The sequence below is a fragment of the Pseudomonas sp. FP2254 genome, from assembly GCF_030687695.1.
GTDB lineage: Bacteria > Pseudomonadota > Gammaproteobacteria > Pseudomonadales > Pseudomonadaceae > Aquipseudomonas > Aquipseudomonas quebecensis.
Map to the genome: position 1 here is coordinate 2898454 of NZ_CP117444.1, position 230686 is coordinate 3129139.

Annotated in this window: 195 protein-coding genes, 1 tRNA gene and 3 pseudogenes (2 of these 199 running past the window's edge); 115 read left to right on the top strand and 84 right to left on the bottom strand. The window is 62.4% G+C overall.

Annotated elements, in window-relative coordinates; translation table 11 throughout:
- Positions 1–153, bottom strand: the beginning of a protein-coding gene (locus PSH94_RS13290) for a hypothetical protein (RefSeq protein ID WP_181077681.1). The gene continues 342 nt to the left of window position 1, outside the view; the window shows 153 of its 495 coding nt (coding positions 1–153); the start codon lies at positions 151–153; its stop codon lies off the left edge, out of view.
- Between the two features lie 225 nt (positions 154–378).
- Here PSH94_RS13290 and PSH94_RS13295 point away from each other — a divergent pair, with 225 nt between their 5' ends.
- Positions 379–1071 (top strand): aspartate/glutamate racemase family protein, encoded by a 693-nt coding sequence (locus PSH94_RS13295; protein ID WP_305434733.1) that lies wholly within the window; start codon positions 379–381, stop codon positions 1069–1071.
- Here the strand turns inward: PSH94_RS13295 and PSH94_RS13300 are convergent.
- From PSH94_RS13300 to PSH94_RS13315, 4 genes are all read right to left on the bottom strand, one after another.
- Positions 1068–1580, bottom strand: coding sequence for a GNAT family N-acetyltransferase (locus PSH94_RS13300; RefSeq protein ID WP_181077685.1), 513 nt, complete (start codon positions 1578–1580; stop codon positions 1068–1070). The genes PSH94_RS13295 and PSH94_RS13300 overlap by 4 nt on opposite strands.
- A 61-nt stretch (positions 1581–1641) precedes the next feature.
- Positions 1642–2709 (bottom strand): DUF1176 domain-containing protein, encoded by a 1068-nt coding sequence (locus PSH94_RS13305; RefSeq protein WP_305434735.1) that lies wholly within the window; start codon positions 2707–2709, stop codon positions 1642–1644.
- A gap of 55 nt (positions 2710–2764) precedes the next feature.
- A complete protein-coding gene (locus PSH94_RS13310; RefSeq protein WP_181077689.1) occupies positions 2765–3904 on the bottom strand; it encodes a glycerate kinase in 1140 nt (379 codons plus the stop codon).
- A 91-nt stretch (positions 3905–3995) separates the two neighbouring features.
- Positions 3996–5102 carry a sugar diacid recognition domain-containing protein gene (locus tag PSH94_RS13315; protein WP_181077691.1) on the bottom strand — a complete coding sequence of 369 codons (1107 nt, stop codon included), beginning with the start codon at positions 5100–5102 and terminating at the stop codon, positions 3996–3998.
- Positions 5103–5262: 160 nt separating this feature from the next.
- On the opposite strand from PSH94_RS13315, the gene PSH94_RS13320 reads away from it, so the two are divergent.
- Entirely contained in the window at positions 5263–6573 is a 1311-nt protein-coding gene (locus tag PSH94_RS13320) for an MFS transporter (protein WP_253507766.1), read from the top strand.
- A 98-nt stretch (positions 6574–6671) separates the two neighbouring features.
- Here the strand turns inward: PSH94_RS13320 and PSH94_RS13325 are convergent, their stop codons facing one another.
- Positions 6672–7376: an SDR family oxidoreductase gene (locus PSH94_RS13325; protein ID WP_181077695.1), complete on the bottom strand. Its 705-nt coding sequence runs from the start codon at positions 7374–7376 to the stop codon at positions 6672–6674.
- A 101-nt stretch (positions 7377–7477) separates the two neighbouring features.
- Here PSH94_RS13325 and PSH94_RS13330 point away from each other — a divergent pair, with 101 nt between their 5' ends.
- The 3 genes from PSH94_RS13330 (at position 7478) to rarD (ending at position 10476) form a co-directional block, all read left to right on the top strand.
- Positions 7478–8380: a LysR family transcriptional regulator gene (locus tag PSH94_RS13330; protein WP_181077697.1), complete on the top strand. Its 903-nt coding sequence runs from the start codon at positions 7478–7480 to the stop codon at positions 8378–8380.
- A gap of 81 nt (positions 8381–8461) precedes the next feature.
- A complete protein-coding gene (locus tag PSH94_RS13335) occupies positions 8462–9469 on the top strand; it encodes an aldo/keto reductase (RefSeq protein ID WP_305434742.1) in 1008 nt (335 codons plus the stop codon).
- A 125-nt stretch (positions 9470–9594) separates the two neighbouring features.
- Entirely contained in the window at positions 9595–10476 is an 882-nt protein-coding gene (rarD, locus tag PSH94_RS13340) for an EamA family transporter RarD (protein ID WP_181077701.1), read from the top strand.
- Between the two features lie 63 nt (positions 10477–10539).
- On the opposite strand, the gene hppD is transcribed toward rarD, so the two are convergent.
- Both hppD and PSH94_RS13350 read right to left on the bottom strand, forming a co-directional pair.
- A complete protein-coding gene (gene hppD, locus PSH94_RS13345) occupies positions 10540–11616 on the bottom strand; it encodes a 4-hydroxyphenylpyruvate dioxygenase (protein WP_181077703.1) in 1077 nt (358 codons plus the stop codon).
- Between the two features lie 261 nt (positions 11617–11877).
- Positions 11878–12801, bottom strand: a complete 924-nt coding sequence (locus tag PSH94_RS13350; protein WP_305434744.1) for a DMT family transporter — start codon at positions 12799–12801, stop codon at positions 11878–11880.
- A gap of 76 nt (positions 12802–12877) precedes the next feature.
- Between PSH94_RS13350 and PSH94_RS13355 the strand changes: the two genes are divergently transcribed.
- The 3 genes from PSH94_RS13355 (at position 12878) to PSH94_RS13365 (ending at position 15911) form a co-directional block, all read left to right on the top strand.
- On the top strand, positions 12878–13804 hold the full coding sequence (locus PSH94_RS13355) for a LysR family transcriptional regulator (protein WP_305434745.1): 927 nt from the start codon (positions 12878–12880) through the stop codon (positions 13802–13804).
- A gap of 29 nt (positions 13805–13833) precedes the next feature.
- Entirely contained in the window at positions 13834–15375 is a 1542-nt protein-coding gene (locus PSH94_RS13360; RefSeq protein WP_305434747.1) for an EAL domain-containing protein, read from the top strand.
- Positions 15376–15548: 173 nt separating this feature from the next.
- Positions 15549–15911 (top strand): histone-like nucleoid-structuring protein, MvaT/MvaU family, encoded by a 363-nt coding sequence (locus tag PSH94_RS13365; protein ID WP_181077711.1) that lies wholly within the window; start codon positions 15549–15551, stop codon positions 15909–15911.
- A gap of 109 nt (positions 15912–16020) precedes the next feature.
- Here PSH94_RS13365 and PSH94_RS13370 read toward each other — a convergent pair whose 3' ends face one another.
- The gene (locus PSH94_RS13370; protein WP_181077967.1) at positions 16021–16557 is read right to left on the bottom strand and encodes a DUF4946 domain-containing protein; all 537 of its coding nucleotides are present in this window, start codon (positions 16555–16557) and stop codon (positions 16021–16023) included.
- Between the two features lie 196 nt (positions 16558–16753).
- On the opposite strand from PSH94_RS13370, the gene gloA reads away from it, so the two are divergent.
- Complete coding sequence (gene gloA, locus PSH94_RS13375; RefSeq protein ID WP_305434750.1) at positions 16754–17275, top strand: lactoylglutathione lyase; 522 nt, start codon at positions 16754–16756, stop codon at positions 17273–17275.
- Between the two features lie 50 nt (positions 17276–17325).
- On the opposite strand, the gene ahpF is transcribed toward gloA, so the two are convergent.
- From ahpF to PSH94_RS13390, 3 genes are all read right to left on the bottom strand, one after another.
- The gene (ahpF, locus tag PSH94_RS13380; RefSeq protein ID WP_181077714.1) at positions 17326–18891 is read right to left on the bottom strand and encodes an alkyl hydroperoxide reductase subunit F; all 1566 of its coding nucleotides are present in this window, start codon (positions 18889–18891) and stop codon (positions 17326–17328) included.
- 133 nt (positions 18892–19024) lie between these two features.
- Positions 19025–19588 (bottom strand): alkyl hydroperoxide reductase subunit C, encoded by a 564-nt coding sequence (gene ahpC / locus PSH94_RS13385; protein WP_003191303.1) that lies wholly within the window; start codon positions 19586–19588, stop codon positions 19025–19027.
- Between the two features lie 133 nt (positions 19589–19721).
- On the bottom strand, positions 19722–20654 hold the full coding sequence (locus tag PSH94_RS13390) for a site-specific integrase (RefSeq protein WP_181077716.1): 933 nt from the start codon (positions 20652–20654) through the stop codon (positions 19722–19724).
- Between the two features lie 172 nt (positions 20655–20826).
- On the opposite strand from PSH94_RS13390, the gene PSH94_RS13395 reads away from it, so the two are divergent.
- On the top strand, positions 20827–21834 hold the full coding sequence (locus tag PSH94_RS13395; protein ID WP_305434752.1) for a DNA-binding protein: 1008 nt from the start codon (positions 20827–20829) through the stop codon (positions 21832–21834).
- Here PSH94_RS13395 and gorA read toward each other — a convergent pair whose 3' ends face one another.
- On the bottom strand, positions 21835–23193 hold the full coding sequence (gene gorA, locus PSH94_RS13400) for a glutathione-disulfide reductase (RefSeq protein ID WP_266249452.1): 1359 nt from the start codon (positions 23191–23193) through the stop codon (positions 21835–21837).
- Between the two features lie 105 nt (positions 23194–23298).
- A complete protein-coding gene (gene galU, locus PSH94_RS13405; protein WP_003173830.1) occupies positions 23299–24138 on the bottom strand; it encodes a UTP--glucose-1-phosphate uridylyltransferase GalU in 840 nt (279 codons plus the stop codon).
- Between the two features lie 307 nt (positions 24139–24445).
- On the opposite strand from galU, the gene PSH94_RS13410 reads away from it, so the two are divergent.
- Together PSH94_RS13410 and PSH94_RS13415 are read left to right on the top strand one after the other, a co-directional pair.
- Positions 24446–24631, top strand: a complete 186-nt coding sequence (locus PSH94_RS13410) for a hypothetical protein (RefSeq protein WP_181077722.1) — start codon at positions 24446–24448, stop codon at positions 24629–24631.
- 144 nt (positions 24632–24775) lie between these two features.
- Entirely contained in the window at positions 24776–25057 is a 282-nt protein-coding gene (locus PSH94_RS13415; RefSeq protein WP_181077723.1) for a hypothetical protein, read from the top strand.
- A gap of 4 nt (positions 25058–25061) precedes the next feature.
- Here PSH94_RS13415 and PSH94_RS13420 read toward each other — a convergent pair whose 3' ends face one another.
- The 4 genes from PSH94_RS13420 to PSH94_RS13435 form a co-directional block, all read right to left on the bottom strand.
- Positions 25062–25292, bottom strand: coding sequence for a hypothetical protein (locus tag PSH94_RS13420; RefSeq protein WP_034098003.1), 231 nt, complete (start codon positions 25290–25292; stop codon positions 25062–25064).
- 75 nt (positions 25293–25367) lie between these two features.
- On the bottom strand, positions 25368–26291 hold the full coding sequence (locus tag PSH94_RS13425; protein ID WP_181077725.1) for a c-type cytochrome: 924 nt from the start codon (positions 26289–26291) through the stop codon (positions 25368–25370).
- Entirely contained in the window at positions 26288–26935 is a 648-nt protein-coding gene (locus PSH94_RS13430) for a c-type cytochrome (protein ID WP_181077727.1), read from the bottom strand. The genes PSH94_RS13425 and PSH94_RS13430 overlap by 4 nt, the downstream gene beginning before the upstream one ends.
- A 170-nt stretch (positions 26936–27105) precedes the next feature.
- Positions 27106–27456 (bottom strand): hypothetical protein, encoded by a 351-nt coding sequence (locus PSH94_RS13435; protein ID WP_181077729.1) that lies wholly within the window; start codon positions 27454–27456, stop codon positions 27106–27108.
- Between the two features lie 212 nt (positions 27457–27668).
- On the opposite strand from PSH94_RS13435, the gene PSH94_RS13440 reads away from it, so the two are divergent.
- From PSH94_RS13440 to PSH94_RS13490, 11 genes are all read left to right on the top strand, one after another.
- A complete protein-coding gene (locus PSH94_RS13440; RefSeq protein ID WP_003191319.1) occupies positions 27669–27971 on the top strand; it encodes a DUF1883 domain-containing protein in 303 nt (100 codons plus the stop codon).
- Positions 27972–27995: 24 nt separating this feature from the next.
- The gene (locus PSH94_RS13445; protein WP_305434758.1) at positions 27996–28163 is read left to right on the top strand and encodes a hypothetical protein; all 168 of its coding nucleotides are present in this window, start codon (positions 27996–27998) and stop codon (positions 28161–28163) included.
- 4 nt (positions 28164–28167) lie between these two features.
- Complete coding sequence (alkB, locus tag PSH94_RS13450) at positions 28168–28833, top strand: DNA oxidative demethylase AlkB (RefSeq protein ID WP_305434759.1); 666 nt, start codon at positions 28168–28170, stop codon at positions 28831–28833.
- A gap of 75 nt (positions 28834–28908) precedes the next feature.
- Complete coding sequence (gene ada / locus PSH94_RS13455; RefSeq protein ID WP_305434760.1) at positions 28909–29961, top strand: bifunctional DNA-binding transcriptional regulator/O6-methylguanine-DNA methyltransferase Ada; 1053 nt, start codon at positions 28909–28911, stop codon at positions 29959–29961.
- 109 nt (positions 29962–30070) lie between these two features.
- Positions 30071–31129, top strand: coding sequence for a nitronate monooxygenase family protein (locus PSH94_RS13460; RefSeq protein ID WP_285428195.1), 1059 nt, complete (start codon positions 30071–30073; stop codon positions 31127–31129).
- A 104-nt stretch (positions 31130–31233) separates the two neighbouring features.
- A complete protein-coding gene (gene modA, locus PSH94_RS13465) occupies positions 31234–31986 on the top strand; it encodes a molybdate ABC transporter substrate-binding protein (protein WP_266249469.1) in 753 nt (250 codons plus the stop codon).
- A complete protein-coding gene (gene modB / locus PSH94_RS13470; RefSeq protein WP_305434763.1) occupies positions 31987–32667 on the top strand; it encodes a molybdate ABC transporter permease subunit in 681 nt (226 codons plus the stop codon).
- 5 nt (positions 32668–32672) lie between these two features.
- Positions 32673–33752 (top strand): molybdenum ABC transporter ATP-binding protein, encoded by a 1080-nt coding sequence (gene modC, locus PSH94_RS13475; RefSeq protein WP_266249471.1) that lies wholly within the window; start codon positions 32673–32675, stop codon positions 33750–33752.
- 78 nt (positions 33753–33830) lie between these two features.
- Positions 33831–34880 carry a DNA topoisomerase IB gene (locus PSH94_RS13480; RefSeq protein ID WP_181077746.1) on the top strand — a complete coding sequence of 350 codons (1050 nt, stop codon included), beginning with the start codon at positions 33831–33833 and terminating at the stop codon, positions 34878–34880.
- Between the two features lie 123 nt (positions 34881–35003).
- Positions 35004–36626, top strand: coding sequence for an ABC-F family ATP-binding cassette domain-containing protein (locus PSH94_RS13485; protein WP_305434766.1), 1623 nt, complete (start codon positions 35004–35006; stop codon positions 36624–36626).
- A gap of 66 nt (positions 36627–36692) precedes the next feature.
- Entirely contained in the window at positions 36693–37397 is a 705-nt protein-coding gene (locus tag PSH94_RS13490) for a YoaK family protein (protein ID WP_253507818.1), read from the top strand.
- Between the two features lie 145 nt (positions 37398–37542).
- On the opposite strand, the gene PSH94_RS13495 is transcribed toward PSH94_RS13490, so the two are convergent.
- The 4 genes from PSH94_RS13495 to PSH94_RS13510 form a co-directional block, all read right to left on the bottom strand.
- Positions 37543–37896, bottom strand: coding sequence for a hypothetical protein (locus PSH94_RS13495; RefSeq protein WP_253507821.1), 354 nt, complete (start codon positions 37894–37896; stop codon positions 37543–37545).
- A gap of 172 nt (positions 37897–38068) precedes the next feature.
- A complete protein-coding gene (locus PSH94_RS13500; protein WP_253507824.1) occupies positions 38069–38380 on the bottom strand; it encodes an AzlD domain-containing protein in 312 nt (103 codons plus the stop codon).
- Entirely contained in the window at positions 38377–39072 is a 696-nt protein-coding gene (locus PSH94_RS13505) for an AzlC family ABC transporter permease (protein WP_253507827.1), read from the bottom strand. The genes PSH94_RS13500 and PSH94_RS13505 overlap by 4 nt, the downstream gene beginning before the upstream one ends.
- Positions 39073–39143: 71 nt before the next feature.
- Positions 39144–39359: a hypothetical protein gene (locus PSH94_RS13510; protein WP_005788169.1), complete on the bottom strand. Its 216-nt coding sequence runs from the start codon at positions 39357–39359 to the stop codon at positions 39144–39146.
- A 175-nt stretch (positions 39360–39534) separates the two neighbouring features.
- Here PSH94_RS13510 and PSH94_RS13515 point away from each other — a divergent pair, with 175 nt between their 5' ends.
- The 4 genes from PSH94_RS13515 (at position 39535) to PSH94_RS13530 (ending at position 42364) form a co-directional block, all read left to right on the top strand.
- Positions 39535–39891 carry a metalloregulator ArsR/SmtB family transcription factor gene (locus tag PSH94_RS13515; RefSeq protein ID WP_253507831.1) on the top strand — a complete coding sequence of 119 codons (357 nt, stop codon included), beginning with the start codon at positions 39535–39537 and terminating at the stop codon, positions 39889–39891.
- 19 nt (positions 39892–39910) lie between these two features.
- A complete protein-coding gene (locus tag PSH94_RS13520) occupies positions 39911–41194 on the top strand; it encodes an arsenic transporter (protein ID WP_253507835.1) in 1284 nt (427 codons plus the stop codon).
- 12 nt (positions 41195–41206) lie between these two features.
- Positions 41207–41677, top strand: a complete 471-nt coding sequence (locus PSH94_RS13525; protein WP_253507838.1) for an arsenate reductase ArsC — start codon at positions 41207–41209, stop codon at positions 41675–41677.
- 75 nt (positions 41678–41752) lie between these two features.
- Positions 41753–42364, top strand: a complete 612-nt coding sequence (locus tag PSH94_RS13530) for a LysE family transporter (protein WP_181077757.1) — start codon at positions 41753–41755, stop codon at positions 42362–42364.
- On the opposite strand, the gene PSH94_RS13535 is transcribed toward PSH94_RS13530, so the two are convergent.
- From PSH94_RS13535 to PSH94_RS13550, 4 genes are read right to left on the bottom strand one after another with little or no spacing between them, the layout of a single operon-like run.
- On the bottom strand, positions 42331–42723 hold the full coding sequence (locus tag PSH94_RS13535) for a hypothetical protein (protein WP_181077759.1): 393 nt from the start codon (positions 42721–42723) through the stop codon (positions 42331–42333). The two genes, PSH94_RS13530 and PSH94_RS13535, sit on opposite strands and share 34 nt — an antisense overlap.
- Before the next feature lie 20 nt (positions 42724–42743).
- Positions 42744–42953 carry a hypothetical protein gene (locus tag PSH94_RS13540; RefSeq protein ID WP_266249482.1) on the bottom strand — a complete coding sequence of 70 codons (210 nt, stop codon included), beginning with the start codon at positions 42951–42953 and terminating at the stop codon, positions 42744–42746.
- A 24-nt stretch (positions 42954–42977) separates the two neighbouring features.
- A complete protein-coding gene (locus PSH94_RS13545; RefSeq protein ID WP_305434772.1) occupies positions 42978–44054 on the bottom strand; it encodes an ATP-binding protein in 1077 nt (358 codons plus the stop codon).
- Positions 44051–44797, bottom strand: a complete 747-nt coding sequence (locus tag PSH94_RS13550) for a response regulator (RefSeq protein WP_305434774.1) — start codon at positions 44795–44797, stop codon at positions 44051–44053. Before PSH94_RS13550 ends, PSH94_RS13545 begins: the two co-directional genes overlap by 4 nt.
- Before the next feature lie 469 nt (positions 44798–45266).
- Here PSH94_RS13550 and PSH94_RS13555 point away from each other — a divergent pair, with 469 nt between their 5' ends.
- Positions 45267–46886 (top strand): methyl-accepting chemotaxis protein, encoded by a 1620-nt coding sequence (locus PSH94_RS13555; RefSeq protein ID WP_305434776.1) that lies wholly within the window; start codon positions 45267–45269, stop codon positions 46884–46886.
- 245 nt (positions 46887–47131) lie between these two features.
- On the opposite strand, the gene treS is transcribed toward PSH94_RS13555, so the two are convergent.
- Together treS and PSH94_RS13565 are read right to left on the bottom strand one after the other, a co-directional pair.
- On the bottom strand, positions 47132–49195 hold the full coding sequence (gene treS, locus PSH94_RS13560) for a maltose alpha-D-glucosyltransferase (protein WP_305434778.1): 2064 nt from the start codon (positions 49193–49195) through the stop codon (positions 47132–47134).
- A 75-nt stretch (positions 49196–49270) separates the two neighbouring features.
- Positions 49271–50059, bottom strand: coding sequence for an AraC family transcriptional regulator (locus PSH94_RS13565; protein ID WP_285428185.1), 789 nt, complete (start codon positions 50057–50059; stop codon positions 49271–49273).
- Between the two features lie 184 nt (positions 50060–50243).
- Here PSH94_RS13565 and PSH94_RS13570 point away from each other — a divergent pair, with 184 nt between their 5' ends.
- Genes PSH94_RS13570 through PSH94_RS13590 form a run of 5 tightly spaced genes read left to right on the top strand, consistent with a single transcriptional unit; the run spans position 50244 to position 56670 of the window.
- Positions 50244–51869: an APC family permease gene (locus PSH94_RS13570; protein ID WP_253507847.1), complete on the top strand. Its 1626-nt coding sequence runs from the start codon at positions 50244–50246 to the stop codon at positions 51867–51869.
- Between the two features lie 12 nt (positions 51870–51881).
- Positions 51882–52808, top strand: a complete 927-nt coding sequence (locus PSH94_RS13575) for a 4-hydroxyproline epimerase (protein WP_305434780.1) — start codon at positions 51882–51884, stop codon at positions 52806–52808.
- A 30-nt stretch (positions 52809–52838) separates the two neighbouring features.
- A complete protein-coding gene (locus PSH94_RS13580; protein WP_181077774.1) occupies positions 52839–53786 on the top strand; it encodes a dihydrodipicolinate synthase family protein in 948 nt (315 codons plus the stop codon).
- Between the two features lie 58 nt (positions 53787–53844).
- Complete coding sequence (locus tag PSH94_RS13585; RefSeq protein ID WP_266249491.1) at positions 53845–55416, top strand: aldehyde dehydrogenase (NADP(+)); 1572 nt, start codon at positions 53845–53847, stop codon at positions 55414–55416.
- A gap of 3 nt (positions 55417–55419) precedes the next feature.
- Entirely contained in the window at positions 55420–56670 is a 1251-nt protein-coding gene (locus tag PSH94_RS13590; RefSeq protein WP_305434782.1) for an FAD-binding oxidoreductase, read from the top strand.
- A 9-nt stretch (positions 56671–56679) separates the two neighbouring features.
- Here PSH94_RS13590 and PSH94_RS13595 read toward each other — a convergent pair whose 3' ends face one another.
- From PSH94_RS13595 to PSH94_RS13605, 3 genes are all read right to left on the bottom strand, one after another.
- Positions 56680–57594, bottom strand: coding sequence for an ADP-ribosylglycohydrolase family protein (locus PSH94_RS13595; protein WP_305434783.1), 915 nt, complete (start codon positions 57592–57594; stop codon positions 56680–56682).
- A 36-nt stretch (positions 57595–57630) separates the two neighbouring features.
- Positions 57631–58614, bottom strand: a complete 984-nt coding sequence (locus tag PSH94_RS13600; RefSeq protein ID WP_305437733.1) for a GlxA family transcriptional regulator — start codon at positions 58612–58614, stop codon at positions 57631–57633.
- Between the two features lie 346 nt (positions 58615–58960).
- Positions 58961–59569 carry a LysE family translocator gene (locus PSH94_RS13605; RefSeq protein WP_181077781.1) on the bottom strand — a complete coding sequence of 203 codons (609 nt, stop codon included), beginning with the start codon at positions 59567–59569 and terminating at the stop codon, positions 58961–58963.
- 258 nt (positions 59570–59827) lie between these two features.
- Between PSH94_RS13605 and PSH94_RS13610 the strand changes: the two genes are divergently transcribed.
- Positions 59828–60088: a hypothetical protein gene (locus PSH94_RS13610; RefSeq protein WP_305434784.1), complete on the top strand. Its 261-nt coding sequence runs from the start codon at positions 59828–59830 to the stop codon at positions 60086–60088.
- A gap of 157 nt (positions 60089–60245) precedes the next feature.
- The gene (locus tag PSH94_RS13615; RefSeq protein ID WP_305434786.1) at positions 60246–60626 is read left to right on the top strand and encodes a DUF1090 family protein; all 381 of its coding nucleotides are present in this window, start codon (positions 60246–60248) and stop codon (positions 60624–60626) included.
- A gap of 86 nt (positions 60627–60712) precedes the next feature.
- Here PSH94_RS13615 and PSH94_RS13620 read toward each other — a convergent pair whose 3' ends face one another.
- From PSH94_RS13620 to PSH94_RS13630, 3 genes are all read right to left on the bottom strand, one after another.
- Positions 60713–60979 (bottom strand): hypothetical protein, encoded by a 267-nt coding sequence (locus PSH94_RS13620; protein WP_313598459.1) that lies wholly within the window; start codon positions 60977–60979, stop codon positions 60713–60715.
- 152 nt (positions 60980–61131) lie between these two features.
- Positions 61132–61205, bottom strand: a tRNA-Cys gene (locus tag PSH94_RS13625).
- Between the two features lie 192 nt (positions 61206–61397).
- Complete coding sequence (locus tag PSH94_RS13630; RefSeq protein ID WP_305434787.1) at positions 61398–63701, bottom strand: acylase; 2304 nt, start codon at positions 63699–63701, stop codon at positions 61398–61400.
- Positions 63702–63914: 213 nt separating this feature from the next.
- On the opposite strand from PSH94_RS13630, the gene PSH94_RS13635 reads away from it, so the two are divergent.
- Positions 63915–64295 carry a fe2+ zn2+ uptake regulation protein gene (locus PSH94_RS13635; RefSeq protein ID WP_305434789.1) on the top strand — a complete coding sequence of 127 codons (381 nt, stop codon included), beginning with the start codon at positions 63915–63917 and terminating at the stop codon, positions 64293–64295.
- 1 nt (position 64296) lies between these two features.
- Here the strand turns inward: PSH94_RS13635 and PSH94_RS13640 are convergent, their stop codons facing one another.
- Positions 64297–64485, bottom strand: coding sequence for a hypothetical protein (locus PSH94_RS13640; RefSeq protein ID WP_181077789.1), 189 nt, complete (start codon positions 64483–64485; stop codon positions 64297–64299).
- A 65-nt stretch (positions 64486–64550) separates the two neighbouring features.
- Positions 64551–65498, bottom strand: coding sequence for a LysR family transcriptional regulator (locus tag PSH94_RS13645; protein WP_305434791.1), 948 nt, complete (start codon positions 65496–65498; stop codon positions 64551–64553).
- Between the two features lie 115 nt (positions 65499–65613).
- Here PSH94_RS13645 and PSH94_RS13650 point away from each other — a divergent pair, with 115 nt between their 5' ends.
- From PSH94_RS13650 to PSH94_RS13750, 21 genes are all read left to right on the top strand, one after another.
- Positions 65614–66609, top strand: coding sequence for an aldo/keto reductase (locus PSH94_RS13650; protein WP_305434792.1), 996 nt, complete (start codon positions 65614–65616; stop codon positions 66607–66609).
- Between the two features lie 146 nt (positions 66610–66755).
- The gene (locus PSH94_RS13655; protein ID WP_181077794.1) at positions 66756–68750 is read left to right on the top strand and encodes a methyl-accepting chemotaxis protein; all 1995 of its coding nucleotides are present in this window, start codon (positions 66756–66758) and stop codon (positions 68748–68750) included.
- Between the two features lie 89 nt (positions 68751–68839).
- Positions 68840–69298, top strand: coding sequence for an SRPBCC family protein (locus tag PSH94_RS13660; protein WP_181077796.1), 459 nt, complete (start codon positions 68840–68842; stop codon positions 69296–69298).
- A gap of 103 nt (positions 69299–69401) precedes the next feature.
- Positions 69402–69848, top strand: a complete 447-nt coding sequence (locus tag PSH94_RS13665) for a DUF411 domain-containing protein (RefSeq protein ID WP_305434796.1) — start codon at positions 69402–69404, stop codon at positions 69846–69848.
- A 3-nt stretch (positions 69849–69851) separates the two neighbouring features.
- On the top strand, positions 69852–70295 hold the full coding sequence (locus PSH94_RS13670; RefSeq protein WP_181077800.1) for a YqaA family protein: 444 nt from the start codon (positions 69852–69854) through the stop codon (positions 70293–70295).
- Between the two features lie 44 nt (positions 70296–70339).
- Positions 70340–71341, top strand: coding sequence for an alpha/beta fold hydrolase (locus tag PSH94_RS13675; protein ID WP_305434798.1), 1002 nt, complete (start codon positions 70340–70342; stop codon positions 71339–71341).
- A 26-nt stretch (positions 71342–71367) separates the two neighbouring features.
- Positions 71368–72321 carry a D-2-hydroxyacid dehydrogenase family protein gene (locus tag PSH94_RS13680; RefSeq protein WP_181077804.1) on the top strand — a complete coding sequence of 318 codons (954 nt, stop codon included), beginning with the start codon at positions 71368–71370 and terminating at the stop codon, positions 72319–72321.
- 516 nt (positions 72322–72837) lie between these two features.
- The gene (gene glgA / locus PSH94_RS13685) at positions 72838–74391 is read left to right on the top strand and encodes a glycogen synthase GlgA (protein WP_181077806.1); all 1554 of its coding nucleotides are present in this window, start codon (positions 72838–72840) and stop codon (positions 74389–74391) included.
- Positions 74392–74410: 19 nt separating this feature from the next.
- The gene (treZ, locus tag PSH94_RS13690) at positions 74411–76156 is read left to right on the top strand and encodes a malto-oligosyltrehalose trehalohydrolase (RefSeq protein ID WP_305434800.1); all 1746 of its coding nucleotides are present in this window, start codon (positions 74411–74413) and stop codon (positions 76154–76156) included.
- Complete coding sequence (gene malQ, locus PSH94_RS13695) at positions 76153–78237, top strand: 4-alpha-glucanotransferase (protein WP_305434802.1); 2085 nt, start codon at positions 76153–76155, stop codon at positions 78235–78237. The genes treZ and malQ overlap by 4 nt, the downstream gene beginning before the upstream one ends.
- Positions 78234–80990 (top strand): malto-oligosyltrehalose synthase, encoded by a 2757-nt coding sequence (locus PSH94_RS13700; protein WP_305434803.1) that lies wholly within the window; start codon positions 78234–78236, stop codon positions 80988–80990. The genes malQ and PSH94_RS13700 overlap by 4 nt, the downstream gene beginning before the upstream one ends.
- 24 nt (positions 80991–81014) lie before the next feature.
- Complete coding sequence (locus PSH94_RS13705) at positions 81015–81281, top strand: DUF2934 domain-containing protein (RefSeq protein WP_181077814.1); 267 nt, start codon at positions 81015–81017, stop codon at positions 81279–81281.
- 134 nt (positions 81282–81415) lie between these two features.
- Positions 81416–83575: a glycogen debranching protein GlgX gene (gene glgX, locus PSH94_RS13710; RefSeq protein ID WP_181077816.1), complete on the top strand. Its 2160-nt coding sequence runs from the start codon at positions 81416–81418 to the stop codon at positions 83573–83575.
- A 1-nt stretch (position 83576) separates the two neighbouring features.
- A complete protein-coding gene (locus tag PSH94_RS13715; RefSeq protein ID WP_305434804.1) occupies positions 83577–84575 on the top strand; it encodes an acyl-CoA dehydrogenase family protein in 999 nt (332 codons plus the stop codon).
- Positions 84572–85330 carry a PIG-L deacetylase family protein gene (locus PSH94_RS13720; protein WP_305434806.1) on the top strand — a complete coding sequence of 253 codons (759 nt, stop codon included), beginning with the start codon at positions 84572–84574 and terminating at the stop codon, positions 85328–85330. The genes PSH94_RS13715 and PSH94_RS13720 overlap by 4 nt, the downstream gene beginning before the upstream one ends.
- Positions 85327–85926 carry an SAM-dependent methyltransferase gene (locus PSH94_RS13725; protein WP_181077822.1) on the top strand — a complete coding sequence of 200 codons (600 nt, stop codon included), beginning with the start codon at positions 85327–85329 and terminating at the stop codon, positions 85924–85926. Before PSH94_RS13720 ends, PSH94_RS13725 begins: the two co-directional genes overlap by 4 nt.
- Positions 85923–86606, top strand: a complete 684-nt coding sequence (locus tag PSH94_RS13730; RefSeq protein ID WP_181077824.1) for a glycosyltransferase family 2 protein — start codon at positions 85923–85925, stop codon at positions 86604–86606. Before PSH94_RS13725 ends, PSH94_RS13730 begins: the two co-directional genes overlap by 4 nt.
- Positions 86607–86759: 153 nt before the next feature.
- On the top strand, positions 86760–87521 hold the full coding sequence (locus PSH94_RS13735) for a PIG-L deacetylase family protein (RefSeq protein ID WP_266249597.1): 762 nt from the start codon (positions 86760–86762) through the stop codon (positions 87519–87521).
- A gap of 253 nt (positions 87522–87774) precedes the next feature.
- Positions 87775–90180, top strand: a complete 2406-nt coding sequence (locus PSH94_RS13740) for an autotransporter outer membrane beta-barrel domain-containing protein (protein WP_305434808.1) — start codon at positions 87775–87777, stop codon at positions 90178–90180.
- 137 nt (positions 90181–90317) lie between these two features.
- Positions 90318–91352: an alpha/beta fold hydrolase gene (locus PSH94_RS13745; protein WP_181077830.1), complete on the top strand. Its 1035-nt coding sequence runs from the start codon at positions 90318–90320 to the stop codon at positions 91350–91352.
- A gap of 187 nt (positions 91353–91539) precedes the next feature.
- Entirely contained in the window at positions 91540–93699 is a 2160-nt protein-coding gene (locus PSH94_RS13750; RefSeq protein ID WP_305434810.1) for a TonB-dependent siderophore receptor, read from the top strand.
- 40 nt (positions 93700–93739) lie between these two features.
- Here PSH94_RS13750 and PSH94_RS13755 read toward each other — a convergent pair whose 3' ends face one another.
- On the bottom strand, positions 93740–94237 hold the full coding sequence (locus PSH94_RS13755) for a DUF2867 domain-containing protein (RefSeq protein ID WP_219855203.1): 498 nt from the start codon (positions 94235–94237) through the stop codon (positions 93740–93742).
- Between the two features lie 699 nt (positions 94238–94936).
- Here PSH94_RS13755 and PSH94_RS13760 point away from each other — a divergent pair.
- Genes PSH94_RS13760 through PSH94_RS13770 form a run of 3 tightly spaced genes read left to right on the top strand, consistent with a single transcriptional unit; the run spans position 94937 to position 97555 of the window.
- Positions 94937–95557 carry a LysE family translocator gene (locus tag PSH94_RS13760; RefSeq protein ID WP_266249624.1) on the top strand — a complete coding sequence of 207 codons (621 nt, stop codon included), beginning with the start codon at positions 94937–94939 and terminating at the stop codon, positions 95555–95557.
- 47 nt (positions 95558–95604) lie between these two features.
- The gene (locus PSH94_RS13765) at positions 95605–96105 is read left to right on the top strand and encodes a VOC family protein (RefSeq protein WP_305434812.1); all 501 of its coding nucleotides are present in this window, start codon (positions 95605–95607) and stop codon (positions 96103–96105) included.
- Positions 96106–96163: 58 nt separating this feature from the next.
- Positions 96164–97555 carry a hypothetical protein gene (locus PSH94_RS13770; RefSeq protein ID WP_253507917.1) on the top strand — a complete coding sequence of 464 codons (1392 nt, stop codon included), beginning with the start codon at positions 96164–96166 and terminating at the stop codon, positions 97553–97555.
- A 753-nt stretch (positions 97556–98308) separates the two neighbouring features.
- Here the strand turns inward: PSH94_RS13770 and PSH94_RS13775 are convergent.
- The gene (locus tag PSH94_RS13775; protein WP_253507919.1) at positions 98309–100507 is read right to left on the bottom strand and encodes an OsmC domain/YcaO domain-containing protein; all 2199 of its coding nucleotides are present in this window, start codon (positions 100505–100507) and stop codon (positions 98309–98311) included.
- Between the two features lie 247 nt (positions 100508–100754).
- On the opposite strand from PSH94_RS13775, the gene PSH94_RS13780 reads away from it, so the two are divergent.
- Positions 100755–102236 (top strand): PAS domain-containing methyl-accepting chemotaxis protein, encoded by a 1482-nt coding sequence (locus PSH94_RS13780; protein WP_370694777.1) that lies wholly within the window; start codon positions 100755–100757, stop codon positions 102234–102236.
- A 42-nt stretch (positions 102237–102278) separates the two neighbouring features.
- On the opposite strand, the gene PSH94_RS13785 is transcribed toward PSH94_RS13780, so the two are convergent.
- Complete coding sequence (locus tag PSH94_RS13785; protein WP_305434817.1) at positions 102279–103679, bottom strand: hypothetical protein; 1401 nt, start codon at positions 103677–103679, stop codon at positions 102279–102281.
- Between the two features lie 126 nt (positions 103680–103805).
- Between PSH94_RS13785 and PSH94_RS13790 the strand changes: the two genes are divergently transcribed.
- Positions 103806–104375 (top strand): cysteine hydrolase family protein, encoded by a 570-nt coding sequence (locus PSH94_RS13790; RefSeq protein ID WP_285429202.1) that lies wholly within the window; start codon positions 103806–103808, stop codon positions 104373–104375.
- Between the two features lie 252 nt (positions 104376–104627).
- Here PSH94_RS13790 and nirD read toward each other — a convergent pair whose 3' ends face one another.
- The gene (nirD, locus tag PSH94_RS13795) at positions 104628–104993 is read right to left on the bottom strand and encodes a nitrite reductase small subunit NirD (protein WP_181077869.1); all 366 of its coding nucleotides are present in this window, start codon (positions 104991–104993) and stop codon (positions 104628–104630) included.
- On the bottom strand, positions 104993–107554 hold the full coding sequence (gene nirB, locus PSH94_RS13800; protein ID WP_305434820.1) for a nitrite reductase large subunit NirB: 2562 nt from the start codon (positions 107552–107554) through the stop codon (positions 104993–104995). The genes nirD and nirB overlap by 1 nt, the downstream gene beginning before the upstream one ends.
- 506 nt (positions 107555–108060) lie before the next feature.
- Between nirB and PSH94_RS13805 the strand changes: the two genes are divergently transcribed.
- From PSH94_RS13805 to PSH94_RS13815, 4 genes and pseudogenes are all read left to right on the top strand, one after another.
- Complete coding sequence (locus tag PSH94_RS13805) at positions 108061–112068, top strand: bifunctional nitrate reductase/sulfite reductase flavoprotein subunit alpha (protein WP_305434822.1); 4008 nt, start codon at positions 108061–108063, stop codon at positions 112066–112068.
- A gap of 231 nt (positions 112069–112299) precedes the next feature.
- Positions 112300–113304, top strand: a pseudogene (locus PSH94_RS26145) (cache domain-containing protein); the annotation flags it as partial.
- A gap of 87 nt (positions 113305–113391) precedes the next feature.
- A complete protein-coding gene (locus PSH94_RS26150) occupies positions 113392–114159 on the top strand; it encodes a methyl-accepting chemotaxis protein (protein ID WP_370694778.1) in 768 nt (255 codons plus the stop codon).
- Between the two features lie 343 nt (positions 114160–114502).
- Positions 114503–114784, top strand: coding sequence for a hypothetical protein (locus PSH94_RS13815; protein WP_305434825.1), 282 nt, complete (start codon positions 114503–114505; stop codon positions 114782–114784).
- Positions 114785–115151: 367 nt separating this feature from the next.
- On the opposite strand, the gene PSH94_RS13820 is transcribed toward PSH94_RS13815, so the two are convergent.
- Genes PSH94_RS13820 through PSH94_RS13830 form a run of 3 tightly spaced genes read right to left on the bottom strand, consistent with a single transcriptional unit; the run spans position 115152 to position 117471 of the window.
- Complete coding sequence (locus tag PSH94_RS13820) at positions 115152–115946, bottom strand: nucleotidyltransferase domain-containing protein (RefSeq protein WP_305434827.1); 795 nt, start codon at positions 115944–115946, stop codon at positions 115152–115154.
- Positions 115943–116422: an ATP-binding protein gene (locus PSH94_RS13825; RefSeq protein WP_305434828.1), complete on the bottom strand. Its 480-nt coding sequence runs from the start codon at positions 116420–116422 to the stop codon at positions 115943–115945. The genes PSH94_RS13820 and PSH94_RS13825 overlap by 4 nt, the downstream gene beginning before the upstream one ends.
- Positions 116423–116442: 20 nt before the next feature.
- Positions 116443–117471 carry a UV damage endonuclease UvsE gene (locus tag PSH94_RS13830; RefSeq protein ID WP_305434830.1) on the bottom strand — a complete coding sequence of 343 codons (1029 nt, stop codon included), beginning with the start codon at positions 117469–117471 and terminating at the stop codon, positions 116443–116445.
- Between the two features lie 195 nt (positions 117472–117666).
- Between PSH94_RS13830 and PSH94_RS13835 the strand changes: the two genes are divergently transcribed.
- Together PSH94_RS13835 and PSH94_RS13840 are read left to right on the top strand one after the other, a co-directional pair.
- A complete protein-coding gene (locus PSH94_RS13835) occupies positions 117667–118083 on the top strand; it encodes a DUF2231 domain-containing protein (RefSeq protein ID WP_181077880.1) in 417 nt (138 codons plus the stop codon).
- Positions 118080–119372, top strand: coding sequence for a sorbosone dehydrogenase family protein (locus PSH94_RS13840; protein ID WP_305434832.1), 1293 nt, complete (start codon positions 118080–118082; stop codon positions 119370–119372). The genes PSH94_RS13835 and PSH94_RS13840 overlap by 4 nt, the downstream gene beginning before the upstream one ends.
- A gap of 42 nt (positions 119373–119414) precedes the next feature.
- Here the strand turns inward: PSH94_RS13840 and PSH94_RS13845 are convergent, their stop codons facing one another.
- Positions 119415–120818 (bottom strand): MFS transporter, encoded by a 1404-nt coding sequence (locus PSH94_RS13845; protein ID WP_181077883.1) that lies wholly within the window; start codon positions 120816–120818, stop codon positions 119415–119417.
- A 264-nt stretch (positions 120819–121082) separates the two neighbouring features.
- The gene (locus PSH94_RS13850) at positions 121083–121613 is read right to left on the bottom strand and encodes a GNAT family N-acetyltransferase (protein ID WP_305434835.1); all 531 of its coding nucleotides are present in this window, start codon (positions 121611–121613) and stop codon (positions 121083–121085) included.
- Between the two features lie 154 nt (positions 121614–121767).
- On the opposite strand from PSH94_RS13850, the gene proP reads away from it, so the two are divergent.
- Positions 121768–123270, top strand: coding sequence for a glycine betaine/L-proline transporter ProP (gene proP, locus PSH94_RS13855; RefSeq protein ID WP_181077887.1), 1503 nt, complete (start codon positions 121768–121770; stop codon positions 123268–123270).
- A gap of 51 nt (positions 123271–123321) precedes the next feature.
- On the top strand, positions 123322–123828 hold the full coding sequence (locus tag PSH94_RS13860) for a GAF domain-containing protein (RefSeq protein ID WP_181077888.1): 507 nt from the start codon (positions 123322–123324) through the stop codon (positions 123826–123828).
- On the opposite strand, the gene PSH94_RS13865 is transcribed toward PSH94_RS13860, so the two are convergent.
- Positions 123825–124682: an AraC family transcriptional regulator gene (locus tag PSH94_RS13865; protein ID WP_305437734.1), complete on the bottom strand. Its 858-nt coding sequence runs from the start codon at positions 124680–124682 to the stop codon at positions 123825–123827. The two genes, PSH94_RS13860 and PSH94_RS13865, sit on opposite strands and share 4 nt — an antisense overlap.
- A 3-nt stretch (positions 124683–124685) precedes the next feature.
- Here PSH94_RS13865 and PSH94_RS13870 point away from each other — a divergent pair.
- A pseudogene (locus PSH94_RS13870) lies at positions 124686–124919 on the top strand (alpha/beta hydrolase); the annotation flags it as partial.
- A gap of 34 nt (positions 124920–124953) precedes the next feature.
- Positions 124954–127506, top strand: a complete 2553-nt coding sequence (locus PSH94_RS13875; RefSeq protein ID WP_181077892.1) for an EAL domain-containing protein — start codon at positions 124954–124956, stop codon at positions 127504–127506.
- Positions 127507–127515: 9 nt separating this feature from the next.
- On the opposite strand, the gene PSH94_RS13880 is transcribed toward PSH94_RS13875, so the two are convergent.
- The gene (locus PSH94_RS13880) at positions 127516–128337 is read right to left on the bottom strand and encodes a helix-turn-helix domain-containing protein (RefSeq protein WP_253507942.1); all 822 of its coding nucleotides are present in this window, start codon (positions 128335–128337) and stop codon (positions 127516–127518) included.
- Positions 128338–128440: 103 nt separating this feature from the next.
- Here PSH94_RS13880 and PSH94_RS13885 point away from each other — a divergent pair, with 103 nt between their 5' ends.
- Positions 128441–129652, top strand: a complete 1212-nt coding sequence (locus tag PSH94_RS13885) for an MFS transporter (RefSeq protein ID WP_181077894.1) — start codon at positions 128441–128443, stop codon at positions 129650–129652.
- A gap of 106 nt (positions 129653–129758) precedes the next feature.
- On the top strand, positions 129759–130919 hold the full coding sequence (locus PSH94_RS13890) for a GGDEF domain-containing protein (RefSeq protein WP_305434837.1): 1161 nt from the start codon (positions 129759–129761) through the stop codon (positions 130917–130919).
- 59 nt (positions 130920–130978) lie between these two features.
- Here the strand turns inward: PSH94_RS13890 and PSH94_RS13895 are convergent, their stop codons facing one another.
- Positions 130979–131293, bottom strand: a complete 315-nt coding sequence (locus PSH94_RS13895; protein ID WP_181077896.1) for a DUF2834 domain-containing protein — start codon at positions 131291–131293, stop codon at positions 130979–130981.
- Between the two features lie 83 nt (positions 131294–131376).
- Between PSH94_RS13895 and PSH94_RS13900 the strand changes: the two genes are divergently transcribed.
- The 3 genes from PSH94_RS13900 to PSH94_RS13910 all read left to right on the top strand — a co-directional run bounded on the left by PSH94_RS13900 (position 131377) and on the right by PSH94_RS13910 (position 134596).
- Complete coding sequence (locus tag PSH94_RS13900) at positions 131377–132165, top strand: helix-turn-helix domain-containing protein (RefSeq protein WP_181077897.1); 789 nt, start codon at positions 131377–131379, stop codon at positions 132163–132165.
- Positions 132166–132219: 54 nt separating this feature from the next.
- Positions 132220–133929 carry an amidase gene (locus tag PSH94_RS13905; RefSeq protein ID WP_181077898.1) on the top strand — a complete coding sequence of 570 codons (1710 nt, stop codon included), beginning with the start codon at positions 132220–132222 and terminating at the stop codon, positions 133927–133929.
- Between the two features lie 235 nt (positions 133930–134164).
- Positions 134165–134596: a nuclear transport factor 2 family protein gene (locus PSH94_RS13910; protein ID WP_181077899.1), complete on the top strand. Its 432-nt coding sequence runs from the start codon at positions 134165–134167 to the stop codon at positions 134594–134596.
- A gap of 22 nt (positions 134597–134618) precedes the next feature.
- On the opposite strand, the gene PSH94_RS13915 is transcribed toward PSH94_RS13910, so the two are convergent.
- The gene (locus PSH94_RS13915) at positions 134619–135944 is read right to left on the bottom strand and encodes a PLP-dependent aminotransferase family protein (RefSeq protein ID WP_181077900.1); all 1326 of its coding nucleotides are present in this window, start codon (positions 135942–135944) and stop codon (positions 134619–134621) included.
- A gap of 89 nt (positions 135945–136033) precedes the next feature.
- On the opposite strand from PSH94_RS13915, the gene PSH94_RS13920 reads away from it, so the two are divergent.
- The 3 genes from PSH94_RS13920 (at position 136034) to yghX (ending at position 138444) form a co-directional block, all read left to right on the top strand.
- Entirely contained in the window at positions 136034–136918 is an 885-nt protein-coding gene (locus PSH94_RS13920) for a DMT family transporter (RefSeq protein ID WP_266249650.1), read from the top strand.
- Between the two features lie 99 nt (positions 136919–137017).
- Positions 137018–137512 carry a PaaI family thioesterase gene (locus PSH94_RS13925; protein WP_266249652.1) on the top strand — a complete coding sequence of 165 codons (495 nt, stop codon included), beginning with the start codon at positions 137018–137020 and terminating at the stop codon, positions 137510–137512.
- 44 nt (positions 137513–137556) lie between these two features.
- Complete coding sequence (gene yghX / locus PSH94_RS13930) at positions 137557–138444, top strand: YghX family hydrolase (RefSeq protein WP_305434841.1); 888 nt, start codon at positions 137557–137559, stop codon at positions 138442–138444.
- Between the two features lie 95 nt (positions 138445–138539).
- On the opposite strand, the gene PSH94_RS13935 is transcribed toward yghX, so the two are convergent.
- Together PSH94_RS13935 and PSH94_RS13940 are read right to left on the bottom strand one after the other, a co-directional pair.
- On the bottom strand, positions 138540–139724 hold the full coding sequence (locus PSH94_RS13935; protein ID WP_181077908.1) for a DUF2252 domain-containing protein: 1185 nt from the start codon (positions 139722–139724) through the stop codon (positions 138540–138542).
- Positions 139725–139785: 61 nt separating this feature from the next.
- On the bottom strand, positions 139786–140688 hold the full coding sequence (locus tag PSH94_RS13940) for a LysR family transcriptional regulator (RefSeq protein WP_305434844.1): 903 nt from the start codon (positions 140686–140688) through the stop codon (positions 139786–139788).
- A gap of 133 nt (positions 140689–140821) precedes the next feature.
- Between PSH94_RS13940 and ampC the strand changes: the two genes are divergently transcribed.
- The gene (ampC, locus tag PSH94_RS13945) at positions 140822–141964 is read left to right on the top strand and encodes a class C beta-lactamase (RefSeq protein WP_305434846.1); all 1143 of its coding nucleotides are present in this window, start codon (positions 140822–140824) and stop codon (positions 141962–141964) included.
- 21 nt (positions 141965–141985) lie between these two features.
- Here the strand turns inward: ampC and PSH94_RS13950 are convergent, their stop codons facing one another.
- Entirely contained in the window at positions 141986–143263 is a 1278-nt protein-coding gene (locus PSH94_RS13950; RefSeq protein ID WP_181077914.1) for an ATP-binding protein, read from the bottom strand.
- Positions 143264–143971: a winged helix-turn-helix domain-containing protein gene (locus PSH94_RS13955; RefSeq protein WP_181077916.1), complete on the bottom strand. Its 708-nt coding sequence runs from the start codon at positions 143969–143971 to the stop codon at positions 143264–143266.
- Positions 143972–144133: 162 nt separating this feature from the next.
- Between PSH94_RS13955 and PSH94_RS13960 the strand changes: the two genes are divergently transcribed.
- Positions 144134–145333, top strand: a complete 1200-nt coding sequence (locus PSH94_RS13960; RefSeq protein ID WP_305434848.1) for an MFS transporter — start codon at positions 144134–144136, stop codon at positions 145331–145333.
- Here PSH94_RS13960 and PSH94_RS13965 read toward each other — a convergent pair.
- Positions 145289–145891, bottom strand: coding sequence for a tRNA-(ms[2]io[6]A)-hydroxylase (locus tag PSH94_RS13965; RefSeq protein ID WP_181077920.1), 603 nt, complete (start codon positions 145889–145891; stop codon positions 145289–145291). The genes PSH94_RS13960 and PSH94_RS13965 overlap by 45 nt on opposite strands.
- A gap of 148 nt (positions 145892–146039) precedes the next feature.
- Here PSH94_RS13965 and PSH94_RS13970 point away from each other — a divergent pair, with 148 nt between their 5' ends.
- Entirely contained in the window at positions 146040–146903 is an 864-nt protein-coding gene (locus PSH94_RS13970; RefSeq protein ID WP_305434851.1) for a universal stress protein, read from the top strand.
- Positions 146904–146975: 72 nt separating this feature from the next.
- On the opposite strand, the gene PSH94_RS13975 is transcribed toward PSH94_RS13970, so the two are convergent.
- Complete coding sequence (locus PSH94_RS13975) at positions 146976–147446, bottom strand: DUF1289 domain-containing protein (RefSeq protein WP_181077924.1); 471 nt, start codon at positions 147444–147446, stop codon at positions 146976–146978.
- Positions 147447–147844: 398 nt separating this feature from the next.
- On the opposite strand from PSH94_RS13975, the gene acnB reads away from it, so the two are divergent.
- The gene (gene acnB / locus PSH94_RS13980; protein WP_253511851.1) at positions 147845–150454 is read left to right on the top strand and encodes a bifunctional aconitate hydratase 2/2-methylisocitrate dehydratase; all 2610 of its coding nucleotides are present in this window, start codon (positions 147845–147847) and stop codon (positions 150452–150454) included.
- Positions 150455–150574: 120 nt separating this feature from the next.
- Here the strand turns inward: acnB and PSH94_RS13985 are convergent, their stop codons facing one another.
- Positions 150575–151852, bottom strand: a complete 1278-nt coding sequence (locus PSH94_RS13985) for a serine/threonine transporter (RefSeq protein WP_253507963.1) — start codon at positions 151850–151852, stop codon at positions 150575–150577.
- A 261-nt stretch (positions 151853–152113) separates the two neighbouring features.
- On the opposite strand from PSH94_RS13985, the gene PSH94_RS13990 reads away from it, so the two are divergent.
- The 4 genes and pseudogenes from PSH94_RS13990 to PSH94_RS14005 form a co-directional block, all read left to right on the top strand.
- Positions 152114–153067 (top strand): 2-hydroxyacid dehydrogenase, encoded by a 954-nt coding sequence (locus tag PSH94_RS13990; protein ID WP_181077928.1) that lies wholly within the window; start codon positions 152114–152116, stop codon positions 153065–153067.
- Positions 153068–153196: 129 nt separating this feature from the next.
- Positions 153197–154264, top strand: coding sequence for a phosphotransferase family protein (locus PSH94_RS13995; RefSeq protein WP_305434854.1), 1068 nt, complete (start codon positions 153197–153199; stop codon positions 154262–154264).
- Between the two features lie 9 nt (positions 154265–154273).
- Entirely contained in the window at positions 154274–155041 is a 768-nt protein-coding gene (locus PSH94_RS14000) for an SDR family oxidoreductase (protein WP_305434855.1), read from the top strand.
- A 70-nt stretch (positions 155042–155111) separates the two neighbouring features.
- Positions 155112–156530 (top strand): annotated as a pseudogene (locus tag PSH94_RS14005) (PLP-dependent aminotransferase family protein); the annotation flags it as partial.
- Between the two features lie 73 nt (positions 156531–156603).
- Here the strand turns inward: PSH94_RS14005 and PSH94_RS14010 are convergent.
- Positions 156604–157233 (bottom strand): DNA-3-methyladenine glycosylase I, encoded by a 630-nt coding sequence (locus tag PSH94_RS14010; protein ID WP_305434857.1) that lies wholly within the window; start codon positions 157231–157233, stop codon positions 156604–156606.
- A gap of 218 nt (positions 157234–157451) precedes the next feature.
- On the opposite strand from PSH94_RS14010, the gene PSH94_RS14015 reads away from it, so the two are divergent.
- From PSH94_RS14015 to PSH94_RS14025, 3 genes are all read left to right on the top strand, one after another.
- Complete coding sequence (locus PSH94_RS14015; protein ID WP_181077978.1) at positions 157452–158777, top strand: C4-dicarboxylate transporter DctA; 1326 nt, start codon at positions 157452–157454, stop codon at positions 158775–158777.
- Positions 158778–158863: 86 nt separating this feature from the next.
- The gene (locus tag PSH94_RS14020) at positions 158864–159565 is read left to right on the top strand and encodes a FadR/GntR family transcriptional regulator (RefSeq protein WP_181077937.1); all 702 of its coding nucleotides are present in this window, start codon (positions 158864–158866) and stop codon (positions 159563–159565) included.
- Positions 159566–159583: 18 nt separating this feature from the next.
- The gene (locus PSH94_RS14025; RefSeq protein ID WP_305434859.1) at positions 159584–160270 is read left to right on the top strand and encodes a GntR family transcriptional regulator; all 687 of its coding nucleotides are present in this window, start codon (positions 159584–159586) and stop codon (positions 160268–160270) included.
- Positions 160271–160785: 515 nt separating this feature from the next.
- Here PSH94_RS14025 and PSH94_RS14030 read toward each other — a convergent pair.
- Positions 160786–165654: an NAD-glutamate dehydrogenase gene (locus PSH94_RS14030; RefSeq protein ID WP_285429380.1), complete on the bottom strand. Its 4869-nt coding sequence runs from the start codon at positions 165652–165654 to the stop codon at positions 160786–160788.
- A 489-nt stretch (positions 165655–166143) separates the two neighbouring features.
- Between PSH94_RS14030 and PSH94_RS14035 the strand changes: the two genes are divergently transcribed.
- From PSH94_RS14035 to PSH94_RS14105, 15 genes are all read left to right on the top strand, one after another.
- Complete coding sequence (locus PSH94_RS14035) at positions 166144–166497, top strand: hypothetical protein (RefSeq protein ID WP_305434862.1); 354 nt, start codon at positions 166144–166146, stop codon at positions 166495–166497.
- A 189-nt stretch (positions 166498–166686) separates the two neighbouring features.
- A complete protein-coding gene (locus PSH94_RS14040) occupies positions 166687–167646 on the top strand; it encodes a MoxR family ATPase (protein WP_034098224.1) in 960 nt (319 codons plus the stop codon).
- Positions 167647–167651: 5 nt separating this feature from the next.
- Positions 167652–168584 carry a DUF58 domain-containing protein gene (locus PSH94_RS14045; protein ID WP_253507972.1) on the top strand — a complete coding sequence of 311 codons (933 nt, stop codon included), beginning with the start codon at positions 167652–167654 and terminating at the stop codon, positions 168582–168584.
- On the top strand, positions 168581–169075 hold the full coding sequence (locus tag PSH94_RS14050) for a DUF4381 domain-containing protein (RefSeq protein ID WP_181077950.1): 495 nt from the start codon (positions 168581–168583) through the stop codon (positions 169073–169075). The genes PSH94_RS14045 and PSH94_RS14050 overlap by 4 nt, the downstream gene beginning before the upstream one ends.
- On the top strand, positions 169068–170156 hold the full coding sequence (locus PSH94_RS14055) for a VWA domain-containing protein (protein ID WP_181077952.1): 1089 nt from the start codon (positions 169068–169070) through the stop codon (positions 170154–170156). Before PSH94_RS14050 ends, PSH94_RS14055 begins: the two co-directional genes overlap by 8 nt.
- A complete protein-coding gene (locus PSH94_RS14060) occupies positions 170153–171901 on the top strand; it encodes a tetratricopeptide repeat protein (protein WP_305434864.1) in 1749 nt (582 codons plus the stop codon). The genes PSH94_RS14055 and PSH94_RS14060 overlap by 4 nt, the downstream gene beginning before the upstream one ends.
- Positions 171898–173535, top strand: coding sequence for a BatD family protein (locus tag PSH94_RS14065; protein ID WP_181077956.1), 1638 nt, complete (start codon positions 171898–171900; stop codon positions 173533–173535). The genes PSH94_RS14060 and PSH94_RS14065 overlap by 4 nt, the downstream gene beginning before the upstream one ends.
- A 718-nt stretch (positions 173536–174253) precedes the next feature.
- Positions 174254–174553 carry a DUF3077 domain-containing protein gene (locus PSH94_RS14070; RefSeq protein WP_305434866.1) on the top strand — a complete coding sequence of 100 codons (300 nt, stop codon included), beginning with the start codon at positions 174254–174256 and terminating at the stop codon, positions 174551–174553.
- A gap of 161 nt (positions 174554–174714) precedes the next feature.
- The gene (locus PSH94_RS14075; RefSeq protein WP_253507978.1) at positions 174715–174921 is read left to right on the top strand and encodes a hypothetical protein; all 207 of its coding nucleotides are present in this window, start codon (positions 174715–174717) and stop codon (positions 174919–174921) included.
- Positions 174922–174962: 41 nt separating this feature from the next.
- A complete protein-coding gene (locus tag PSH94_RS14080; RefSeq protein WP_305434867.1) occupies positions 174963–175835 on the top strand; it encodes a M12 family metallo-peptidase in 873 nt (290 codons plus the stop codon).
- 30 nt (positions 175836–175865) lie between these two features.
- Positions 175866–176999: a hypothetical protein gene (locus PSH94_RS14085; protein ID WP_305434868.1), complete on the top strand. Its 1134-nt coding sequence runs from the start codon at positions 175866–175868 to the stop codon at positions 176997–176999.
- A 136-nt stretch (positions 177000–177135) separates the two neighbouring features.
- The gene (locus PSH94_RS14090) at positions 177136–178374 is read left to right on the top strand and encodes an exonuclease SbcCD subunit D C-terminal domain-containing protein (RefSeq protein WP_305434869.1); all 1239 of its coding nucleotides are present in this window, start codon (positions 177136–177138) and stop codon (positions 178372–178374) included.
- Positions 178371–182009 (top strand): AAA family ATPase, encoded by a 3639-nt coding sequence (locus PSH94_RS14095; RefSeq protein WP_305434870.1) that lies wholly within the window; start codon positions 178371–178373, stop codon positions 182007–182009. Before PSH94_RS14090 ends, PSH94_RS14095 begins: the two co-directional genes overlap by 4 nt.
- Positions 182006–182599 (top strand): glutathione S-transferase, encoded by a 594-nt coding sequence (locus PSH94_RS14100; RefSeq protein WP_305434871.1) that lies wholly within the window; start codon positions 182006–182008, stop codon positions 182597–182599. The genes PSH94_RS14095 and PSH94_RS14100 overlap by 4 nt, the downstream gene beginning before the upstream one ends.
- Positions 182600–182795: 196 nt before the next feature.
- Positions 182796–184168, top strand: a protein-coding gene (locus PSH94_RS14105; RefSeq protein ID WP_305434873.1) for an IS3 family transposase whose coding sequence is annotated in 2 segments (ribosomal slippage) — positions 182796–183267 and positions 183267–184168 — 1374 coding nt in all. Because the reading frame shifts where the segments join, the coding sequence is not laid out codon by codon here.
- Positions 184169–184239: 71 nt separating this feature from the next.
- Here PSH94_RS14105 and PSH94_RS14110 read toward each other — a convergent pair.
- The 3 genes from PSH94_RS14110 to PSH94_RS14120 form a co-directional block, all read right to left on the bottom strand.
- Complete coding sequence (locus tag PSH94_RS14110; protein WP_181076955.1) at positions 184240–184419, bottom strand: hypothetical protein; 180 nt, start codon at positions 184417–184419, stop codon at positions 184240–184242.
- A gap of 155 nt (positions 184420–184574) precedes the next feature.
- On the bottom strand, positions 184575–185750 hold the full coding sequence (locus PSH94_RS14115; RefSeq protein ID WP_253507988.1) for a lactonase family protein: 1176 nt from the start codon (positions 185748–185750) through the stop codon (positions 184575–184577).
- Positions 185737–186027, bottom strand: coding sequence for a DUF5629 family protein (locus PSH94_RS14120; protein WP_181076953.1), 291 nt, complete (start codon positions 186025–186027; stop codon positions 185737–185739). The genes PSH94_RS14115 and PSH94_RS14120 overlap by 14 nt, the downstream gene beginning before the upstream one ends.
- Positions 186028–186179: 152 nt before the next feature.
- Between PSH94_RS14120 and PSH94_RS14125 the strand changes: the two genes are divergently transcribed.
- The 3 genes from PSH94_RS14125 to PSH94_RS14135 are packed head-to-tail and all read left to right on the top strand — an operon-like array spanning position 186180 to position 195779.
- The gene (locus PSH94_RS14125) at positions 186180–190871 is read left to right on the top strand and encodes a hypothetical protein (RefSeq protein WP_305434876.1); all 4692 of its coding nucleotides are present in this window, start codon (positions 186180–186182) and stop codon (positions 190869–190871) included.
- Between the two features lie 41 nt (positions 190872–190912).
- On the top strand, positions 190913–193468 hold the full coding sequence (locus PSH94_RS14130) for a dermonecrotic toxin domain-containing protein (protein ID WP_305434878.1): 2556 nt from the start codon (positions 190913–190915) through the stop codon (positions 193466–193468).
- On the top strand, positions 193404–195779 hold the full coding sequence (locus tag PSH94_RS14135; RefSeq protein WP_305434879.1) for a hypothetical protein: 2376 nt from the start codon (positions 193404–193406) through the stop codon (positions 195777–195779). Before PSH94_RS14130 ends, PSH94_RS14135 begins: the two co-directional genes overlap by 65 nt.
- Before the next feature lie 40 nt (positions 195780–195819).
- On the opposite strand, the gene PSH94_RS14140 is transcribed toward PSH94_RS14135, so the two are convergent.
- The gene (locus PSH94_RS14140; protein WP_305434881.1) at positions 195820–198195 is read right to left on the bottom strand and encodes an RND family transporter; all 2376 of its coding nucleotides are present in this window, start codon (positions 198193–198195) and stop codon (positions 195820–195822) included.
- Positions 198196–198210: 15 nt separating this feature from the next.
- Positions 198211–199251 carry a YCF48-related protein gene (locus PSH94_RS14145; RefSeq protein WP_305437735.1) on the bottom strand — a complete coding sequence of 347 codons (1041 nt, stop codon included), beginning with the start codon at positions 199249–199251 and terminating at the stop codon, positions 198211–198213.
- A gap of 308 nt (positions 199252–199559) precedes the next feature.
- Between PSH94_RS14145 and PSH94_RS14150 the strand changes: the two genes are divergently transcribed.
- Entirely contained in the window at positions 199560–200675 is a 1116-nt protein-coding gene (locus tag PSH94_RS14150) for a Gfo/Idh/MocA family protein (protein ID WP_305434882.1), read from the top strand.
- 208 nt (positions 200676–200883) lie between these two features.
- On the opposite strand, the gene PSH94_RS14155 is transcribed toward PSH94_RS14150, so the two are convergent.
- The 10 genes from PSH94_RS14155 to PSH94_RS14200 all read right to left on the bottom strand — a co-directional run bounded on the left by PSH94_RS14155 (position 200884) and on the right by PSH94_RS14200 (position 214371).
- Entirely contained in the window at positions 200884–202587 is a 1704-nt protein-coding gene (locus PSH94_RS14155) for an AMP-binding protein (RefSeq protein ID WP_305434884.1), read from the bottom strand.
- 31 nt (positions 202588–202618) lie between these two features.
- The gene (locus tag PSH94_RS14160) at positions 202619–203917 is read right to left on the bottom strand and encodes an acetyl-CoA C-acetyltransferase (RefSeq protein WP_181076944.1); all 1299 of its coding nucleotides are present in this window, start codon (positions 203915–203917) and stop codon (positions 202619–202621) included.
- Complete coding sequence (locus tag PSH94_RS14165; protein WP_285429326.1) at positions 203914–204804, bottom strand: MaoC/PaaZ C-terminal domain-containing protein; 891 nt, start codon at positions 204802–204804, stop codon at positions 203914–203916. Before PSH94_RS14165 ends, PSH94_RS14160 begins: the two co-directional genes overlap by 4 nt.
- Before the next feature lie 4 nt (positions 204805–204808).
- A complete protein-coding gene (locus PSH94_RS14170) occupies positions 204809–206152 on the bottom strand; it encodes a 3-oxoacyl-ACP reductase (RefSeq protein ID WP_305434886.1) in 1344 nt (447 codons plus the stop codon).
- 39 nt (positions 206153–206191) lie between these two features.
- Complete coding sequence (locus tag PSH94_RS14175; RefSeq protein ID WP_305434888.1) at positions 206192–208717, bottom strand: acyl-CoA dehydrogenase; 2526 nt, start codon at positions 208715–208717, stop codon at positions 206192–206194.
- 229 nt (positions 208718–208946) lie between these two features.
- On the bottom strand, positions 208947–210401 hold the full coding sequence (locus PSH94_RS14180; RefSeq protein WP_181076936.1) for an outer membrane protein transport protein: 1455 nt from the start codon (positions 210399–210401) through the stop codon (positions 208947–208949).
- Between the two features lie 133 nt (positions 210402–210534).
- Positions 210535–211029 (bottom strand): alkane oxidation protein activator PraB, encoded by a 495-nt coding sequence (gene praB / locus PSH94_RS14185; protein WP_181076935.1) that lies wholly within the window; start codon positions 211027–211029, stop codon positions 210535–210537.
- A 131-nt stretch (positions 211030–211160) separates the two neighbouring features.
- A complete protein-coding gene (praA, locus tag PSH94_RS14190) occupies positions 211161–211655 on the bottom strand; it encodes an alkane oxidation protein activator PraA (protein ID WP_305434890.1) in 495 nt (164 codons plus the stop codon).
- Positions 211656–211789: 134 nt separating this feature from the next.
- On the bottom strand, positions 211790–213070 hold the full coding sequence (locus PSH94_RS14195) for an alkane 1-monooxygenase (RefSeq protein ID WP_181076932.1): 1281 nt from the start codon (positions 213068–213070) through the stop codon (positions 211790–211792).
- Positions 213071–213378: 308 nt separating this feature from the next.
- Positions 213379–214371, bottom strand: coding sequence for an alpha/beta fold hydrolase (locus PSH94_RS14200; protein ID WP_305434893.1), 993 nt, complete (start codon positions 214369–214371; stop codon positions 213379–213381).
- Positions 214372–214647: 276 nt separating this feature from the next.
- Between PSH94_RS14200 and PSH94_RS14205 the strand changes: the two genes are divergently transcribed.
- From PSH94_RS14205 to PSH94_RS14215, 3 genes are read left to right on the top strand one after another with little or no spacing between them, the layout of a single operon-like run.
- Entirely contained in the window at positions 214648–216186 is a 1539-nt protein-coding gene (locus tag PSH94_RS14205) for an NAD(P)/FAD-dependent oxidoreductase (protein WP_305434894.1), read from the top strand.
- Positions 216183–217073 carry an SDR family oxidoreductase gene (locus PSH94_RS14210; protein WP_253508010.1) on the top strand — a complete coding sequence of 297 codons (891 nt, stop codon included), beginning with the start codon at positions 216183–216185 and terminating at the stop codon, positions 217071–217073. Before PSH94_RS14205 ends, PSH94_RS14210 begins: the two co-directional genes overlap by 4 nt.
- Before the next feature lie 15 nt (positions 217074–217088).
- Complete coding sequence (locus PSH94_RS14215) at positions 217089–217931, top strand: metal-dependent hydrolase (RefSeq protein WP_181076926.1); 843 nt, start codon at positions 217089–217091, stop codon at positions 217929–217931.
- On the opposite strand, the gene PSH94_RS14220 is transcribed toward PSH94_RS14215, so the two are convergent.
- Entirely contained in the window at positions 217928–220003 is a 2076-nt protein-coding gene (locus tag PSH94_RS14220) for a PTS sugar transporter subunit IIC/EAL domain-containing protein (RefSeq protein WP_181076924.1), read from the bottom strand. The genes PSH94_RS14215 and PSH94_RS14220 overlap by 4 nt on opposite strands.
- A gap of 319 nt (positions 220004–220322) precedes the next feature.
- Here PSH94_RS14220 and PSH94_RS14225 point away from each other — a divergent pair, with 319 nt between their 5' ends.
- Together PSH94_RS14225 and PSH94_RS14230 are read left to right on the top strand one after the other, a co-directional pair.
- The gene (locus PSH94_RS14225) at positions 220323–220589 is read left to right on the top strand and encodes a hypothetical protein (protein ID WP_181076923.1); all 267 of its coding nucleotides are present in this window, start codon (positions 220323–220325) and stop codon (positions 220587–220589) included.
- Positions 220582–220947, top strand: a complete 366-nt coding sequence (locus PSH94_RS14230; protein ID WP_305434899.1) for a DUF6388 family protein — start codon at positions 220582–220584, stop codon at positions 220945–220947. The genes PSH94_RS14225 and PSH94_RS14230 overlap by 8 nt, the downstream gene beginning before the upstream one ends.
- Here the strand turns inward: PSH94_RS14230 and PSH94_RS14235 are convergent.
- The 9 genes in view from PSH94_RS14235 to PSH94_RS14275 are tightly spaced (at most 58 nt apart) and all read right to left on the bottom strand, a layout consistent with a single transcriptional unit that may run on beyond the window.
- Complete coding sequence (locus PSH94_RS14235) at positions 220944–221786, bottom strand: serine/threonine-protein kinase (protein ID WP_253508016.1); 843 nt, start codon at positions 221784–221786, stop codon at positions 220944–220946. The two genes, PSH94_RS14230 and PSH94_RS14235, sit on opposite strands and share 4 nt — an antisense overlap.
- Complete coding sequence (locus PSH94_RS14240) at positions 221783–222514, bottom strand: PP2C family serine/threonine-protein phosphatase (protein ID WP_305434902.1); 732 nt, start codon at positions 222512–222514, stop codon at positions 221783–221785. Before PSH94_RS14240 ends, PSH94_RS14235 begins: the two co-directional genes overlap by 4 nt.
- Positions 222511–225894: a type VI secretion system membrane subunit TssM gene (tssM, locus tag PSH94_RS14245; RefSeq protein WP_305434903.1), complete on the bottom strand. Its 3384-nt coding sequence runs from the start codon at positions 225892–225894 to the stop codon at positions 222511–222513. Before tssM ends, PSH94_RS14240 begins: the two co-directional genes overlap by 4 nt.
- Before the next feature lie 14 nt (positions 225895–225908).
- Complete coding sequence (gene icmH / locus PSH94_RS14250; RefSeq protein WP_305434904.1) at positions 225909–226772, bottom strand: type IVB secretion system protein IcmH/DotU; 864 nt, start codon at positions 226770–226772, stop codon at positions 225909–225911.
- Positions 226773–226777: 5 nt separating this feature from the next.
- Positions 226778–228103: a type VI secretion system baseplate subunit TssK gene (gene tssK, locus PSH94_RS14255; protein ID WP_305434905.1), complete on the bottom strand. Its 1326-nt coding sequence runs from the start codon at positions 228101–228103 to the stop codon at positions 226778–226780.
- Complete coding sequence (tssJ, locus tag PSH94_RS14260; RefSeq protein WP_285429316.1) at positions 228090–228590, bottom strand: type VI secretion system lipoprotein TssJ; 501 nt, start codon at positions 228588–228590, stop codon at positions 228090–228092. The genes tssK and tssJ overlap by 14 nt, the downstream gene beginning before the upstream one ends.
- Before the next feature lie 5 nt (positions 228591–228595).
- Positions 228596–229780, bottom strand: coding sequence for a type VI secretion system-associated FHA domain protein TagH (tagH, locus tag PSH94_RS14265; protein WP_305434906.1), 1185 nt, complete (start codon positions 229778–229780; stop codon positions 228596–228598).
- A gap of 14 nt (positions 229781–229794) precedes the next feature.
- Complete coding sequence (locus PSH94_RS14270; protein WP_181076909.1) at positions 229795–229926, bottom strand: type VI secretion protein; 132 nt, start codon at positions 229924–229926, stop codon at positions 229795–229797.
- A 58-nt stretch (positions 229927–229984) separates the two neighbouring features.
- Positions 229985–230686, bottom strand: the 3' end of a protein-coding gene (locus tag PSH94_RS14275; RefSeq protein WP_305434908.1) for a sigma-54-dependent Fis family transcriptional regulator. It continues 819 nt past the right edge of the window; the window shows 702 of its 1521 coding nt (coding positions 820–1521); its start codon lies beyond the right edge, outside the window; its stop codon occupies positions 229985–229987.

Sequence of the window (230686 nt, forward strand, 5' to 3'; positions counted from 1 at the left end):
CTTGACCGGCTCCAGCCATTGCTCGATCTGCCCGAACAACTCGTCGAGCTTTTGCGTCCAACGGGCCGACTGCACCTCGAACTGCTGCTTCTTGTGCGCTTCGCTATCGGCGTAATGACGAAGCATCTCGCCCAGTTGCTGTACATCGTCCATTGCGGATTTCCTTGGGTGTGCCAGGTTGCGATATCCGATCATGGCAGATGCGGCCATTCACCGTACGATTAACGCCGACGGCCGCCGTGGGCGTGCACGAGACGAGCCTGGAATCGGCGTTTGCCGCTGAATCAGAACTGCACCGGTCATTTGGCGGGTAACTGCGTCTGACTATTCAGCGGCCGATGCGTAAGGTGAAGGCACTTTCCCTGTCAGGAGCATCGCATGCGCACCATCGGCCTTATCGGCGGCATGAGCTGGGAGTCCAGCGCCGAGTATTACCGCCTTATCAATCAGCGGGTGCGCGCCCAGCTCGGGCCGTTGCGTTCGGCGCCGATGTTGATGTACAGCGTGGATTTCGGGCCGGTGGCCCAGGCGCAGCACGACGGGCGTTGGGACGATGCCGCACAGATCCTCGAAGACGCGGCGCGGCGCCTGCAGGCCGGCGGCGCGGACTGTGTGGTGCTGTGCACCAACACCATGCATCGGGTGGCGCCGCGTATCGAGGCGGCGGTGTCGATTCCTTTCCTGCATATCGCCGACGCCGTCGGCCGGGCTGCCGTGCAGGCCGGCACACTCACCGTCGGCCTGCTCGGTACCGCGTTCACCATGGAACAGGACTTTCTCAAGGCGCGCCTGGCGGAGCATGGCTTGAGCGTGCTGGTGCCCGAGGCCGAGGAGCGCAAAGCCGTGCATAGGATCATTTATGAGGAGTTATGCGTGGGAATCATCAGCGACACCTCGCGCCAGGCTTATCTGCGCATCATCGCTGCGCTGGCCGCGCGGGGCGCCCAGGCGATCGTCCTCGGGTGCACGGAGATCGGTCTGCTGATCAAACCTGAACACACGGACCTGCCGCTGCTGGACACCACCGAGCTGCATGCACAGGCTGCGGTGGCGTTTGCAGTGCAGGATTAAGCCGACGGGCGCAGACGCGCCATGCTGACGGTGTCGACATACACGCCGTCACGCAGGGCGTAGTCGCGCAGCACCCCTTCCACTTCGAAACCAAACGTGCGGTACAGACGTTGCGCGGCCTGGTTGTCGGCGTACACCGTCAACTCGACGCGGTGCAGGTTCATCCAGTTGTCGGCCACGTCCAGGGCCGTCTTCAACAGCCGCGACCCCACGCCCTTGCCCTGCCAGGCGGTCGCCACGCCCATGCCGAACGTGCCGACGTGGGCCTGGCGCACGCGCAAGTACTGTTGCAGCCCCAGCTGGCCCACCACTTCGCCGCCATGCAATGCCACCAGTTGCAGGCGACGCTCGTCATCCAGCACCAGGCGCTTGCGCCACACCTCGATCGACTGGAACGGCATCTGCAGCACCTGACGACACACCGCCGGCTCGTTGTAGAGCGCCGCGACGCCTTCAAGGTGGGCCTCGGTAAAGCGCTGGATGACGATATGGGGTTCAGGCGTGTGCATGCGGTTTCATCCTTGGAAAAACAGGGGGCCTGCCAGTGTAGAGGCGTCGGCCGTCCGCTGCCTAGGGCGCCGGGGCGGTCGTCCACAACGACGGCCAATCGCCGTAGGCCACGCCGGTGCAGCGCGACATTATGTGGAACTCGCTGAGCTGGAATGCCTTGCCATCAAACACCCAGGCCGCCCCGGCCCCGCAATCGCCGAGCCCGCGTTGCTTGTAGAAATAACTCAAGGTGCCGGTGGCCGGATCGTAGCCCACCGAACCCTGCAGCGCGGCCCCGTCCAACGGCAACGGCTCCAGCTGCAAGGCGGCCTGGGCATAAGGCGCCTGGCGCGCGCGTTGCACCACCTCGTATTCACAGTTATAGGCCGCGCAGTCGTAACGCAACACGGTGATGGCGTGCGACGCCGTCAACGCACCGGCGCTGGCTTCGGGTGGCGGCGAATCCTCTTGCGCCGTTTCGCCTTTGAGCGCCTCGGCCACCAGGTTTTTCTGCTCCTGGGCGGTCAATGCCGGTGCGCCGGGGAATGCACGCAGCAAGGGCACCGGCATGTGCGCCGGTACGCTACTCGCCGCGCCCTTGCCCGGCCGCGCCAGAGCCGTGACGTTATCCACCCGGCCCTGCACCGCATCCATCAACAGCAGCGAAGCGCTCAGCCCACTCAGCGACACATGCGCGTCGGCATCGGCGGGCACTTGCAGGCGCTGACCATTGCGCAAGCGTTGCAACCACCGACGTGCCGCGTCGTCGTCCAGAACGCCGTAGGACTGCACATCCGGATCGCCACCCTGGTCATCCCGCTGCGCCTGCAAATCCTGGGTCAAGGCATCGCCCAGGGGCTGGCCGTCCAGTTGCAGGGTCGACAAGTCCACGGCCTCGCCCCGATGGTCGAAGCGCAAGCGCAAGTAACCCTGCGGCCCGGCCTTGTGCCAGATATGCAGGGTCAGCGAGCTGTAGTCTTCTTCATTGGCACCACTCGGTGCGCTGAGGGCGTGACAATCGCGCAGGTTGTCGCAACCGACCACCCATTCCTTGATGTCACGCAGCAGCGGCACGCTCTCGGCAGCGGGTTGTGCAAAGGCTTGGGCAGAGGAACCGGCCAGCAGGGCCAGGAGTAAGGGGCGCAACATGGGGACTCTCCGTGTCGGAAAAAGACGCGGATTGTCACATGTTCGGCGCGTGCCGTCAGCGCCCGGCAGCCACCCGCCACACCCGCGCAATATCCGCCGCCCGCTCGCGCAACAAGCGCGGCGCTTCGTTGCAGGCCTGCGCGAGGCTCATTGGTCCGCTTGGCAAGGCGAAGGCTGCGGCGACGCCGTGTTGATACATCTGCGCGTAGCCATCACCGAGGGTGCCGGCGATGACGATCACCGGCACACCGTGTTGGCGGGCGATGCGTGCGACGCCGAACGGGGTTTTACCGCGCAGGGTCTGGGCATCGAATTGGCCTTCGCCGGTGATGACCAGGTCGGCGCCACGTATGGCCGCATCCAGGCCCACCAGGTCGGCGACCACCTCGACGCCCGCGCGGAACCGGGCGCCGAGAAACGCCTTGGCGGCGAAGCCCAGGCCGCCGGCGGCGCCGCTGCCGGGTTCATCGCGTACGTCGCGGGGCAGCACCCTGGCGCAATGATCGGCGAAGTGCCCGAGGGCGGCATCGAGCTGTTGCACCTGTTGCGGGCCCGCGCCTTTTTGCGGGCCGAAAATCGCCGAAGCGCCGTGAGGGCCGCAGAGCGGGTTGTTGACGTCGGCGGCTATGTCGAAACGCACCTGGGCCAGGCGTGGATCGAGGCTGTCCAGGCCGATGCGCGCCAACTGTGCCAAGGCCAGGCCTCCGGGCGGCAGGACGCGGTCGTCGGCGTCAAACAGCTGCACACCCAGCGCCTGCATCGCGCCGGCGCCGCCGTCGTTGGTGGCGCTGCCGCCGATGGCCAGGATGATGCGCCGGGCACCCGCTTCAAGCGCCGCGTGGATCAGTTCACCGGTGCCGAAGGTGCTGGTGCGGCACGCATCGCGCGCCTCCGGCGGTACCAACTGCAGGCCGCTGGCTTCGGCCATTTCGATGATGGCGGTGTGGCTGTCGGCCAACCAGCCCCAGTGCGCCTCGACCGGGGTACCCAATGGGCCGCGAACCGTCCGGCGGCGCAACTCACCGTGGCAGGCGGCGAGCACGGCGGCCACCGTACCTTCACCGCCGTCGGCCATCGGGCACTGGATCAACTGCGCCTGCGGCCAGACCTCGGCCAACCCGTCGGCAATCGCCTGGGCGACGCCTTCGGCACTCAGGCTGTCCTTGAACGAGTCGGGGGCGATGATGATCTTCATGGGCGTTCTCCGGTTTTTATGCCGTCCATGCTGCCAGTTGGCAGCGGCAATAACGCCGGTCCGATGCACAAGTGCGGCGTGGGTTTGTTGTTCATTCCGACAAAGCCTGGGGCAACAATTGCACGCCCAGGTACAAGGCGAGCATGCCGTCCAGGGTCAGCGGGTCAACGCCGCTGAGTTCGGCGATGCGCTCCATGCGGTAGCGCAGGCTGTTGCGGTGGATGCCCAGCGCGTCGGCACAGGCCTGGCTTTGCCCATCGTGCTCGCACCAGCTGCGCAGGGTCGCCAGTAACTGCCCATTGGCGTCCTTGGCCAGGACTTTGCGCAACGGGTTGAGCAGTTCGTCGAGGGCGTCGTCGTTGCGATGGCGCCAAAGCATTACCGGCAGACGATAGCGGTTCAGGGTCAGCAACTGCGCATGGGGCAGGATATCGCGCCCGTAGGCCAGCAGGTCGCCGACCCGTCGGTAGCAGCGCCGCAGCCCGGCCAATCCATCGGCCTGACCGCCCACGGCCACGCGCAGAACAGGCCAGCCCTGGCCGGCGAGCTTTTCCAGCAGTTTGGGGTTGTCCACCCAGACCCCGGCCGGTCGGCACCACAGCAGTGAAAACTGCGCCGAGCTGACGCACCAACTGTCGGGATAGCGTGCGCTCAGCCAGGCGGCGAGGTCCTGCGCGCAGGCGCCTTCGCCCAATTCGAACAAGTACGGTATGCGCGGCATGTGAGGCTTGAGCCCCAGCTGCCGGGCTTCGTCGATCAAGCGCGGCGAGTCGCCGGCATCGGCCAGCAATAACGCCAGCAGATCATCGCAACGCTGGCGTCGCCACTGCTGGTCGGCCTGCTGATGGCGATGGCTGACCAGCATTTCAGCGGTCATGCGCACCAGTTCGGCGTAAGTGCGCAGCAATTCGGGCTCGCCGGTAAGGCCCAGTACGCCGATCAGGCGTTGGTCGTGCATCAGCGGCAGGTTGATACCGGGTTGCACGCCTTTGAGGTGTTTGGCGGTCTGGCCGTCGATCTCGACCACGCGGCCGTTGGCCAGCACCAGTTGCGCGCCTTCATGCCGGGTGTTGATGCGTTCGGGCTCGCCACTGCCGAGGATCAGCCCCTGGCTGTCCATGACGTTGACGTTATAAGGCAGGATGGCCATGGTGCGATCGACGATATCCTGCGCCAGGTCATGATCCAGCTCGAACATGGGGCTAACTTCCTGCAAGGCGTGGTTGGTCATCGGCACAGCGCAAAGCCGGCTTCACTGTGCGCGAGCACAAAGACAGCCGCCTGCCACCTGGCCGAGACTCTTGGGGCGATCAACGTTACCCTCGCATCGCGAAAAATCATAATAAAGAGAGAACGCCATGTCACAGAGCGCCGCTGTCACCCAGGCCAACGATGACGATAAAAACGCTGTCTACAAGCGCGTGACCCTGCGCTTGATCCCCTTCATTTTTATCTGCTACCTGTTCAACTACCTCGACCGCGTCAACGTCGGCTTCGCCAAGCTGCAGATGCTCGATGCCCTCAAATTCAGCGAAACCGTGTACGGCCTCGGGGCCGGGATCTTCTTCATCGGCTATGTGCTGTGCGGCGTGCCGAGCAACCTGGCCCTGAACAAATTCGGTCCACGGCGCTGGATCGCGCTGATGATGATCGTGTGGGGCACGTTGTCGACCTGCCTGCTGTTCGTCACCACACCGACCCATTTCTATACCCTTCGCCTGTTTACCGGTGCCGCCGAAGCCGGCTTTTTCCCCGGCGTGGTGCTGTACCTGTCGCAGTGGTTCCCGACCTTTCGCCGTGGGCGGATCATGGCGTTGTTCATGTCGGCGATCCCTGTGTCAGGCCTGCTGGGCAGTCCGTTTTCCGGCTGGATTCTCAACCACTTCGCCGCCGGCCAGGGCGGTCTGGCCGGCTGGCAGTGGATGTTCCTGCTGCAAGGCATCCCCACGGTTCTGCTGGGCGCCCTCGCCTACTTCCTGCTCAGCGACAGTTTCGCCCATGCCAAGTGGCTCACGCCCAAGGAGCGCGCGGTGCTGGAAGCCGACCAGGCCACGGACCTGGCGAACAAGCCCAAGACCACCAGCGACTCCCTCGCCGAGGTGTTCAAAAACCCGGCGATCTGGGCCTTCGGCCTGATCTACTTCTGTATTCAGAGCGGCGTGTACGCGATCAACTTCTGGCTGCCGTCGATCATCAAGAACCTGGGTTTCAGCGATAACCTGGTGATCGGCTGGCTCAGTGCGATCCCTTATCTGCTGGCTGCGGTGTTTATGTTGCTGGTGGGCCGTTCGGCGGACTTGCGCAAGGAGCGTCGCTGGCATTTGGTGGTGCCGATGCTGATGGGCGCGGTGGGCCTGGTGATCGCGGTAAACTTCGCCACCACGCCGGCCATTGCCATCCTCGGTCTGACCATTGCCACCATGGGCGCTCTCACCGGCCTGCCGATGTTCTGGCCGGTGCCGACGGCGATGCTCAGCGCAGGCGCAGCGGCGGGTGGCCTGGCGTTGATCAACTCCATGGGCCAGATGGCGGGCTTCCTCAGCCCTTATATCGTCGGGTTCGTAAAGGACGCCACGGGTTCGACGGATGTTGCGTTGTACCTGCTGGCGGCGGTGATTGTGGCGGGCAGTGCGCTGGCACTGCGCATGACACGGACCTTGAAGGTCTAACGCAGTCCAGATGGGAGGGGTTTGCCAGATGGCGACAGGTATCGATACAAATCAAACGACTGTCACCACGGCAAGCTCCCTCCCTCAGTAGGCTGCGGTTACAGCAGGCCGCCGCCGTTGATATCGATGACAGCGCCGCAGATAAAGCCATTTTCCATGGCCAGCACATAGCCTGCCGCCACCTCTTCGGCCTGCCCCACGCGGCCCACCGGCAACGCGCTTGCGGCGTTGGCAAACGTCGCCAGGCGCTGGTCTTCGGCCAACCCGGCATACGCCGGGGTATCAATTACACCGGGGCTCACCACGTTGACCCGACGCGGCGCCAGTTCCTTGGCCAACTGCTTGCCCAGGGCTTCAGTGGCGGCGTTGATACCGACTTTGATGAACTGCCCCGACGCCAATTTGCGCCCCAATTGCCCGGAGGTCAGGCTGATGCTGCCGCGCTCGTCGAGGAACGGCAGCGCCTGCTGGATTGCCCGCAAGGCGCCCCAGAGTTTCACGTTGAAGTTGTCCTGGGCTTCGTCCAGATCGGTATCTATCAAGGCTTTGGCATGCACCGATGGGCCGGACGTGTACACCAAATGATCAAAGCGCCCAACGGTTTCGAACAAGCGCCGCAGGGACTCGGTGTCGGTGACGTCCACGGGCTCGCTGCGCAGGCCGTTGTCGCGGCTCGATGACAGGCGTCGTCCCGCCAGCACCACTTGAGCGCCGCGTGCGGCGGCGGCCTTGGCCACTGCCGCGCCGATACCGCTGCTGCCACCGATCACGATGACGGTTTGGCCATTGAGGGGAGAAGTCATGAAGGAGAGTCCTGGGTTAGAAAGTGAGCGTTCATCTTCCCAGCTTGGCAATCAGCGAAAAATCCCGGTAAAACGACAGGATCTTTAAAGGATTTTTACAAATGAGTTCACTCCTGGACCTTGAAGTCTTCGTGCGCACCGCCGACACGGGCAGCCTGTCCGCCGCTGCCCGAGGGTTGGGCCTGACTCCGGCAGCGGCCAGTATTGCTCTCAAACGCCTGGAAACCCGGTTGGGCACTCGCCTGCTGGCACGCTCCACCCGGAGCATGCGCCTGACCGAAGAAGGCCGGCGCTACCTCGACAGCGCGCGCGAGGCCCTGGCTGCTTTGGCCGAAGGCGAGCAAGCGCTCAGGCAGCAGAGCCAGGGCCTGACCGGTTTGCTGCAGCTGGCCGCACCCTCGGATTTCGGGCGCAATGTGGTGCTGGGCTGGCTGGATGAGTTCAAGCTGGAACACCCGAACATCCGCCTGCAATTACTGCTCAACGACAGCAATGCCGACCTGTTTCGCGACACCGTCGACATTGCGCTGCGTTTCGGCGTCCCACGGGATTCCAGCCTGGTGGCGCTGCCGGTGGTGCCCGGCCACCAACGCCTGCCCTGCGCCAGCCCCGACTACCTGGCGCGCCACGGCACACCACGCACGCCGGCGGAGTTGGCGCAGCACAACACGCTGCGGTACATGCGTCAGGGCCGGGCCAACAGCACTTGGTACTTTCGACAGGGCACGGCATTGCAGGAAGTCGAGGTGACGGGCGACTACCTGAGCGATGACGGTGAAATCGTGCGGCGCTGGGCGCTGGCTGGCCACGGAATTGCCTACAAAGCCAACCTCGACATCGCCCGGGACCTCAAGGCCGGACGCCTGGTGCGCCTGTTGCCTGACTGGCAGGGAGAACCCACGCCGTTCAACTTGATGTGCCCTCACCGCCTGCAGGTGTCGGAGCGAGTGAAAGTGCTGCACCGATTTCTACAAGCGCGCTGCCAGGCCCTGCTGAGTGCGTGAAGAAACGCGCGCGGGTCTTGTTCCAGAGCTGGCGACTCTGGTATTGCATAGGTCACGTCTCATAGCCGCAAGGAGCTTTGCATGATTTATCGCACGTTGGGCCAGTCCGGGTTGAAGGTCAGTGTCCTGACCCTGGGCACCATGATGTTCGGCGAACAGACCAACACCGAAGACTCGCTGCGCATCATCGACAAGGCCTGGGATCAGGGTGTCAACTTTATCGACACGGCGGACGTGTACACCGGCGGGCGTTCCGAAGAGTTGGTGGGTGAAGCCATCGCCCGGCAGCGCCACGATTGGGTGGTGGCGTCAAAAGTCGGCTTCGGCCCGGCCGATGGTGTGCCCAACCGCAGCGGCCTGAGCCGCAAGCGAATATTCAACGCGCTCGATGCGAGCTTGACCCGCCTCGACACCGATTACCTGGACATCTACTACCTGCACCGCGAAGACCACCAGACGCCGTTGGAAGTGACCGTCTCGGCTATCGGCGACCTGATTCGCCAGGGCAAGATCCGCTACTGGGGCCTGTCCAACTATCGCGGCTGGCGCATTGCAGAAGTGATCCGTGTGGCCGAACGCCTGGGCGTGGACAGGCCTGTAATCAGCCAGCCGTTGTACAACATCGTCAACCGCCAGGCCGAGGTGGAGCAGATCACCGCCGCCGCTGCGTATGGCCTCGGCGTGGTGCCCTACAGCCCGCTGGCGCGCGGGGTGTTGAGCGGTAAATACGCCCCGGATGTCACCCCGCAAGCCGGCAGCCGTGCCGCGCGCCAGGACAAGCGCATCCTGGAAACCGAATGGCGCGTGGAGTCGCTGCGCATCGCCCAGCAGATCCAGCAGTACACCCAAGGGCGTGGCGTGGGCATGGTGGAATTCGCCATCGCCTGGGTGCTCAACAACGCCGCGGTGAGTTCGGCGATTGTCGGGCCGCGCACCGAAGCCCAATGGGATGCCTACACCGGCGCGCTGCAGGTGAAGATCACGGCCGAAGACGAGGCGTTCATTGATTCGCTGGTCACGCCGGGGCATGCGTCCACACCAGGGTTCAATGACGTGGGCCACTTCGTTTCGGGACGCACGCCGCTGTGAGCGCGCTCTGACAGCGCAGCGTAAGAAAGTTTTCGGTGATTTGCCCCAAAACAGAGCAGCCTTGACGCGCCGAAAGCACCATAATCCCCTGCTCTTTTGATTGAATCGGCTTTCGCGAGGACAGTGTGTCTAAAGGTGTGGTGTTATCGGTCTCGGCCTCGGTGTTGTTTGCCGTCATGTACTACTTCACGTCGTTGCTCACGCCATTGAGCGGCCTGGAGATTTTCGGCTGGCGCATGTTGCTGACCGTGCCGTGCATGACGGTATTCATGGTGGTCAGCGGCGAGTGGCGACACGTGTGGGAACTGCTGCGCCGGCTCACGGCCGAGCCACGCTTGATTGCCGGCGTGGTGGTGTCGTCGGCCCTGCTGGGCGTGCAGTTGTGGCTGTTCATGTGGGCGCCGCTCAACGGGCGCAGCCTGGACGTGTCGGTGGGGTATTTCCTGTTGCCACTGACCATGGTGCTGACCGGGCGCCTGGTGTGGGGCGAACAGCTGTCCTATTTGCAGAAGATCGCGGTATTTTTTGCCGCGCTCGGTGTGCTCAACGAGTTGTATCAGGCCGGTGGGTTCTCCTGGGCGACCCTGGTGGTCATCATCGGTTACCCGCTGTACTTCATCGCGCGCAAATACCTCAAGACCGATCACCTTGGCGGCCTGTGGCTGGACATGGCGCTGATGCTGCCCGTGGCATGGTGGTTCGTGCAAAGTGGCGAACAGGGCTTTGCGGTGATGGATGCGCAGCCGAAGCTCTATGCATTGATTCCGATCCTGGGCCTGATCAGTGCCTCGGCGCTGGTGAGCTATATCATCGCCAGTCGCTTGCTGGCCTTCAGCCTGTTCGGCCTGCTCAGTTATGTCGAGCCAGTGCTGTTGCTGCTGGTGGCGCTCTTGCTGGGTGAAGGCATCAAGGCCGGGCAATGGCTGACCTACATTCCGATCTGGATTGCGGTCATGGTCCTGGTGTTTGAAGGGTTCAAGCACTTGGTGCGCCAGCGCCGGGCGTAACGCCCAGGCAATAAAAAGCCCGGCCAGGGTTTACGTTGGCCGGGCTTTTTTCTACACGTGCGTTCAGTCGGCGGTCAACACACCGCGACGGACCTGGTCACGCTCGATGGATTCGAACAGGGCCTTGAAGTTGCCCTCGCCGAAGCCATCGTCCCCCTTGCGCTGGATAAACTCGAAGAACACCGGGCCCATCAGGGTTTCCGAGAAGATCTGCAGCAACAGACGCTTGTCGCCTTCGATGGACGAACCGTCGAGCAGAATGCCACGGGCCTGCAGTTGATCGACTGGCTCGCCGTGGTTGGGCAAGCGACCTTCGAGCATCTCGTAGTAGGTGTCCGGCGGCGCGGTCATGAAGCGCATGCCGATTTTCTTCAGCGCATCCCAGGTCTGGACCAGGTCGTCGGTGAGGAATGCCACATGCTGGATGCCCTCGCCATTGAACTGCATCAGGAACTCTTCGATCTGCCCGGCGCCCTTGGAGGACTCTTCGTTCAGTGGGATGCGGATCATGCCGTCGGGGGCGCTCATGGCCTTGGAGGTCAGGCCGGTGTACTCGCCCTTGATGTCGAAATAGCGAGCTTCACGGAAGTTGAACAGCTTCTCGTAGAAGTTGGCCCAGTACACCATGCGCCCGCGATAGACGTTGTGGGTCAGGTGGTCGATGACCTTGAGGCCGGCGCCCTTAGGGTTGCGGTCCACACCGTCGAGGAAGACGAAATCGATGTCGTAGATCGAGCTGCCTTCGCCGAAACGATCGATCAGGTACAGCGGCGCGCCGCCGATGCCTTTGATGGCCGGCAGGTTGAGTTCCATCGGGCCGGTTTCGATATGGATCGGCTGAGCGCCCAGTTCCAGTGCGCGGTTGTAGGCCTTTTGCGAATCCTTGACCCGGAACGCCATGCCGCACACCGACGGGCCGTGCTCCGCCGCGAAGTACGAGGCGATGCTGTTGGGCTCGTTGTTGAGGATCAGGTTGATCTCGCCCTGGCGATACAGGTGCACGTTCTTGGAGCGATGGGTGGCGACTTTGCTGAACCCCATGATCTCGAAGATCGGCTCAAGGGTGCCTGGGGTCGGCGAGGCGAATTCGATGAATTCAAAGCCCATCAGGCCCATTGGGTTTGCGTGTTGGTCGGTCATGTTCGGTGCCTCATCCTGCTCTTTGAAATAAAGAGTCTGATTAACGAAAAATCAATTGCCAGCAAGGATGAGGTACGGGGGTGGCGCGCAGGACAGGCCTCGCACACTGCGGGCGAGGAAGTCACCAAAGATGAGGGGGGAGCCGAGTCGCTTCATGGTTGCATCAGTCTCTGACGGCCGAGGCTTGCGTGAGCGCAAGTCCATATTCTTGTATGCGTAAATCGATTCTACACAGCGTAACAGGGTTTGTCCGTACTCTTATCAAATCCCCATCACCCGCGCCGGTGCAAGGGGTTTGTTGCACAGGTAGATACCCCACAGTATTACCGCGCCACCTATCAGCATCGGCGCGCTGAGTGGCTCGCCCAGCAACAGCGCGCCACAGATGACCGCAGTGAGCGGGTTAAGCGCAATAAACACGCCGGAGCGAGTGGCGCCGATGCGGCGGATGCCGTCGTAGTAGCCGATATAGGCCAGGGCCGAGCCCAGCACGCCGAGATAGCCCAGGCTCAGCGCCTGCGGCAGGTCAATGCGGCTCACGGCCTGAAGCGTGAAACCGCCCATGAAGGCGGTGGCGGCGGCCAGCATCGCGGCGCCCAGCAGCACCGACCAGGTCACTGTCTGCAGCGGCCCGAGGCTGGCGTTGAGTTCACGGGAATACAACGAATAAATGCCCCACCCCACCACGCAGCCCAGAATCAGCAGGTCCCCCAGCCCATGATTGGGAGCGCCCTGGAGCAACTGCGGATTGCGGCTGACAATCACGGTCGCGGCGCCCCCCAGGCACAGCGCGATACCGATGACGCGTGCGCGCCCCAGTTGTTCCTTGAACAGCAGCGAGGACGCCAGGCCGATCACCGCAGGGTTCAGGGCCACGATCAACGATGCTCGCGAGGCATTGATGTAGTGCAGCCCATAGAAGAAACACAGGTTGTAGAAGAAAATCCCGAAAAAACCCAGCAAGGCCAACTGTCGCAGTTGCCCACCCGTTGGCCGCACCAGTCGAATGCGCGCCAGGGCCATGAACAACAGCAACGCCAGGCTGGCCAGGATAAACCGCAGGCTGGCGGCCAGCAGTGGGTCGATATGATCGGCCAGGTAGCGACCGGCGACGAAGGTGCCACCCCAGATCATGGTGACGGCGGCAAGCTTGCAGTAAGTCAGATGGTCGGAGGTGGCATGCATGATTGTGGCTCAACGCGTGACTGATTAAAGGTATTCTCTGAGTAATGACTCATCATCGTAAAATGAGTAAACACTCATGACCCTGACCCAATTGGAAATCTTTTCCCTGGTTGCCGAACTGCAGGGCTTTACCAGTGCCGCCTACCGCCTGGGTATCAGCCAATCGGCCGTGTCCCATGCCATCAAGGCGCTGGAGCAGGAGCTGGGCGTGGCGCTATTCCGGCGGCATCAAACCCTGGTCGAACCCAGCGACATCGGCCTGCAATTACTTGCACGCGCACGCGCCATGCTTGGCCTGGCCAATACGTTGCAACAGGAAGCCGCGGACGCCCGTGGCATGAAGCGCGGCACCTTGCGCATCGGCTCATTCGGCCCGACCGCGTCGATACGGTTGCTGCCAGCCATCCTCCAGCGCTTTCGCGCCGACTACCCGGGAATTGAAGTGCATGTAGACGAAGGGCCGGATCGGCAGGTGACCCAGTGGCTGGAGGAGCGGCGCATCGACGTCGGTTTTGTGGTGCTGGAACAGGAGCGCTTCGATACCTTCGCGTTGTGCGAGGATCAGATGGTCGCGCTGCTGCCGGCGGACCATCCACTGACCGCGCAGGACGCCTTGCCCCTGCGGGCGCTGTGCGATGATCCGTTTATTCTGACCGAAGCCGGGTCGTCGGAGCTGGTCAGCCGGCTGTTTGCCGGCGCCCAGTTGCAACCCAAGGTGCGTTATCGCTGCGCGCAGCTGCTGAGCACGCTGGAGGCGGTCTGCCGGGGTGACGGCGTCAGTGTCGTGGCGCAGGCGTCGTTACCCTGCGGTCACGATTCACGCTACGTCACACGGCCATTGTTACCCAGCGTTGCGCGCCGGATTGGCCTGGCTGTGCTGGATCGGCGACAGGCATCTCCTGCTGCGCTGGCGTTCATAGAGATTGCACAAAACCTGACCAAGGCGAGCATATTTGAGCCCGGCCATCTATCATCGAAACATTCCTCACCGGCGCGCCGGTAACCCCCGCTGCGCAACAGGCCCCAGAACCCATGCCGCTTCGTGTCAATGGCCCTCGAAAGCCCATTACCCGCTTCTCGATCAGCGCCATGTGTGGCCTGCTGCCCGTGCTGCTCGGGGTCGTCATCCTGTATTGGCAGGCCGAGCGTACCCTGGAACAAAGCACGACGCAGACCGCCGAAGAGGCGGTGCGCCAGTTCGACCTGATGCTCGACAACACCGCGCTTGCCGCCCAGGCGCTGGTGCCGCTGGCGGGGCAGCCGTGCGACAGCGCCACTCAACTGGCGCTGCGCGAACAGGTGACGCGCCGGCCATTTGTACGCGCCACCACGTTGTCCTGGCAGAAAAATATCTATTGCAGCTCCCTGTTCGGCGGCGATTACACCTCGCCGGTCAACCCGGATGATTACGTCGACGGGCGCCTGTGGCTGATGGACGGCAACCCGGTCACCCCGGACACCGCGCTGCTGGTTTATCGCCTGGTCGAAGGGGACAAGGCCGCGTTCGCCTCGGTTGACGGCTACCACCTCACCAATGCCCTGCGCCTGATCAGCCGCTATGCGCAACTGATTCTGCAGGTCGGCCCGCACTGGTTCGACGCCGATGGCCAGGTGCGCCGGACACCGCCGCCGACGTTCGCGGTGGCCCATCAGCACCTGGCTTCGACGCGCTATGCCTACAGTGTCGATGCCGGCATGCCGGACGGTGAGGTGTGGCGTTACATGCAGGCGCGTTACCCTGCCCTGTTCAGCCTATTGGTGTTTTTTGGCGGGCTGGCGGCACTGCTCGCGCACTGGCTGCAAAAGCGCGCCTCGTCGCCAACCCATGAGTTGCAACGGGCACTGGGCGCCAATGAGTTCATCCCTTACTACCAACCGGTGGTGCGCGGCGACACCCGCGCGTGGGCCGGTTGCGAAGTGCTGATGCGCTGGAAGCATCCGAAGGAAGGCCTGGTGCGCCCGGACCTGTTCATTCCGCTGGCTGAGGATTGCGGCCTGATCGTGCCGATGACCCGCGCCCTGCTCCGCCGGACCGCCGCCGAGTTGGCGCCTCACGCGTCGCGTTTCACGCCGGGGTTCCATATCGGCGTAAACATCACCGCGCGTCACTGCCAGGACCTGCAACTGGTGGACGACTGCCGCGAGTTCCTCGCGGCCTTCGCCCCGGGGCAGGTTACGCTGGTGCTGGAACTGACCGAGCGCGAGTTGATCGAGCCCACTGAGATCACCCGTCGCCTGTTCGAGGCGCTCCACGCGCTGGGCGTGATGATCGCCATCGACGACTTCGGCACCGGCCATTCAAGCCTGGGTTATTTGCGCAACTTCAATGTGGACTACCTGAAGATCGACCAGAGCTTTGTCGCCATGATCGGCGTCGACGCGCTGTCCGGGCATATCCTGGACAGCATCATTGAATTGTCCGGCAAGCTTGACTTGGGTATCGTCGCCGAGGGCGTTGAAACAGCGCAGCAGTGCCAATACCTCGCGAGTCGAGGAGTCGACTTCCTTCAAGGTTATCTATTTGGCCGGCCACTACCGTGTGAGGAATTCGTTAACAGCCTGGCCAAGGATTGAATAGGCCCGCACTAGGCAGCTTCAAAAAGTGTTAATGAGACAAAAGACGTGATTTACTCGTGACGTATTAACTACTACAATTTTTCTTGCCCGTTTAGAGTCACCTTAAAGCGCTTGGCTTGCAGCTTTGTTTGCAGTTGATATCAGCCAACTACACTATTGGAGTACCGATTTTGTCCAAACTCGCCGAATTTCGCGCAGCAGAAAGAGCCCTTCAAGAGCAGCTTGCCCAGCTGGAATCCTTGAAGAACGATGCCAGCCTGAAGAAAGAAATCGAATTCGAAGAAAAACTCCAGGGGCTGATGAAAACCTACGGCAAGGGCCTGCGTGACATTATTGCCATCCTGGACCCTAACCCAGGCAAGGCCAGCAGCGTTGCCAGCGCGCCAAAGCAGCGCCGCGCACGCGTCGTCAAGGTCTATCAGAACCCGCACACCGGCGAGTTGATCGAAACCAAGGGCGGCAACCACCGTGGCCTCAAAGCCTGGAAGGAAGAGCACGGCGCACAAACCGTAGAGTCCTGGCTGCGCAAGTGAACCGCACCCAGTCACATAAAGCCCCGCACATGCGGGGCTTTTTATTCAAGGTTCGAAAGTGAACTTAAATAACATTTCATTTTGTTCAGAATCGCTCGATGCCACTGGCTTAAAGTTTCAAGCTGTTACGCACCGAGCCCACTTCATTCTTGCTTTCGTCATAGGCCTGTGCCTGACCGGCGTATGAAAATACATACGCTTTATCGGTATCCACCGCGCCTATCAATGTTTGCGAGAGCACGTGACGGCCGTTTTCGGTAATCACGCAAGTAGTTTCCAGCGCATCGAGACGGCTTAATGTCGTAGGGTGCATTTTGGTGCACACACTTTGATAGCCACCTTGGGCGAAGTCTTTCTGGATAGATTTGCGCATCTCCAGCAACACCCCTTGAAGATTAACTTTATGCCCCGCTTCAATGGGCGTACCGGTCAATTCCATAACCATCAGGGTCTTGCCATTCTCGTCATTCTTGATCGCCCGTTGCCGGGACACAGCCTGCGCCTGGGCGGGCGTATCCGCCGCAGGGGCCACCTCTTCGATCTGCCACCCGCTGGGCCAATGGATTTCCGGTTCAGCAGCCACTGCCCACGGGCTGGCCAGCAGCACACACATAGCGCTCAATAGCGGTTTACGACAGTCGATCATTGCAAAAACACCAAAGGGTCGAGCCACAAAGTGTGAGCCCCTCCAGCGGCTGGTCGCAAGGCCCGCGCCGGGCTTTTTCATTTGGCGCGGCGGCCAGGCCTTGCGTATCATGGCCCGGCTGCATGAATGCTTGCCGCAAGCCAAGGGAGCGCTCCCGAGTGGAGTCGCGTTTGCCCCATTTTTTTCTGGAGGGCCCATGAGCCTGCACGAACTGAACACTGTCCCCGGCGTTACCGCGCAACCTGACACCGCCACCACGCACTTCGTGTTCAACCACACGATGCTGCGCGTCAAAGACATCACTCGTTCGCTGGATTTCTACACCCGCGTTCTGGGCTTCTCGCTGGTTGAAAAGCGCGATTTTCCGGAAGCCGAATTCAGCCTCTACTTCCTGGCCCTGGTGGACAAAACCCAGATCCCCGCAGACGCCGCCGAGCGTACTCAGTGGATGAAGTCGATCCCCGGCATCCTGGAACTGACCCACAACCACGGCACCGAAAACGACCCTGCCTTCGTCTACCACAACGGCAACACCGACCCGCGCGGCTTTGGTCATATCTGCATTTCGGTGCCGGATATCGTCGCTGCCTGCGAGCGCTTCGAGACCCTGGGCTGCGACTTCCAGAAGCGCCTGACCGATGGCCGCATGAAAAGCCTGGCGTTCATCAAGGACCCGGACGGTTACTGGGTTGAGATCATTCAGCCAGCACCGATGTAAACAAAAAACCCCATGATCGCTCATGGGGTTTTTCATTTGCGTGCTCGGTTTTACGCCGGGGCGGATGTGCGGATCAGGTGATCGAACGCGCTCAGGGAAGCCTTGGCGCCCTCGCCCACTGCAATCACGATCTGCTTGTACGGCACTGTGGTGACATCGCCGGCGGCAAACACGCCGGGCAGCGAGGTCTCACCACGGGCATCGACGATGATCTCGCCACGGGGCGTCAGCTCCACCGTGCCCTTGAGCCAGTCGGTATTGGGCAGCAGGCCGATCTGTACGAAAATGCCTTCCAGGTCGAGCGTTTTGAACGCACCGCTGTCGCGATCCTTGTATGCCAGGCCGGTGACTTTCTGACCGTCACCCTTCACTTCGCTGGTCAATGCGCTGGTGATCACCTCCACGTTCGGCAGGCTGTACAACTTGCGCTGCAGTACCGCATCGGCGCGCAGCTTGCTGTCGAACTCAAGCAGCGTCACGTGACTGACGATACCCGCCAGGTCGATGGCTGCTTCGACACCGGAGTTGCCGCCGCCGATCACCGCCACGCGCTTGCCCTTGAACAGCGGGCCGTCGCAGTGCGGGCAGAAGCACACGCCCTTGGCCTTGTATTCCTGCTCGCCCGGCACGCCCATTTCACGCCAGCGTGCGCCGGTGGCGAGGATCACCGTTCTGGACTTGAGCGTGGCGCCACTTTCGAAGCGGATTTCGTGCAGCTCTCCGGGATTCTTTGCTGGAACCAGGCTGCTGGCGCGCTGCAGGTTCATGATGTCAACGTCGTACTGACGCACGTGGGCTTCCAGGGCACTGGCCAGTTTCGGCCCTTCGGTTTCCTGGACCGAGATAAAGTTCTCGATCGACATCGTGTCCAGCACCTGGCCACCGAAACGCTCAGCGGCGACACCGGTGCGGATACCTTTACGTGCCGCGTAGATGGCCGCCGACGAGCCCGCCGGGCCTCCGCCGACCACCAGCACATCAAAGGCGGCCTTGGCGCTGATTTTCTCGGCAGCTTTTTCGGCGCCGCTGGTGTCGAGCTTGGCGAGGATTTCTTCCAGGCCCATGCGGCCCTGGCCGAAGTTCACACCATTGAGGTAGACGCTCGGTACCGCCATGATCTGACGTTCGTCGACTTCGGCCTGGAACAATGCGCCGTCGATGGCGACGTGGCGGATGTTGGGGTTGAGCACGGCCATCAGGTTCAACGCCTGGACTACGTCCGGGCAGTTCTGGCAGGAGAGTGAGAAGTACGTCTCGAAGCTGAACTCGCCCTTCAGCGCACGGATTTGTTCAATCACTTCAACACTGGCCTTCGACGGGTGGCCACCGACTTGCAGCAGGGCCAGCACCAACGAAGTGAATTCATGGCCCATGGGGATGCCGGCGAAACGCAGACTGATTTCGGCACCCGGGCGGTTGATGGAAAATGACGGCTTGCGCGCATCATCTCCATCGGTTTTCAACGTGATCAGCGTGGTGAGGCTGGTGACGTCTTGCAAAAGAGCCAGCATTTCCTGGGATTTCGCACCGTCGTCGAGGGAGGCGACGATCTCGATCGGCTGGGTGACCCGTTCCAGGTATGACTTCAACTGAGCTTTAAGATTGGCGTCCAACATACGGGCGATTTCCTGTTAATTCGGTTTATTACAGTCGAAAAAAAACGCCCGAGCGAATCTCGCCCGGGCGTTTTTAGGGGCGGTTGCGGCTTACTTCACAGGTGCGGAAACCCGCCCCAGGTGCTTCACAGACTTAGATCTTGCCGACCAGGTCCAGGGACGGAGCCAGGGTGGCCTCGCCTTCTTTCCACTTGGCTGGGCAGACTTCGCCCGGGTGGGCGGCAACGTATTGAGCAGCCTTGATTTTGCGCAGCAGCTCGGAAGCGTCACGGCCAACGCCGCCGTCGTTCAGCTCAACGATTTTGATCTGACCTTCCGGGTTGATCACGAAGGTACCGCGGTCCGCCAGGCCGGCTTCTTCGATCAGCACGTCGAAGTTGCGCGAGATGGTCAGGGTCGGGTCGCCGATCATGGTGTACTGGATTTTGCCGATGGCCGGCGAAGTGTTGTGCCAGGCCGCGTGGGCAAAGTGGGTGTCGGTGGAAACGCTGTAGATCTCGACGCCCAGTTTCTGGAACTCGGCATAGTTGTCAGCCAGGTCTTCCAGCTCGGTTGGGCAAACGAAGGTAAAGTCGGCTGGGTAGAAGAACACGACCGACCACTTGCCTTTCAGGTCAGCGTCGGTCACATCTACGAAGCTGCCGTTTTTGAACGCGGTGGCTTTGAACGGTTTTACTTGGCTGTTGATGATAGGCATCGTTGACTCTCCGTCAGGGGTTAAGAAGTTGATGGGGTGAATCCTACCCAGTCTGTTGATAGATGGCTCATTGGCAAACCTGATGCTGACGATTGGTTTTCGCTATCAGGTAACCGTATATATAGAAGAAAATTCAAATCAACGGTTGGCTGGCCAGCGTCATTCCCAGAAAGGGCGTCGCTTCAACATAGCGCATGGCGGATTTCATGTCGTTCCAGCCGACGTAACTCATCAACGACTTCATATCCCAGCCGCTGCGATGGGCCCAGGTGGCGAAGCCTCGGCGCAGCGAATGGCTGGTGTAGTGCTCGGCGGCAATCCCGGCCCGCTCAAGCGCCTGGCGCAATAGCGGAATGACACTATTGGCGTGCAAACCCGTCTCTGCCAGGTTGCCCCAGCGATCAATACTGCGGAACACCGGCCCACGCACCAGCGCCGCGGCATTCAGCCAGTCGCTGTAGGCCTGCACCGGGCACAAGCGCAACAATGCCGGCGTGTGATAGGTCTTGCCGAGGTTGTCGCGGTCACTTTTGCTGCGCGGCACATACAGGCTGATGCCGACGCCAGGCGTGGCCTGCACATGCTCGACCTGCAGACGGCACAGTTCGTCGCTGCGAAAGCCACGCCAGAAACCCAGCAGGATCAGCGCCGTATCGCGCTTGGCGCGCAGCAGGCGCGCGGGGTCCTGAGCCGCATTTGCCTCTTGCGCGTCGCGCTCAAGAAAGGCCACCACTTGCTCAAGATGCTGGAGCTGCAACGGCTCGGCCTGTTTTTCCCGCGCCGGGTGCACGGCGCGGATGCCTTTAAGCACCTTGCGCACCACCGGCGCCTTGGTCGGGTCGGGAAACCCCTGGCTGATGTGCCATTGCGCCAATGCAGACAGGCGCAGTTTGAGCGTGTTGACCGCCAGCACGCCCGCATGCGCCACCAGATAGCGCGCCACGCTGTCGCTGGTCGCCGGCAGGAAACCGCCCCAGATAACCTCGAAGTGCTCGATCGCGGCGCGATAGCTGCGACGCGTGTTATCGCGGGTGGCGGCGGTGAGGTATCGATCCAGATCGCTCATGGGCGGGCCTATTCGTACGGTAAACGGAGGTGGCAGGCGCTTAAAACGCGCATGACACGGGATAATACGCCAATATCCCATCTGTTGAATCTCAAATTTAACTGCGTTTTCATACGTGATACAGTATGTAAATACATACTATGTAAAACAGTATCAAATCGACGGAGACTCCATGGCACGCGGCGGCATTAACAAAGCAGTAGTTCAGACGGCACGCCTGGCGATCATCGCCCGTGGCGAACATCCCAGCATCGACGCGGTACGCATCGAAATGGGCAATACCGGCTCCAAAACCACCATTCATCGGTATCTGAAAGAGCTGGACGACAGCGAAACCCGCGCCAGCATTACTGCGGCACCGATCGACGATGAATTGAGCGAATTGGTCGCGCGCCTGGCCCAGCGCCTTAAAGACAAGGCTCAAGAGCCGATCGACCTGGCATTGGCGCAATTTGAGCAAGAGAAGGCCGCCCTGCTCGCCCAACTGCAAACGCTGCAGGACGCGCACCAGCAACTTCAGCAACAGTTCGATATTCAGGCCGCCGCTCTGACCGAAGAAAGCGCGGCACTGCAGACCGCCAGCACCAGCCTGCAGACAGAGCAGACCCGCAACGCCGGGCTCAGCCAGGCATGCAGCGATTACGAATTGCGCATCAACGACAAGGACGAGCAGATCCGCTCATTGGAAGACAAGCACACACACGCGCGGGATGCCCTTGAGCACTACCGCACGGCCATCAAGGAACAACGCGAGCAGGAACAGCGACGGCACGAGGGTCAGTTGCAGCAGATCCAGGCAGAACTGCGCCAGGCCCAGCAGAGCGCCATGGTTCGCCAGGACGAGATCACGCAATTGCATCGGGATAACGAACGCTTGCTCATTGAGCATCGAGTTACGCTCAAAGAGCTGGCGGCCCTGCAGGAGAGCGCCCGCAAGGATCAGGCCGAGCATCTCAAGCTCAACGAACGCCTTAATCGTATCGACAGCGAGCGCGCCTTGCTTGAGGAGCGCCTGCGCGTGGCATTGCTGGACAGTCAGTCGCGCCAGGAGGCATTGGCTGAATACCAGCAAGCCAACAAGGCCCTGGAACTGGACCTGATCAAGGCTCAGGCCAGTATCGAAGCCCTGCGTCTGGCTACCGCCGTTGCGACGGCGCCAGAGGCCAAGCCAGCCGACTGATCAGTCGGCCACAGGGGTGCGCATGGTGACGAATTCTTCCGCCGCCGTAGGATGCACGCCGATGGTTTCGTCGAAATGCCGTTTGGTCGCGCCCGCCTTGAGCGCGATCGCCAGGCCCTGGACGATTTCGCCGGCATCCGGCCCGACCATATGGCAGCCGAGCACCTTATCGGTGTCGGCATCCACCACCAGCTTCATCAGGGTTTTCTCCTGGCAGTCGGTCAGGGTCAGCTTCATCGGACGGAAACGGCTTTCGAACACCTGGACCTGGTGGCCGCTCTTCTTCGCCTCCTCCTCCGTGAGGCCCACCGTGCCGATATTCGGCAGGCTGAACACGGCGGTCGGGATCATCGCGTAGTCCACCGGGCGGTACTGCTCAGGCTTGAACAGGCGCCGCGCCACGGCCATGCCTTCAGCCAGAGCAACCGGCGTCAGCTGTACGCGGCCGATCACATCGCCGATGGCCAATATCGAAGGCTCGGTGGTCTCGTACTGATCATTGACCTGCACAAAGCCACGCTCATCGAGGGTGACGCCGGTGTTCTCCAGCCCAAGGTTATCCAGCATGGGGCGCCGACCGGTCGCGTAAAACACGCAATCGGCTTCCAGCACGCGACCATCCTTGAGGGTAGCTTTGAGACTGCCATCGGCTTGCTTGTCGATGCGTTCGATGTCGGCATTGAATTGCAGGTCCAGACCGCGCTTGGTCAGCTCCTCCTGCAAATGCTTGCGCACCGAGCCGTCAAACCCACGCAGGAACAAATCACCGCGGTACAACAGGCGGGTTTGCGCGCCCAGTCCATGGAAGATTCCGGCAAACTCAACGGCGATATAACCGCCGCCAACTACCAGCACGCGCTTTGGCAGCTCCTTGAGGAAAAACGCTTCATTGGAGCCAATCGCATGTTCGCGCCCGGGGATATCCGGAATCTGCGGCCAGCCGCCCGTGGCGATCAGGATGTGCCTGGCCGTGAAACGCTCTCCATTGATTTCCACCTGATGTGGATCCACCAGGCGCGCATGCCCTTCGTGCAGGGTCACGCCGCTGTTGACCAGCAGGTTGCGATAGATGCCGTTGAGGCGGTTGATCTCGCGATCCTTATTGGCGATCAGCGTCGCCCAATCGAAATTCGCCTCGCCCAGGGACCAGCCAAAACCGCTGGCCTGCTCGAAATCCTCGGCAAAATGCGCGCCGTACACCAACAGTTTTTTCGGCACGCAGCCCACGTTCACGCAGGTGCCACCCAGGTAGCGGCTTTCCGCGACGGCCACCTTGGCGCCGAAGCCTGCGGCGAAACGCGCTGCGCGAACACCGCCGGAACCGGCGCCAATTACATACAGATCAAAATCGTAGGCCATTTCACTCTCCTCGGCAGGACATCAGCATACCGATTTACATGGGGCTGAAAAACGAAAAAGCCACCCGAAGGTGGCTTTCTCTTAAAACCAGCGAACAGGCGTGAATCAGTACGCCTTGCCAGTTTTGTAGAAGTGCTCGTAGCAGAAGTTGGTGGCTTCGATGTAGCCTTCCGCGCCGCCGCAGTCGAAGCGCTGGCCTTTGAACTTGTAGGCAATTACGCAGCCATCTTTGGCCTGCTTCAACAGGGCGTCGGTGATCTGAATCTCACCGCCTTTGCCTGGCTCGGTTTCTTCGATCAGCTTGAAGATGTCCGGGGTCAGGATGTAGCGACCGATAATGGCCAGGTTGGACGGTGCGTCTTCCGGCGCCGGCTTCTCGACCATGTCGCGTACGCGGATCAGGCCATCACCAATGTCGTCGCCGGCAATAACGCCGTACTTGTTGGTTTCGGTCGGGTTGACTTCCATCACTGCGACGATAGTGCAGCGGTATTTCTGGTACAGCTTGACCATCTGGGTCAGTACGCCGTCGCCTTCCAGGTTCACACACAGGTCATCCGCCAGTACCACGGCGAACGGTTCGTCACCGATCAGCGGACGGCCGGTCAGGATGGCGTGGCCGAGGCCTTTCATCTGGGTCTGGCGAGTGTAGGAGAACGAGCACTCGTCCAACAGTTTGCGGATGCCGACCAGGTATTTTTCCTTGTCGGTGCCCTTGATCTGGTTTTCCAGCTCGTAGCTGATGTCAAAGTGGTCTTCCAGCGCGCGCTTACCGCGACCGGTCACGATGGAGATTTCGTTCAGACCGGCATCCAGGGCTTCTTCCACACCGTACTGAATCAGTGGCTTGTTCACCACCGGCAGCATCTCTTTGGGCATGGCCTTGGTCGCTGGCAAGAAGCGAGTGCCGTAACCGGCTGCTGGGAACAAGCATTTCTTGATCATATGGGTCCTTACAAAGGGCTATGCGTACGGAATTCGGCGCAGTCTAATCAGGCCGCAGCCACCTTACAATGGGTCCTGCTGGCGTTGCGATGTCATCATAGAGAAAAAAACTGAGCGTAAGTTCCACTTATCTTACAAACAGCAGCGCCATTGACTCGGCAAAATTGTCGACTGCTTATGGCCGCTATCTACCTGAATCTTTTAGCACGCTTTCGCGGCGGTGCATTGACGTGGATTAACGTGCACGTGTCGACGACATTTGGCGCTATGATTGCGCCCTTGAACCAGACCACGAGATTGTTAATAGATGTCAGAACCCAAAGGTGTGAACGGCTACCTGATTACCCAGCGTGCGGACGGCTGGCACTTGATCAACTTTCACGGCGACAGCGTTGCCGGTTGCTTCGCGACCGAGCGTGAAGCCATTGCGGTCGCTGAAGTGTTCGTGGACGAAGCCGGTCACGCATCGAGCAAGCGGCCGAAGGGCAAGTAAGCAGCGGCCCGGGTACATGACGCCTCGCATAGCGAGGCTTTTTTGCGTTTGTCTGTACGTAGATGGCAGTTCGCTATAATCTTCGGCAAACGCCCCACGACAGTGTCAGCGCGTCCCTCCTAACACCCTTGATGACGAACACCTATGAACAAGATTCTGGCACTGACTGCAGTCCTGGCGCTCGCCGGCTGCACTACCACCTCTGACGTCTATTTGAAAAACGGCGAACAAGGCCTGACCATCGACTGTTCCGGCGAAGCCAATTCCTGGGCCAGCTGCTACGAAAAAGCCGATGCATCCTGCGCGGGCACCGGCTATCGCATCGTTGGCACCGAAGGCACGCCGTCGCTCAAGGAGAGCGACAAGACGCTGGGGCAGGACGTAGGCAACTACAAAAACCGCAGCGTGGTTGTGGTCTGCAAGTAAGCGTTTATAGCTGTATGTCGGCGAACTTGATGCCCAGGCCGCGAATGGTCTCGATCAGGTCATCCAGCCGCTGGAAAGATTCCACTTCATCCTGATCGTCCACCAGGAAAAAACTGCGCCCGCCGCTCTTTTTGAAAAACACGATCCACTCGCCCAGATCGGCCGGATTCTGGATGACATGGGTGGCCGAGATCTGACCCTCGGCGTGGCGGGCTCTGACATCTTCACGTTTCATAACGGGCTTCCAAAAAAGACAAATACCGCGCAACCCCAGGGCTGCGCGGTATTTTTGCATTGAATGGCCGACAGTCTAACGGATGCCCTGCCCGATCAGCACGCCTTCCACTGTTTGGCCATACAGATTGACACCGTCATTGGCATGAAACTTCACCCGGGTTTTCTCTACCGAGCCCTCAATCAGGCGCGGGTCCTGCGGCCGCTCATGACTGTTGATGTAGGCTGCGACATCCCAGGCCTGCTGGTCGCTCAAGCTGGCGCCTTTACCCAGCGGCATGTTGTGCTTGATAAACGCAGCCGCCGTGTTGATCCGGTGCATGCCGGCGCCCCAGTTGTAGGAGTCTTTACCCCACAGCGGCGGCATCGCGTAGTGATCGCCGACCTTTTGCCCCTGCCCTTGCGCGCCATGGCAAACCGCGCACTGATCCCCATACACCTGTGCGCCTCGGACGATGCTGTAGCCCTGCGCGGGTTGTGCCACATCGGGGTAACCGCGCCCCGGCTGTTCCACGCCCAAGGGTGCCTTACTGGCCAGCCAATAGGAATACACGGACAACGCGGTGATTTCCGGGCTGTCGGCAGCCGGCGGGGTGCCACCGTTCATGCTGAATTGGAAACAGCCCTGGAGCCGCTCGGCGTAGGTGTTGACCTTGTCGTTTTTCTTGCGGTAAGCCGGATACATCGGATAAGCCGCCCACAATGGCGCCGAGTTGGCCAGGCGCCCCTGGTCCAGATGGCAATTGCTGCAATTAAGGCCGTTGCCGACAAATTGCGGCGCCAGGCGCTTGGTGTCGACGAATAAGGCATATCCCTGCCTGACCAGCTTGCCGTACGCATTATCCGGCAAGTCTTTTTCCGACGGTGGCTGAAACAACGCGGCTTGTTGACCAGCCGGGCGTGGCACCAGCTGGGATTGATCTTCCATGGCAATGGTCGCGGCCTGGATCGGCAAAGCCATCAACAAGCCGACCACGCTTACAAGCACAAACGGCTTCATGGCTTGACCTCCAGGCTTAACGACGCGAAATACTGGGCCACGTCCTGGGCTTCCTGCGCAGTCAGTGACTTGGCGATAGGCCCCATCAGGTCGTTGACATCGTTGTGACGGGTGCCGTTCTGCCACGCGATCAACTGCGCGGCAAGGTAGCCCGCGGGCTGCCCGGCAAGCGGCGGGAACGTATCGCCGACGCCGCTGCCAGCCGGCCCGTGACAGCTGACACAGGCTGGAATCTGCCGCTCCCACGCGCCTTGCAAGGCAAGTTTCTGCGCGGCATTGGTCGGCATTTCGCTGCGATACACCGGGACGGGCGCTGCAGCAGGCATTGCGGCGATGGTCTGGCTCAGCGCTTGTACCTCGGCATCCGTCAGCGCGATTGCCAGTGGACGCATCACCGGGTTATCGCGACTGCCACGCTTAAAGTCCTCCAATTGCTTACGCAGATAAGCCGCAGGCAATCCGGCCAACCTCGGAAACCCCGCCGCCGCGACACCGCCGCCGTCCGCCCCGTGGCACGCGACGCAGGCCATCGCTGCGGGCTGCGCGCCCCCCTCGGTGAAAATCTTGCTGCCATCCAACGCGTGCGCGCTGCCCAGCAGAAAAAACAGTGCACTCCCCACCAGTGTTCGTTGCAGAGGTCTCATCATCACTCCCTGTTTATAGTTATAAGCTTAGACATTCACGGCATAGGCCTTACAAATAGTATGGGAATGATCCTGCTTCCACAACGTTCCAGGCGGCATTAAAAAAGCCTGGCGCTGCGTTTGCAGGGCCAGGCTTTTATCGGATTCGAAGGCGCGCGACGGGCTGGAGATCAGCCAGAGATGCAGTCTTCACCGGCTTTTTTCACATCACCTGGGCGAATCGGCACGTTCGACATGCTCTCGTAGAGCTTGATGCTGCTGCCGCTGGAGCGCTCTTCAATTTCGAAGATCGCCGATGGGTCAGCCGAGAATTTCTGCGGCACGATCACACGCACGCCTTCCTTGTGAGGTTCGATCTGCGAAGGACGACGTGTCGTGGACAATTTGTGTACGACACAAGCAGCGTATTCCTGCGGCTTTTTCCCGGAAATGACCGCCAATGTCGGCGGGGTCTGCTTGATGTCTGCAACCGAAGCACACCCACCCAACGCCAAGGCCAGAACCAACACACTCCACTTCATACAAAACCTCCGATAAAGACCCTACGACAGCGGGGATGGTAATTTTCTCCCGGACACGTAGGATTTATCCCTGATCACACGGTAAATAACTGTTTTAAATTGTCGACGGCGTCGAAGACGGGCCGATAATAAACGCGCTGGGGCTGATAAACTCCATCTTAACCTACGTATCCTTCTGATTTTGCAGAAAAAGCCCTTCTGGAGACACTCCCATGAAATTCATCCACCAGCGCGAGCACCTCAACGAGGGAGATATTGTTGTCATCGAATGCTCGCAGACTTGTAATATCCGTCTGATGAGCGATGCGAACTTTCGCAGCTTCAAGAACGGCGGGCGCCACACTTACCATGGCGGCGCGTTTGACAAATTCCCGGCTAAAATCACCGCGCCGAGCACCGGGTTCTGGAACATCACCCTGGACGTCGTCACCCGCCGCGCCATCAGCGTGACCCGCAAACCTGCTTTGTCCCACAAGATTCGCATCGTGCGTCGTACCAGCTCCAAGCTGAGCTGATCCGCCCTTTCACAGGAAATAGCCGTGACCGCCACCACCAAATACGTGATCAAGTACAAACTCAACGACGAGCGTCGTTTCGAGTTTGCCCGCCTGCACAGCGACGACTTGGAAGAAGCCAAGCAAGTCTTGGCGAAAATTCACGATGAGAATGATCGCATCACCGACATCAGCGTGAGCAAGGCGCTGTAAGACCATGTCCGGTCCCACTTCTGACCTGTTCGCCGAAGACGCGCTGCAACAGCCCAACGGGCGCGAGCAGATCGGTGAACAGTCCTACGTGCTAAGGGGCTATGCCCTGCCCTGGATTGAGCGCCTTCTGCCCGAACTGCGGCACGTGCTGGCCCAAGCCCCCTTTCGGCAAATGGTCACGCCGGGTGGCTTTACCATGTCGGCGGCGTTGACCAGTTGCGGCGAGTTGGGCTGGACCACGGACGCCTCCGGCTATCGGTACTCGCACCTGGACCCGCGCAGCCAGCAACCCTGGCCGGCCTTGCCCGATGCCTTGCGCGAATTGGCGGTCCAGGCAGCGGCAGACGCCGGTTTCGCCGACTTTGCTCCGGACGCCTGCCTGATCAACCGCTATGTCCCCGGAGCCAAGATGTCGCTGCATCAGGACAAAAACGAGCGCGACTACGGCGCACCGGTGGTATCGGTATCGTTGGGCCTGCCGGCGATCTTCCTGTTCGGCGGCCACGCACGATCGGACAAGCCGCAGAAAATCTCGCTGTTCCATGGCGATGTGGTGGTGTGGGGTGGCGTGGACCGCCTGCGCTTTCACGGGGTCATGCCGATCAAGGAAGGCGTGCACCCGGTGATGGGCCCGCAACGCATCAACCTGACCCTGCGCACCGCCGGTTGATTTGACCGCAAGCTTCGGGGTGTCAGGCCGTCGCGGCACGGCTAATCTGCCATAAAGCCGTCAAGAGTGCCGACCATGCTGACTGAACAAGACCCTCGTTGGGCCGCTGTCCTGGCCCGTGATGCCAGCGCCGACGGACTGTTTGTCTACGGCGTCAAAACCACCGGCGTGTATTGCCGCCCCAGCAGCGCGTCACGACTGCCGCGCCTGGAAAATATCGAGTTCTTTGACACCCCGGCGCAGGCCGAGGCCGCCGGTTATCGGGCCAGCCGACGCGCGGCCGGCGACCAGACGCAACGCGCCGCGCACCATGCGCAATTGGTGGCCGATGCGTGTCGCCTCATCGAACAGAGCGTTGCGCCGCCGTCCCTGGCCTCCCTCGCGGCCCAGTCCGGCCTGAGCCCTTATCATTTTCACCGGGTGTTCAAGGCGGTGACCGGCCTGACGCCCAAGGGTTACGCCACCGCGCATCGCTCTCGCAAAGTGCGCAATGGGCTCAAAGGTCAACACTCGGTCACGGCCGCCCTTTATGACGCGGGCTTCAATTCCAGCAGTCGCTTTTACGAGTCAGCCGACCAACTGCTCGGCATGACCGCCAGCGACTATAAAGCCGGCGGTGCCCACAACGTCATTCGGTTCGCGGTAGGTCAGTGTTCGCTGGGCGCGATCCTGGTCGCGCGCAGCAACCGTGGCGTGTGTGCGATCCTGCTCGGGGACGACCCGGACACCCTGGTGCGCAACCTGCAGGACCAGTTTCCCAAGGCCGAGCTGGTCGGCGCCGACTCGAGTTTCGAGCAGTGGGTTGCCCAGGTCGTCGGCTTTATCGAAGCGCCCGCGCTGGGCCTCGACCTGCCGCTGGATGTGCGCGGCACTGCATTCGAGCAGCGCGTGTGGCAAGCCTTGCGCGATATCCCCGTGGGCAGCACGGCCAGCTATGCACAGATCGCCGAGCGGATCGGGGCCCCCAAGTCATATCGCGCGGTGGCCCAGGCGTGCGGCGCCAACCGTCTGGCGGTGGCAATCCCCTGCCATCGCGTGGTGCGCAGCGATGGTGAGCTGTCAGGCTATCGTTGGGGCGTTGCGCGCAAGCAGGCGTTGCTGGAGCGCGAGCGTAACAACGAAGGCTGACAGAGCTGCACGAAATGTCCGCTGCGTCCAGTGAATAAAACAGACTGGCCGCGTGCAATACGCCCTGCTAAAAACAGCGAAACCCCTGACCTTCGCTGGAGACCCACCCATGAGCACCTGGCCTGACACCCGTATTCTCGACTTGCTCGGCATCGAGTTACCCATCATCCAGGCGCCCATGGCCGTAGGCACCACGCCCGCCATGGTCATTGCCGCCAACCAGGCGGGAGCGTTGGGCTCATTGCCCGCCGCCACGCTGAGCATCGAACAACTGCGCGAAGACCTGCGCACTCTGCGCGCGGCCAGCAGCCGTCCGATCAACGTGAATTTCTTCTGCCATCAGCCACCGGTCCCGGACGACGCCCGCGACCACCACTGGAAGGCATTGCTGCAACCCTATTACCGCGAACTGGGTGTCGATTTCGAGGCGCCGACTCCGGTGTCCAACCGCGCGCCGTTCAACGACGAGGCCTGCCAGGTGGTGGAAGCGTTCCGCCCCGAGGTCGTCAGCTTTCACTTCGGGCTGCCGGAAAAAGCCCTGCTGGATCGGGTCAAGGCCACCGGAGCCAAGGTGCTGTCGTCGGCCACCACCGTCGAAGAAGCCATCTGGCTGCAGGCCAACGGCTGCGATGCAATCATCGCCATGGGCATCGAGGCTGGCGGTCATCGTGGCATGTTCCTCAGTGATGACCTCAACACCCAGATCGGCCTGATGGCGTTGGTGCCGCAGATCGTCGACGCGGTCACCGTGCCGGTGATCGCCGCCGGCGGTATTGGCGATGCGCGAGGTATCGTCGCGGCGTTCGCCCTCGGTGCTTCGGCGGTGCAGATCGGCACGGCATACCTGTTTACCCCCGAAGCCAACGTGAGCGCGGCTCATCACCACGCGCTGCGCCATGCCCAGGCCAGCGAAACTGCGTTGACCAACCTGTTCACCGGACGCCCGGCGCGGGGCATCGTCAACCGAGTCATGCGCGAACTGGGCGCAATGAACCCGGCAGCGCCTGCGTTTCCCCGGGCCGGCGGCGCGCTGATGCCGCTCAAGGCCAGGGATGAGGGCGGTTTCAGCAACCTGTGGTCGGGCCAGGCGTTACGGCTGGGCCGCGACATTGGCACTTACGAGCTGACGCGCCAATTGGCCGAGCAGGCGCTGGCCAGGCTCAGATAACCCAGGCTGTTGCGGCAACGTTGCACTGTACCGGCAGTGGTCGAGCGCTATATATTCGCGTACATAGCGATTAACCCATGCCGTGCATACCAAGGAGCTGCTTCATGCTGATTCATGCCTCACGTCTGGCCGTCCTGGCTAGCGCCCTCGTTTTCGGCGCGGCCCACGCCGATGAAGTGCAGGTGGCGGTGGCCGCCAACTTCACCGCGCCGATCCAGGCGATTGCCACCGGTTTCGAGCAGGACACCGGGCATAAACTGGTCGCGTCCTACGGTGCCACTGGGCAGTTCTACACTCAGATCAAGAACGGCGCGCCATTCCAAGTATTCCTCAGCGCCGACGACACCACCCCGCAGAAGCTCGAAAACGAAGGCGATACCGTCAAAGGTTCGCGCTTCACTTACGCCGTGGGCACCCTCGCGCTGTGGTCGGCCCAGGCCGGTTATGTCGACGCAGGCGGTGAGGTGTTAAAGCGCAACCAGTTCAAACATTTGTCCATCGCCAACCCGAAAGCCGCGCCTTATGGCCTGGCCGCCACTCAGGTCCTGGCCAAGCAGGGTCTGAGCGAACAGCTCAAGGACAAGCTCGTCGAAGGCCAGAACATTACCCAGGCCTATCAGTTCGTTTCCACCGGCAACGCCGAGCTGGGTTTCGTGGCCTTGTCGCAGATCTATAAAGACGGCAAAGTCACCAGCGGTTCGGCCTGGATTGTCCCCGCGTCCTTGCACGACCCCATCAAGCAGGACGCGGTGATCCTTAACAAAGGCAAAGACAGCGCCGCAGCCAAAGCGCTGGTCGAATACCTCAAAGGGCCGAAAGCCGCTGCCGTTATCAAATCCTACGGTTACGAGCTGTAAATGCCCCTATCGAGTGCCGATTTTTCCGCGATCTGGTTGACCGTCAAACTCGCGACACTGACCACCGTGATCCTGCTGGTCATCGGCACTCCGATTGCCCTGTGGCTGTCGCGCACGCGCTCCTGGTGGCGCGGCCCCGTGGGCGCGATCGTCGCCCTGCCGCTGGTGCTGCCGCCGACGGTCATTGGTTTCTACCTGCTGCTGACCATGGGTCCCAACGGCTATTTCGGCCAGCTCACGCAGTGGTTGGGCCTGGGCACCCTCACGTTCAGCTTCACCGGCCTGGTCATCGGTTCGGTGATCTACTCCATGCCATTTGTGGTGCAGCCGTTGCAGAACGCCTTTTCGGCCATCGGCACGCGGCCTTTGGAAGTCGCGGCGACACTGCGCGCCGGACCTTGGGACACGTTCTTCAGCGTGATCCTGCCCCTGGCGCGCCCGGGTTTTATCACCGCGTCCATCCTGGGCTTTGCCCACACTGTCGGTGAGTTCGGCGTGGTGCTGATGATCGGCGGCAATATCCCGGACAAGACCCGCGTGGTCTCGGTGCAGATCTACGACCATGTCGAAGCCATGGAATATGCCCAGGCCCATTGGCTGGCGGGCGCCATGGTAGTGTTCGCGTTTTTTGTGTTGCTGGTGCTCTACTCCAGCCGCAAAACCAGACTGGGCTGGAGCTGATGTCGATGATGGAGATACGCCTGCACTTGCGGTATTCCGGCTTTGCCCTCGATGTGGACCTGCAACTGCCCGGCCGTGGCGTCACCGCGTTGTACGGGCATTCAGGCTCCGGCAAGACCACCTGCCTGCGCTGCATCGCCGGTCTGGAACGGGCCAGGAATGGCTTAATCCGGATCAACGACGAGGTCTGGCAGGACAGCCGCAGCGGGGTGTTCATGCCGCCGCACCAACGCGCGTTAGGGTACGTGTTCCAGGAAGCTAGCCTGTTCGCGCATTTATCGGTGCGCGCCAATCTGGAATTCGGCCTCAAGCGCACGCCGCGCGCACAACGGCAGGTGGACATGGCCCAGGCCACCGAGCTGCTGGGCATCGGCCATCTGCTCGAACGCCGGCCCCAGCACCTGTCCGGCGGCGAGCGCCAGCGCATCGGCATCGCCCGCGCACTGCTCACCAGCCCCCGCTTACTGTTGATGGACGAGCCCCTCGCGGCCCTCGACAGCCAGCGCAAAAGCGAGATCCTGCCGTACCTGGAACGCCTGCACGACGAGCTGGAGATTCCGGTGCTGTATGTCAGCCATGCACAGGACGAAGTCGCGCGCCTGGCTGACCACATCGTGCTGCTCAGCGAAGGCAAAGCCTTGGCCTGCGGCCCCATTGGCGACACACTGGCGCGCCTGGATCTGCCGCTGGCGCGCGGTGATGACGCCGGCGTGGTGATCAATGGTGTGGTCAATGCCTACGATGCCCACTACCAGTTGCTCACGCTGCAGTTGCCGGGCAGCGCGTTGACCGTGCGCGTGGCCCACGCGCCGCTGGACATTGGCAAGGCGCTGCGGGTCAAGGTGCAGGCGCGGGACGTCAGCCTCAGCCTGCAGGCCGAGGAACCCAGCAGCATCCTCAACCGCCTGCCGGTCACTGTGATCGAGGAGGTCGCTGCGGATAACAGTGCCCACGTGCTGGTGCGCCTGGACGCTGACGGCACGCCGCTGTTGGCGCGCATCACGCGTTTTTCCCGCGACCAGTTGCAGCTGCATCCCGGAAAAGGGCTGTGGGCGCAGATCAAAGCCGTGGCGGTGCTGGCCTAGCAAACCTTTTAGCACGTCCGCACACGGCTGCGGTCAATCAGACATACCGGCCTGATTGATTGCCAAGGAACCTGAGCCATGCCCGACTCCGCGCTGCCCGCCGACCTGCCCCGCGACCTGCATTACGTTGATGACACCCAGCCCGGCATCCGCCGCAAAAAAGTGCGCGGCAAATTCCAGTACTTCAACCCCAAGGGCGAGCGCATCACCGATGCCGACGAGATCAAGCGTCTCAACGCCCTGGCGGTGCCACCGGCCTACACCGATGTATGGATCTGCGCCGATCCGCGCGGTCATCTGCAAGCCACCGGCCGCGATGCCCGCGGACGCAAGCAATACCGCTACCACACGCGCTGGCGCGAAGTGCGCGACAGCGACAAATATGCGCGTCTGCAGGCCTTCGGCAACGCCTTGCCAAAACTGCGCAAGCAATTGGAAGCGCAACTGGCCGAACCCGGATTCACCCGCGAAAAAGTCCTGGCTACCGTGGTGATGCTGCTGGACGCCACGCTGATCCGCGTCGGCAATACCCAGTACGCGCGCGATAATAAATCCTACGGCCTGACCACGCTGCGCAACCGACATGTGGACGTCAAGGGCAGCGAGATTCAGTTCCAGTTTCGCGGCAAGAGCGGCGTGGAGCATCAGGTGAGCGTCAAGGATCGACGCCTGGCCAGCGTGGTGAAACGCTGCATGGAATTGCCGGGGCAGAATCTGTTCCAGTACCTGGACGAGGACGGTGAGCGCCACACGGTCAGTTCTCATGATGTGAATGCCTACCTGCACAGCCTCACGGGTGAGGATTTTACTGCCAAGGATTATCGCACGTGGGCTGGCACCGCCATGGCGCTGGCAGTGCTGCGCGAATTGCAGTGGCAGCCCGAATCCGATGCCAAGCGGCATGTCGTGTCGATGGTCAAGGATGTCGCCAAGCAGTTGGGTAATACCCCGGCGGTGTGCCGCAAGTGCTATATCCACCCGGCCGTACTTGAGCATTTCAGCCTGGGGGAATTGTCGAAGCTGCCCAAGCCGCGGGTGCGCAAGGGCCTGAAAGCCGAAGAAGTCGCTCTGGCGATGTTCCTCGAACGCCTGGCCGCTGACTTGCCGCAGAACGCCAAGGCGGGTTAGGCTCTGTCTCCCTTCTGACCCTCGGGACGACCGCCGACGTGAACCACTAAGCCTTCCAAAATGTATCCGCAACCAGCGCCTGGCGCGCTTGTTGGCCTGTTCGACATTTTTATGGAGGTGCTGATGACTCACGTCACACGGCTGCCCGCATTGATCTCCCTGCAACACGTAACCTTCCAGTTCGCCAATGGCGAAACCCTGCTGGACGACCTGAACTTGTCCATCGATCACACGTCCACCGGCATTGTGGGCCGCAACGGCAGCGGCAAAAGCCTCCTCGCCCAACTGATCGCCGGAGTGCTCGCGCCGTCATCCGGCGCCATCACACGATCGGCCAGCGTGGCCTTCGTTCCGCAAAACGTGGTGGTTACGCCCGGCGCCAGCGTCGCCGATCTCACCGGCAGCGCCCCGGCCCTGGAAGCATTGCAACGCATGGCCGCAGGCGCGGCGCGTGTCGACGACCTTGAGCTGATCGACGACCGCTGGGATCTTGCCGAGCGCCTGCGTACGGCGCTGGATGAGGCGGGCCTGGCATCACTGACGCTCGAATCGCCGGCCGATCAACTCAGTGGCGGCCAACTGGCGCGGGTGGCGTTGATCAGCGCGTTCCTGACCACGCCCGAGTTGCTGGTGCTCGACGAACCCACCAACCACCTCGACAGCAGCGGGCGCGCCTGGCTGCTCCAGGCCCTGGGCCAGTGGCGCGGCGGCTTGGTGGTCGTCAGTCATGACCGGGCGCTGCTCAATACCCTGGCACGAATCATCGAACTGTCCCCTCTGGGCCCCAAGGTCTACGGTGGTAACTACGAAGCCTATCGACGACAGCGCGACATCGAGCAGCACGCTGCGATTGCCGCTTTGGACCATTCGCGCCTGGAGCGCACGCGCGAGCGCCGTCGTCTGCAAAAGGACCACGACACGCTGCAACGCAAGGCTGCCCGTGCCCACAAACACGCGCAAAGCGCCAATGTGGACCGGTTTACCCAGGCCCGCTGGAAAAGCACAGCCCGTGAAGTGGTCAGCAGCGTGCGCAGCGATCAACATGCGCGTAAACAGCAACTGGACCATCAGGTGCGCCAGGCCCATGAGGGCGTGGCGCAACAGCCCCCGACCTTACTGGCCTTGCCGGATTCGGCGGTGCCCAAGGGGCGCCTGGTGCTGAAGCTGGTCGATGTGTGCTTACCGTGGCTGGATACCCCGGCGCTGACCCTCAGCTTGATGGGCCCGGCGCGGGTGGCCGTGCAAGGGCCTAACGGTTGCGGTAAATCCACCTTGCTCAAAGTGCTGGCGGGCCAGTGGCAACCGGTCAGCGGAGAGTGTCGCGTGCCGCTGCCAGCGGCCTGCATCGACCAGCACCTGGGCTTTCTGGACGAACAACGCTCGGTAATCGAGCACCTCAACCTGCTCGACACGCCACTGGTCGAAGGCGAACTGCGCACGCGCCTGGCCTTGCTGCAGTTGGACGCGGTGCGCGTGACCCAACCGGTCGCACAGCTCAGCGGTGGTGAGCGTTTGAAGGCCGCGATGGCGATTGCCATGTGGCGTGACGTCCCGGCGCAATTGCTGTTGCTGGACGAGCCTACCAACCACCTGGACCTGGCGTCGGTCATTGCCTTCGAGCAGGCGTTGCAGGGGTTTGCCGGAGCGATGGTGGTGGTGTCCCATGATCCGGCGTTTATCCAGGCTATCGGCCCCACCCATCATCTGAGTTGGACGCCTTCGGGCTGGCGCCTGCAAACTGCCTGACGTCATTGCGCGCGGGCGCAAAGCGCCCTACCGTAGTGGCCGGATAATCTCACCGAGGCCCCGCCCATGCTGCCGCTGCCCCGCAAGCCTTACGCCAATGCCGCTTTGGCCCAACGACGCCGATGGCGCGGGCGCGTCGGCATGATGCTGGTGGCCAGCCTTTCGGTGCTGGCGGGGATGACCGATGCCATAGGCTTTATGGCCAGCGGCGATTTTGTTTCGTTCATGAGCGGCAATACCACGCGCCTGGCAGTGGCCATCGGCGCGGGCGACCACAGCCTGACCGGGCGTCTGCTGTTGCTGGTTGCCACGTTCATTCTGGGGAACGCGCTGGGCATTGTGGTCAGCCGACTGAGCCGGCGCCACGCCCTGCCCCTCCTGCTGTATATCGCCGCGCTGTTGTGCTGCGGCGCGTTCTGGCCCTTCGAGGACCTGTTACCCGCGCTGTTGGCGGCAATCGTGGCCATGGGCATGCTCAATGCGGCGGTCGAAGAAGTGAACGGCTTGCCGGTGGGCTTGACCTACGTGACCGGTGCGCTGTCGCGGTTCGGTCGCGGCCTGGGCCGCTGGTTACTGGGCGAGCGCCGCGACGGCTGGCGCGTGCAACTGGTGCCGTGGGCCGGCATGTTTGTCGGTGCGGTGATCGGGGCGGTACTGGAGCATCATATGGGGTTGCGCGCGCTGTGGGTCAGCGGCGCCCTGGCGGCCGTGTTGGGTTTGGTGTCGCTGAAGATTCCACGGCGTTGGCACTTGGGCTACATGCCGCGTTGAACAGAAAAGGATGCTCGCCCGGCGTGTCGACCTCGACGTCCGTGTACTGGTAAAGAGCCATCACCCCGGGCGAGCGAGGTGAATCATAAGGCAATGCCCGAGCGCTGTCCCGCCGGGCATTTCCGAAGATCGCTAAGGCAAGGGATTACAGACAGGTCGCCAGCGCAGCCAGACGACGCTTGGCCGGCATGTTGTCTTCGGCGGCGTAGTACTTGATGCTGGAACCGGCGCCCGCACTCTGGATGTCGACGAAGTAATCGCCCGCGGTGGTGTACACGGTGAAGCCACCCGACCCGGTCGGTTCCTTGAAGCCGCCGGCGTCGACACCGAACACGCTTTCATCCTGCCAGCCGAACTGCACGCATTCAGCCACCACCAGCGTGGCTTTGTCAGACGCCAGGGTCTTGTAAGGCGTGCCGGCGCGCGCCTCTTTCATCTTCGAGCCCGCGCAGCCGGCCAGTACCGCCAGCGCCAATGCGCCAATCACCACGTTCCGCATGCCATCACTTCCTTGAAAAAAACGCGACTCTACCATTGCCGCGTACCTGCCTGACGCTTGCATGAACTTTGTTTCACGGTAAAACCTGCTTTCGCCGCCTACACTGGCCGTGCTCATTTTTTTGAAGTCTTCCTTCCGCCCGCCCTCCCGCGGGCTTTTTTTCGACTGCGTTTCAGAGCCACCAGCGAAACAGATAGAACACCGCCATGCTCAGCAGCACTGTGATCAACACGTTGCGCGTCCAGAACATCAATCCCACCGCGCAGAGGCCTGCGAGCAGATACGGGTTGGTCGGGCTGAGGTTGAGCTGATGGTCGGTCAGGAAAATAATCGGTCCGCAGATCGCCGTGAGCATGCCGGGCACCGCAAATCCCAGGAACTCCCGCGCGCCACGGTTAAGGCGTACCGGCAGGCGCGGTTCGATAAACAGGTAGCGGTTGAAGAACACCGCCAGGCCCATGGTCACAATCATCAGGTAAATCATGGTTGCCCGACTCCCAATCGCTTGCAGATAAACCCAGCGCTCATGCCCAGCAGGCCCGACATCACCACCGCCGATTCCCAGTGTAGAAAACTCAGCCACACCGAACACAGCAATGCTACCGCCACGCACACCACCGTCGGTACGTCGCGCACCACCGGGGTAATCAACGCGATGAAGGTGGCAGCGATCGAAAACTCCAGCCCCAGTTGATCAAGCCCCGGAATGCTTTTGCCGAGCACAATGCCGGCCAGGGTGAACAGGTTCCAGATGATGTAAAAGCTCAGCCCCACGCCGAGGGCGTACCAGCGATTGAACGTCTGGCGGTCGTAGTGGCTGACCAGCGCGAAAAATTCATCGGTGAGCAAAAAGCCCAGGCTCAAACGCCAGCGTGTATTCAACGGTGAAAGCACCGGCCGCAGGTGCATGCCGTAGAGCAAATGTTGCGAAGTCAACAGCAAGGTAGTGAGCACAATCGATATCAGGCTGGCGCCACTTTTGACCATCCCGATAGCCACCAGCTGCGCGGCACCGGCGAACACAATGGCCGACAGGCCCTGGGCTTGCAGTGGGGTCAATTGCGCGTCGATGGCCATGGAGCCGGCGAGCAGCCCCCAGGGAGCGCAGGCCAGGGATAACGGCAGAACGGCGATCGCACCGCGGGCAAAAGCGTGATAAGGCAAGGCGGCAGGCATAGAAACGGCTCATCGACAGACAGTCGCCAAGCATGCCTGAACGAGTTGAAGCGTGTCTTGAACGATCTTGCTCAGGCGAGCCTGACCGAAACCTGCTCCACCGAGTCGCGCGCTTCGCGCAATTCGTAGGCGTCCTGGTTGAGGCGATGAATGGTGTTGAGCAAGCGCTGACGCAGCACCTCGTCGCCGAGTTTTTCAACGGCGCGCATCAGATCAAACGCTGCGGTTTCGTTATTTTCCGCGACGGAATCCAGGGTCTTGCGCAGGTTGCGGGTTGCTCGGGTCACGCGGGGTCTTCCTTCATCAGCAATGGGCAGGCACTTTAGGACATTCATGTTTCATTTTAATTTCAGACACTTGTGGCGGATTTCCAGGTCTTTGATCCAGGTCAATCAATACAAGTTTTGACAGAAATATATGGAAATACGTATATTCGCATAACCCTATACAGGAGCCGGAACCATGCCCGACCTCTTTTCGCCGCCAGCCCTGTTCAAATGCCTGGCCGACCCTACCCGTGTACGCCTGACGCTGTTGATCCTGCGCGAAGGCGAACTTTGCGTGTGCGAACTGATCCATGCTCTGGGCGACAGCCAGCCGAAAATCTCCCGCCACCTCGCACAACTGCGCAGTTGCGGCGTATTGGTGGATCGTCGTCAGGGTCAATGGATCTATTACCGCATCAACCCGGCATTGCCCGATTGGGCACATCAGGTACTGGACATCACTTTGCAAGCCAACCAGCCATGGTTGCACAGCGACGCGCTGCGTCTGGGTGCAATGGGCGACAGACCACAACGGGCCAGCACCTGCTGCTGAGCCATCGGAGCGTTTATTCATGCTTGTCGCAATTGCCATTTTTCTGGTCACGATTGTTTTGGTTATCTGGCAGCCCAAGGGCCTGGGCGTCGGCTGGAGCGCCAGCCTCGGTGCGATCCTGGCGCTGGCCTGCGGCGTCATCAGCCTGGCGGATATTCCGGTGGTGTGGCACATCATCTGGAATGCGACCGGCACGTTTGTCGCCTTGATCATCATCAGCCTGCTGCTCGATGAGGCCGGTTTCTTCGCCTGGGCCGCCCTGCATGTGGCGCGCTGGGGGCGTGGCCGCGGACGGCGGCTGTTTGCCTATATGGTGCTGCTCGGCGCGCTGGTGTCGGCGCTGTTTGCCAATGACGGCGCGGCGCTGATCCTGACGCCCATCGTGATGTCGATGTTGCTGGCGCTGCGCTTTTCGCCGGCGGCCACCCTGGCGTTCGTGATGGGCGCGGGTTTTATTGCCGACACGGCGAGCCTGCCGCTGGTGGTCTCGAACCTGGTGAATATCGTCTCGGCCGACTATTTCAAGATCGGCTTCAACCAATACGCAGCGGTGATGGTGCCGGTCAACCTGGTCAGTGTGGCAGCCACCCTGGCGGTGCTGCTGTGGTTTTTCCGCCGCGATATCCCACAGGCCTACGACCCGGCCGACCTGGATGAACCCGCCAGTGCGATCCACGACCGCGCCACGTTCCGCGCCGGCTGGTGGGTACTGGGAATTCTGCTGATCGGCTGTTTCGCCCTGGAACCGCTGGGCATTCCCATCAGTGCAATTTCCGCCGTGTGCGCCGTGCTCCTGCTGGTGATCGCCGCCAAGGGCCATAAAATTTCCACGCGCAAAGTACTCAAAGAAGCGCCCTGGCAGATCGTGATCTTTTCCCTGGGCATGTACCTTGTGGTGTACGGCCTGCGTAACGCGGGCCTCACCACCTACCTGGCGACCTGGCTCGATACCTTCGCCACCTACGGTATCTGGGGCGCGAGCATGGGCACCGGGCTGCTGACCGCGCTGCTGTCGTCGGTGATGAATAACCTGCCGACAGTACTGATCGGCGCGCTGTCCATCGAATCGAGCCATGCGGTGGGCGTGGTCAAGGACGCCATGGTCTATGCCAATGTGATCGGCAGTGACCTGGGCCCTAAAATTACGCCTATCGGCAGCCTCGCCACGTTGCTGTGGCTGCATATCCTGGCGCGCAAAGGCATCACCATCACCTGGGGTTATTACTTCAAGGTCGGCATCGTGCTGACCCTGCCGGTGCTGTTGATCACCCTCGCCGCCCTCGCCCTGCGCCTGAGTGTCTGAAGGAAGCATTTGATGAAAGTCCTGTTCATGTGTACCGCCAACAGCTGTCGCAGCATCCTGTCCGAAGCGGTGTTCAACCACCTGGCGCCGCAAGGCTTCGAAGCGGTCAGCTCCGGCAGCTTTCCCAAGGGCCAGGTGCTGCCCCGCAGCCTCAGTACCCTGCAGGCCGCCGGAATCAGCACCGAGGGGTTGTACAGCAAAGGTAACGACGCCTTCGAAGGCAGCCCGCCGGACCTGGTGATCACCGTGTGCGACAAGGCGGCCGGTGAAGCCTGCCCGGTGTACTTCGGCCCGGCGATGAAAGCGCATTGGGGCCTGGAGGATCCGTCCGACGTCGAAGGTGACGACGCGCGCCTCGACGCCGCCTTCAACGCCACTCTGGAAACCATCGAAAGTCGCTGCCGGGCGTTTTTTGCATTGCCGTTCGAACGCCTGTGCCCGGCTGAGTTAAAGGTTGAACTGGAACGCATCGGGCAGTTATAAACGCGTGGCACATCGGTCGGTCCGGGCTTTTCGCTCCGCGCCCGACCTGACAGACATGGAGGAGGCTGGGCACGCATGTTGACGATTTTTTTCTCCGCGCTGGTATTTGGTTTTGTGTTCTGCCTGTCTCCTGGCGCCGTGCTGGCCGAGACCCTGCGCCGAGGTTTGCTGCACGGCTTCAGGCCGGCACTGCTGGTGCAGGTAGGTTCACTGGTGGGCGATGCGGTATGGGCAGTCATTGGCCTCACCGGCATCGCCCTGCTGATGCAGCACGATGCCGTGCGCGTGCCATTGACGGCGGTCTGCGCGCTGTACCTGGCCTGGCTCGGTGCGCGCAGCCTGCTGGATGCCTGGCGCTTGCCGGCAGCAGACAATGCCCCTGCCGGCTCCGGGCAGAATGCGCTGGCGGTGGGCGCGGCAATCTCGTTGGCCAACCCGAAAAACATTGTGTACTGGGGTGCGCTGGGCAGCGCCTTGTCGGGCATCGTCGGCGCCACGCCGAGCCATGGCCAGACGCTGATGTTTTTTGCCGGTTTCATGCTCGCCTCGGTGCTGTCGTGCTTCCTCACCGCCGCGTTGGTCAATCTGCTGCGCCAGAATGCTTCACCGGTCTGGCAGCGCGTCAGTTACGCTGCCTGCGGCCTGGTACTGATCTATCTGGCGATACTCGCCGCCCGGGGCCTATGAGTTTTCGCCGTGGCTGGCGCGCCGGCAGCTTGGCCGGCATACAGGCCGCGCGCGAGGTCAATCAAGTAGCGCGTCTCGGCGGTCATCAATAACAGGTCGGTCTGCACTTCTTCGATCACCATCTCCAGGACGATCAACACGCAAATGGCCGGCGCCATGAACAGCCAGTGGTAGTAGCACTGGGTAAACAGCGAAGCCACAACCCCGATGATCCACAGCGACAACACCAGGCGCGGTGCGTGTTTTTGCAGGGGAATCCAGAAGCGCTGCAGCTTCCTGAGTTTGGCGCTGCAGCGCTTTATGGAGTCTTCCAACTGCGTCAGGTCGAGCGCGTTGCGGTGGCGAATAGAGGTAGACATGCGTGCAGTCCGTACGTGACTTACAAAGGTGATGTCGCGGGCTCGGCCAGCGCCCGCGCAGGCAGCGCACGGTTCAGCCAGGCCGGATTGATGGCGTTGACTTGCACCCAATCGCCATTGCGCGGCATCCCTTCGCAGCTCTTCAAAGCGATACAGCGCCCTTGTGTGTCCAGCAAGGCGAAGTGGCGATAGCGTTGAACGCCCTTGAATCCGAAAACGGAGAAGCGCATGCCTGCACCTGAAGCGGTTGGGTTTCAGATAGCGACCAGTTGCTCTGGCCACGTCAGTTCGAACAGGCTGCCGCCCTGCGTCAGGTTGCGGCAGGTCACGCGGCCTTCATGGGCCAGGGCAATCGCGCGCACCACGGCCAGCCCCAGGCCGCTGCCGCCCTGGGCACGGGAGCGTGAACTTTCCCCGCGCTGGAACGGCTCAAAGATATGCGCGGCGAATGTTTCATCAATGCCTGGGCCCTCATCCGCGACGCTCAAGGTATTGATGCCGTCCTGACTGCTCAGGCGCACCGTGACGATGCCCGGGTTCGCATGCCGCTTGAGGTTGTCGAGCATGGCCAGCAACGCCTGGCGAATACGGGCCGGGTCGCAGTGCACCGGTTGCCTGAGCAACTCCATGTGCAGGGTGAATCCGCATGCTTGCAGGCCCGGTTCGAACAGGCGAGCGTCTGCTTCGATCTCATCGGCCAGGTCGGCTCGTTGGATCTGCACGTCGAGGTAGCCGTTGTCGGCCAGGCCTACGACCCGCAGGTCTTCGATCAGCCGCGCCAAGCCTTCCACTTGGCCGAGCAGGCTGTAGAACTGCGCTTGGTCCGGGGGGAAGACACCTTCGGCCAACCCTTGCAGACGGCCACGCAGGATGGTCAACGGGGTGCGCAGTTCATGGGCAATCGCGGCGTTCCAGAACGACTGTTCCTGCGCCATGCGCTTGAGCCGTGCGGCCATGCTGTTGAAGTCATCCACCAGCAAGGTGGCCTCGGCCAATGAGCGGTCGGACGCCGTCGCGCGGGCGTCCAGGTCGCCATCGGCGAGGCGGCGAAGGCTGGCCGCCACCGAGTTCAGGGGCATCAGAATGCGCCGGGACAATTTGATCGCTACCACCGCACCCACGGCCAGGCCAATCGCCGTGATCAATGCCATCCAGGCCCATTCCACGCCAGTGGGCAGCCACTCATCCACATCAATGTCGGTGGGTGGCCAGAACGTCCACAGCAGCGCGTAAAACACATAGGAGCCGACGACCGCCAGGGCAATCACACAGAGCACCACGGCGGACATCGACAGAATGATCTGCCGGCTCAAGCTGTTGGCGATTCTCATGCATGGCTCCCGAAGCGGTAACCCACACCACGAATGCTCGCCGGAACGCCTTGCAGGCCCAGGTCTTCGATTTTGCGCCGCAGTTTGCTGATATGGCTGTCGACCGTACGTTCCAGACTATCGCTCTCGGGCGAACACGAAGCGAGCAACTCGGCACGACTGAACACGCGCCTGGGCGCTTTGGCCAACTGCGCCAGCAACCGGAATTCTGTCGCTGTCAGGCTCAGCGCGTGATTTTGGGTGCCGATCCGCACGCTGACCTCATGGCTGTCGACATCGATTTCAAAGGCATCCACGCGCAGTACGCTTTGCCCGCTGCCGTAGCCCTGGTCGCGGGAACGGCGCAGGACCGCCTGGGTCCTGGCGACCACTTCGGCCGGGTTGAATGGTTTGACGATGTAGTCGTCGGCACCGATGCGCAGCCCCATCAGCTTGTCCATGTCCTGGTCCTGGGCGGTCAGCATGATCACCGGGGTATTGCCACGGTGACGGATCTCGGCCAGTACCATCCAGCCATCGAGTTTCGGCATCAGCACGTCCAGCAGCACCAGGTCGGGCTTGAGGGATTGATGCAGTTCAAGCGCACGCCGCCCATCCAGCGCATGCGCGGTCTGAAAGCCGCTGCGCTTGAGGTAGGCCGTCAGGATATCGGCGATTTCGGGTTCGTCTTCGGCGATCAATATCAGGGCCTGGGGTTTATCGGCGAACCCAGGTGGCGTCGAAATCAGGTGTGCTTCAGTCATGGTCGGCTCGGGGGTGCTGTTCGGTCGTCGCAGTATGGCTAATTAGCAAGGGCGACGAAGGCTACTGTGCACCACGAGCATGCGCTTTCATGGGAGGTTTTATGGAGAAACGATGGAGAGGCGGGTCTATTTGCGCACTGGGTTCAGTCGATCAGTGCCAACAGATCGGTGTCGCCGACATCCTGCCCGGCCTGGGCCAGCAAGGTTCCACTGGTTGTACGTCGCCAAGCGTGTGAAATGCTCAATGTGGTTCATGGTGCCGTGTCCTGGTGCGGCGGCTGACGCCATCATAGAACGTGACGGCGATACCTGCACCCGCCACCTGGGATCGCGCACCGGTGGTGGGTTGATCGCTCGATTTCCCGACTACACTCCCCCTTCTACCGGTCGTCTCCTTGCCTTCAACTTTGTATCGCGTGGCCGATACGGTTTATGACCTGCCTGCTTTCCATCCCTATGAGTACGCCCCATGCGCCTGAGAAACCTGAATCTCGCTCCCCGTGCCGCGCTGTTTTTTTCCGCGATCATCGTCCTGGTCCTGGTACTTGGCGTGATCGCCATTCTGCAGATGGGCAAGTTGCGCGACGCAGAGAAGGATGTGGAGCTCAATTGGATGGCGAGCATCCGGCAAACCGCGATGATGAACGCCACAGTGCTGCGCCTGCGTCTGGAAACCCAGCGAGCCGTGGCCGACCCTCAGACAATCCAGAAAACCGTGGCTGACTTCCCCGGCTACCGTAAGGCCTTCGCCGATGCGTTCTCCGGCTATGAACCGCTTATTTCCGGCGATCAGGAACGGACGCTCTTTCAAACCGCCAAGGCCTCGGCTGACGCTTACTCCAAACAGCTGGACGCCCTTGAACCGTTGCTCAAGCAAGGTGACACGGGCGCCATCGTCCAATTGGTCGCCAATGGCATTCGCCCACTGACCAACGCCATGGAAGGCGAGATCAAGGCCCTCACCGACTACAACAACGAGGGTGCAGAGAAAGCCGGGCAAGCCGCCACGGACACCTTCACCACCGGCACCTGGCTGGTGATTGCGCTGATCGTGCTGGTGATGGCGATGACCGCCGGCCTCGCGTTCCTGCTGACCCGCAGCATCACCTCGCCCATTGGCGATGCGCTGTCGGTGGCCGAGCGTATCGCCAACAGCGACCTGTCCAAGGAGGTCAGCGTGCACGGTACGGACGAAGCGGGCCGGCTGTTGAAAGCGTTGTCGCAGATGCAGACCAACCTGCGCAACACCATCCTGCAGATTTCCGATTCGTCCGCTCAGTTGGCCTCGGCTTCCGAAGAGATGACCGCCGTCACCGAACAGTCCAGTCGCGGCCTGGTGTCGCAGAACGATGAAGTGAACCAGGCCGCCACGGCGGTCACCGAAATGAGCGCGGCGGTGGATGAAGTGGCGCGCAACGCCGAATCCGCCGCCCAGGAATCCAAGCGCAGCCAGGGCTTTACCGAAGTCGGCCTGCAGCGCGTCACGCAGACGCTGCGCTCCATCGAGAAACTCTCCGGCAACGTGGACAACACCAGCGAGCAGATTCAGGGCCTGTCGAACCGCGCCCAAGGCATCAGCAAAGTGGTGGAAGTGATCCGCGCAATTGCCGAGCAGACCAACCTGCTGGCCCTTAACGCCGCCATCGAGGCTGCACGAGCCGGTGAGCAAGGCCGCGGTTTTGCCGTGGTTGCCGATGAAGTCCGCGCGCTGGCGCACCGTACCCAGGTGTCGACTCAGGAGATCGAGCAGATGATCGCGGCGATCCAGAACGAATCCGACGACGCGGTCACGGCCATGGGCACCAGCAAGGAACTGGCCACTGAATCCCTCGGCGTGGCGCAGGAAGCCAGCAGCTCGCTGGACCAGATTGCGGCGGCAATCATCCAGATCAACGAACGCAACATGTTGATCGCCACCGCCTCGGAAGAACAGTCCCATGTGGCGCGTGAGGTGGACCGTAACCTGGTGAGCATCCGCGAGCTCGCGACCCAAAGCGCCGCCGGCGCCAGCCAGACCGCCAGCGCTTGCGGCGAGATGTCGAAGCTGGCGGCGAACCTGAACCAGCTGGTCAATCGCTTCGTGGTCTGATGCCGTCAGGAAGACCCCATCGGCCCGGCGCCTGCGGGCCCATTGGGGCATTTTTTGTGGTGAGCGGGAATGTGGGAGGGGCTTGCCCTAATGCCATTCAGTTAAGGGTTCAGATGATCCAGCCCAGGCGATGACTATCAACAGTGGGAGGGGGCTTGCCCCCGATGACGGTGTGTCAGTGGCAAATGGGCTGACTGACCCACTGCTATCGGGGGCAAGTCGAATCGTCGCACCGCCCCTCTCCCCTACATCGGCGTGCTGCTGACCACCCGGAGCGCCAGGCCCTCGTAAGCATCCAGGGTGATGGTAAACGCGCCGTCCTCGGTCAGATCGCCTTCGACCCGTTCATTGATGATGTCCACCACCGGGCCGGGTGCGATGTTGGGCAGGTGCAGGGTTTCGGTGATGGGCGTGGCGCCGAAGTTCAGCGCGGTGATCTGCGTGCCCTTACCGGCAGGCAGTTCGTGGACCATGATCAAAAGGCCAGGGTGTTCTACGTCCGGCACCAGGATCTGGCGGCTGGCGGCAATGTCATAGGCGCGGCGCACCGCGAGGATTTTCTGCAGTTGCGAGGCGAACGATTGCGGGTCCTGCAACTGGTGGTTCAGGCTGCCATACAGGCTTCTCGAACGCGGCATCTGGCCTGCGGACAGTTGCGCGTCCGGGTTCAATTCCACCAGATCGTAAGCGCCGCGATGAATCCAGCGGGTATCGCCGTCCTGCATCAGGTGCGCAACCTCATCGGCCGCCAGCGGCAGCGCGCCCACCAGATCCCAGCCGGACAACGCAAACACCCCAGGCTGCATCGCGTTGTACATCACCAGCAACAGATGGATCTGCTGGATCTGCTGAATATCCGCCGCCGTGATGGCCTCCAGGTCACGAATGCCCAGTGCCGCCGTGATGATACTGACGGTGGTGCAGGACACGCCGTTGGTGACGAACTTGAGGTTGTAGGGCGCGTGCTCGCCGGTCAGGCGCTCGTACATCTGCTCACGGATGTGCTCGCGCAGAATGTTGCCGGGGAAGGTCTGGCCCTGGTAGAGGAAGCTGTCGTGGGCATGCAGGGTCCAGAAGTGCACCAGCTCCAGGGTCAATTCATCGTGGTTCTGCAATGCGTGGATCAACGAACCGGGGTCGATGCCCTGGCGGTGCATTTCCCGCAGCATCAGGCGCAGGAATTCGGCATCGCCCATCAACAGCGCGTGCTGGTAAGCCGGCCGGGTGATGAAGTCATAGGACAGGTCGGCGCCGCCGTGGGACATGGAAGCGATGTCATCCACGGTGAGGTTCAGCTCCTGGAAGCTGAAGCCGCCGGCCTTGCGAATCGCGCCGCCGATCAGCTGGTTACCGGTAATCGACAGCGGGTGGCTCTCGGACCACGCGCCGCCCTCAGGCTTGCGCTCCACGCCGAGAAAACCGTTGGCGTCCAGGCGCAGGATCTTGGCGCCCATCACGTCGATAGCGTGCAACGCATCGCCGATGATCATCTGCTGCGCGGCAAACGATGGGTCCAGCCAGTTGAGCGACGGCTGGCCTTCCTTGAAGTAATGCAGGTACACCCAGCGGCGTGGCTTGCCGTCGACGCCCACCACCACCGGCGTGGCGCTCCAGTCGGTTTCCTTGACGCCGGGCTCAAAGAAGATCACCCGTTGTAGCTGGCCGACGATGTAGTGCTTGTCGCGCAGGGCATCCACCTGCAACGGGCTGAGGTTCTGCGCATCACGCCCCGCCGCCACCTCGGGCAGCAGCGGCCAGTCTTCTTCGCGGATTTCTACCATGTGGTAGAGGCCGGGGTAGTCTTCGTAAGCCATCTCGGCCAGGCGAAAGTCCGCGCCCTTACCGGTGTGGGACGGGATGACGTCATCGATGATCACCGCGTTATGCGCCGCGGCCATGCGCGTCAGCGCCTGCAACTGCGCCTCGGTGCCCAATTGCGGGTCGATCTCGAAACTGATGCGGTCGAAGTTGCCGTCGATGGTCGGCGTGTGCTGCGTACCGTTCAGGCCTCCGGATTTTTTCAGCGGGCCATTGTGGATGCCCTGGATACCGATTTTCGACAGTGCATGCCACAGGCTCTCATCCCCCAGTGCCTCCAGCACCGTACCGCCTTCGCGGGTGACGATCGAGGCCGGGTATGCGGTGAACCAGACCGATGAGAGGGCTGAGGCATCGCGCGGCCGGGTCTGTGCATAGGGCTGTTGCCACAACCGACCTTGCCCCGAATAGAGCTTGGCGCGCTGACGCGCCGCGTGCAGCATCGATTGTTCTACCAGCCAGTTCACATGGGTGTTGTCCGCCGCCGTCATAAGCTTGATACCTGTCGTCGTAAAAAGTGGCTCGTAAGCATATGAGGGGCACGGGCGCCATTCGTTGCATCGCAATCACGCCAACGCGGGCCCTCCCCCCGTCGCCTGTCGATACTGGCGTGGCGTAAACCCGGTGGACGCCTTGAACTGCCGCGTGAATGCGCTGTGGTCGGTATAGCCGCACTGCAAGGCCACCTCAGTAATGGGCAGCTCGCTGTGCAGCAGGCGGTGTGCGTGTTCCAGGCGGACTTTCTGGATCATCTGGCGCGGCGTCAGGTTGAACACCCGCTTGCAGTAGCGCTCCAGCTGGGCCACGGAGATGCCGGCGATGCGCGTCAGTTCGCCCAGGGTGACACGTCGGCTGAAGTGGCGGCGGATATGCTCATCGACGGCGGCCAGGCGCTGGTAGGCCGGATGGGTTTCGCTGGCCGATTGCAGGTCAACCGAAATGCCGGCCAGGCCGATGATCGCACCGGCCCGGTTGTACAGCGGCCATTTATGAGTCAGGCACCAGCCCGGTTCGCGACTGCCGTACAGGTGCAGCTCCAGCTGGTCTTCCAGCACCAACCCGTCTTCCAGCACCCGTCGATCCTGTTCGGTATACCCCGGCCCCAGCTGCGCGGGGAACACTTCGGCGCTGGTCTTGCCCAGCAGCGGTCGCAGCTGCCTGAGGCCGCAGCGCTGCACCAGCGTGCGGTTGGCCAGGGCATAGCGCGCCTGAACATCCTTGATAAAGATCGCGGCGTTGGGGATCACGTCGAGCATCGGCAACAGCTGTGCGGCAGCGCTCACCAATTGTTCGAGGCTGTCGGGGCGACTGGCCGCATCGCCCTGGCAAAGGCTCGCAAATGCACTGTGCAGCATGGTCATCTCTCCGGCGGCGCCTTGGACGCGTAGCAGATTGCCCGATGCCCGACGCACTGTCGAGCCAGGCAAATTATGCCGATTTCGTCATCGATGGCGGCGCAAAACATCAATCCCCGGCGCGCCGGTGAGTTCACTGTAGAGCCCTGCATGCCTCTCCAATAACTCACAAGAAGGCGCCGCTATGTCAGGCCAAGGCAAGTTCAAGAAACAGCTCTCACTGATGGACCTTACCTTTATCGGGTTGGGGGCCATCTTCGGTTCGGGCTGGCTGTTCGCAGCCAGCCATGTGTCCGCGATCGCGGGCCCGGCGGGCATTATTTCCTGGTTGATCGGCGGTTTCGCCGTATTGCTGCTGGGCATCGTCTACTGCGAACTGGGCGCCGCCCTGCCCCGCGCCGGCGGCGTGGTGCGCTACCCGGTGTACTCCCACGGCCCGCTGCTGGGCTACCTGATGGGGTTTATCACGCTGATCGCATTTTCCAGTCTGGTCGCGATTGAAGTGGTCGCGTCGCGTCAATATGCGGCGGCGTGGTTTCCGGAACTGACCCAGGCCGGCTCCAGCAACCCCACCACCCTGGGCTGGCTGGTGCAGTTCGCGCTGCTGTGTCTGTTCTTCGTGCTCAACTACCGCAGCGTCAAAACCTTCGCCATCGCCAACAACCTGGTGAGCGTGTTCAAGTTCATCGTGCCGCTGCTGGTGATCGGCGTGTTGTTCAGTTTCTTCAAACCGGCGAATTTCCAGGTGCATGGTTTTGCGCCATTCGGCCTGTCGGGCATCGAGATGGCGGTGTCGGCCGGCGGGGTGATCTTTGCGTACCTGGGCCTCACGCCGATCATCTCGGTGGCCAGTGAAGTGAAAAACCCGCAGCGCACCATCCCGATCGCGTTGATCCTTTCGGTGCTGTTATCGACCGCCATCTATGTGCTGCTGCAAACCGCATTCCTGGGCGGCGTGCCCACAGAGATGCTTGCCGATGGCTGGGCCGGGATCAGCCGGCAACTGGCGTTGCCCTATCGCGACATTGCCCTGGCCTTGGGCGTGGGTTGGCTGGCGTACCTGGTGGTGGCCGATGCGGTGATCTCCCCCAGCGGCTGCGGCAATATCTACATGAACGCCACGCCGCGCGTGGTGTATGGCTGGGCGCAGACCGGCACGTTCTTCAGGATTTTCACGCGTATCGATGAAAAATCCGGCATCCCGCGCCCGGCGCTGTGGCTGACCTTTGGCCTGTCGGTGTTCTGGACCTTGCCGTTTCCGTCCTGGGAGGCGCTGATCAATGTGGTGTCGGCCGCGCTGATCCTCAGCTACGCCGTGGCCCCGGTGACCGTCGCCGCACTGCGCCGCAACGCACCGCAAATGGCCCGGCCGTTCCGGGTCAAGGGCATGGCTTTGCTCGGCCCGGTGTCGTTCATCATCGCCGCGCTGATCGTGTACTGGTCGGGCTGGAGCACCGTGTCGTGGCTGCTCGGCCTGCAAATCCTGATGTTTGCGATCTACCTGCTCTGCGCGCGCTGGGTGCCGACCGCGCACCTCAATCTGGCGCAACAAGTGCGTTCGTCAGCGTGGCTGATCGGTTTCTACGCGGTGATGATCCTGCTCTCCAAACTCGGCACCTTCGGCGGCATCGGCGCCATCGGTCACCCGCTCGATACGCTGGTGGTCGCGGCGTGCGCGCTGGGTATCTATTACTGGGGCGCCGCCACCGGCGTGCCGGCGCACCGGGTGCGGCTGGAACAAGAAGCCGATGAAAGCGAAACGATCGACGAGCACCAAGGCCGACCCGCAATGGCCCCGGCCACGCACTGATTGGAGCGACTGATGAAACGATTGCATGTAATCGACTCCCACACCGGCGGCGAACCTACGCGCCTGGTACTCAGCGGCTTCCCGTCGCTGACCGGCGCCAGTATCGCCGCGCAGCTGGAGTGCTTACGCAGCGAGCATGACCAATGGCGCCGCGCCTGCCTGCTGGAGCCGCGTGGTAACGATGTACTGGTCGGCGCGCTGTATTGCGAGCCGGTTACGCCAGGCGCCACCTGCGGCGTGATCTTCTTCAACAACGCCGGCTACCTGGGCATGTGCGGCCACGGCACCATCGGCCTGGTCAACTCGCTGCACCACCTGGGGCGTATCGCACCGGGGGTGCACACCATCGACACGCCGGTAGGCCCGGTAGCGGCGACATTGCACGAAGACGGCGCGGTGACCCTGCGCAATGTGCCGGCTTATCGCTTTCGCCAACAGGTGCCGGTGGACGTGCCGGGCCACGGCGTGGTCAAGGGCGATATCGCCTGGGGTGGCAATTGGTTTTTCCTGGTCAGCGAACATGGCAAGGCCTTGGAGATGGATAACGTCGACGCTCTCACCGAGTACACCTGGGCGATGCTCAAGGCCCTGGAAAACCAGGGTATCCACGGTGCCGACGGCGCATTGATCGACCATGTCGAGCTGTTCGCCGACGACGCCCACGCCGACAGTCGCAACTTCGTGATGTGCCCCGGCAAGGCCTACGACCGCTCGCCCTGCGGCACCGGCACCAGCGCCAAACTCGCTTGCCTGGCCGCCGATGGAACACTCAGGCCCGGCCAGGTGTGGACCCAGGCCAGCATCACCGGCAGCCAATTCAATGGCCAGTACGAGTGGGAGGGCGAGCGCGTCATCCCCTTTATCACCGGTCGCGCCTATATGACCGCCGACAGCGTGCTGCTGATCGACGAGCAAGACCCTTTCGCCTGGGGCATTTGAGCCCCCCATTTGACTTGAAGGAGTACAACCATGAGCGACAACATTTTTACCGGCTGCATCCCTGCCCTGATGACCCCGTGCACCGCCCAGCGCCAACCTGACTTCGACGCACTGGTCGCAAAAGGCCGCGAACTGATCGAAGCCGGCATGAGCGCAGTGGTGTACTGCGGCTCCATGGGCGACTGGCCGTTGCTCACCGAAGCCCAGCGCCAGGAAGGCGTGGCGCGGCTAGTGGCGGCTGGAGTGCCGACCATTGTCGGTACGGGTGCGGTCAATAGCCGCGAAGCGGTGGCTCACGCCGCCCACGCCGCCCACGTCGGCGCCCACGGCCTGATGGTGATTCCCCGCGTGTTGTCGCGTGGCGCATCCGCCACCGCACAGAAGGCGCACTTCTCGGCAATCCTCAAGGCTGCGCCCGAGTTGCCGGCCGTGATCTATAACAGCCCTTACTACGGCTTCGCCACCCGCGCCGAGCTGTTCTTCGAACTGCGCCGCGAACACCCGAACCTGATCGGCTTCAAGGAATTCGGCGGTGGCGCGGACCTGCGCTATGCCGCCGAACACATCACTTCCCAGGACGACCGTGTGACCCTGATGGTGGGCGTGGACACCCAGGTGGTGCACGGCTTCGTCAACTGTAACGCCACCGGCGCCATCACCGGCATCGGCAACGCGCTGCCACGAGAAGTGCTGCACCTGGTGGCGCTGAGCAAACAGGCGGCCAAGGGCGATGCCAAGGCCCGGCGCCTGGCCCGCGAACTGGAAAGCGCCCTGGCGGTGTTGTCGTCGTTTGATGAGGGCTGCGACCTGGTGCTGTATTACAAGCACCTGATGGTGCTCAACGGCGACAAGGGCTACGACCTGCACTTCAATGAGACCGACGTGCTCAGCGAGGCTCAGCGGCGTTACGCCGAGCAGCAGTTCGCACTGTTCCGCCAGTGGTACGCCAACTGGTCGGCCGAGCAGAACCGCGCCTGAGTGCGCACGCGCCGCCGTGATCGGCACGGCGGCCCTTCCTATTTTCCAGGACGATCCTATGACTTTGACGGGCCAGATGCTGATCGGTCAGCACCCTCTGCGCGGCAGCGGCACCGCATTCCGCGCCATCAACCCCGCCACCGACACGCCGCTGGAGCCAGCCTACGCGGGCGGCGATGCTGCGCATGTCGAGCAGGCCTGCGCCTTGGCGTGGGCAGCGTTCGATACCTATCGAGAAACGTCGCTGATGGCTCGCGCGGCATTTCTTGAAGCCATCGCCGAGCAAATCGAAGCCTTGGGCGACGTGTTGATCGAGCGCGCCGCTGCCGAAACCGGCCTGCCACGCCCGCGTCTTCAAGGTGAGCGCGGCCGCACCTGCGCCCAGCTGCGTACCTTCGCGCGCACCGTGCGTGCCGGCGAGTGGCTGGATGTGCGGGTCGACAGTGCCCAGCCCGAACGCGAGCCCTTGCCGCGCCCGGACCTGCGTCAGCGCCACATCGCACTGGGCCCGGTGGCCGTGTTCGGCGCGAGTAATTTCCCCCTGGCCTTTTCCGTGGCCGGCGGCGATACCGCCTCAGCGCTCGCCGCCGGTTGCCCGGTGATCGTCAAGGCGCACAACGCACACCCCGGCACCAGCGAGCTGGTGGGCCGCGCCATTGCCAGGGCGGTGGCGGCGTGCAGTCTGCCGGAGGGGGTATTTTCGCTGCTCTACGACAGCGGTTATGACCTGGGCATTGCGCTGGTCGGCGACTCCCGCATCAAGGCCGTGGGCTTTACCGGTTCGCGCAGTGGCGGTATGGCGTTGTGTCGTGCCGCCCAGGCACGCCCGGAGCCGATTCCGGTGTATGCGGAAATGAGTTCGATCAACCCGGTGTACCTGTTTCCAGCGGCACTGGCGGCGCGCGGTGACGCGCTGGCCCAGGGGTTTGTTGCCTCACTGACCCAGGGCGCCGGGCAGTTCTGCACCAACCCCGGATTGGTAGTCGCCATTCAAGGGCCGGCATTGCAGCGCTTTGTTCAGGTGGCGAGCGACTCACTGCAGCACTGCGCCGCGCAGACGATGCTCAGCCCTGGAATCTTCCAGGCCTATCAGCGAGGCGCGAGCGCATTGGCCGACCATGCCGAGGTCGCCGCCACCGGCAAAGCCGCGCAGGGCCCCAACCAGGGCCAGGCGCGTTTGTGTGTTACCCAGGCCGACGCCTTCCTGGCCAACCCGGCACTCCAGGCCGAAGTGTTCGGCGCGACTTCATTGGTGATCGCCTGCACTGACAGCGCGCAAGTGCGTCAGGTCAGCGAGCACCTCGAAGGCCAGCTCACAGCCACGCTGCATCTGGACGAAGCCGACCTGGCTGACGCCCGCTCAGTGTTGCCGTTGCTGGAGCGCAGGGCCGGTCGCCTGCTGGTGAACGGCTGGCCGACCGGCGTGGAAGTGTGCGACGCCATGGTGCATGGCGGGCCGTTCCCAGCCACGTCGGACTCGCGCACCACCTCAGTGGGCACGGCGGCGATCCAGCGCTTCCTGCGGCCGGTGTGCTACCAGGACTTCCCTGACGCCTTGCTGCCTGCAGCACTGCGGCATGACAACCCGCTGCTGCTGCGGCGGCTGCTCGACGGGCAGAGAGAGGCCTAGCCGATGAACCGTACGGATATCGTGGTGGTCGGCGCCGGCATTATCGGCGTGGCCTGCGCGTTGCAACTGGCGCGTCAGGGCCGCCAGGTAGTAATCGTCGACCCGCAGGCGCCAGGCATGGGCGCCTCCTATGGCAACGCCGGGCACCTGGCGACCGAGCAGGTGTTTCCGATTGCCGACCGCTCGATTCTCAAGCGCTTGCCCGCCATGCTGCTGGACCCCATGGGCCCGCTGCGTCTGGACTGGCGCTACCTGCCCCGCGCCCTGCCCTGGTTTACGCGCCTGTTGCTCAACCTGCGCCCGGCGCCTTACCAGCGCACGGTGGCCGGCCTTCGTGCGCTCAACGAGCATAGCCTGGGCGCCTGGCAGCGCTTGCTGGCCAGCCTGGAGCGGACGCGGCTGATGCGCCAGGACGGCTCACTGTTGGTGTTCGAACGGGCTGAGTCGCGGGCGGATATCCAAGCGTTGCAGCATCGAATGCAGCAACAAAACGTGCCGGTGGAATTCTGGCCTGCCGAGGCGATTCGCGAAGCGGCGCCGCAGTTGAGCGAACGCCTGCTAGGGGGACTGTTTTTCCCGGCCACCGGGCATTTTCTCGACCCGTTCCAGGTGGTGGGCGAACTGGTCAGCGCCGCCGAGGCTGCGGGCGTGCAGTTTCTCCAGCGCCGTGTGGTCAGCGGGCAAGTCGATGCCGAAGGCGTCTGCCTGTTCACCGACCAGGCGCCGCTGCTGGCGCGTCAGGCGCTGATTGCCTGCGGTGCGCATTCGGCCAGCCTGACTGCGGCGCTGACCGGCAAACAGGTGCCGTTGGACACTGAGCGCGGCTACCACCTGATGCTGCCCCATGAGCATCAGCGCCTGCCGTTCGCCGTGACCTCCCTGGAGCGTAAATTTATCATGACCCCCATGGCCGGCGGCCTGCGGCTGGCCGGTACAGTGGAGTTCGCCGGGCTTGAACGCCCCGCCAATATGCAGCGCGCCTGGCAGTTACAACGGTTGAGCCACGGCCTGTTCCGTGAGGAATTGGACGTCAAGGGTGCGACCCCGTGGATGGGCTTTCGGCCGTCGCTGCCCGACTCGCTGCCGATCATCGATCGGGTGGCTGACGGCAAGGTACTGTTGGCGTTCGGGCATCAGCACCTGGGCTTGACCCAGGCGGCGGTGACGGCGGAGCTGGTGGCCGGGCTGGCGGCAGGCACGCCGATGCCAGCGGGGTTGCCGGCCCTGGCGCCTTATCGGCTGGAGCGGTTTTAGCGGCGAGAGTCAGGCCGGATGACCTGCGGTGTTGAACAATCCGTCGGCCATCGCCTGGATTTCATCCGCCATCCATAACCTTCCCAGCCATTCGGACGGAATCGCCGTGAGCCCGTAATAGGCGCCGGCCAATTGACCGACTATAGCGGCGGTGGTATCGGCATCATCGCCCAGGTTGGCCGCCGCCAGCACTGCATCGGCATAGCTGTCGGTGTGATGAAAGCACCACAAGGCAGCTTCCAGGGAAGCCACCGAATAGCCCGAGCCGACAATCTCCGCGCCGGGTTTGTCACGGTACTCTCCCGCCGCAATAGCCTTCACCTTGGGCGTCATCAACGGTACTTCGGTCAACTGCAGCACCTTCGCTTTCGACGCGCCGCCGAGGGCATTACAGATGGCCTGCGCCAGCACCAGGCAGCAGTCAATCGCTTCCTGGGCGGCGTGGGTGGTGCGGGAACTGTCGGCGCTGAAGGTGCGCACGTTTTGCAGGTCCGGGTAATAAAACAACACCACAGGCGCCAGGCGCATCATCGAGCCGTTGCCGGCCGAATAGGGATCGGTTGAGCCGGCGAAAGGGTCGCCGGTGTTCTGGAACAGCGTCAGCGCCTCGCGTACGGTCATGCCGATATCGAAACAGTCTCCGGTTGAACTAAGGTAGCCCCACTGCCACCAATTGAGGTAGCGCGCCATCTGGTCACGGGCATCGAACCCGTCTTTGTGCAGCAGGCTCTCGGCCAGGCACAGGGCCATGGAGGTATCGTCCGTCCACTGCCCCGGTTTGAGGTTGAACGGCCCGCCGCCGACCATATCGGTGATCGGCGCAAAACTGCCCCGGCGCTTGAACTCCAGGGTGGTCCCCACAGCATCGCCGCAGGCCAGGCCCAGCAAGCTGCCACGGTAGCGGTCCTTCAGGGTTAACGACATCGGCACTCCTCGGGAAAATTCCAGACGATGCTCATGCTACTTGATCAGGCGTTTCTCTTTCGAGGGGCGGTATCCGAAGTAGGCGCTGTAACACTTGCTGAAATGGCTCGGCGAGACAAACCCACACGCTACCAGCACTTCCACTTGCGACAGCTCGGTGTGCTGCAGCAAACGCCGCGCTTCGGTTACGCGCAGTTCCATGTAGTAGCGCTGCGGCGTGGTGCCCAATTGCTCCTTGAACAGGCGTTCGAGCTGACGTCGCGAGCGGCCGGCGTAGACTGCCAACTGGTCGAGTTCCAGCGGTTCTTCGAGGTTGGCGTCCATCAGCTTGACCACTTCGCGCAGCGGCGCGCTGACGCTGATGTTTTCAGTCGGTTTGATGCGCCGGTAACGCGACTCTTCAAACGCCAGGATGTCTTCAATGCCTTCGACCAGCGCCTTGCCGTGCAGGCTCTTGATCCAGTCCAACGCCATATGGAACGCACCGGAGGGGCTCGACGCGGTGAGGCGGTCGCGGTCGATCACAAAGGGTTCGCTGGTGACCTTGGCGGCCTTGGACACCTCGGCCAGGGCCGGGCGGTGCTCCGGGTGAATGGCACACTGATAGCCCTGCAGCAGCCCGGCACGACCGAGAAACCAAGAGCCGTTCCACAACCCGGCCAGGCTCACGCCCATCTCGGCGGCGCTGCGCAGCAGGTGGATGAAGTCGTCACTGGCCTTGAGTTCGGTACGAAAGCCTCCGCAGATCACCAACAGGTCGAGGTCGGGCAGCACAGCGGCGTCAAGGCGGGCGTCCGGTCGAATCACCAGGCCGAGGTCGCTGATGACCTCGCCGTCGTCGCAGCCAAACGTGCGTGAGGCGAACAGCTCGGGGCGCAGCAGGTTGGCGGTGACCAGGGTATCGAGAGTCTGGGTGAATGCGGGCAGGGAGAAATGTTCGAGCAACAGAAACCCGACGCGGGTGACCGACGCCGGGTGCTGGGAGGTTTCGTTGAGGTAGCGCAGGTTCTTGCCCTTCATGCCACCGCTGAATTGACGTCTTTCCATCGAGGGTTGGCCCACTCTTATTGTGTTGATGCCGTGGGCGCCATCTTAGGGGCAAATGCCCCGGCTGTCTCAAGCACTGATATGGAAAATTCCGGCGGCACTCAACGCCCTCCACCATGGGCTGGCAGCCACATCTGATACGGTTTTTTCTTTGTTATCTGCGTCTGTATCGAAAAACCACCCAGGCGGACAATAGCCACCGTTTCCACTTCCCTTCCCCTTCGGAGGTCCTATGACCAAGATGGCACTCTTCCTGTTCGGTTTTCTGGTACTGACCATCGGCATCGGCCTGCTGGCGACCATCTCACCGGTCTGACACCTAGCCGGCCAGGAACATCGGGTACAGCGACAGAACCAGCAAGCCGGCCATTATCCCGTTGAACAGGCGCACCCAACGCGGCTCACGCAACAGATTGCGCAGCCCGGTACCGCAGCCCAACCAGACGCACACGCTGGGCAGGTTGACCACCGCGAACACCAAAGCAATGACCAGTACATTGGTCACGTAGCCTTCGGCGGGCGTGTAGGTGGTGATGGCGCCCAACGCCATGATCCAGGCCTTGGGGTTGACCCACTGGAACGCGGCGGCGCCGAGAAACGTCATGGGTTTGCCGCGCTCGTCAGCGCTGTCGGTCATGCCGCCCGCCGTGGCGATCTTCCACGCCAGATACAGCAGATACGCGGCCCCCACGTAACGCAGCAACGTATACGCCCAGGGAAACACCTTGAACACCTCGCCCAACCCCAACCCGACTGCAATCACCAGCAGCATAAAACCGATGCTGATGCCCAGCGCATGAGGTATGGAGCGGCGAAAACCGAAATTCACCCCCGAGGCCAGCAACATGGTGTTGTTGGGGCCGGGGGTGATCGAAGAGACAAAGGCAAACAGCACAAAGGCCGACAGCAGACTGGAAGACATGACCATCGCAAAGCATCCGAACAGGGTGGAAGGCTTACGACAGTAGTGATTTATCCCGACAAACACCCCGTACAGCCAGGCGCGGATCGAGGCATACACTTTTCCCGCACATTCCCATGCAGTTTCACAAAGCTTTCACAGATGCACGCTTAAGGTGACCCCAGTAGCTCCTAGTGAACACCCCTTTTAGCCCGCACCCCCCATCGCGGGCTTTTCTTTGCCCGGCATTTACCGACGGCATGACGCGCAACGGCGGAGACACGCATGCAGGAATTGATACACGACCTGAATGGCCCCCGAACAGCCCAGCAGGAACTGTTCTACGACCTGGAAGACGCAGCGGCGATGATCGGCTGGTCGGTGGTGGAACTCAAGGCCATGGCGGCGAGCGACGCAACACAGGCACTCATTCTGAAAAAGATAGGTGACTTGCTGGCGGCCCAGCAGGACAAGCTCAATGGCTACGCCGCAGAGGTGAAACAGCAGCGCATCAAACGCTCCGACAGCGATGGCCCGCCCGAATGAAAACTGTGAATTCGTTCACAGTTCTGCGGACTTCGCGTTGATGGTCAAAATGCGAGCCCATACCATTTGGCTCCACTCGGGCGCTCATCCATAGGGACATTGCCATGCGCCTGCCCGGGACTGCTGACGCGCAGGCAATCAAACATCGAGGTTTGCCATGCGCCTGTCCACACTTGCACCTGCCGCCGCCCTGCTCAGCCTGTTCACCCTGCCCGCCCACGCCGCCGATCTCTCGGCCCTGACCGGCGCGCTGTCCACGGCACTGGGAGGCGCGAACACGACCAACACCGCCAACACCAACAACGCTGCCTCCTGCCAGCAACAAATCCGCGACCTGCAAGCCAACATCAACGCCGCCAACGCCAAGGGCGATACCTTGCGCGCCAGCGCATTCCAGGCGGCGCTGACGCAAACCAATAAAAGCTGCAGTAACGCCACTTACAACACTCAAGCTCAAGTGGACACCAGCTCGCAACGCCAACAGAACGTAAACAAGGCGGCGGATGCGATTAACGCGATTGGTGGGTTGTTTAAATAAATAAGTACAGAGAAGCCTGCTCCCGAGCAGGCTTTCTCGTTACACCGGCTCAATTGCGCAGAGCCCGGCGAACACTGAAGCGCCGTTCATTTGTCCAGGTTCAGCAGCTCGTACTTCCGCTCGCCGATCATTCCTCGCAACCAGGCAGCATGAAACTCCATTTCTTCCAAAGACGTCCCCTCGGCAAACTGGTATTCGTACACCCAGTCCTTCGGTCCCTGAAACACAACACTGAAATAGCCATTTCGGTCATAGGCAGCGAGCACATAGGGCCGCATGGAAAAGATGTCGCTGAATGGCACGCGTAACTCGGTGGGTTTACGCCCGCGACGGCTGACGATAAGGGTGAGCACGCGCTGGTTTTCGCCAGGCTCCAGTGCGCCGCGAGGACAGTACCACCGTTGAATGATCTCAGTGTCCCAGGATTGTCCCAATTAACGGCCGGGACAAAATCCGCAGGCACAAAAAAAGCCCCGCAACCTAATGGCTGCGGGGCTTTCGAGAGTGGAGGCCGAGGTCGGAATCGAACCGGCGTAGGCGGATTTGCAATCCGCTGCATAACCATTTTGCTACTCGGCCTCAAACGATCAATGCCCTTAGTGCTGGCACTCACCGCATGCAAACTTGAGTGGGCTACGTGAAGCCTGCCTCTACTCTAACTCATTGAATACATTGAAGTTTTTAAAGCTTCTATGCGTTCGATGGGCGCCATTATGTACTCATTTGCCGGGGCCTGCAACCCCTTGATTTCAAAAATATTTCGTCCCGGCATCAAGGAGTTGCGGGGCTGGAGGCCTCCTGGATGATCTGCTGGCGGTACTGCGGGTCGGCGTGGATCTGGGCCTCGGTGAACGGTAACGGGCTGAGGGTTTTGCCGGAGAATGCCTGGGTCTGGTCCTTGAAATAGGGAGAGGCCGGATTGCTGGATTGGGAGAACGCCAGCAGGCCTTCGGCATGGGGCCCCTGGTCGTCGAAGGTGACGATTTGCAGGTAGCTGCTGCCGCTGACCACTTCACGCTTGCCGTCGGCGCGAGGCACGCTTTGCATGGCGTTGTAGATCCCCAGTTCCTGCGGGCCGCCGTGGATCGGGGTTTGCCCGGAGAGCTGCACATCCCCCCAGGTGCTGGTGGCGCTCAGCCCGCGCTTGGCGACATCGGCAGTGGAGGCCAGCATGGCGGCGCGCAGGGCGTTGGCTACCGGTGCGCGATCAATGGCCAGGCCGCGTGGGGTGGTGAGCGGTTGGGCCGGGTCGAATGCCACGCGCCAGGCATCGGGCATCGGCTGCAGGTGGTTCATCAGGTTGATGAAGTGCACCAGGCCCACGCCGCTGTCGAGATTGGCGCGGCGGTCCCAATTCTTCAGGCTGGTACACAGGGGTTGCAAGGCCTGCGCATCTGCCGCGAGGCGCTTGGCGCAGAACTCAAGCAGATCCGGCATGACCTGGCTGGCCAGGTACACCTCGTTATCCATCACCATGTTGCGCAGGTCGGCCACGCCTATCGGGCGATTACCCAGGCTGTGCAGACGCTGCAGGGCGAAGCGCGCACGCGGACCGAGGCCGATGCGGTCCTGGCTGATCAGCGGCGAGAAGCCCGTCAACGGCGCCTGCGGGTTGGCCAGCCAGGCTGAGTCATTGGAATGCTGGACGTAGTCGCTGCGTTGCAACTGCGGCAGTTGGTCGGCGGGGAATATTCCCGCCTGGGCGGCATCCGGGTCGACCTCCCAGGCGCAGGCGCTGTGGGCGCCGTCCAGCACAATCATCTGCAAACCGGCGCGTGGGTCACTGCAGCTGGCCAACTTGGCCGCGCTGACGTTAGGCACCACCGACAGGTTCATGTACAGGCTCTGGCCCTGGTCATCGGCGGCCACGGTGTTGACCCACGGGATGCCTTGCAAGGTCTGCACCGACGTTTGCAGCGCCTTGAGGCTGGTGGCGCGGTTCATGGCGTACCACTGCTGCAGCACGCGGTCGTTGCCCAGGTTGGCGTCGCGCAGGCTGAAGGCGTAATGCGCATCCCAGTCGAGCTTGCCGGGCCATTGCACCACCGGGCCGAATTGCGAGCTGTAGAGGGTGTGACTCACCTCTTTGACGCTGCCGTCGGCCTGCTTGACCTTGACCGTCACTGCGGTTTTATCCAAGGGGATCGATTGACCGTCGAGCAGATAGCGCGTGGCGTTCTTGGGGTCCAGGGTCAAGCGGTAGAGGGTGAAGTGCTTGGACGTGTCGACCGTATGGGTCCATGCCACATGCTGGTTGAAACCGATATTGATCACCGGCAACCCCGGCAACGCGGCCCCCATGACATCAAGCTGGCCGGGGATGGTCAGGTGCATCTCATAAAAGCGCATACCGCCGACCCACGGGAAATGCGGGTTGGCCAACAACATGCCGCGCCCGTTGAACGATCGGTCGCGCCCCACCGCTACCGCGTTGCTGCCGCGATCCAGGCTGAAACGTTGTTGTTGCGCAGCGGCCACTGCAAAGGCCTTGGCGTCGGGCTGTACTGCGGCGCTGGCGTTGGGCGGCGTCGCGCCCACCAGCGCCTCGGCGAATTGGCCGACACCGCCTTCGACCAACAGACGCCGCGTCAACTTGACCAGATCGCCGGTCACCAACGGCCTGACCCACTCGCCGTGGCATTGGGCCGGCGCGCCGTGTTCTTGCAGGTAACGGTTATAGCCCGCGACATAACCTTCAATGCGCTGCTGGATCTGTGGGCTCTGCGCCGTCCAGAACGCGGTCACGGCGGCCGGTGTGTTCAACCAGTTGAAGAACACATCGCTGGCCAGGTTGTTGCGTTCTTCCAGGGTCGACTGGTCCGGGCCGAAGTAGCGCGCGCGCTCACCGTTGACCGTCACCACCTCGTTGGCCAACAGGCACAGGTTGTCCTGGGCATAAGCGTAACCGATGCCGTAGCCCAGGCCACGCTCATCGCTGGCGCGGATATGCGGCACGCCGAAACCGGTCCGCTGGATCTGCGCCTGCGTCACCTGCTCGCGCGCCGATACGGCCAGGCTGACGCCCAGCAACACTGCGAGCGCACATACCCTGGACAACTTGTTGTTAATAATCACACCGACTCCGCCGTCAAATGAACGTCTTCACGCGGGGCAACCACCCCACCGTAAGGACGCACATCGATGCGCGGAATTTAGCCCGCAGAGTGTGACAAAACCGATACCGACGAAATTTCTACATCCCGCGCTTCATGATTTCACCGGCTCGTTCGTCTTATTGAATAAGAGCGCCATCATTTTCCTGATCAGGCTCTGATAAGGAGTTTTTGCATGTACAACCCGCAAGTGCCCACGGACGGACATCTCTCGGCCGCCGACGCCAAGTTCGGCAATGGCACCCCGGCCTACGACAAGACGCCGGAGCAGCAAGGCAACCAACGAATTCGTTATCTGCTCAAGTGTTTCGGCCTGCGCACCAGCCTGATTCGGCTGAAGGTCATCGACGCCCTGCTCACCGCCGCCGACAACCAGCGCAGCCTCGGCGTACGCGGTGTGCACAGCCATTTGCTGGCGCTGGGCATTCCGTTGTCGTTTCTCAGCGTGCGTGAAGTGCTCAAGCGGCTGTGCAGCGAGGGCGTGATCACCCTCAATGCGGATAAAAGCTACAGCCTCCATGAAGAAGCCGCCAAGGTGCTCGACAGCCGTATCTGATTCAGGGCTTGACCTTGCGCCGCATGATGCCGTTGAGCACCACCACAACCACCGCGACTACGATGGCGATGGTCTGGAACGCCTTCTCGCTGATCACGCCGGTGCTCTGCAGGTACGACAGGCCAAACATGGTCGCCAGTACCGCGAGAACGATCAGAATCGAGTATTTCAAACGTTGCTTGTGAGTCATGACAAGTTCCTGGACCTGAAAAATGAAAGGCGCTGACCGGCCACGATCGGCGCAGGCCGGCTATGTTACAGGCGATGCAACGCTTTGGCTTGCCCCGGCGGCTCGCGCAGCAGGCCGGTGCCCGGCCCGGCACACAGTTCAACCAGCCAGTCGACGAACACCCGCACCCGCAACGATAACTGGCGATGGGGCGGGTACAGCGCAGTGAGGGCCATTTTTGGCACAGCCACCTGGGGCAGGACTTCCACCAGGCGGCCCTCGGCCAGTTGCCGCACCGCGTGGTAATACGGGGCCTGTATCAAGCCGTAGCCGGCTTCGCACGCGGCGAAGTAACCGTCGGAGCTATTGACCGCCACCCGCTTGGGCAGATCCAGCGCACGCACGTCGTTGCCAACCTGAAACTCCAGGCCGAAGCGCTTGCCACTGGCGCTGGAGACATACTCGACCATGTGATGACCGGCCAGGTCGTCAAGATCGGCGGGCATGCCGGTACGTTCCAGGTACGCCGGGCTCGCCAGGGTCAACTGGTCCATCAGCGCCAGCGGCCGCGCCACCAACGACTCATCCAGCGCCGCGCCGCCGCGCAACACGCAGTCCACGCCTTCGCGGATCAAATCCACGGGGCGGTCGTTCAAGCCGATATCCAGCTCGATCTGCGGGTAGCGCGCGGTGAAGGCCGGCAGCGCCGGAATCACAATCAAGCGGCCGATGCCGGAGGGCATGTCCACGCTTAAAATGCCGCGAGGGTTCTGTCGGCGCGTGGAAAACACCGCCTCGGTTTCCTCCAGTTCCGTCAGCAATTGCACGCAGCGCTGGTAGTACGCCGTGCCGTCCGGGGTCGGGCTGACCTGCCGCGTGGTGCGTTGCAGCAGCTGCACGCCCAGGTGCGCTTCCAACTGCTTGATCAGGATCGTCACCGACGCGCGCGGCAGTTGCAGGCTATCGGCGGCTTTGGCGAAGCCACCCAGTTCGACGATTCGCGTGAATACGCGCATGGCATTGAAGCGATCCAAGGAAATTCCTCGCCGATTATTTAGAAATTACAAACAGTGATAGCGCTTTTAGCCTGTTTATCTTGTTTTTGTCGAGGATAACAATGGCGCCCTACCCCATCCAGGAGCAGCACCGATGCAAACCCGTCAACTTGGCACCCACGGCCCCCTCGTCTCCGCTATTGGCCTGGGCTGCATGGGCATGAGCGATTTCTACAGTCCCGGCAGCGACACCCGCGAAGCCACCGCCACCCTGCACCGCGCCCTGGAACTGGGCATCAACTTCTTCGACACGGCGGACATGTATGGCCCGCATACCAATGAGCAGTTGCTCGGCAAAGCGTTCGCCGGCAAACGCGACCAGGTGTTCCTGGCCAGCAAATTCGGCATCATCCGCGACCCGGCCACCCCCGCCTCGCGCGGCGTGGACGGCAGCCCCGAATACATCCGGGCCTCCATCGACGGCACCTTGCAACGCCTGGGCGTGGAAACCCTCGACCTCTATTACCAGCACCGCATTGACCCACAGGTGACCATCGAAGAAAGCGTCGGCGCCATGGCCGAGCTGGTCAAACAGGGCAAGGTGAGTTACCTCGGCCTCAGCGAAGCCTCCGCCGCCACTTTGGAGCGGGCCCATAAAGTCCATCCGATCAGCGCGCTGCAAAGCGAATATTCACTCTGGAGCCGCGACCAGGAAAGCAACGGCTGCCTGCAGGCCTGCCAGCGCCTGGGGATCGCATTCGTGCCCTACAGCCCGCTGGGGCGCGGCTTTCTGACCGGCGCACTGCGCAGTCCGGACGACTTCAGCGCCGACGACTATCGCCGCTCCAACCCACGATTCCAGGGCGACAACTTCACGAAAAACCTGCAATTGGTCGAACACGTGCGCAGCCTGGCCGCGGACAAGGGCGTGAGCGCCGGGCAACTGGCCTTGGCCTGGGTGCTGGCCCAAGGCGATTTCATCATTCCGATCCCCGGTACCAAGCAGCGGCGCTATCTGGAAGAAAACGCGGCGGCGGTGGCCGTTGTGCTGAGCCCGTCAGAGCTGGCGACGCTGGATGCGATTTTCCCGGCCGATGCAACCGCCGGCCTGCGCTACCCCGAGGCCGTGATGGCGATGCTGGATATCTGACACCGCCGACCAGGAAGCACCGTTGCTGAGCGGTGCTTCGACTTTTCTTGCACCATCGTACCTAAAGCTCCTACCCGCCTCGCCGATACCCCTACGAAGCTCCAAGAAAGCCGCGTCGACAATAAACGCTTCGTAAGGACGATCCCATGCCCCCACTGCGCTCCATTCAAGCCCGCTATACCCTGTTTCTGGTGTTGTTCGTCCTGGTGTTATTCGTGTTGACGATCGTCGGCATCGGCCAATTGGTCGCGCCCACGTTGCGCCATACCGAAGAACAGGTGGTCCTCAACCGCATCGACGAAGTGGCGAAAACCATCCAGGGCGAACTGAACAAGGTTCAGGCCCAGCAACGCAGCATTACCCAGACCATTGCGCTGCTGGACAGCGATGCCATCGACAAAGTCCTGCCTGGTCTGGTTGACCAGTACGGCGAGCTCAAAGTGTTCGGCGGCGGCATCTGGCCGCTGCCCAACCAGCGTACGCCGGGGCGCAATAAGCACAGCACGTTCTGGCACCGCGATGCCTCCGGCAAGTTGGCGGTCAACACCTTCTGGAACAGCGACCCTGCCCCTAACTATTACGACCAGAGCTGGTACAAAGGCGGCCTGGCCTCGCCGCGCGGTCAATGCGCCTGGGCCGCCGCTTATAAAGACGATGCCAGCCAGGAGCCGCGCACCAACTGCGCCATGGCGATCCAGCGCGATGGCGCGGCCTACGGCGTGGCCACCATCGACGTGACACTCGGCTTCTTCAACGAGCTGGTGGCCAGCAAGGAAAAAGACATCAGCGGGCAAATGCTGATTGTGGAAGGCGACGGCAAGATCATCAGCAACAGCACGCGACTGAACAGCCCAGTGGTGTTGAAGAACATCAGCGAACTCACCGCCACCTCGGCGTTCGCCAGCCAGGTCAGCAAGGCGCTCGCCCATCGCGACCAGGGTTTGCAGCGCAGTGAGTTCGACAACGGCGGCGTCGCCAGCACCTTCTATATGCGCCCCATCGAAGGCACCCCGTGGTTCCTCGCCACGGCCCTGCCCACTTCCTTGATCACCGCCCAGCGTGACGACGTACTCGGCACCCTGGCGCTGCTGCAGATCCCCATGGTGTTGCTGCTGGTGCTGCTGGCCGCGTATGCGATCCGCAAGCTGGTGCAGCGCATGAAGACGCTCAAAGCCAACATAGACGCGCTGTCCACCGGCGATGCTGACCTGACGCGGCGCATCACCATTCGCGCCGAAGACGAACTGGGCGCCATTGGCCATTCGGTCAATCGTTTCATCGTGTACCTGCAAAACATGATTGGCGAAGTCACCCAGGCCACGGCGGCCATGTCCACCGGCCTTGAGCAACTGCAGCGCACGTCGGCGCAGACCAACCAGATCCTGGTACGGCATGCCTCGGAAACCGATCAGACCGTCACCGCCATCACCGAGATGAGTTCCACCGCCGACACCGTTGCGCAGAACGCTGCCGAAACGGCCGCGTTCACCCAGCGCGCCAACGAACATGCCGACCGCTCGCGCGTGGTGGTGGGCGAAGCGTCCAGCAGCGTCGGTGCCCTGATCGGTGAAGTCGCCAGCGCCACGCACACCGTGGAAAACATGCGCCAGGACGCCGCGCGTATCACCGAGACCCTTGAGGTGATCGGCGCAATCGCCGGCCAGACCAACCTGCTGGCCCTCAACGCCGCCATCGAAGCCGCGCGGGCCGGCGAGCAGGGCCGTGGCTTCGCGGTGGTAGCAGACGAAGTACGCGCCCTCGCCGCACGCACCCAGGCCAGTACCTCGCAGATCAACGAGATGCTTACGCGCCTGACCACCGGGGTAAACTCGTCGGTCGCCGCCATGGAAAACACCCAGGCCAGTTGCCAATCAGCGGCGGATGCCACCGCGCGGGTTAACACCGGACTGGATGAGATGGCCGGCTCGGTCAGCCACATCAACAACCTCAGCACCCAGATCGCCACGGCCGCCGAGCAGCAAAGCGCGGTGACCGAAGAGATCAACCGCAGCATGGTGCAGATCCGACAAATGGTTGAGGCCTTGGTGCAGAGCGGCCATGCCACCGAAAACAACACCCAGAGCCTGCTGGAGGCCAATGGTCGAGTCATCAGCCTGATGAGCCGTTTCAAAGTGCGTTGATCCTGTCCTGAACACTCCCGTGCAAAGCGCGGGAGTCAGACTATTCTGACAGTTCAAGATGCTTCTTCCCGCCACACAGGAGGTGTGTCATGCGCGCTGTCGAGCAGTCGGTCCGCTTGGAGCGGATCAGTCAGGAACGCTTTATCCGGGCCTCCGTCGAGGCCGTCTACGCCTACGTCACCCAGCCCGACCGCTGGCACGAATGGCATCCCACCTCCCTCGGCGCAGAGACCGGCACCACCGGCTCTCTGGGAGTCGGCGCGCGTTTTACCGAGATGATCGACCTGCTTGGCGTACGCGTTCCCATGAGCTACCGCGTACAAATTGCCCGGCCTTGCGAGGAGTTCAAGAGCGTCTTCACCTCCCTGGCCGTGGACGGTTCGATTCATTTTTTCCTGCAGCCCTTTCGCGACGGCACGCTGTTCAAGCGGGTGCTGAGCTATGAAACCGAGTTGCAGTTGGTGAGCTTGCATGACCGCATGATCGAACTCTCGGACGTGGCCCTGGACCGCCTCAAGCAGCATCTGGAACAACCAGCTTCGGAATAATTTGAAACATCTCAGCGCAGCCAACCGGCTGCGGGCACTGGCTTGCCGGCGAGGACGTCGTCATGATCGCCGCCATTCCAGTGCACCTCCTGCGAGAGCCCCCATGAAAAAACCATTGCGCCTGTTGCTGCTGAGCGCCCTGTTGGCCACCCCCCTGGCCCAGGCCGCCGACCTGATCCCCATCGACGTGCACCGCGACGCCAACTGCGGTTGCTGCAAAAAATGGATCAGCCACCTGGAGAGCAACGGTTTCAAGGTTAATGACCATGTCGAAGCCGATATGAGCGCCGTCAAGCAGCGCCTGGGCGTGGCGCCGCGCCTGCGTTCGTGCCACACCGCCGTGATCGACGGCAAGTTCGTTGAAGGCCACGTGCCTGCCGAGCAAGTGCTGGCATTGCGCAAGCGCGACGATCTGCTGGGCATTGCCGCGCCGGGCATGCCCATGGGTTCACCGGGCATGGAAATGGATGGCCACGCCGATGCCTATCAGGTCATTGGCGTGAGCCGCGACGGCAACGATGCAGTGGTGGCCGACTACCCGGCACACTGATCGGTGTCGATGGGTTACCTGGGGCTGTTCTTCGCGGCATTCGGCGCCGCAACCCTATTGCCATTGCAGTCGGAAGCCGTGCTGGTGGGGTTGCTGCTCAGCGAGCATTACAACCTGTGGTTGCTGCTGGGCATCGCCACCCTGGGCAATGTGCTCGGTTCGCTGGTCAACTGGTGGCTGGGCCGTTGGGTAGAACATTTCAAGCAGCGGCGCTGGTTCCCGGTCAATCCGCGGCAGCTGGACACAGCCGGTAAACATTACGCACGCTGGGGACATTGGACACTGTTGCTCAGTTGGGTGCCGATCATCGGCGACCCGCTGACCCTGGTGGCTGGAGTCATGCGTGAACCTTTGTGGCGTTTTCTGCTGCTGGTGACGCTGGCCAAAAGCGCGCGTTATGGCGTGTTGGCGGCCGTGACCCGGCAGTGGCTGTTAATTCCCACTTAATCGTGCGCCAACAGCATCCGGACACCCTTTTTCGGAGCCCGTCCATGCGTTTATTTCGTGAATTCTGCGTCGCCGGCCTGTTGACGGCCACTGCGACAACGGCGTTTGCCGCCACCTACGGCCCTGAGCTGCAGGGTTTTGAATACCCGTATCCTATCGAACGTTTCAACTTCCAGTCCCAGGGCAAGACCCTGCAGATGGGCTACATGGACGTGCCGGCCAGAGGCAAAGCCAACGGGCGCAGCGTCGTGCTGCTGCATGGCAAGAACTTCTGCGCGGCCACTTGGGAAGGCACGATCAAGGCCCTCAGCGACGCCGGTTATCGCGTTATCGCCCCGGACCAGATTGGCTTTTGCACCTCCAGCAAGCCCGACAGCTACCAGTACAGCTTCCAGCAATTGGCCCTGAACACTCACCAATTGCTGGAAAAGCTCGGCATTCAAAAGGCCACGCTCCTCGGCCACTCCACCGGCGGCATGCTCGCCACCCGCTACGCGCTGATGTACCCCAAGCAGACCGAACAACTGGCCATGGTCAACCCCATCGGTCTGGAGGATTGGAAAGCCCTGGGCGTGCCCACGCTCAGCGTCGACCAGTGGTATGAGCGCGAGCTCAACGTCAACGCCGAGGGCATTCGTAAATACCAGCTCGACACTTACTACGTCGGACGGTGGAAGCCGGAATACGAGCGTTGGGTGGATATGTACGCCGGCTTGAGCGATGGCCCCGGGCATAAACAGGTCGCATGGAACTCGGCGCTGATTTACGACATGATCTTCACCCAGCCGGTGTACTACGAGTTCAAGAATCTGCAGGTGCCGACGCTGCTGCTGATCGGCACGGCCGACACCACCGCGATCAACAAAGGCATCGCGCCGCCGCAGGTCAAGGCAACGCTCGGCAACTACGCGGTCCTGGGCAAGCAGGCCGCCAAGCTGATCCCCCATGCAACCCTGGTGGAATTCCCGGGCCTGGGGCACGCGCCGCAGATGGAAGAGCCGGCGCGCTTTCACCAGGCCTTGCTGCAGGGCTTGAATACCCTTTAACCCTTCCCTTGAAGAGGCGCGTGTAAATGTCGGTACAGATCGCAGTCATTGATGATTGGCAAAGGGTTGCCGGTGGTGTGGTGGATTGGTCAGTACTGGAGGCCATCGGCCACGTGCACTTTTTGCACGACTATCCGGCCGACACCGCCACCCTGATCGAGCGTTTGCAGGGCTTCGAGGTCATTTGTGTGATGCGCGAGCGCACCGTCTTCGATCAGGCCCTGCTGCGGGGGCTGCCGCGGCTCAAGCTGCTGGTGACCGGCGGCATGCGCAATGCCGCCATCGACCTGCCCGCCGCCACGGCACTGGGCATCCAGGTGTGCGGGACCGACAGCTACAAACACGCCGCACCGGAACTGACCTGGGCGCTGATCATGGCCAGCACCCGCAACCTGCTGGCCGAAGCCAACTCGTTGCGCGCCGGCGGCTGGCAGCTCGGCCTGGGCGGCGACCTGCATGGCAAGACCCTGGGCATCCTCGGGCTGGGCAGCATCGGCCAGAAGGTCGCGGCATTCGGGCAGGCATTCGGCATGCGCGTCATCGCCTGGAGCCAGAACCTCACGCCGGAGCGCGCCGCCGCTGCGGGTGTGACGTGGGTCAGCAAACAGCAATTGTTTGAACAGGCCGACATTGTGAGCATCCACCTGGTGCTCAGCGAGCGCAGCCGTGGCCTGGTGGACGCCCAGGCATTGGCGTGGATGAAACCCAGCGCGCGGCTGGTGAACACCGCCCGCGGGCCGATCGTGGATGAACAGGCGCTGGTGCAGGCCCTGCAAAGCGGCCAACTGGCCGGCGCGGCGCTGGATGTCTACAGCCAGGAGCCATTGCCCGCCGACCACCCGTTTCGTCAGTTGCCCAACGTGCTGGCCACGCCCCACGTGGGCTACGTGAGCGAGCAGAACTATCGGCAGTTTTATGCACAAATGATCGAAGATATTCAGGCCTGGTCCCGTGGCGCTCCGGTTAGGGTGCTGGGCTAAATGGGCGGGCCTGGCTTGTCGAATCGTCGCACCTCCCGCGCTGGGCTGCGCAGCAGCCCCAAATAAGCACACGCAAACCGACTCATGCATCGAACGCACCCTTTGGGAGCGCTGCGCTTTCCAATGCAGTGCAATCCCGCGAGCAAACAGGCCAAACGCCACTACCGCCCCCGGTTTACCCGCATCGCATAAGGTTACAAGATTTTTGTCCTACAAAAATCTCGTATAAACCCTACGGGCTCTGGGATCTGTCCTAGACTGGTGACCGATGGGTCCCTTCCAAAACAAAAACCCCGCGAAAAAATTCTAAACTTTCCAACTCTGCTGTTGGTCAGGTTTAGGGTAAGGCGCGCCTGAGCTGTTCACGCCAGCGCCGTCTATCCAACTTTTTATTGCTAACCGTGCAACTGGCATAGGCCTTGCCAGGTTGTCATGCGCTTGTGCGCCTGACCGCAGGATGCGGTCACCGTAGCTAATGGCAGCGGGCCATTAGCCGACCAACACGTGGAGAGAATCATGATCAGTGCCGCAGTAAATATTCAGGGAGAGCGTGTTAGTCAGCCAGTTGGCGGGTCGACCTCTTTGGTCGACCTCAACACGGTGCGGCCGGTGTCCAGTTACAACCCCAATCGCAAGAAAGTGCTGTTTGTCACTTCGGAGTTCGCCGACCTGGTGAAGACCGGCGGCCTGGGCGACGTGTCCGCCGCCCTGCCCCGCGCCATGGCGCATCTGCATGATGTACGCGTGCTGATTCCCGGTTACCCGCAAGTGATGGAAAGCGACAACCCGATCCACATCATCGGCGAACTGGGCGGCCATGCGGCGTTGCCGCCCTGCAAGATCGGGCGCATGGATCTCAAGGACGGCCTGGTCATCTACGTTTTGATCTGCCCCGAGCTGTACGAGCGCGAAGGCACACCCTACGGCGCCAATAACGGTCGCGACTGGCCGGACAACCATATCCGCTTCGCCCGCCTGGGCCTGGCCGCCGCCGATATCGCCGCCAACCTGGCGCAGATCCACTGGTGCCCGGACCTGGTGCACGCCCATGACTGGCCCGCTGGCCTGGCACCGGCGTACATGCACTGGCGTGGGTCACGCACGCCGACGCTGTTCACCATTCACAACCTGGCCTATCAGGGCGTGGTGAGTCTGGCGTCCACCCCGGAGCTGGGTATTCCGCCGCACGCGCTGCAGCAGGAAGGCATGGAGTTTTACGGCAAGATGTCGTTCCTCAAGGCCGGCATGGCGTATTCCAGCCATATCACGACGGTCAGCGCCACCTATGCCCAGGAAATCACCACCCCCGAATTCGGCTGCGGCCTCGACGGCTTCCTCGCCGCCAAGACCCAGCAAGGCTTGCTCAGCGGTATTCCCAACGGCATTGACGAAAGCTGGGAAACCTCCACCGACACCCACCTGACGCACAACTTCAACATCGGTGACTGGGAAGGCAAGGCCATCAATGCCGCGCACGTGCGTAACCTGTTCGGCCTGCACGACTCTACCGGCCCGCTGTTTGCCGTCGTATCGCGTCTGGTCTACCAGAAAGGCCTGGACCTCACCGAAGCGGTCGCCAGCTTTATCGTCGAGAACGGCGGCCAGATCGCCATTATCGGTCGCGGCGAACCGGAAGAAGAACAGGCCATGCGCGAGCTGGCCCTGCGCTTCCCCGGTCAGATCGGCGTGCGTATCGGCTTCAACGAGACCGACGCCCGGCGCATGTTCGCCGGCAGCGATTTCCTGCTGATGCCGTCGCGCTACGAGCCTTGCGGTTTGAGCCAGATGTACGCTCAGCGTTTCGGCTCACTGCCGGTGGCACGCAACACCGGCGGCTTGGCCGACACCATCGAAGACGGCGTGACCGGGTTCCTGTTCAACGAATCCACGGTGGACAGCTACAAAGCCGCCCTCACCCGCGCTTTCAATGTGTTCGCCTTCCCTGGCCTGCTCAATGCCATGCGCTGCCGCGCCATGACCCAGCCATTCAACTGGACCCAGGCAGTCGAACCCTACGCGGAACTCTACGAACAACTGGTGGCCAAGGCCCTGGGGAAATCAGTCAAATAATCAAGGGAGGTCTCTATAGATGCCTTTACGGACTCTGGAAACCTGGCCCCACGGCGCAATTATGCTGGACGCGCAACACACGCGTTTCGCCTTGTGGGCGCCAGACGCGTTTTATGTCAGCGTTGAATTGGAAGACGGCAAATCCATCCCCATGCTGTCGCAGGCGGATGGCTGGTTCGAAGTGGAAATCAAGTGCCCGGCGGGCACGCGCTACCGCTTCAATATCGACGGCGAACGGGATGTTCCCGATCCAGCGTCCCGGGCCCAGGCCTCGGACGTTCACGGCTGGAGCCTGGTGGTCGACCCGCTCGCCTACCACTGGCGTCAGTCTAACTGGCAAGGCCGGCCCTGGCACGAGGCAGTCATCTACGAACTGCACGTCGGCGCACTGGGTGGCTACGCTGCTGTTGAGCAACACCTGCCGCGCCTGGCCGAGCTGGGCGTAACCGCCATTGAACTGATGCCCCTGGCGCAGTTTCCCGGCGAACGCAATTGGGGTTACGACGGCGTACTGCCGTATGCCCCGCACACCTCGTACGGCACCCCCGAACAGCTCAAGCACTTGATCGACAGCGCCCATGAACACGGCCTGGCGGTCATTCTTGACGTGGTCTACAACCACTTCGGCCCCGACGGTAATTACCTGGGCCAATATGCCGCGAGCTTCTTCCAGGAAGACGTGCACACCCCTTGGGGCGCGGGCATTGATTTCGAGCGCCGCGAAGTGCGCGATTTCTTCCTCGACAACGCCCTGATGTGGCTGCTCGAATACCGTTTCGACGGCCTGCGCCTGGACGCGGTGCACGCGATCGACAACCCCGGTTTCCTGCAGGAACTGGCCCAGCGCGTACGCCAGCAGGTCGACAGCGGGCGCCATGTTTGGCTGATGCTGGAAAACGAACTGAACCAGGCCAGCCTGCTCAAGCATGATTTCGATGCGCAGTGGAACGACGATTTCCACAACGTGCTGCATGTGCTGCTCACCGGCGAAACCGACGCCTACTACAGCGACTTTGCCGAGGACCCCACCGCCAAGCTGGCGCGGTGCCTGGGCGAAGGGTTTATCTATCAGGGCGACACCACCCGCCACGGGCACACCCGTGGAGAGCCGAGCGCGCATCTGCCACCGAGCGCTTTTGTCGCGTTCCTGCAGAACCATGACCAGATCGGCAATCGCGCCCTCGGCGAGCGCCTGCACCAGCTGTGCTCGCCTCAAGCGCTTGAAGCCGCAACAGCCCTGCTGTTGCTGTCGCCGATGATTCCGTTGATGTTCATGGGCGACGAGGCCAATGCGCCCGAGCCGTTTCTGTTCTTCACCGATCACCATGGCGAGCTGGCCGAGGCCGTGCGCGAAGGCCGGCGCAATGAATTCGCCGACTTCGCCGCGTTCCACGACCCCGAGCGACGTGAACGCATCCCCGATCCCAATGCGCTGTCGACCTTTGAACAGTCCAAGCCGACCCTGCCGGATGCGGCGCACCTGCAGCTTTACCGCGAGCTGCTGAGCCTGCGCCGCCGCCACATCGTGCCCCACCTGCCCGGCAGTGTGGCGCTCGGCGCCAGCGTACTCGGCGATAGCGCCGTGAGCGCACGCTGGCGCCTGGGTAACGGCAGCGTGCTGCACATTGACTTGAACCTGAGTGCCACGGCGTTGCCACATCCTGCGTCGCCGCACGTGCTGTTCCAAACGCCGGCCAATCACGGCGCGCAACTGCCGCCGTACAGCGCACGCGTGACCCTATCCCCTGCTGGAGAACACCCTTGAGCGAAGCGAAACTGGAAATCCTCGCCAGCCGCGCGGGCCTGGCCGTCGATTGGATCGACGCCAACGGCCGCCCGCAACGCGTACAACCCGACGCCCTGCGCGCGGTGCTCAAAGGCCTTGGTCATCCGGCCGATAACGACGCCGAGATCGACGCCAGCCTGCATGAGCTGGAGCAGGCACAGCAAGACAAACACCTGCCGCCATTGCTGACTGTCGACAGCGGCGACGGCCTCGACCTGGCACGGTATTTCGAGCCGGACACCCTGTGTCGCGTCCACCTGGAACAAGGCGAAACCCTGGAACTGCGCCTGGATAGCGATGCGGTGTTGCCCGGCGTCGTTGCCTTGGGCTACCACCAGGTGCAAATCAACGACCAGAGCTTCACCCTGGCCGTCGCCCCCGCCCACTGCTACAGCGTGGCCGAAGCGGTGGACAGCCGCCCCGCCCGCGCCTGGGGCATCAGCGCGCAGCTCTACGGCCTGCGGCGTCTCAACGATGGCGGTTTCGGTGACACTCTGGCCCTCGAACACCTGGCCCGCTCAGCCGCCGAGCGGGGCGCCGATGCCCTGGCCATCAGCCCGATGCATGCGATGTTCAGCGCCGACCCGCAACGCTACAGCCCCTACTCGCCATCGAGCAGACTGTTTCTCAACAGCCTGTACGCCTCGCCCGCCTGTATTCTGGGCGAGCGCGAAGTGCGCAATGCCATCGAGGCCCTGGGTATTGCCGATGAGCTGCACGATCTCGAACAGCTCGACCTGATCGACTGGCCCGCCGCCGCCCAGGCCAAGCAGCGCCTGCTACGTGCGCTGTATGAAGATTTCCGCCACGGTCACCACCCGCAGCACGCCGACTTCCTGAGCTTTCGCCAGGCCGGTGGCGAGGCGCTGGAAAACCATTGCCGCTTCGAAGCGGTCCAGGCCATGCGCGCCGCCGCCGGTGAAAGCCTGGACTGGCGCCACTGGCCGCAGGACTGGCGTACCCCGCAAAGCCCGGCGCTGGCGGCATTCGCCGACGAGCACCGCGACGAGATTGGCTACTACGCGTTCACCCAGTGGCTGATTGCACGTTGCCTGGAGCGCGCTCAACAGGCCGCGCGTGGCAGCGGCATGGGTGTCGGCTTGATTGCCGATCTGGCAGTGGGCGCCGACGGCGGCGGCAGCCAGGCCTGGAGTCGCCAGGACGAATTGCTCGCCGACCTCACCGTGGGCGCCCCTCCCGACATTCTTAACCGTGCCGGCCAGGGCTGGGGCATTTCCGCGTTTTCGCCCGAAGGCCTCAAGCGCCACGGTTTTCGCGCCTTTATCGAGATGCTGCGCGCCAACTTCGCCCATGCCGGCGGGCTGCGCATCGATCACGTGATGGGCTTGCAACGCCTGTGGGTGATCCCCATGGACGCCTCGCCCAAGGAAGGCGCGTACTTGTATTACCCGGTGGACGACATGCTGCGCCTGCTGGCGCTGGAGTCCCACCGTCACCAGGCCATTGTGCTCGGTGAAGACCTCGGCACGGTGCCCGACGGGCTGCGCGAAAAACTTATCGGCCGTTCCATACTCGGTATGCGCGTGCTGCTGTTCGAGCAAGGCCATGACGGCCAGTTCAAGCCGATCCTCGACTGGCCCGACAACGCCCTCGCCACCACCAGCACCCACGACCTGCCGACCCTCAACGGTTGGTGGCACAGCCGCGACATCGACTGGAATATCCAGCTTGGCCTGATCGACGCGCCGACCGTGGAGCAATGGAGCGAACACCGCCTGCGCGAACGCCAGGCGCTGCGCCAGGCCTTGAGCCAGGACCCGCAGAACTTTGTCGATGAGATTCGCAACGAGACCGACCACATGATCGACGCCAGCGTGCGCTACCTGGGCCACACCCGTGCGCCGCTGGTGCTGCTGCCCCTGGAGGATGCCCTGGGTATTGAAGAACAGGCCAATCTCCCCGGCACCACCGACACCCATCCCAATTGGCGCCGCCGCCTGCCGGGCGAGGCCGCAAGCCTGCTCGACAACGCCGGCGCCGCGCGCCGCCTGGAACTGCTGGCCGTCGCGCGTAACCAAGCCTACGAGCGTGACCGATGAAAGCACTGCCCCTGCGCGCCACTCAGCGCCTGCAATTCCATAAAGGTTTCACCCTGGACGACGCGGTACCGCTGGTGCCGTATTTCGCCCAACTGGGCATCAGCCATTTGTACGCCTCGCCACTGCTCAGCGCGCGCGCCGGTTCCATGCACGGCTACGACGTCGTCGACCCGACGCGGGTCAACCCCGAACTGGGCGGTGAGGACGCGCTGCGCCGTCTGGTCGCGGCCCTGCGTGAGCACGACATGGGCCTGATCCTGGATATCGTCTCTAACCACATGGCCGTGGGTGGCGCCGACAACCCTTGGTGGCTGGACCTGCTGGAATGGGGCCGCTTGAGCCCCTACAGCGAGTTCTTCGATATCCAGTGGCACTCTCCCGACCCGCTGCTCAAAGGCCAATTGCTGATGCCGTTCCTGGGCAGCGACTACGGCGAAGCCTTGCAGAGCGGTACCTTGACGCTGCATTTCGATGCCGACCACGGAACGTTCTACGTCGAGCATTACGAGCATCGCTTCCCGATCTGCCCACGGGATTACGCGCTGATTCTGGGCACCGACGAACCGCTCAAACCGCTGGCGGACCGTTTTGCCGCACTCGCCTACCAGGACGATGCCTACGCCGAAGCCGCGTGGCTCAAACAGGCCCTGGCCGAGCGGGCCACCGAGGTGCTGCCGGCCATCGAGCAGCGCTTGGCCCAGTTCGACGGGCGCCAGGCGGAAGGCTTTGAACGCCTGCATCAATTGTTGGAGCAGCAAGCCTATCGCCTTGCCAGCTGGCGCACGGCGGCGGACGATATCAACTGGCGGCGCTTTTTCGACGTGAATGAGCTGGGTGGCCTGCGCGTGGAGCGCAGCGCGGTGTTCGAAGCCACGCACGGCAAGATTTTCGAACTGATCAGCGAAGGCCTGGTGGACGGCCTGCGCATCGACCATATCGACGGCCTGGCCGACCCACGCGGTTATTGCCGCAAGCTGCGGCGTCGGGTCGACACGTTGTCCCCCGAGCGGCACCTGCCGATCTTTGTCGAGAAGATCCTCGGCGAAGGCGAAACCCTGCGTGAAGACTGGCAAGTGGACGGCACCACCGGTTACGAGTTCATGAACCAGCTGTCCTTGCTGCAGCACCAGCCCGAGGGCTTCGAGCCGCTGGCCGAGCAGTGGACGCGCCTGAGTGAACGGCCTTCGGCCTTTATCGAAGAGGCTCGCCTGGCGCGCCAGCAGATTCTGAACGGCTCCCTGGGCGGCGATTTCGAAAGCGTGGCCCAGGCGCTGCTGCAGGTAGCGCGCGACGACGTAATGACCCGCGACCTGACCCTGGGCGCCATCCGCCGAGCGTTGCAGGAGTTGATCGTGCACTTCCCGGTGTACCGCACCTACATCAGCGCTCGCGGCCGCAGCGCCGCAGACGACAAGGTGTTCCAGCAAGCCATGGACGGCGCGCGCAGCACCTTGAGCGAGGGCGACTGGCCGGTGCTCGATCATTTGGAAAAATGGCTCGGTGGCCAGCCGTGGCGTAACCGCCCCGTGGGGCGTGAACGCAAGATCCTCAAGCATGCCTGCGTTCGCTTCCAGCAACTGACTTCGCCGGCCGCCGCCAAGGCGGTGGAAGACACCGCGTTCTATCGCTCGGCGGTGCTGCTGTCGCGCAACGATGTGGGCTTCAGTACCGAGCAATTCAGTGCGCCGCTGGCCGACTTCCATCAGGTCAACCAGCAGCGCCTGCAGGCGTTCCCGGACAATCTGCTGGCCACCGCGACCCACGACCACAAACGCGGCGAAGACACCCGGGCGCGCCTGGCGGTGCTGAGCGAATGCGCGCCGTGGTACGTGGCCCAAGTTGAAGAGTGGCGCAACCTGGCCGCGCCGCTGCGCGATGACGCCAGCGCGCCGTCGGCCGGTGATGAGCTGATTCTTTACCAAGTGCTGGTGGGCAGTTGGCCGCTGGACCTGGACCCAGGCGCATCGCTGGAGACCTACCAGCAACGCCTCTGGCAGTGGCAACAGAAAGCCCTGCGCGAAGCCAAGTTGCAAAGCAGTTGGAGCGCGCCCAACGAAGCCTATGAACAAGCGGTCGAGGCGTTCCTCTCGCGCCTGTTATTGACCGATGCCGGTCGGCCGTTGCGCACCGCGATTGGCGCCGCCGCCCAGGCGATCGCCCCGGCCGGCGCCTTGAACAGCCTGGCGCAAACCTTGCTTCGCATGACCGTGCCGGGTGTGCCGGACCTGTACCAGGGCGCGGAGTTCTGGGACTTCAGCCTGGTGGACCCGGACAACCGTCGCCCGGTGGATTTCACTGCACGGCAACAGGCGCTGAATGCCTCGCCGGGCACCGATCAACTGCTGTCCAGCTGGCATGAAGGGCCTATCAAGCAGGCGCTGATCAGCCAGGTGCTGGGCCTGCGCAATGCCCATCCGGAGCTGTTCCGCCAGGGCAGCTACACGCCCCTGGAAGTGGTCGGTCAGCATGCCGAACGGGTGGTTGCGTTCAGCCGCGAGCATCAGGGCAAACAGCTGGTGGTGCTGGTCCCACGCTGGTCCCACGCGCTGCTTGAAAACAGTGTGCAGCCGCTGATCCCTGCGCAGGTTTGGGGCGATACCCGGGTGAAATTACCGTTCGCCGCGTCAACGCAAAACTGGAAGGGACTTTTTCAGACAGGCGCAGTCACACCAGACAAGGAGCTGTTGATCAGCACTGCGCTGGGGGAATTCCCGGTCAATGTCTTTATTAATTCTGATGATCAAGAAAGCTGAATATTTTCTGTGAGGAGCATTGCGATGAGTACTGAAGACAAACGCATCCGCGAATTGGCGCATCAGATCTGGGAGTCCGAGGGCAAGCCCCACGGTGAGGACGCGCGTCACTGGGAGATGGCGCGCAAGCTGGCCGAATCCGAAGCCTTGACGCCCAGCAAACCCAAGCCTGCGGCCAAGCCCAAGGCCACCGCCAAGCCGGCGCCCAAACCCAAGCCTGCCGCGGCCGCCAGTAAGCCCGCCGCCCCCGCGGCAAAGAAACCTGCGGCAGCGAAAAAGCCCAAGCCTTAACCAGCCTATCGATGCCCGACCCTCCTGCCGACCCAGTCGGTGGGAGTTCATCTTCACTCTCTACCGTATTCGCTGAAACTTTGTCAGCACGGCCGCACTCGGCCCGAAAAAAGACCCCTTCCAGGAGCAACACCATGAGCAAACCGGATAAAACCCCATCGACGCCGGGCAATGAGCCGTCGCGGATTCGTGAAGGTTTGCCCTTCCCCCTCGGCGCTACGTGGGACGGCCTGGGCGTCAACTTTGCACTGTTCTCGGCCAACGCCACCAAGGTCGAACTGTGCCTGTTCGACGACAGCGGTGAAGTGGAACTGGAGCGCATCGAGCTGCCGGAATACACCGATGAAATCTTCCACGGTTACCTGCCCGACGCCCACCCCGGGCTGATTTACGGCTACCGCGTATACGGCCCTTACGATCCAGCCAACGGCCACCGTTTCAACCATCACAAATTGCTGATCGACCCCTATGCCAAGCAACTGGTGGGCGAACTCAAATGGTCCGAAGCGCTGTTCGGCTACACCATCGGCCACCCCGATGACGACCTCAGCTTCGACGAACGCGACAGCGCGCCATTCGTGCCCAAGTGCAAGGTCATCGACCCCGCCCACACCTGGGGCAACGACCAACCGGTGCGCGTGCCGTGGGATCGCACGATCATTTACGAAACCCACCTGCGCGGCATCAGCATGCGTCACCCGTCCGTAGGCGAATCGGTGCGCGGCACCTGCGCCGGCCTGATGGAAGACGATGTGCTCAAGCACATTCGCCAGTTAGGGGTTTCCTCAGTGGAACTGTTGCCGGTGCATGCCTTTGTCAACGACCAGCACCTGCTGGAAAAAGGCATGACCAACTACTGGGGCTATAACAGCATCGCGTTCTTCGCCCCGGACCCGCGCTACCTGGCCAGCGGCAAGATTGCCGAGTTCAAGGAGATGGTCGCCCATCTGCACGAACAGAAGCTGGAAGTGATTCTGGACGTAGTCTACAACCACACCGCCGAAGGCAATGAACGAGGCCCGACCCTGTCCATGCGCGGCATCGACAACGCCTCTTACTATCGCCTGATGCCCGATGACAAGCGCTTCTACATCAATGACTCCGGCACCGGCAACACCCTGGACCTGAGCCACCCGTGCGTGCTGCAAATGGTCACGGACTCCCTGCGCTACTGGGCCACGGAAATGCACGTGGACGGTTTCCGTTTTGACCTGGCCACCATCCTCGGGCGTTATCGCGACGGCTTCGACGAGCGCCACAGTTTCCTTGTGGCCTGCCGCCAGGACCCGGTCCTGCGCCAGCTGAAAATGATCGCCGAACCCTGGGACTGCGGCCCCGGCGGCTATCAGGTGGGCAACTTCCCGCCGGGCTGGGTGGAATGGAACGACCGCTTCCGCGACACCGTGCGTGCTTTCTGGAAAGGCGATGACGGCCAACTGGCGGACTTCGCCGGGCGCATGACCGCCTCCGGCGAGATGTTCAACCACCGTGGGCGCCGGCCGTACAGCTCGGTGAACTTCATCACCGCCCACGACGGTTTCACCTTGCACGACCTGGTGTCGTACAACGATAAGCACAACGAAGCCAACGACGAAAACAATCAGGACGGCAGCAATAACAATCTGTCCTGGAACCACGGTGTCGAAGGCCCTACCGACGATCCGGAAATCAACGCCCTGCGCCTGCGCCAGATGCGTAACTTTTTCGCCACTCTGCTGCTGGCCCAAGGCACGCCGATGATCGTCGCCGGTGACGAATTCGCCCGCACCCAGCACGGAAATAACAACGCCTATTGCCAGGACAGTGAGATTGGCTGGGTCAACTGGGACCTGGATGACGACGGCAAAGCCCTGCTCAAGTTCGTCAAGCGCTTGATCAAACTGCGCCTGGCCTACCCGATCCTGCGTCGTGGCCGCTTCCTGGTGGGCGATTACAACGAAGACATCGGCGTGAAAGACGTCACCTGGCTCGCGCCGGACGGCAACGAAATGAGCACTGAGCAGTGGCAGGACAGCAACGGCCGTTGCCTGGGCATGCTGATGGACGGCCGCGCTCAGGAAACCGGGATTCGCCGTGCCGGTGCCGACGCCACCTTGTTGCTGGTGGTCAACGCCCACCACGACATGGTCAATTTCCGTCTGCCACCGGTGCCCGAAGGCGAGTTCTGGACGTGCCTGCTGGACACCAACGACACGGCGATCAAGGCCCAAGAGCGCTTTGACTTCGATCACGAGTACGCCGTGACAGGCCGCTCACTCCTGCTGTTCGAATTGCAGCGCGACGACGAGGTGTGAAATGGCCTGGCAGGGAAGCCTTCACGGCTACCGCAGCTATGCGGACACTGAGGCGCTCGGCACAGCGCTGAGCGCCCTGGTGGCGCAGGGGGCGGATCAACTGCCCCTGCCCGGCAGCGGCCGCACCCTGGAGCGATTCAGGGCGCTGGCCGTCGTGGCCGGACACGACTTGCGCCTGTGCAAGTTGTTTGAAGGCCACACCGATGCCTTGGCAATCATGGCCGAACTCGACAGCCCGTCACCGCCCCGGGGAAGTACCTGGGGCACATGGGCCGCCGAGCCGCCCACGGCCAAGGTGCACGTTCAACACGACGGCCATCGTTTGCGGGTGCACGGGCGTAAAGCCTGGTGCTCCGGCGCGGCGGTGGTCAGTCATGGTTTATTGACCGCCTGGGATGAGCAAGGCCGCCAGCAATTGGTGGCGGTGCCTATGCAACAACCGGGCGTAAGCGTCACCCATGAAGGCTGGCACGCGGTGGGCATGGCCGCCACCGGCAGTGTCGAGGTGATCTTCGACAATGCCGGCGCTATGGCGGTGGGCGGTCCCGGTGACTACCTTGCCCGCCCCGGTTTCTGGCAAGGCGGAGTCGGCATCGCGGCGTGCTGGTACGGCGCGGCCCAACGCCTGGGCCAGGTGCTGCAACAGCACTGCGCCCGGCGCGCCGAGCCCCATGCCTTGGCGCACTTGGGCGCGGTGGACAGTGCGTTGCACGCCGCCGCCTGTGTATTGCGCGCGGCGGCCGAATGCATCGACCGCGAGCCCGGCGCCGATGCCAGGGAATTGGCCCGGCGCGCACGCGCCTGCATCGAAGACAGCGTCGAACAGGTGATGCGGCATGTCGGCCGCGCCGTGGGGGCCGGGCCGTACTGCCAGGACCCACACGTGGCGCAGTTGATGGCCGACCTGCCGGTCTACATCCGTCAGAGCCACGCCGAACGCGACCTGGCCGCCCTGGGCGAATGGGTCGCCGCCCAACCCACAGGCAGGTGGCAGCTATGAAAGCCAATCCTATCGTCGGCCAGGGCACGCCGCTGCAGCATTGGCAGACCTCACCGCGCATGGCGGCGCTGGCTACCATCAGCGTCGAAGCGTTGGTTCCCGAGGGGCATCGCGCGGTGATTATCGCGCCCCACCCCGATGACGAAGTGCTCGGCTGCGGCGGCCTGTTGCAAGGCCTGGCGGCGCTGGAGCGGCCCATCCTATTGATTTCGGTCACCGACGGCAGTGCCAGCCACCCCGGTTCCCAGCGCTGGCCGGTGGAGCGCCTGAGCGTGGTGCGCCCGCAGGAGTCGGCGCAGGCCCTGCATCGCCTGGGCGTGCCGCTGCACAGTCTCAAATGGTTGCGCGCAGGGTTCAGCGACAGCCAAGTGGCGGCGCGCGAGGACGAGTTGGCCGAGTTTATTCAGCGTTATGTGAAACCCACCGACGTGCTGTTCACCACTTGGCGCGAAGACGGCCATTGCGACCACGAAGCCGTCGGCCGTGCCAGCGCGCGGGCCGCCGAAGCGACTGGCGCGCGACTGTATGAACTGCCGGTGTGGACCTGGCACTGGGCAACCGCGGAGGACCGTATGGTGCCGTGGCATCGTGCGCGCAAGATCCCCCTCACCTGTGAAGCGGTGGCTCGCAAGCGCCACGCCATCCACGCATTCGCCAGCCAACTGGAAGGCGACCCGCAGATCGGCCTGCCGCCGGTGCTGGCGCGGTATGTGGTGGAGCGCCTGCTGCAACCTTTTGAAGTGGTATTCGTATGAGTGTGGCTACACCTTATTTCGACCAATTGTTCGCTGAAAACGATGACCCCTGGGCTTTTCGCCAGCGCTGGTACGAGCGGCGTAAACGCGCCCTGACCCTGGCGCTGCTGACCAAGCCACGCTACGCGTCGATCTTCGAGCCCGGCTGCGCCAATGGCGAGTTGAGCGTTGAACTGGCAGCGCGCTGCGATCGCCTGCTGTGCTGTGACACTGCGGCGGCGGCGGTAGCTCTGGCGCGCACGCGGCTGTTGGGCTGCCCCCATGCACAGGTGCGCCAGAGTCGATTGCCCGCGCAGTGGCCTGCCGGCCAGTACGAGCTGATTGTGCTCAGCGAGCTGTGCTATTACCTGGACGCCGACGACCTGGGCCGCCTGATCGAGCGCGCCCTCGCCTGCCTGAGCGCCGATGGGCAGATCCTGGCCTGCCACTGGCGCCCGCCCATCGAGGGTTGCCCGCAAACCGCCGAGCAGGTGCATGCCCTGCTGGAAGCGCGGCTGGGCATGCCGCGTATCGCCAGCCATCACGACCACGACTTTCTCCTTGACCTGTGGAGCCGCGACGGCACCTCGGTCGCCACCCTTGAGGGCCTGCGATGATCGGCATTCTGATTCCGGCGCACAACGAACAAGCGCTGTTGGCCGAGTGCCTGGACGCCGCGCTGAAAGCGGCCCGTCACCCCGATCTGCTGGGCGAAACGGTGCAGATCCTGGTCATGCTCGACAGTTGCAGCGATGGCAGCGCCGCGATTGTCCAGGCCTACCCGGTGCAGTGCCTGGAAGTTCAGGCACGCAATGTCGGGCACGCCCGGGGCGTCGGCGCGCGGCATCTGCTGGACCTGGGCGCGCGCTGGATCGCCTGCACCGATGCCGACAGCCGCGTGGCCCCGGACTGGCTGGTGGCACAGTTGGCGCTGGAAGCCGATGCGGTGTGCGGAACCGTCACGGTAGACGGCTGGAGCGAAGGGTTCGACCCCGCCGCGCAGATCCGCTACCACCAGGGCTACGAAGCGCGTGACGGTCATCGGCATATCCACGGCGCCAACCTGGGCGTGAGCGCCGACGCCTACATCCGTGCCGGTGGCTTTGAGCCCTTGGCCTGCCATGAAGATGTGCAACTGGTGCGTGACCTGGAGCGCTGCGGCGCATCGATTGCCTGGAGCCATCGTCCGCAGGTGATCACCAGCGCACGCCTGGAAGCCCGAGCCACGGGCGGTTTTGGCGATTACTTGAAAAGTCTGTTGGCCGGCGCTGAAAAAAACGCCGTGGCGCCACGGTAAAGCGCGGGATCCTTGTCTATGCTGAGGACGCCTTGCTGGTAATTCAGGGTTGAATTGCCATGCACCCATCACGGCGGAGTCCGTGGTGACTATAAGAGAGTCGTCCCGTCAACGGGGTACGACCGCGTCTCACTCGACAAGGATGTGACACCCATGAAGCCTGCCTCGCTGAGCGAAGGCCGTCGCGGCCCCGCCCAAATCTGGAACAGTGCGCCGCAACTGGCGCAAATCCCCCTTGTCGCCCCCACCGCCCTGGTACCGTCCGGTGCGCGCGTGGTGGTGGTTGCGCCCCACCCTGGCGACGAAGTGCTCGCATGCGGGGGCCTGCTGCAACTGTTCAGTCAACTGGAACACCCTCTGCAACTGATCTCCATCACCGACGGCAGCGCCAGCCACCCAGGCTCCCTGGTCTGGCCGGCGAGCCGCCTGAGCGTGGTGCGCCCGCAGGAAAGCGCCGAAGCGCTGCGGCGCCTGGGCATGCCGTTGCACAGCCTGAAGTGGATTCGCGGCGGTTTCTGCGACAACGCGCTGGCGGGCCGCGAACCGCAGCTGAGCCAATTCATCGCGCGCTACCTGCACCCTGGCGACGTGGTGTTCACGACCTGGTGCAACGATGGCAACCGTGACCACGACGCCGTCGGCCGCGCCACGGCCACGGCCTGCGAGCTGATACGCGCACGGCTGTATGAATTGCCGGTATGGGCCTGGCACGGCCCGGTCCGCCAGGCGGCGACAGTGCCTTGGCCGAGGGCGCGCAAAGTTCGCCTCGACACCTGGAGCGTGGCGCGCAAGCTTCACGCGGTACACGCTTATGCCAGCCAACTGGCCGGCGATCCGGAGATCGGCCTGGCGCCGATCCTTGCCCACGTGCTGCTGGAGCGCATGCGCGAGCCGTATGAAATCGTATTGATCTAAGCTCGTCTGTACCTGTTATTTCTGACAGTAGCGTGGGATTGCAAAGCTGACTACCGTTGAAAAAGCGCTGTACCCCTTCAGGTGCAGTCGAGAAAGCCATGCCAACTCCCTGCATTGGCCGGTGTTTTCGAACAGGTAACCCGCACTCCCTGCTCCGTATCGCGCAACGCGTTGTCATGGTCTGGCCCGCACCCCCTGCCACGGGTGCTGGAGTAACCGAGCCTTTCAGCGAGGACGAATCATGCGTACACGGATGCTTCTTCTGCTACACCTGCTTGCACTGGCGGCGACGCCATTGGCCTCTTATGGCGCATGCAGCATCAACAACACCCCCGGCAATGACACTTCCACCTGTGACAGCGGATCGACTCCCGGCTTCATCGACACCGGTGGCAATAACAGCCTCACGGTGAGCGGCACGGGCCAGGTGGCAGGGTCCGTGACCTTCGGCGCAGGCAACGATAAGACCGAGATCAACGGCCCGGGCGCCAAAATCGTTGGCGGACTGAGCCAAGCATCGGGCATCGACGACTTCATCATGAGCAGCGGCGAAGTCAAGTTTGTGGATCAGGGTGACGGCCTGGATACCTTCACGATGACAGGCGGTGTGATTGTCGATGAGTTCAGCGCCGGCGATTACGCCGTCATGACGGGAGGCACCATCGGCAACGTGAATATGAGGCTCGACGACAATACGTTTCTTATGTCCGGCGGCAAAATCCTGCGCAACCTCATCACCGGCTTCGGCAAAGACTTGATCAGACTTTCGGGCGACGCAGAAGTGGTGGGCAATATCAGCGTCAGCGGCGGCGACGATATCGTGGAAATCCTGGGCGGCAAGGTCGGGGGGAGCGTCCTGCTCAGCGCCGGCAAGGATAGGTTCCTCTGGTCCGGGGGTACGCTGGGGAAGCTCGTGGACGCTGGCTTGGATGACGATATTGCGGTGTTGCAAAACCTGCCCCTCACCAACGAGACGAAAACCACGCTGGACGGCGGCCTGGGCAACGATACGCTGATCTTCGATCACAGCCAGGTCAGCAACAATCCAAGCCAGTACGTGAACTGGGAAACCGTGAATTTGACCAACGGGACGACGCTTACCCTCGAGGGTAAATTCGTGCTGGGCGACAGCGCCTCGAACACCGGCACCCTGACCATTGATAAGACCAGTGCAATCCTGACCGGCACGGGCTTCATCAACTCCCTTGGCGGTAAGCCAGTGACGCTGGACAACCAGGGCCTGATCGACATGACGGGCAATACCCGCGCCAGCGACTCACTGACCGTCAGCGGCACCTACAAAGGCAACGGCGGCCGGCTCGCGCTGCAAAGCGTGTTGGGCGCCGACGGTTCGGCCAGTGACAAACTGGTGGTCAACGGCGGCCCGATACAGGGCACTACGCCGATCGACATTAAGAACCTGAACGGTGCCGGCGCACAGACCGTGCAGAACGGCATCCTGGTGGTCGAGGCCATCAACAATGCCAGTGGCGCGGCCAGCGCATTCAGGCTCGGCAATTCCGTGTCCGCCGGTGCGTACGACTACTACCTGTTCAAGGGCGGCGTCACAGCCGGCACCTCGGAAAACTTCTACCTGCGCTCGACCGTCCCGGCCAAACCGACCGACCCGGTCATCACCCCCGTGCCCACTCCCGACCCCGAGGGGCCGCCGCTGCCGCCCAACCCCGGCATAACGCCGCTGCCGATTTATCGGCCGGAAGTGTCGGTGTACGCGGTGCTGTTCCCTGCCGCCCAGCAGATGGTGCAGGACATGCTGGGTACCTACCACGAACGCATGGGTGACCAGAGCCAGCAACAGCAGACCGGCGCATTTCCGGCGGGCTGGGGCCGTGTGTATGGCAACAGCCGCCGCCAGGGCTTCGCCGGCACCGTCAGCCCGTCGCTGAAAAGTTCCGTATCGGGCTTCCAGATAGGCAGCGATGTCTACGCAGGCCAGCTCGACAACGGCCTGCAGCACCGCGTGGGGTTCTTTGTCGGCCACAGCACCCTCAAAGGCAACGTCAAAGGGTTCAGCGATGCCCGGCTGGACCAGGACACGGGCAAGACGACCCTGCGCGGTGACAGCCTGGGCCTCTACTGGACGTTGATCGGCGCCAACCAGGCATACCTCGACCTGGTGCTGATGGGCACCCGCTTCGACGGTCACAACGAATCAGACCGTGGCGTGAAGATGAAAACCCGTGGGCATAACCTCACCGCTTCGGCCGAAGTCGGCTGGCCGCTGCCGATCAGCGACACCTGGGTGGTTGAACCGCAGGCTCAGGTCATCGTCGGCAAGACCCGGCTGGATCGGCAAAACGACGGCATCTCCGATGTGTCCTATGACGCCGATACCAGCCTCACCACGCGCCTGGGCGTGCGCCTGCGCGGCGACTATCAGGTCAGCGGCATGCCGTTGCAGCCCTATGCACGGGCCAACGTCTGGCACACCCGCGCTGGCCAGAACACCGTGCGGTTCGACGATGTCACCGACATCGACACCGAACAGAAGTCCACCACCCTGGGGCTGAGCGCCGGCGCCACGCTCAAGGTCGCCACGGGCCTCAGCGTCTACAGCGAGGTGGGCTCCAGCCGGAACCTGGACAGCAACACGTTTAATGGCCGCCAGGGCACGCTGGGCCTGAGAATGGAGTTCTAGCAAACCTGTGTATCGCAGTGTGTATACCGCCCACTGCGATACAAAACCTTTAACCCGGCGAGTTTTCCGAAACAGGCCAGATACAGCCCGGCGTTCAACTGGGTGCCAGGTATCCATCGCGCCGCAGGAGGCTCGCCATGCACAATCCATCGACACGCCGCTTCATACGTCATCCACTCGCCCTGGCCTTCGCGCTGTTGCCCTTGGGCATGGTCGGCCTGGCCCGGGCCGAAATGCCCGAGGTGAACACACCGATGCAAATCGCCCCGTCATCCGGGCTGGGCGCGCTCAAGCACATCAAGGCCGGCCTGCTGGATGTGGCCTACGCGGAGGTCGGCCCTGCCGACGGCCCGGTCGTAATCCTGCTGCATGGCTGGCCCTACGATATCGACAGCTATGCCCAGGTCGCGCCATTGCTCGCGGCCAAGGGTTACCGCGTACTGGTCCCCTACGCCCGCGGTTACGGCGGCACCCGGTTTCTGTCGGACGCGACCCCGCGCAACGGTCAACCGGCGGCGTTGGCCAGGGATGTGATCGACTTTATGGACGCGCTGAACATCCGGCGCGCGGTGCTCGGCGGCTATGACTGGGGCGCACGCTCAGCGGATATCGTCTCGGCGCTGTGGCCCGAACGCGTCAAGGCGCTGGTCTCGGTCAGCGGCTACCTGATCGGCAACCAGGCCGCCGGCCAGAACCCCCTGCCGCCCAAGGCTGAGCAGCAATGGTGGTATCAGTTCTACTTCGCCACCGAGCGCGGCGCCGCCGGTTATCGCAAGAACACTCACGATTTCGCCAAGCTGATCTGGCAGACCGCGTCGCCGAAGTGGGCCTTTGACGACGCCACCTTCGAACGCAGTGCCAAAGGCCTGGACAACCCCGATCACGTGGCCATCACCCTGTTCAACTACCGCTGGCGCCTGGGTCTGGTGAAGGGCGACGCCCACTACGAACCCCTGGAACAGCAACTGGCCAAAGCCCCTGCTATCCAGGTTCCTACCATCACCCTGGAAGGCGATGCCAACGGTGCTCCGCACCCGGCGCCCGAGGACTACGCCAAACGCTTTACCGGCAAATACCAGTTCCGCCTGATCAACGGCGGCATCGGCCACAACCTGCCGCAGGAAGCGCCCGAGGCATTTGCCAAGGCGGTAATCGACGCCGATCACCTGTGATGAAGCACCAATGGCTGACGCCCTTTTCCCGTGGGTTGCAGGAGAAGCAGTATCCAGCGATGTGAAAAATTCGTTAACTAATTCTGTCCCAAGGCTTTTTCCTACAGACTCAATCTGCCAAACTCACGCGAATAATTCTCAACACCTTTATCATTAGCCACGGACGGCACGCGGGAGAGTCAGTTTCATGTCTGTGCAATCACCTGGCGGCAATGTTTTTTCACTCAGTCTGATGACCTTGGCGGTGTGCCTGGCCACCCCACACGCGGCGGTCGCCGCCGACACCCCGGCACCGGCCGCCACGCTGGAATTGGGCGCCACGCAGATCTCCGGCGAAGGCCAACTGGGTGAAACCACCGAAGGCACGCAGTCCTACACCACTGGCTCGATGAAGACCGCGACCAAGCTGCCGCTGACCCTGCGCGAAACCCCACAGGCGGTCACCGTGGTGACGCGTCAGCGCATGGACGACCAGGCGATGACCAGCATCAACGACGTGGTCAACGCCACGCCGGGCCTGTTCCTGAACTACTCCAACGGCCCTGGTCGGCAGTCCTACACCTCGCGTGGCTTCGATATCGATAACCTGATGTACGACGGTATCCCAAGTGGCTACAACGGTGCGTCGGTGGGCGCGCAGCCGAACCTGGCGATGTTCGACCGCGTCGAAGTGGTGCGCGGCGCCACCGGCCTGGTCACTGGCGCGGGCAACCCGTCAGCCGCCATCAATATGGTGCGCAAGCGCCCGCTGGATGAGCAGAAGGTCACCCTCACCGGCGCCGCCGGCAGCTGGGACGATTATCGCGGTGAACTCGACGCCTCCAGCCCGCTCAACGACAGCGGCACCCTGCGCGGCCGAGTGGTGACGTCCTACCGTGATGCCAACAGCTTTATCGACAAGGCCGAAAACAGTCATGGTCTGTTCTACGCCGTCACCGAAGCCGATCTGAGTGAAGACACCACCCTGACCCTGGGTTTCTCCAATCAGAAGGACAAGACCAACTACTTCTGGGGCGCCTCGATGATCGGCCAGGACGGCCACCACCTGGATCTGTCGCGGTCTTACAACCCCGGCACCGATTGGGAAAACAAGGATCAGGAAATCAACACAGTCTTCGCCGAACTGCGCCAGCGCCTGGCCAATGACTGGAGTCTGCAGGTCAACGCCAACTACGCCGAACAAAACGCATTGTTCTCCGGTTCGTATCAGTCGCGCTGGGTCAACAACACCCTGGCACGCACGGTGTACCAGGCCAAGTACGATGAAAACCAGGCCGGGGTCGACGCCTTCGTCAGCGGCCCGTTCCAGGCATTCGGGCGCAGCCATGAACTGGTGGTCGGCGCGAGCAAGCGCATCTACGACATGACCACCCACAACTACAGCCCCTACGACACCAACTGGCCGCTGACGGCGGGCAAACCGGACTTCGTGCACACCAACAACGAGCGCGAAGTCACCACTCAGGACAGCGTCTACGTCACCACCCGCCTGAGCCTGGCCGACCCGTTGAAGTTGATCCTCGGCGGGCGCCTGGACTGGTACGACTACGATAACCGCGATGGCGACGGCGACTACCACGTCACCCGCAACCTCACCCGCTACGCCGGCCTGATCTACGAGCTGGACGATAACCACTCGGTGTACGTCAGCTACAGCGACATCTTCACCCCGCAAAAAGAAAAGGACACCGGCGCCGCGCCGCTCAAGCCTATCGTCGGCAAGAACTATGAGGTCGGCATCAAGGGCGAATACCTGGGCGGTGCGTTGAACGCCAGCGTCGCGCTGTTCCGCATCGACCAGGAGAACCGCGGTGTGCAGGTGGTGGTACCGAACTGCCCGCAGGCCTCATGCTACGAAGCCTCCGGCGAGATCCGCAGCCAGGGTATCGACTTCGAACTGCAGGGCGCATTGACCGAAAACTGGCAGGTCGGCGGTGGCTACACCTACGCACGCACCCACACCATCAAGGACGACGCCAAACCGCAGTTGGTCAACAAGCAGTTCGATACCGACGTCCCGGAACACCTGTTCAAGTTGACCACCCGCTACAACTTCCAGGGCCCACTGGAAAAACTGCGGGTGGGCGGCAACATCTCCTGGCAGAGCCGCCTGTACAACGACATCGCGTTGGCCGACGGCAGCACCTACCGCCTGCAACAAGGCGCCTACGCCGTCACCGACCTGATGGCCGGCTACAAGGTCAACGACCACCTCGACCTGCAGGTCAACGCCAACAACATCTTCGACCGTCGCTATTACTCCACCATCGCCAACTCGGCGAGCTACGGCGGCGACGCCTACGGCAACCCGCGCAACATGATGCTGACGGCCAAATACAGCTTCTGAGGTTCCAGGCAACGCGCGCCGGCGGACACTACCGCCGGCGCTAGTGCTGACGGCGGCAACGCATCAGCGTTGCCCGCACCACCAGCTTGTGAAACGGGCGAATCAGCACAATGTAGACACGCCCCAGTCGATTGTGGGTGTGCACCGCCGTCGTGGCGATCAAGACTTCACCCTGCTCGTCGCGCCGTCGAAGCAGCGAAAGACGAAAATCCAGGTGGCTGTCATTTTCCCCCAGCACCATCTCGTCAGCGCTTTGCTCAAGCACCGGGAAAAAGTCGATATGGGCTTTATCGGAATGCGCGCGTCGCACCTCGCCGGAGGTCCGTACGCCCAACGGCCCCATCACACCATCGCGGATCGCTATCAGCACCTTGAACCACACAGGCGGCGAACCCAAGGCGCGTACGGCGAGGTCATTGATGGAGACGTCAGCCGCCTCGATAGGCACGACAAAACTGTCAAGCAACTGCGCGTTCGCGTACCAGTCACGGATCAGGCTTTCTGGCGGTGGATCGATAGGCCGGGCAAGCATCGTCATGTGAGGGGGTTCCCTGAATGAATGCAGCTGAGTCGTGAGACTGGTCGGCTGTCAGGCCACCATCGGGGGCAAGCCCCCTCCCACTTATTGTTCATCGAATCGTCGCGTCTCTTCGTTAAGTTGGGGGCACGATACCCTGAACCGCCTCCCGGATGGGGTGATAAGTACGCGGAGGTTGCAGTACTGATAGGAGTGTCACAGTCCTGAAATTGCGCATTGCACTTGCGCACACGTTCATCGCCATTGCGTCATCAACGGGCCTCATAGTAAGAGGCTTGCCAGTAGGAGCCCATTAATGATTCGTAAAGCCCTGCCCTCCGACGCTCGGCTGAAGGCGCAGGGGTTTCAGCTCGTGACACTTAGGGTCCTGAAAGGCTGACACCTAACCCTGTGGTGAGCAGGCTTGCCCTGCGCTGGGCTGCGAAGCGGCCCCCGAGACAGGCGCCGCGGTGCCCCAGGCAAAACACATTGCTCAGATTGGGGCCGCTTCGCGGCCCAGCGCGGGGCAAGCCCGCTCACCACAACAAGCCTGCTGACAAAAGCAACCTCGTTTTCGCAGGTCTTACCTTCACTAAAGATCTGTAAACATCTATGACTTATCCGACTGACTTTGGCCAGAGAGAAGCTCTAGAGATTGCCCCGCCGCCCCGCCCAACCTTATGCTCGAACGCTCCCCGCTCACCCGCACCCGGAGCCGCCATGGACCTCGCCACCCTCGCCCTCTTCCTCCCCGCCTGCTTTGCGCTGAACATGGCGCCCGGCCCGAACAACCTGCTGTCGGTCAGCAACGCGACGCGCTATGGCTATCGCACCTCGTGCCTGGCCGGCGTCGGCCGCCTGTTGGCGTTCGCCGGGATGATCGCCCTGGCCTCGGCCGGCCTGGCGGTGGTGCTGCAAACCTCGGAGCTGCTGTTCTACGCGATCAAGCTGCTCGGCGCGGCGTATCTGTTGTATCTGGCGGTGCAGCTATGGCGCGCCAATCCCGAGGCGCCGGCCGGCTCCGCGACCGCCAAAGTCGGCGTGTGGGCGCTGGCGCGTCAGGAGTTTCTGGTGGCGGCGGGCAACCCCAAAGCCATCCTGATCTTCACCGCCTTCCTGCCGCAATTCGTAGTGCCCGATCAGCCCGTCACGCCGCAATTCGCCGTGCTCGGCGCGATGTTCCTGGTGCTGGAATGGATTGCTATCTGCCTCTACGCCTTTATGGGCCTGCATATGCGTCGCTGGTTTGCCGAGCCGCGTGGCAAGCGCTGGTTCAATCGCTGCTGTGCAGGGTTGTTGTCGGCGGCGGCGTCCGTGTTGCTGATGGCCCGCCGGGCGTAAAGCGCGTGGTCTAGACTGTGTCCACCCCTTCACGGCGGAGACCGATCATGCCCAGCAAAAATACCGTCTGCCTCTGGTACGACGGCACGGCCGAAGACGCCGCGCGCTTTTACGCCAAGACCTTTCCAAACAGCAGCGTGGACGCCGTGCACAAAGCGCCCGGCAACTACCCGTCAGGTAAGCAGGGCGACGTGCTGACGGTGGAATTCCGCGTAATGGGCCTGCCGTGCCTGGGCTTGAACGGCGGGCCGATATTCCCGCAGACCGAAGCATTTTCGTTCCAGGTGGCCACTGACGACCAGGCCGAGACGGATCGTTACTGGCACGCGATCATCGACAACGGCGGCCAGGCCAGTGCCTGCGGTTGGTGCAAGGACAAGTGGGGCGTGTCATGGCAGATCACGCCGCGGGCGTTGACCCAGGCGATTACCCATCCCGACGCCGCCACCGCCAAGCGCGCCTTCGACGCGATGATGGGCATGGGCAAGATCGACATCGCCGTCATCGAAGCGGCGGTGAACAGTCCCCAGCTTGGCAAAAAAATCTAAAGATCAACCTCCGGCGGCCGTCACCCTGGCATCCCCGAATGGACTCAATGAGGCTCATGTGCGCGTTTTAACTTCTGTATTGCTTGCCGGTGGCATCGCCAGCCTGTCCGGTTGTGTCACCCAGTCCGGCAAGGTCGAGCAGATGCTCGCCGACACGCTGGCCCAACCGCTGGTGGAAAACAGCATCGTGCGCGAAGGCGACCTGCTCAGTTTCGAGCTGCTGATGCCCGACTCCACCGGCGGCGTGCGGCGCACCATGCAGTTCGAGGCGGCGTGCTCGACCAGGCAATTGCACCTGCTGTACCTCGATGGCTCCCAGCGCGTGTACCCGCTCAAGGCCGGGCGCTATACCGAGGCGCGCAAACTGTCTGACACGCTGTACACCGCGTTGGCCGCCAACCAGACATTCGTGCGTGCCTGTGCCGAAACGCCAGCACCGGACTGGCGCCTGGTCCAGACCGATGCGCGCGATAACTGGGTGCTGCTCGACGCCGCCAGCCTCAAGACCGTGCAGGGTGAAACCCGTTTCTGGGCCGCCTTCGATAACCCGACGGTGCTCAATGACCTGCCCTATGACGCGCCTTATGCGCAAAAACGCCAGCACTTTGCGGTGTCCTGCGCCAGCGGCACGTACAAGGAACTGGCCGGCTACGACCTGGACGTGCGCAACCGCGTGAGCGATGGCCGCGTCGACAGTTTCCCGACGCCACAACCCATCGCCGGCAGCGACGCCGACTATGTATTGCTGTTCAACACGGTGTGCGCCAACCCCGAAAAAATCGCCAAGCTGGCGCCCTTCAAGCCGCGCCTGAAAGCGCCGGCGATCATCGCCCTGTCGTCGGTGCAGCCCCAGGTGCTGGCCGCGCTTGCGCCGTTCAACCAGGACAAGCCCGCGCGCACCTTGAAGTACGTGCACTTCACCGGCACATCGACCCTCAAAGGCAAGACGTCCAACAGCACCAGCGAGCACTTCATCAGCCAGGACAAGGCCAGTGGCCAACTGCAGATCGTCCATCGCGGCGACGGCTATGAGTCCCAGTCGGTGAGCTGGCGCAACCTGGTCTCGCTGGTATCGAAGACAACGTACGGCGGCACCGGCATGGCCGAAAGCTCGACCCTGACGCAGTTGAGCTTGACCGGCAATTGGAAAGCCCTGCCCGTCGGCGAAACCGTGGTCTACCAGACCACCCGCTCGACACTCAACAGCCTGGTGGGCAGCTATAACAAGGTGCAGACCAACCGCTGCGTCGTCGAACGCCAATTGCCGGCCCGCGAACTCAACCCCAGCCTGCTGGGGAACGCCAAGGCCTTGTCATGCCGCACCGATGACGATAAGTACAACCGCGTCGAACATCTGTACTACCTGAGCGATTACGCCTACTTCTACGAATCGAGCACGGACAAGAACGAGTTTTTCTACGCCGATACGCGCATCGATAAGTTCGAATAACAGGTAACACTTCAGCGTCTGGTTTTGGGGCCGCTGCGCAGCCCAGCGCAAGCAAGCTTGCTCACCATAGGGAAGCGCGGTGCGACCACTCTCTGTGGTGAGCGGTTTCTTGTGTTGAACGGGCCTTTTTAGTGAGCAGTCCTTTTGTGGTGAGCGGGCTTGCCCCGCGCTGGGCTGCGCAGCGGCCCCCACCCATCCACCGCGTACTTTCAGGTAAACCCCACCGCCTGGCTTTGGGGCCGCTGCGCAGCCCGGCGCAAGCAAGCTTGCTCACCACAGGGAAGCGCGGTGCGACCACTCTCTGTGGTGAGCGGTTTCTTGTGTTGAACGGGCCTTTTTAGTGAGCAGTCCTTTTGTGGTGAGCGGGCTTGCCCCGCGCTGGGCTGCGCAGCGGCCCCCACCCATCCACCGCGTACTTTCAGGTAAACCCCAGCGCCTGGCTTTGGGGCCGCTGCGCAGCCCGGCGCAAGCAAGCTTGCTCACCACAGGGAAGCGCGGTGCGACCACTCTCTGTGGTGAGCGGTTTCTTGTGATGAACGGGCCTTTTTAGTGAGCAGTCCTTTTGTGGTGAGCGGGCTTGCCCCGCGCTGGGCTGCGCAGCGGCCCCCTCCGATCCACCGCGTACTTTCAGGTAAACCCCACCGCCTGGCTTTGGGGCCGCTGCGCAGCCCTGCGCAAGCAGGGGAATTGGACAAGACACACTCGTTGCGGCGGGCCTGTCTTTTTCTGTGGTGGGCAAACTGCGCCAAAGGCTTATCGGATGGACACCGCCGCTCGCGCGCTGTGCAGCTTCTTGTAGCTGTCGATCAAGCGCAAGTGCCGGTCCAGTCCTTCGAGCTTCATGCTGGTCGGGGTCAACCCATGGAACCGCACGCTGCCGTCGACCGAGCCGATCACCGCATCCATGCGCTCATCGCCGAACATGCGCCGGAAGTTGGCCTCGTAGTCCGCCAGTTCCAGGTCGTCGTCCAGTTCCATCTCCAGCACGGCGTTGAGCGCTTGGTAGAACAGCCCGCGCTCGGCGGTGTTGTCGTTGTACTGCAGGAACATCTCCACGCACTCCTTGGCCTCTTCATACTGGCGCAAGGCAAGGAAGATCAGCAGTTTCAGCTCCAGGATGGTGAGTTGACCCCACGCGGTGTTGTCGTCGAACTCGATGCCGATCAGGGTGGTGATGTCGGTGTAATCGTCCAGCTCGCTTTCGATCAGGCGCTCAACCAAGGCCTCCAGCTCTGCGTCGTCCAGGCGGTGCAGGTTGAGGATATCGGCGCGGAAAAACAGGGCCTTGTTGGTGTTGTCCCAGATCAGATCTTCCACCGGGTAGATTTCCGAGTAGTCCGGCACCAGGATCCGACAGGCCGTGGCGCCAAGGTGGTCGTACACCGCCATGTAGGACTCTTTACCCATGCTATCGAGAATGCCGAACAACGTTGCGGCTTCCTCGACGTTGGAGTTTTCGCCCTGACCGGAGAAGTCCCATTCGACAAATTCGTAATCCGACCGGGCACTGAAGAAACGCCACGACACCACGCCGCTGGAGTCGATGAAGTGCTCGACGAAATTATTCGGCTCGGTCACTGCCTGGCCTTCGAACGTCGGCTGCGGCAGGTCGTTCAGGCCTTCGAAACTGCGGCCCTGCAGCAGTTCGGTGAGGCTGCGCTCCAGCGCCACTTCCAGGCTCGGGTGCGCGCCGAACGAGGCGAACACGCCGCCGGTGCGCGGGTTCATCAGGGTCACGCACATCACCGGGAATTCACCGCCCAGCGACGCATCCTTGACCAGCACAGGGAACCCCTGGGCCTCCAGGCCTTGAATGCCGGCCAGGATGTTCGGGTACTTGGCCAGCACCTCGGCGGGCACATCCGGCAGGGCGAATTCCCCTTCGATGATTTCGCGCTTCACCGCCCGCTCGAAAATCTCCGACAGGCACTGCACCTGGGCTTCGGCCAGGGTGTTGCCGGCACTCATGCCGTTACTGAGGTAGAGGTTTTCGATCAGGTTGGACGGGAAATACACCACCTCGCCATCCGAGCGGCGCACGAACGGCAGCGATACGATGCCGCGCTCTTCGTTGCCGGAGTTGGTGTCGAACAGGTGCGAACCACGCAGTTCGCCGTCGCGGTTGTAGACCTTCAGGCAATAGGCGTCGAGGATGTGTGTAGGCAGTTCATCGTTCGGACCGGGCTGGAACCAGCGCTCATCCGGGTAATGCACGAACGGCGCGTTGGCCAGCTCTTCGCCCCAGAACTGATCGTTGTAAAAGAAGTTGCAGTTGAGCCGCTCGATGAACTCACCCAGCGCCGACGCCAGGGCGCCCTCTTTGGTCGCGCCCTTGCCATTGGTGAAGCACATCGGCGAGTGCGCATCGCGGATATGCAGCGACCACACGTTCGGCACGATATTGCGCCACGACGCGATTTCAATCTTCATGCCCAGGCCCGCCAGAATGCCGGACATATTGGCGATGGTCTGCTCCAGCGGCAGGTCTTTACCGGCGATATAGGTTCCGCCGTCGGACAGCGCGCTGGGCATCAACAAGGCCTGGGCGTCGGCGTCGAGGTTGTCGACTTCTTCGATCACGAATTGCGGCCCGGCCTGCACCACTTTCTTCACGGTGCAGCGGTCGATGGAACGCAGGATGCCTTGACGGTCCTTATCGGAAATGTCCGCAGGCAACTCGACCTGGATCTTGAAAATCTGGTTGTAGCGGTTTTCCGGGTCGACGATGTTGTTCTGCGACAAACGAATATTGTCGGTGGGGATATTGCGTGTCTGGCAGTACAGCTTCACGAAATACGCCGCGCACAGCGCAGACGATGCCAGGAAATAATCAAAGGGGCCCGGCGCCGAGCCATCGCCTTTATAGCGAATGGGCTGGTCGGCAATCACCGTGAAGTCATCGAACTTGGCTTCAAGCCGGAGGTTGTCGAGAAAGTTGACCTTAATTTCCATGCGGGCACACCAGAATAACGGGCTAAACAAAAATGGCCGCCATTATGGGGTTTTTCATCGGGAAGTTTCAGGCTTTTGACCAGCGGCGGATCAATTGCCAAATGAATATTAACTTTTTGTGACTTGCCGCCGATGGACTGGGCGCAACCAGGGAGTAGTCCGAATGCGCAACAACCAGCCCGTAACACAGCGTGAGATTTCCCTCGCGCCGCAGCAGAAACTCATCTCCGCTACAGACGTGCAGGGGATGATCACTTACTGCAACGACGCTTTCGTCGAGATCAGCGGTTTCAACCGCGACGATCTGATCGGCGCCCCGCAGAACATCGTGCGCCACCCCGACGTGCCACCGGCCGTGTTCGAACACATGTGGAATGCTCTCAAGCAAGGCCAGCCCTGGATGGGCATCGTCAAAAACCGCTCGAAGAACGGCGACCATTATTGGGTCAACGCCTACGTCACGCCGATCTTCGACGGCAGTCGGGTGGTAGGTTTCGAGTCGGTGCGGGTCAAGCCCACCGCCGATGAAATCCGCCGCGCCCAAACCCTCTATCAACGCATCAGCCACGGCAAAACCGGCGTACCGCGCCAGGACGCGTGGCTGGCCGGCCTGTTGAACGGCGTGCCGTATGCGGCCAGCGGTATCGCCGGCAGCCTGGCCGGGTTGTTCCTCAGCGCACCGGTGGCCGTCGCGGTTGCTGTAGCGGTGGCGTTGCCGATAGGCATGCTCTGCTCAAGAGCACGCCACGGCAGCACGCTGCGCCTATTGCAAGGGGTCGAGCCCTCCACGTCGGATGCGTTGATCGCGCAGATGTACAGCGACGCGCGCGGCCCGCAGGCACGTTTGGAAACCGCGTTCCAAAGCCAGAACGCGCGCCTGAAAACCTGCCTCACCCGCCTGCAGGACAGCGCTGAACAACTCAGCACCCTGGCCGGGCAATCCGACCAGTTGGCCAGCGCCAGCGCCCGGGGCCTGGACCGCCAACGGGTGGAGACCGAACAGGTGTCCGCTGCCGTTAACCAGATGGCCGCGACGACGCAGGAAGTCGCCAGTCACGTACAACGCACCGCCGACGCCACCCAGCAAGCCAACGTGCTCACCGGCCGCGGCCGCGAAGTGGCGCGCGATACCCGTCACGCCATCGAGCGGCTGTCGGCGGTAGTCGGCGAGACCGGCGTCTCCGTGGCGCAACTGGCGCGTGACAGCGATGAAATCGGCACCGTGGTCGACGTGATCAAAGGCATCGCAGACCAGACCAACTTGCTGGCGCTCAACGCCGCCATCGAAGCCGCCCGCGCCGGTGAGCAAGGTCGCGGCTTTGCGGTGGTGGCCGATGAGGTTCGTCAACTGGCCCAGCGTACCTCGCAGTCAACGACCCAGATCCACGCGTTGATTACGCAACTGCAAACGTCTTCCAGCAATGCGGTGCAAAGCATGCACAACGGTCAGCGCCAAGCGCAGGAAGGGGTGGCGCGGGTGCTCGAAGCAGACCAGGCGCTGGCGGGGATCAGCGAGGCGGTGTCGCATATTACCGAGATGACCACTCAGATCGCCGCCGCCACCGAAGAACAAAGCGCGGTGGCCGAAGAGATCAGCCGCAACATCACCACCATCGCCGAACTGGCCGACCAAACCTCGATGCAGGCCCGTCAATCGACAGACCTGAGCAGGGAACTGACCGACACAGCGTCGACCCAGTACGCGTTGGTTGAGCGGTTCAATCGCTGAAGCCGCGAGCAACGGTGTGACCGAGGTGCATCAGCGGCAGCATCAAGGCTGCCGGCGATACATCCCGGTCAGGTAGTCGGGAAAGTCCGGCTCTGCGTTGTGCCTGATCACCGCGAAATCTTTTACCAGTTGGATGTGATACGGCCCGGTGCCTATGCTGGCCAAAGGTGCACGCACGATGATCAGGTTCTCGGTTTCCATCGGCACGCGCTGCTGCGTGGTGACGATAGGTTTTCCGCTGGCGGTGTCGTGGAGGGTCACGCTGAATTGCGCCACTTCGCGGCCCTGGGCATCGCGCTGGGGCAGGATCTTCAAGTCCAGGTCACCGTCGCGGCCCAGGTAGTCGTCGCGCATCTGGTAATGGCCACTGCGCTGGTCGCGGGCTACGTCGCCGTACTTGGGGTACTCCGGCTCGCGATCCTCGACATGCAGTTGCACTGCCAACTGCGACGCACCTTTCTTGCCGCTGCTGACCCAGGCGCCGCGGTAGTCGAAGGGTTCGACGCTGTCACGGGTGATCTGCCAGGTGCCGGTCTGATGACCGTCGTCAGCCGATTCGTGCAGGTAAACGAAGGGTTTGTCCTCATAGTCGCCCATCGAGCCCACCAGTTTGATCGGTTTGCCGCTGCCACTTTTGGTGTAGCGCACTTCGCCGATCAGTACCTCGCCTTGCTGCTGATACCAAAGTTGCACCGGGATCTTGCCGTTGAGAGTGCCGGCGAGCATCTGCGGATCTTCATTGACCGGCCCTTCCAGGCGCGGGGTTTCACGCCACTGGCCGTCCTTCCATTCGCCGCTGGTGCGCAGCATGTAGCCTTTGGGCATGCTGGTGCCGTCGTCGCTTGCCGGTACTTCTTCCTGCGTATAGGCGCTGAGTCGCACCAGCTCGCCGTGGCGCATCTGCCAACGGCTGGCGCGCGTCCAGCAGCAGCCCCGGTCGGTTTGCGAATGGATGATGCCGTCCTTGGGATTGACCGAGAACATGCCGCCGGAGGTCTCGTTCGCCAGGTCGGTGAGTGGGCGATTGAACACCCAGCGTGGCTGCTGCGGATCTTGCAGGTACACGTCGTAGTTCGACTGAAAGCCCGCATCGGCGCCGTCGCCGTTACGGATCGCCAGATCCTGGCGACCGTCCTGGTTGATATCGGCGAAATACACCACGCCATTTTCGCCGACCAGGCGCCAGTCCAGAGTCTTGCCGTCGCCGTCGAGCGGCACGCTGGCAGCAGGCGTGCGCAGTTGCTGGAGGATCGCCAGGGTGGTTTTATCGCGCAGGGTGACCAGCGCCGGCGCCAGTTGCTGCAGGTCTTGCGGCACGTCAGGAAACAGCACTTCCAGCAGAAACCGGCCGCTGGGGTCATTCAGCGAAAACGAGCGGGGCTCGGCCATGGCCGTGGTCGCGAACATCGTTGAGACAAACACTGCGCTGACGAGCGAACGCATGGAAAGCATCCTTGCTGAAATCCGGGGGCCGCAGTGTAAAGGCAAACCGCGAAGGCTTCGAACAAATTGCTGTGGGCGCGCGGGCGGGCTGTTATGTTGCGTGCTTCTTATGCCTAGGGAGGTGTCATGGAACCGTTAGCCGACAACGCAGCCTTGCTGCTTATCGACATGCAGCAAGGCATGAACCAGCCGACCCTGGGGCGGCGCAACAACCCGGATGCCGAGCGGCATATGCAGCAATTGCTCGTCGCCTGGCGCCAATGCGCGCGTCCGGTGGTGCATGTGCGGCATATCTCCCGCTCGCCGACGTCAGTGTTCCGGCCCGGTCAGCCCGGCTGCGAATTCCAGCCGGCGCTGCAACCGTTGGCCCATGAGCATGTGGTGGAGAAAAACATACCGGACGCCTTCATCCACTCCGGCCTTGAACGCTGGCTGCACCAGCGTGGCATTCGGCAGTTGGTTATCGCGGGCGTGATCACCAACAACTCCGTCGAAGCCACCGCCCGCAGCGGCGGCAACCTGGGCTTTAACGTAATCGTCGCCGCCGACGCTTGCTACACCTTTGACCAGACCGACTTATCCGGGCGCCTGTGGCCGGCCGAGGATGTGCATGCACTGTCGTTGAGCAACCTGGCGATGGACTATGCCAAGGTGGTCGAAACTTCACAGATACTGGACTTAAAGGCTGACACATAAACCTGTGGTAAGCGGGCTTGTCGAATCGTCGCACCGCCCGCGCTGGGCCGCGAAGCGGCCCTGTTCCCAGACACCGCGGTGTGCCAGGCAAAAACGCCTGGCAGGTTTGGGGCTGCTGCGCAGCCCAGCGCAGGGCAAGCCTGCTCACCACAAAAACCTCACATTGCTCAGGCTCTGTGTTCTATCGAAGAGGTCTAGATACCTGTGCCTATCGGGGCAGGCTCCCGCATCGTGCTCTGTGTAGGTCAGGATTCAGCAAGACACTTGCACCTCCACCATCCCACCCTTCAACCGCACCGGCCACACCCGCAGGCGCTGGCGCGGGGTTTCCAGGCATTGGCCGTCGTGCAGGCGGTAATGCTGTTTGTAGATCGGCGCGGCCACCACCAGCTCGCCCTTGAGGCTGCCCACCAGGCCACGGCCGATTACATTGGCGCCGGACTCCGGGTCGTGGTTGTCGATGGCGTAGAGCGTCTGTGCTTCGGCGTCGGGCAGGTAGAACAGCGCCACCTGTGCGCCGTCCAGCCACACCACCACGCCGGAATTGCGCACCAGGTCGGTTTCATTGCAAACGGCTTTCCAGCTGGCGAGTGTACGTAAGGTATTGGGCTGGCTCATCAGGCAATCTCCTCGGCGACGGCAATCAGGTTGAGTTCGGCGGCCATGATCGGGCGACGCTGGCCGCGTTCCTGGACGAAGTGAATGTCCGGGTCCGGGCGTTTGTCGTTGACGAAGGTGCGGAAGCGCTTGAGTTTTTCCGGGTCTTTGAGGGCGTTGGCCCATTCGCATTCGTAGCGGTCGACCACCTGTTGCATCTGCGCTTCCAGTTCGGCGCCCAGGCCCAGGCTGTCGTGCACGATCACATCCTTGAGGAAATCCAGGCCGCCTTCCAGGCTTTCGCGCCACACCGAAGTGCGTTGCAGCTTGTCGGCGGTGCGGATGTAGAACATCAGGAAGCGATCGATGTAGCGAATCAGCGTAGCATCGTCGAGGTCGGTGGCGAACAGTTCGGCATGCCGTGGACGCATGCCGCCGTTGCCGGCGATATAAAGGTTCCAGCCCTTTTCGGTGGCAATCACACCCACGTCCTTGCTCTGGGCTTCGGCGCATTCGCGGGTGCAACCGGACACCGCGAACTTGAGTTTGTGCGGCGAACGCAGGCCCTTGTAGCGGTCCTCGATCAACAGCGCCATTTTCACGCTGTCCTGCACGCCATAACGGCACCACGTGCTGCCGACGCAGGATTTGACCGTGCGCGTGGACTTGCCATACGCATGCCCGGTCTCGAAACCGGCCGCGATCAGCTCGCCCCAGATGTCCGGCAATTCGTGCAGTTGCGCGCCGAACAGGTCGATGCGCTGGCCGCCGGTGATCTTGGTATAGAGGTTGTATTTTTTCGCCACCTCGCCGATCACGATCAGCTTGTCGGCAGTGATCTCACCGCCCGGTATCCGTGGCACCACCGAGTAGGTGCCGTTCTTCTGCATATTGGCCATAAAGGTGTCGTTGGTGTCCTGCAACGGCACCAGCGACGGGTCCATGATCGGCTGGTTCCAGCACGAGGCCAGGATCGAGCCCACCGCCGGTTTGCACACGTCACAGCCGATGTGACCACGGCCGTGCTTGGCCAGCAGTGCTTCAAAGCTGAGCACCCCTTCCACACGCACCAGGGCATACAGCTCCTTACGGGTATAGGCGAAGTGCTCGCACAAACGCTTGTCGACACTGACGCCACGGGCCAGCAGTTCATGTTCGAACACCTGCTTGAGCAACCCGGCGCACCCGCCGCAGCCGGTGCAGGCCTTGGTCTGCGCCTTGAGCACGCCGAGGTCGGCGCAGCCGCCGTCGATGGCTGCGCAGATCGCGCCCTTGGTGACGTTGTGGCACGAACACACCGTGGCCGATTCCGGCAACGCGCCGGGGCCGAGGGTTGGTGCGCCGGCCGAGGACGGCAGGATCAGGCTGGCGGGTTCGGCCGGCAAGGCGATGCCGTTCTGCAGGTATTGCAGCAGCGTGTCGTAGTAGCTGTTGTCACCCACCAGCACCGCGCCGATCACCTGCCTGCCGGCGGCATCCACCACCAGACGGCGGTAGCTGGCGGTGGCCTCGTCGATAAACTGATAGCTGCGCGCGCCCGGCGTGTGGGCGTGGGCGTCACCGATGGAACCGACGTCGACGCCGAGCAACTTGAGTTTGGTCGACATGTCCGCCCCCACAAACGGCTCGGCGCCCTGCCCGCACAGCAACGCCGCCACGCCACGGGCCATCTGGTAGCCGGGCGCGACCAGGCCGAACAGGCTGCCGTTCCACGAGGCACACTCACCGATTGCGTAGATATGCGGATCGCAGCTCTGGCATTCGTCGTTGATCACCACCCCACCGCGCGGGCCGATCTCAAGCCCCGCCTGGCGCGCCAGAGCGTCCTGGGCGCGAATACCGGCGGAAAACACGATAAGGTCGGTTTCCAGAAATTCGTCGTTGGCGAAATTCATGCGATAGCGATACTGCTCGCCAACGCTGATCGACTGCGTGGCACGGGACAAATGCACGCCGACGCCCAGTCGTTCGATCTGCGCCTTGAGTGCCAGGCCGCCGAAGTCATCCAGCTGCACCGGCATCAGGCGCGGCGCGAACTCCACCACATGGGCTTCCAGGCCCAGGCTTTTGAGGGCGTTGGCCGCTTCCAGGCCGAGCAGCCCACCGCCGACCACCACACCGCGCCGCGCATTGGCGGCGGCCGCACGGATGGCGTCGAGGTCCTGCAGAGTGCGGTACACCAGGCGCGAGTCACCTTCGGCGCCCTCTATCGGGGGTACGAAGGGATATGAGCCGGTGGCCAGCACCAGCTTGTCATAGGTGACGCGACCTTGGGCGGTGACCACCTGGCGCTGGGCGCGGTCGATATCCAGCACCTGCACGTCAAGGTGCAGGGTCACGCCCGGCGTCTGGTACAGCGCCGCGTCGGACAGCGCCAGCGACTCGGCATCGCGGCCGGTGAAGTATTCGGATAAATGCACGCGATCATAGGCGCGCATCGGCTCTTCGCTGAACACATGCAGTTGGTAGTGATCCAGCGCGCCGCGTTCGATCAACTGCTCCACGCAGTGATGACCGACCATGCCATTGCCGACGACGATCAGGGTTTGCAGCTGGTTCAGACTGGCGTTATTGGCGTTCATATCAGCACCCGACAAAACTCATCACGGTTTGAAAAAAGCAAAAAAAAACGCCTGAAACCTTACGGTTCCAGGCGTCTTTGCCTGTTCTTATACGGTTGGCATCGGACGACTTCGCCGATTCCACCGCTGTTGCCCATGTTGTCGATCGTCGTTGACCGAAGTGGGTTACCGGTGATCTTGCAGGCTCTGTGCCAACCTGTCGCAACCCCGTACCCACAGCCTCCACGCCCGCGCCCCCCTGCCGAACACGCCTCCAACTGGTGCGCAGCGCGTCATAAAAGGGCACAGGACGCTTGCTCCCGCGAGTTCGCGCGGCGGCGGCAAGCACCCTCACCACCATCAGTACGGCACCTTGAACAACCTGGCGCGCCGCTTGCTAGGTACAGCGCCACAGAGCAGTCAACGCTGATTGCCCATCCACGACAAAGGCGCCGTGTAATCCCCGTTCCAACGGAGGGTTACGCGGCGCTTTTTTTTGCCGGGCAGAAAAGATTCGAGGGTTATCAATGGCCAACCAACGCGTACGCAGTGTGTGCCCCTATTGTGGCGTGGGCTGCGGCATCGTCATGCAGGTCGAAGACAATAAGGTGGTCAAGGTGATCGGCGACCCCGACCACCCCACCAATGCCGGTCGCCTGTGCACCAAGGGCAGCACCTGCGGGCAAGCCATCGCCGAGTCCGGGCGCATGGAAAATGCCTACCTGCGCCAGGCCCGCGACCGCGACCCGGTGCGCATCGCCATGGACGAAGCCATCGCCAGGACCGCCGGGCGCCTGCGCAACGTGCTGGAGCGGCATGGCCCCGATGCATTGGCGTTTTATGTGTCCGGGCAGATGTCACTGGAAGCCCAATACCTGGTCAACAAGTTAGCCAAGGGCTTTGTCGGCACCCGCCATATCGAATCCAACTCGCGGCTGTGCATGGCCAGCGCCGGCAGCGGCTACAAGCTGTCCCTGGGTTCCGATGGGCCGCCGGGGTCCTACGACGACTTCGACCGCGCCGACCTGTTCTTCGTGATCGGCGCCAATATGGCCGACTGTCACCCCATCCTGTTCCTGCGCATGATGGACCGGGTCAAGGCCGGGGCTAAGCTGATCGTGGTCGACCCACGGCGCAGCGCCACCGCCGACAAGGCGCACCTGCACCTGCCGATCAACCCCGGCACCGACCTTGCGTTGCTCAACGGCCTGCTGCACCTGTTGGTGAAAAACGGCCATACCGATCCGGCCTTTATCGCCACCTTCACTGAGGGTTGGGAGGTCATGCCTGCGTTCCTGGAGGACTACTCACCGCAGCAGGTCGCCGCCATCACCGGCCTGGCCGAAGCCGACATCCGCCAGGCCGCCACCTGGATCGGCGAGGCTGCCGAGTGGATGAGCTGCTGGACCATGGGCCTCAACCAGAGCACCCACGGCACCTGGAACACCAACGCCTTGTGCAACCTGCACCTGGCCACCGGCGCCATCTGCCGTCCCGGCAGCGGCCCGTTCTCCCTCACCGGCCAACCCAATGCCATGGGCGGGCGTGAGATGGGCTACATGGGCCCTGGCCTGCCCGGGCAGCGCTCGATGCTGGTGGAGGCCGATCGCGCCTTTATCGAAGACCTCTGGCAGATTCCCGCCGACCGCCTGCCGCGCCAGGCCGGCGACGGCACCGTGGCAATGTTCGAGCAGATGGCCGCGGGGCAGATCAAAGCCTGCTGGATCATCTGCACCAACCCGGTGGCCAGCGTGCCCAACCGTCAAACGGTGATCGATGGGCTGCAGGCCGCTGACCTGGTCATCACTCAGGACGCCTTCCTCGACACCGAAACCAACCGCTACGCCGACATCCTCTTGCCCGGCGCGTTGTGGGCCGAAGCCGAAGGCGTGATGATCAACTCCGAGCGCAACCTGACCCTGATGCAACACGCCGTGGAGCCGCCGGGCGAGGCCCTGGCCGACTGGCGGATCATCGCCCGGGTCGCCTGTGCGATGGGCTATGCCGAAGCGTTCAGCTACGCGAACGCCAGCGAGGTGTTCGAAGAAATCAAACGCGCCTGCAACCCCGCCACCGGCTACGACCTGCGCGGCGCCAGCTATGGGCGTCTGCGCGAGACGCCGCTGCAATGGCCGCTGGCGACGGCCGAGTCGGCGCCGCGCAACCCGATTCGCTACCGCGAGCACGGCGCGCTGCGTTTCGCCACCGCCGGCGGCAAAGCCCAGTTCTTTGCGCGCCCGCACATGCCCCCGGCGGAACTGCCCGACGACACCTTTCCATTCGTGCTCAACACCGGCCGCGTGCAGCACCAATGGCACACCCTGACCAAGACCGGCAAGATCGCCACGCTGAACAAACTCAACCCCGGCCCCTTCGTCGAGATCCATCCCGACGACGCCGCGCGCCTGGGCATCCGGGCCAGGCAACCGGTGCAAGTGCTGTCGCGGCGCGGGCGCGCGGTGTTACCCGCATTGATCAGCGACCGCGTGCAACCGGGCCACTGTTTTGCACCGTTCCACTGGAACGATGTGTTTGGCGAACACCTGGCGATCAATGCCGTGACTTCGGACGCGGTCGACCCGATTTCGTTGCAACCGGAATTCAAGTGCTGCGCGGTCAGCCTGGCACGCGTCGAGTTGATCGACCATCAGTTCCTCGACACGCCCCCCCAGGCGGCCACCGACCTTCCCGCTCGCGCAGAGCAATCCACCCTGTCGCGCATCGACGCCTTCGCCGAAATCGCCGGCCTGCGGCCCCTCACCCCGCCGCCCTTGAGCGACAACGAACGCACCTACCTCGCCGGTTTCATCAGTGGCCTGCGCGCCGACAGCGCACGCCAGCCAGGGGAGGTGCCGGTGTTGCCGCCGAACGCGCCGCTGGCCGGCGAAGCGCGGCTATGGGTCGACGGTTTACTCGGCGGGCTGTTCAGTCGCGCGCACGCGGCGGGTGTCACCACGCTGCCCGCCGCACCTGCCTTGACCTTGCTGTGGGCATCCCAGACCGGCAATGCCGAAGCATTGGCCGAGCGCTGTGCCCAACGCCTGCGCGAGGCCGGTATCAGCGTCGAGCTGAGCGCGATGGCGGATTTCCCGGCGAGCCGACTGGCAAGCACCCAGAACCTGGCGCTGATCAGCAGCACCTTCGGCGACGGCGACCCACCGGACAACGGCGAAGGTTTCTGGCACAGCCTCAGCCGCAGCGAAACGCGCCTGGAATCCCTGCGTTTTGCCGTACTGGCCCTCGGCGATCCAAACTATGACCAGTTCTGCAACCACGGCAAACGCCTCGACCAACGCCTGCTGGAATTGGGCGCCACGCGCCTGTTGGAGCGTGTCGATTGCGATACCCAATTCCACGACCGCGCCGATACCTGGCTGCTGCGCCTGCAGCACAGCCTCAACCCGACCAAAGCGCCGGCAGTCGCCACGCCCGCCGGCAAGACCAAGCTGTATGGCTCGCGCCTGTTGCTCAACCGCCACCTCAACCCGCACAGCCGCCATAAGGAAACCCGCCAGTTCGCCCTGGACCTGGCCGACTCCGGCCTCAGCTATGAAGCCGGCGATGCCCTCGGCGTAAGGCCGCGTAACTGCCCCGAACTGGTCCACGAACTGCTCGCGCTGACCGGCCTTAAAGCATCGACCAGCGTCAATATCGAGACCTTCGGCGAGGTCTCTCTGCAACAGGCGCTGACTCAGCATTTTGAAATCGCCCGGCCCAGCAGCGAAACCCTGGCGTTTATTGCCGAGCGCAGCGCTGACACGGGCCTTGAGCAGTTGCTGCGGCCCGAACACAAAGCCGAACTGAACGACTGGCTATGGGGTCGGCAACTGGCGGACGTGTTGCAGGCCTACCCCATCGAGTGCTCGGCCGCCGAACTGCTGGGCACGCTGCGGCGCCTGCAACCGCGCCTCTATTCGATTGCCTCCAGCGCCAAGGCCCACCCCGGTGAGGTGCACCTGACCGTCGCGGCCGTGCGCTATGGCAAACGCAAAGGCGTGTCTTCGACCTTTCTCGCCGACCGCGTCGGCGACGGTGAAGTGCCGGTGTTCGTGCAGCCGTCCAAGCATTTCCGCACGCCCAGCGACGGCGATGTGCCGATGATCATGATCGGCCCCGGCACCGGCGTGGCGCCGTTTCGCGCGTTCCTGCAGGAGCGTCGTGCCCTCGGGCATCAAGGCCGCAACTGGTTGTTCTTCGGCGAGCAGCACGCCGCCAGCGACTTCTATTACCAGGACGAACTGCAAGGCCTGCAGCGCGACGGTCTGCTCACCCACCTGAGCCTGGCGTTCTCACGCGACCAGGCGCAAAAGGTCTACGTGCAGGACCGCCTGCGCGAACAAGGCGCCGAGCTGTGGCGCTGGCTGCAGGACGGCGCCAGGGTGTACATCTGCGGCGACGCCCGCCAGATGGCCAAGGATGTCGATCAGGTACTGCGCCAGATCGCACAAACCCACGGCGGGCTGGACCCGGAGCATGCCGTGGACTATTGGCGCCAGCTGAGCGAGCAGAAGCGTTACCTGCGTGATGTGTACTGATTGGATACAGAACAATCACCGATTGTATTGTGTACAAAAAACCCTAAAGATTTACCCAGACCACGCCGAAACAGCGGTGATAGCAAATCGCCTCGCTTCTTCCCGAACGCGAGTCGCTTTGGCCGCCCCTCCACGCTGATGGTCATCTTGATGAAAATAAAGAACAAGCTTGTACTGGCGTTTGTCTCGGTCGCATTTATCCCGGTCAGCCTGGTGGCGGTGATTTCGGTCATGAACACGCGCAGCCAGGCGGTGGAGCAATTCATCGACGGCAGCACTCGGGAGATTCGCCAGATCGACGGCAATATCCGCCAGTTCTTCGACGGCACTTTGCAGAACGTCGATCAGATGGCCACCGATTCTGTATACACCTCCGTCGGCACCCTGAAGAATTACCAACCCGCCGACGCGCCCGCTCAACCGATGCCCGCCGAAGCGCAAACGGTGATCGAGCGCTTCGCGCGCTATGGCGCGACCCACCCGGCGGCGGCGATCCTGTCTATCGGCCTGGAAGACGGCACCTACGTCAAATGGCCGGATGACCCTCAGTTGGCCAAATACGATCCGCGCGCACGCCCTTGGTACAAAGCGGCGATGGCCAGCCCCGGCAAAACCGTGCGCACACCGGCCTATTACTACGACAAAGACGACGTGGCCCTGGTGGGCACGGCGCGCGTCATGCTCGACGGTGCCGGCAAGCCCAAGGGTGTATTCGTGGTCAGTGTGTCGCTCAAAAACCTCACCGAACTGGTCAAGAGCATCAAGCTCGGAGACAGCGGCTATGTGATGCTGATCGAAGACGGCGTGGTGCTGGTCGACCCGCGCGACGCCGCCCACAGTTTCAAACCGCTCAAGGACCTGGGCACGGCTTACGCGCAACTGGCCCAGACGACTCAAGGGTCCACCGAAGTGGAGATCGATGGCGTGCGCTACATGGCCAACGTGTGGACCTCCCCCGGTCTGGGCTGGCGCTATATCGGCCTGATCGAAAAAGCCGAAGTGATGGCCGAAGCCACCCGCATGACCTACCTCACCGCGATCATCGTCGGCGTGCTGGTGCTGATTTTCGGCCTGATCGCCGCGGCGTTTTCCAAAGTGATCGTCAAGCCGATCGGCCAGGTCAGCACGGGCCTGCAGTCGATCGCCGAGGGTGAAGGCGACCTGCGCCATGAGTTGCAGGTGCAGGGCAAGGACGAAACCGCCGAACTGGCAGGCTGGTTCAATAAGTTCCTCGCCGCCATTCGCCAGTTGATCCAGCACATCGGCGCGGCCTCGGCCAACCTGCATAACGCTTCGAAGGTCAACAGTGAGGTGGCCCACAACATGAATGAAGCCGCCGGTCGCCAGCGCGAAGCGGTGGAACTGGTGTCCACTGCATTCAATGAAATGGTGGCCACGGCCAACGAAGTCGCGCGTTCCTGCAGCGGCGCGGCCGAATCCGCCGAGAACGGCCACCGCCGTGTGGCCGAGGGCAAACAGCAGATCGAAGCGACCACCGACAACGTCAACCGCCTGGGCCGCCGCTTGAGCGAATCGTCCCAGGCCATGGTCGAGCTGGAGGCCGGCAGCCGCAGCATCAACCAGATCCTCGGCACCATCCGCGCGATTGCCGAACAAACCAACCTGCTGGCCCTCAACGCCGCCATCGAAGCCGCGCGCGCCGGCGACCAGGGCCGCGGCTTTGCCGTGGTGGCCGACGAAGTCCGCGCCCTGGCCAAGCGCACCTCCGACTCCACCGGCGAGATCGAGCACCTGCTCGGCACCCTGGAAACCAAGACCCAGGAAGTCACCCAGAAGATGGGCAGTTGCATGGACCTGTCGAAAGCCAGCGTGTCGTCCATCGAAAACGCGCGGGACAGCTTCGAAGGCATCCAGACCTCGGTCAACGAAATCCGCGACCAGAACCTGCAGATCTCCGCCGCCGCCGAAGAGCAGCACAGCGTGGCCGAAGAGATCAATCGGCATATCCAGCAGATCTACGACGAAGCGCGCCTGGTGGAAAGCCTGGCCAACTCAGCCCAGGACGACTCGGGTCGGCTGTCGAAGCTGTCGGATGAGTTGAATGGCTTGGTGGGGCGGTTTAAGTCCTGAGGAGGGTTTCGCGCTGGTGTGAAACGATCCAGTCGAGAAGTACCAAACATTTGCAGGTGCACGCTCTTGCGCACCGCCTCGCGCCTGCCAGCAAGAATGTGCGGCGCTGGGCGTTCTTTCAATGAGCAGTAGTGCGCTCCGAGTGATATGCACTGATGCGCTGAAGTTGCCGAGACCTATCCCGCTCGACTCTTATAACGAATTAGATGCACACTTATTCAAAACAGGTCTGGCACCCTGTCAAATATGACAGTAGATACAACTCTATTGATGGCTTACCTTTCCAAGGGACGATTAAATTCGTCTTGATGCACAATAAACTCATGTAAAAAGGATATTGATCATGGCACTTTCAGCACCTGTATTCGACGCTCCAGCATTTAACAGAGACTCCGTTTATGTTCAGGGAAGGAGCACACCTCGAACTAACATTGCCATCCTTCAGGCTAATAGCGGCAATCAACTTGCCAATGTTTTTTGCGATGAAAACGGGCACTTTTCGGCGAAGTTGAATATTGCCGCCATTCCTAACTTCACTGGTGGCGAGCTCACCATAACCGCTAAAAGCGCACTCGCCGGCGAGGAATCGAACTGGGGACCAAACCTGACTTTACCCATTAGATAAGTAGTATAGCCAAATCCAACCTGAATGGCAGTTGCTTGAGGCATGTCGATATAGACATGAATATTTAGGCCTCGACATCGATATTCTGCATCTTCAAGGCAGAGTGGTTTATGACTGAACCTGTTATTGATCAGCCAGGTAATACCCTCAGCTTTCGCAGTTGCCATTCAACCTGACGCAAGACAAATGTCACTCTCTGCCTCCTTGAATGATCCCAGGCAATTACTAATTTTAGTTACAATGATGATCATGACGGGAACCAGAGCATCTTGGCCCAACATCAATCCACGTAGATAACCTAGAAAGCATCGCTGGTTCATTCGAACCTAACCGTAGCGTTCAAATCTGGTGGTTATCTCCACTTATTTTAAAAGTCATGTTCCGAGCTCCCCAAATCGATTATCAGCCAATCCAGAAACACCTGCAGCCGCGCGCAGAACCGATCGCCCGATGCGCCAGGGTTTCGCGCTTCAACCAAAAAAAACGCGACCTGAGTGACCATCGCCGGTTGACTCTGGAGGAACATCGCCACATGTTCTTCCAGTGTTTGTGGCCACATCGTTGCCGCTTCCGGGCGCAATATCTGCGTCGCCCTGATCAGTTTGCGCGACGCTTCCCGCTGCAAGCGCAGCCGATCCGACTCGATAACCGTTTGCCCGATAGCGCAGATATAGGTGTTCAATACCGAATAGACGTCTCCATTTAACGCCAGCGCGATTTCACGGCATGGGCGAAACCGCTCGAAATGGACGGAGAGGTCATTGCCCCAAATACAACGACACTGATGCTTGAGCCAGAACCCCCAAAGGTTGCGGTTTTCAACCGCCATTACCTGCGCGCGCTCGCCGATATCGAAGTCGACTTTGGTGACGTGCGGGTGACGCCGTTCAAGTTCACGGCGAACTCGTTCCAATTGCTCTGCTACCTGCGGGGTCTGCGGCTCGCGCAGCACCAGTGTGAGGTCCAGGTCGGAATGACCGGGCGTCGCGTCACCCCGCGCGACGCTGCCGTAAACATACAAGCCATCGAGCCCCAACGTTTGCTGCGACAGCAGTGAGCAGGCATCCGCCAACACCGACTCATACTCAGCCTGCACGGGCGCCTGCGCCACGGTGAGGATAAAACCCTCGGTGTCCAGGCCCTGTGACGCTGACACGCTCACGGCCGATGCACTTCAATCACCAGCCCCTCAGCCTCGCTCGGCACGCAGAAGTGCCGGGTGATCAGGTCGAACTCGGCGTCGGTGGCGGCAAAGTCGTGTTCGCCGCCGGCATTGCGTGCATGCAGGCGGGCGCGGCAGGTGGCGTCGTCCAGTTCCAGGTAGTGCAGGCAGTGCGGCACTTGGGCGCTGTGTGCCAGGCTCAGCAGCCATTCGCGATTGGCCAGGGTGTTGGCCGGAAAATCCAGCACCACATTGACGCCGGACTTGAGCAGGTCGATCACCAGCGGCCCCATCACGCCGCGCAGGCGTTGAGCACTGCGCAGGTAGTCGGCGATGGACAGCACCTCACCGGGGTACAGTTGCGCCAGCCAAGTGTCTTCGCCGAGCAGGACCGCGCGGTGTTCCGCCACCAGGCGCCTGGCCAGTGTGGATTTGCCGGCGGCGATCTTGCCGCACAACAGGTGCAGGGTGGGCATGCCGGGAAACTCCTTTTTGTTTAACTGGCCTGTGACTGCCAGTATTCGTAGAACGCTGACGATGCCACGTTCTTGTCCTTGGCTTCCAGCATGATGTCGAAGCGATCCAGAAACTGCAGGGCGTAGTCGTTGGTCCAGCGGTTCCACATCTGCTCGCTGTGGGCGTACAGCTCGCGCTTGGAGACCACCTGCAACAGCGCCGTCATTTCCAGCTTGTGTGCGGCGTCGAACCCCAGGTCCTGCAGGCGCTCCTGGGGCTGGGAGTAGTGCATGGTGGGGCGCACGCCGCGCCAGCTGTCGATCACACGGGCCACCCGAGGCGAGTCGGGGTCGATATAGGCCTCCTCGTGAATCCAGCAATGGTGGATATCGAGCACCACCGGTGCCAGGTCGGCGACTTGCAGGCAGTGGTCAAGGCCGTAGGTTTTTTCATCGTTCTCGAAGGTGATGCAATGGCGCGCCACCTCCGACAGTCGCGCCCACACCGCGCGGGTGCCTTCCACGCCAAGGCGGCCGGCGATATGCACGTTGCATTTGAGGTCCTGGAAGCGCCGGCCGTAGCCCATCATGCGGATCATGTCGGCGTGGTACTCAAATTCGGCCACGCTGTTTTCCACCACATTCGGGTTTTCCGAGCCAAGCACACAGTATTGGCCGGGATGAAACGACAGGCGAATGTCCGAGGTCCGCGCCAGCTCGCCGATGGCGGCGAAGCCCTCAATCAATTGCGCCTGGATGGCCGGGTCGCGGTAGACAGACGCCACTTTGGGATGGCTGTAGAACGGCAACAGATCACTGCTCAGGCGCAGCATGCGCAAGGTCGGTGGCAGCGTGGCGACGTAACTTAGCAACTGCAATTGCGCTGCCAGGTTGTGGGTGACCACTTCAACCAATTTGTCACGGACGACGCCGGGGTCGACGCTGTCCATCCAGCGCAATGTGGTGGTGCGCGGGTTGAACGGGCCTTCAATCAGTTTCAGCGCGCTGGTCGAGAGCACGCGGTCGGGGTGTTTGTACTGGCAGGCAAAGCCGATGCGAGGGTGGGTCATGGAAGGGCCTGGACTGAGTGAGGGCGAGATCATAAGGGCTTGGGCCGAGGAACACGCCACGCGGTTCATAATATTTCGACACGTATCCTCGGTATAACATCTATGAACTTTCCTACAAATGACACGCTCCTTTCCTATGCGAAGTCACTGCGTCCCTGAGCCCAGGGCGCTGCACGATAAGGAGCCGCTTCCCCCATGACTACCCTCCCCACCTACCCCGATATCCGGCCCGGTCCGCTGCACGCGACCTTGCTGGCCGGCAGCGTGCCGCTGTTTTTGGGCGCCCTGCTCAGTGACATCACCTACGCTCAGACCTTCCAGATTCAATGGGCCAACTTCGCGTCCTGGTTGATTGCCGGTGCACTGGTGTTCTGTGGCCTGGCCCTGGTGTTCGCGCTGGTCAACCTGCTGCGCGCCACCCACAAAGCCGGACGCCCTGTCGCCTATGTACTGCTGCTGTTGGCCACTTGGGTGCTGGGGTTGATCGATGCGTTCCAGCACGCCAAGGACGCCTACGCCATGATGCCCGCCGGCCTGGTGCTGTCGGCAATCGTAACCGTGCTGGCGATCCTCGCCACCTGGACCGGCCTGCGCACCGGAGGTGCCCGATGAAAACCTGCCATGCATTGACCGTGATAAGCACCGCCCTGCTGCTGAGTGCCTGTGGCGCTGAAGGCGACAAGACCCAGGCGCGCGGCCCCGATCCCAAATTGCCCGAACAACAAAGCAGCCTGCTGCCGAGCATGAAGATCGCCGAGCCAACGCCCTGGGGCGAGCAGAAACCCACCGTACCCGAGGGCTACAGCGTCACGGCGATTGCCACCGACCTGGCCATCCCACGCCAGACCCTGGTACTGCCCAACGGCGATATCCTTGTCGCCGAGGGCCGGGGCGGCAGCGCGGCCAAGCTCAAGCCCAAGGACGTGATCGCCAGCGTGATCAAGGCCCAGGGCAACACCCAGGTCAAGGGCGGCAACCGCCTCACCCTGCTGCGCGACGCCGACGGTGACGGTACCTACGAGCTCAAGACAGTGTTCGCCGATAACCTCAACGCGCCCTACGGCCTGGCCTTCGCCGATGGCAAGCTGTACGTGGCCAACCAGGACGCGCTGGTGCGATTCGACTACACCGACGGTCAGACCAAGGCCAGCGGCGCGCCGGTCAAAGTCACCGACCTGCCGGCGCAGATCAACCACCACTGGACCAAATCCCTGGCCGTGAGCGCCGATGGTCGTCAGTTGTATGTGGGTATCGGTTCCAACAGCAACATCACCGAGCGCGGCATGGAAGTGGAAATCGACCGTGCCATGGTCTGGCAGATCGATGCCCAGACCGGCGCGCACAGGCCCTATGCAACCGGCCTGCGCAACCCGACTGCGCTGACGATCCAACCGGATTCCGGGCAATTGTGGACAGTGGTCAACGAGCGCGACGAACTCGGCCCCGACCTGGTACCGGATTACCTGAGCTCGGTGCGCGAGGGTGCATTCTACGGCTGGCCCTACAGCTACTGGGGCCAGAACGTCGATCCGCGCGTGCAACCGCAGAACCCGGCGAAAGTCGCGGCGGCGATCAAACCCGATTACAGCCTGGGTTCCCATGTGGCCGCCCTGGGCGTGGACTTTTCCCTCCCGGCGCTGGGCGAGCGCTTTGCCGACGGTGTGTTTGTCGGCGAGCACGGCAGTTGGAACCGCGACCAGCCGGTGGGCTACAAGGTGATTTTCGTGCCGTTCAAGGACGGTAAGCCGGCCGGTGAACCGCTGGACTTCGCTACCGGCTTTCGCGGCGAGGATGGCAAGACGCGTGGGCGTCCGGTGGGGGTGACGGTGGACCCGAAAGGCGCATTGATCATCGCCGACGACCTGGCCAACACCGTGTGGCGGGTAACGCGCAATCGTTGATCGCGCGCTGCCGGAGCGGTGTGCCCGCTCCGGCAGATTGATTTACAGGTCAGTGATTTCCTTGTGGCGTGGCACCAGGGTCTTCATCACGCTCCAGGCCACCAGATACGCCAGGGCACAGATCGCGAACATGATCATGTAGCCGGTGTGGATGTCATTGATGGACTTGTAGTAGTCAAATACCCAGCCGCCGATCTTGGTCATCACTACACCGCCCAGCCCGCCGGCCATGCCGCCAATGCCAACTACCGAGGCCACGGTTTTCTGCGGAAACATATCGGACACCGTGGTGAAGATGTTGCACGACCATGCCTGGTGCGCCGAAGCACCGACGCCGATCAACAATACCGGCACCCAGAAGCTGATGTAGCCCAACGGCTGCGCCAGCAGGACCACCAATGGGAACAGCGCAATCACCAGCATGGCTTTCATGCGGCCGTCGTAAGGGGCGTCGCCTCGGGCCATGAAGTAGCTGGGGAACCAGCCGCCGCCGATGCTGCCGACCATGGTCATGCTGTACAGCACGGCCAGGGGCATCACGATATCGGCGCCTTTCATGCCGTATTGCGCCGCCAGGTAGGTGGGCAACCAGAACAGGAAAAACCACCACACCCCGTCGGTCATGAACTTGCCGAACGCAAAGGCCCAGGTTTGGCGATAAGTGAGCAACTTGAACCACGAGACTTTTTTCGGCGTGGCGCCTGCAGGTGCCTGGGCGAACGGCTGAACGGTCTGGTCGCTGCGGATGTAAGCCAACTCCTCGGCCGACAGGCGTTTCTGCTCTTCAGGCTTCTGATACAGCCCGATCCATACCGCTACCCATACGAAACCGAGCATGCCGATCACGATGAAGGCGGCTTCCCAGCCCCACAGACCGGCGATCAGCGGTACGCAGATCGGCGCCAGGATCGCACCGACGTTGGCACCGGAGTTGAAGATACCGGTGGCCAGCGAGCGTTCTTTTTTGGGGAAGTATTCAGCGGTAGCCTTGATCGCAATCGGGAAGTTACCCGCCTCACCAACCGCCAGCACCGCGCGGGACAGCATGAAGCCGGCAATCGACACCGGGATCACCGCCAGCCCGATGGCGCCGCTGATGGCGGCGATGCCCTCGCCCATCGGCACGGAGAACGCATGCATCACCGCACCCGTGGACCAAATGGCGATGGCGATCACATAGGCCGCCTTGGTACCGATTTTGTCGACGAAGCGTCCGGCGAACAGCATGGAAATGGCATACACAAACTGGAACACGGCGGCGATGTTGGCGTAATCGGTGTTGCTCCAGCCGAATTGCGTCGACAACTGCGGCGCCAGCAGGCTGAGCACCTGGCGGTCGAGGTAGTTGACGGTCGTGGCGAAAAACAGCATCGCGCAGATGGTCCAACGATAGTTGCCGACGGCCTGGCCGACACGATGGGCTTTGATGGGCTCGCTTAGATTCATGGCATCACTTTTTATTTTTGTTAGATAGGACATACGCAACGTCATATGTCGTCGTACAACTGCGACTTTTATATCGGGCCACGTGGACGCTGTCAATCCGGCATTACCGGTAAATTAGGCAGCCTCGTTCAAGCAAGGTCATATGATGACAAGGCGGGTAATCACCGTTTATCAGCGGGAGAAACGCGGTGTACTTTTGAGGGGCTGCTGCGCAATCCAGCGCGGGGCAAGCCCGCTCGCCACAGAGCTGTTGGTCAGCCCTGCTCAGGCCGGTTCAGTCGCTGGGCGGCAAACCCGCAGCACCAGGCTCGGTGCCTGGCCGGGAACGTCGTCGAGCAGGCCGTGGCGCTGCATGCCGATCTTCTCCAGCACGCGGATCGACGCCGTGTGGTTCGGACGCACCAGCCCGAACACTTCGGGCAATTGGAGGGTTTCGAACGCCAGTGTCAGCGCGTCGCGGCCCAGTTCGGTGGCATAGCCCTGCCCCCAGGCCTGAACGGCAAAGCGATAACCAAGGTTGATACGCTGCTGCCCGAGGTAATTCATAGGTGCGATACCACCAAAGCCAATGATGTGGCACGGCGTGTCGCGATGGGCAATCGCCCACCAGCCGTAACCGCCGCTGGCCCACTGCGCCATCCATCTGTGGAGCAGCCGTTGTGCATCCGCCCAATGCTGCATAGGCCCCGCCGGGTTGAACAGATTCGTCTGGGGGTCGCCGAAGATCGCGAACAATCGCTGCACATCATCGAGTTGTGGCGCACGGTAAACCAGGCGTGAGTGGCTGGACGGCATTCGCTGATTGCTCCTTAGGGGTTAAGGCCACTCACCCTATCCGCAAAAAAACGCAAATAGCGGTGAATTATTTCGCATGCACTTGTATCTGAAGTGACAGAGCGGTGCTATCGCAGTGATAGCACCTCCCCTGTTCTGTTTTAGAGTGGTCCGCATGAAATCACGTAAGAAAAGCGTCAATCCCATCGGATTGAATGACATCACCATTGTCGATGACACCAAGATGCGCAAGGCGATCACCGCCGCTGCACTGGGTAACGCCATGGAATGGTTCGACTTTGGCGTCTACGGGTTTGTCGCCTATGTGCTGGGCAAGGTGTTTTTCCCGGACGCTTCGCCCAGCGTGCAAATGATCGCCGCGCTGGCCACCTTCTCTGTACCGTTTTTGATTCGTCCGCTGGGTGGCCTGTTCTTCGGCGCCCTGGGCGACAAGTATGGGCGGCAGAAAGTCCTGGCGGCGACCATCGTGATCATGTCGCTGAGCACCTTCGCCATCGGCCTCATCCCCGGCTACGACAGCATCGGCATCTGGGCGCCGATCCTGTTGCTGCTGTGCAAGATGGCGCAAGGTTTCTCGGTGGGCGGTGAATACACCGGCGCATCGATCTTCGTCGCCGAATACGCGCCGGACCGTAAGCGCGGCTTCCTCGGCAGTTGGCTGGACTTCGGTTCCATCGCCGGCTTCGTGCTCGGCGCCGGTGTGGTGGTGCTCATCTCCAGCATCCTCGGCGAAGCCCAGTTCGAGTCCTGGGGCTGGCGCCTGCCGTTCTTCCTTGCCCTGCCTCTGGGCATGATTGGCCTGTATCTGCGCCACGCACTGGAAGAAACCCCGGCGTTCCAGCAGCACATGGACAGCCTCGAACAAGGCGACCGCGAAGGCCTGTCCCACGGCCCGAAAGTCTCGTTCAAGGAAGTTGCCACCAAACACTGGCGCAGCCTGCTCACGTGTATCGGCATCGTGGCCGCGACCAACGTGACGTACTACATGCTGCTCACGTACATGCCGAGCTATCTGTCCCACAATCTGCATTACAAAGAAAACAGCGGTGTGCTGATCATCATCGCGATCATGGTCGGCATGCTGTTCGTGCAACCGTTCATCGGATTTGTCAGTGACAAGATAGGCCGCAAACCCTTCATTATTGCCGGCAGCATCGGCCTGCTGTTGCTGGCGATCCCGGCCTTTATGCTGATCACCAGCGGCAAGATCGGTCTGATCTTCGCGGGGCTGTTGATCCTGGCCATCGTGCTGAACTTCTTTATCGGCGTCATGGCTTCCACCCTGCCGGCGATGTTCCCCACGCACCTGCGCTACAGCGCGCTGGCCAGCGCGTTCAACGTCTCGGTGCTGATCGCAGGCCTGACGCCGACCGCCGTCGCCTGGCTGGTGGAAACCACCAATGACCTGTACATGCCCGCTTACTACCTGATGGCGTTTGCGGTGGTCGGCCTGATCACCGGCCTGACGATGAAAGAAACCGCCAACCGCCCTCTGCGCGGTGCGGCTCCGGCTGCCTCGGACATGGAAGAAGCCAAGGAACTGCTGCAAGAACACCATGACAATATCGAGCAGAAGATCGAAGATATCGACGCCGAGATCGCCGAGCTTGAAGCCAAGCGTGAAAACCTGGTGCAACAGCATCCTCGCATCAACTAAGACCTGTCCGTGCGCGGTGGCCACCACCACCGCGCCTTTGGAGTGTTCAGCATGCTTTCCAGCGTCACCGCACCACTGTCATTGCTCAGCCCGGAAGAACGCGCCGCCATCGCCGAAATCGAAGCCACCACCAGCATCCTGCAACTCGTCACGCGTCTGACCGGCATGCGCTTTGCCGGCATCGCCAAATTCACCGACCTGGAATGGGTGGTGTGCTCGGTGCATGACCCTTTCGACATGGGCATCCATCCGGATGACGTGCTCGATCTGGAAACCACGCTGTGCAGTGAGTTCTGCATCAACCCGCAGACCCTGTTCATCCCCCAGGTCAGTCAGAACGGCCGCTTCGCCACGCGCCCGGTGGTCAAGCAGTACGCCATCGAGAGCTACGCCGGTGCTCCGATTTTCCTGCCCGACGGCCGTCTGTTCGGTGCGCTGTGTGCGCTGGACTCCAAGGCGATGCTGTTCGACGACCCCAACCTCGCCGAAACCCTGAGCCTGTTCGCGCGCCTGATCGGCTGCATCTTCTTCGCCAACCTCACTGCCCACGAGCGCTAGTGGATGCCTCGGCGCAGCCCGGCGATATCGCGCTTGGGCGGCAAGCCGAACAGTCGACTGTATTCGCGGCTGAATTGCGACGGGCTTTCATAGCCCACCCGGAAGGCCGCGCTGGAAACATCGTGATGCTCGTTGAGCATCAACCGGCGTGCCTCGTTCAAGCGCAACCATTTCTGATACTGCAACGGGCTCATCGCCGTCAGCTGGCGAAAGTGATGGTGGAACGTGGCCGCACTCATCTGCACCCGCGCCGCCAGCTCATCCACACGCAGCGTCGCGTCGTAGTTGAGCTTTAACCAGTCGATGGCTTTGGCGATGCGATAGCCCTGCCCGTCCACGGCACAGATGCGTCGCAGGCGACCGGCCTGATCGCTCTGCAGGAGCCGATAATGGATCTCGCGCTGGATCAACGGCGCGAGCACCGGGATAGCGGCGGGTTCATCCAGCAACGCCACCAGACGCGCGAACCCATCGAGCAGGCCGCCGGTGACGGTGCCGATACCTACGCCTGTCAATGCGGCCCGCTCACGGGTGGGCGGCGTCTCGCCCTGGGCGATCAACTCCGCAAGCATGCGCAGGTCGAGCTTGAAGGTCAGGCCCAGGCACGGCTGCTCGGCGCTGGCGCGCACCACCTCGGAATTGGCCGGAATATCCAGGGACGTCAGCAGGAAGCGCGCAGGGTCATAGCCGTAGCCATGGCCGCCGACCCACAACTGCTTTTCGCCCTGCGCCACCAGCACGATGCATGGCTCGACCATGCACACCACTGGAGGCTGCGGCCATTCACGTCGATAGAAACCCAGGCCTGGAATCGGCATCGGGCGGTCGCCGGGGCCTGGCACATGCCGGGCAATCGCACGCTGTCCCTGGACCTCTCGTTCTGGGGCGAAAGCGCCGGCCAGCCGCGCAATGCCGTGCTGCCTGACCTGTATGTCGAGGATTTCAGTGCCGCCATGGATTTCCTGGGCACTCGGCCCATGGTCGACCGCGAACGCATCGGCGTGATCGGTATCTGCGGCAGCGGCAGCTTCGCGATTGCGGCGGCCAAGATCGACCTAAATATTTCTGCGGGAGCGCCGATAAACTGTCATATCCATGACTTGCAGCGACGCCCTGCGGGAAATAATGCCAAATACTCTCGCTCCTATCGTCCGTACCCTCTCCACCCGCACCAGCCTTTCGCTGACCCGCACCTCACTGCTCAATTTCATGGCCTTGTTGGCGTGTGTGTTTATCGCAGCGGCTTATTCTCTGGTGTACATCGCGCACGACCTGGACCACACCGAGCAGGTCGAAAGCGCTTTTTATACGCGCAAAGCCATGCAGTCGCTGGAAAAATCCCTGCGGTTGACCGTCAAGGACTACGCGTTCTGGAGCGATGCCTACAAGCATCTGCACGTCACCGTCGACACGGAATGGGCCTACGTGCGTGAAAACGTCGGCCCGACGCTGTTCAAGGACTTCGGCTTCCAGGGGCTGTTTGTGGTCAACGAGGCCGACCAGACGGTCTACGCCGTGGTCGAGGGCGAAATGCAGAGCGTCGAACTCAGCCAATGGCTGGGGCAGCCCATCACCGGCATTCTTGAGCAGGCCCGCGCCGGTGCCGAGGACCAGGCTCCGGTCACGCGCTTTATCAACGTACGCGGCAGCCCCGCGCTGGTGGCCGCCGCAGCCATCACCCCAGGCACCGATCCCACGGTCACCGTCGATGGCCGGCTGCCCTCGGTGCTGGTGTTCGTCGACCTGCTCACCGCCGACAAGCTGGCGCTAATCGGCCGTGAATTCGGCGTGAACAATCTGCACATCGCCACGCCCGATGACATCGGCAATGTGCTGCTGGTGCCCCTGGGCGAAAACGGCGACGCCGGCAGCCTGCATTGGGACCCCGAACGTCCCGGCCTGCGCCTTATAGGCATTGGCCTGCCGCTGCTGAGCCTGGCCGCATTGCTGGTGTGCCTGATGGCCTGGGTGATTTCACGCCGGGCCACGGCGGACGCCTTGGCCCTGGATGCCAGCCATGCCTCGCTGCAGAACAGCCAGAACGCCTTGGCCACCAGCGAAGCGCGTTTTCGCGACGTGGTGGAGGCCAGCTCCGACTGGGTCTGGGAAATCGACGCACACTGGCGCTTCACTTACCTGTCGGAGCGTTTCCAGAGTGTCACCGGGCTGGACCGCCACGCCTGGATCGGCGCGGCCATGGTTGACCTGCTCGGCACCGAGGCAGGCCTGCTCTCGCAATGGCTGGGCGACCCCGAGCGCCGTCCGGACTTGAGCCTGCAATGTCGCTACGTAGATGCCCAGGGCCAGGAGCGCATGACCCGCCTGGCCGCGCGGGAAATGCCTTGTGGGGGTTTTCGTGGCACCGCGACGGACGTCACCGAAGAAGTCGAGGCACGCCGGCGTATCGAGTTCCTGTCCCAGCATGACGCGCTCACCGGGCTGGCCAACCGCACGCGCCTGCAGGCATTCCTCAATGGCAAGCTCAAGACCTTGCCATCTCCGGACCGTCCGCTGGTGATGCTCAGCCTGGACCTGGACCGCTTCAAACCGGTCAACGACCTGCTCGGTCACGCCGCCGGCGACCGGGTGCTCAATGAGGTCTCCGGGCGCCTGGCCGATTGTGTGCGCCACGGCGACCTGGTGGCCAGGGTCGGCGGCGATGAGTTTGTGTTGATCCTCAGCGATGCCGGCACCCAGGACGAGGTCGAGAACCTGTGTCGACGCTTGATCGCCTCCATCGAGCAGGCCGTGCGGATCGACGAGCAGGAGGTGTTTATCAGCGCCAGCATCGGTATCGCCCTGGCGCCCAATGACGCCGGCAACGTAACCGAGCTGTTGCGCTATGCCGACATTGCGCTCTATGAAGCCAAGTCCGCGGGGCGTAATACCTGGCGTTTCTACTCCGGGGAAATGAACGCGCGGATCATCGAGCGGCGCCGCCTGGAAAGCGACCTGCGCTTCGCGATCAAGCACGCCGAACTGCGCCTGCACTTCCAGCCGCGTTACCGCATCACCGACGGGCAAATGGTCGGCGCCGAAGCACTGGTGCGTTGGCAACATCCGGTGCGTGGGCTGATCGCGCCGGACACATTTATTCCGATTGCCGAAGAGTCCGGGCTGATCCTGGCGCTGAGCGACTGGGTCCTGGAAACGGCCTGTGCTTATGCGGCGCGCTGGCCGGACCTGCTGTTTGTGTCGGTGAACCTGTCGCCCACCGAGTTCAAGCGCGGCAATCTGGTGGAGCGCGTGCAGCAGGCGTTGCAGGCCTCGGGCATTGATCCGGCGCGGGTCGAGCTGGAAATCACCGAAAGCGTGATGCTCGAAGACGCTCCCGGCGCGCTGGAAGTGATGCATGCCCTCAAGCAGCTTGGGGTGCGCATCGCCATGGACGATTTCGGCACCGGCTATTCATCGCTGAGCTACCTGCGCGCGTTCCCGTTCGACGGCCTGAAGATCGACCGCAGCTTCCTCAATCGCCTGGAAGAAAGCGAGGATGACAAGGCTATTATCCAGGCCATCGTCGGCCTGGGTCGCGCACTGTCCCTGACGGTAACCGCCGAAGGCATCGAGACCGCCGAACACTTGGCGATGCTCAAGTCGGTGGCCTGCGACGAGGGCCAGGGCTATTTCCTGAGCCGCCCGCTGGACATCACTGCGTTCCATGGGTTGCTGGGCTGACGCGACGGCTTAGGTAAAAAACTGACTCGGCGTTTTGCCGAACTGTTTCTTGAACATGCTGGTGAAGGCGCTGGGGCTGTCGTAGCCCAGCGTCAGCGCCACGTCGATGATTTTCTCGCCCAGCGCAATGCGCTCCAATGCCAGTAACAGGCGCGCCTGCTGGCGCCACTGCCCGAAGGTCATACCGGTGTCTTTGCGGAACAGACGCTGGATGGTTTTCTGGTCCAGCGCCAGCCGCGCGCTCCAGTGGGCGACGGTGGAGGCATCACCGGGATCGTGCTGCCAGGCTTCGCAGATCTGCCGGATACGCGGGTCGGCCGGCTGCGGCAGCGACAGTGGCAAGGCCGGTAACAACGCCAGCTCATCCAAGATCAAGTGCATGATGCGCGCGTCCCGCGAGTCTTCTGCGTACGGCGGCTTGAGGCTGACCGATGCCTTGATCAGCTCGCTCAGCAGCGGCGAAATGCTCACCGCCTTGGTCTCGCTCGGCAAATTCGGGAAACTTTCGGGACGCACGAACACGCTGCGCATTTTCAACGCGCCCACGCAGCGCAGGGAATGAACATGACCGCTGGGCATCCAGAAACCGCGATGGGGCGGCACGGTCCACTGGTTGTGCGCCGAATGCACCACCATCACACCCTCGGTGGCGTACAACAGTTGATGCTTCTCGTGACTGTGGTCGGGGATCACCCAGTTTTCCGGGTAGTCGGTGGCCGAACTGATCACGGCCCAGTCGCCCTCGTCGATCTCGCGCAGGAATGTGTCCAGTGATTTGATCATTTCGCCCTTTTTGCGATGATTGCCGCCCCAATTACGCGAGACAGGCATTTGCGCCGAATCTAGCATAAACACCGCGTCCAGATAGAGAGCAGCGATTCATAGCATCGCTGCCCGTCTCCACACCGTTTGCTGCCTTGTATGGAATGCCTGCATGTCGACCCTGACCGCCTCACCTGTCGCCACCCCGAGCCCACCCCAAGCCAGTCCGCTGGTGCTACGCGTCATCGGCGCCTGCGCCCTGGCGCACCTGATCAATGACCTGATCCAGGCGGTGCTGCCGTCGATCTATCCGATGCTCAAGGCCAACTATGGGTTGAGCTTTACCCAGGTGGGCATGATCACCCTCACCTTCCAGCTCACCGCTTCGCTGCTGCAGCCGTGGATCGGCTATCACACCGACCGTCATCCCAAGCCGTGGCTGCTGCCGGCCGGAATGGTCTGCACGTTGGTCGGCATCCTGCTGCTGGCGTTTGTCGGCAGCTTCGCGGCGATCCTGCTCGCCGCCGGCCTGGTGGGCGTGGGCTCGTCGACCTTTCACCCGGAAACCTCGCGCGTCGCGCGCCTGGCCTCCGGCGGTCGCTACGGCCTGGCGCAATCGACCTTCCAGGTCGGCGGCAACACCGGCAGCGCATTCGGCCCGCTGCTGGCGGCGGCGATTATCATCCCCTACGGCCAGGACCATATCGCCTGGTTCGGCCTGTTTGCGGTGTTCGCCATCGGCGTGTTGTATGGCTTGAGCCGCTGGTATCGCAACCACCTCAACCTGTTCAAGCTAAAGCAGGGCGGCCAGGCCACCCACGGCCTGTCCAAGGGCCGCGTGACGTTTGCCCTGGTGGTGCTCGCGGTGCTGGTATTTTCCAAGTACTTCTACATGTCCAGCCTGACCAGCTACTTCACCTTCTACCTGATCGAAAAATTCCACCTGTCGGTGGCCAATTCCCAGCTGTACCTGTTCCTGTTCCTCGGTGCAGTGGCCGCGGGCACGTTCTTCGGCGGGCCGATCGGCGATCGCATCGGGCGCAAGAAAGTCATCTGGTTCTCGATCCTCGGCGCCGCGCCGTTCACCCTGGCGCTGCCCTATGTCGACCTGTTCTGGACCGCCGTGCTCAGCGTGGTGATCGGGTTTATCCTGGCCTCCGCGTTCTCGGCCATCGTGGTGTTCGCCCAGGAGCTGGTGCCGGGCAATGTCGGCATGATCGCCGGCATCTTCTTCGGCCTGATGTTCGGCTTCAGCGGGATCGGCGCAGCCTTGCTCGGCCTGCTGGCGGACAACCACGGCATCGAATACGTCTACAAGCTGTGTTCGTTCCTGCCGTTGGTAGGGATACTCACGGTGCTGCTGCCGTCGACTAAAGGGGTTTGACCGCCGGTCATCGGATGGCGGTATGCCATTACGGTTTATGTTCTGAAAAACCTGTGTGTGCGCTTACAATTCGCGTTTAAACGCACACCAGGCAGTTCTGCACGCTATGACGCTCGACCCACCCACGATCCTGGCCCTGACCGTCGCCCTCGCGGCCGCGGCTGCGCTTTACCTGTTGATTGAATGGCGCAGTGTGCGCGAACCCTCCTTGCTCTGTTGGAGCGCCGGTTTCGCCACCATCACCGTCGGCTCGACCCTGGCGCTGCTGCGTATCAATGGCTACCTGGTGATCGGCATCTGGTTCGCCAACGGTTTGCTGGTGAGCGCACATTTTCTGTTTTTGCTCGGGGTGGCGCGGTTTACCCAAGTGCGTTTGTCAGCGCTGTGGGCACTGATGCTGGTGGTGTGGCTTGGGATGCTGATGCTGCCGGCCGACCTGCCGTGGTCAAAGGCGATGTTGGCGGTGCAGTCGCTGCTGGTGGCGTTGCCGACGTTGCGCGCCAGTTCTCTGCTGCGTCCCCATGGCAAATCCCTGAGCGTCGGCGCGGTGCAACTGCGCTATGTTTTATTGATTCATGGCGCTTTCTACGTGGCCAAGGCTGCGTCGGCGGTGGTTCCCGGCACCTTGATCGACCTCGCGGCGTTCAAGGGCGAAATCATCCAGGTGTCACTGGTGGAAGGCGCCATGGCGATCATGCTGATTGCGCTGTCGATGACCGGCTCGGAACGCTATCGCCGCGAACAGCACATCGCCCGCCTCGCCGCCCGCGACCCGCTCACCGCGCTCTACAACCGCCGCGCCCTGAACCTGCGCGCGCCACGCCTGCTGGCCCAGGCGTCGGCCGCACAACCGGGCGCACTGCTGCTGATCGACATCGATCACTTCAAAAGCGTCAACGACCTGCATGGTCACAGCGCCGGTGACCACCTGCTGATCGCATTGAGTGAAATGATCCGCAGCGTCACCCCCGACGGCGCCTTGGCCGCGCGCCTGGGCGGTGACGAATTCGCCATCCTGCTCAATGCCACCAGTGCGCAGGGGATCGTGGAACTGGGCAATCAACTACGCGGGCAATTCCAACAACTGGCCTGCCAACGCTTCACCACGCCGCAACCGGTGACACTGAGCATCGGCGCCCTGCTGTTCGACCAACCGCCGGCCAGCCTGGCGGCGTTGATCGAACAGGGGGATGCCACGTTGTATGAATCCAAGCGAGGTGGGCGTGACCGGATTCAGTTGGTGAGTGGGACGGGGGCTGGCGTTTGAGGCGCCGACTGTTGTGCTGAGCCGATTCGCTACCGCAAGCAGCATCTACCAGAGCGGAGCTATCTGCGCGCTGGCGGGGTAAAACCCTTCACCACGAGATACAACAACGGCCCCACCGATACGAACACCGCCGTCAGCAACCAGTACGGCAGCACCGACACCATCGGCCGCCCGCGCCGACGCGTATCGCGATACATCCACACGCAGGCCAGCACTGCCATCAAGTACAGGTCGATAACCACCTGCGCCGTGTCCGGGCGTGACAGCAGTTGCCGGCCAAAAGCCAATAGCGATTGCTCGGCAGTGAGCAGGGTCACAAGGGTATACAGGGAAAACCCCAGCAAAGCGGCCAGGGCAATGAAAGGTCTGTGCATAGTCTGCTCCTTGATGTGATCGAGCATCACCCTAGTGATAAGGTGACGCTCCTCGCAATGACCAAGGAGGTCATGAATTGGCCATGGACACCCCTTCGACTGCCGGCGCACAACTGCGCCAATTGCGCCGCCGCGCCAAGCTGAGCCAGTTGGAACTGGCGCTGGTCACCGGTGTGTCCCAGCGCCATCTCAGTTGCGTCGAAACCGGCCGCGCGAGGGCCAGCCCCGGCACGCTGCATAACCTGCTCAGCGCGCTGGACGCACCGTTGGAGCAGTGCAACCGCGTGTTCCTGGCGGCCGGCTACGCGCCGCGCTATACCGCCACTGCGCTCGCTGCGCCCGGCATGGCAGCGGTTCGCGAAGCCGTCAGCCATGTGCTGCATGCCAACAACCCCGCGCCGGCGATCCTGCTGGGCAGTCATTGGGAGGTACTGGCCGCCAATGCCAGCACTGGGGTGTTGTTTGAACTGGTCGGGATCGCGCCCCAAGCCACTGACGGCCTGAACCTGATGGCCACGCTGCTACAGCCGGGCGGCCTGGGCGATCACTTGATCAATGCCGAAGAAATCCGCAGCGTGGCTTGGCAACGCGCCAGCCGCGAAGCGTTGGGTAACCCCGAGTTGGCCACGCTGTTGGCCGGCTTGCCGGCGCCGGACGTCACCGAATTGCCAGCGTCTATGCCGCCGCTGGTGCTGACGCGCGTCCGTTCGCGCCGGGGCGAGTTGAGCTTCCTATCGACCTTCACCACCTTCGGCATGCCCCAGGACATCACCCTCACCTCCTTGCGCATCGAACACCTGATCCCCGCCGATGCGCACACTTGGGAAGTAATGCGCGGTGCCTATGCGGACTATTGCGCGCTGGTTTTGTGAAATATCTGTCCGTAGACTGCCGCCATACCTCCCCTCTGAAGGCGGCGAAAAAACGTGATGCAAGTTACTGAAGTTTCCATTGCCCAGCTGCGCGCGGCGCTTGAATCCGGCCAGACCACTGCCGTTGAACTGGTCAAGGCCTACCTGGCGCGGATCGATGCCTATGACGGTCCGCAAACGGCCACCGCGCTGAACGCCGTGGTGGTGCGCAATCCCCAGGCGCTGGAAGAAGCGCGGGCGTCCGATGCGCGGCGAGCCAAGGGTGAGACCCTCGGGCCATTGGATGGCATTCCTTACACGGCCAAGGACAGTTACCTGGTCAAAGGCCTCACAGCGGCCTCCGGCAGCCCGGCGTTCGCCAAGCTGATGGCCTGTCGTGACGCGTTCACCATCGAACGCCTGCGCGCCGGTGGTGCGATCTGCCTGGGCAAGACCAATATGCCGCCGATGGCCAATGGCGGTATGCAGCGCGGCGTGTACGGCCGTGCCGAGAGCCCCTACAACGCCGATTACCTGACCGCGCCGTTCGCCTCCGGCTCGTCCAACGGTGCCGGTACCGCGACGGCGGCCAGTTTCGCCGCGTTCGGCCTGGCTGAAGAAACCTGGTCCAGCGGCCGTGGCCCGGCCTCCAACAACGGTCTATGTGCCTACACGCCGTCACGCGGGGTGATTTCGGTGCGCGGCAACTGGCCGTTGACCCCGACCATGGACGTGGTGGTGCCGTTTGCACGCACCATGGCCGACCTGCTGGAAGTGCTCGACGTGGTGGTCGCCGAAGACCCCGACACCCGTGGCGACCTGTGGCGCCTGCAACCCTGGGTGCCGATCCCCAGCGTTACCTCGGTGCGCCCTGCTTCCTATGCTGAACTGGCTGTCGACAGCACAACCCTGGCGGGTAAACGCTTCGGCGTGCCACGTATGTATATCAATGCCGACCCTGAGGCCGGCACCAGCGAAAAACCCGGTATCGGTGGCCCGACCGGGCAGAAGATCCACACCCGCGCGAGCGTGATTGACCTGTGGCAGGCCGCGCGCCAGGCGTTGGAAGCCGCCGGCGCGGAAGTGGTCGAGGTGGATTTCCCGCTGGTGTCCAACTGCGAAGGCGACCGCCCGGGCGCACCGACGGTGTTTACCCGTGGCCTGGTGTCCAAGCAGTTCCTGCACGATGAATTGTGGGAGCTTTCCGCATGGGCCTTCGACGATTTCCTACGCGCCAATAACGACCCGGCCCTCAACCGCCTGGCGGACGTCGACGGCCCGCAGATTTTCCCCCACGACCCCGGCACCCTGCCCAACCGCGAAGACGACCTCGCGGCCGGCATGGACGAGTACGTGCGCATGGCCCAGCGCGGCATCACGCCGTGGAATGAAATCGCCAGCGTCCCCGACGGCCTACGCGGCCTGGAACAGACCCGACGCATCGACCTGGAGGACTGGATGGACAGCCTCGGCCTCGACGCGGTGCTGTTCCCCACCGTGGCCGACGTTGGCCCGGCGGATGCGGATATCAACGAAGCCAGTGCCGACATCGCCTGGAGCAACGGCATCTGGGTGGCCAACGGCAACCTCGCCATCCGCCACCTGGGCGTGCCTACCGTCACCGTGCCGATGGGCGTGATGGCGGATATCGGCATGCCGGTGGGGCTGACGTTTGCCGGTCGGGCATACGATGACTCGGCGTTGCTGCGCTACGCCTCGGCGTACGAAGCCACCGGCAGCAAACGCCTGATCCCGCCGCGCACGCCGCCACTGAACGCACACTAACGTGTCCATCTGATTCTCGGCCAGGGGGAGGCAACGAGCATAGCGATGCGCCAGTTCGACAGGAAGCCGTACGTCCCCATGCACTGTATTAGGACGTCATACCAGTTAAATCGAACACGAAGCGCCTTATATTCAGGGATATTTCAAAATTTAATTTCCTTACCCTTTCAAAATATTGCATGGTTGTACGACGACATCGAATGTCGTCTCTCTCAACAACAATAAGGAACGCCCCATGCAGAATATGAAAGTGCTGATCGGTTTTCTGTGCCTGTTCAGCGGCTATGTCGCTGCCGCCCCCGCCGCCGATGACAAGGACGTCGCCCAAGCCGTCGACCACCTGACCCAAGCCATGCTGCACAAGGACATCAATCAGTTACAGGCCCTCACCGCCGAAAAGCTGACCTACGGCCACTCCAGCGGCAAGATTCAGAACAAGCAGGAATTCATCGCCGACATCGAGACCGGCCGCAGCGGCTTCAAGACTCTGGAAATGCAGAAGCAGACCATCACCTTGAGCGGCGATACCGCGCTGGTGCGCAATCACTTTCACGCCCAGGCGGTGAACAGCGGTGTCGAGGTGCCCACCGATATCGAGAACTTCCAGGTCTGGCAGAAACACAAAGGCCACTGGCTGCTGATCGGCCGTCAGGCCTTCAAGTTCTGATTCCCCGGTGAGCCGGCGCGGCTCACCACATCACGGCACTGCGCACCTTGAGCAATGCTTCGCGCAGTGCCGGCATGTCCACCGACCCCAGGGCCAGGCGCAGTGCATGCGGCACATGGGTCGAGACCGCGAACGGCTCGGCGGTGGACACCGACACGCCCTGGCGCTGCAGTTGCATCGCCACCTGATCGGCGCGGGCATCTTCGGCCAGGGGCAGCCATAAGAAATACGAAGAGGGATGAGCGGTGTAAGCCAGCCCCTTGAGCACCTGGGCCGCCAACGCCTGGCGCGCCCGCGCATCCTCGCGCTTTTGCGCTTCCAGCTGTGCCACGGTGCCGTCTTCGAGCCAACCCACGGCGATTGCGCTCATGACGCCGGGCACGTTCCAGGTGGTCGCCATGACGCTGCGCTCCAACGCCTTGACCCAGGCCGGTGGCGCCGCGACAAATCCTACCCGCAGGCCAGTGGCGACACTTTTGGATAACCCGCCGACATACACCGTGCGCTCCGGCGCCAGCCTGGCCACGGGTGGCGGCGCGTCCTCGGCGAGAAACGCGTAGGCCGCGTCCTCGATAATCATCAGATTGTGTTGTTGGGCGATGTGCACCAACCGCTCGCGCTGCGCCAGGTCCATTACCCAGCCAAGTGGATTATGCAACGTCGGCATGCTGTACACCGCGCGCACCGGACGGCGACGACACAACGCCTGCAGGGCGTCCAGGTCCGGGCCGTGGGCGTTGGCCGGCAGGGCCAGGATTTCCAGGTGCAGCGTGTCGGCCAGCACCTTGAACCCCGAGTAGGTCAGCGCATCGACAGCAATCACATCGCCGGGCTTGAGCAGCGCCATCATCGTCACCGCCAGGCCATGTTGCGCGCCGCTGACCACCAGCACCTGGTCGGCGGTTACGCATAATCCGCGGCTAAGCAAATGCCGAGCGACAGCGGCGCGCTCGTGCACGCGGCCGGCGTGCGGCTGGTAACGCAGCAATGCCTCCAGGTCGCCCGACAGCGCCAACTGACGCAAAGCTGTGCGCAGCAGGTCAGCCTGACCAGGCAACGACGGGTAGTTGAAATTCAGATCGAGCAGCCCCGCCGCCACGTTCATCTGCCCGCTGCCCTGCCCAGGCGGCAAGGCGATTTCACGCACAAACGTACCGCGTCCGGTTTCGCCACTGACCAGGCCCATGACCTCCAGCTCGGTGTACACCCGGCTCGCGGTGGCCAGCGCAAGGCCATGTTCGGCGGCCAGCTGACGGTGCGTGGGCAGCCGAGTACCGGGCGCCATCGCGCCTGAGCGAATTGCCTGGGCGAAGCGATCGACCAGCAGTTTGTAACGGGCTCGCGGCATGCAAGGTGTATCCATGACAATTTTTTGATTGTGCCAATGCTCGCTCCTAGGATGACGCCCACGCAACTTCTCTTTTTCAGGCAGACCTCATGGAACATACGCTCGACACCCCGGACACCCGCGCACAGGGCTGGATCAACGGTTTTATCGGCGTGGTGATTTTCAGCGGTTCGCTGCCGGCCACGCGCCTGGCGGTAATGGAATTCGACCCGGTGTTCCTGACCGTGATCCGCGCCACCCTCGCCGCGCTGCTCGCGGTAGTGCTGCTGTGGGTGTTCAAGGAAAAACGCCCCACCCGCCAACAGTGGCTGCCCCTGGCCATCGTTTCGCTGGGCGTGGTGATTGGTTTTCCCCTGCTGACTGCGCTGGCGCTGCAATACGTGACCTCAGCCCATTCCATTGTGTTTATCGGGCTGTTGCCGCTGGCCACGGCGGTGTTTGCGGTGTGGCGCGGTGGCGAGCGGCCACGCCCGGTATTCTGGCTGTTCTCGCTGCTGGGCAGCGCGCTGGTGGTGGGCTACGCCTTCGCGCAGGGCCTGACCGCTGCCCCGGCCGGTGACCTGCTGATGCTACTGGCGGTGCTGGTGTGCGGCCTGGGATACGCCGAGGGCGCCACGCTGTCGCGCAGCCTGGGCGGTTGGCAGGTGATCTGTTGGGCGCTGGTGGTGGCGCTGCCGGTAGTGGCGCCACTGAGCCTGCTGCTGGCGCCGTCGAGTGTCACCGCGATCAGCCTGCCGGCGTGGCTGAGCCTGGGCTACGTGGCGTTGTTCAGCATGTTGCTCGGCTTTGTATTCTGGTATCGCGGCCTCGCTCAGGGCGGTATCGCCGCGGTCGGCCAGTTGCAGTTACTGCAACCATTCTTCGGCCTGGCGCTGGCGGCTTGGCTGCTGCATGAACAGGTCAGCCCAGGCATGCTGTTGGTGACGCTGCTGGTGATCGCGTGCGTGGCGGGCGCCAGGCGTTTTGCGCGGTGATACACCGTCTCTGGGCGGCATCATTACCTCAGCGTTTTATTCCCATTCCTCGTTTGTCCTGCTAAACAGAGTTATCGCCACAGAATAAAAGGATGCGACATGCACGCCCCTTCACTGCAGGACACCACCGCGCCGGAAGGCGTCTGTTACGGCTGCGGCAGCAGCAACCCCCACGGCCTGCACATCAAGAGCCGCTGGGATGAAGACCGCGTCCATGTGATTGCCGAGCACCAGCCGGACGCCCGCTATTGCGGCTGGCCGGACTTGGTGTATGGCGGCCTGATCGCGATGCTGGTGGACTGCCACTCCAACTGGACCGCCATGGCTTATCACTACCAGGCCGAACAACGCGAACCCGGCAGCGTGCCGCGCATCGACTGCGTCACCGGCAACCTGGGCATCAAATTCATCAAGCCCACCCCCATGGGCGTACCGCTGACCTTACGCGCGCGGGTCGAGGGCGATGTCGGGCGCAAAACCCAGGTGATCTGCGAGGTGTACGCCGGCGGCGTACTCACGGCCATCGGCGATTCGGTATTTGTGCGTGTCGATACCGGCCAGTTGGCCGCCGCTGCCCACGGTCGTACCGACTGAATCCGGGTACCTTTCACTGCCACCGTTTAGCGAGGACTGCATCGATGGAACGCTTGAGCGCCAAAGACTTCGCCCCCGAACTGCTGGAACTCTATGACGGCTATGCCCATGGCACGATCAACCGTCGCGAGTTTCTCGACCGCGCTGCGCTGTTCACTTTCGGCGGGCTGACCGCGTCGGCGTTGCTGGCGGCGCTGAGCCCCGACTATGCCCTGGCCGAACAGGTGAAATTCACCGACCCTGCCATCGTCGCCGACTACATCACCTACCCCTCGCCCCAGGGCCACGGCACAGTACGCGGCTATCTGGTGCGCCCGACACATGCCAGCGGCAAGCTGCCGGCGGTGGTGGTGGTGCATGAAAATCGCGGTTTGAACCCCTATATCGAAGACGTCGCGCGGCGCCTGGCCAAGGCCGGATTCATCGCCCTGGCGCCGGACGGCCTGACCTCGGTCGGCGGTTACCCCGGCAATGATGAAAAAGGCAAGGCGCTGCAAGAGCAAGTCGCCCCGACCAAACTGATGAACGATTTCTTCGCGGCCATCGAATGGCTGATGAAGCACGACAGCGGCAACGGTAAGGTCGGTATCACCGGTTTCTGTTATGGCGGCGGGGTAACCAATGCGGCCGCGGTGGCCTATCCCGAACTGGGCGCTGCTGTGTCGTTTTATGGGCGCCAACCGGACACGAAGGACGTTGCGCGCATCAAGGCGCCGATCATGCTGCACTTCGGCGAGCTGGACACGCGCATCAACGAAGGCTGGCCGGCCTATGAACACGCGTTGAAGGCGGCCGGAACCCTCTATGAGGCGTATATCTACCAGGGCGCCAACCATGGCTTTCACAACGACTCGACACCGCGTTACGACGACGCGGCGGCGAACCTGGCGTGGGAGCGCACATTGGGGTGGTTTCGCAAATACCTGGCGTGAGAGCGACTGTGAGCGGGGTTGCCCGCCTGGAGCTGGAACATAAAACGCTTCTTGCAGTGAGCAGGCTTGCCCTGCTCATAACAGCAAGCTGAGGGTCAGTGTTCCAGGGCATATCGCCGGCAGTGGTTGAGGTAGCCTTGCTCATGGCTGCCTACCAGTTGCACCACGCTGGTCCATAACCACGACGGCGCGTCCAGTTGCCGGGTGCGGTTCTCCTGGAGGACCGCCATCCAGGCCTTGCGGGTGGCGCGGTCCATCTGTCGGGCGTGGGCGATACCGACCACGCGGGCCAGGTAACCGGCGGCGTGCATGGCGTCGGTTTCGCTCAGTTCGTCCAGTTCCAGCTTCATGTCCTGGGGCAGCAGTTCCCGGATAAAAAAACCATGGTCCAAAAAGCGCGTCGCCACCATGCGTTCGCCCAATCCCGGCGACAACTGACGCGCGCCCTCAACCACGCGGCGACCATTGTCTCGTGGCATCTTCGCCCGGGACGCACGGGGTGCCGCCGCGCCCACGGCTTCCTTGATATCGATCAGGCAGTACTCCTGATCATCTTTGTCACCCACACCGAGCAACACTGCATAACGCAGCAGCCCGAGGGAACTGCAGCCCTTGACCCAATACGCCGAGTCCAGCAACTCGACCTTGGCATCCTTGGGCCGCCCCTTGAGCGAGGTGACCAACTGCTGAATGTCATCCGAGGCGCAGACGTTTTCCAACGCACTTTTTTCCGCCCGCGACAGCGACCAGAAGTGTTTGCCCAGCGGGATCGTCGGCCGCACGCTCTCGATCCGTTCACGCGCCAAATGCTTCCAGGTACGCGCCACCGCGCTGCGCATGCCGGCCTTGACCTGGGAGGGGCGTGGCGGGGCTTCGTCCGGCTTGTCTTTGAAGGCTTGTTCGTAACCCTGCATCATTTCTTCGAGCATGCGTGCGGTGGTCACCCCTGGCAGGTCCGAGCCACGCGCGGCCGTGGCCAGGGACAGGGCCAGGCGCACCAGGTCATGGGCCGGGTTGCCGATCACCGTTTGGTCGAGGTCGCGGATATGCATGTCGATGCGGCCGTCGGTGTCCCCGGTCGGGCCCAGATTACCGGCGTGGCAGTCGCCACAGATCCAAATCGCCGGGCCATGGGGCAAGCGGCGTCCGGGCAGGCTGTGCAGCCACTCGTAGAATTGCACGGTGCTGCCCCGCACATAGGCGTGGGCCGAGCGCGCCATCTTCAGATTGCGTAGTTGAGTCAGGTGCGGCATGCGGGCGGAGGGGCGCGGAATTTTCATGAACAGCCTCAGGTCGGGGCCACAGTAGATCGCCGAGCCAGCGAGAATGTTTCATTTTGTTTCAAGAAGATGGCAGAAGGACAGCTTCGCCCTCGCCGGCCTGGGTTTGCAGCCAGCCCTTGAACGCCAGCATCGCCGGTGTCTCGGCCCTGGACTGCAGGCGCGTCAACCAATAGCTGCCGGTGGTAATGCCCACGTCGAAAGGCTGGCGAATCAAATCGTTTTCCAATTGCCGCGTAAACATCACGGCCGGTGCCAACGCCACCCCGATCCCCTGCAACGCGGCATCCATCATCGCCAGCGAAGAGTCGAACACGATACTGCGTGGCACAAGGGTATCGGCGGGCAACCCAGCGGCGTGAAACCACAGGTTCCATTCATCGGCGCGGTAGGAGCGCAGCAGCGTGTGCTTCAACAGATCGTGCGGCGCGTGCAGGTGCTCGGCGATCGCCGGGATGCACAGCACCGTCAGCGGCGCCGCCAGCACGTGGCAGGCATCGGTGCCATGCCAGGCACCGGCGCCAAAGCGTACCGCGTAATCCAGGCCTTCGGCAGCCACATCGACACGGTTGTTGTGGGTGGACAGGCGCAGGTCGATCAGCGGGTAACACTTCTGAAAGTCCGAAAGGCGCGGCAACAGCCAGCCCACCGCGAAGGTGCCCACCGCGCCCACGGTCAGCACTTCGCGGTAATGCCCGCCTTCGAACTGCTCCAGGGTCTGGGCGATGCGGTCGAAGGATTCCCGCAGCACCGGCAGCAGGGTTTCGCCTTCGCGGGTGAGCATGAGCCCGCGCGGCAGGCGCTTGAACAAAGTGACATTGAGTTGGGCTTCCAGGCTTTTTACCTGATGGCTGACCGCCGCCTGGGTAACGCACAGCTCGATGGCGGCGCGGGTAAAGCTCAGGTGGCGAGCCGAAGCCTCGAAGGCGCGCAGGGCATTAAGGGGCAAATGGGAACGCAACATCAGCTAGCCCAAATTTTTCTAATGGCTGGGACGAGATATCATCGTTTGTCCAGTCAGTGAAATCCACCTAGATTTGCGGCGCCTGCGCAGGCCTTGATTGTTATCGCACCACTTATTAGGGAAGCCAACCACCATGCGTCACTCCGTACGATCACTCGCCCTCTCTAGCCTGCTGCTCAGCGCCGGTCACTGTCTGGCCGATTCGGACCTGCGCCCCGTGGTCAACGCCAGCGTCGAACCGCTGATGCAGCAGCAAGGCATCACCGGTCTTTCGGTGGCAGTGATCCACAAAGGCCAGGTGCAATACTTTAATTACGGTCTCGCTTCCAGAGACACGCGACAGCCCGTGACCGAAAACACGCTGTTTGAAGTGGGTTCGGTCAGTAAAACCTTCGCCGCCACGCTTGGCGGCTACGCCCAGGCTACCGGCAAACTTAAGCTCACGGACCCGGCCGCCCAGCACCTGCCGGCTCTCAAGGGCAGCGCTCTAGAACGTATCAGCCTGCTGCAATTGGCGACCTACACCGCGGGCGGCCTGCCGTTGCAGTTTCCCCAGGCCGCCGACAATGCCGACAACATGCTCAGCTACTTCCAGCACTGGACACCCGCCTACGCCCCCGGCACGCAGCGGTTGTATTCCAACCCGAGCATCGGCCTGTTCGGTTATCTGGCCGCGCGAAGCCTGGGGCAGCCTTACCACGTCGCCATGGAGCAGACGCTGCTGCCCAAACTGGGCCTGAAAAACACCTACGTAAACGTGCCAGACGAGCAAAAACCTCGTTACGCCCAGGGCTATGACAAGCAGGACAAGCCCGTGCGCGTTTCCCCTGGCGCGCTGGACAGCGAAGCCTATGGCATCAAGACCACCGCCCGTGACCTGGCGCATTACGTCATCGCGAACATGCACCCGCAAACCCTGGAGCAACCGCTGCAACAAGCCATCGCCACCGCCCATAGCGGTTATTACCAAGTAGACGGCATGACCCAGGCTCTGGGCTGGGAGTACTACCCTTACCCCATCGCGCTGCAGGCCCTGATCGACGGCAACTCCACGCCGATGGCCATGCAACCCCACGCGGTCGGTTGGTTTGCCACGCCCCACGCGCAACCGGCCAATGTGCTGTACAACAAAACCGGTTCCACCGGCGGTTTTGGCGCGTACGTCGCGTATGTGCCAGCCCAGGACAAAGGCGTGGTGATCCTGGCGAACAGGAATTACCCGAACGCTGAGCGGGTAAAGGTGGCGCATGCGATCCTGAGCGCGCTGGCACCCTAACTGGCTCGGGCGCCATCGCTGTTATTCGGCGTACGCCCAGGTCATGCGAAACGACGCCCCGCCCCATTCCGAATCCTGCACTTCGACCTGCCCGCCATGCCACTGGGACACCCGTTGCACCAGGGCCAGGCCGAGGCCGAAGCCGCCGGTGCGACGGTCGCGACTGGCGTCCAGGCGCATGAACGGCTGGAAGATTTTCGCGCGGCCGTCCTCGGGCACGCCGGGGCCGTCGTCACATACACGCACTTCATAGCCGCTACCGAACGCGATCAGCGACACCTGCACCCGCCGCTCGGCGTAACGGATGGCGTTGCGCAACAGGTTGATCACAGCGCGAGCCATAAAGCGCGGCTCAATCTGGATAAAGTCCACCTCACACACCCGCAGCGATAACTGGACGCCGGCCGCTTCGGCCTCCAGCGCCACGCTGGCGATAACGCTGTCGAGCCAGCTGTGGGCTTCGATGCGCTCGCGGGTTACCTGCGTGGCGCCTCGCTCCAGGCTGGCGTAGGTGAGCAACTCCGAGACCATCTCTTCCAGCTCGCCCAGGTCGGCGTACATGTCGGCAATCAGCTCGCCGCGCTGGCGTGGGTCGGCCTGTTGCTTGAGCTGGTCGAGTTCGAACGACAGCCGCGCGATCGGCGTGCGCAGTTCATGGGATACCGCGTTGGTGAGTTCGCGCTGATTGGCGATCAGGCTTTCGATGCGCTCGGCCATCTGATTGAAGTGGCCGGCCAGCTCGCGCACGGTGGAACGTCGCGGCAGCAGGATACGTGAGCCGAGGTCGTTATCACCAAAGCGTTGGGCGGCCAGGCGGATGTGCTCCAGGTCGCGCCAATGCGGGCGCACCCAAAAATACAGGACAACGGCCAGGCACACGCCGAGAAACCCATAGGCCCACATATACAGCCATTTAGGCTCTTCCGGCAGCTTGATCTCCAGCAATTGCGGGCCACCGTCAATATCGGCGAGGAACTCCATAAAGTCGCCACGCACCACCAGCCGCCCCTCGGCCAGCAGCGCTTGCTCGCGAGCCGTCAGTGCCTGAGCATCCTTGAGCACCAGTTGCAGACGCAGCCCGTAATAAGGTTGCAGCTCAGCAAGCCGCGCCTGGCGCTGTGTAACGGGCAGCGGCCGCAATTGCTCCACCAGGCCGTAAGCCGGGCCACGCAAGGCCTCGCGGTTGTAGGTTTCGTTGGCCTCGGGCAGCAACTCGTCGAAGGTGTAGTTGACCAGCCAGATCGCGCCCGCCAGCCCCAACGCCAGGATCAGATACAGACGCAGGTAAAGTCGCAGCACCTAGACCTCCCACGCAAACGGATTGAACAGGTAGCCCTTGCCCCAAATGGTCTTGATGCAGACCGGTTCGCGAGGGTTGTCGTTGAGCTTGGCGCGCAGCTTGCTGATGTACACGTCGACGCTGCGGTTGAGCCCGTCGAAGGCGATACCGCGCATGCGGTTGAGAATATCATCGCGCGACAGGATGCTGCCGGCGTTGCTGGCCAGCAGCCAGAGCAGTTCGAACTCCATGGTGGTCAGGTCGATGCGCTCGTCGCCCAGGCTGACCACCCGGCAACTGCGGTCGATGGCCAACCGGCCGAACGCCAGCGCGCCACGTACCGTGGGCTCGGGCGCCTGCCTGCGTTGCAGCGCACGCAGGCGCGCAAGCAGCACGGGTGGTTTGATCGGCTTGATCACGTAGTCGTCGGCGCCGGACTCCAGGCCCAGGATATGGTCCAGGTCGTCCTCCTTGGCGGTGAGGATCACAATCGGTGTGTCCGACACGCGACGGATTTCACGGCACACCTGCAGGCCGCTCTGGCCCGGTAGCATCAGGTCGAGCACCACCATCTTCGGGGTGAAATCCAAAAAGGCTTCCAGGGCCTCGTCGCCCCGGTGCACCACTCGCACGTCAAAGCCATGCTGCGACAAAAAATGTGCGATCAGCCCTGCCAGTCGCTCGTCGTCCTCGACCAGCAGAACCTTGCCCAGCCCCAGGTTTTCCATAGGTTCTCAGTGTGCAAACGGCGATTGATTGAAGAGCGGGCATTATAGATGGCAAGCTGCACCACTTGAGTGGTCGGCCAACTCCCGACAGGGCAAGCTTCATGTTTTTAAGAGTTTTTAACAAATAGCCCGCAGTTTTTAACGCCAACCCCAGGGAGCTGTATGCGTAAGGATTACCTGGCGTTCTTCATCTCACTGTGTGTGTCGCGGCTGGCGGACCAGATTCTGTTGTTTATCGTGCCCCTGATCGTGTTCCAGACCACCGGCAGCGTGGCCTGGGCGGGCCTGGCGTTTTTTTGCGAGTCGCTGCCGCGCTACCTGGCGTTCCCGGTGTGTGGGGCGTTGTGCGATAAGTTTTCACCGGTGCGCATCCTGCATATCAGCCAGGTCTACCGGGCACTGGTGTGCGCAGTGACGGTAGCGTTGTATGGGGTGTTCGATGGCATTTATTGGCTGGTGATCCTATCGGCACTGTGCGGGGTGCTGACGACCCTGGGCATCATGGCGCGGGAAGTGGTGATGCCCCATGGTTTCCCACAGTACAGCTACGCCAAGACCCTGTCCTATTCACAGATTGCCGATCAGAGCGGCCTGGTGCTCGGCCCGCTGCTGGCGGCGCTGATGCTGCAAGTCTGGAGCTGGCCGTGGGTGGTGGCAGGCGTGGCCGGCTTGTTCGTAGTGGCCGATCTGGCCATGTTGATCTGGCAGCGCCACACCACAATCCACCTACCGAGCCATGCCCAGCACGGCGATATCTGGCTGCAGCCGCTGCGCATCGCCTTCGGCCACATAGGTCGGTTGGCGGCACTCAAGCGCATCATCACCCTGGCGGTCGGCGTCAACCTGATCGTCGGCGTAACGCTGGCGACCTCGGCGGCCATGGTCACCGGCCAGTTCGGCGCCGGCAAGGACAGCTACGCCCTGCTCCAGGCTGCCGGGGCGCTGGTCACCATTGGGATTCTGTTCTATCTGGCTCACTCGGCATTGCCGATGAAGCTCATGGGCGGGCTGGGCTATTCAATGATTGCCGTGGGTGCGCTGATCACGGCGATCAGCCCGGATGTGTGGGCCTACACCCTGGGTTTCCTGCTGATCACAGGCTTTGACAAGATGTTCAATGTGTACCTGCGCAGTACCCGGCAGCGGGTGATTCCGGTGCAGGACTTCGGCAAGACCGTAGGCGTGATCACCCTGCTCAACAACCTCGCCCAACCCTTGGCGGGCTTGATGGTTGCGCTGCTGGCCGCGCCTGTCGGCACGCAAACGGTGATCCTGTTACTGACCGGGATCACCGCGCTGATCGGCGTCGCGGTAGCGTCAGGCTGGCACGCCACTGTGAAAGCGGAACTCGATGTCGGGTGACTCGATCAGTTCCTGCTCCGCCGCCCTTACCCGCTCGATCACCTGGGCAATGTCCCTGGCGTCGCCATACTGGTAGGCCAATTTCAAATAGCCCTGGAAATGCCGCGCTTCGCTTTTGAGCAGGCCAAAGTAGAACTTGCCGAGTTCTTCGTCCAAATGCGGCACCAGCGCTTCGAAACGCTCGCAACTGCGCGCCTCGATAAACGCGCCGACCACGAGAGTGTCCACCAGCTTGACCGGCTCATGGCTGCGCACCACTTTGCGCAGCCCCGAGGCATAACGCCCGGCGTGCAGTTGGCGCAGTTCCACTTTGCGCTTTTTCATCAGGCGCATGACCTGCTCGTGATGCACGAGTTCTTCCCGGGCCAGGCGCGACATCATGTTGATCAGGTCAACATGGGCGTAGTACTTGGCCATGAGGCTAAGCGCGGTGCTGGCGGCCTTGAATTCACAGTTCTTGTGGTCGATCAACAGGGTGTCCTGATCGGCCAACGCGGCCTGGACCCAGGCGTCAGGGGTACGGCAACCGAGGAATTCGTGGATTTCGGGCAGGTTCATCGGGCTCACGGGCAAAGGATCACAAAAGGGGGGCGATTATACCGACCGCGCCGCAGACCACCAGCCACCGGGCTTGATGTGCATCAACATGACGTCCGGCGGGCAGCAACTATAGTTGTTCCACGCTCACCCTTTTGGAGATCCGATCATGCAAGCCATTCGCAGCATCCTGGTGGTCATCGAGCCCGCGCATTCGGAAAGCCTGGCCCTCAAGCGCGCCAAGCTGATCGCCGGGGTCACCGGCGCGCACTTGCATTTGCTGATCTGCGACAGGAAACACGAGCATTCGGCGCTGTTGAGCCTGCTCAAGGCCGGCTTGCAGGAAAACGGTTACAGCGTGACCACCGAGCAGGCGTGGAATGAAAGCCTGCATGACACCATTATCGACGTGCAGCAGGCCGAGGGCTGTGGGCTGGTGATCAAGCAGCACTTTCCCGACAGCCCGCTTAAAAAGGCGCTGCTGACGCCGGCGGACTGGAAACTGTTGCGCGTGTGCCCGACGCCGGTGCTGCTGGTGAAGACGTCCACGCCTTGGGCGGGCGGGGTGATTCTGGCGGCGATTGATGTGGGCAACAACGACGCAGAACACCGCGAGCTGCATCACGCGATCATCGACCATGGCTTCGACATCGCCAGTCTGGCCAAGGCGCAGTTGCATGTGATCAGCGCCCATCCTTCGCCGATGCTGTCGGCGGCGGACCCGACGTTCCAGCTCAAGGAAACCATCGAGGCGCGTTATCGCGAGCAGTGCACGGCGTTCCAGGCTGAATTCGATGTGGATGACGCACACCTGCACGTCGAAGAGGGCCCGGCGGACGTATTGATCCCCCATCTTGCCCACACACTGAAAGCGGCCGTGACCATCATCGGCACAGTGGGGCGCACCGGCATTTCCGGAGCGCTGATCGGTAATACGGCGGAGGTGATACTGGACGCGGTGGACAGCGATGTACTGGTGCTCAAGCCGCAGACCTTGATGGATGACCTGGGGGCACTGGCGACCCAGGCCTGACGCCGACTCCCCCATACCACCGAGATCCAATGTGGGTGGGGGCAAGACCCTCCCCCATTTGGATGTGTGTTGTCAGTCAGCGAGTGCATCGTTCAAGAAGGCCGGGGCGATATAGCGCTGGTAATGGGCCTCGGAGAGGATAAAGAACTCACGGTCGATGGCATCGCGCAGTTCCGGCAAGGCCCACTCGCGAAACTCCGGCAACAGCACCATGCCGTACGCCTCCAGGTTATTGATCACCCGCGCCCCGCGAGCAATCAACTGGTACGCCCAACAGTACGCGGACTGGTGCGGCACAAAACGGATCTTGCGCTGCTCCAGTTGCCCGCGCAGTTTGCCAGGGTCGAACACTTCCAGCTTGCCGGCCATCACCTGCACCAACAAGTGCTCCAACCGCAGCCAGACCGCGCGTTTTTCTTCTTCGTTATAGCCGTTCCACTGGATCACTTCATGGTGGAAGCGCTTGCAGCCACGGCAAACGAGGTCGCCGTAAACGGTGGAGCACAGGCCTACGCAGGGGGTTTTGATGGTTTGGTTGGACATGGGCGGCGGCACGCAAATCAGTGAAACAGTGCGTCATGTTAGCCCTTTGTCTAAGGTTGATCACCCGGCAAACGTGACATGGCAACTTACCTTTAAATTTTTTTTGCCGTAGAATCATCCGGCCTTGTAAGGCGCCAATAATCCGCTGGAAGCTGTTTTCAAAGCGTCACGAGCACAGTCGTTCCTTCAGAACGGTGTTGGCGATGGTGAACGACCCGGTAGGTCGAGCATCAGCGCCAACCCTCATCAGCTCCGTTCTGCAGGCGTAAAACTTTGAAAGCAGCTTCTGTGAGAAATGCCGGCAGCGCTGGCTTTGCGGCCCAAAAAGCCCCCGAGCGCACGCGTGCCGATCATTTCTGGATGAGCGTCCCGTGGGACCACTGATGAGGGTAATAACTGTGCTTGAAGCCTACCGCAAACATATCGAAGAGCGTGCAGCCCTGGGTATCGTTCCCCAGCCGCTTAATGCCGAACAAACCGCAGGCCTGGTCGAGCTGCTGAAAAATCCTCCGGCTGGCGAAGAAGAATTCCTCGTTGACCTGATCACCAACCGCATTCCACCAGGCGTTGACGAAGCTGCCTACGTCAAGGCCGGTTTCCTGTCCGCCCTGGCCAAGGGCGAAGCCACTTCCCCCCTGATCGACAAGAAACGCGCCGTTGAGCTGCTTGGCACCATGCAGGGCGGCTACAACATCGTGACCCTGGTCGAGCTGCTCGACGATGCCGAGCTGGCACCTGTTGCCGCCGCTCAACTCAAGCACACCCTGCTGATGTTCGATGCCTTCCACGACGTCGCTGAAAAAGCCAAGAACGGCAACCAACACGCTAAAGCCGTGCTGCAGTCCTGGGCCGATGGCGAGTGGTTCAAGAACCGTCCGACCCTGGCCGACAAGATCAGCCTGCGCGTGTTCAAGGTCACCGGCGAAACCAACACCGACGACCTGTCCCCTGCCCCGGACGCCTGGTCCCGCCCTGATATCCCGCTGCACGCCCTGGCCATGCTGAAAATGGCGCGCGAAGGCATCGTGCCGGACGAGCAAGGCAAGACCGGCCCGATGAAGCAGATCGAAGAGATGCGCGGCCAAGGCTTCCCGATCGCCTACGTCGGTGACGTGGTCGGTACCGGTTCGTCGCGTAAATCCGCCACCAACTCCGTCCTGTGGTTCTTCGGCGACGACGTGCCTTACGTACCGAACAAGCGTGCCGGTGGTTTCTGCTTCGGCAGCAAGATCGCTCCGATCTTCTACAACACCATGGAAGATGCCGGCGCACTGCCAATCGAATTCGACGTTACCAACATGCACATGGGCGACGTGATCGACCTGTACCCGCATGCCGGCAAAGTCTGCAAACACGGCACCGACGAAGTCCTGACCACCTTCGAAATGAAGACGCCAGTGCTGTTGGACGAAGTCCGCGCCGGCGGCCGTATCCCGCTGATCATCGGCCGTGGCCTGACCGAAAAAGCGCGTGCCGAGCTGGGCCTGGGCCCGACCGATCTGTTCAAGCTGCCTGAAGCCCCGGTCGACACCGGCAAAGGCTTCACCCTGGCGCAGAAGATGGTCGGCAAGGCGTGCGGCCTGCCGGAAGGCAAAGGCGTGCGTCCAGGCACCTACTGCGAACCGAAGATGACCACCGTGGGTTCCCAGGACACCACCGGTCCGATGACCCGTGACGAACTCAAAGACCTGGCGTGCCTGGGCTTCTCGACCGACCTGGTGATGCAGTCCTTCTGCCACACCGCGGCTTATCCAAAGCCGATCGACGTGACCACCCACCACACCCTGCCTGACTTCATCATGACCCGTGGCGGCGTGTCGCTGCGTCCAGGCGACGGCATCATCCACAGTTGGCTGAACCGCATGCTGCTGCCGGACACCGTCGGCACCGGTGGCGACTCCCACACCCGTTTCCCGATGGGCATCTCGTTCCCGGCAGGTTCCGGTCTGGTCGCGTTCGCCGCCGCCACCGGCGTCATGCCGCTGGACATGCCGGAATCGATCCTGGTGCGCTTCAAAGGCAAAATGAAACCTGGCATCACCCTGCGTGACCTGGTTCATGCCATTCCTTACTACGCGATCCAGGCTGGCCTGTTGACCGTAGAGAAGAAAGGCAAGAAAAACGCCTTCTCCGGCCGCATCCTGGAAATCGAAGGCCTGAACGACCTGACCCTGGAGCAGGCGTTCGAGCTGTCCGACGCCTCGGCCGAACGTTCGGCTGCCGGTTGCACTATCAAGCTGTCCAAAGAGTCCATCACCGAGTACCTGAACTCCAACATCACCCTGCTGCGCTGGATGATCGGTGAAGGCTACGGCGATGCGCGCACTCTGGAACGTCGCGCCCAAGCGATGGAAGCCTGGGTCGCCAACCCGGAGCTGATGGAAGCCGATGCCGACGCCGAATACGCCGAAATCATCGAAATCGACCTGGCCGAGATCAACGAGCCGATCCTCTGCGCACCAAACGACCCGGACGATGCCCGTCTGCTGTCCAGCGTTGCCGGCGAGAAGATCGACGAAGTGTTCATCGGTTCGTGCATGACCAACATCGGTCACTTCCGCGCTGCCGGTAAGTTGCTGGAACAGGTCAAGGGTCAGCTGCCAACCCGTCTGTGGCTGTCGCCGCCGACCAAAATGGACGCTCACCAACTGACCGAAGAAGGCTACTACGGCATCTACGGCAAGGCTGGCGCACGCATGGAAATGCCGGGCTGCTCGCTGTGCATGGGTAACCAGGCACGGGTAGAACCGAACTCCACCGTGGTGTCGACTTCGACCCGTAACTTCCCGAACCGTCTGGGTGACGGCGCGAACGTCTATCTGGCTTCGGCTGAGCTGGCGGCAGTCGCTTCCACCCTGGGTCGCCTGCCGACCGTCGAGGAGTACATGGGTTACGCGGCCAAGCTGGACACCATGGCCAGCGACGTCTACCGCTACCTGAACTTCGACCAGATCGCCGAGTTCCGCAAGATCGCGGCCAGCGCCAACATCCCGGTGCTGCAAGCTTAACGGTGTGTTGATGTGAAAAACGCCGCGTATCGCAAGATACGCGGCGTTTTTTTATGTCTGGAACAAGCCATTACTCAAGGCAAAACAATGGTGGGAGAGGTCAAGCCCCTCCCACACCACTCAAGCCATCAGCGAATACACCAACGCCGTAATCGCCACCAAACCGACCGCCGTGACAAACACGTTGGACGCCTGCCCACGGTACTTGGCCATGGCCGGTACTTTGCGAATGGCGTACATCGGCATCAGGAACAGGATCGACGCAATCACCGGGCCGCCCAGCGTCTCGATCATGCCGAGGATGCTGGGATTGAGCGTGGCGACGATCCAGCACACCACCAGCATGAAGGCGGCGGTCATGCGGTCCAGGGTTTTGGCGGCCGGGCGGCGACCGGTTTTGAGCACCAGGCCCTTGAGGCCTTCGCTGGCACCGATGTAGTGCCCCAGAAACGACTTGGCGATCGCCACAAACGCGATCAACGGCGCAGCAAATGCGATGGTCGGGTTGTTGAAGTGGTTGGCCAGGTACGACAGGATCGACAGATTCTGCGCCTTGGCTTCGGCCAACTGGGCCGGCGACAGGGTCAGCACGCAGCTGAACACAAAGAACAACACCATCGCCACCATCAACAGGTGCGCGCGGGACAGGATCTGCGAGCTGCGCTCATCGGCATGGGCGCCGTACTGGCGCTTCTGATCCACCGCAAACGCCGAGATGATCGGCGAATGGTTGAACGAGAACACCATCACCGGAATCGCCAGCCACAACGTATTGAGCAACGCCGCCGGCGCCGGCACCTCGCGGGCGGTGCTGAGGATGCCACCGGTCCAGTGCGGCACCAGGTACACCGCCAAAAACAGCAAGGCGACGATAAACGGATACACCATCAGGCTCATGGCCTTGACGATCACCTGCTCGCCGCAGCGCACCACGGCCAGCAGGCCCAGGATCAGCACGAACGACAGGATCGCCCGTGGCGGCGGCAGAATGTGCAACTGGTGTTCCATGAAGCTACTGACGGTGTTGGTCAGCGCCACGCTGTAGATCAGCAGGATCGGGAAAATCGCAAAGAAGTACAGCAGCGTGATCAGCGCCCCGGCCTTGATGCCGAAGTGCTCCTCTACCACGTCGGTAATGTCGGAGCCTTCACGACCGGACAGCACGAACCGCGTCAGGCCACGGTGGGCGAAGAACGTCATCGGGAATGCCAGCAGCGCCAGGATCACCAGGGGCCAGAAGCCGCCCAGCCCCGCGTTGATCGGCAAGAACAAAGTACCGGCGCCGATGGCGGTGCCGAACAGGCCGAGCATCCAGGTGGTGTCCTGGCGGCTCCAGCGCGTGAGGGTTGCAGGTGTCGTTGCATAGCGTTCATCGACGCTATTGGCCTGATCATTCATCCGGTCGGATCTCCGCATTTACACGGCCGGGACGAGTCAGAAAAACCTGACAGGCAGCGCCCCGACCATAGAAGGGCCCGGATTGTCCGGGATTCTCGTGAAGAAGCAAAGACTTAGCTGAGGAATGGTTGACCGGTGCAGGCGCTCACAGGGGCGAACGTGCCCGATCCTACGAGCAGTAAATTTTCCTTCCCGATAAAACGCTCTTTCTTACAAATCCCGCATACTGGTGCTCTCTAACCCCCAAGGAAGAGCCTTGCGATGACCACCACTGTCCTGGTCCTGGTTGAAACCATCAACGACTACCTGCCCATCATCGAGAGTAACGATTTTCATGTGATCCTGGCCCCGACGCCCGCCGAACGCGCCCACGCCATCAAGGCCCACGGCGGGCAGATCCAGGCCGTGCTGACCCGTGGTCCGCTGGGCTTGTACGCCGAGGAAATCGCCGCGCTGCCGCTGCTGGAGATCATCTGCGTGATCGGCGCCGGCTATGAACACGTCGACCTGCAGGCCGCCAGCAATCGCGGGATCGTGGTCACCAACGGCGCCGGCGTCAACGCGCCATCGGTGGCCGACCACGCCATGGCGTTGTTGCTGTCACTGGTACGGGGTATCCCGCAGAACGATGCGGCCGTGCGGCGCGGCGAGTGGCCCAAGGTGATGCGCCCGTCCCTGGGCGGCAAGCAGTTAGGTATTCTCGGGCTCGGCGCCGTCGGCCTGGAGATCGCCAAGCGCGCGGCCCTGGGCTTTGGCATGGAGATCAGTTACCACAATCGCCAACCACGGGATGACGTGGACTACACCTACTGCGCCACGGCCCTGGATCTGGCGCGCACCGCAGACTTCCTGATCCTGGCCACGCCGGGCGGCGACGGCACCCGGCACCTGATCGACCGACGTGTGCTGGACGCCCTCGGGCCCCATGGTTATCTGGTGAATATCGGACGCGGCAGCGTGGTGGTCACCGCCGACCTGATTGCCGCCCTGGAACAGCGCCGCATCGGTGGCGCAGCCCTGGATGTGTTCGACGACGAACCCAAGGTGCCCGACGCCCTCAAACGCCTGGGCAATACTGTGCTCACCTCCCATGTCGCCGGTCTGTCGCCCGAAGCCGCGCATGACACCGTGCAGCGCGTGGCCGACAACCTGGTGGAGTACTTCGCCGGGCGCCCGGTGCTCACCCCGGTCGCCCTGCCCCCGCCCGCAAAATGACCGATCAGGCACGTTGATCATCGTGCAACACGCTAACCTATTAAACCGCCCCGACCTTGTGGCTGGGCGGTGGCGCGCATTAGATTAGCCAATAGTCCGAGGCCTTTAGAATAAGCAGAAGGGATAAGCATGGCGCTGAACGACCAATCCACCCAGATTCGCCCCGGCGAAGAACTCGATGCCGGCCTGATCGATCCCTACCTCAAGGCCCATATCCCGGGGTTGAACGGCACGCCCACCATCAGCCAGTTCCCCGGTGGCGCCTCCAACCTGACTTACCTGCTGGAATACCCCGATCAGGAATTTGTGCTGCGCCGCCCGCCCTTTGGGCACAAAGCCAAGTCCGCCCACGACATGGGCCGTGAATTCCGCATTCTCAACCAGCTCAAAGACGGGTTCCCGTACTGCCCCAAAGCCTACGTGCATTGCACCGATGAGTCAGTGATCGGCGCCGAATTCTATGTGATGGAACGCGTCAACGGCATCATCCTGCGCTCCGACCTGCCCGCCGAGCTGGGCCTGGACGCCGCCAGGACCGAAGCACTGTGCAAAAGCTTTATCGACAAGTTCGTCGAACTGCATCAGGTGGACTACAGCGCTTGCGGCCTGACCGACCTGGGCAAGCCCGAAGGCTACGTGGCGCGGCAGATTCGCGGCTGGGGCGAGCGCTACGAAAAAGCCCTGACCCCCGACGCGCCGAAGTGGGAGGCGGTACGCGCCTGGCTCAACGACAAGATGCCGGCCGATCACCCCACCTCCAGCATCGTGCATAACGACTACCGCTTCGACAACGTGATCCTCGACCCGCATAACCCGATGCAGATCATCGGCGTGCTGGATTGGGAACTGACCACCCTGGGCGACCCACTGATGGACCTGGGCAACTCCCTCGCCTACTGGATCGAAGCCGCCGACCCTGCACCGGTGCAATTGATGCGCCGCCAGCCGAGCAATGCGCCAGGTATGCTCACCCGCCGCGAGTTCGTCGACTACTACGCCGAGCGCTCGGGCATCCGGATCGACAACTTCGATTTCTACTACACCTACGGCCTGTTCCGCCTGGCCGGCATCGTGCAGCAGATCTACTACCGCTTCTTCCATGGCCAGACCCAGGACAAACGCTTTGCGCAGTTCATCCAGATGAACGCACTGCTCGAGCAAATGAGCCTGAATGTCATCGGCAAATCAGCCCTCTAAGGAACCCTCATGTCCAAGACCCACCTGTTCGACCTCGACGGCAAGATCGCGTTTGTCTCCGGCGCCAGCCGTGGCATCGGTGAGGCCATCGCCAAGTTGCTGGCTCAGCAAGGCGCCCACGTAATCGTCTCCAGCCGTAAGCTCGAAGGCTGTCAGCACGTAGCCGATGCGATCATCGCCGACGGCGGCAAGGCCACGGCGGTGGCTTGCCACATCGGTGAAATGGATCAGATCAGCCACGTGTTCGCAGGCATTCGCGAGCAGTTCGGGCGCCTGGATATCCTGGTCAATAACGCCGCGACCAACCCGCAATTCTGCAACGTGCTGGACACCGACCTCGGCGCGTTCCAGAAAACCGTGGACGTGAATATCCGTGGCTACTTCTTCATGTCCGTGGAAGCCGGCAAGCTGATGCGCGAAAACGGCGGCGGCAGCATCATCAACGTGGCCTCGATCAACGGCATCTCCCCCGGCATATTCCAGGGCATTTACTCGGTGACCAAGGCCGCAGTCATCAACATGACCAAGGTGTTCGCCAAGGAATGCGCCGAATTCGGCATTCGCTGCAACGCGCTGCTGCCGGGCCTGACCGACACCAAGTTCGCCTCGGCACTGGTCAAGAACGACTCGATCCTGAAAATGGCCCTGGCTCAGATCCCCCTCAAACGCGTGGCCGCCCCCAGCGAGATGGCCGGCGCGGTGCTGTTCCTGGCCAGCGATGCGTCGAGCTACACCACCGGTGTGTCGCTGAATGTGGACGGTGGTTTCCTGTCCTGAGTGCTGCCACAGCGCGACAGATCGATTTGCGGGTAACCTTGGCGCAGATCGATCTGTCTCAGGATGAAACATGGAACTGCACCTCGTCATCAACGGGCGTAAAGACCTGGCGGCCCAGCTTTATCAACAGTTGCGTGAAGCCATCTGCGCCGGGCGCCTGGCGGCGGGTGCGCAACTGCCACCCAGCCGCTTGCTGGCCAAGCAATTGGGCCTATCGCGCAAGACCGTGTCCGATGCCTACGCCACGTTGACCTATGAAGGCCTGCTGGTAGGCAGGATTGGCCGTGGGACCTTCGTCAACGCATGGGCGCCGCAGCCTGATCGCGTGCAGGCCGCCACCGACCTCGCGTGCGCCGCCAACCTGGCGAAGTGGCAAGCGCTGCCCTCCCCCATGCATCACCCCGCCGGCGACAAGCGCCTGCGCTATGAATTTATCGGCGGCGCCACCACCCGTCAGCAGTTCCCTCAGGATGAATGGCGCCGCTGCACCCAGCATGCCCTGCGGCGCATCGCCGAGCACAGCGGGTTCTACAGTCAACCCGAAGGGCTGCCGGAATTGCGCAGCGCCATCGCCGGGCATATCGCGTTTTCACGCGGGGTCAATTGCCGCGACAGCGACATCGTGGTCACCAACGGCGCGCAACAGGCGCTGGACCTGCTCGCCCGCGTGGTGCTGGAACCGGGCAGCGTCGTCGCGATGGAAGACCCCGGCTACAGCCCCGCGCGGCAGTTGTTCATGGCGATGGGGGCCAGCGTCGCCAGCGTTCCGGTGGACGACCAGGGCATTGAGGTGGACAAGATCCCCGACGGCACGCGGCTGATCTATGTCACGCCCTCGCATCAATTTCCCCTCGGCATGCCCATGAGCCCGGCGCGGCGCGAAGCCTTGCTGGCGCGGGCGTTCGAGCTGGGCGCGATCATCATTGAGGACGACTACGACAGCGAATTCCGCTACGAGGGCCGCCCTACCGATTCGCTGCAAAGCCTGGACGGCCGCGGGGTAGTGGCTTACGTGGGCACCTTCTCCAAGACCCTGCTGCCCGAATTACGCCTGGGCTATGTGGTACTGCCGCCGGCGATCCACGGCGCGGTGCTCAAGGCCAAGCAACTGACCGACCAGCACAGCTCCACGTTGCCGCAATGGGCGCTGGCCAAATTTATCAGCGACGGCTATCTGCTCAAACACATACGCCGCTGCCACGCGGTGTACGCCGCGCGCCGCGAACGCATCCTGCAGCGCCTGGCGGGCGATCTGTCGCCGTGGTTCGAAGCAATACCCACGGTGGCCGGTTTCCACCTGGCTGCCCTGTGCAAGGTGCCGGTGAACATTGCACGGCTGAGTGAGCTGGCGCGCCAGGTGGACGTCGGCTTGTACCCGCTGGAGGTGTTCTTTCATGACGCGCCGGTGCGTGGGGGCTTGATTGTCGGGTTCGGCGCCATTGAACTGCTCGATATCGACCCGGCCCTGGACAAGGTCCGCGATATTCTGCTGACGATGGATGTACCCATGCCTATCGGGGTTAAGCCTCCTCCCACAGTTTCAACCGCGCCGAGTCGGCAATTCAGGGGCGCTTGAACTGGCACCGCAGCGCTTCAATCCGCGGGCGACATGCGCATCCTTCGAGATGATCATTGACCATCCCCATCGCCTGCATCAGCGCATACATCGTGGTCGGCCCCACGAACGTCCAGCCACGTTTCTTCAAAGCCTTGGACAAACGCACCGAAGCCGGCGATGTCGGGTTGCCGGTCCAGTAAGCCAGGTCCACCACGGCCGGGCGCTCTTCCGGGCCGGGCTCGAAGGCCCATAACCACTGCGCCAGCGAGCCGGTCTCCTCCACCAGCTCACGCGCGCGGCGTGCATTATTGATCGTGGAAACGATTTTGGCCCGATTACGCACGATGCCTGGGTCCTGCATCAGGCGCTGGATATCCGCCTCGCCATACTGCGCCACGCGGTGGAAATCAAAGCCGTCGAACGCCGCACGAAACTGCTCGCGCTTGCGCAGGATGGTGATCCACGCCAGCCCCGCCTGAAACCCTTCCAGGCAGATCTTCTCGTACAACTGGCGGTCATCGGCCACCGGCACGCCCCACTCATGGTCGTGATAGCGCGGGTATTCCGGCGCGGCGCTGCGCCAGGCGCAATGGCTATGCCCGCGCTCATCGGTGCTCAAGCCTGGTGTATCCATGCGTGCCTCTCCTATGCCGAGCGGCGGATGATAAGCGAAAAAATTTGCCCGCCGCCAACCGCTCAAGCACCGCACTCGCCGACCCACTGGTCAGACCGGGACCTGGCGACCGCCGAATTATTACTTGTGATTTCAAAAACACCTGGCCTAGACTGGCGACGCACTGGACTTACCGGTATGACCACAACAATTAAGCCCTGGAACCACCAGGGCACCGAATAGAGATCCCTCCCATGCTCAGATGGTGCTCGCGTTCGATTTTCCTGCAAGTCGTGATCGGCCTGATGCTAGGCGTTGTTTGCGGCCTGGCCCTTCCCGAATTCTCTTCGCAACTCAAACCCCTGGGCGACGGCTTTATCAAGCTGATCAAAATGCTGATCGGCCTGATCGTATTCTGCGTGGTGGTCAGCGGCATTTCCGGTGCCGGCGACCTGAAAAAAGTCGGGCGCATCGGCCTCAAGTCGGTGATCTATTTCGAAGTGCTGACCACCATCGCCCTGGTGATCGGCCTGGTCATGGCCTTCAGTACCGGCATCGGCACCGGCGCCAACATCCACTTGGAACAGCTCTCCTCCGCCGGCCTTAATGAACTGGCCGACAAGGGCCAGCACATCCGCGGCACCAGCCAGTTCCTGATGGACCTGATCCCCAACTCGGTGATCGGCGCCTTTGCCGACAACAACGTGCTGCAAGTCCTGCTGTTCTCGGTGCTGTTCGGCAGTGCGTTGAACCTGGTGGGCGAAGCGGCGTCGGGTATCTCGCGACTGATCAACGAACTGAGCCATGTGATTTTCCGCATCATGGGCATGATCGTGCGCCTGGCGCCGATCGGCGTGTTCGGCGCGATCGCCTTCACCACCAGCACGTACGGCCTGGACTCCCTGCAGCATTTGGGCAGCCTGGTCGGCCTGTTTTACCTGACCTGCTTTGCCTTTGTGGGATTGGTCCTCGGCGTGGTGATGCGCCTGTCGGGCCTGCGCATGCTGCCGTTGCTCAAGTACCTGCGCGAAGAGTTGCTGATCGTGATGGGCACCGCATCGTCCGACGCCGTGCTGCCACAGATCATGCGCAAACTGGAACACCTGGGCATCGGCAGCTCCACCGTGGGCCTGGTGATTCCGACCGGGTACTCGTTCAACCTCGACGGGTTCTCGATCTACCTGACCCTGGCCATCGTATTTATCGCCAATGCCACCGGCACACCGCTGTCGATGACCGACCTGCTGACCATCCTGCTGGTGTCGCTGATCACCTCCAAGGGCGCCCACGGCATTCCCGGTTCCGCACTGGTGATTCTGGCGGCGACCCTCACGGCGATCCCGGCGATTCCGGTGGTAGGCCTGGTGCTGGTGCTGGCAGTGGACTGGTTCATGGGCATCGGCCGCGCGCTGACCAACCTGATTGGTAACTGCGTCGCCACTGTCGCCATTGCCCGTTGGGAAAAAGACATCGATATCCAACGCGCCAACAAGGTGTTGGACGGCCAGCAAGGGTATGCCTTCCAGGCCAAGAAACCGGTATTGCCGGCGCATCAGGAATTCTAACGCTGTCTCATGGGCAACGCTGGCTGATGTGGGAGGGCTTGCTCCCTCCCACCTGACTGTATTAGCAACATTAAGGAAGTATCGACGTGATCAGCAGCTCAACCGTCGTCAATTCAGTGGTAGAAAAACTCCGCGCCGCCCTGGCACGAGGCCAATGGCGCCGCGGCGAAATGCTCCCCGGCCAGCGCGAACTGGCCGAACAGATGGGCATCAGCCGCCCCAGCCTGCGTGAAGCTGTGATCGTGCTGGAAACCCTGGGCCTGGTGCGCTCCATGCCCGGCAAAGGCGTGGTCGTGCTGGAAACCAGCGTCAGCGAACCGCAGTCGAGCGACGCCGTAGCCGACGCCAGCCTCGAAGATATCCTGCAACTGCGCTACACCCTCGAACCCTTTATCGTCGGCCTGGTGGCCCAGTCCATCAGCAGCAAGGAAGTCGGCCAGTTGCGCCTGACCCTGATGGACATGCGCGAAGCCCTGGATGCCGGTGATGCTGAAGCCGGCATGAACGCCTACGTCGACTTCCACGAGGAGCTGTTCGCGCTGACGTCCAACCCGATCTTCCAGAACGTGGTGCAGCAGACCCGCAACGCCCTCAAGCAAAGCGCCCAGGTGTTGCGCAACTCGCCTGAACACCTGGCCGAACGCCTGCAGGAAAACGAGGCCGTGGTGCGCGCGATACGCAACAAGAACAGCGCCCTGGCCAGCGCCGAAATGCGCCGGCATATCCTGCAGGAAGGATTGCGCATGGGCATTGCACTGAACATTCCGGACGACCATCTCGGCAGCTGATTTTTTTGGAGACAGTCCATGACCGCTCACGCCCTGCAACGCGACCCGATCCAGCCAGCCCTGCGCCTGGTGGCCGGTAAAAAGCCATCGGTGGACGACATCTACCCGCAGTTGTTCGATGCCATCCTCGAACAACGCATCGCTCCTTCCAGCCGTTTTACCGAAGAAGGCCTGGGCGACACCTTTGGCGTGAGCCGCAGCGTGATTCGCCGGGTGCTGGCCAAGCTGTCCCATCAGCAAGTGATCATCCTGCGGCCCAACCAGCGCGCCCAGGTCGCCGCGCCGGACAGTCTGCAAACCCGACACATCCTCGAAGCCCGGCGCATCACCGAAATCACCGTGGTACAGCTGGCCTGCGCTCAGGCTACCCCGACGCAGATCCGCCAACTGCGCGAGCTGATCGCCCGCGAGCGCGAGTGCATCGAACACGACCACCGTGGACCGGCGATTCGGTTGTCCGGGGAGTTTCATCTGCAATTGGCGGCGATGGCAGGCAATGCGCCACTGGCGCAGTTCCTCAACAGCCTGGTGCCGTTGACGTCGCTGGTCATCGCCCAATATGAAGCGAAAGCCTGCACGTATTGCGCGTGGCAGGAGCATGTGGCGATTGTGGATGCGATTGAGCAGCGCGACTCAAACACTGCAGTGACCCTGATGACCCAACACCTGGATCACCTGGAAAGCAAATTACTGAAACACCACTGACCTTCAGATAAATGAAGATCCAAATGTAGGAGGAGGCCTGCCCCCATGGCAGTGTGTCAGTCAACCTAACCATGGCTGATACACCGCGATCGGGGGCAAGCCCCCATGCCAGTCAGTTAAGGAGGAACACTGTAACTGTGGTGAGCGGGCTTGCCCCGCGTTGGGCTGCGCAGCAGCCCCAATAGGAGCGTCGCAGTATGCCAGGCAGCTCCGGGACTATGTTTTGGGGCTGCTTCGCAGCCCGACGCGGGGCAAGCCCGCTCGCCACAGGTTACTGGTTGCCCGTTCCGTCTCTTAACTGACCGGCATTGGGGCTTGCCCCCTCCCACAGTTTTGTCGGTGCCAGGGTGCTTTCTATGCCTCTTGTCAGCCAAGACCGCACAAAAACCTGAAGCCAACTCAGATCCAAATGTGGGAGGGGGCTTGCCCCCGATGGCAGTGTGTCAGTCAACCTATCCATGACTGATACACCGCTGTCGGAAGCAAGCCCCCTCTCACTGGGTTTCACCGGAATATCAAGCCGGTTGCAGCACCGACTGACCGCTCAACGCCAGGTCCAGCAGTTCACGGTTGGCCACCGCGTACATGGCGTAGTCCGTGCCGACCGCGGCACGAATTTCCACCATCATTGCACGCCAGCGCTCGGCCATGTCCTTGTGCTGTTCAAGCCACAAGGCCACGCGGGCTTCCATGTCTTGCGGCGCGTCGGCCATCTGCAGAACAGAAATGGTGATCGCGCGCTGCTGAAAGTCCACATCGTCGCGGAACGCTTCGCGGGCCTGGGCCTGCCAGTTGTTGGCTACCGGCAGATCGCTGATCTGCTGCAGGTACCATGGCAGGTCCAGTGCGCTGCCGACGGCAAAGTAGGCCTTGGCCACTTCGGCGGCGTCATGCCCGGTTACGTCAGCGGCTTCGATGATCGGCAGCAAGGTGTACAGGTGCGTGGTGCCTGCAACCATGCGCGCCAGCAATTCCGGCACGCCGGCTTCGGTGTACGCCTGGTAGCGGGTCTGCCAGCCTTCGCGGGTCGGGCCTTCCAGCAGTTCGTCGAGCTTGAGGCCCAACGCGGCCAGGTGCGGACCGAAGTGGGCGGTGTCACGACCGGCATCCTGCTCGTTGCGGCGGCTGCGCAGGAACCAGCGCGTCGCGCGGCGCCCCAGGCGCATCAACTCGTCCATCAGCTCCAGCTGCACCTCGGCGGAAACCTGGTGATCCAGGGCCTCGATCTGGCGGAACCAGTGCGGGAGATGGAAGATGTCACGCACGATGACATACGCACCCGCCACGTTCGCCGGGCTCATGCCGGTCGACTCTTTGAGTCGCTGCACAAAGGTGATGCCCATATGGTTGACCAAATCGTTGGCGATCTGGGTGCTGACGATCTCGCGCTTGAGACGGTGACGACGCATGGCCTCGCCGAACTTGGCCACCAGGCTCGGCGGGAACGCGGTCTCCATGTCACGGGTGAGGTACTCGTCATCCGGTACCAGCGACTTGAGCAGCGCTTCCTTGAGGTCGATCTTGCTGTAGGAGATCAGCACCGACAGCTCGGGCCGGGTCAGCCCCTTGCCATTGGCGGCGCGCTCGGCCAGTTGTTCCTCGGTCGGCAGGTACTCGATGGCGCGGTCCAGCTTGCCACGGCCTTCCAGGTCGCTCATCAGGCGCTTGTACTCGGCGGCACGCTCGTAGGCCTTGCGCGCGGCCAGGGACAGGGCCTGGGTCTGCTTGTAGTTGTTGCCCAGCACCAGGTTGCCGACTTCGTCGGTCATGCTCGCCAGCAACTGGTTGCGTTGCTTGTCGGTCATGTCACCGGCCTGCACCACTTCGTTGAGCAGGATCTTGATGTTCACTTCGTGGTCGGAGCAGTCCACGCCACCGGCGTTGTCGATGAAGTCGGTGTTGGAACCGCCGCCATTGAGGCCGAATTCCACACGACCCAGCTGGGTCATGCCGAGGTTACCGCCCTCGCCCACTACCTTGCAGCGCAGTTCGTTGCCGTTGACCCGCAGCGCGTCGTTGGCCTTGTCGCCCACGTCGGCGTGGCTTTCGGTGCTGGCCTTGACATAGGTGCCGATACCGCCGTTCCACAACAAGTCCACCGGCGCCTTGAGCAAGGCGTTCAACAGTTCGGTCGGGGTCAGCTTGTCGGCCTGGATGTCGAAGCGTTCTTTCATCTGCGGCGAGATGGCAATGCTCTTCGCGCTGCGCGAGAAGATGCCGCCGCCTTCGGACATGATGCTGGTGTCGTAGTCGGTCCAGGCCGAACGCGGCAGCTCGAACATGCGCTTACGCTCGACAAAGCTGGTGGCCGGGTTCGGGTTCGGATCGATAAAGATATGCAGGTGGTTGAAGGCTGCGACCAGTTGCAGCTTGTCGGACATCAACAGGCCGTTACCGAATACGTCGCCGGCCATATCGCCGACGCCGACGACAGTGATGCTGTCTTCCTGCACGTTAATGCCGCGTTCACGGAAGTGACGCTGCACACCGACCCACGCGCCCTTGGCGGTGATACCCATCTTCTTGTGGTCGTAACCGGCCGAACCACCGGAGGCGAACGCATCGCCCAGCCAGAAGCCGTAGTCGATGGCGATGCCGTTGGCGATATCGGAGAACGTCGCGGTGCCTTTGTCGGCTGCGACCACCAGGTACGGGTCATCGTCGTCATGACGCACGACGTTGGCTGGCGGCACCAAAGCACCGTCCTTCAGGTTGTCGGTGATGTCCAACAGGCCGGAGATGAAGATGCGGTAGCAAGCGATGCCCTCGGCCGCGATCTCGTCACGGCTGCCGCCCAGTGGCAGGCGACGCGGCAGGAAGCCGCCCTTGGCACCCACCGGCACGATCACCGAGTTCTTCACCTGCTGGGCTTTTACCAGGCCCAGCACTTCGGTGCGGAAGTCTTCTTCACGATCGGACCAGCGCAGACCGCCGCGCGCAACGTTGCCGAAGCGCAGGTGCACGCCTTCGACCCGTGGCGAGTACACGAAGATCTCGAACTTCGGCACCGGCTTGGGCAGCTCGGGAATGGCGCGCGGGTCGAACTTGAAGCTGAAGTACGACTTGTTCTGGCCGTTGGCGTCGGTCTGGTAGAAGTTGGTGCGCAGGGTGGCCTTGATCAGGTCCAGGTAGCGACGCAGGATGCGGTCTTCGTTGAGCACCTGAACGTCGTCCAGGGCGCTGAGGATCGCTTGCTCCAGGCGCTGCTGCTTGTCTTCCAGGTCATCGGCGGTGAGCTTGCGCGCCAGGTAGAAGCGGGTCTTGAACAACCGGGTCAACTCGCGGGCGATGTCGGTGTGGTTGTTCAGGGTGCTGGCGATGTAACCCAGATCGAAGCCCAGGCGGATCTGCTTGAGGTAACGGGCGTAGGCACGCAGCAGCGCGACATCGCGCCATGGCAGGCCGGCGGTGAGCACCAGACGGTTGAACGCATCGTTCTCGGCATCGCCATGCACGATGTGCACGAACGCGTCCTGCAGCGTGTCGTTGAGCTGCTGGATATCCAGGTTCACGCCTTCGGCGGCGATGAACGCGAAGTCATGGATCCAGAACTCGCGGCCGTTGGCATGGCGCAGGCGGTACGGGAATTCACCCAGTACGCGCAGGCCGAGGTTCTCCAGGATCGGCAGCACGTCGGACAGCGCCAGCGGGGTATCCGCGTGGTAGAGCTTGCAATGCAGCTCGCGCTGGCCGGAGACCTGGCCCAATGGCTGATAGAAACTCATCACCAGCGGGTTGGCTTCGGTGAGGCTGAGCAGGTGCTGCATGTCGACCACGGCCGAATGCGCGGCGAAACGCTCACGGTAGCCGGCCGGGAAGCCTTTCGGGAAGTCCGCCAGCACGTTGGTGCCGTGGGCTTCGCCGAAGCTTTCCACGACCAGGCTGGCGTAGTCGTCCTGCCAACTGCGGCAGGCCTGGATCACTTCCTTTTCCAGTTGCAGCGGGTCGATGTCCAGGCGGTTCTTCGGGTCAACCCGCAGAATCAATTGCACACGCGCCAGCACGGACTCGGAGAAGAAGGTCCAGAACTCACAGTCGCTGGCCTTGAGACGATCCATCAACACTTGCTGGATCTTCTGGCGCACTTCGGTGGAGTAGATGTCGCGCGGCACGTAGGCCAGGCAGTAGCAGAAACGACCGTACGGGTCTTTGCGCAGGAACACGCGGATCTTGTTGCGTTCCTGGATCTGCACGATCGACATCACGGTGCTGAACAACTCGTCCACCGGGGTCTGGAACAGGTCGTCACGGGGCAGGACTTCGACGACTTGCGCCAGCTCCTTGCCCAGGTGCGCCTTGGCCTGGAAGCCCGAGCGGCGCTCGATTTCCGCCACCTTGCGACGGATATAGGGAATCACGCGTACGCTTTCGCCGTACACCGACGAGGTGTACAGGCCCATGAAGCGGCATTCCTTGATGACCTTGCCGTCGGCGTCGATCTCGCGGATCGACACGTAGTCCGGGTAGGCCGGGCGATGCACGCGGCTTGGGTGCGCGGCCTTGGCGAAGGACAGCACAGTCGGCTCGCGCAGGTAGGACACGGCGTAGTCTTCGATGCGCAGGTCTTCGGCGGTGAGGCCGGCGCGCAGCAGCTTGGTCAGACCGAGGAACGAATTGGCGTCATATTCGATATGACCGCCGTCCGCCTCGTCACGTACCACGAATTCTTCATAGCCCAGGAAGGTGAAATGATTGCCCACCAGCCATTCCAGGAAATTCTTGATCTCGGCTTTTTCTTCGCCGTCGATGCTGAACCGGCTGGCGTCGATACCGGCCAGCAGGTCCTGGACCTTGGCTTTCATCGGCTCGAAATCGGCCACGGCCACGCGCACTTCGCCCAGCACCTGCTCCAGCTCTTTGCTCAGCACGTTCAGTTCGGCGGCATTGGCACAGCGGTCGATCTCCAGGTACATCAGCGATTCCTGCCGGATGCCTTCGCCCTGGGTGCCTTTGGGCAGAATCTCCTGCAACTCGCCCTTGCTGCCGCGACGCACGCTGAGCACGGTGGTTTGCAGGGTGTGAATGCTGTAGCCACGACGGTTGAGCTCGGTGCGCACCGAGTCCACCAGGAATGGCAGGTCATGGTGCAGCACTTCGACCGCGGTGTGGGTCGACTGCCAGCCATGACGTTCGTAATCGGGGTTGTAGACCCGCACTTGCGGTTGGGTGTGATCAAAGCGCTCAAGCAGGCGCCAGGCAGACAGGGTGCAACCGGCCAGGTCGGAAAGGCGACGCTGGGTCAGTTCGTCCAGGGAAATAATGCCGAAGAATTGTTCAGCGAACAGCGCCACTTGTGGCAGTGCCTGTTCACTGATGTGCTGCGCCAGTGCCGCTTGCAGTTGGTGCTGGAAGTCGGCCTTGCTGGCTGCGGTGAAGAACGCCATCTGTGGTACTCCGCTTGGGCTTGTTATTGATGGAAGCGTCGCGTGTTATCCCCTTGGGGGGAGACCGTCGACTCTGTTCGCAGGTAACGAGTTAAGCACCATAAACGAATCAGGGTGACAGGTGGGTGAAGCTGGACAAGACAGTCAGGTCACATACAACTTCCATAAGATGCGCACCTTGCCAGGTGACGGTACGACGGGCAGGTCAGGCGCCTGGAATGTGCGCATCCGTTGCGCAGCTTAACGAGTGTAGGAGGACGGCTCTTGCAGCGCTGCGACATATTCGGTCATCGGTAAGCAAGACCAGGGTTGCGACGGGTGCAACCAAGGTTAAGCCGTGAAAAATCTACGCATTTGATCGACAAAAGCACCCGAAATGACCGACCGATACTGAACAGTCATCTCCCGCTGGCCGATACAGCATTCAGCACAAACGTGCGCGCAATGGCACAATTGCCGGCGCCGTGCCTCCACCCAACAGGATTCCCCATGCTTCAGTTAAAAACCGACGCCCTCATGGCCACCCCATGCGACGAAGAAGAAGACAATATGGCGATGCTCTGCTGCCATGGCAAAAACGGCGAGATGTTCATGCTCAGCCGCTACCCGGACGAAGAGGAAGTCGAGCTGACCTGGGACTACGAGCCGTCGACCCTGGATGGGCTGAAGGTCACGCTGGGCGACACGACGTTGCGAATAGAACTGGCTGCCGGTGATGCTGATGCGCTGGGTGGCAAGGATCAGCTGGAGATTACCCATGCCACGGTCGCATCCGACTTGGGCGAGGTGGAGGACACCTTGCAGAACATCCTCAAAGGCACGGGCACCTATACTCGGATTTAAAAGGCGAGCCCCGCCCGCATTGCCGGTGTTCACAACAGAAAGCGCACCTTCGCACATAATTCCTACAAGTTTTGCCAAAAATAGCCGTTACGCCGTTAGTCGCCACGCCCCTCGATGCATTAAAGTAATGCCCCCAGCCCGCTGTTCGTTTCACAGCACGCGGGCTCTTCTTTCCAGGAACCGTCATCGATGGAACATCGTGAAGCGCTGCTTGCGCTGCGAACCTTTCTTTCTACGCAGATTCTCGGCCAGGAAAAGCTCATCGAGCGCCTGCTCATCGCCCTGCTCGCCGACGGCCATATGCTGGTCGAAGGCGCGCCGGGCCTGGCCAAGACCAAGGCCATCAAAGAGCTGGCCGAGGGCATCGAAGCGCAGTTCCATCGTATTCAGTTCACTCCCGACCTGCTGCCCGCCGACATCACCGGCACCGAGATCTATCGCCCGGAAACCGGCAGTTTCGTGTTCCAACAGGGGCCGATCTTCCACAATCTGGTGCTGGCGGACGAGATCAACCGCGCCCCCGCCAAGGTGCAATCGGCCCTGCTCGAAGCCATGGCCGAACGCCAGGTCAGCGTGGGGCGCAGCACCTACGACCTGTCGCCGTTGTTCCTGGTGATGGCCACGCAAAACCCCATCGAACAGGAAGGCACCTACCCGCTGCCCGAAGCCCAGCTCGACCGTTTCCTGATGCACGTCAAGATCGGTTTTCCCGATGCCACCGTGGAGCGGCGCATCCTGCAGCAGGCGCGCGGCGAAGCGCTCAACGGTGAAACCAAACCCGAGCGCCGCGTCAGCCAGCAGGCGATCTTCGCCGCTCGCAAGGAAATCCTCGGCCTGTATATGGCCGATGCGGTGGAGGAGTACCTGGTGCAACTGGTTATGGCCACGCGCACACCGGCCAAGTTCGACCCGGAAATGGCCGAATGGATCGCCTACGGCGCCAGCCCGCGCGGTTCCATCGCCCTGGACCGCTGCGCACGCGCCCACGCCTGGCTGGCCGGGCGCGACTTCGTAAGCCCGGAAGATATCCAGGCCGTACTGTTCGACGTGCTGCGCCACCGCATCATCCTGTCGTTCGAGGCCGAAGCCGCCGGGATCGACCAGGACCGCGTGGTGCAACGCATTCTCGACGTCGTTGCCGTCGCTTGAAGGCTATGAATACTGGTGATGGAATCCGCGTCACGCTCAGCGAGCTGATTGAGATGCGCCACCGCGTGCGTGAAGTGCAGCTGTTTTCCACGCCGAGCCAGCGCAGCCCTTTGATCGGCCTGCACCATTCCAAGCTGCGCGGGCGCGGTGTGGACTTTGACCAGGTGCGCGTGTACCAGGCCGGCGATGACGTGCGCACCATTGACTGGCGCGTGACTGCGCGCACCCAGGAGCCGCACACCAAGCTGTTCCACGAAGAGCGCGAGCGCCCGATTTTCATCATGGTCGAGCAAAGCTGCCGGCTGTTTTTCGGCTCCGGCCAGATGTTCAAGTCAGTGCTCGCCGCCCAGGCCGCCAGCCTGATCGGTTGGGCGGCGCTGGGGCATAACGACCGGGTCGGTGGGCTGGTGTTCGGCGACAACGAGCATTACGAAATCAAGCCACGCCGCAGCAAGCAAAGCCTGCTGCAATTGCTCAACCGCCTGGTGCGGGTCAACCAGAGCCTGAATACCGAAACCCGCCCCGAAGCCGATGCCTTGGGCATGGCCCTGCGTCGTGGCCGCGAGGTCCTGCGCCCGGGCAGCCTGGTGATCGTGATCTGCGACGAGCGCGCGTTGAGCGACGGCGCCGAGCAGCAATTGAGCCTGCTGTCGCGCCATTGCGACCTGTTGCTGCTGCCAGTCTGCGACCCGCTCGACCATGCCCTGCCCGCCGCCGGGCTGCTGCGCTTCGCCGAACGGGGTGCGCAACTGGAACTGGACACGCTCAATTACGATCTGCGCCAGGCCTACAAGGCTCAGGCCGAAGCCCGCATCGCCCGCTGGGAATTGCTCGCGCAGAAACTACGTGTCTTGCTGATGCCCTTGAGCACCCAGAGCGAAATGGTCGAGCAACTGCGCGAATACCTCAACCCGCAACGCCCGGTTAAAAAGCAATGAGCAGCCTCGATCAACTGCAACCGCTGATTGCCCCGCCGGCCATTGGTTTCTGGCCGCCCGCGCCAGGCTGGTGGCTGTTGCTGTTGCTGATACCGCTGCTGGGCTGGGGCCTGTGGTCGCTGCGCCGTTTTTTGCCGACCCGCCGCCCGGCGGTGCGCACCGAGCAACCGCTGGACCCGCTGCGCATCGCCGCCCTCGCCGAGCTTGCGCTGATGCCCAAGCCCTATGACGGCGCGCCCGCCGGCGCCTGGCTGCAGCAACTCAACGGCCTGCTCAAACGCCTGTGCCGCAACGACTACCCCTACAGCCAGAGCCATACCCTCAACGGCCGCAAATGGCTGGCATTCCTCGACAACCGCTGCCCCGCCGCAGGCCTGACGCGCTGGATGGTGCTGGTGGAAGGTGCGTACAAGCCCGAATGCAAACTCGACGACAAGGCCATCGCCGGCCTGACCCAGGCCGTCGACACCTGGATCCGCAAACATGTTTGAGTTCGCCTGGCCATGGGTCTTCCTCTTGCTGCCGCTGCCCTGGTTGATGCGGCTGATCCTGCCGGCGGCCGACAGCGGCGAACCGGCGCTGAAAGTCAGCTACCTCAGCGACCTCGAAGGCCTGGCACGCCGTCGCGCGCGCTCCAACCTGCCGGGCTGGCGCCAGCAAGCGCCGTTCGTGGTGCTGTGGCTGCTGTTGCTGACCGCCGCCGCGCGCCCCGAATGGCTCGGCGAACCCTTGCCGATCGCCGCCAGTGGCCGCGACCTGCTGGTGGCGGTGGACGTTTCCGGCTCCATGGACTTCCCCGATATGCACTGGCAGGACGAAGACATCAGCCGCCTGAACCTGGTCAAACACCTGCTCGGCGATTTTCTCGAAAGTCGCGAAGGCGACCGCGTGGGCTTGATCCTGTTCGGCAGCCAGGCCTACCTGCAGGCGCCCCTGACCTTTGACAGGCGGACCGTGCGCACCTGGCTGGACGAGGCGCGCATCGGCATCGCAGGCAAGAACACGGCCATCGGCGATGCCATCGGCCTGGCCTTGAAACGTCTGCGCCAACGCCCGGCCCAGAGCCGCGTACTGATCCTGGTCACCGACGGCGCCAACAATGCCGGGCAGATCGACCCGCTGACCGCCGCGCGCCTGGCCGCCGAAGAAGGCGTAAAGATCTACCCCATCGGCATTGGGGCCGACCCGGAGCAAAACGGCTCGCTGGGCATCCTCGGCGTCAACCCCAGCCTGGACCTTGACGAACCCTCGCTCAGGGCGATTGCCGAGGCCACGGGGGGCCAGTACTTTCGAGCCCGGGATGGCGCGCAGCTGCAAGCGATCAAGCAGACTTTGGACACCCTCGAACCGGTTGAACAGCAACCCACCCAGGCGCGCCCGGCACACGCGCTGTACAGCGCGCCGCTGGCGCTGGCGTTGATCCTGAGCGTGTTGCTGGTGATCCAGGAACGTTGGCCGAACAACGCGCTGCAACGCGGCTTCGATAAATTGGCCAGCAAAGGTTTATTCCTGCCACCCAAGCCCCAGTGGCGCCAACGTCTCAAGCGCCTGCGTTTACGGGGGCGCCGATGATCGCTCTGTGGCCGCACTGGTTTCGCCCCTGGTGGCTGTTGCTGCTGCCATTGCTCGGCTGGTTGCTGTGGCAACTGTGGCACCGGCAAAAACGCGCCGGGCGCTGGCAGGTCATCCTGCCGCCGGCCTTCCATGCCGTGCTGCTCAGCGGCGGCAACGGCCGCGAAAGCAAATCACCGTGGGTCGTGCTGGGTATTGCCTGGCTGCTGGCGGTACTGGCCTTGCTCGGCCCGAGCTGGCAACGCGTGGAACAGTCCAGCCAGAAACCTGCCGACCCGCTGGTGGTGCTGCTGGAGCTGACCCCGGAAATGCTCGCCACCGATGCCCCACCCAACCGCCTGGAGCAGGCGCGGCGCAAGCTGTATGACTTGCTGCGCGCCCGCAGCGATGCGCAGACCGCCATCGTGGTGTACGCCGGCAGCGCCCACACGCTCGTGCCCTTGTCGGACGACCTGGCCACCAGCGGCAACCTGCTGGAAGCCCTGCGTCCCTCGATCATGCCCGAGCCGGGGCACCGCGCCGACCTGGCCGTGGAAAAAGCCCTGGCCCTGCTGAACCAGGCCAGCCTGGGCCAGGGGCGTCTGTTGCTGATCGGCTCGTCGTTGTCCAAACAAGAGCGCCAAGGCATCCGGCTGTTGCTGCAGAGCGCCCAGGCGCCGAGCCTGTCGATCCTCGGCATCGGCAGCCGCGAGGGCACGCCCGTGGCCCAGGAGAGCGGTGAGTTCCTCAAGGACGAACAGGGCGCAATCCTGGTGCCGCGCCTGGACAGCCCGACCCTCAAAGCCTTCGCCAGCGAAATGGGCGGTCGTTATCGCGCTGCACGCCTGGATGACAAGGACCTGCGCCAGCTCGGCGTACTGGACGCCCCGCAAGCCATGCGCGACGACGGGCAACGCCTGCGCCTGGATACTTGGGCCGACCAGGGTTACTGGTTGCTGCTGCCGTTACTGATGCTCGCCGCCTGCGCCGGGCGCCGGGGGTGGCTGTTCTGCCTGCCTTTGTTGCTGCTGGGCGCGCCCCAGCCGAGCTACGCGTTCGAGCTGCAGGATTTGTGGCTGCGCCCCGACCAGCAAGGCCAGTACCTGCTGAAGAAAAAACGCCCCGCGCAAGCCGCCGAGCGTTTCGAAGACCGGCAATGGCAAGGCGTGGCGCTGTATGAGTCGGGCAACTACGCCGAAGCGGCCAAACGTTTTGCCGAAAGCAATGACGCGTTCGCCCACTACAACCGCGGCAACGCCCTGGCCAAGGCCGGCGAGCTGGAGGCGGCGGTGGATGCCTACGACCAAGCCCTCGAAGCCCAGCCCGACCTGCACCCGGCGCTGAAAAACAAAGCCCTGGTCGAAGCCTTGATACAGGAACAGGCCCAGGCGCAGGCCGAGCAAAAACCCGAGCAACCGGCAAAAAACCCGGATGACGAAACACCCCAACCCGGCCAGACTGCGCAACCGGGCGCCGATGGGCAAACCGCCACCGGCGGTGAAGAGTCCACCCAGGGCCAGGGCAAATCCGGCAGCACCGATACCCAGTCCGGCGTCAAACCCACGACTGGCAGCAACGAGGTGCCGGGCAGCGAGCTGGGCGACGAGCAAACCACCACGCCGCCGCTGCGCCGCTCCGACGCCAGCCTGAGCGAACAACGCCAGGCCCTGGAACAATGGCTGCGGCAGATTCCGGACAACCCCGGCGAACTGCTGCGGCGCAAATTCTGGTACGAACAGCAACAACATCAGGACAAGACTCGATGAGCCGCCCCACCCTACTGCTTCTGCTCGCGTTATCGACCAGCGCCGCCCAGGCGGCGAACCTGGTTGCCAGCGTCGACCGCAGCCGGCTGAACTCCGGTGAAACGGTGGAGCTGACAGTGGAGTCCAGCGATGCCACCCAGTTCGGTAAACCCGACCTGTCGCCGCTGGATGCGCAGTTTGAAGTCAGCGGCACGCGCCAGATCAACCAACTCACCACCCTGGGCGGCGACAACCACGCCACCACGCGCTGGATCATCACCTTGCTGCCCAAGGAAAACGGCACGGTGGTGATCCCGCCCCTGCAAGTGGGCGACCTTCAGACCCAGCCGATCAGCCTGCAGGTCATGGAAACCGCCAGCCAGAACACCAGCGCGGAACTGGCGCCGGTGTTCGTCGAAGCCAGCCTCGACCAGTCCAGCGTGTATGTCCAGGCCCAGGCGCTGTTGACCGTGCGCGTATACCACTCGGTGTCGCTGTATGACGACAGCAGCCTCACGCCGTTGCAGATCGCCGACGCGCGCGTCGAGCAACTGGGCGAATCGCGCACCTATGAAAAAGTCATCAACAGTATTCGCCATGGCGTGATCGAAACTCGCTACGCCCTCTACCCCCAGCACAGCGGCAGCCTGGAGGTGGGTGCGCAGACTTTCAGCGCCACCTTGGTGGAAGCGCGCCCGCCCCAGGACAATACGCTGCAGGGCACCAAGCCGGGCAAGCTGATCCATGTCAGCTCCGCACCCTTGCGGCTGACGGTCCGGCCCAAGCCGTCGCTCTACCCTGCCGATGCGCCCTGGCTACCGGCCCGCAGCCTCACCTTGAGCGAAAGCTGGAACCCCGAGCCTGCGCAGGTGCAAGTGGGGGACTCGCTGACCCGCAGCCTCACGGTCAAGGCCGAAGGTCTCTCCAGCGCACAACTGCCGGCCCTGCCCAGCACCGACATCGCCGGCCTGCGCCGCTACCCGGACCAACCGGTGCTGGCCAACCAGACCAGCGAGCGCGGCCTGGTCGGCAGCCGCGAAGACCGCGAGGCGCTGGTGCCCAACCGCGCCGGCGCGCTGGAACTGCCGGCCGTCGACGTGGTGTGGTGGAACACCCACGAAGACCACCTGGAGCGCACCAGCCTGCCGGCGCGCACCCTGCAAGTGGCCAACAACCCCAGTCTGGTGGTGGACACCCCCGCCACGCCGACCATCATCACCGCCCCGGACGACAGCCGCCTGTGGCTGTGGCAACTGAGCACCTTGCTGCTGGCCTGCACCACCCTGCTGGGCTTCGGCCTGTGGTGGCGCGCGCGTCGGCAACCCGCCGTGCAGCGCGCGACGCAAACCGGCCCGAGCCCGCGCACCCTGCTCGACGACCTCAAGCGCGCCACTCAGGCCAACGACCCCCAGGCCACTCGCCAGGCCCTGGACGCCTGGGCGCGCCAGCAACCGGAAACCCTGGCGGACATGGCGGCGCGCTTCGTGCCGCTGTCGGACGCGCTGGATGGGTTGAACGGTGCGCTGTACAGCGAGAGCGGCCAGTACTGGCTGGGCGAAGACCTGTGGCGCGCGGTCAAAGCCATCCCCATGGCCGAGCGCGAACCGGACCCGGCCACGGACACCACCAGCTTGCCACCGCTGTATCCCAAATAAGCCCCTGCATCCCTGACACACCACACATAAAAAGTTGGGAGGGGGCTTGCCCCCGATAGCCATGGGTATCTACACAACTTTCAGATCCTGACAAATCCCCCTGTGGCGAGCGGGCTCGTCCCGCGTTGGACGGCGAAGCGGCCCCAAAGCAGCCTCTACAGAGTGTCTGATACAGCGCATTCTTCTTTACTGGGGCTGCTGCGCAGCCCAACGCGGGACAAGCCCGCTCGCCACAACAGCCCTATCTGCCGGGCGTTCAGCGTTGAACCAAAGTTGTGTAGATACCTATGCCCCGATAGCGGTGGGTCAGTTGTAGATGAGCGGACTGACACGCCGCTATCGGGGGCAAGTCGAATCGTCGCACCGCCCCTCCCATCTTTAACCTGCGCTGCTGATCGACATGCATTGTTAAAGGCCAGCAATCCCTATCCCTTTAATTTGCAGGACGTTTCCTAGACAATCCCACGGCCTTGCGCCTGCTTGTTCCACTGGCTAGCCTTCGCTCCGTCGCTGCCTATCAGCGATCAGGGGTGAGATCCTGTGAACAGAAAGCCAAGCGCCACAACCGCGAGCAACATGCTCTATGGCGGCTGTGTGCGGGCAGACTTCGGTCTGACCGGGTGCTTCCTGACCGGTAATCTCACCCCGCACATAGCTGCCACCTTTCGCCGAGTGAGATCGGTAAAAGATTGGCTCCCACTTTTCAGGAGCTTCACTCATGAACAAAATCGTCCCCGACCCACCCCGTTTCAGCCTCGACCGCGACATTCTCGACCGCGCTCTGCGTCATTACCTGCAACCCGACTCACCGCCATCCTTCACCGTGCACCACGACCTCAGCTTCGAAGACGCCCTCGCCCAGCTCTGCGACCTGCTGCGCTGCGCCGCCGCCACCGCGTCCGACACCACCCAGGGATTGAGCGGCGAGCAACGCCATATGGCCGGCGCCACGCAGCACCTGATCGACATGGCCAGCACCCTGGCCGACCGCGCGCTGGAGTGCCTGCACGCTGGGTGATACCGCAAATGGGCTGGTTCCCAGTAATGAGAGTCAGCCCACTCCCTCCCTGCCACCCGTCGGAACTGTGATTTCTGACAGTAGCCAGCCTCCCAGCCCCTGCCCTTACATACTTGAACGTTAAGACCGATCGGTGATGCGCTCAGGAGCAATGGCAAATCATGAACAAACTCACGTCCTATGCGCTGCTCGCGCTCTTGTTGTTGGTGTGCTCGCGCAGCTTTGCCGTCGAGGAGCTGTTTATCCTCGGCGATGCGGTGTCGGCCCAGGCCAGCGTCGCGCAACCGCGCAACGCTGCCTTGCAGGCACTGCTCAGCGACCCGACCACATCGCAGGTTAACCAGGTGACCCTGCACCTCGGTTGCTGACGGCGGGCACCAGGAACCTCGCGCTGCCCCTGGAGGATGGCGTGGTTGTGGTCGCCGACAGGGTTGAATCGTACCGCCAGAAGCCGGGCATGCTGGTCTGGCATGCGCGCCTGCCGGACCAGCGCAGCCACGCCCGGCAGGCCTCTACCGCCCATAAAGAAGTGCCCGAAGATGGCCTTAATACCGTGACGCTGGCACGTCACGACGACAACATCACCGGTTCAATTCGTTATAAGGGCCAGCTCTACCTGCTGATGCCGATAGGCGATGGCAGACACGTGATCGTCAAGGTGGACGAAACCCGCTACCCGGGCGATGCCGAACGGCCCGCCGGGCGCACCGGCAAGCAGGGGGCCAAAACACGGGGTACCCGCCCCTCGAAAGAAGCTGCCAGCCCCCTGAGCACGGTGCGCGTGATGCTGGTATTCACCAACGGCGCCAGGACGGCGTGGCCGGACATGGACGGGCTCGCAACGCTGATGTTCGCCGAGGCCAACCGTGGCATGACCCTCAGCGAAGTGCCGGTGTCTTTCCAGAGCGCGGGGGTTTATCACCTCGACTACGACGATATTTCTGGCGCGGATGGCTATGACGCGATGTTGAAAAGCCTGCGGGACCCCACAGACGCCACCCTCGGCGCACCCGTGCATGCTTTGCGCGAACAGCAAAAAGCCGACCTGGTAGTGTTGGTTACCAACGCCAGGGGACTGTGCGGGTTGGCGTATGTGAACGCACCCAAAGCGTATGCATTCAGTGTTTTAAGCTGCCCGACCGGTACCTACGTCTTTGCCCATGAGATGGGCCACAACTTCGGGCTGAGTCATAACTCAGACGTGCCGGCAGGCGTCCATGGCGACGGCTTCGGCTACCGGCAAACCACCCAGACGCCCTTCTGGCGCACGATCATGTCATAAGAGTGCCTGTCGCCTGTTCAGTGCCCAAGGGTGAACTACTGGTCCAACCCCGATCACACCTACGACGGCTTGCCCATGGGCGTGGCAAAGATCAATAACAGCGCACGCGTCATCAACCTGCGACGGGACACGCTGGCAAACTTTTACCCGCCCTTTATTGGCGAGCCGCCTGCCGCCCAGCTGCGTGTGCCGCAGGAGGTCGATGCCAATCAAACCTTTCTGGTCAGCGTCATCGCCGCCGACTCACGTCGCAACCCGTTGCGCTACCACTGGACAGCCGCCGACTTCATCCCCAGCGAGGGCACGACGGCTTCGCTCACCCTCACAGCGCCGGACGTTGCGCAAGACACCCACTACCCCATTTCGGTGGATGTCTCAGGCACCTACGGCACCACACGCCTGAACGCGACGATCAAGGTCCGGCCCGCCCCGCCACCGATCACCGCCACCCTGAAAATCCAGCCGGTAGTCCCGTCCGGCGGTAAATTACCGATCCGCGTCGATGCGCAGAGTCCCACCGGCCTGCCATTGAGCTATGCCTGGAGCAGAACCGCCGGCATGTACGAAGGCAGCATAGGGAATCGTCCCCAGGGCGTGTATACCGCGGCGACGGTCATCAAAGACACCCCTACCACCATCAAGGTGGTGATCAAGGCCGGCCCCTATGAGCTGGAGCGCTCGGCCCCGGTAACGATTCTCGCCGCACCGACCACCCCACCGCCCATCGCGAAGATCAGCGGCGCACGCGAGGTATCGGTGAACATGGCCCTGTCCCTGTCCAGCGGTGATTCCAGCGGCGAACAATTGACCTATGCGTGGACAGCCACGGGTTTCACACCCGCCACATCGACGCAGGTTCATCCGATATTTCGGGCACCCGCCAGCCCGGGCAACCACATGATCACGCTGGTTGTTACCGATCGCCATGGGCGCAGCGCCGGCGACGATCATAATGTCGCTGTCACCTCGGAGCCGTTGCCGATATGCACCACCCCCTGGGAGGAACATGGGACGTATGGCCATGGCAGCGAAGTGTCCTATGACGGTTACAACTACAAGGGCCTTCATTGGTCGAACGGCATGCAACCCGACCTGAACTTTACAGACAAGGACTTCGACTTATCGCAACCCTGGCGGCGTCTGCAGCCCTGCCAACACCCGTAACACCAACCAACAGGGAGCGCGCACCTCGCTCCCTGTTCGGTTTGCGCGCAAGACGCCGCTCATCTAGGTAAACTCTGCATTTTTCACCGTCGTTCATGCCTGCGGCGGTCATTGACTAGAGTTTCTGGAGTCCGCCTTGCGTCTGTTCCACACCTCCGACTGGCACCTGGGCCAAAACCTCCACGGCCAGGACCGCGACTTCGAACACGCCTGTTTCCTTGAGTGGCTGCTGGGCCAACTCAAAGCCCATAGCCCGGAGGCGTTGCTGATCGCCGGCGATATCTTCGACACGGTCAACCCGCCGCTCAAGGCCCAGGAGCGGCTGTATGACTTCATCATCAGCGCCCATGAACAAAACCCCAACCTGACCATTGTGATGATCGCCGGCAACCACGATTCCGGCTCGCGCATCGAACTGCCCGCGCCGTTGATGCGGCGTTTGCACACCCATGCATTGGGCCGCGTGCTGTGGCTGGATGACGGGCAACTGGACGCCGAGCGCCTGCTGATCCCGCTGCCGAACGCCAAAGGCAAGATCGCCGCCTGGTGTCTGGCCTTGCCGTTTTTGCGCCCGGCGGAAGTCACCGGTGCGCACCTGGGCGACGACTACCTGCGCGGGATCGGCCAGGTGCATGAATGGCTGATCGCGGCCGCCAACGCCAAGCGCAAAAAAGGCCAGGCGCTGATCGCCATCAGCCATGCGCACATGGCCGGCGGTTCGGTCTCGGAAGACTCCGAGCGCAGCCTGATCATCGGCAATGCCGAAGCGCTGCCCGCCAGCCTGTTCGATAACAGTGTCGGCTATGTTGCCCTCGGCCATTTGCACAAGCCGCAAAAGGTCAATGGCGAAGAGCGCATTCGCTACAGCGGCTCGCCGATTCCGTTGTCATTTTCGGAGATTGGCTATAAGCATCAGATACTCGACGTCACCTTCCAGGGCCAATGCCTGGTGAGTGTCGAACCGATCCTGATTCCCCGTTCGGTCGACCTGCAACGCCTGGAGGCCGCGCCGTTGGCGGACATCCTCAAACAACTCGCCGACCTGCCCGACATCGACCTGCTCGCCGAAACCCAGCGCCACCCCTGGCTCGAAGTGCGCGTGCGCCTCGACGAGCCGCAACCGGACCTGCGCCAGCAAATCGAAAGCGCCCTGCAAGGCAAGGCCGTGCGTCTGGTGCGCATTGCTGCCGAGTACGCGGGCAAGCGCGGCGGCGACGACACGGACGATGAGCGCCTGATCGAACTCGACCAGCTCACGCCCCAGGAGCTGTTCAGCCGCGCCTGGCAGGACAGCTACGGCAGCGAAGTGGATGAACAGACTTTGCAGGACTTCGCCGTGCTGCTCCAGGAAGTGCAGCAGGAGGAGCAACCATGAAGATTCTCGCCATTCGCCTGAAAAACCTGGCCTCCCTGGCCGGCCCGTTCGAGATCGACTTTACCGCCGAGCCCCTGGCCAGTGCCGGGTTGTTCGCGATCACCGGCCCCACCGGCGCCGGCAAGAGCACCTTGCTCGATGCGCTGTGCCTGGCGCTGTTTGGTGCGGTGCCACGCCTGGGCGACACCGGCCAGGCGAAGATGCCGGATGCCGACAGTGATATTTCCATCGGTGACCCGCGCACCCTGATCCGCCGTGGCACCGGCGGCGGCTATGCCGAGGTGGACTTCGTCGGTGTCAGCGGCCGCCGCTATCGTGCGCGCTGGGAGGCCAACCGCGCCCGCGACAAGGCCAGCGGCAAGTTGCAGAACAGCCGTCAGAGCCTGATCGACCTGGACAGCGACCAACTGCTGGCCAGCCAGAAAACCGAATACAAAACCCAGTTGGAACTGGCCCTGGGGCTGAACTTCGAACAGTTCACCCGCGCCGTGCTGCTGGCGCAGAGTGAGTTCAGCGCGTTCCTCAAAGCCAATGACAACGAGCGCAGCGAACTGCTGGAAAAGCTCACCGACACCGCGTTGTACACCCAGCTCGGCCGTCGCGCGTTCGACAAAGCCAAGGAAGCCAGGGACGCGCACAAGCAGTTGCAGGACCAAGCGAGCGGCATAGTCCCGTTGACTGGCGAGGCACGCGCTGAACTGGATCAACAGTTGGCCGAGGCCCAGCAGCAGCTCAAGACCCGACAGGCCCAACTCAAGCAGTTGGAGTTGCAGTACACCTGGCTCAAGGAATTGCGCGAGTGGCAGGAACGCCAACTCAACGCCACCGAACAACTGCAACGCGCCGAGGCCGAGTGGGCCGGTCAAAGCCAGCAACGCCAGGACCTGCTCCGCCTGGAGCAGTTGGCGCCGCAACGCCATCACTTCGCACGCCAGGCCGAACTGAGCGCACTGCTGACACCTTTGGCTGCGCAGATTCAGCAGCATATCCAACAGCAGAGCGAGCTGCAGACCCGCCAGGCGCAAGCTCAACACCAGCAGGCAGCCGCTCAAACGGCCTTGGCTGACGCCCTGAAGAACCAGAGCGACGCGGCCCCGCGGCTACGTCAGGCCTTCGAAGAACAAAGCACCCTCACCCACTTGACCCAAGACCTGGCCAAGCGCACCGACGAGCACCTCCAGCAGCAAACCGCCTGCACCGAAGGCCAAGCCCTGCTCAACGGCTTACTGGACAAGCAGGCTCAAGTCGCCGAACGCCTGCAAAGCCTGGGCGCCGAGCTGGAACGCAGTGCGGCCCTGGCACCCTTGAGTGAGGGTTGGACCTACCAGCGCGAGCGCCTGCAACAGCTGATGGTGATTGGTAACCGCCTGAAAAAGGGCCAGGACGAACTGCCGCAACTGGAGGAGCGCGCCACCCGCGCTGCCGAAACGTTCAGCGCACAACGCCAATCGCTGGACCTGCTGTATCAGGAAGCCGGCGCAGAACCCCATGCGGTGGCCGAACAGATTCAACTGCTCGCCAGCCTGTTGCAGGACAATCGCAAGCAACAGCGCGCCTTCGAAGACCTGACGCGCCTCTGGGACAGCCGGCAACAGCTGGACCTGCAAGCTGCCGCGCTGACACAGAAACTCGCCGATGCCCGACAACAGCGCGAGCGACTCAACCAGAGCGGCCTGCAAGCTAAAGCGGAACTGACGGTGGCCGAGCAGACATTGACGGTGACCAAGCACCTGCTCGAACGCCAACGCCTGGCGCGCAGTGCCAGCGTCGAAGAATTGCGCGAACAGTTACAGGACGACCAGCCCTGCCCGGTGTGCGGCAGCCATGAGCACCCGTATCACCAACCCGAAGCGCTGCTGCAAAGCCTTGGCCGCCATGACGAAACCGAAGAGGCCACCGCGCAGAAAGCCGTCGACACCCTCAAGGAAAAACTCACCGACCTGCGTGGCGAAGTCGGCGGGCTGATCGCGCAGCAAAAGGAATTTCTGCAACAGCAGGAACAGTTGGCCGCGCAACAACAGGCGCTGCAACCCAGCCTGGATGCACATCCGCTGGCCACTTCCCTGTTCAACCAGGACGCCGCCAACCGCAGCCCCTGGCTGGCTCAACAACTGGCCCAACTGACGCAAAACATCAGCCAGGACGAACAACGCCAGGCGGCCTTGCTCAACCTGCAACAAAACGCCGGGCGCTTGCAGCAACAATTGCAAGCGGCCCAGGACGCCAGCCAGCAAGCCCGCCAGTTGCTGGTGGATCAACAGCGCGAACTGTCCAGCGACCGCGAACGCCTCGACGAAGAACTCAGTGCCTTCGCCAATCTTCTGCCGGCCGAGACCCTGGAAGGCCTGCGCAAGGAACCTGCGGCAACCTTCATGCAGTTGGACCAGCAAGTCAGCCAACGCCTGGAACAGTTGGGCCATCAGCGCGATGAGCTGGCCGAGCAACAGGAACGCCAACAGGCCATCGAGAAACAACAGACCCACCAGCAGCATCGCCGGCAGCAACTTGAAGCACTGGCCCAGCAGGTCGGCGAACTGACCAGTCGACAGCACGCCGCCCAGGAAACACTCAGCCACCTGCTGGGCGAGCACGCCAGCGCCGAACAGTGGCAGCAACAACTGGACCAGGCCGTCGTACACGCACGCCAAGGCGAAACCGACGCCAACCAGCAACTGCAAGAGACGCGTGACGCGCTGGTGCAACTGGCCGCCGACCTCAAGGCCCGACAGGAACGCCAACAGGCACTGCTCGCGGAACAGCAAGCGCTCGACGCCCGTATCCACGAATGGCGCGCGCTGCACCCCGAACTCGATGACACTGGCCTGACGCGTCTGCTGGCCTTCGACGAGGCGCGCATCAACGCGCTGCGCCAGCAACTGCAGCACAGCGAGAAAGCCGTCGAACAAGCCAAGGTCCTGCTGCAAGAGCGCCAACAGCGCCTGGCGGAACACCAGGCCCTGCACAACGGCAACCTGGAAGCCGAACAGCTGGACAGCACCCTCGCCGCCCTCAACCAGCAATTGGCCGAGGGCGAGAAACAGGTGGCCGAACTGCGCGCGCGCCAGGCCGAGGACCAGCGTCGCCAGGACGCCAACAGCGCCCTGGCCCATGAGATCGCCACAGCCTATGACGAGTGGCAGCGCTGGGCACGCCTGAATGCACTGATCGGTTCGGCGACCGGCGATACATTCCGCAAGATCGCCCAGGCCTACAACCTCGACCTGCTGGTGCACCACGCCAATGTGCAACTGCGTCAACTGGTGCGCCGCTATCGCCTCAAGCGCGGCGGCAGCATGTTGGGCCTGTTGGTGATGGACACGGAAATGGGCGACGAACTGCGCTCGGTGCATTCGTTGTCCGGCGGGGAGACGTTCCTGGTGTCGCTGGCATTGGCCCTGGGGCTGGCGTCGATGGCGTCCAGTACGCTGAAGATCGAATCGCTGTTTATCGATGAAGGCTTCGGCAGCCTCGACCCCGAATCCCTGCAATTGGCGATGGATGCGTTGGATGGCTTGCAGGCCCAGGGCCGCAAAGTCGCCGTGATTTCCCACGTACAGGAAATGCACGAGCGCATCCCGGTACAGATCCAGGTCAAGCGCCAGGGCAACGGCCTGAGTACGTTGGAGGTCAAATGAGCCAAGCGCTGCTGTACTCGTTCCGCCGCTGCCCCTACGCCATGCGCGCGCGATTGGCACTGCGCTACAGCGGCGTGCCGGTACGCATCGTCGAGGTGAGCCTCAAGGCCAAGCCGGCCGAAATGCTGGCATTGTCGCCCAAAGGCACCGTGCCGGTGCTGAGCGTGGACGGCCAGGTGATTGATGAAAGCCTGGCGATCATGCAATGGGCCCTGGCCCGGCACGACCCCGAGGACTGGCGACTGGGCGGTGACCCGGCGGTGCTGGCGTTGATTGCCGAGAATGACGAGCGCTTCAAGTATCACTTGAATCGATACAAATACGCCGAACGCTACCCGGAGCAGCCCAAGGCGTTTTATCGGGCCGAGGGCGAGGTGTTCCTGCAAAAGCTGGAGGGATTGCTGGCGCAGCGAGATTATTTGCTGGCCGATCATCTGAGCCTTGTCGATGTGGCACTGGCGCCCTTTGTACGCCAGTTTGCCCACGTAGATCGGGAGTGGTTTGCAGGCACTGCGTATCACCGGCTACAGGACTGGCTGACACGCTTTGTGCAATCCCCGGTGTTCATGGCGGTGATGGCCAAGCCTTGAGCGCTTGGGTCCTGTGTCCAACACGGCACAGATCGTTCCCACGCTCCCGCGTGGGAATGCAGCCCGTGACGCTCCGCGTCGCCTGTGCGCAGTAGCCTGAGCTTGCGGCGCTGGGCGGGACGCGGAGCGTCCCAGGAGGCGTTACCACGCAGAGTGAACTGACCCCCAAAGGTTGGACACAACCTTTGGGGGCGTCATGGGTAAGTACACAGAGCAAGCAAAACTCGCAGCCGTGCATGACTATTGTTCCGGTAGCGCGGGTTTGAGGGATGTTGCACACCGTCACAATGTGGACTTTTCATCCCTTCGTCAGTGGGTCGCGGCCTATCAAGTGCATGGCGTTGCTGGACTTAAAGAGAAAAAGCTGCAGCGCTATAGCAACGACTTCAAACTGTCTGTTTTGAACCGTATGCGTGAGGAACAGCTGTCCTATCGGCAGACGGCGGCCTTGTTCGACATCCGTAAGTTCGACATCATCGGCCTCTGGGAACGCCGCTTTGATGAGGGCGGTTTTGATGCCCTTACCAAGCAGCCTAATAGAGCCGGACGTCCGAAAAAAATGCCGACCACCATTCCTCCTGTTCAACCCAGCTCAACCGATGACGAATCACGCTCACGCGATGATTTGCTTGCCGAGGTGAAGCAGTTGCGGATGGAAAACGACTACCTAAAAAAGCTCGATGCCTTGGTTCAGGAGAAGAAACGAATAGCGCAGCAGAAAAAGCGCAAATCGTAATAGGACTGAGGCCGCTGCATTCTCTCGAAAGCCTGCTGAAATTTGCCGGTTTGGCACGCAGCACCTTTTACTATCAGCAAAAGGCGCTGCAAGCGGCTGATAAGTACGCAGAGCTGAAAGACAAGATTCGCTCGACGTTCGACGAGCACAAGGGCCGGTATGGCTATCGCCGCATAACGGCTGCTGTACGGAGCGCTGGTCATCTCGTCAATCACAAGACTGTTCAGCGACTGATGGCGCAGCTTCAGCTCAAGAGCTTGGTGCGGGTGAAGAAATACCGGGCCTACAAGGGAGAGGTAGGCAAGGCAGCGCCTAATCTTTTGAGGCGTGAGTTCGAAGCTCCGTCACCCAATCAAAAGTGGGTAACCGACGTTACAGAGTTCAAAGTTGGAGGTCAGAAGCTTTATCTGTCTCCCGTTTTGGATCTGTACAACGGCGAAATCATTTCCTACGAGGTTGCCAGAAGACCGTTGTTCGATATGGTCGGGAAGATGCTCAAAGGTGCATTCAAGCGGCTTCAGCCGCATGAAAAACCGGTTTTGCACTCAGACCAGGGCTGGCAGTATCGAATGCCCATTTACCTGCGGGCTCTCAAAAAATGCTCCGTTACGCCGAGCATGTCGCGCAAGGGTAACTGCTATGACAACGCGGCCATGGAGAGTTTCTTCGGCACACTGAAGTCCGAATTTTTTTATCTGAATAAATTTAACGACCTGGATGAGCTTCACGCAGGCATCGACGAGTACATCCAGTATTACAATCACTCGCGTATCAGACTGAAGCTAAACGGCCTGAGTCCTGTTGAATACAGAATTCAGGCCGCTCAGGCATAGATAGAAAATCGTCCAACTTTGTGGGGTCAGTTCAGAGCGTGGGAACGATCAAAAGGCGTGGCCTGACGTGCTCAGTGCTGGGTTTTATGATCCAGGGCTGCATAGAAGTTGGCGCTTTGCTGCAGGTATTTCTGGGTATAGGCGCTGGTGCTGGAGGTGCGGCTGGTGACTTCCACGCTGGCGGCGGCCGGCAAGGCGACGGTGGCGGAAACAGCGGAAGCAGCGATGACGGAGAACAGATTGAAGTTCATGGCGGTAACCCTCGTGTACGTTTGGTGGTGTGGCCGGAGTGGCCTTGGAACCAAACGTACGCCCGAGGGCTGCGCCTTAGAAATGCTTTGAAACATTAGCCGCTATTAATACAATTAATACACAGGCTCAGGCCCCGCTGAACGGGGCCTGTGGCTTATTGACGCAGCAGGAACTTAAGGTCACTGGGTGCATCGATCGGCAATTTCTGCACGGTTTTACCCAGCAGGCCGGTTTTGAGGTCGCGCTCGATCACTACGATTTCATTGCTCTTCTGGTTGGCGATCAACAGGAACTTGCCGCTCGGGTCGAGGGTGAACTCGCGCGGATGGTCGCCTTCCACACTGCGACGCTGCAGCTCCTTGAGGTGCGCGGTGGCCGGGTCCACGCCAAATACGATGATCTGGTTGGCGGTGCCGCGATTACTCACATACAGGAACTTGCCGTCGCTGGAGGCATGCAACGCCGCACCGGCCTTGTCGGACACCGGCTGCCCGGCGGCGTAGTCGACCAGTTGGGTCTGGGTCAGCTTGCCGTCGTTGTAATCGAACACCGCGACCTGGGCGCTCATCTCGGTGGTCAACCAGGCGTGTTTGCCGTCCGCGCTGAACAGCAGGTGACGCGGGCCGCTGCCCGGCGGCAGCTGCACTGACGCCGGATTGGCCGGGGTCAATGGCAATTCGTGGTTGGTCGTCGGGTCATACCGGTAGGCGAACAGCTTGTCCGCTCCCAGGTCCTGAACGAACACGTACTTGCCATCTGGCGATGAGACCACCGAATGCACGTGGTTGGAGGCCTGGCGTTCAGGGTTCACGCGGCTGGCCGGGTGCCCGCTCAACTGCACCGGCGCCGACAACTTGCCGCCGGCGTCCACCGGCAGGATCGCCAGGCTGCCGCCCGGGTCTTCCACCACCGAATAGTTGGCGACAAACAGGTAACGCCCGTCCGCCGCCACGCTGGAATGGGTCGGTTCGTTACCCAGGCTCTGCACCTGATTGACCAGGGTGAGCTGGTGATTTTTCGGGTCGATCGCGTAGCTGCTCACGCGCCCCACCGCATCTTTCTGGCCCGGGCCATTTTCATTGACCACAAACAGATGCTTCTGGTCCTTGGATACGGTCAACCACGACGGGTTGTCCGCCTTGGCCGCCAGCACCGGTTTGCCTTGGAACTGCCCGGTACGACTGTCGAATTGCAGGCGGTAAATGCCTTCGCTGGTGCCGGCGGTGTAGCTGCCCACCAACAGTTCATAGGTGTCCGCCGGTGCTGCCTGCACCGACATCGCACCAACACTGCCGGCCATCAGCAGCGGCCAGAATCTACGCATCATCATGCTCGTCTTCCTCGTCGTTATTGTTGCCGGTGAAGGCGCTCATGCACACCAGGCGGTGTTCGCCCGACTCACCGGTGAGGGTCCAGCTTTGCAAATTGTCGTCAAAAGCGGCGCTCTGCACCTGCGCCTGGCTGAACGACCAGCGCTTTTCGGCGCGGCCGTCCATGCAGGTGATGCGCAGGCCGTTCTCGTCGAAGGTGAAGTCAAAGGCATGCAAGCCATCGATTTCGAGCATGTCGGCAGTGTGAAGTTCAGCGGGCAGACTGGAAGCAGTCATCGGGATCATTCATCAGTCAAGAAAACCGCTGATGATAGGCTAATCCGCTGCGGCTTTGCGGGTTTTGTGTGGTTGAGGTACCCGGTTATGGGTCCCCTGCGCGGCCGCTTTGGCATCCTCGGCACAACTCCTCATGCCGCCATGGAATACACATGCCCGACTCAAGCCCCGCTGCGCCCTTCAGTCCTCCTTCCGCCTTGCCTGCCGGGGTGAATACCCCAGCCCTGGCGGTCGCACGCGAGTTCGCCGGTCTTCCGACCCTTGAGCAGGTGATTCAACACCAGCTCGCCACCGCCATTGGCCAGCGCTATCCGTCGCTGAGATTGGATCTGGCCGCGACTCAACTGGCGACCCCGAACGGCAAACAATGGTTTTTCCGTCCGCTGCTGTCAGTGGTGCATGACTACCTGGGCGGCGTCGTCAATCTGGACTTCAGCGATATCGGCAACCTCGGTTATTACCTGACCGACAACCCTCCACGCCAGTTGAAACTGCCCGGCACCACCGCAACGCGCATAGACATGAAGGTGATCGAAGGCCTCATCAAGGAGCTGAACGAGACCCTGCCGATCGGCTTACAGAACGCCATAGGCGACTATTGGCGCGACGACAGCAGAGACGACCGCTGGCGCTGGCTGGCGGACATGCTGATGGACACGTTGAGAATCGCCGCCCTGCGTCGCACCGACCTGGATGACCAGGCTCGGGACATGCTCGACCAGTTCATCGGCACGCCCGATCGTGAACAGCGCAGCGCCCGTCATGGCGCCCAGGCGGTGTTTGCCTATTGCCTGGAAGCCACCCTGCGCAGCGCTGGCCGAAGCGTCACCGTACTGGGGCCGGAGCTGGTGCTGACGCGCCCCAGCCACGGCACGTCCACCGTGCTGCTGTGCAACCCCGGCGGGCAGATCGAGGCATTCACCTCGATGGACGCGTTGACCCAGGCCTGGGGCCAACGCCAGGGCGCGGGCTACCGCGTCGATGACATCCTCATCCGCCGTTATGAGCCGGACGCCAACGCCTTCGATCACGAGGCCGCCCTGCTCCTCAACCGGCAATTGGAACAACTGGGCGCCCTGTCCCTGCCCGCCACCCAGGGGTTTGCAGCCTTGCAGGCAGAATACCGACGGATCGTCGATCCAGCGCAGTTCTTTGCCGACTCGCCGACCATCGCGCCCGACCTTCTCACGACCTTGCGCCCCCAACTGCCGGCCTGGTTGCAGGACGCCGACAGCGCCACCAAGGCCGAGTACGGTCGCTATAGCCTGACCTTGGCCAGCGCAAAACAACGCGCGGGCGGGCGTACTTTCCTCAGCGGCATCAAAGATATCAAGACGTTCACCGCCGACAACCTGCGAAACGAGCTGCGCCGCGATGCACTGCGCTTCAACTCGCCCGCCGAAGCCTCGGCGCTGGACCCCGACCAACTTGAGCTGACCTTCAGCGTCGCCGCCGGCTATCCAGGCACCGTAGGCGTCATCCAGCACGAACGCATGGGCCTCACCGAGCTGGCAGTCAATAACCTGTCCAGCCGCCCCAAGGGCCAGATGCGCATTAACCACCGCCAGGGCCTGCCGCTGCCGTCCTGGCTCACGCCCGACTATGTCACGGGAAGCGGTGGGCTGATCGAACGTGTCGACATCGGCCGGCATTATCCCGGGCTACTGCAGACCCAACTGCTCGGCGACGATGAGCAAGCCCGCGAACGCGAAGTATTGTTCGCCGATCAGGTGTCGGTACAGCTGCCGATGCTGGCCCTGGAACTGAGCCTGCAACACGCCAGCGGCATGACCCGCGCCGGCGCCCGACGCGTGGCGGCGCTGACGGCCAGGGACGTCGCCGACCAGCAGGACATCGTGATTCGCCATCTGGCCTTGTCCAGCCACCCTGGCGCCCATTCGGACCAGGTGGCGAACATGTACATCATCGAAGCCCGTAACATCGAGGATGGGCCGCATATCCTGTATCGACCGCTGTACCGAGAACCGCTTCGGGAGTTTCACAGCCGCGCGGCCTTGTTCGACGCCATTGCCGAACCGGGAGAGTTGCAATCGAGCGTTTTGCTCTGGCTGGACGACTCCGCGCGGCCGATCTACGCCAACAATGGATTTCATGAGCCACATTACCTGCGCTTTGGCCAGGGCGATGAATTCAGCCCTGTGCGCACGCCGGAGCCTGCCACGTTGTCGGTCGATGGCCTGAACGACGAGTTGCACCAGTGCCTGCTCACCGGCCGCTTGATGCAGTACCTGTACAGCAGCAATGCCCAGGCGCTTGTGGCCCAGGCTGATCGCACATCGGTGTCCAACAGCGAAAGCCGTTGGCAAGTACTGCTTGAGGGCGGTGGGTTGCTGTTCGGCAGCGTGTTGTACCCCTTACTGCGCGGCCCGCTGCTGCTGACCGCCTGGCTGGCCACGCTGTACGCAGGCCTTGAACACGACGTCCAGGGCCAGGAATCCACGGACCCGCAGGTCCGGGAACTGGCCACGGTCGACCTGCTGCTCAACCTGGGCCTGGCCTTGCTGGAGGGCCCGCCATTGCCGACGGTGGCGCATGTCGCCACAGGTACCCCGCGCAAGTCCTCCCTGCCGCTGCCGCCGCATGTTGCCGAGCAATGGCCCGTTCCAGCTGCGCCCCATATTCATCAAGGCGCGGTGGCATTGCCCGGCGTATTGCTCGGCGCCGACACTGCGCCGCTGGACTTCAGCTTCGCCCACGCGCGGCAGCGCTTGACGGCCAGCCAACGCGCGCGCCTGGCCGGCTACAAGGCGCAGCGCCCACGGGTGTTGCCTGCCCCGATATTGCACGGGCCGCGCAAGGGCCTGTATGTGGTCGACAACCTCTGGCACGCCCTGGTAGACGGCCAGTGGTATCAGGTGGAACTCGAACCTGGGAACGGCGCGGTGATCATCGTCGACTCGCTCGATTCCGCGCGTCGCGGCCCGCACCTGCGTACCGACGGCCAGGGCACCTGGACCCTCGATACCCGCCTACGCCTGCGCGGCGGCATGCCGCCCAGACGTATTGCCGAGCAACGCCGACGCAAGGCTCAGAGAGTAACCGAGCTTGAAGCCGACTACGCGCAGTTCCTGGGTCAGCAGGCCACGCAGAACCGGACAGTCGAGGTCGCCCAGGCGGTCATGGAAAGTGCGCAGCAAGACACGCGATACACCGATGCACAGCGTGCCGATACGCGCAGGCGCTTCGAAACCGCCCTGGAACAACAAACCCGTTCGTACCAAAAGATTCTCGAAGGTGCGCAGGAAAGGCGGGAGCTGGACATCCCCTTGTCAGCGCAAACAGTGGCGGTACTCCTGGAAAACAGCGTCAACAACGCACGAAAGCTGGTGGTGGTCGCCGAAGCCGACCGGCAAGCGCTCTACAGGGCGAACAGCAAATTCACCGTCCAGGGCGCCGAATTCGATCTGGCGGTGATGCTCGATCCCGAAGGCCATGAACAGTTCATCAAGGCATTGCTGGACATCAATGAACGCTCGATCCACTGGCTGCAAGCCAAGGACCGTCACCTCAACGAACTGCTCGGCCAGGGAACCCCTGGTGCGCAAGCATTTACGCGGTTGACGGAAGGTCGGCCGCAAGAGATCAGTGCGCTGGCAATCCAGGACCTGCAGATTCGCACGCTCAAGCTGCAGGTCATCAAAGAAGATGCGCCGGCGTTTCAGGCTTTGGACGCCATCGTGTCACCGCTGTCGCAACACGTGCGTACCCATAGCGAGCTCAACACCGTGGAGTTGACTGCCGGTGACCGGGTGAGCGTATTGGACAGCCTGGTCGAACACTACGGCCGAGCGTTGGACGCCTTGCAGGGGCTAGGCATCGTGGCCGTGCAGGCCCCTGATAGACCGTATTCGAACCGGCTTTTCAAATTGATTGAGGCGCTGTACCTGGATGTCACCCGCAGACTGGCCGACGAAATCAAACCCGTCGCCCAACCGCGCGAACGCCGGCCCGGACGCCCTCCGACCGCACCAGGAAGGCCCCAGAAAAAAGTCATCAGGACGCGCAAGAAAGGCACGTTTATCGGCGACCTGAAACCGGCGGGAAGCACCTTGCCGATAGAGGTCGTCGAGGTCAGGTCCGAAGACAACGATCAATTGCTGAGCATGTACTCGCAGAAAGGTGAGGTGTGGGATGAAATCCTGCAGCCCGCTGCTGCGCGCCCACCGTCCGCCGTGCGCAGCCTTAACCTGGTCAAGGGCGAGGCTCGCAAGCTGCTGGCCACGCTGGACGAGCACCTGCGCCGCGGCAACGAGTACCGCAGAATTTCCCGACACCCTGAAGAAGTGCAGGAGTTCATGCAGCATCAAAGCGACCGCTTCAACAGCCTCGCCACGGAGCTGGATCAGGCCATCCAGGCGTTGCCTGAAAAAGACCGCAATAACGCCGATCGGGCATTGGTAACGCACCTGCTCGAAGCCGGCGCTCGGCTGACGGCCAAGGGCGACGAACTGCGCCTGCAACTGTGTCTGGACCTACCGCCCACCCATGCAAACCTTGAATACCTGATCGAGCAAAAGCAGGTCGGTGTGGCCCGGTATGGCGAGCGCGTGCCTCTGAGTGGCGAGCGCCGGGATTTCATTCAGGAATACGCGCTGACAGACCCGCAAGGAAAACTGTTGTGGTACGCGCACTTTCACTATGCCAATGCCGACACCCCCAAAGCCGATTACGCCGTTGCGCACCTCAAAACCAAGGAGCAGCGCAAGCAAAGCTACTACTCACTGCTGGCCAAGGCTGACAACCCCCAGGCCGTGGTGAACGTGCACCGTGGCCTGATCGGCAAGGCCCTGGCCGAGCGCTGGTTCCTGCCGTTGGCGTCGTAACGGCGCGATATACCCGCTCAAGACTTATAAAGGACTATTTCATGCCCACTCCAGATACCCGGATCCTGGCGCAAGCCGTACACGCGCAATTTGCCGCGCGACCTACCTTGCGCTCGGTCACCACACAGATGTTGGCCGACAACCTGCGGGATAAATACCCGCCTTTGACCCTGCCCGCCTCCGCCCTCTACCTGGCCCACCCGCGTGACGGCGGCGGCCGCGCCTTGGCGCCGTTGGTGGAGGTCGCGCTGACTTACCTTGCCGACGGCTCACTGCCCGACCTGTCAACGCGCGGCGGCCTCGATGCCTACTTGAGCGACGCCAGCGGAACACGCCTGGTTTATGAGGCGCAAGGCTCGCGCGCGTATGACCTGACCGTTATCCAGGATGCAATCCGGGAGCTGCCCTTGATCCTGCATGTAGGTTTTCAAGAAGCCTTGAGCGTGTTCTGGAGCGAGGACGACGGCAGCGGTAACACGCGCTGGCAATGGCTCGCCGGCGTGTTGCAGGGCGTGTTTCGGGGCTGCACGATCAACCAGCCCGGGACCGACCCCTTGCAACTGCGCACCCTGACCAGCCTGGTCCGCTACCCCGCACGGGAAACCCGCAATCGACAGGCATGGCCCGGCAGCGCCGTGCATGCTTATTGCGTGGAAACGCGCGTGGAACACGACGACGTCACGCTCACGCTACAGGGCAGTGAAATCCTCATCGTCAGCGGCGAACGGGTCTGGCTGTATAGCCTGCCGGGCCAACTGGAAGCCTTTGCCAGCCTGCAAGCCTTTGGCCTGGCATGGGGCGAACGCATGGCGCAACGCTACAGCGCCGAAAAGATCACCTGGCGCCAATACGAACCCGATGGCGACCTGTTCGAGGTGCAAGCGGCGCTGGTGCTCAACCAGCAACTGGAAGACCTTGCCGCGTTCGATCTGCGCGTGCAGACCACGCCAATCGAACTGGCCGCCCGATTGGCCGCGCTCACCGATCCGGCGCCCTTGTTCATTGCGCCTGGGTCGACGCCTGCGCCGTCGCTGGAGGCAGTCCGGGCCGCGCTTCCCGACTGGCTCAAAAACGCCTCGACGGCCGACCGACTGGCCTATCGCCAATGCCTGCTGGAGCAGGCCAGCCTGCAGCGCCTGAACCCTGGCGAACGGTATCTGGACGGCATCGAGACGCTGCGCAGTTTTGCTGCCAAACGCTTGAACCAGCAATTGTGCCGGGGTCGCAATGCCGCCCTGAACCTGGAGGAAACCTGCACCGATGACGCCACGTTGGCCTGGCGCGCCGAAGACTTGCAACTGGTCTTCAAGGTCGCAATCGGTACGCTGCAGGGCGGTTACCTGGAAACGGTGACGATGAGCCTGGTCGACCTGGCCCTGAAAAACCTGGCGGGCAAGCCCAGCGGCAACGTCACCCTGCGCCACCGCGAGAGGCGGGAAATCGAAGCGTGGCTGACCACCGATTACCTGATGCAGATGATCGAACAGGTCGACATTGGTCGCTATTATCCCGCCTATTTGCGCGAACACCTGCTGGACGACAATCCGCAGGCGCAGAAACGCCAGCAATTGTTCATTCAACAATGCCCGGTGCAACTCAAGACCCTGGCACTGGAGTACAAAATCAAGGGTGAAGGCGGACTGACCCGGCGTGGTTTCCAGTGCGTCAGCGCGGTGGTCGAGCCCGTTCGCGCCCAACGCTGCGTCGGCGACGATGAAATCATCATGCGCGTGCTGGCCTTCAGACGAAAACCCGACGCCCACGCCGACGTCGTACAAAACATGTTCATCATCGAGCCGCGCAATGCGGATGCCGGACCGCATGTGCTGTATCGCCCGGCCTACGCTCAGTCACTGCTGGAGTTTGCCAGCCGCGAACAACTGCTCAACGCTATCGCCGCGCCTGGCGAGTTGCAAGACAGCGTCCTGACCTGGTTGCCGGATAACGCCAGGGCGATCTACAGCAACGGTGGTTTTACCGAGCCCCATATCATCCGTTTCAGCCTGGGCTCCGAATCCGACGTATTGCCCGGCGTTCCCAGCCCCGCCACGCTGGCGCCGGCAGACGATCGCAGCGCGGGCGAGATACTGGGTTACCTCAGCAATGGCCGGTTGATGGAGTACCTGTTCGGCAGTGAGGCGCGCCAGTTGGTGGACCTGGCGCAGCGCCAGTCGACGTCCAGCGCGCAAAGTCGCTGGGCGCATCTGCTCGAAGGCGTGCAACTGGGTTTCAACACGCTGCTGGTGGTGATACGCGGGCCGTTGGCCGCCGCCGCGTGGATGCTGCAACTGACGCAGAGCCTTAGCCAGGATCTGCCGGCGCTGCAAAGCGATGACCCGGTTGCCCGAGAGCTGGCCTGGGTCGACGTGCTGTTGAACATCGGCATGCTGCTGGTGCATCAGGGCCAGGCGAGCGAGGCAATGGTAGAAACGGAGCACCGCGCGCAAACCCTCGCCCAGCTGCCGTTACGTCGACGCCTTGGCGACCCCCGTCAGCCACCCTCAAGCGCAAGTGCACTACGCAGGCACCGGCGTGCCTTCCGAGCCGCCCGGCGGAGGGCGCACGCCGCTGGACTTCGACCGCTCCCTGGCCAGTGACAGCGCTTCGGCGCGGCTACTGGAAAAACTGCTGGCGGTCAGCCGGCCCTGGCCAAAGCCTGCGCCCGCTGCCGTCGATATCGGCCCGTTCCAGGGTTTGTACAGGATCGACAGCCTGTGGCATGCCTCGGTGGGCGGCCTGTTGTTTCGCGTCTCGATCGTACCGGGTGTGGGCGAGGTGTTCATCATCCATCCACAAAAAACCGACCACCCCGGCATCAAGCTCAAGACCGATGGCAAAGGTCATTGGACGCTGGATCGAGGCCTGAAACTGCAGGGCGGTGGCCCCAAGCGTATTGCTGCGCTGCGCGAGGAGAATCGTGAGAAAACGCGCCAACTGATCAATCGCGCAGAAGCCCTCAACGCAGAAATCACACCGCAGATGGCTACGCTCAGGGAATCGATGACACGCATGGAAGAGGCTGACCAGGCCCTGGCCAGACAAGGACGCGTGCTGAATGTGGCGTGGAACCTGATGGACCAGGCCGACGTGCAGCAAAGACCGGCCCTGCAGGCCCGGCACACCCAGGAGATGCAACGGCACAGCGCGGCCCGCGCCCAATTCGAAATCCTTATGCAGACCCTGATCGAACGCTTCGAGCACACCTCGCGGTTGCGCCAGGAGGCCATCCAGGTCGGCCGCGACCTGGAAAAGTTCGGCGGCGCCAGGATGCACGTGCAGGAACGCGCCAAGATGCTGAAACTGATCTGGGAGCAGCAATTCGTCATTCACACCTATCTGCGTAACTGGACCAATTCCCTGCTGTACTCAAACCGTGGCGAGCCGATGAGCCACTTGGGAAAACGCATGCTGGTCAGTTACGTTCTTGGCGACCCCACCGCTTATAACGAACATGTCAGCCGCAGCATCGAAATGGCCGATGCACTTGAGCGTATGGGTCAACTCGCCAGTGAGATGGAAACCACCCTCGATCAACTGGAACAGGATTCCGGCGCGGGTCGCGCGATCCGTCAGGATTTCCTGGCGATAATCAATCCGAGCACTTTCTTCAACGAGAACATGCGCCTTAGGGCGCTATCGGCGCTGGCCGGAGTGACGGCCGTCGTTTCCGACAGCCGGTTGCCACCCCAAGAGGCGCTGTACGTCAAGCGCCTCAACAGCCTCGATATTCATCAGGCGGTGCAGTCGCACATCGCCGTGCGCAGCAGCGACGGGTTTCCTCTCGATGAGCAACGCAACGTCTATGAAAGCCTGCTCGGCCATTACAACGAGTACGAGAACGGCATTCAGGCGCTCAAGGCCATCAATCCGCTGCGATTGCCGTCCAGTTCCGAGCGTTTTCTACAAAGCCTGCGGTACGCACAGGCATTGGCGCAAAACGAATTAGAAAGCGTGGTGCGCAAACAGGAGGCCCTGGCGGTCGAATTGCCCCTGTCGAAAACCCTGCGGGCGAAGGCCCCCACCACCAAGGTATTCCGCACCCGCGGGAAAGACTATCTGGTGGGCGATTTCAAACTGACCGATGCACAGGAGGAACAGGTGACCATCACCGACGCCTTCACCACCAGGGCCCTCACTACCTTCAAGAAAAGCGGCGACGGTTGGGCGCAAGTCGTTGAAAAAGACCCGGACGCGCCAGTGACGAGCCCACCTAAAATCGCCTTGGCCACCCTGCGCGAGCAAGGCCGTGGATTGATCAACCAACGAGCCGCCATCGAGCAGGTCATCAGCGCCCAGCAGAGTGAACTCGACGACCCTGTCACCCGCCAGGCCATCAACCCGGCGGACTGGGAGGAGCTGCTGGGCGGCCAGGCCCGTGAACTGGACGCGGTGGCCGACGAACTGGCCCACCATTACCCCGAGGCGTCCACAGACTTGATCGAGGCGTTTCGCGTCAACGCCCGGGACATGCAGCGCAAGGCCGTACAGGTGTGCAGCGCCGCCTACAAGCGGCAGTGGCCGACCCAGGCAGGCATCGAGTACTTATGGCGCAACCAGCAGATCGATATCAACCTGACCAGCCTGGCGGACCCGCAACGGCCGACCCTGCGCGGTGACTTTTTCACCGAGTACGCGGTGTACGACAAGGTCGGCAAGCCACCGAAGGTGTTTTGGTACGCCCACTTCCACTACGCCACGGCGCAGGCGCCGGCCGCCGCGTACACGCGGGCGCATTTGAAATTGCCCGAACAACGCAAGTTCACCCAGAAGGACCTGCTCAAGGAGCATGTGCAGCAGCAGTTGCAGGCACACGGAGAACCTGGCGCGGTGCCGCTGCGCAGCATCGTCTACGCGCTGATCACCCCACCCGTGGACCAGCTGTTCCTGGCCATCGCACCCCGCCCATGAAACGTACGGCCCGTGTTCTGGAGCACGGGCCGCTCAAGGCTCAGTGGGCGAACAGCGAATTGCCCTTCTGCCCGGCCAGCTTTTCCGGTTTGATCAGGAAGCGCGCCAGGGCCGGCAGCAGCCACAACGCGCCGAACATGTTCCACAGCAGCATGAACGTGAGCATCAGGCCCATGTCAGCCTGGAACTTGATCGCCGAGAAAATCCAGGTACACACGCCGATCGCCAGGCACAGGCCGGTGAACAGCACGGCTTTGCCGGTGGACTTGAGCGTCTGGTAATAGGCTTCCTGCAGCGGCAGGCCCGCGCGCAGGAAGCTTTCCAGGCGGCTGTAGATGTAGATGCCGTAATCCACGCCGATCCCGACGCCCAACGCCACCACCGGCAGGGTCGCGACCTTGACGCCGATGCCCATGAACGCCATCAGCGCGTTGCCCAGCACCGAGGTCAACACCAGCGGCAGCACGATGCACAGGGTGGCCGCCCAGGAACGGAAGGTGATCATGCACATGGTCGCCACGCACAGGTACACCAGGATCAGGATGGTCAGCTCCGACTCCTTGATCACCTCGTTGGTGGCCGCTTCGATGCCGGCGTTACCGGCGGCCAGGATAAATTCCAGGCCGTCCTTGTTGTTTTCCCTGGCGAATTCCTGCACCGCATGCACCGCGCGGTCGAGGGTCTCGGCCTTGTGGTCGTTGAGGAACACCAGCACCGGCGCGAGGGAACAATTGTTGTTGTACAGGCCGTCGGCGCGGGCGATGGAGTTGTTCAGCACATCGGGGTTGCGCGACAGGGTTTCCCATTTCAGGTTGCCCTCGTTCATGCCCTTGATCATTTGCTTGGACACGGTGACCAGCGAGATCGCCGACTGCACGCCCTCGGTGTTCTGCATCTTCCACATCAACTGGTCGATGGGCGCCATGGCTTCATAGCGCGAGCAGCCTTCGGCCTTGGTCTTGACCATCACCACCAGCACGTCGGAGCTGGTGGAGTAGTTGCTGATGATGAAGTTGTTGTCTTTGTTGTAACGCGAGTCCGGGCGCAGTTCCGGCGCGCCCTGGTCGAGGTCGCCGATCTTCAGGTGCTGGCTGTACCAGAGGCCGCCGCCGAAAGCGACCAGGGCCAGCAGGATCGAGACCGGCGCGACTTTGGCACTGGCGAACCTGGACAGCAGGCGCCAGAAACGATGCTCACGATGCGCATCCTTTTTACTGCGCTCGATGGCGCGCTTGCTGATGCCGACGTAGGAAATCGCCACCGGCAACAGGATCAGGTTGGTGAACACGATCACCGCCACGCCGATGGAGGCGCCGATGGCCAACTCGCGGATCACGCCGATGTCGATGATCAGCAGGGTGATAAAGCCCACGGCGTCGGCGAGAATGGCGATCATGCCCGGCAGGAACAACTGGCGGAACGTGCGGCGCGCGGCGGTCAGGGCGTTGTCGGCGTCGCTCGATTGCAGGGCGATGCCGTTGATCTTTTGCACGCCGTGGGAAATACCGATGGCGAAGATCAGGAACGGCACCAGCATCGAGTAAGGGTCCAGCCCGAAGCCCACCGCATGCATCAACCCCAGCTGCCAGACCACCGCCACCAGGGTGGTGATCAGCACGGCGATGGTGCTGCGGATACACCAGGTGAACCAGTACAGCAGCACCAGGGTGATCATGAAGGCGATACCGAAGAACAGCACGACCATGATCAGGCCGTCGATCAGGTCGCCGACCTTCTTGGCAAAGCCAACGATATGGATTTTCACGTTGGGGTTTTGCGCTTCGAACTTGGTGCGGATCTTGTCTTCAAGCTCGTGGGAAAACTTCTGGTAATCCAGGGCGAGCAACTTGCCCTGGTCCTGCGGGTCCGGGTACGACTCCAACAGCGGAATATCGACGATGCTCGACTTGAAATCGTTGGCCACCAGGCGCCCGACCTGGCCGGACTTAAGCACGTTGTTGCGCAGTTGATCGAGGCTTTGCGGCGAGCCGTTGTAGCTCTGCGGGATCACCTCACCACCGGCGAAGCCTTCTTCGGTCACTTCGGTCCAGCGCACGCTGGGGCTCCACAGCGACTTGAGGCCCGAGCGGTCGACGCCGGAGATATAGAACACCTCGTCGTTGATCTGCCGCAGAGTCTCCATGTACTCCTTAGTGAAAATGTCACCGTCCTTGGCTTCCACCGAGATACGCACCGTGTTGCCCAGGTTGGCCAGGTCGTTGCGATGCTCCATCATTTTTTCGATGAAGGGGTGCTTGAGGGGGATCATTTTTTCGAAGCTGGTGGACGGGCGAATCAACGTCGCCTGCCAGAACAAGAACACACTCACCAGCAGGCAGATCACGATCACCGCCGGGCGATTATTGAAGATCAGGCGCTCAAGAAAGGTCGCTTTATCGTTGTGATGACTGCTCATGCTTTCTCTGCCTTCTTATTGTTTTTCGAGTTCGGCGCCCGTTGGCCTGGCGACGCGAACGCCGCCCTGCCCGGCCAGAATCAGGTTGCCATTGCCTGCGGCGGTCACCGCCGAGAGGGAGATGCGGTCCGGGCGGTTGAACACGCTGAAGGTCTGGCCGTCGTCGTGGCTGACCACCACGCTGCCGCCGTTGCCGACCACCACCAGCGAGCCATCCTCCAGCAAGGTGGCGCCCGACAGACCGAACTCCAGGGCGCCGCGCGCGGCGTTGAGCTCGACCTGCTCCCACGTGCCGCCGAAATCCGTGGAGCGGTAAAGGTTGCCGCGCAAGCCGTAGGCCAGCAGGGTTTGAGGTTGTGCGGTGCCGATCACGCCAAACAGCGAGCCCTCGTAGGGACCTTCGAGTTTTTCCCAGGTCTGGCCGTCGTCGCTGGAACGGAACATGCTGCCCTGCTCGCCGACGATAAACAGCCCGGCGTCCTTGATGGCGGCGATGGCGTTGAGGTGGAACTGGTCTTCGTTGTCGAGGCGGTCGCTGACGTCTTCCCAGCTGTTGCCGCCGTCGTTGGTTTCCAGCAGCGCACCGTAAGCGCCGACGGCCAGGCCGTGGCTGGCGTCCTTGAACCACACGTCGAGCAACGGCGCTTCGCGCTTGAGGTCTTGATACTGCTGGGTCCAGGTGGCGCCGCCGTCGCTGCTGGCGAGGATCTGCGCATCGTGGCCGACGGCCCAGCCGTGTTTGTCATCGACGAAAAATACAGCGGTAAGCAGTTGCCGGGTGGGGACCTTGGCCTGGGCCCAGGTGGCGCCCTGGTCATCGGAATAGAGGATATGCCCGCGATCACCGACCGCCACCAGGCGCTTGCCGGCGTGGACTACGTCGATCATCAGGCCTTTGGCGGCCTTGGGGGATTCAATCGCAAACACCGCGGCGGCGGGGGTATCGCTGGCGGCCTGGACGGCGGTCGACAACGCGACAGCCCCAAACAGCGAGAGCGCTGTGGCCAGCAACGCAACCCTGCGTGCGGCGCGTGGGCGGCAGACAACCCAACCCATGACAGGCTCACTCATAGACCTTTCTCCCATTTATTATTGTTAGGTCTTGCCATCCCGGGCTCTGAAACCTGCAATCTAGAGCGCCTGGAGGAAGCAGGGGCCATCCTATCGGGCTTTGGAATCGTCTGACAATCAGCGCTACGTTATCTTTTGTTAACTGGCGGCGTTTGGCCATGTGGTGAATATGGCCGCATTCGTCAGGCTGATTGTGCCGGGCTATCTGAATTTTTATTCCATCTATTGAATTATGAGAATTTTTATTCCATTAATAGCCGCTCTCACAACAATAATCCAAAGGATCAAAGGCTATGCGCGAACTCGGAATCGGCCTGATCGGCACAGGCTTCATGGGCCGTGCCCACGCCCTGGCGTTCAATAACGCCCGGGCGGTATTCGAACTGCCGGTGCACCTCAAGCTGGCCGCCCTGGCCGACGCCGACACCGAGCGTGCGCAGCGCTGCGCCCACGCCTGGGGCTTTGCCAAGGCCCATGGCGATTGGCAGGCGCTGATCGAAGACCCGACCGTGGATGTCGTGGCTATCACCACACCTAACCATTTGCATTACCCCATGGCCATGGCCGCGATTGCCGCCGGTAAAGCGGTGTACTGCGAAAAACCCCTGGCCGTCAGCCTTGAACAGGCCGACGCCATGCGCCGTGCAGCGAGCACCGCCGGGGTGGTGACGCGGGTCGGTTACAACTATCAACACAACCCCATGATCGGCCTGGCGCGGCAGATGATCGCCAATGGCGAGCTGGGCGAGATCATCAGTTTCCAGGGTGAATTCAGCGAAGACTTTATGGCCGACCCGCAGTCGCCGTGGTCATGGCGCTGCGAAGTGGAACACGCCGGCGGCGCCCTGGCGGACCTGGGCAGCCACGTGTTGTCGATGGCGCGTTACCTGGTGGGCGAAGTGGCTAGCGTGTGCGCCGACACCCAGACCGTCCACCGCCAACGCCCTGCGGTCACCGGCAGCGCCGAACGCAAAGTCATCGCGGTGGACGACCAGGTGCATGCCCTGCTGCGCTTCACCAATGGCGCACGCGGCACGGTGAGCAGCAGTTGGCTCAAGCACGGTTATAAGAACCATCTGAGTGTCGAGATCAGCGGCACACAGGGCACATTGGCGTTCGATCAGGAACGTTTGAACGAACTGCGCCTGTGCCGCGTCGGCCAGGAAGGTTTCCAGCGCCTGCTGGCCGGCCCCGCCCTGCCCGGTTACGCCGCCTTCAGCCCGGCGGCGGGGCACCAACTGGGCTACAACGAATTGAAGACACTGGAAGTGCACGAGCTGCTCATGGCCGTGGCCGGCCAGGGCGCGGACGGCACTGACTTTGAAGCGGCGTGGGCCGTGGAGCGGCTGGCGACCGCGATTCGCCTGGCGGCCCGCGAGGAACGCTGGGTCAACGTAAACGCGGTCTGACACTCCACGCAAACCCTAAAGACTGACAAATAATTCTGTGGTGAGCAGGCTTGCTGTGGTGAGCAGGCTTGCCCTGCGCTGGGCTGCGAAGCGGCCCCACACCCAGGCACCTCGGAGTGTCAGCTGAAACCACATCGCCTGGAATAGCTATCAAAGGTGGGAGGGGGCTTGCCCCCTCCCACCTTTAGATCAGCTGCATACATTTACATCAGCGCAACGCGCGGCGCAGGACTTTGCCCACGGTGGTCTTGGGCAGTTCGGTAGTACGGAATTCCACGTAACGCGGCACTTTGTAACCGGTCAGGTATTCCCGGCAGTGGGCGAGTATTTGCTCCTGGGTCAGGCTCGGGTCCTTGCGCACCACGATAATCTTGACCTTCTCCCCGGTCACGCCGTCCTCCACGCCAATCGCCGCCACTTCGGCCACGCCGGGGTGCAGGGCCACCACGTCTTCGATTTCGTTGGGGTACACGTTGAAGCCTGAGACCAGGATCATGTCTTTTTTACGATCCACCAGGCGGATATAGCCACGTTCGTCCATCACGCCGATATCGCCGGTGGCCAGCCAGCCTTCGGCATCCAGCACTTCGGCGGTTTCCCTGGGGCGTTTCCAGTAGCCCTGCATCACCTGTGGGCCGCGCACTTGCAGCTCACCCTGCTCGCCGATGTCGGCCAATTCGCCGTCCTCGCGCATAAAACGCACCCAAGTGGACGGCAACGGCACGCCGATGCTGCCGGTGAAGTCCATCTCGCGCATGCGCGAAATATCGATGGGGCTGATGCTCACCACCGGCGAGCACTCGGTGAGGCCATAGCCTTCGATGATCGGCAGCCCGGTGACTTCCTTCCAGCGCTTGGCCACAGCGGTGTGCGTGGCCATGCCGCCGGCGATGACCATGCGCAGGTCGGAGAAGTCCCGCGCGCAGAATTCCGGGTTTTCCAGCAACCCATTGAACAGTGTGTTGACCCCGGCAATCCCGTTGAAACGCTCCTTGCGCAGGATCATCTGCACCCGCTTCACATCCCGAGGGTTGGCGATCAGGATATTGCGCCCGCCCAGGCACATAAACATCAGGCAGTTCACCGTAAGAGAAAAGATGTGATACAGCGGCAGCAAGGTCACGTTGGTTTCCTGCTTGTCCTGATCCAACTGGTCGCCGACCCACGCCTTGGCCTGCAACAGGTTGGCGATGATGTTGCGATGGCTGAGCATCACGCCTTTGGCATCGCCGGTGGTGCCGCCGGTGTACTGCAGAAACGCCAGGTCATCCAGATGCATGGCCACTGGCTGCGGGTCAAGCGCCCTGCCCTGTTGCAGCGTCCGGTTGAAGCGCACCGAGCCACGCAAGTTAAAGGCCGGCACCTGCTTTTGTACGCGGCGCAGGATGAAGTTCATGGCGGCGCCCTTGAAGGTGCCGAGCAGGTCGCCGATGGCCGCGATCACCACGCGTTTGACGCTGCTGCCTTCGATGACTTTTTCCAGGGTGTGGGCGAAGTTTTCGAAGATCACCACGGTTTCGGCGCCACTGTCCTTGAGCAGATGTTTGAGCTCATGGGCGGTGTACAGCGGGTTGACGTTGACCACCACCGCTCCCGCCAGGATTGTGCCGAGCAGGCAGATCGGGTACTGCAAGCAGTTGGGCATCATCAGTGCCACGCGGTCGCCGCGCTGTACGCCCTGGGCCTGCAGCCAGGCAGCAAAGGCAAAGCCTTGCACCTGCCAGTCGGCGTAGGTCATTTCGGTGCCGATGCTGACGTAGGCGACGCGCTCGCGGAATTTTTCCAGGTGCTCCAGGAACACCTCGCGCAGTGAGGGGTAGCCCTCGATGCCGGCGTCGATATCGGCCGGGACGCCGGGCAGATAAGCGTCCAACCAGATGCGTTCGCGTTGTTCCAGGCTGATAGCGTTCATGGCGGTTTCCTTGTTGTTGTTTTTAACAGCGCTATTTTTCGACGATGGCGGTAATGCCCAGCCCGCCCGCGGCGCAGATCGAAATCAGGCCGCGGCCGCCGCCGCGCTCATGGATCGCCTTGGCCAGCGCCGCCAACTGCCGACCGCCGGTGGCGGCGAACGGATGACCGCAGCCGAGGGAGCCGCCGTTGACATTCATTTTGGCCCGGTCGATCGCCCCCAGCGGTGCCGCCAAGCCTAGCCGCTCGCGGCAGTAGTCGGGGTCTTCCCAGGCTTTGAGCGTACACAGCACCTGGGCGGCGAACGCTTCGTGGATCTCGAACAAATCGAAGTCGGCAAAGCTCAAGCCTTCACGTTGCAACATGCGCGGCACCGCATAGGCAGGCGCCATCAACAAGCCTTCGCTGCCGTCGACAAAATTGACCGCTGCCGTCTCGCCGGTACGCAAGTAAGCCAGCACCGGCCAACCGTGCTCGGCGGCCCAGGCTTCGCTGGCCAGCAGCACCACCGAGGCGCCATCGGTCAGCGGCGTGGAATTGCCGGCGGTGAGCGTGCCGCTCTGGCGGTCATAGGCGGGGGACAGGCCGGCGAGCCTCTCCAGGCTGGCGTCGGCACGCAGGTTATTATCCCGGGCCAGGCCGCGATGGGGGCTGATCAGGTCGTCGAAGAAGCCGCGCTGGTACGCCGCCGCGAGGCGCTGATGGCTGGTGAGGGTCAATTCATCCTGGGCCAGGCGTTTGATCTGCCAGCGCTTGGCCATTTCTTCGCAGTGCTCGCCCATGGACAGGCCGGTGCGCGGCTCACCGTTGCGCGGCAGCAGCGGCTTGAAAAACATCGACGGACGGACCTTAAGCAACGCCTTCAATTGGTTACCCATGCCCTTGGCGCGATTGGCCGCGAGCAAGGTGTGACGCAGGGACTCGTTGATGCCGATGGGCGCATCGGAGGTCGTGTCGGCGCCCCCGGCGATGCCCGCTTCGATCTGACCCAGGGCAATTTTATTGGCCACCAGCAACGCCGCTTCCAGCCCCGTGCCGCAGGCTTGCTGCACGTCGTAGGCGGGCGTTTCGGGCGACAGCGTGGTGGACAGCAACGACTCGCGCGCCAGGTTGAAATCCCGCGAATGCTTGATCACCGCGCCGGCGGCGAACTCGCCCAGGCGCTGGCCATGCAGGTTGTAGCGGTCCACCAGACCTTGCAGCGCCGCCACCAGCAAATCCTGATTGCTGTCGTGGGCGTACACGGTGTTGGAGCGCGCGAAGGGAATACGGTTGCCGCCGATAATCGCCACGCGGCGGGTCGGCGCCGGGTTGAAGCTGTAGTGACTCATTGCAGGTTCTCATTGAAGGACAGCAGGCCGCGCAGATGGGGTTTGTCGCCCGCACCGTTGCGCACTTCGAAAGCGCGACGCGGGCCGCTGGAAGGTGGATTCCACAGCGCGACCTGGCCAGGCAGCAGGATCGGCAACTTGAATTCGCATCGCACCTCGGCGCGCTCCAGGCCACCCGGCGGTTGCTGGGCGGCGAGCGCGCGGCCCAGGGTCCACATGCCATGGGCGATGGCGCGGCGAAAGCCGAACAGCCTGGCGCCGATGACCGAGGTGTGGATCGGGTTGAAATCCCCAGACACCTTGGCAAAACGCCGGCCCAGGTCGGCCGGCAACAGCCACTTCTGGGTACGGACCCAGCTGTCTGAAGCCACGCCCAGCGCGTCCACCCAAGGTTCGCCGACCGGGTCCGCCACGCCCCGGCGCAGGTACAGGCTATCGCCCTCCCACACCAGCGCGCCCGCGCTGTAGGCGCGAGTGGCGATGCTCAGAGCCTGCCCTTTAGGGTGAGCGACCCAGCGCTCGGCATACACCTCCAGCCGCAACGCCTGGCCTTCCCGCAGGCGTTGGTACTGCCGAATGCGGTTAGCCAGGTGCACCATGCCGCTGGCCGGGTACGGGAAACTGGGGCGGGTCAACAACATCAAGTGCAAAGGAAAGGCCAGCACATGGGGATAGGTCAACGGCACGCCCTGCTCGCGGCGAAAACCGCAGGCGCGGCCATACGCGGCGATACCCTCAGCCGACAGCTCCACCGCCGGGCGCACCAGGCGCGCCTTGGGCAGCAGCGGCGCGCCGTCCAGCTTGGGTTTGCGCAGTGCGCGCATACCATCCAGCAGCAGGCGCGTGCGTGACGGCGGTGGGTCGATGATTTGCGTCAGGTCGTCCATGGCATCAGGCTCCCAACAGGCTTTGGCCGCACACGCGCACCACTTGGCCGTTAACCCCGCCCGACGCCGGATGGGCCAGCCAGCCGATGGTTTCGGCCACGTCGATCGGCTGCCCACCCTGGGACAGCGAATTCATGCGCCGCCCTGCCTCGCGGATCATCAAGGGGATGCGGGCCGTCATCTGCGTCTCGATAAAGCCTGGCGCCACGGCATTGACCGTAACCTGCTGAGTCGCCGCGCGCGGCGCCAGCCCTTGTACCAGGCCGATCACACCGGCCTTGGAGGTGGCGTAGTTGCTTTGCCCGAGGTTGCCGGCGATGCCGGAAATCGACGACACGCAGACAATGCGGCCGCCGGGGTTGAGGCCTTCGCACTCCAGCAACGCGTTGCTCAAGCACAGCGGCGCCTGCAGGTTGACCGCCAGCACACTCTGCCACGCCGATTCGTTCATCTTGGCGATGGTTTTGTCGCGGGTAATCCCGGCGTTGTGCACCACCACATCGAAGGCGCCGTATTGGCTGACATGGGCCTGCAACAGCGAGGCGGCGTCGGGCGCGGTGATATCCAGCGGCAATGCCGAACCGTTCACTGCGCCGGCGGCCTGCTGCAGGGCATCGTGGGCCTGAGGCACGTCCACACAGACCACATGCGCGCCGTCGCGAGCCAGCACCTGAGCGATGGCCAGGCCGATACCACGGGACGCGCCGGTGACCAGCGCGCGGCGGCCGGCGAAGGGTTTGTCCCAGTCGACCGTGACGTGGCCGTCCACCGGCGCGTGTACGCGCACCACTTGCCCCGACACATAGGCCGATCGGCGCGACAGGAAAAACCGCAGGCTGCTGTCCAGCGCGTTCTCAGCGCCCGGTGCCACGTACAGCAACTGCACGGTGATAGCCCGGCGCAGCTCCTTGGCCAGGGACCGCACCAAACCTTCGAGGGCGCGCTGGGCGACGGCCTGGGGCAGATCCGCGCAGTGCTCCGGCGCCGTGCCGAGCACCACCACCCGCGCGTGCTGACCGAGGCGTCTGGCGTTGCAGTGGAAGAACCGGTACAGCTCGTCGAGTTGCTCCAGGCTGGCAAGCCCGCTGGCATCGAATACCGCGCCTTGCACCTTGACCGTAGACGGCGCGTTGAGTGTCGCCGGGGTGGCGGCAACTGTGTCGGTGTCGCTGAAAACCCGTTGCACCTGGGTCATCAGGCGCCCTGCCCCGGCGACAATCACCGGGTTCACCAGACTTTGCTGGCCGCTGCGATGACGCTGCAACGGCAAGGGCTGCGGCAAGCCCGCCGCCTGTGCCAGGCGACGGCCCCAAGGCGAATTGACGAAGGTTAGGTAGCTGTCACTCATATCAGCAATCACTCTCAACACATTCTGATCGGGTTTTTCCTAGTTGACCGAGGCGTTTTCGCCCTGAGCCGTACGACGCTTGGTGGTCGGCTCCAGCGCCTGCTTGCGCTGCTGCAACGCCTCCAGCAATCCGAAGTCCTGGGGGAAGTCATCCACCTGGATGCCGTGATCGGCGTATTCCACGTAGCGGGCGAGCAAGGTCTCCTCATCGTCGCTGATCAGGTCCAGCGCCCGGGCCTTGACGCGCCAGGTGGCAAAGGCCGTGGCGGAGATCGGCAGCGGGTCGAGCACGCCTTGCTTGATCGCGGGCTTGAGCCGGGCGTCGATCAGCTCCACCTGGGGCAGCAAACGGAAGCCCAGTTCGCCATAAGCCAACTTGTCGATTTCCGGGCGCGGGATGTAGGAATCGGCCAGCAAGCGGTCGCGGGTGGCGCCGGGGGTCTGTACCGCGTCGGCGACGTCGGCCAACAGGCGGTCCGACGGTTTGCGCAAGGGCAGACCGAACGGAAAACTCAAGGCCCGCATCACCCGCGCAGCGGTTTTGGAGGGGTAATTGTCGAGCACTTCGGCCAGGGCTTCATGGGCGCGCAGCAGCGCGTCCTGGGCCGACCAATGCACCAGCGGCAGGTCCGCCTGGGGGCGGCCATCGTCCTCAAATCGTTTAAGCACGCAGGACAGGATATACAACTGTGACAGCACGTCCCCCAGGCGCCCGGTGAGGCTTTCCTTGCGCTTGAGCGCACCGCCCAGCACGCCCATGGAAACGTCCGAGATCAGCGCCAACACCACCGACAGCCGATTGGCCTGGCGGTAGTAGGACGCCAGCGCAGGGTCGGTCTTGGCCGGTACGGAAATCAGCCGGCCGCCGGTCAGCCCATGTACCGCCGCGCGCACGGTATTGGCCAACACAAAACTCACGTGACCGAACATGGCGCTGTCGAACGCTTCCAGCGCTTGGCGCCGGTCCGGGTTGCGCGCCGCTTCCATCTCGCGGAACACATAGGGATGGCAACGGATCAGGCCCTGGCCAAAGATGATCAGGCAGCGCGTCATGATGTTCGCGCCTTCCACGGTGATGGCGATGGGGCTTTGCTGGTAGGCACGGGCCAGGAAGTTATTGGGGCCCATGCAGATGCCTTTGCCGGCGACGATGTCCATGCCGTCGTTGACGATCATCCGGGCCCGCTCGGTGACGTGGTACTTGGCGATGGCCGAGATCACCGACGGCTTTTCGCCGGCGTCCAGGGACGCCACCGAGACCTTGCGCACCGCGTCGCAGGCGTACAAATGCCCGGCCATGCGCGCCAGCGGTGCCTGCACCCCTTCGAACTTGCCGATGGGCAGGCCGAACTGTTTGCGCATGGCCGCGTAGGCCGAGGTGCCCCGCACCGCGACCTTGCCCAGGCCGACATTGGCCGAAGGCAGGGAAATCGCACGACCGGCGGCCAGGCACTCCATCAACATGCGCCAGCCGTTGCCGACCTGCTCGCGGCCGCCGATCACCCAGTCCAGTGGGATAAATACGTCTTTGCCGGTGGTCGGGCCGTTCTGAAACACCGCGTTGAGCGGCCAGTGCCGCCGGCCGCTGTTGACGCCGGGGTGGGAGGTGGGAATCAACGCGCAGGTGATGCCTAGCGCGCCGGGCCTGCCGAGCAGGCCGTCCGGGTCTTCGGCGCGGAACGCCAGGCCCAGCACCGTGGCGATCGGGCCGAGGGTGATGTAGCGCTTGTCCCAGGTCACCCGCAGGCCCAGCACTTCCTGCCCGTCATGCTGGCCCTTGCAGACGATGCCCACATCGGGAATCGCCCCGGCGTCGGAACCGGCGTAGGGGCTGGTCAGGGCGAAGCACGGGATGTCTTCGCCACGGGCCAGGCGCGGCAGGTAGTAATTGCGCTGGGCATCGGTGCCGTAGTGCAACAACAGTTCGGCCGGACCGAGCGAGTTGGGCACCATCACCGAAATGGCCGCCGCCGAACAGCGCGTGGAGAGCTTCATCACCACTTGGGAGTGGGCGTAGTGGGAGAAGCCTTTGCCGCCGTATTGCTTGGGAATGATCATGCCGAGGAAGCCGGCGCTCTTGGTGTACTGCCAGCCCTCGGGGGACATGTCCTGCCAGACCTGGGTGGTTTCCCAGTCGTTGGCGATGTCGCACAGGGTTTCCACTTCGTTATCCAGAAACGCCTGTTCCTCGGCACTGAGACTGGCCGGCGCGGCCTGCAGCAGGCGCCGCCAGTCGGGTTTACCGCTGAACAACTCGGCATCCCACCACACGGTGCCGGACTCGATGGCCGCGCGTTCCGTGTCGGACATGGCCGGCATGATCGTGCGAAACAGGCCGAGCGCCCTGCTGCTTAGCAGCGCGCGCCGCAAGGGTTTTATCGTCATCAGCAGCGCGGGAGCCACCACCAGCAGCACCGCAACGCTGACGCCAAGGCCAGCGACCACGCCGAACAGGTAAGCGAGCGCCAGCCACACCAGGCTGACCCCCAGCCATTGGGCTGCCGCCGCTTGTCGATACGCCAGGGCAAGCGCTGCTACGAAACCCGCCAATAACCAGATAACCATGGGAGACCTCTACTCGATTCAGGGCACGACACCTATGCAAGTCGCGCAAGCACGACAGCGGCGTAAAGCCACACTACAAACGGGAAGATACAAATTCAAATTTTGTTTTGAAATTTTTATTTAATGCCTGGGCGAAAAATAACGGCTGAGCGGACTCAGCCGGGTTGCACGAAAAAATCACCGGCAAGGCAGCCAGATGCGCTGGCTGCTCCCGCCCTTCAACGTACGGTTAGAACGCGTAGGTCGCCGACACGCTGACCACATCGCCCGACGATTCGGCTTTACCGTCGAGTCGCGCGCCGCCCAGGCGATCCACGTTCTGGGTCTTGAGCTTGACCTCCTGCACGAACTGGTGGGAATACGCCAAGTCCAGGCTCAGGCCCTTGACGGCTTTGACATCGTAGCCGGCGCCCAATGACAGGAACGTACGATCGCCATCCGGAATGCGCGGGTCGCGGGTCGAATTGCGGGTCGGCGTCTGGTCTAGAGCAACACCGGCGCGCAGGGTCAGTTCGTCGGTCAACCGATAGTCGCCGCCCAGGGAATACATCCAGGTGTTCTTGTAGTTGTAGGGAATGGAGACAACGGTGGTGCCGCCAGACTCAAGGGTCAGGTCCTTGAACGATGACCACTCGGTCCAGGTGACGCTCGCCCCCAGGGTCAAACGGTCATTGAACTGGTGTACCCAGTCCAGGCCCGCCGTGGCGGGGATGTCCAACTGGACGCTGGCATGGGCGCCGTTCGGGTACAGTTCAAGCCCTGGATAAGCGGTGTTGACCAGCGTACCGGTGCCGCCGAACGGGCTCGGCTGAGTCATCAGGTTGTTGGAGAACTGGTCGGCGCGGACGGTGTATTTGCCGGTCATCTTGTTCTTGATCTTGGCATGATAATTCAAGCCCAGCGTGTCGCGGTCCGTGGGTTTCCACACGAGCCCGGTAAACCAGCCGGTCGAGATATTATCGACTTTGACCCGCATCAGGGCGCTGCCCACATCCGACGGGAAGTTGATGCCACCCAAGACTGAATCGGACACTGCCGCGGCGGACAGCAGGTCGACGTTTTGACTGACGAAGCCCTTGCTGTGCTGCACGATCAATCCCCCGCCGAGGGAAAACTGATCGTTGACCTTGAAGGACAGGGAGCCGGTGAGCCCCACCGTTTCAATCTTGGTGTCCACGGCAAAATCGCGCAGTTTCGAATTTTCATCCCAGGTGGAGCGCATGCCCTGCGGCACGACCTGGCTCAAGCCGAACGCGAACCGGTCTCCGAGGGGCATGACCATAAAACCGGTGGGCAGCCACGCGGTAAAGCCGCCCTCGCCGCCGTCGTTGTTATTCGGCGTGGCGGCTGCCACGTCAGGAAAACCGTTGGCGTCCAGCGGCGTGCTGGAAACGGGGTTGCCGGCGTAATCGAAGGCATCGCCCTTGTACTTGATCTTGATGCGCGCATAGTCGACGGTAAGCTGCGCGACGTTGTGTTCGACGAAGGCCATGGCCGCCGGGTTGTTGTAGGCGGAGCTGGGGTCATTCTTGAACAGCGAACCGCCGGCAAAGGCCCTGCCCCAGCCTGGCGCGCCGTAAGTGGGGGTTGAAAAGCCGCCGGCCTGAACAGGCGCGGCCACTACCACGCCGCCTATCAACGCCAGCCCCAGCAAAACCTGCACATGTTGTTTCTTATTATTCATGCGGCACTCCTTATTGTTATCGCTCCGAGCCGGCCCTGCCGGTTCGTCCTGCTGCCTGGCCCAGCCTGAACCGGCGCCCGGTAAAGGCGCCGGTTTTTCCACGGGTGATCAGCCCTTCGTTCTCAACCGGCGATCAAGGCACGATGGTCAGTGCCGGGCTTGGGGTCACGCTCAGGCTGGCGACCGTGCAGTTGCCGCTCAGGGTCTGGTTGGTCGCCGTGAGCACACCACCGCTGTAGCCCACGGTGATGGTGGACGGGCCGCAATTGGAAGCCGGGTACAGAATCGAAGCGGCGATGGTATAGCCGACGTTGGTCACGGTACCCGCCGTTGGGCCGGTGGCGGTGAGGGTCCACGGCAGGCCGGTGATTTTCGGCAATGCGCAAAGACCGCCACCGGTGACCGCCACGCCGGTGATTTTGGCAACGCCGGTGGCGTCGACATTACCGGTGAAGGTGGCGCCACAGTTGACGGTTGCCTGGAAAGAAGACGGCGATTTCACCGAAATCGTCCCAGGTGCGGTAAAGCTGGTATTGACCGGGGCGATGCTATACGCGTTCGCCATCGACGCAGCACCCATGCAGACAGCCAGAGCAGACAACGATACGAGGGTTTTCAAGCTTTTCATTGTTTTTCCTCACAGTGATGGCGAGTCATTCGCCAGGGGTAATGGCCATGAACGAGAGGTCACGGTGAAACTGCAGAACTTCCCTTTCCAGCCAAATTTCAATGCAATTACCGCTATTAATGTGCGTTGCGTTAATCAACCACTTTGAAGTTGGGCGGCATCTTGATCGACACCGTTTTTATCTTGCAGTCTTCGCCAATCTGCACATTGGCCGCTTCCAACTTTCCGGTGGCGTTATCCCAGGTGCCATCAGCGGTAGAGGGACCGCACTTGCCGCCCAGACCGAAGGCATGTACATCAACGCTGATTTTTGACATGGACCCGCTGCGGCTGTCTTTGGCCACCAGTATCCAAGGCAAGTTAATGGCCTCCACCCGGCTGCACTTGAGGCCGCCATCGAATTCAACTTTGTCGACATTGACCGATGCGCCATCCGCCGCCACTTTGCCGGCGACTTTAATGGTGCAGTCGGCGCTGATCAGTGCCCCCTTGGAAAAGCTGATGGGACCCTGTGCCGTAAAAGCGCTGCCGGCCGGCTCGATGCGGGCGGCCTGGGCCTGGTGATAGGCGATCAGCCCCAACGCGGCCAATACGACATGAGCGGTGAATTTGGCGGGTGCCTGCATGGTGGACGTCCTTCCCTTTAATTGTTTTTGTTCGGGTCAAACACAACTTGCTAACTATTTGAGCGACAAACCCAGGGCGACAAAAACCCGCGCGCTGGATATACCGCGCGCCGATAACCCTGTTTCTAATTACGTTAGAACGGTGTGGCGTTATGGCTGTACTTCTCCAGATACTTCAAACGTTGCGACGGTTGAAGATTGGTCAGGGTGATATCCCCGGCATAATGATTAAGTACCCGATGGTCCATGCGGCGGCGCCACAAGTACGGCACATAGGCCCAGACAATCATGCTTGCATAACCATAGGGCAGTTGCGGGGACTCATCGAAGTGGCGCAACGACTGATAACTGCGCGTGGGGTTGGCATGGTGATCGGAATGGCGCTGCAACTGGAATAGAAAGATGTTGGTGACAATCCGATTACTATTCCAGGAATGCCGGGGTGAACAACGCTCATAGCGCCCGTTGGGCAACTTCTGACGCTTAAGGCCGTAGTGTTCGACATAGTTCACGACTTCCAGCAACGAGAACCCATAGATGCCCTGGATAATCAGGAACGGAATCACCGCCGCCCCGAGCCAGGCAATCATCGCGCCCCACAGCACCACGCTGTACATCCAGGCACTGAGCACGGCGTTTTTCCAGTGCCAGGCCGGCAGACCGAGTTTGCGCAGGCGCTCACGCTCAAGGTTCCAGGCCGAGCGCGCGCTGAACCACACCGAGCGTGGTAGAAATGCCCAGAAGCTTTCCCCCAGGCGCGAGCTGGCCGGATCTTCCGGGGTCGCGACGCGGACGTGATGGCCACGGTTGTGTTCGGTGTAAAAGTGCCCGTAGAAGGTCGGCGCCAGCGTGACCTTGGCCAGGAACACCTCCAGGGGTTTGGGTTTGTGCCCCAGTTCATGGGCGGTGTTGATCGCAATCCCGGTGGCGGCACCGGTCGACATGGCCATGCCCAGGTAAGTGAACCAGCTCGGTTCGCCATGCAACTGAGTGCGGGCGGTGACGTAAGCGGCCACCTGGGACAGCCAGTCAGCCGGGTCGAGATGGGCGGTGGCCTGTAGCAGCCCGCCGTCGATGATCCAGGCAATGCCCCCCGCGGCGAGCCAGCCGGTGATCACCACCGAGGCGATCACAAAGAGTACGCCGGTGTAGACGATCCAGCGGTAATAGCGTTGGGATTCAAGGTGGCCGACGGCGGATTCCGGTGGGTTGCTGACGTCTTCGCCGAGCAGGCCGTCGATCAACGGAATCAGGCCGAAGATCACCAGCACCCCGACCCACCAGAGCTGCTGGACGCCGGTGCTGATCGCCAGTGCTCCGGACAACAGCGGCGTGGCCAGGGGCATGATGCCCAGCCACCACAGGTGGCGTTTGCCATCGGCCCATACCGAAGGTGCTGCGAGCGTCTGGTTCATGGCAGCCTCCGGGCAAAACGCGCAGGCCTAGTGGCGGACCACAGGATGGGGGAGCGCGAGCGGTCCCCGGACATCAAGCATGCGATAAAAAGCGTTTTTTTCATTTTTGTTCGCTCTTAGGCACTTCAAAAAATTCATTTCAAAATAAATATTGAAATATTTTTTTAAATAGATAGCGCGGAATCGTTAGGTCGTCAACTACTTTGTCGAGCGCTTTTTCCGGTGACTGCGCAGTCTTTTTTCAGGTCCGCCAGTCAGGTCTCTAGAACAACGGTTTGCACCGCCCCGCCCGAACACGACGGCCATGATTATTTGTTCGCCAGGGCAACGGGCGGGGTCAGCTGCGTATTGGCCTGCCCTGACCGCACGTGCTTGGCCACCTGCTGCACCAGCTCCACCACCCGCGGCGTGGCGGTAATCGGCAGCATGTGGCCGCGCCCTTCAACGAGCTGCAGTTTCAGGCCCGGCACCCTGTCGGCGAGCGCCTGACCGTGCGTGCGAAAGTCCAGCACCCGGTCCCGCGCGCCGTAGATCAAGCCAATCGGCAAGGTCAGGCCTGGGTAGCGCCGGACCATGTGCGGCAGGTCGTCGTTGACCAGGGCAATTTCACTGGAGGCGGCATAAAAGTTGGCTGGACGCATGCCCAACAGGCCACCGCCACGGGTGGCGAAATCCTCGGGCGCAACATCCGGCGCGAAGATGCCTTTGACCACACTGCGCCGAGTCAACAGGCCAATGGGCACCGTCAACGTATGGGCAACCCAGCGGCGCAGCCATGCCGGCCGCACCGCCAGCGACCAGAACACCGGTGGCAATGTCGGCTGGGGATGAGTCAGTGGCGCCACCAGGACCAGGCCCGATACCGTCTCAGGATGGTCGAGGGCCAGCGCCAGAGCGAGCGCGCCCCCCAGGGAATGCCCAAGCACCAGCGGTGGGTCCAACCGCAACGCCTGGATGAACCGGGCAATTTGCCGCGCCTGGCCCGGCAGGTCGGCCGCAGTGCCGGCGCGGCGCGTGGAGTAACCCGAGCCCGGCCGGTCGAGGGTGATCACCCGAAACTGCTCGCGCAAGTGACCGGACAAGGCGTAGGTCAGGTTGCGACTGCTACCCATCAATCCGTGAATCATCACCAATGGCGGCCCGTTGCCCTCTTCCACATAGTGGAATTGCTCGCCGTCGACCTCAATAAAACGGCCATCGCGCGGCACGGCCTTTTCAATGCGCCGCGTCATCCAGGCGCTGAAACCCCAGGCCATTACACACGCCCCCACACCCGCAGCCATTACCCATTCCATCGTCATGCGCTCGGTCCTCTGCATTCCCTGCCGCCGGCGCCTCAACCGGAATTGGTCGGGCCTCGGCCACCGCACACACCCTGGACCAAAGCCTGATACAGACATGCGCGTCCGTCGGACAAATCGCACATTCGAGACAAGGACCTAGCGTAGGCGATATTTTCAGGTAGATTATTTAAAATCTTTTTTAAAATAATTAATTAAATTTTCCTTTGCAACGGCGTTCCACCCAAAAGACACAACAAGATCAGGAGCCCATCCGATGCCCACTCAGGACAGCCTATGAATGCCCACAATGACTCGATCGACATCGCCATCATCGGTACAGGCTTCGCCGGCCTGTGCATGGCCATCCAGCTCAAGCAGGCCGGGCTTACCGACTTTTTCGTCGCCGAACAGGCCGACAGCCTCGGCGGTACCTGGCGCGACAACCATTACCCCGGCTGTGCCTGCGATGTGCAGTCCCATGTCTACTCGTTTTCCTTTGCGCCCAACCCGAACTGGACACGGCAGTTCGCGCCGCAGGCGGAAATTCGCGCGTATTTGGAACAATGCGCCACGCGTTTCGAGCTGGCGCCCTACCTGCGCTTCGGTATGGGGTTGACCCGCGCGGTGTTCGATGAAGCCCAACAGCGCTGGCACCTGAGTTTCAGCAACGGCCGGCAGGTGAGCGCACGGGTATTGGTGTCGGGGATGGGCGGCCTGTCGCGCCCGGCGTTGCCGGATATTCCGGGCCTGGAAAGTTTTAAGGGCCAGCGTTTCCACTCGCAGCAGTGGGACCATGGTTATTCGCTCAAGGGCAAGCGCGTGGCGGTGATCGGCACCGGCGCCAGCGCGATTCAATTCGTGCCGCAGATCGCCCCGCAGGTGGCCCATCTGGACCTGTTCCAGCGCACGCCGCCATGGATCATGCCCAAACCCGACCGTGCGATTGGGCCGCTGGAACGCTGGCTGTTCAAGCACGTGCCTGTTACACAGCGGCTTATGCGCGCGGGGTTTTACTGGGCATTGGAAGGACGGGTGGTGGGCTTTGCGCGGCATCCGCGGCTGATGAAGATGGTGCAGCGTATCGCCCTGCGTCACCTGCACAGGCAAGTGGCGCGCCCTTCCCTGCGCAAGCGCCTCACGCCGGACTACACCATCGGCTGCAAGCGCGTGCTGATCTCCAATGACTATTACCCGGCATTGTCGCGCAGCAATGTCGAGGTGGTGACCGAGCCTGTGCAGCGCATCGAACCCGACGGCGTGATCACCGCCGACGGTATCAAGCACCCGGCGGACTGCCTGATTTTCGGCACCGGCTTCCAGGCCAGCGACCCGCTGCCACGCGGCTGCATCATCGGCCGCGACGGCATGGACCTGATGGACACTTGGCGTGAGGGCGCCCATGCCTACAAGGGCACAACCGTGCCCGGCTATCCCAACCTGTTCCTGATTGTTGGGCCCAATACCGGGCTTGGGCACAACTCGATGATCCTGATGATTGAGGCCCAGGTGGCCTACATCCTCGACGCGCTCAAGCAGATGCAACGCCAGCGTATCGCCACGGTGGAGGTCAAGCCGACGGTGGAACAGTCCTACAACCACCATCTGCAACACAAGCTTGAACGCACCATCTGGAACACCGGCGGTTGCCAGAGCTGGTATCTGGACCCGCGCACCGGCAGGAACACCACGCTGTGGCCCGGCTCGACCTGGCATTTCAAGCAACTCACCCGCCAGTTCGCGCTCAAGGATTATGTGACGGGCATGGCGGTCCTCAGCCCACCTGCGCGTGCGCCCTCCGTGGTCCGCGCCAATCCCGAAGGAAGCCTGTCATGAAGTCATTCAACGGCCGCGTTGCGGCCATCACCGGCGCGGCCTCCGGCATGGGCCGCGCGCTGGCACTGGCCTTGGCCCGTGAGGGGTGCCACCTGGCACTGGCGGACAAAAACCTTCAAGGCCTGGAACACACCCGCGCCTTGATCGAAGAGTCGGGCCTGCCGCCGGTGCGGATCACTACGCAGATGCTTGATGTGGCCGACCGCCAAGCCATGCAGGATTGGGCCGCGCGCTGCATGGCCGAGCACGGCCAGGTCAACCTGGTTTTCAACAATGCCGGGGTGGCACTGTCAAGTACCGTAGAGGGCGTGGATTACGCTGACCTGGAGTGGATCGTCGGTATCAATTTCTGGGGCGTGGTCCACGGCACCAAGGCCTTCCTCCCCTACCTCAAGGCAAGCGGCGAAGGCCACGTGATCAACACCTCCAGCGTGTTCGGGCTGTTCGCGCAGCCGGGCATGAGCGGCTACAACGCCAGCAAGTTCGCAGTGCGTGGCTTTACCGAGGCGCTGCGTCAGGAACTCGACCTGCAACGCTGCGGCGTGTCGGCGACCTGCGTGCACCCCGGCGGGATCCGCACCGATATCTGCCGCAGCAGCCGTATCGACGCGAACATGACCGGCTTTTTGATCCACAGCGAACAACAGGCCCGCGCCGACTTCGAAAAACTGTTTATCACCGATGCCGACCAGGCCGCGACAGTGATCCTGCACGGAGTGCGCAAAAACAAGCGTCGCGTGTTGATCGGCCGCGACGCCTATGCCCTCGACCTGCTTGCCCGTTGCCTGCCGGCGGCTTACCAGGCGTTGGTGGTATTTGCCAGCAAACGCATGGCTCCCAAACCGCGCACGCCAGTGTTTGAAACCAACGACGAGTCTCGTCTCTGAACAGGAGCACAGCCCATGCTACCCATCCGTCGCGATGTCCGTTTTGCCCTGCCCGCCGAGCGCATCAAGGACTGGCACGAACAAGGCCCGTTCATCACGCACTTCTTCAATGCCCTGTCGCTGCTGTTTCCTCAGGGCGAACTGTTCTTCATGGACAGCGTGCGCCATTACCGGCAGCGCATCGACGACCCGCTGTTGAAGAAGGAAATCCAGGGTTTTATCGGTCAAGAGGCCATGCACAGCCGCGAACATGTGGCCTATAACGACCTGCTGCAAGCGGCGGGCCTGCCGGCGCACACCCTCGATCGGCGGTTGAAATTCATCCTCGACTGGCAAAAAAAACACCTGCCGCCGGCGTTCAACCTGGCCGTGACCATCGCCCTGGAGCACTACACCGCGATGCTCGCCGAGATCCTGCTGAGCGACCCGTCGCGCTTCGGCCATTCACTCAAGGGCTACCAGCAAATGTGGTACTGGCACGCCCTCGAAGAAACCGAGCACAAAGCCGTGGCGTTTGACGTATGGAACACTGTGATCAAGCCGGGTCCCGGGCGCTATCTGCTGCGCACCGGGACCATGCTCACCACTACGCTGCTGTTCTGGCTGGTGGTGCTGGACTTTCATGTGCGCTTGCTGGTGGCGGACCGCAAGGCGGGAGGTTTTTTCAAGGGCTTCTGGCGCATGCTCAAGTTTCTGTATGGCCCTAAAGGCGTTTTCCCGCGCATGCTGGTGCCTTGGCTGCATTACTTCAAGCCAGGCTTCCACCCTTGGGATCATGACAATCGCGCGCACCTGGCCGGTATCGACGCTTTGGTCGACGACATCGAACAGACCCGGCGCGGCTACGAATCCGCCTAGGTCTGCGCCAACGCCGCACGTTCGCGCACAAAGCCTTCCAACTGATCGCCCGGCAGCGCCTTGCTGAAATACCAGCCCTGGATAAACAGTTCGCTGCCGGTGTTCAGGAAGGCCAGTTGCTCGGCGGTCTCCACCCCTTCGACGACCACACCCAGGTTCAACGCCTCGCAGAAACGCAGCATCCCGGTCAGGACCTGCGCGCCCTTGGGATCATGCTGGGCCACCACGAAGCTGCGGTCGATCTTGATAAAGTCCACCGGAAACTGGTGCAGGTAACTCAACGCTGAAAAACCGGTGCCAAAGTCGTCGATATACACCTTGGCGCCAATCGCCTGGAGTTTTTGAATCGTCCGCCGCGTAGCCTGGATATCGCTGACCAGAGCATCTTCGGTGATCTCCACCGAGACCTGCCCGTGGGCCTGTGCCAGGATGCCGACGAGGCGCTCGCCATAGGTGGCATCCGTCAGCGTCGCGCTGGAAATATTAATGGTCATGGGTAGCGTGAACCCCAACTTTTGCCATTTCTGGTATTGGCGCACGGCCTGGGACGCCACCCACATGTCCACGTCCGGCATCAATTGGGCCTGGGCCAGCCATTGCAGGAATTCCCAGGGCGAATGCACCGTGCCCTGGGCATCGCGAGCGCGCATCAAGGCCTCGCAACCGGTGCACAGTCCGGTGCGGGTCGAGACTTGCGGTTGGAATTCCAGATAGAAATCGTAGTCGCTGATCTGCTGGATGCGGCTCAGCTCATTGGCGTGACGCGCCAGGGTCTTGTGGGAAGCCAGCACGGGGTCCAGTTCGCGCAGCCGGCCTTTTTCCTCAAGGCCACGGAAGGTCATGTCCAGGGATTTGAGATACACCGTGCCGCCTTCGCTGGCCTGGCGATGGATCGCCCGCACATACGGCACATACACCAGCGTGCCCAGGCCCAGCAACGCCACCTGCAGCGCGACCGCCGCCAGGTCGCCGTGAGTGCTCAGATAAGCATTGAGCAACACCGGAGAGGTGAACGGCACACTGGCCACCGCCGGCGAAACCCAGCCCATCTGCACCGCCCCCAAGGCCAGCATTGCGTTCATGGCAGGCACTAATAGAAAGGGGATGAACAGACGCGGGTTGAGGATGATCGGCAAGCCGAACAGCAGCACCTCGCTGACGTTGAACAGTGACAGCGGCAAGCTCGCCACGGCGACCAGGCGCATGGACTGGCTCTTGGAAAACAGCAGGATCGCCAGCAGCAGGCATAACGCGCCGCCCGAACCGCCGATAAAAGCAAAACTGCCGAGCAGACCGCTGTTCAACAGGTACTTGATCGGCTCCCCTGCAGCCGCCGCCGTGCCGTTGAGCACCACGGCCTGATCCAACACATCGAACAGCGGCTGCATGGCGTACACGCCGTGGATTCCGAAGAACCACAACAGCGAATTCATCAGCGTCACGAACAGGCCGCTGCCGTAGGGCGACTGCAACGCATCCAGCACCTGCGGCCCCTGCAACTGTGCCACATACGGGACTTGCAGCAGTAACGACAGGACCGTGACCAATGCCAGGGCGGTGAGCGCGCCGGGCACGACCATGTTGATGGTGCCACGCAGGTTGTGCCCCACCAGGTCCTCGTTGACCAGCCGCGTCCAACGATAACGGTGCAACCAGGCCACGGCCGGCACGTTCAGCAACGGCGAGGCGATGGCGATGAATAACACGAAGGTGGCCGAGGCCCGTGGGTAGTCGCGCAGTACAAAGGTGGCGATCACCACGTGGGCCAGGCAGAGAAACGCCACCGGAAGCTGCGGGAGGCGATACTGGATCGCCAGCATGTAGCCAATGGACGCGGCCACCAGCAGTGGGATGACCGAACTGATCTGGTTATGCAGCCCCGCGAGAAAGGCCACCAGTCGCGGGTCGAATCCCAGCACCCGGGCGCATTCGGACAGGATCAGAAACCCGGCCGAAACGAGCAGGCAAGGCAGGATCCACAACAGCCCTTCGCGGATTGCCCGCAACGACTCGGTGCTGGCCAAGGCCGCCAGACGTTGGGTAAAGAAAAGCTTGAAGAGCGTTTGCGCCATGACCCATCCCTCTGCCCATCGCACGATGCCCTTCAAGGCAGGGCCCGGAAACACGAGGTAACGCTACACGCCCAGGCACTGGGAGCGAAAGGCCTTTACGGCGTTGGCGACGATTTTCCAGGGGGTTGCGGCCTGGAATTGGGTAATTGCGCGCAATTAATTGAACTTTTTAAGTAGGAAAAATCCCTAATCGTGGTTGAGCGGGTACTATTGACGGCTTATGGAGCGTGAGTGTGACCCGGCAAAGCGTCAGGCTGAGGTCGCCAATTCAGGGAAGCAGGGCCTGAGTCATACCAGGTACCCAGGAGGTAGGTTCAAAATGCAACACAAGTTGTCGAACGCAATGCGGCCACTGCTGCTTAACGCAATGCTATGGCTGGGCGGAGTCGCCCTGTTGTTTGTAATCAAAGATATTGTTGAAGAAGTGTCCGGACCGATCGCCGGTACCTGGGTTGATCTGACGCTGGTGCTGATGGCCTATCTGCTGTTCTTCATACTCGAACCACTGCAACATCGGGTATCGCGCCACCTGCGCAAGCGTGCTCGACGCAGGGAATCCCACCAGGAGGTCGGCACCGGTGTCTGAGCATAGAAACGATCCTGTAGCTGAGCCGGGTGATAGCCATCAACTGGCCCTTGATCGATTTCTTGTGGCCCATCCGGAGCTCCTCGCGCAATTGGACGCCTTGAATCCCCTGGCCGCTCAGGCCAAGGGTGAATCGCTTGCCCAATACCGCGCGGAACGCTTGCACGAAGCCTTCGAAGCGGAAGCCGAGCGCCTGGGTTTGTTCGCGTGGGAACTGACGCTTAAACTCACCGCCGAGTCCCCCGAAGCCTTCAACGCTCAACGCTTGGAAGTGCACAGGGAAGTGGCGCAGATGGCCGGATTGAGCTGGTCCGAATACTGCGAGCTGCACAACTTGCCCGGCGCCCCCCTCCCCTAGACAAACCATCGCCGGTGCGTCACCGCCATGCTATCGCGCAGTTGTTCAACCGTAACCGTTCGATGCGTCGCAGCCCAGCTCAAGGCTGAACGCAACGCGCTCCAGCAGCGCCTGGGCAACCTGCGCGGCCGGGGCAGTGGGCGGGTGCGGTGAGGCTCCACGACGCGCCTTCCCTGGGCCAACTCGTACAGCACGCGCGCGGCGCCATAAAGGTCGGCGCTCACTGACGGTCCGCCGCCGTCCTTCAACTCCGGGGCGGCATAGGCCGGGGTCCAGGCATTCAAGCGACGGTGGCTCAAGCCTGGTAATCCGGCGGCTCTTTGCGACTCGGCATGCCCCAGGCCGAAGTCGAACAGACACAAGCCCTGCTCCCCGACCATGATGTTGGTCGGTTTTATATCCCCATGCAGCACACCCGCGCGGTGCGCATAAGCAAGCGCATCCAACAGTTGCACGGCCATCGGTTGCAGCTCATTCCAAGGCAGGCCGTCCGGGTACTCCAGCAGCAGCCGGTCCAGGGTCAGCCCCGGCAGCCACTCCATGGTGAAGAACGCCACCTGACGCACCGTGTCGACTTCAAAAGCGAACGCGCGCACCACGTGCTCATGGCGCAGCCTTCGTGTCAGGGCGAATTCGCTGTACAGCAGCACATGCCCATCGGGACAGGTGGAAAGGCTGTCGCCCAGCAGTTTCAATGCGACCCAGGGGCTGGGCTCACCGAAGGCTTCGTGCAGCAGGTCTCGTGCACGATAAACCACACCCATCCCACCCGTTCCCAACACGCGCTCAAGCTGATAGCGCCCCGCAAGCAGGTCGGGCGGGCCCAGGGCCGCGCTCATGGCTGCACCACCACCGCCGTCAGGTCGTCCTGGGCCGGGCCGCGCAACACTTCGGCGAACAACCGATCCACCATTTGCCGAGGGTTGTTCATACTCAGCGCACGCCCCAGCACGCCGTGGCTGAGCCCCTGATACAAACCGTCGCTGCACAGTAAAAACACATCGCCGGGGTGGACGCACAGTTCCAGCACCTCCAGGCTCAGGGGTTGTCGGCCGCCGATGGCCCGCGTCAGGGCTCTGGCATTCGGATGGCCGCGCGCCTGCTCCAGGGTCAAGTGCTGGCGATCCATCAATTGCTGCAAGCGTGAATGGTCCCGCGACAACTGGTACAGACGTTGCCCGCGCCAGAGGTAGCATCGGCTGTCGCCGACCCAAAGGCAGGCGGCACGATTGCCATCCAGCAGCAAGGCGACCACGGTGCTGCCCATCATATCCGTCAGGCTGCCATCAACCGATGGCGCCGCGCGGCTCAACTGGCGGTCAAGTGCGCGCAGGCGCCTGCGCACCGTGTCGATACGCTGATCGAAGCCATCATCGCCAGGCAACGACGCCAGGCTTCGGATGACCGACTGGCTGGCCACATCCCCGGCACGATGGCCGCCCATGCCGTCGGCTACCGCCCAGCAGCCACGCTGCGGGCAGTCGAGGAAAGCGTCCTCGTTGCGCGCACGCAGCTTGCCCCGCGCTGTACGCCCGGCGCTGCGCCACAACGCAGGCATCGGGGTCATAGTTGCTCCGGCAAGCGAAAGGTGCGCCATTGCTCCCACTGCAGCGGCACCGGGTTGCGTTGGCTGGAAAGCAGGAAGTGCGCACGCAGCCCGGAGAGATCAGCCTTGAACAGGCGGGCCTGGCGAGCATCAATGAGCTCACTTTGCATCAGCTCGACGAACCGAAACAATGACCACTCCCCGCTGTTATCCTTGATGCCTAATGGCCGCTGCGCGCCACGCTCCAGTACCAGGCTGGTGCGGCTCTGGTCCGCCTCGCCGGGCCAGTCGAACACCATCGGCACGATGGGGCCGTGGCGGTATTCGAGCTGTTTGTCGCCAATACTCAGCATCGCACGGCTGACAGCCGGGTCCAGGCTGTAGGGCGCCAGACTGAACCGCACCGCCCACTCCTGCTCGTCATTGAAGAAACCTTGACGAATCATCTGGGCTTTGCTGAGTTGGTCCAGCAACGAGCGCGACATCGGCAGGCTGCGGCCGTCCAGACTACGCAGGCGGTAGCGGCGGCCGTCTGCACTGACAAACGCGCGCAGATGGCTGTCGTAGAAGCGCGCCAAGCTCCCCCGTGGCTTGAAGAATTCCTGAAAATCCTCCAGGGCGACATCGGTGCGTGCACTGGCAGTGAATGGATACCGACGCTGAATCGTCTTGGCGTAAAAGCCGTAGAGTTCGCTCTGGTAGCGCTGATTGACATAGGCATGAGCGCTGTCAAGCAACAGCCGCCAGCTATCGTCGGCAATACTGTCGAACCACCCTTTCAGAGGTTGCGGCAGGCGCGCAGCCGTATCACGTAAACGCCCCAATTGCGGTTGCTGGCCATCCATGCGCCGGCTGGCCATCCTGAACGCGGCCTGTTCGGGCAAGTCATCGCGGTTCAAGCCCGCCAACTGCAGTTGCCATTCATCCAGCAGCCGCAACGCCTGCAGCAGTTGTTCACGTGGGTTCTGCTCCGCATCCAGCAATTGATGCAAGGGCTCGAAGCGCCGCTGCAACGCGCGCCGCGCGGAATCAGGTGCCATCTGCCCCGGTAATGCGCTGCCTGACAACAGGGACGCGCCCGCCTGCGCCGCAACGCCCAGCTCGCCAACTTGGCGCGTCACGCCCTCAAGGTGCTCGCGTTGCGCCACAAGCCGGGTGTTTTCACGCAACTGATGCAACAGTTGCACCCACGGCGACTGGGCGGATGCCAGGTCGGCAAGCGTCTCTGCATGCTGTCGCAGGTTGTCGCTCTCCAACAGCCGAACCTGACCGATGGCGTGGCTCCACGCATCGGCATACTCGCTGAAATAGCGTTGCTCCAGCTCCAGCATCAGCTGGCGTAAATCCATGGGGCTCAGGTCACCGCTTTCGCCGAGCACCCAGTTGTCCTGCGCGATGGCGTTGACCAGTCGCGGCCCCTGCTTTTCGAAGTACTGCACGTACCGCCGGGTGAAGAAGCCGGGGATGGGTTCATCCGGCGCGGAAAGCCCGCGCCCCTGTACCAGTCGATAAGGTTCAAGGTTGCGAGCCTGGTGACGCAGCGCCCGATAGACCACGCCGGCGAGCGATTCACCGCGCAATTGTTGGCGAGCCTCGGCCACCAGGTCATCGCTCAAGGGCATCACGAACGGTTGCTCAAGCAAGCGCGAGAAATGCTCGTTCAAGCGCTTCTGCACCGACGGGTCGCTGGCGTAACGTGCAGACCAATGACCCGCCACACGCTCCTTCAGCCAGGCATTATCACGACGTTTCGGCAAGTTAAGCATCAGGTACGCCCGCAACGTATCCATCAACGTTTCGCGATCGCCCAGGCTGGCCCGGACCTGTTCTTCAAGCAGGGCAACCACTTGCGGCAGCAGTTGCTGATGCAGTGTCCTGTCATAAACATCGGATAACAGCGGACGGACGGCCTCGCCTTGGAACAACCCTACCCGCTCGACCATCCGCACCTCCGCCACGGGAGGGAATACCTGGGTCGCAGCCCGATGGCTGTCCAGCCGCGGCAGCAGTGCCAGGGTGGAATCCGCTATGGCAGGATCGGGCGGTTGGATGTCGAGCAGTTGCGCCAATTGCAGCAGGCGCTGGTGGTTGACCGAGTAACTGTGTGTCCAGACTATTCCCGCCACGACCACGAGCAACGAAGCGACCAGCATCCCAAGGCCTTGGCGGCGGCGCAGGCGTTGTCGCTCGGGGGTATGCAGCCCCGCTAGGTCAGCCTCCGCAAAGATCACGCGGTTGAACAGGCCCTGCACGAAATACGAGCGTCCGTCCTCCGACGCCCCGCAGGCCAGGTAGAACCCGCGCAGTCGATTGATGCGCTGGAAGCGATGAGCGCAGAACGCAGTTTCCACGAACAGGCATAAACGCTCACCGATATGGGCAACCTGCCGGGGGAAGTCAAGCATCTGCCCGCGGCGCTCGACATCACGTTCCAGATGCAAGCGAGCAATCACCTGCGTGCCCAGACGCTTCAGCAACCTCTCGAACGCTTCGCGCACATGGCCGATCTCGGTGCCGGCCTTGCCTGCCGCCAGGGGCTCTCCGAGCACCGCTTCTGCGCTGTCGCCCATAGGGGAGTCGAAGAATTCGGCGAACCCCGGCAAGCGGTCGGCCTGGGTCAGTATCAGGTACACCGGCACGTCCATGTGCAGCCGTTGCTGGATGTCTTGCAGACGCGTGTGTATCCGTCGTGCATGCAGGTCGAGGTCGTGCTCGTTCATGCCCAGCAACGTTTCCACCGCCAGGGTCACCACCACACCGTTGAGCGGCCGCGCTCGGTGTCGCGACTTGAGCAGGCCCAGCAACGTCGACCATCCAGCACCGTCCACCGGCACGTCAGGCTGCGTCAGATAGCGCCCGGCAACCTCTATCACAACGGCTTCGTCGGCCAGGTAGGCATCAAAGTAAGCGTTCGCTCTCGAAGACCGCGCCTCTGAGCGATCGAGCGGGTAAACCAAACCGTTGGCCGACAGCAAAGAGCTTTTGCCGCTGCCTTGCTCGCCAATCAACAAATACCAAGGCAACTCGTTGCGCCAGCGCGCGCTGCGCTCACCGTAACGCCGCGTGGTTCTCAAGGTGTGCAAGGCCTCCTTGAAACGCCCGCGCACCTGGCGTTGCTCCGTCTCCACCAATCCGTCGCGCGGGTGACTCGCCTCGGTCTCAGGTAAGCGCAACCGTGCGGCACGCCGTCCGCCGGCCCCCACCATCGCCAGCCCCCATGCGAGAAGCAACGCGCTGATCGTCAGCAGACGCGCCGTCGAGCTTTGCCAGAAACGGTGGTCAGCGACCGCCAACAGCGGCCCGGCAAACCATACCAACAGTGCGCTGCCCAGTACCAACAACAGGCTCCATAACCAAATTTTGCGCAGCAACGCGCCCACGCCCTTGAAGAATGCGCTCATGATTGCTCCCAGCGTTACGAGGACGTCCGCGTCAGATCCGGCGCCAAAGATTGAAAGGATTGCAGTAAGGTCGTGCGCTGGTCGCCGAGCACGCCGGCGAATGCCAGATACATCGCCAGCAGGCAGATCCCAGCACAAGTGGCGACCCATTTGGCCGGCACAATGCGTAGCCGCGTGCGCGCCGGTCTGTCTGGCTCGGTGGAAACCGTCATCGACGCGTGTTCGCCACGCCCATGTCGAATCTGTCGGTACAGGCCATCGCGCACCGCTTCAAGCTGCACCCCACCGCGCTCCGTCACGCGGTACTTGCCTTCAAAGCCGATGGACAGGCACAGGTACATCAATTCCAGCATCGCCAGGTGCTTAAGCGGATCGAGGGACAAGCGCTCCAGCAGTTGGAAAAACTTTTCCCCGCCAAAGGTCTCTTGATGAAAGCGGCTCAGCAGGCTTGTTTTCGACCAATCGCTATGGCCGCCCCACGCCGTGGTCACCACCGCTTCGTCAATCACACTGCAAAGTACATAACGCGCGGACATGACCTGACTGTTTTCCTCGCCGTGATGCAGGGCGCGCGCCTCGAAGGCCTGGATCCCTGCGGACAGCCGGTCGTTAAGCGCCTGCAGGCTCTCGCGTCCCGAACTGGTCTTGAGCTGGACCGTCTGGAGCAGCAGGTCCCAGGCCGACGCGACCAGGAGGTTGGGGCCTATCGTAAAGCTGTGCGCGCCCTGCAGGCCGGCGGTGTAGATCATCCGGTCCTCGAGGTGCTCGAAGCGCGGCGGCGCTGCGAAATCCGTCACGGCGCCCTGCACGGGACCGTGACCATCGCGATCAAGCAGTACGGTTTTCTCGTCCTGCGGGTATTCACTGTCCATAGTCATAACGATCAGTTCCTGATGGCCCAGAACTTGAGCTCAAGCCCGGCAAACTCGCCGCTGGCGTGGAAGGCAAAACCTCCCGATTGCGCCAGCTGCGCGATGTCACGAGCACTGAGTTCAAGCATGAAATACGTCTTGCCGGCATGGAACGGGATCTGTCGCGGCGCCACGGGCAGCGGCTTGACCTTGATTCCCGCGAGATGCAGGTTGACCAGTTCGCGAATGCGCTCCACGGGGCCGACCTTCAGGTGCGCGGGCAAGCGCTGGCGCAGCTCTTCCGAGTCGCACTGGGCAGTGGCCGCCAGAATGAAAGTGGCGCAGCCCAGCAACTTGAGGTCACTGACCGGACAGACCAGCACCCCGTATTGGCGCGGTTGCAGTAAGAGCTCAATGGCATGCTGCTCCAGCACCGACGACAGCACCGTTCGAATGCCGTCCATCAACCCGCGAAAGCTCGCACCCTGGTCGCCATGCCGGTAACTCGCCTCTATCTGGGCGCGTTTATTGTGGGTAGCGAACGTCGACAGTTCACCGAGGATCACCAACAGCTCGCGGTACAACGTCTCTGGACGAACCTGAGGTTGGGTCAGGTAATGACGCAGGGTCGACTCTGTGCGGTTGATCAACTGCAGCATGAGAAAATCGCCCAGTTGCGTGCTCGATCCGTCGTTGCCCTGGATGCGCTCGGCAATCGCGTCGCCACGGGTACCCAGCAGGCTGATCACCTCATTGACGCACGACGACACGTAGCCTGAGCGTTGCAGGTAGATGAACGTCGGCACAAAGTCCGCGTCCAGCGTCACGCCTCCCTCGCGTGTCGACTCCAGCACTTGGGCCACCTGGAGTTTCACCAGGAGTGGGTCGCCGGCCTGCTCTCCCAACGCCAGTCGCAGGTCCGGACGAGCGCAATTGATCGGGCAACGGGAATCGACACCGGCATTGGAGTCGCCCACCTGGGTTTCATGACTGACGTAGCGCGCCAGAACGTCGCCTTGCTCCGCCCTGCGCACCTCCACCTGATTGCCGACCGCCAGCGGCAACACCAGGTACACCGCTTGCCCGCCCGCGTCAGCAGGCACCTGCAGCACCAAGGGTTCGTTCGCGCTGCCCAGCTCGAACAGGCTGCCGTCCGGAAATACCCCGCTGGCTCGGGCGACTACCACTTTGCCCAGGTTAAGGTATTGCGAGTCGACCTCAAGCGTCAGGAATCCCCAGCCATCGCCCTGCAACAGGCGGGTCTGGTTAAGCTGCTGGTGGTAGTAACGGTCGCTGTGCTGCAAGTGCTGCGGGCGCAGCAACATGCCCTCCTGCCAGATGACGTTATAGATCTGCATTTCGATCTCCCAAGCGACCGGCCTCATGGCCGACGATGCGGATACCCGCCTCGTCAAGCACAAGGTCGACACGGGTCAACTGCTGTTGTTGAACGCTGAGTACCCTGCGCCACTGGACACGAGGCAGATCCCGGTAGGCCGCCAGCACGCCGACGTAGCGGCTCTGCGGTTCGATACTGAGCTTGAGCATCTGCCGCTCACCGGGACTCAAGGCCAGCTCCTCGCTGCCGACCCAGTCCTTGGGCAGCGCTTGCTCAGCGCGTCCATACAGGCTGAAGAAATCAGCATGCTCAAATGCCGCCGGGTGCCGCAGTTCGATCAGGTGTATGACCACCGGCGATGGACGACCGTGAAGGTCCGGATTAAGCGTTTCGCTGGCCGTCAGGGTCAGCTCCAGCTTGGTCAAGGTCGAAAAAGGAGAGAGGCTGTGGCAGCCGGCCAGCAGGCTCAACGCCGACAGTAGAAAGACGACGACAGCTCGATACATGAAAGTCATCCCGGATAGGCCGTGTGCAGTGTTGAAACCAGACGCACCTGTTCGTCATAGGCTTTGGAAAAATCCTCGCGTAACAGGCGTTCCTCAAGGCCAGGCGTGTCGTTAAGTCGTTGGTAATGACGTTGGTAGGCGCGCCAATGTGCACCAGCGGTGGTGAACCTCGACGGGCTGCGCTCACGTTCAAAGCATGTCAGCAGATGCACTGGGGCAAACGCCGCTACCGCACTGCGCACCGTGGCACGGCAAGCCACGAGCAGCGCCAGTTGGTGGATCTGCAGTTCACGGCAAGCCTGGGCAACCGCCCATTCGGTGCAAAGCTGGCCTTGATCTTCCATGCCCAGCAGCGCGCTCATGGCAGCCTGGGGGTCGACACAGTCCTTGAGCGGGTTCTGGCGCTTGAAGGGTGAGGTGGTCAGGTCCAGGTGCAACTCGCTGTTCAGCTCGTCGCGGGTGCGCAAGCTTTGCTGAATACCCTCGACGGTTTGCCTGAACAATCCCGCCACTTTGATCGCAAGTGCTTCGCGCGTGCGTGAATCAAGCCCCTCCATCCGCAGGCCCAGCGCCTCGCCGAATTGCGTCCAGAAGACCGCAGGGACCGGAGCAGGAGCCGAAAGCGGTTCGACATCCGGTGCTTTTTCCTGGACATCGGCCCATCTCGGCGCGATCAAGTGGTCGCGCGCCAAGTGACCGCTGGAAAGCGCGCGGGCGCTCAGCGCAGCGTTGTCGGGCAACCCGTGCGAATCTTCGGATGGCGGATGGGACAAGTCGTCACTGGGCATTGCCTGCAACGGGTCCAGCCCCACAAAGGCATCATGGGGGATCGTCTCGCTACCGGCGAAGCTCTGCGCCGCGATGGGGCTTGGTCGTTCCGCCAGCCGCGCACGAATATCCACCGGCCCCAGTTGATAGACGTCACCGTCGCTGATCAGCCGTGCCAGGCCTTTGCGCAGGCGTTCGCTGCTGCCCCGCAGGCCGATGCCGTTACTGCTGATATCGGTGAGAAAGTACTGCCCGTCACGGTAACTGACCAGACCATGATGGCTGGACAGCAAGCGACTGGGATCGGCAAGGTTCCAATCACACCCTACCCCACGACCGATCACGCCGCCGGCGTCATCGAATACCTTGCGCGCCGACGAATCACCGCTTGCGGCGTCGCACACTTCAAACACTAATTGCATGCCAGGGCCCTCGTTCAACGGCCGCTACGCGTCAGTTGGGGATCACCCAGCGGACGGTAGTCGGCGTCATCAAACACGTAATTGGCGTTGCAGCCACTCAACAAACACAACGCAAGCCACCAGGCTTGCCATGGACGAAAATGCATCAGGTTTCTCCAGGAAAAACAGGCCGGGCAGCCGGAAATCGCACCCATGAGCTCTTCATCAGCGCTCCCCGCGCATGTCGTCACAAGGGATGTTCAAGCGTGCGAGACGATAAAGCAGGGTGCGACGTGCCACCCCCAGTTCGCGGGCAGTGCGGGTTCGATTGCCGCGGTTCTTGTGCAGGCAATCGATCAAGAACACCCGCTCCACCCGTTCCAGGCGCTGACGCAACGTTGCCTCGACGGCGCAGGGCACTGGTGGTGGCGTGAGAGAAAGGTGCGCCGGAAGGATCACGTCCTCCTCACAGAGCAGCACGGCGCGCTCCACCAGGCACTTGAGTTCCCGAACGTTGCCCGGGAAAGCGTGACTCGACAGTTGATCCAGCGCAGCGCTTGACCACTCCAGGGGGCTGCGTCCCAACGCATCGCAGGCGTTCTGCATAAAATGCCGGGCCAGCATCAGCACATCACCCTCTCGCTCACGCAGGGGCGGCAGTTCGATAGGAAATTGCGCCAGGCGGTAATACAGGTCCTCGCGAAAACGGCCCTCGGCCACCATCGCGGCGAGGTCGCGGTGGGTGGCGGCGATAATCCGCACATCCACCTTATGCGGCGCGCCGGCACCCAGCGGGCGAATCTCCCCCTCCTGCAGTACCCGCAACAACTTGGCCTGCAGCGACAATGGCATATCGCCAATCTCATCCAGCAGCAACGTGCCGCCATTGGCCGCGTCAAACAAGCCGATATGGTTACGCTCGGCCCC

What these genes read in the sequence shown, in the direction of transcription:
- icmH (WP_305434904.1), bottom strand. Translation starts at nt 226,772, where the DNA reads ATGACTATGGACAGTGAATACCCGCAGGACGAGAAAACCGTACTGCTT.
- PSH94_RS13890 (WP_305434837.1), top strand. Translation starts at nt 129,759, where the DNA reads ATGACGCTCGACCCACCCACGATCCTGGCCCTGACCGTCGCCCTCGCG.
- PSH94_RS13660 (WP_181077796.1), top strand. Translation starts at nt 68,840, where the DNA reads ATGCGCGCTGTCGAGCAGTCGGTCCGCTTGGAGCGGATCAGTCAGGAA.
- PSH94_RS13640 (WP_181077789.1), bottom strand. Translation starts at nt 64,485, where the DNA reads ATGACTCACAAGCAACGTTTGAAATACTCGATTCTGATCGTTCTCGCG.
- PSH94_RS13775 (WP_253507919.1), bottom strand. Translation starts at nt 100,507, where the DNA reads ATGGAAATTAAGGTCAACTTTCTCGACAACCTCCGGCTTGAAGCCAAG.
- PSH94_RS13420 (WP_034098003.1), bottom strand. Translation starts at nt 25,292, where the DNA reads ATGAAACGTGAAGATGTCAGAGCCCGCCACGCCGAGGGTCAGATCTCG.
- PSH94_RS13965 (WP_181077920.1), bottom strand. Translation starts at nt 145,891, where the DNA reads ATGAACCTGCCCGAAATCCACGAATTCCTCGGTTGCCGTACCCCTGAC.
- PSH94_RS13600 (WP_305437733.1), bottom strand. Translation starts at nt 58,614, where the DNA reads ATGAAGGGCAAGAACCTGCGCTACCTCAACGAAACCTCCCAGCACCCG.
- PSH94_RS13975 (WP_181077924.1), bottom strand. Translation starts at nt 147,446, where the DNA reads ATGTCCAACCAAACCATCAAAACCCCCTGCGTAGGCCTGTGCTCCACC.
- PSH94_RS13525 (WP_253507838.1), top strand. Translation starts at nt 41,207, where the DNA reads ATGAAAGTCCTGTTCATGTGTACCGCCAACAGCTGTCGCAGCATCCTG.
- PSH94_RS13520 (WP_253507835.1), top strand. Translation starts at nt 39,911, where the DNA reads ATGCTTGTCGCAATTGCCATTTTTCTGGTCACGATTGTTTTGGTTATC.
- PSH94_RS13995 (WP_305434854.1), top strand. Translation starts at nt 153,197, where the DNA reads ATGGCGCTGAACGACCAATCCACCCAGATTCGCCCCGGCGAAGAACTC.
- PSH94_RS14120 (WP_181076953.1), bottom strand. Translation starts at nt 186,027, where the DNA reads ATGACTGCTTCCAGTCTGCCCGCTGAACTTCACACTGCCGACATGCTC.
- PSH94_RS13920 (WP_266249650.1), top strand. Translation starts at nt 136,034, where the DNA reads ATGGAACATACGCTCGACACCCCGGACACCCGCGCACAGGGCTGGATC.
- PSH94_RS13860 (WP_181077888.1), top strand. Translation starts at nt 123,322, where the DNA reads ATGCTTTCCAGCGTCACCGCACCACTGTCATTGCTCAGCCCGGAAGAA.
- PSH94_RS14050 (WP_181077950.1), top strand. Translation starts at nt 168,581, where the DNA reads ATGAGCAGCCTCGATCAACTGCAACCGCTGATTGCCCCGCCGGCCATT.
- PSH94_RS13960 (WP_305434848.1), top strand. Translation starts at nt 144,134, where the DNA reads ATGCGTAAGGATTACCTGGCGTTCTTCATCTCACTGTGTGTGTCGCGG.
- PSH94_RS13815 (WP_305434825.1), top strand. Translation starts at nt 114,503, where the DNA reads ATGGCACTTTCAGCACCTGTATTCGACGCTCCAGCATTTAACAGAGAC.
- PSH94_RS13535 (WP_181077759.1), bottom strand. Translation starts at nt 42,723, where the DNA reads ATGTCTACCTCTATTCGCCACCGCAACGCGCTCGACCTGACGCAGTTG.
- PSH94_RS13680 (WP_181077804.1), top strand. Translation starts at nt 71,368, where the DNA reads ATGTCGGTACAGATCGCAGTCATTGATGATTGGCAAAGGGTTGCCGGT.
- PSH94_RS14170 (WP_305434886.1), bottom strand. Translation starts at nt 206,152, where the DNA reads ATGAGTGACAGCTACCTAACCTTCGTCAATTCGCCTTGGGGCCGTCGC.
- PSH94_RS14035 (WP_305434862.1), top strand. Translation starts at nt 166,144, where the DNA reads ATGCTTCAGTTAAAAACCGACGCCCTCATGGCCACCCCATGCGACGAA.
- gloA (WP_305434750.1), top strand. Translation starts at nt 16,754, where the DNA reads ATGAGCCTGCACGAACTGAACACTGTCCCCGGCGTTACCGCGCAACCT.
- PSH94_RS14225 (WP_181076923.1), top strand. Translation starts at nt 220,323, where the DNA reads ATGCAACACAAGTTGTCGAACGCAATGCGGCCACTGCTGCTTAACGCA.
- PSH94_RS14175 (WP_305434888.1), bottom strand. Translation starts at nt 208,717, where the DNA reads ATGGTTATCTGGTTATTGGCGGGTTTCGTAGCAGCGCTTGCCCTGGCG.
- PSH94_RS14180 (WP_181076936.1), bottom strand. Translation starts at nt 210,401, where the DNA reads ATGAATAATAAGAAACAACATGTGCAGGTTTTGCTGGGGCTGGCGTTG.
- PSH94_RS13300 (WP_181077685.1), bottom strand. Translation starts at nt 1,580, where the DNA reads ATGCACACGCCTGAACCCCATATCGTCATCCAGCGCTTTACCGAGGCC.
- PSH94_RS13610 (WP_305434784.1), top strand. Translation starts at nt 59,828, where the DNA reads ATGCAGGAATTGATACACGACCTGAATGGCCCCCGAACAGCCCAGCAG.
- PSH94_RS13350 (WP_305434744.1), bottom strand. Translation starts at nt 12,801, where the DNA reads ATGCATGCCACCTCCGACCATCTGACTTACTGCAAGCTTGCCGCCGTC.
- PSH94_RS13725 (WP_181077822.1), top strand. Translation starts at nt 85,327, where the DNA reads ATGAGTGTGGCTACACCTTATTTCGACCAATTGTTCGCTGAAAACGAT.
- PSH94_RS13655 (WP_181077794.1), top strand. Translation starts at nt 66,756, where the DNA reads ATGCCCCCACTGCGCTCCATTCAAGCCCGCTATACCCTGTTTCTGGTG.
- nirB (WP_305434820.1), bottom strand. Translation starts at nt 107,554, where the DNA reads ATGAACGCCAATAACGCCAGTCTGAACCAGCTGCAAACCCTGATCGTC.
- PSH94_RS13495 (WP_253507821.1), bottom strand. Translation starts at nt 37,896, where the DNA reads ATGCGGAACGTGGTGATTGGCGCATTGGCGCTGGCGGTACTGGCCGGC.
- PSH94_RS13295 (WP_305434733.1), top strand. Translation starts at nt 379, where the DNA reads ATGCGCACCATCGGCCTTATCGGCGGCATGAGCTGGGAGTCCAGCGCC.
- PSH94_RS14240 (WP_305434902.1), bottom strand. Translation starts at nt 222,514, where the DNA reads ATGACCCCGATGCCTGCGTTGTGGCGCAGCGCCGGGCGTACAGCGCGG.
- PSH94_RS14115 (WP_253507988.1), bottom strand. Translation starts at nt 185,750, where the DNA reads ATGATGATGCGTAGATTCTGGCCGCTGCTGATGGCCGGCAGTGTTGGT.
- PSH94_RS13585 (WP_266249491.1), top strand. Translation starts at nt 53,845, where the DNA reads ATGACTTTGACGGGCCAGATGCTGATCGGTCAGCACCCTCTGCGCGGC.
- PSH94_RS13745 (WP_181077830.1), top strand. Translation starts at nt 90,318, where the DNA reads ATGCACAATCCATCGACACGCCGCTTCATACGTCATCCACTCGCCCTG.
- PSH94_RS14055 (WP_181077952.1), top strand. Translation starts at nt 169,068, where the DNA reads ATGTTTGAGTTCGCCTGGCCATGGGTCTTCCTCTTGCTGCCGCTGCCC.
- PSH94_RS13555 (WP_305434776.1), top strand. Translation starts at nt 45,267, where the DNA reads ATGCGCCTGAGAAACCTGAATCTCGCTCCCCGTGCCGCGCTGTTTTTT.
- PSH94_RS13485 (WP_305434766.1), top strand. Translation starts at nt 35,004, where the DNA reads ATGACTCACGTCACACGGCTGCCCGCATTGATCTCCCTGCAACACGTA.
- PSH94_RS13790 (WP_285429202.1), top strand. Translation starts at nt 103,806, where the DNA reads ATGGAACCGTTAGCCGACAACGCAGCCTTGCTGCTTATCGACATGCAG.
- PSH94_RS14200 (WP_305434893.1), bottom strand. Translation starts at nt 214,371, where the DNA reads ATGACGATGGAATGGGTAATGGCTGCGGGTGTGGGGGCGTGTGTAATG.
- PSH94_RS14130 (WP_305434878.1), top strand. Translation starts at nt 190,913, where the DNA reads ATGCCCACTCCAGATACCCGGATCCTGGCGCAAGCCGTACACGCGCAA.
- modC (WP_266249471.1), top strand. Translation starts at nt 32,673, where the DNA reads ATGATGGAGATACGCCTGCACTTGCGGTATTCCGGCTTTGCCCTCGAT.
- PSH94_RS13370 (WP_181077967.1), bottom strand. Translation starts at nt 16,557, where the DNA reads ATGATCGACTGTCGTAAACCGCTATTGAGCGCTATGTGTGTGCTGCTG.
- PSH94_RS13740 (WP_305434808.1), top strand. Translation starts at nt 87,775, where the DNA reads ATGCTTCTTCTGCTACACCTGCTTGCACTGGCGGCGACGCCATTGGCC.
- hppD (WP_181077703.1), bottom strand. Translation starts at nt 11,616, where the DNA reads ATGACCGACCAACACGCAAACCCAATGGGCCTGATGGGCTTTGAATTC.
- PSH94_RS13780 (WP_370694777.1), top strand. Translation starts at nt 100,755, where the DNA reads ATGATCACTTACTGCAACGACGCTTTCGTCGAGATCAGCGGTTTCAAC.
- PSH94_RS13730 (WP_181077824.1), top strand. Translation starts at nt 85,923, where the DNA reads ATGATCGGCATTCTGATTCCGGCGCACAACGAACAAGCGCTGTTGGCC.
- PSH94_RS13410 (WP_181077722.1), top strand. Translation starts at nt 24,446, where the DNA reads ATGTCAGAACCCAAAGGTGTGAACGGCTACCTGATTACCCAGCGTGCG.
- PSH94_RS13985 (WP_253507963.1), bottom strand. Translation starts at nt 151,852, where the DNA reads ATGAATGATCAGGCCAATAGCGTCGATGAACGCTATGCAACGACACCT.
- PSH94_RS13565 (WP_285428185.1), bottom strand. Translation starts at nt 50,059, where the DNA reads ATGCTGCACAGTGCATTTGCGAGCCTTTGCCAGGGCGATGCGGCCAGT.
- tssK (WP_305434905.1), bottom strand. Translation starts at nt 228,103, where the DNA reads ATGCAGATCTATAACGTCATCTGGCAGGAGGGCATGTTGCTGCGCCCG.
- PSH94_RS13435 (WP_181077729.1), bottom strand. Translation starts at nt 27,456, where the DNA reads ATGAAGTGGAGTGTGTTGGTTCTGGCCTTGGCGTTGGGTGGGTGTGCT.
- PSH94_RS13650 (WP_305434792.1), top strand. Translation starts at nt 65,614, where the DNA reads ATGCAAACCCGTCAACTTGGCACCCACGGCCCCCTCGTCTCCGCTATT.
- PSH94_RS13570 (WP_253507847.1), top strand. Translation starts at nt 50,244, where the DNA reads ATGTCAGGCCAAGGCAAGTTCAAGAAACAGCTCTCACTGATGGACCTT.
- PSH94_RS13835 (WP_181077880.1), top strand. Translation starts at nt 117,667, where the DNA reads ATGACTACCCTCCCCACCTACCCCGATATCCGGCCCGGTCCGCTGCAC.
- ahpC (WP_003191303.1), bottom strand. Translation starts at nt 19,588, where the DNA reads ATGCCTATCATCAACAGCCAAGTAAAACCGTTCAAAGCCACCGCGTTC.
- nirD (WP_181077869.1), bottom strand. Translation starts at nt 104,993, where the DNA reads ATGAGCCAGCCCAATACCTTACGTACACTCGCCAGCTGGAAAGCCGTT.
- PSH94_RS13895 (WP_181077896.1), bottom strand. Translation starts at nt 131,293, where the DNA reads ATGCACAGACCTTTCATTGCCCTGGCCGCTTTGCTGGGGTTTTCCCTG.
- PSH94_RS13700 (WP_305434803.1), top strand. Translation starts at nt 78,234, where the DNA reads ATGAAAGCACTGCCCCTGCGCGCCACTCAGCGCCTGCAATTCCATAAA.
- PSH94_RS13305 (WP_305434735.1), bottom strand. Translation starts at nt 2,709, where the DNA reads ATGTTGCGCCCCTTACTCCTGGCCCTGCTGGCCGGTTCCTCTGCCCAA.
- treZ (WP_305434800.1), top strand. Translation starts at nt 74,411, where the DNA reads ATGCCTTTACGGACTCTGGAAACCTGGCCCCACGGCGCAATTATGCTG.
- PSH94_RS14030 (WP_285429380.1), bottom strand. Translation starts at nt 165,654, where the DNA reads ATGGCGTTCTTCACCGCAGCCAGCAAGGCCGACTTCCAGCACCAACTG.
- PSH94_RS13490 (WP_253507818.1), top strand. Translation starts at nt 36,693, where the DNA reads ATGCTGCCGCTGCCCCGCAAGCCTTACGCCAATGCCGCTTTGGCCCAA.
- PSH94_RS14075 (WP_253507978.1), top strand. Translation starts at nt 174,715, where the DNA reads ATGAACAAACTCACGTCCTATGCGCTGCTCGCGCTCTTGTTGTTGGTG.
- PSH94_RS13310 (WP_181077689.1), bottom strand. Translation starts at nt 3,904, where the DNA reads ATGAAGATCATCATCGCCCCCGACTCGTTCAAGGACAGCCTGAGTGCC.
- PSH94_RS13760 (WP_266249624.1), top strand. Translation starts at nt 94,937, where the DNA reads ATGGACCTCGCCACCCTCGCCCTCTTCCTCCCCGCCTGCTTTGCGCTG.
- alkB (WP_305434759.1), top strand. Translation starts at nt 28,168, where the DNA reads ATGTCCGGTCCCACTTCTGACCTGTTCGCCGAAGACGCGCTGCAACAG.
- PSH94_RS14220 (WP_181076924.1), bottom strand. Translation starts at nt 220,003, where the DNA reads ATGGCGCAAACGCTCTTCAAGCTTTTCTTTACCCAACGTCTGGCGGCC.
- PSH94_RS13750 (WP_305434810.1), top strand. Translation starts at nt 91,540, where the DNA reads ATGTCTGTGCAATCACCTGGCGGCAATGTTTTTTCACTCAGTCTGATG.
- PSH94_RS13925 (WP_266249652.1), top strand. Translation starts at nt 137,018, where the DNA reads ATGCACGCCCCTTCACTGCAGGACACCACCGCGCCGGAAGGCGTCTGT.
- PSH94_RS13915 (WP_181077900.1), bottom strand. Translation starts at nt 135,944, where the DNA reads ATGCCGCGAGCCCGTTACAAACTGCTGGTCGATCGCTTCGCCCAGGCA.
- modB (WP_305434763.1), top strand. Translation starts at nt 31,987, where the DNA reads ATGCCCCTATCGAGTGCCGATTTTTCCGCGATCTGGTTGACCGTCAAA.
- PSH94_RS14160 (WP_181076944.1), bottom strand. Translation starts at nt 203,917, where the DNA reads ATGAGTCACTACAGCTTCAACCCGGCGCCGACCCGCCGCGTGGCGATT.
- glgX (WP_181077816.1), top strand. Translation starts at nt 81,416, where the DNA reads ATGAGCAAACCGGATAAAACCCCATCGACGCCGGGCAATGAGCCGTCG.
- PSH94_RS13595 (WP_305434783.1), bottom strand. Translation starts at nt 57,594, where the DNA reads ATGTCGTTAACCCTGAAGGACCGCTACCGTGGCAGCTTGCTGGGCCTG.
- PSH94_RS14215 (WP_181076926.1), top strand. Translation starts at nt 217,089, where the DNA reads ATGCTACCCATCCGTCGCGATGTCCGTTTTGCCCTGCCCGCCGAGCGC.
- PSH94_RS14195 (WP_181076932.1), bottom strand. Translation starts at nt 213,070, where the DNA reads ATGAACCAGACGCTCGCAGCACCTTCGGTATGGGCCGATGGCAAACGC.
- PSH94_RS13755 (WP_219855203.1), bottom strand. Translation starts at nt 94,237, where the DNA reads ATGACGATGCTTGCCCGGCCTATCGATCCACCGCCAGAAAGCCTGATC.
- PSH94_RS13850 (WP_305434835.1), bottom strand. Translation starts at nt 121,613, where the DNA reads ATGCCGTCCAGCCACTCACGCCTGGTTTACCGTGCGCCACAACTCGAT.
- PSH94_RS13430 (WP_181077727.1), bottom strand. Translation starts at nt 26,935, where the DNA reads ATGAGACCTCTGCAACGAACACTGGTGGGGAGTGCACTGTTTTTTCTG.
- PSH94_RS13845 (WP_181077883.1), bottom strand. Translation starts at nt 120,818, where the DNA reads ATGAATCTAAGCGAGCCCATCAAAGCCCATCGTGTCGGCCAGGCCGTC.
- ampC (WP_305434846.1), top strand. Translation starts at nt 140,822, where the DNA reads ATGCGTCACTCCGTACGATCACTCGCCCTCTCTAGCCTGCTGCTCAGC.
- PSH94_RS14070 (WP_305434866.1), top strand. Translation starts at nt 174,254, where the DNA reads ATGAACAAAATCGTCCCCGACCCACCCCGTTTCAGCCTCGACCGCGAC.
- PSH94_RS13615 (WP_305434786.1), top strand. Translation starts at nt 60,246, where the DNA reads ATGCGCCTGTCCACACTTGCACCTGCCGCCGCCCTGCTCAGCCTGTTC.
- PSH94_RS13355 (WP_305434745.1), top strand. Translation starts at nt 12,878, where the DNA reads ATGACCCTGACCCAATTGGAAATCTTTTCCCTGGTTGCCGAACTGCAG.
- glgA (WP_181077806.1), top strand. Translation starts at nt 72,838, where the DNA reads ATGATCAGTGCCGCAGTAAATATTCAGGGAGAGCGTGTTAGTCAGCCA.
- PSH94_RS26150 (WP_370694778.1), top strand. Translation starts at nt 113,392, where the DNA reads ATGAATGAAGCCGCCGGTCGCCAGCGCGAAGCGGTGGAACTGGTGTCC.
- PSH94_RS13720 (WP_305434806.1), top strand. Translation starts at nt 84,572, where the DNA reads ATGAAAGCCAATCCTATCGTCGGCCAGGGCACGCCGCTGCAGCATTGG.
- tssJ (WP_285429316.1), bottom strand. Translation starts at nt 228,590, where the DNA reads ATGTATCGAGCTGTCGTCGTCTTTCTACTGTCGGCGTTGAGCCTGCTG.
- PSH94_RS13575 (WP_305434780.1), top strand. Translation starts at nt 51,882, where the DNA reads ATGAAACGATTGCATGTAATCGACTCCCACACCGGCGGCGAACCTACG.
- PSH94_RS14270 (WP_181076909.1), bottom strand. Translation starts at nt 229,926, where the DNA reads ATGCATTTTCGTCCATGGCAAGCCTGGTGGCTTGCGTTGTGTTTGTTG.
- PSH94_RS13415 (WP_181077723.1), top strand. Translation starts at nt 24,776, where the DNA reads ATGAACAAGATTCTGGCACTGACTGCAGTCCTGGCGCTCGCCGGCTGC.
- praA (WP_305434890.1), bottom strand. Translation starts at nt 211,655, where the DNA reads ATGCAGGCACCCGCCAAATTCACCGCTCATGTCGTATTGGCCGCGTTG.
- PSH94_RS14165 (WP_285429326.1), bottom strand. Translation starts at nt 204,804, where the DNA reads ATGGACGACCTGACGCAAATCATCGACCCACCGCCGTCACGCACGCGC.
- PSH94_RS14125 (WP_305434876.1), top strand. Translation starts at nt 186,180, where the DNA reads ATGCCCGACTCAAGCCCCGCTGCGCCCTTCAGTCCTCCTTCCGCCTTG.
- PSH94_RS13765 (WP_305434812.1), top strand. Translation starts at nt 95,605, where the DNA reads ATGCCCAGCAAAAATACCGTCTGCCTCTGGTACGACGGCACGGCCGAA.
- ada (WP_305434760.1), top strand. Translation starts at nt 28,909, where the DNA reads ATGCTGACTGAACAAGACCCTCGTTGGGCCGCTGTCCTGGCCCGTGAT.
- PSH94_RS14205 (WP_305434894.1), top strand. Translation starts at nt 214,648, where the DNA reads ATGAATGCCCACAATGACTCGATCGACATCGCCATCATCGGTACAGGC.
- PSH94_RS13425 (WP_181077725.1), bottom strand. Translation starts at nt 26,291, where the DNA reads ATGAAGCCGTTTGTGCTTGTAAGCGTGGTCGGCTTGTTGATGGCTTTG.
- ahpF (WP_181077714.1), bottom strand. Translation starts at nt 18,891, where the DNA reads ATGTTGGACGCCAATCTTAAAGCTCAGTTGAAGTCATACCTGGAACGG.
- PSH94_RS13840 (WP_305434832.1), top strand. Translation starts at nt 118,080, where the DNA reads ATGAAAACCTGCCATGCATTGACCGTGATAAGCACCGCCCTGCTGCTG.
- galU (WP_003173830.1), bottom strand. Translation starts at nt 24,138, where the DNA reads ATGATCAAGAAATGCTTGTTCCCAGCAGCCGGTTACGGCACTCGCTTC.
- PSH94_RS13940 (WP_305434844.1), bottom strand. Translation starts at nt 140,688, where the DNA reads ATGTTGCGTTCCCATTTGCCCCTTAATGCCCTGCGCGCCTTCGAGGCT.
- PSH94_RS13785 (WP_305434817.1), bottom strand. Translation starts at nt 103,679, where the DNA reads ATGCGTTCGCTCGTCAGCGCAGTGTTTGTCTCAACGATGTTCGCGACC.
- PSH94_RS14025 (WP_305434859.1), top strand. Translation starts at nt 159,584, where the DNA reads ATGACCGCTCACGCCCTGCAACGCGACCCGATCCAGCCAGCCCTGCGC.
- PSH94_RS13360 (WP_305434747.1), top strand. Translation starts at nt 13,834, where the DNA reads ATGCCGCTTCGTGTCAATGGCCCTCGAAAGCCCATTACCCGCTTCTCG.
- tagH (WP_305434906.1), bottom strand. Translation starts at nt 229,780, where the DNA reads ATGCAATTAGTGTTTGAAGTGTGCGACGCCGCAAGCGGTGATTCGTCG.
- PSH94_RS13460 (WP_285428195.1), top strand. Translation starts at nt 30,071, where the DNA reads ATGAGCACCTGGCCTGACACCCGTATTCTCGACTTGCTCGGCATCGAG.
- PSH94_RS13580 (WP_181077774.1), top strand. Translation starts at nt 52,839, where the DNA reads ATGAGCGACAACATTTTTACCGGCTGCATCCCTGCCCTGATGACCCCG.
- PSH94_RS14010 (WP_305434857.1), bottom strand. Translation starts at nt 157,233, where the DNA reads ATGGATACACCAGGCTTGAGCACCGATGAGCGCGGGCATAGCCATTGC.
- PSH94_RS13705 (WP_181077814.1), top strand. Translation starts at nt 81,015, where the DNA reads ATGAGTACTGAAGACAAACGCATCCGCGAATTGGCGCATCAGATCTGG.
- PSH94_RS14235 (WP_253508016.1), bottom strand. Translation starts at nt 221,786, where the DNA reads ATGAGCGCGGCCCTGGGCCCGCCCGACCTGCTTGCGGGGCGCTATCAG.
- PSH94_RS13545 (WP_305434772.1), bottom strand. Translation starts at nt 44,054, where the DNA reads ATGAGAATCGCCAACAGCTTGAGCCGGCAGATCATTCTGTCGATGTCC.
- PSH94_RS13955 (WP_181077916.1), bottom strand. Translation starts at nt 143,971, where the DNA reads ATGGAAAACCTGGGGCTGGGCAAGGTTCTGCTGGTCGAGGACGACGAG.
- PSH94_RS13990 (WP_181077928.1), top strand. Translation starts at nt 152,114, where the DNA reads ATGACCACCACTGTCCTGGTCCTGGTTGAAACCATCAACGACTACCTG.
- PSH94_RS13830 (WP_305434830.1), bottom strand. Translation starts at nt 117,471, where the DNA reads ATGACCCACCCTCGCATCGGCTTTGCCTGCCAGTACAAACACCCCGAC.
- PSH94_RS13315 (WP_181077691.1), bottom strand. Translation starts at nt 5,102, where the DNA reads ATGTTCGAGCTGGATCATGACCTGGCGCAGGATATCGTCGATCGCACC.
- PSH94_RS13825 (WP_305434828.1), bottom strand. Translation starts at nt 116,422, where the DNA reads ATGCCCACCCTGCACCTGTTGTGCGGCAAGATCGCCGCCGGCAAATCC.
- PSH94_RS13675 (WP_305434798.1), top strand. Translation starts at nt 70,340, where the DNA reads ATGCGTTTATTTCGTGAATTCTGCGTCGCCGGCCTGTTGACGGCCACT.
- PSH94_RS13550 (WP_305434774.1), bottom strand. Translation starts at nt 44,797, where the DNA reads ATGACTGAAGCACACCTGATTTCGACGCCACCTGGGTTCGCCGATAAA.
- PSH94_RS13390 (WP_181077716.1), bottom strand. Translation starts at nt 20,654, where the DNA reads ATGAGCGATCTGGATCGATACCTCACCGCCGCCACCCGCGATAACACG.
- PSH94_RS13715 (WP_305434804.1), top strand. Translation starts at nt 83,577, where the DNA reads ATGGCCTGGCAGGGAAGCCTTCACGGCTACCGCAGCTATGCGGACACT.
- treS (WP_305434778.1), bottom strand. Translation starts at nt 49,195, where the DNA reads ATGACGGCGGCGGACAACACCCATGTGAACTGGCTGGTAGAACAATCG.
- tssM (WP_305434903.1), bottom strand. Translation starts at nt 225,894, where the DNA reads ATGAGCGCATTCTTCAAGGGCGTGGGCGCGTTGCTGCGCAAAATTTGG.
- PSH94_RS14000 (WP_305434855.1), top strand. Translation starts at nt 154,274, where the DNA reads ATGTCCAAGACCCACCTGTTCGACCTCGACGGCAAGATCGCGTTTGTC.
- yghX (WP_305434841.1), top strand. Translation starts at nt 137,557, where the DNA reads ATGGAACGCTTGAGCGCCAAAGACTTCGCCCCCGAACTGCTGGAACTC.
- PSH94_RS14140 (WP_305434881.1), bottom strand. Translation starts at nt 198,195, where the DNA reads ATGAGCAGTCATCACAACGATAAAGCGACCTTTCTTGAGCGCCTGATC.
- PSH94_RS13335 (WP_305434742.1), top strand. Translation starts at nt 8,462, where the DNA reads ATGATTTATCGCACGTTGGGCCAGTCCGGGTTGAAGGTCAGTGTCCTG.
- PSH94_RS13540 (WP_266249482.1), bottom strand. Translation starts at nt 42,953, where the DNA reads ATGCGCTTCTCCGTTTTCGGATTCAAGGGCGTTCAACGCTATCGCCAC.
- PSH94_RS13500 (WP_253507824.1), bottom strand. Translation starts at nt 38,380, where the DNA reads ATGATTTACCTGATGATTGTGACCATGGGCCTGGCGGTGTTCTTCAAC.
- PSH94_RS13880 (WP_253507942.1), bottom strand. Translation starts at nt 128,337, where the DNA reads ATGCCTGTCTCGCGTAATTGGGGCGGCAATCATCGCAAAAAGGGCGAA.
- PSH94_RS14100 (WP_305434871.1), top strand. Translation starts at nt 182,006, where the DNA reads ATGAGCCAAGCGCTGCTGTACTCGTTCCGCCGCTGCCCCTACGCCATG.
- PSH94_RS14060 (WP_305434864.1), top strand. Translation starts at nt 170,153, where the DNA reads ATGATCGCTCTGTGGCCGCACTGGTTTCGCCCCTGGTGGCTGTTGCTG.
- PSH94_RS13530 (WP_181077757.1), top strand. Translation starts at nt 41,753, where the DNA reads ATGTTGACGATTTTTTTCTCCGCGCTGGTATTTGGTTTTGTGTTCTGC.
- PSH94_RS13665 (WP_305434796.1), top strand. Translation starts at nt 69,402, where the DNA reads ATGAAAAAACCATTGCGCCTGTTGCTGCTGAGCGCCCTGTTGGCCACC.
- PSH94_RS13325 (WP_181077695.1), bottom strand. Translation starts at nt 7,376, where the DNA reads ATGACTTCTCCCCTCAATGGCCAAACCGTCATCGTGATCGGTGGCAGC.
- PSH94_RS13875 (WP_181077892.1), top strand. Translation starts at nt 124,954, where the DNA reads ATGCCAAATACTCTCGCTCCTATCGTCCGTACCCTCTCCACCCGCACC.
- PSH94_RS13900 (WP_181077897.1), top strand. Translation starts at nt 131,377, where the DNA reads ATGGACACCCCTTCGACTGCCGGCGCACAACTGCGCCAATTGCGCCGC.
- modA (WP_266249469.1), top strand. Translation starts at nt 31,234, where the DNA reads ATGCTGATTCATGCCTCACGTCTGGCCGTCCTGGCTAGCGCCCTCGTT.
- PSH94_RS13440 (WP_003191319.1), top strand. Translation starts at nt 27,669, where the DNA reads ATGAAATTCATCCACCAGCGCGAGCACCTCAACGAGGGAGATATTGTT.
- PSH94_RS13935 (WP_181077908.1), bottom strand. Translation starts at nt 139,724, where the DNA reads ATGAAAATTCCGCGCCCCTCCGCCCGCATGCCGCACCTGACTCAACTA.
- proP (WP_181077887.1), top strand. Translation starts at nt 121,768, where the DNA reads ATGAAATCACGTAAGAAAAGCGTCAATCCCATCGGATTGAATGACATC.
- PSH94_RS14065 (WP_181077956.1), top strand. Translation starts at nt 171,898, where the DNA reads ATGAGCCGCCCCACCCTACTGCTTCTGCTCGCGTTATCGACCAGCGCC.
- PSH94_RS14145 (WP_305437735.1), bottom strand. Translation starts at nt 199,251, where the DNA reads ATGGGTTGGGTTGTCTGCCGCCCACGCGCCGCACGCAGGGTTGCGTTG.
- PSH94_RS13910 (WP_181077899.1), top strand. Translation starts at nt 134,165, where the DNA reads ATGCAGAATATGAAAGTGCTGATCGGTTTTCTGTGCCTGTTCAGCGGC.
- PSH94_RS13330 (WP_181077697.1), top strand. Translation starts at nt 7,478, where the DNA reads ATGAGTTCACTCCTGGACCTTGAAGTCTTCGTGCGCACCGCCGACACG.
- PSH94_RS14110 (WP_181076955.1), bottom strand. Translation starts at nt 184,419, where the DNA reads ATGAACTTCAATCTGTTCTCCGTCATCGCTGCTTCCGCTGTTTCCGCC.
- praB (WP_181076935.1), bottom strand. Translation starts at nt 211,029, where the DNA reads ATGAAAAGCTTGAAAACCCTCGTATCGTTGTCTGCTCTGGCTGTCTGC.
- PSH94_RS13635 (WP_305434789.1), top strand. Translation starts at nt 63,915, where the DNA reads ATGTACAACCCGCAAGTGCCCACGGACGGACATCTCTCGGCCGCCGAC.
- PSH94_RS14150 (WP_305434882.1), top strand. Translation starts at nt 199,560, where the DNA reads ATGCGCGAACTCGGAATCGGCCTGATCGGCACAGGCTTCATGGGCCGT.
- PSH94_RS13885 (WP_181077894.1), top strand. Translation starts at nt 128,441, where the DNA reads ATGTCGACCCTGACCGCCTCACCTGTCGCCACCCCGAGCCCACCCCAA.
- PSH94_RS14155 (WP_305434884.1), bottom strand. Translation starts at nt 202,587, where the DNA reads ATGAACGCTATCAGCCTGGAACAACGCGAACGCATCTGGTTGGACGCT.
- PSH94_RS13515 (WP_253507831.1), top strand. Translation starts at nt 39,535, where the DNA reads ATGCCCGACCTCTTTTCGCCGCCAGCCCTGTTCAAATGCCTGGCCGAC.
- PSH94_RS13735 (WP_266249597.1), top strand. Translation starts at nt 86,760, where the DNA reads ATGAAGCCTGCCTCGCTGAGCGAAGGCCGTCGCGGCCCCGCCCAAATC.
- PSH94_RS13480 (WP_181077746.1), top strand. Translation starts at nt 33,831, where the DNA reads ATGCCCGACTCCGCGCTGCCCGCCGACCTGCCCCGCGACCTGCATTAC.
- PSH94_RS13590 (WP_305434782.1), top strand. Translation starts at nt 55,420, where the DNA reads ATGAACCGTACGGATATCGTGGTGGTCGGCGCCGGCATTATCGGCGTG.
- PSH94_RS13320 (WP_253507766.1), top strand. Translation starts at nt 5,263, where the DNA reads ATGTCACAGAGCGCCGCTGTCACCCAGGCCAACGATGACGATAAAAAC.
- PSH94_RS13970 (WP_305434851.1), top strand. Translation starts at nt 146,040, where the DNA reads ATGCAAGCCATTCGCAGCATCCTGGTGGTCATCGAGCCCGCGCATTCG.
- PSH94_RS14040 (WP_034098224.1), top strand. Translation starts at nt 166,687, where the DNA reads ATGGAACATCGTGAAGCGCTGCTTGCGCTGCGAACCTTTCTTTCTACG.
- PSH94_RS13395 (WP_305434752.1), top strand. Translation starts at nt 20,827, where the DNA reads ATGGCACGCGGCGGCATTAACAAAGCAGTAGTTCAGACGGCACGCCTG.
- PSH94_RS13805 (WP_305434822.1), top strand. Translation starts at nt 108,061, where the DNA reads ATGGCCAACCAACGCGTACGCAGTGTGTGCCCCTATTGTGGCGTGGGC.
- PSH94_RS13505 (WP_253507827.1), bottom strand. Translation starts at nt 39,072, where the DNA reads ATGCCTGCCGCCTTGCCTTATCACGCTTTTGCCCGCGGTGCGATCGCC.
- gorA (WP_266249452.1), bottom strand. Translation starts at nt 23,193, where the DNA reads ATGGCCTACGATTTTGATCTGTATGTAATTGGCGCCGGTTCCGGCGGT.
- PSH94_RS14210 (WP_253508010.1), top strand. Translation starts at nt 216,183, where the DNA reads ATGAAGTCATTCAACGGCCGCGTTGCGGCCATCACCGGCGCGGCCTCC.
- PSH94_RS14045 (WP_253507972.1), top strand. Translation starts at nt 167,652, where the DNA reads ATGAATACTGGTGATGGAATCCGCGTCACGCTCAGCGAGCTGATTGAG.
- PSH94_RS13605 (WP_181077781.1), bottom strand. Translation starts at nt 59,569, where the DNA reads ATGGTCATGTCTTCCAGTCTGCTGTCGGCCTTTGTGCTGTTTGCCTTT.
- PSH94_RS14095 (WP_305434870.1), top strand. Translation starts at nt 178,371, where the DNA reads ATGAAGATTCTCGCCATTCGCCTGAAAAACCTGGCCTCCCTGGCCGGC.